Origin of the sequence: Flavobacterium sp. J372 (assembly GCF_024699965.1) — a bacterium.
Taxonomy (GTDB): Bacteria; Bacteroidota; Bacteroidia; order Flavobacteriales; family Flavobacteriaceae; genus Flavobacterium.
On sequence record NZ_JAJOMZ010000004.1, the window covers coordinates 2,817,672 to 3,048,357 of the forward strand.

186 protein-coding genes, 5 tRNA genes, 1 other RNA gene, 17 pseudogenes and 1 riboswitch (2 of these 210 only partly in view) are annotated in these 230,686 nt (G+C 42.8%); of the genes and pseudogenes, 109 read left to right on the forward strand and 100 right to left on the reverse strand.

From position 1 onward, the window contains the following. The 6 genes from LRS05_RS13995 to LRS05_RS14020 form a co-directional block, all read left to right on the forward strand. Positions 1–1,080: the 3' portion of an ABC transporter substrate-binding protein gene (locus LRS05_RS13995; RefSeq protein ID WP_374707777.1), read on the forward strand. It extends 519 nt beyond the left edge of the window; 1,080 of the gene's 1,599 nt are visible here — the last part of the coding sequence; its start codon lies beyond the left edge, outside the window; its stop codon occupies positions 1,078–1,080. A 75-nt stretch (positions 1,081–1,155) separates the two neighbouring features. Beyond that, positions 1,156–1,833: a response regulator transcription factor gene (locus LRS05_RS14000; protein ID WP_257868886.1), complete on the forward strand. Its 678-nt coding sequence runs from the start codon at positions 1,156–1,158 to the stop codon at positions 1,831–1,833. Next, positions 1,833–2,435 carry a hypothetical protein gene (locus LRS05_RS14005; RefSeq protein WP_257868887.1) on the forward strand — a complete coding sequence of 201 codons (603 nt, stop codon included), beginning with the start codon at positions 1,833–1,835 and terminating at the stop codon, positions 2,433–2,435. The genes LRS05_RS14000 and LRS05_RS14005 overlap by 1 nt, the downstream gene beginning before the upstream one ends. Beyond that, on the forward strand, positions 2,330–2,761 hold the full coding sequence (locus tag LRS05_RS14010; protein WP_257868888.1) for a HAMP domain-containing sensor histidine kinase: 432 nt from the start codon (positions 2,330–2,332) through the stop codon (positions 2,759–2,761). Before LRS05_RS14005 ends, LRS05_RS14010 begins: the two co-directional genes overlap by 106 nt. Before the next feature lie 52 nt (positions 2,762–2,813). Further along, a complete protein-coding gene (locus LRS05_RS14015; protein WP_257868889.1) occupies positions 2,814–3,116 on the forward strand; it encodes a sensor histidine kinase in 303 nt (100 codons plus the stop codon). Between the two features lie 70 nt (positions 3,117–3,186). After that, positions 3,187–3,636, forward strand: coding sequence for a PepSY-like domain-containing protein (locus tag LRS05_RS14020; protein ID WP_257868890.1), 450 nt, complete (start codon positions 3,187–3,189; stop codon positions 3,634–3,636). A 51-nt stretch (positions 3,637–3,687) separates the two neighbouring features. On the opposite strand, the gene LRS05_RS14025 is transcribed toward LRS05_RS14020, so the two are convergent. The 3 genes from LRS05_RS14025 to LRS05_RS14035 all read right to left on the reverse strand — a co-directional run bounded on the left by LRS05_RS14025 (position 3,688) and on the right by LRS05_RS14035 (position 5,982). Next, a complete protein-coding gene (locus tag LRS05_RS14025; RefSeq protein ID WP_257868891.1) occupies positions 3,688–4,314 on the reverse strand; it encodes a thermonuclease family protein in 627 nt (208 codons plus the stop codon). A gap of 32 nt (positions 4,315–4,346) precedes the next feature. Beyond that, on the reverse strand, positions 4,347–5,525 hold the full coding sequence (locus LRS05_RS14030; RefSeq protein WP_257868892.1) for a GlmU family protein: 1,179 nt from the start codon (positions 5,523–5,525) through the stop codon (positions 4,347–4,349). A gap of 205 nt (positions 5,526–5,730) precedes the next feature. Next, on the reverse strand, positions 5,731–5,982 hold the full coding sequence (locus LRS05_RS14035) for a type B 50S ribosomal protein L31 (protein ID WP_257868893.1): 252 nt from the start codon (positions 5,980–5,982) through the stop codon (positions 5,731–5,733). A 235-nt stretch (positions 5,983–6,217) separates the two neighbouring features. Between LRS05_RS14035 and LRS05_RS14040 the strand changes: the two genes are divergently transcribed. From LRS05_RS14040 to LRS05_RS14060, 5 genes are all read left to right on the forward strand, one after another. Then, the gene (locus tag LRS05_RS14040) at positions 6,218–6,763 is read left to right on the forward strand and encodes a DUF4199 domain-containing protein (RefSeq protein ID WP_257868894.1); all 546 of its coding nucleotides are present in this window, start codon (positions 6,218–6,220) and stop codon (positions 6,761–6,763) included. Continuing rightward, on the forward strand, positions 6,763–7,713 hold the full coding sequence (locus LRS05_RS14045) for a glycosyltransferase family 2 protein (protein WP_257868895.1): 951 nt from the start codon (positions 6,763–6,765) through the stop codon (positions 7,711–7,713). Before LRS05_RS14040 ends, LRS05_RS14045 begins: the two co-directional genes overlap by 1 nt. 18 nt (positions 7,714–7,731) lie before the next feature. Beyond that, entirely contained in the window at positions 7,732–9,459 is a 1,728-nt protein-coding gene (locus tag LRS05_RS14050; protein WP_257868896.1) for a phospho-sugar mutase, read from the forward strand. Beyond that, positions 9,460–11,289, forward strand: coding sequence for an ABC transporter ATP-binding protein (locus LRS05_RS14055; protein ID WP_257868897.1), 1,830 nt, complete (start codon positions 9,460–9,462; stop codon positions 11,287–11,289). Positions 11,290–11,402: 113 nt separating this feature from the next. Further along, positions 11,403–12,101 carry a hypothetical protein gene (locus LRS05_RS14060; protein WP_257868898.1) on the forward strand — a complete coding sequence of 233 codons (699 nt, stop codon included), beginning with the start codon at positions 11,403–11,405 and terminating at the stop codon, positions 12,099–12,101. A 92-nt stretch (positions 12,102–12,193) separates the two neighbouring features. Here the strand turns inward: LRS05_RS14060 and LRS05_RS14065 are convergent, their stop codons facing one another. The 3 genes and pseudogenes from LRS05_RS14065 to LRS05_RS14075 form a co-directional block, all read right to left on the reverse strand. After that, entirely contained in the window at positions 12,194–12,910 is a 717-nt protein-coding gene (locus LRS05_RS14065) for a hypothetical protein (protein ID WP_257868899.1), read from the reverse strand. Between the two features lie 47 nt (positions 12,911–12,957). Continuing rightward, positions 12,958–15,503 (reverse strand): annotated as a pseudogene (locus LRS05_RS14070) (TonB-dependent receptor). Beyond that, a complete protein-coding gene (locus LRS05_RS14075; RefSeq protein ID WP_257868900.1) occupies positions 15,427–17,145 on the reverse strand; it encodes a M23 family metallopeptidase in 1,719 nt (572 codons plus the stop codon). The pseudogene LRS05_RS14070 and the gene LRS05_RS14075 overlap by 77 nt, the downstream one beginning before the upstream one ends. A gap of 177 nt (positions 17,146–17,322) precedes the next feature. On the opposite strand from LRS05_RS14075, the gene LRS05_RS14080 reads away from it, so the two are divergent. The 4 genes from LRS05_RS14080 (at position 17,323) to rny (ending at position 19,698) form a co-directional block, all read left to right on the forward strand. Further along, positions 17,323–17,613 (forward strand): hypothetical protein, encoded by a 291-nt coding sequence (locus tag LRS05_RS14080; RefSeq protein ID WP_257868901.1) that lies wholly within the window; start codon positions 17,323–17,325, stop codon positions 17,611–17,613. A gap of 1 nt (position 17,614) precedes the next feature. Further along, on the forward strand, positions 17,615–17,908 hold the full coding sequence (locus tag LRS05_RS14085) for a cell division protein ZapA (protein ID WP_257868902.1): 294 nt from the start codon (positions 17,615–17,617) through the stop codon (positions 17,906–17,908). 62 nt (positions 17,909–17,970) lie between these two features. Next, positions 17,971–18,077: non-coding RNA, 6S RNA (ssrS, locus tag LRS05_RS14090), on the forward strand. A gap of 58 nt (positions 18,078–18,135) precedes the next feature. Next, the gene (gene rny, locus LRS05_RS14095) at positions 18,136–19,698 is read left to right on the forward strand and encodes a ribonuclease Y (protein WP_257868903.1); all 1,563 of its coding nucleotides are present in this window, start codon (positions 18,136–18,138) and stop codon (positions 19,696–19,698) included. Between the two features lie 92 nt (positions 19,699–19,790). Here rny and LRS05_RS14100 read toward each other — a convergent pair whose 3' ends face one another. The 3 genes from LRS05_RS14100 to xerA form a co-directional block, all read right to left on the reverse strand. Further along, entirely contained in the window at positions 19,791–20,192 is a 402-nt protein-coding gene (locus tag LRS05_RS14100; protein WP_257868904.1) for a response regulator, read from the reverse strand. Next, a complete protein-coding gene (locus LRS05_RS14105; RefSeq protein WP_257868905.1) occupies positions 20,182–21,702 on the reverse strand; it encodes a PAS domain-containing sensor histidine kinase in 1,521 nt (506 codons plus the stop codon). The genes LRS05_RS14100 and LRS05_RS14105 overlap by 11 nt, the downstream gene beginning before the upstream one ends. A gap of 72 nt (positions 21,703–21,774) precedes the next feature. Further along, positions 21,775–22,686: a site-specific tyrosine recombinase/integron integrase gene (gene xerA / locus LRS05_RS14110; protein WP_257868906.1), complete on the reverse strand. Its 912-nt coding sequence runs from the start codon at positions 22,684–22,686 to the stop codon at positions 21,775–21,777. 89 nt (positions 22,687–22,775) lie between these two features. Here xerA and LRS05_RS14115 point away from each other — a divergent pair, with 89 nt between their 5' ends. Next, entirely contained in the window at positions 22,776–23,426 is a 651-nt protein-coding gene (locus LRS05_RS14115) for a porin family protein (protein WP_257868907.1), read from the forward strand. Between the two features lie 71 nt (positions 23,427–23,497). On the opposite strand, the gene LRS05_RS14120 is transcribed toward LRS05_RS14115, so the two are convergent. Further along, positions 23,498–24,154 carry an outer membrane beta-barrel protein gene (locus LRS05_RS14120; RefSeq protein WP_257868908.1) on the reverse strand — a complete coding sequence of 219 codons (657 nt, stop codon included), beginning with the start codon at positions 24,152–24,154 and terminating at the stop codon, positions 23,498–23,500. 176 nt (positions 24,155–24,330) lie between these two features. Between LRS05_RS14120 and LRS05_RS14125 the strand changes: the two genes are divergently transcribed. The 5 genes from LRS05_RS14125 to LRS05_RS14145 all read left to right on the forward strand — a co-directional run bounded on the left by LRS05_RS14125 (position 24,331) and on the right by LRS05_RS14145 (position 29,020). Next, a complete protein-coding gene (locus LRS05_RS14125; protein WP_257868909.1) occupies positions 24,331–24,858 on the forward strand; it encodes a porin family protein in 528 nt (175 codons plus the stop codon). 23 nt (positions 24,859–24,881) lie between these two features. Further along, on the forward strand, positions 24,882–25,418 hold the full coding sequence (locus LRS05_RS14130; protein WP_257868910.1) for a porin family protein: 537 nt from the start codon (positions 24,882–24,884) through the stop codon (positions 25,416–25,418). A gap of 124 nt (positions 25,419–25,542) precedes the next feature. After that, entirely contained in the window at positions 25,543–25,965 is a 423-nt protein-coding gene (gene aroQ, locus LRS05_RS14135; RefSeq protein WP_257868911.1) for a type II 3-dehydroquinate dehydratase, read from the forward strand. Further along, a complete protein-coding gene (locus tag LRS05_RS14140) occupies positions 25,965–28,439 on the forward strand; it encodes a DUF5686 and carboxypeptidase regulatory-like domain-containing protein (protein WP_257868912.1) in 2,475 nt (824 codons plus the stop codon). Before aroQ ends, LRS05_RS14140 begins: the two co-directional genes overlap by 1 nt. A 110-nt stretch (positions 28,440–28,549) precedes the next feature. Further along, positions 28,550–29,020 carry a hypothetical protein gene (locus tag LRS05_RS14145; protein WP_257868913.1) on the forward strand — a complete coding sequence of 157 codons (471 nt, stop codon included), beginning with the start codon at positions 28,550–28,552 and terminating at the stop codon, positions 29,018–29,020. Between the two features lie 129 nt (positions 29,021–29,149). On the opposite strand, the gene LRS05_RS14150 is transcribed toward LRS05_RS14145, so the two are convergent. The 11 genes and pseudogenes from LRS05_RS14150 to LRS05_RS14195 form a co-directional block, all read right to left on the reverse strand. Beyond that, the gene (locus LRS05_RS14150; protein ID WP_257868914.1) at positions 29,150–31,423 is read right to left on the reverse strand and encodes an aconitate hydratase; all 2,274 of its coding nucleotides are present in this window, start codon (positions 31,421–31,423) and stop codon (positions 29,150–29,152) included. A gap of 276 nt (positions 31,424–31,699) precedes the next feature. Beyond that, the gene (locus LRS05_RS14155; protein ID WP_257868915.1) at positions 31,700–32,077 is read right to left on the reverse strand and encodes a hypothetical protein; all 378 of its coding nucleotides are present in this window, start codon (positions 32,075–32,077) and stop codon (positions 31,700–31,702) included. A 113-nt stretch (positions 32,078–32,190) separates the two neighbouring features. Beyond that, a complete protein-coding gene (locus LRS05_RS14160) occupies positions 32,191–33,144 on the reverse strand; it encodes a MoxR family ATPase (RefSeq protein WP_257868916.1) in 954 nt (317 codons plus the stop codon). 81 nt (positions 33,145–33,225) lie between these two features. Continuing rightward, positions 33,226–34,626, reverse strand: a complete 1,401-nt coding sequence (locus tag LRS05_RS14165) for a peptidylprolyl isomerase (protein ID WP_257868917.1) — start codon at positions 34,624–34,626, stop codon at positions 33,226–33,228. Beyond that, positions 34,610–35,458: a peptidylprolyl isomerase gene (locus LRS05_RS14170; protein WP_257868918.1), complete on the reverse strand. Its 849-nt coding sequence runs from the start codon at positions 35,456–35,458 to the stop codon at positions 34,610–34,612. The genes LRS05_RS14165 and LRS05_RS14170 overlap by 17 nt, the downstream gene beginning before the upstream one ends. Continuing rightward, a complete protein-coding gene (locus LRS05_RS14175; RefSeq protein ID WP_257868919.1) occupies positions 35,458–36,795 on the reverse strand; it encodes a peptidylprolyl isomerase in 1,338 nt (445 codons plus the stop codon). The genes LRS05_RS14170 and LRS05_RS14175 overlap by 1 nt, the downstream gene beginning before the upstream one ends. Beyond that, positions 36,753–37,412 (reverse strand): peptidylprolyl isomerase, encoded by a 660-nt coding sequence (locus LRS05_RS14180; RefSeq protein ID WP_257868920.1) that lies wholly within the window; start codon positions 37,410–37,412, stop codon positions 36,753–36,755. The genes LRS05_RS14175 and LRS05_RS14180 overlap by 43 nt, the downstream gene beginning before the upstream one ends. A 325-nt stretch (positions 37,413–37,737) precedes the next feature. Continuing rightward, positions 37,738–38,118: an OmpA family protein gene (locus LRS05_RS14185; protein ID WP_257868921.1), complete on the reverse strand. Its 381-nt coding sequence runs from the start codon at positions 38,116–38,118 to the stop codon at positions 37,738–37,740. A gap of 78 nt (positions 38,119–38,196) precedes the next feature. After that, positions 38,197–38,379 (reverse strand): annotated as a pseudogene (locus LRS05_RS17700) (carboxypeptidase regulatory-like domain-containing protein); the annotation flags it as partial. Further along, complete coding sequence (locus LRS05_RS14190; RefSeq protein ID WP_257868922.1) at positions 38,364–39,665, reverse strand: hypothetical protein; 1,302 nt, start codon at positions 39,663–39,665, stop codon at positions 38,364–38,366. The pseudogene LRS05_RS17700 and the gene LRS05_RS14190, both read right to left, overlap by 16 nt. Beyond that, positions 39,665–40,582 carry a type IX secretion system membrane protein PorP/SprF gene (locus tag LRS05_RS14195; RefSeq protein WP_257868923.1) on the reverse strand — a complete coding sequence of 306 codons (918 nt, stop codon included), beginning with the start codon at positions 40,580–40,582 and terminating at the stop codon, positions 39,665–39,667. The genes LRS05_RS14190 and LRS05_RS14195 overlap by 1 nt, the downstream gene beginning before the upstream one ends. A 150-nt stretch (positions 40,583–40,732) precedes the next feature. Here LRS05_RS14195 and LRS05_RS14200 point away from each other — a divergent pair, with 150 nt between their 5' ends. Next, positions 40,733–42,322 carry a peptide chain release factor 3 gene (locus LRS05_RS14200; RefSeq protein ID WP_257868924.1) on the forward strand — a complete coding sequence of 530 codons (1,590 nt, stop codon included), beginning with the start codon at positions 40,733–40,735 and terminating at the stop codon, positions 42,320–42,322. A gap of 55 nt (positions 42,323–42,377) precedes the next feature. Here LRS05_RS14200 and LRS05_RS14205 read toward each other — a convergent pair whose 3' ends face one another. The 3 genes from LRS05_RS14205 to LRS05_RS14215 form a co-directional block, all read right to left on the reverse strand. Further along, complete coding sequence (locus LRS05_RS14205) at positions 42,378–46,763, reverse strand: T9SS type A sorting domain-containing protein (protein ID WP_257868925.1); 4,386 nt, start codon at positions 46,761–46,763, stop codon at positions 42,378–42,380. A 176-nt stretch (positions 46,764–46,939) separates the two neighbouring features. Continuing rightward, positions 46,940–47,470 carry a DUF4199 domain-containing protein gene (locus LRS05_RS14210; RefSeq protein ID WP_257868926.1) on the reverse strand — a complete coding sequence of 177 codons (531 nt, stop codon included), beginning with the start codon at positions 47,468–47,470 and terminating at the stop codon, positions 46,940–46,942. A 90-nt stretch (positions 47,471–47,560) separates the two neighbouring features. After that, complete coding sequence (locus LRS05_RS14215) at positions 47,561–49,129, reverse strand: alpha-amylase family glycosyl hydrolase (protein ID WP_257868927.1); 1,569 nt, start codon at positions 49,127–49,129, stop codon at positions 47,561–47,563. Positions 49,130–49,270: 141 nt separating this feature from the next. On the opposite strand from LRS05_RS14215, the gene udk reads away from it, so the two are divergent. The 10 genes and pseudogenes from udk to LRS05_RS14265 all read left to right on the forward strand — a co-directional run bounded on the left by udk (position 49,271) and on the right by LRS05_RS14265 (position 57,510). Further along, positions 49,271–49,879 carry a uridine kinase gene (gene udk, locus LRS05_RS14220; protein ID WP_257868928.1) on the forward strand — a complete coding sequence of 203 codons (609 nt, stop codon included), beginning with the start codon at positions 49,271–49,273 and terminating at the stop codon, positions 49,877–49,879. A gap of 130 nt (positions 49,880–50,009) precedes the next feature. Beyond that, on the forward strand, positions 50,010–50,357 hold the full coding sequence (locus LRS05_RS14225; RefSeq protein ID WP_257868929.1) for a septum formation initiator family protein: 348 nt from the start codon (positions 50,010–50,012) through the stop codon (positions 50,355–50,357). A 12-nt stretch (positions 50,358–50,369) separates the two neighbouring features. Then, positions 50,370–51,739 (forward strand): annotated as a pseudogene (locus tag LRS05_RS14230) (methylmalonyl-CoA mutase subunit beta). After that, complete coding sequence (locus LRS05_RS14235; protein ID WP_257868930.1) at positions 51,736–52,827, forward strand: hypothetical protein; 1,092 nt, start codon at positions 51,736–51,738, stop codon at positions 52,825–52,827. The pseudogene LRS05_RS14230 and the gene LRS05_RS14235 overlap by 4 nt, the downstream one beginning before the upstream one ends. Next, entirely contained in the window at positions 52,790–53,380 is a 591-nt protein-coding gene (locus LRS05_RS14240; protein WP_257868931.1) for a T9SS type A sorting domain-containing protein, read from the forward strand. Before LRS05_RS14235 ends, LRS05_RS14240 begins: the two co-directional genes overlap by 38 nt. A gap of 31 nt (positions 53,381–53,411) precedes the next feature. Further along, positions 53,412–53,915: a hypothetical protein gene (locus LRS05_RS14245; protein ID WP_257868932.1), complete on the forward strand. Its 504-nt coding sequence runs from the start codon at positions 53,412–53,414 to the stop codon at positions 53,913–53,915. A 2-nt stretch (positions 53,916–53,917) separates the two neighbouring features. After that, positions 53,918–56,050: a methylmalonyl-CoA mutase gene (gene scpA, locus LRS05_RS14250; protein ID WP_257868933.1), complete on the forward strand. Its 2,133-nt coding sequence runs from the start codon at positions 53,918–53,920 to the stop codon at positions 56,048–56,050. A 36-nt stretch (positions 56,051–56,086) separates the two neighbouring features. After that, positions 56,087–56,160: transfer RNA gene (locus LRS05_RS14255), tRNA-Pro, on the forward strand. Between the two features lie 147 nt (positions 56,161–56,307). After that, positions 56,308–57,174 carry a DUF808 domain-containing protein gene (locus LRS05_RS14260; protein WP_257868934.1) on the forward strand — a complete coding sequence of 289 codons (867 nt, stop codon included), beginning with the start codon at positions 56,308–56,310 and terminating at the stop codon, positions 57,172–57,174. Positions 57,175–57,180: 6 nt separating this feature from the next. Further along, on the forward strand, positions 57,181–57,510 hold the full coding sequence (locus tag LRS05_RS14265; protein ID WP_257868935.1) for a multidrug efflux SMR transporter: 330 nt from the start codon (positions 57,181–57,183) through the stop codon (positions 57,508–57,510). Here LRS05_RS14265 and LRS05_RS14270 read toward each other — a convergent pair. Next, positions 57,488–58,375: an NmrA family NAD(P)-binding protein gene (locus LRS05_RS14270; RefSeq protein ID WP_257868936.1), complete on the reverse strand. Its 888-nt coding sequence runs from the start codon at positions 58,373–58,375 to the stop codon at positions 57,488–57,490. The two genes, LRS05_RS14265 and LRS05_RS14270, sit on opposite strands and share 23 nt — an antisense overlap. Before the next feature lie 159 nt (positions 58,376–58,534). Here LRS05_RS14270 and LRS05_RS14275 point away from each other — a divergent pair, with 159 nt between their 5' ends. From LRS05_RS14275 to LRS05_RS14310, 8 genes and pseudogenes are all read left to right on the forward strand, one after another. Beyond that, positions 58,535–59,269: a DNA-formamidopyrimidine glycosylase family protein gene (locus LRS05_RS14275; protein ID WP_257868937.1), complete on the forward strand. Its 735-nt coding sequence runs from the start codon at positions 58,535–58,537 to the stop codon at positions 59,267–59,269. Next, positions 59,262–59,993 (forward strand): DUF72 domain-containing protein, encoded by a 732-nt coding sequence (locus LRS05_RS14280; RefSeq protein ID WP_257868938.1) that lies wholly within the window; start codon positions 59,262–59,264, stop codon positions 59,991–59,993. The genes LRS05_RS14275 and LRS05_RS14280 overlap by 8 nt, the downstream gene beginning before the upstream one ends. A 59-nt stretch (positions 59,994–60,052) precedes the next feature. Further along, the gene (locus LRS05_RS14285; RefSeq protein ID WP_257868939.1) at positions 60,053–60,565 is read left to right on the forward strand and encodes a hypothetical protein; all 513 of its coding nucleotides are present in this window, start codon (positions 60,053–60,055) and stop codon (positions 60,563–60,565) included. A gap of 8 nt (positions 60,566–60,573) precedes the next feature. Then, on the forward strand, positions 60,574–61,455 hold the full coding sequence (locus tag LRS05_RS14290) for an SDR family oxidoreductase (RefSeq protein ID WP_257868940.1): 882 nt from the start codon (positions 60,574–60,576) through the stop codon (positions 61,453–61,455). Positions 61,456–61,630: 175 nt separating this feature from the next. Beyond that, positions 61,631–63,486, forward strand: a pseudogene (mutL, locus tag LRS05_RS14295) (DNA mismatch repair endonuclease MutL). Continuing rightward, entirely contained in the window at positions 63,483–64,301 is an 819-nt protein-coding gene (locus LRS05_RS14300) for a rhomboid family intramembrane serine protease (protein ID WP_308224938.1), read from the forward strand. The pseudogene mutL and the gene LRS05_RS14300 overlap by 4 nt, the downstream one beginning before the upstream one ends. Further along, positions 64,302–65,198, forward strand: a complete 897-nt coding sequence (locus LRS05_RS14305) for a rhomboid family intramembrane serine protease (protein WP_257868941.1) — start codon at positions 64,302–64,304, stop codon at positions 65,196–65,198. Positions 65,199–65,240: 42 nt separating this feature from the next. Beyond that, positions 65,241–66,284: an endonuclease/exonuclease/phosphatase family protein gene (locus tag LRS05_RS14310; protein ID WP_257868942.1), complete on the forward strand. Its 1,044-nt coding sequence runs from the start codon at positions 65,241–65,243 to the stop codon at positions 66,282–66,284. Here LRS05_RS14310 and LRS05_RS14315 read toward each other — a convergent pair whose 3' ends face one another. The 7 genes from LRS05_RS14315 to LRS05_RS14345 form a co-directional block, all read right to left on the reverse strand. Continuing rightward, entirely contained in the window at positions 66,285–66,896 is a 612-nt protein-coding gene (locus LRS05_RS14315) for a WbqC family protein (protein WP_257868943.1), read from the reverse strand. Further along, positions 66,896–68,587, reverse strand: a complete 1,692-nt coding sequence (gene lepB / locus LRS05_RS14320; RefSeq protein WP_257868944.1) for a signal peptidase I — start codon at positions 68,585–68,587, stop codon at positions 66,896–66,898. Before lepB ends, LRS05_RS14315 begins: the two co-directional genes overlap by 1 nt. A 43-nt stretch (positions 68,588–68,630) precedes the next feature. Continuing rightward, positions 68,631–69,332: a 4-hydroxy-tetrahydrodipicolinate reductase gene (dapB, locus tag LRS05_RS14325; RefSeq protein WP_257868945.1), complete on the reverse strand. Its 702-nt coding sequence runs from the start codon at positions 69,330–69,332 to the stop codon at positions 68,631–68,633. Between the two features lies 1 nt (position 69,333). Beyond that, entirely contained in the window at positions 69,334–69,918 is a 585-nt protein-coding gene (locus LRS05_RS14330) for a DUF5683 domain-containing protein (protein WP_308224940.1), read from the reverse strand. Beyond that, a complete protein-coding gene (locus LRS05_RS14335) occupies positions 69,918–70,820 on the reverse strand; it encodes a ParB/RepB/Spo0J family partition protein (RefSeq protein WP_257868946.1) in 903 nt (300 codons plus the stop codon). Before LRS05_RS14335 ends, LRS05_RS14330 begins: the two co-directional genes overlap by 1 nt. Then, entirely contained in the window at positions 70,817–71,593 is a 777-nt protein-coding gene (locus LRS05_RS14340) for a ParA family protein (RefSeq protein WP_257868947.1), read from the reverse strand. Before LRS05_RS14340 ends, LRS05_RS14335 begins: the two co-directional genes overlap by 4 nt. A 307-nt stretch (positions 71,594–71,900) precedes the next feature. Further along, positions 71,901–72,269: a helix-turn-helix domain-containing protein gene (locus LRS05_RS14345; protein ID WP_257868948.1), complete on the reverse strand. Its 369-nt coding sequence runs from the start codon at positions 72,267–72,269 to the stop codon at positions 71,901–71,903. 134 nt (positions 72,270–72,403) lie between these two features. Here LRS05_RS14345 and LRS05_RS14350 point away from each other — a divergent pair, with 134 nt between their 5' ends. The 3 genes from LRS05_RS14350 to LRS05_RS14360 all read left to right on the forward strand — a co-directional run bounded on the left by LRS05_RS14350 (position 72,404) and on the right by LRS05_RS14360 (position 76,236). Further along, entirely contained in the window at positions 72,404–73,186 is a 783-nt protein-coding gene (locus LRS05_RS14350; RefSeq protein WP_257868949.1) for an SDR family oxidoreductase, read from the forward strand. 20 nt (positions 73,187–73,206) lie between these two features. Continuing rightward, a complete protein-coding gene (locus tag LRS05_RS14355) occupies positions 73,207–73,530 on the forward strand; it encodes a nuclear transport factor 2 family protein (RefSeq protein ID WP_257868950.1) in 324 nt (107 codons plus the stop codon). Positions 73,531–73,692: 162 nt separating this feature from the next. Then, positions 73,693–76,236: a family 16 glycosylhydrolase gene (locus LRS05_RS14360; RefSeq protein ID WP_257868951.1), complete on the forward strand. Its 2,544-nt coding sequence runs from the start codon at positions 73,693–73,695 to the stop codon at positions 76,234–76,236. Between the two features lie 69 nt (positions 76,237–76,305). On the opposite strand, the gene LRS05_RS14365 is transcribed toward LRS05_RS14360, so the two are convergent. From LRS05_RS14365 to LRS05_RS14505, 29 genes and pseudogenes are all read right to left on the reverse strand, one after another. Further along, positions 76,306–76,617, reverse strand: coding sequence for a DUF3467 domain-containing protein (locus LRS05_RS14365; protein ID WP_257868952.1), 312 nt, complete (start codon positions 76,615–76,617; stop codon positions 76,306–76,308). Position 76,618: 1 nt separating this feature from the next. After that, positions 76,619–80,917, reverse strand: a complete 4,299-nt coding sequence (gene rpoC / locus LRS05_RS14370) for a DNA-directed RNA polymerase subunit beta' (RefSeq protein ID WP_257868953.1) — start codon at positions 80,915–80,917, stop codon at positions 76,619–76,621. 76 nt (positions 80,918–80,993) lie between these two features. Then, a pseudogene (gene rpoB / locus LRS05_RS14375) lies at positions 80,994–84,807 on the reverse strand (DNA-directed RNA polymerase subunit beta). 127 nt (positions 84,808–84,934) lie between these two features. Then, positions 84,935–85,313: pseudogene (gene rplL / locus LRS05_RS14380) on the reverse strand (50S ribosomal protein L7/L12). Positions 85,314–85,373: 60 nt separating this feature from the next. After that, positions 85,374–85,889 carry a 50S ribosomal protein L10 gene (rplJ, locus tag LRS05_RS14385; protein ID WP_257868954.1) on the reverse strand — a complete coding sequence of 172 codons (516 nt, stop codon included), beginning with the start codon at positions 85,887–85,889 and terminating at the stop codon, positions 85,374–85,376. Between the two features lie 22 nt (positions 85,890–85,911). Beyond that, the gene (rplA, locus tag LRS05_RS14390; protein ID WP_257868955.1) at positions 85,912–86,601 is read right to left on the reverse strand and encodes a 50S ribosomal protein L1; all 690 of its coding nucleotides are present in this window, start codon (positions 86,599–86,601) and stop codon (positions 85,912–85,914) included. A gap of 20 nt (positions 86,602–86,621) precedes the next feature. After that, complete coding sequence (gene rplK / locus LRS05_RS14395) at positions 86,622–87,059, reverse strand: 50S ribosomal protein L11 (protein WP_257868956.1); 438 nt, start codon at positions 87,057–87,059, stop codon at positions 86,622–86,624. Between the two features lie 65 nt (positions 87,060–87,124). Beyond that, the gene (gene nusG / locus LRS05_RS14400; RefSeq protein ID WP_257869280.1) at positions 87,125–87,676 is read right to left on the reverse strand and encodes a transcription termination/antitermination protein NusG; all 552 of its coding nucleotides are present in this window, start codon (positions 87,674–87,676) and stop codon (positions 87,125–87,127) included. Between the two features lie 10 nt (positions 87,677–87,686). Then, on the reverse strand, positions 87,687–87,881 hold the full coding sequence (gene secE, locus LRS05_RS14405; protein ID WP_257868957.1) for a preprotein translocase subunit SecE: 195 nt from the start codon (positions 87,879–87,881) through the stop codon (positions 87,687–87,689). A gap of 15 nt (positions 87,882–87,896) precedes the next feature. Continuing rightward, positions 87,897–87,968 (reverse strand) — tRNA-Trp (locus LRS05_RS14410). Between the two features lie 63 nt (positions 87,969–88,031). After that, positions 88,032–89,219, reverse strand: coding sequence for an elongation factor Tu (gene tuf / locus LRS05_RS14415; RefSeq protein WP_257868958.1), 1,188 nt, complete (start codon positions 89,217–89,219; stop codon positions 88,032–88,034). 52 nt (positions 89,220–89,271) lie between these two features. Then, positions 89,272–89,343, reverse strand: a tRNA-Thr gene (locus LRS05_RS14420). A gap of 10 nt (positions 89,344–89,353) precedes the next feature. Further along, positions 89,354–89,434: transfer RNA gene (locus tag LRS05_RS14425), tRNA-Tyr, on the reverse strand. Positions 89,435–89,477: 43 nt separating this feature from the next. Continuing rightward, positions 89,478–89,551, reverse strand: a tRNA-Thr gene (locus LRS05_RS14430). 92 nt (positions 89,552–89,643) lie between these two features. Continuing rightward, positions 89,644–89,946, reverse strand: coding sequence for a ribosome hibernation-promoting factor, HPF/YfiA family (gene hpf / locus LRS05_RS14435; protein WP_257868959.1), 303 nt, complete (start codon positions 89,944–89,946; stop codon positions 89,644–89,646). A gap of 28 nt (positions 89,947–89,974) precedes the next feature. Further along, a pseudogene (locus tag LRS05_RS14440) lies at positions 89,975–90,868 on the reverse strand (tyrosine-type recombinase/integrase). Positions 90,869–90,934: 66 nt separating this feature from the next. Next, entirely contained in the window at positions 90,935–91,129 is a 195-nt protein-coding gene (rpsU, locus tag LRS05_RS14445; protein ID WP_257868960.1) for a 30S ribosomal protein S21, read from the reverse strand. Positions 91,130–91,261: 132 nt separating this feature from the next. Then, entirely contained in the window at positions 91,262–92,404 is a 1,143-nt protein-coding gene (locus LRS05_RS14450; protein WP_257868961.1) for an acyl-CoA dehydrogenase family protein, read from the reverse strand. Positions 92,405–92,421: 17 nt separating this feature from the next. Further along, a complete protein-coding gene (locus LRS05_RS14455; RefSeq protein ID WP_257868962.1) occupies positions 92,422–92,703 on the reverse strand; it encodes a helix-hairpin-helix domain-containing protein in 282 nt (93 codons plus the stop codon). Beyond that, complete coding sequence (locus LRS05_RS14460; RefSeq protein WP_257868963.1) at positions 92,691–93,347, reverse strand: helix-hairpin-helix domain-containing protein; 657 nt, start codon at positions 93,345–93,347, stop codon at positions 92,691–92,693. The genes LRS05_RS14455 and LRS05_RS14460 overlap by 13 nt, the downstream gene beginning before the upstream one ends. 2 nt (positions 93,348–93,349) lie before the next feature. Then, complete coding sequence (locus LRS05_RS14465) at positions 93,350–93,577, reverse strand: PspC domain-containing protein (protein WP_257868964.1); 228 nt, start codon at positions 93,575–93,577, stop codon at positions 93,350–93,352. A gap of 32 nt (positions 93,578–93,609) precedes the next feature. Continuing rightward, positions 93,610–94,881: a DUF2851 family protein gene (locus LRS05_RS14470; RefSeq protein ID WP_257868965.1), complete on the reverse strand. Its 1,272-nt coding sequence runs from the start codon at positions 94,879–94,881 to the stop codon at positions 93,610–93,612. 57 nt (positions 94,882–94,938) lie between these two features. Then, positions 94,939–96,300 (reverse strand): pyridoxal-phosphate dependent enzyme, encoded by a 1,362-nt coding sequence (locus LRS05_RS14475; RefSeq protein WP_257868966.1) that lies wholly within the window; start codon positions 96,298–96,300, stop codon positions 94,939–94,941. Positions 96,301–96,373: 73 nt separating this feature from the next. Then, positions 96,374–98,317 carry a putative porin gene (locus LRS05_RS14480; protein ID WP_257868967.1) on the reverse strand — a complete coding sequence of 648 codons (1,944 nt, stop codon included), beginning with the start codon at positions 98,315–98,317 and terminating at the stop codon, positions 96,374–96,376. A gap of 147 nt (positions 98,318–98,464) precedes the next feature. Beyond that, positions 98,465–99,463: a S8 family peptidase gene (locus tag LRS05_RS14485; RefSeq protein ID WP_257868968.1), complete on the reverse strand. Its 999-nt coding sequence runs from the start codon at positions 99,461–99,463 to the stop codon at positions 98,465–98,467. Beyond that, on the reverse strand, positions 99,432–100,388 hold the full coding sequence (locus LRS05_RS14490) for a S8 family serine peptidase (protein WP_257868969.1): 957 nt from the start codon (positions 100,386–100,388) through the stop codon (positions 99,432–99,434). Before LRS05_RS14490 ends, LRS05_RS14485 begins: the two co-directional genes overlap by 32 nt. A gap of 140 nt (positions 100,389–100,528) precedes the next feature. Continuing rightward, complete coding sequence (locus tag LRS05_RS14495; protein ID WP_257868970.1) at positions 100,529–101,365, reverse strand: DUF4843 domain-containing protein; 837 nt, start codon at positions 101,363–101,365, stop codon at positions 100,529–100,531. Between the two features lie 15 nt (positions 101,366–101,380). After that, positions 101,381–102,874 carry a RagB/SusD family nutrient uptake outer membrane protein gene (locus LRS05_RS14500; RefSeq protein ID WP_257868971.1) on the reverse strand — a complete coding sequence of 498 codons (1,494 nt, stop codon included), beginning with the start codon at positions 102,872–102,874 and terminating at the stop codon, positions 101,381–101,383. Between the two features lie 11 nt (positions 102,875–102,885). Beyond that, a complete protein-coding gene (locus LRS05_RS14505) occupies positions 102,886–106,161 on the reverse strand; it encodes a SusC/RagA family TonB-linked outer membrane protein (RefSeq protein WP_257868972.1) in 3,276 nt (1,091 codons plus the stop codon). Positions 106,162–106,481: 320 nt separating this feature from the next. Between LRS05_RS14505 and LRS05_RS14510 the strand changes: the two genes are divergently transcribed. Next, complete coding sequence (locus tag LRS05_RS14510; RefSeq protein WP_257868973.1) at positions 106,482–107,120, forward strand: ribonuclease HII; 639 nt, start codon at positions 106,482–106,484, stop codon at positions 107,118–107,120. On the opposite strand, the pseudogene lipB reads toward LRS05_RS14510, so the two are convergent. Then, positions 107,085–107,811: pseudogene (gene lipB / locus LRS05_RS14515) on the reverse strand (lipoyl(octanoyl) transferase LipB). The gene LRS05_RS14510 and the pseudogene lipB sit on opposite strands and share 36 nt — an antisense overlap. Before the next feature lie 113 nt (positions 107,812–107,924). Here lipB and lysS point away from each other — a divergent pair. After that, entirely contained in the window at positions 107,925–109,619 is a 1,695-nt protein-coding gene (gene lysS, locus LRS05_RS14520; RefSeq protein WP_257868974.1) for a lysine--tRNA ligase, read from the forward strand. A gap of 113 nt (positions 109,620–109,732) precedes the next feature. Beyond that, the gene (locus tag LRS05_RS14525; protein WP_257868975.1) at positions 109,733–110,587 is read left to right on the forward strand and encodes a T9SS type A sorting domain-containing protein; all 855 of its coding nucleotides are present in this window, start codon (positions 109,733–109,735) and stop codon (positions 110,585–110,587) included. Positions 110,588–110,642: 55 nt separating this feature from the next. Here LRS05_RS14525 and LRS05_RS14530 read toward each other — a convergent pair whose 3' ends face one another. The 4 genes from LRS05_RS14530 to LRS05_RS14545 all read right to left on the reverse strand — a co-directional run bounded on the left by LRS05_RS14530 (position 110,643) and on the right by LRS05_RS14545 (position 113,895). Next, complete coding sequence (locus LRS05_RS14530; RefSeq protein WP_257868976.1) at positions 110,643–111,581, reverse strand: transporter; 939 nt, start codon at positions 111,579–111,581, stop codon at positions 110,643–110,645. Then, the gene (locus tag LRS05_RS14535) at positions 111,581–112,630 is read right to left on the reverse strand and encodes a cytochrome-c peroxidase (RefSeq protein ID WP_257868977.1); all 1,050 of its coding nucleotides are present in this window, start codon (positions 112,628–112,630) and stop codon (positions 111,581–111,583) included. The genes LRS05_RS14530 and LRS05_RS14535 overlap by 1 nt, the downstream gene beginning before the upstream one ends. Positions 112,631–112,632: 2 nt before the next feature. Beyond that, entirely contained in the window at positions 112,633–113,448 is an 816-nt protein-coding gene (locus tag LRS05_RS14540) for an MbnP family protein (RefSeq protein ID WP_257868978.1), read from the reverse strand. A 78-nt stretch (positions 113,449–113,526) separates the two neighbouring features. Next, the gene (locus tag LRS05_RS14545) at positions 113,527–113,895 is read right to left on the reverse strand and encodes a hypothetical protein (RefSeq protein ID WP_257868979.1); all 369 of its coding nucleotides are present in this window, start codon (positions 113,893–113,895) and stop codon (positions 113,527–113,529) included. Positions 113,896–114,003: 108 nt separating this feature from the next. Here LRS05_RS14545 and LRS05_RS14550 point away from each other — a divergent pair, with 108 nt between their 5' ends. Together LRS05_RS14550 and LRS05_RS14555 are read left to right on the forward strand one after the other, a co-directional pair. Next, a complete protein-coding gene (locus tag LRS05_RS14550; protein WP_257868980.1) occupies positions 114,004–114,429 on the forward strand; it encodes a DUF4890 domain-containing protein in 426 nt (141 codons plus the stop codon). 87 nt (positions 114,430–114,516) lie between these two features. Continuing rightward, entirely contained in the window at positions 114,517–114,879 is a 363-nt protein-coding gene (locus LRS05_RS14555; protein WP_257868981.1) for a hypothetical protein, read from the forward strand. Between the two features lie 53 nt (positions 114,880–114,932). Here the strand turns inward: LRS05_RS14555 and hemL are convergent, their stop codons facing one another. The 3 genes and pseudogenes from hemL to LRS05_RS14570 all read right to left on the reverse strand — a co-directional run bounded on the left by hemL (position 114,933) and on the right by LRS05_RS14570 (position 118,047). Next, positions 114,933–116,219 (reverse strand): glutamate-1-semialdehyde 2,1-aminomutase, encoded by a 1,287-nt coding sequence (hemL, locus tag LRS05_RS14560; protein ID WP_257868982.1) that lies wholly within the window; start codon positions 116,217–116,219, stop codon positions 114,933–114,935. Positions 116,220–116,224: 5 nt separating this feature from the next. Further along, on the reverse strand, positions 116,225–117,148 hold the full coding sequence (locus tag LRS05_RS14565; protein ID WP_257868983.1) for a glucosaminidase domain-containing protein: 924 nt from the start codon (positions 117,146–117,148) through the stop codon (positions 116,225–116,227). Next, positions 117,141–118,047: pseudogene (locus tag LRS05_RS14570) on the reverse strand (1-aminocyclopropane-1-carboxylate deaminase/D-cysteine desulfhydrase). The gene LRS05_RS14565 and the pseudogene LRS05_RS14570 overlap by 8 nt, the downstream one beginning before the upstream one ends. Positions 118,048–118,144: 97 nt before the next feature. Here LRS05_RS14570 and LRS05_RS14575 point away from each other — a divergent pair. Then, on the forward strand, positions 118,145–120,541 hold the full coding sequence (locus LRS05_RS14575) for a GAF domain-containing protein (RefSeq protein WP_257868984.1): 2,397 nt from the start codon (positions 118,145–118,147) through the stop codon (positions 120,539–120,541). Here LRS05_RS14575 and LRS05_RS14580 read toward each other — a convergent pair whose 3' ends face one another. Next, positions 120,542–121,726 carry a Pycsar system effector family protein gene (locus LRS05_RS14580; RefSeq protein WP_257868985.1) on the reverse strand — a complete coding sequence of 395 codons (1,185 nt, stop codon included), beginning with the start codon at positions 121,724–121,726 and terminating at the stop codon, positions 120,542–120,544. Positions 121,727–121,754: 28 nt separating this feature from the next. Between LRS05_RS14580 and LRS05_RS14585 the strand changes: the two genes are divergently transcribed. After that, positions 121,755–125,408, forward strand: coding sequence for a metallophosphoesterase (locus tag LRS05_RS14585; protein WP_257868986.1), 3,654 nt, complete (start codon positions 121,755–121,757; stop codon positions 125,406–125,408). A 52-nt stretch (positions 125,409–125,460) separates the two neighbouring features. Here the strand turns inward: LRS05_RS14585 and LRS05_RS14590 are convergent, their stop codons facing one another. Both LRS05_RS14590 and LRS05_RS14595 read right to left on the reverse strand, forming a co-directional pair. Beyond that, a complete protein-coding gene (locus LRS05_RS14590) occupies positions 125,461–126,336 on the reverse strand; it encodes a hypothetical protein (protein WP_257868987.1) in 876 nt (291 codons plus the stop codon). Between the two features lie 123 nt (positions 126,337–126,459). Further along, positions 126,460–126,990 (reverse strand): hypothetical protein, encoded by a 531-nt coding sequence (locus tag LRS05_RS14595; RefSeq protein WP_257868988.1) that lies wholly within the window; start codon positions 126,988–126,990, stop codon positions 126,460–126,462. 185 nt (positions 126,991–127,175) lie between these two features. Between LRS05_RS14595 and LRS05_RS14600 the strand changes: the two genes are divergently transcribed. The 6 genes from LRS05_RS14600 to LRS05_RS14625 all read left to right on the forward strand — a co-directional run bounded on the left by LRS05_RS14600 (position 127,176) and on the right by LRS05_RS14625 (position 130,467). Further along, complete coding sequence (locus LRS05_RS14600) at positions 127,176–127,457, forward strand: hypothetical protein (RefSeq protein ID WP_257868989.1); 282 nt, start codon at positions 127,176–127,178, stop codon at positions 127,455–127,457. Continuing rightward, entirely contained in the window at positions 127,457–127,987 is a 531-nt protein-coding gene (locus tag LRS05_RS14605; protein WP_257868990.1) for a DUF892 family protein, read from the forward strand. The genes LRS05_RS14600 and LRS05_RS14605 overlap by 1 nt, the downstream gene beginning before the upstream one ends. A 24-nt stretch (positions 127,988–128,011) precedes the next feature. Beyond that, positions 128,012–128,866, forward strand: a complete 855-nt coding sequence (locus LRS05_RS14610; RefSeq protein WP_257868991.1) for an SDR family oxidoreductase — start codon at positions 128,012–128,014, stop codon at positions 128,864–128,866. Positions 128,867–128,961: 95 nt separating this feature from the next. Beyond that, positions 128,962–129,270 (forward strand): hypothetical protein, encoded by a 309-nt coding sequence (locus LRS05_RS14615; protein WP_257868992.1) that lies wholly within the window; start codon positions 128,962–128,964, stop codon positions 129,268–129,270. A 14-nt stretch (positions 129,271–129,284) separates the two neighbouring features. After that, the gene (lysM, locus tag LRS05_RS14620) at positions 129,285–129,740 is read left to right on the forward strand and encodes a peptidoglycan-binding protein LysM (RefSeq protein ID WP_257868993.1); all 456 of its coding nucleotides are present in this window, start codon (positions 129,285–129,287) and stop codon (positions 129,738–129,740) included. Positions 129,741–129,822: 82 nt separating this feature from the next. Further along, positions 129,823–130,467 carry a hypothetical protein gene (locus LRS05_RS14625; protein WP_257868994.1) on the forward strand — a complete coding sequence of 215 codons (645 nt, stop codon included), beginning with the start codon at positions 129,823–129,825 and terminating at the stop codon, positions 130,465–130,467. A gap of 44 nt (positions 130,468–130,511) precedes the next feature. Here LRS05_RS14625 and obgE read toward each other — a convergent pair whose 3' ends face one another. The 5 genes from obgE to LRS05_RS14650 all read right to left on the reverse strand — a co-directional run bounded on the left by obgE (position 130,512) and on the right by LRS05_RS14650 (position 135,782). Then, positions 130,512–131,513, reverse strand: coding sequence for a GTPase ObgE (gene obgE / locus LRS05_RS14630; RefSeq protein ID WP_257868995.1), 1,002 nt, complete (start codon positions 131,511–131,513; stop codon positions 130,512–130,514). A 234-nt stretch (positions 131,514–131,747) separates the two neighbouring features. Continuing rightward, positions 131,748–133,166 carry a glycosyltransferase gene (locus LRS05_RS14635; protein WP_257868996.1) on the reverse strand — a complete coding sequence of 473 codons (1,419 nt, stop codon included), beginning with the start codon at positions 133,164–133,166 and terminating at the stop codon, positions 131,748–131,750. Between the two features lie 195 nt (positions 133,167–133,361). Beyond that, positions 133,362–134,639, reverse strand: coding sequence for a hemolysin family protein (locus LRS05_RS14640; protein ID WP_257868997.1), 1,278 nt, complete (start codon positions 134,637–134,639; stop codon positions 133,362–133,364). Positions 134,640–134,650: 11 nt separating this feature from the next. Further along, the gene (locus tag LRS05_RS14645) at positions 134,651–135,226 is read right to left on the reverse strand and encodes an adenylate kinase (protein WP_257868998.1); all 576 of its coding nucleotides are present in this window, start codon (positions 135,224–135,226) and stop codon (positions 134,651–134,653) included. A gap of 25 nt (positions 135,227–135,251) precedes the next feature. After that, positions 135,252–135,782, reverse strand: coding sequence for a phosphoribosyltransferase (locus LRS05_RS14650; protein WP_257868999.1), 531 nt, complete (start codon positions 135,780–135,782; stop codon positions 135,252–135,254). A gap of 186 nt (positions 135,783–135,968) precedes the next feature. Here LRS05_RS14650 and LRS05_RS14655 point away from each other — a divergent pair. Both LRS05_RS14655 and LRS05_RS14660 read left to right on the forward strand, forming a co-directional pair. Further along, positions 135,969–137,242, forward strand: a pseudogene (locus LRS05_RS14655) (sorbosone dehydrogenase family protein). A 184-nt stretch (positions 137,243–137,426) separates the two neighbouring features. Beyond that, entirely contained in the window at positions 137,427–139,448 is a 2,022-nt protein-coding gene (locus tag LRS05_RS14660; protein ID WP_257869000.1) for a TonB-dependent receptor, read from the forward strand. Here the strand turns inward: LRS05_RS14660 and LRS05_RS14665 are convergent. After that, entirely contained in the window at positions 139,445–140,056 is a 612-nt protein-coding gene (locus tag LRS05_RS14665) for an acyloxyacyl hydrolase (RefSeq protein WP_308224980.1), read from the reverse strand. The two genes, LRS05_RS14660 and LRS05_RS14665, sit on opposite strands and share 4 nt — an antisense overlap. 74 nt (positions 140,057–140,130) lie before the next feature. On the opposite strand from LRS05_RS14665, the gene LRS05_RS14670 reads away from it, so the two are divergent. Beyond that, complete coding sequence (locus LRS05_RS14670; RefSeq protein ID WP_257869001.1) at positions 140,131–140,676, forward strand: hypothetical protein; 546 nt, start codon at positions 140,131–140,133, stop codon at positions 140,674–140,676. A gap of 25 nt (positions 140,677–140,701) precedes the next feature. Continuing rightward, positions 140,702–141,934 (forward strand): C4-dicarboxylate transporter DctA, encoded by a 1,233-nt coding sequence (gene dctA, locus LRS05_RS14675; RefSeq protein ID WP_308224942.1) that lies wholly within the window; start codon positions 140,702–140,704, stop codon positions 141,932–141,934. 1 nt (position 141,935) lies between these two features. Here the strand turns inward: dctA and LRS05_RS14680 are convergent, their stop codons facing one another. Together LRS05_RS14680 and LRS05_RS14685 are read right to left on the reverse strand one after the other, a co-directional pair. Beyond that, the gene (locus tag LRS05_RS14680; protein WP_257869002.1) at positions 141,936–143,228 is read right to left on the reverse strand and encodes an MFS transporter; all 1,293 of its coding nucleotides are present in this window, start codon (positions 143,226–143,228) and stop codon (positions 141,936–141,938) included. Between the two features lie 11 nt (positions 143,229–143,239). Continuing rightward, positions 143,240–144,703, reverse strand: coding sequence for a glycoside hydrolase family 130 protein (locus tag LRS05_RS14685; RefSeq protein ID WP_257869003.1), 1,464 nt, complete (start codon positions 144,701–144,703; stop codon positions 143,240–143,242). A gap of 198 nt (positions 144,704–144,901) precedes the next feature. Here LRS05_RS14685 and LRS05_RS14690 point away from each other — a divergent pair, with 198 nt between their 5' ends. The 4 genes from LRS05_RS14690 to LRS05_RS14705 all read left to right on the forward strand — a co-directional run bounded on the left by LRS05_RS14690 (position 144,902) and on the right by LRS05_RS14705 (position 149,752). Then, a complete protein-coding gene (locus LRS05_RS14690) occupies positions 144,902–146,044 on the forward strand; it encodes a 5-(carboxyamino)imidazole ribonucleotide synthase (RefSeq protein WP_257869004.1) in 1,143 nt (380 codons plus the stop codon). 67 nt (positions 146,045–146,111) lie between these two features. Continuing rightward, entirely contained in the window at positions 146,112–146,600 is a 489-nt protein-coding gene (gene purE, locus LRS05_RS14695) for a 5-(carboxyamino)imidazole ribonucleotide mutase (RefSeq protein ID WP_257869005.1), read from the forward strand. 235 nt (positions 146,601–146,835) lie between these two features. Continuing rightward, the gene (locus tag LRS05_RS14700) at positions 146,836–147,720 is read left to right on the forward strand and encodes a hypothetical protein (protein WP_257869006.1); all 885 of its coding nucleotides are present in this window, start codon (positions 146,836–146,838) and stop codon (positions 147,718–147,720) included. A gap of 4 nt (positions 147,721–147,724) precedes the next feature. Then, on the forward strand, positions 147,725–149,752 hold the full coding sequence (locus LRS05_RS14705) for a M3 family metallopeptidase (protein WP_257869007.1): 2,028 nt from the start codon (positions 147,725–147,727) through the stop codon (positions 149,750–149,752). 101 nt (positions 149,753–149,853) lie between these two features. On the opposite strand, the gene LRS05_RS14710 is transcribed toward LRS05_RS14705, so the two are convergent. Beyond that, positions 149,854–153,534: an SBBP repeat-containing protein gene (locus LRS05_RS14710; protein ID WP_257869008.1), complete on the reverse strand. Its 3,681-nt coding sequence runs from the start codon at positions 153,532–153,534 to the stop codon at positions 149,854–149,856. A gap of 5 nt (positions 153,535–153,539) precedes the next feature. Then, complete coding sequence (locus tag LRS05_RS14715) at positions 153,540–154,043, reverse strand: hypothetical protein (RefSeq protein WP_257869009.1); 504 nt, start codon at positions 154,041–154,043, stop codon at positions 153,540–153,542. A 305-nt stretch (positions 154,044–154,348) separates the two neighbouring features. Here LRS05_RS14715 and LRS05_RS14720 point away from each other — a divergent pair, with 305 nt between their 5' ends. The 7 genes from LRS05_RS14720 to LRS05_RS14750 all read left to right on the forward strand — a co-directional run bounded on the left by LRS05_RS14720 (position 154,349) and on the right by LRS05_RS14750 (position 163,439). Further along, a complete protein-coding gene (locus LRS05_RS14720) occupies positions 154,349–155,284 on the forward strand; it encodes an acyloxyacyl hydrolase (protein WP_374707793.1) in 936 nt (311 codons plus the stop codon). 11 nt (positions 155,285–155,295) lie between these two features. After that, the gene (locus LRS05_RS14725) at positions 155,296–156,057 is read left to right on the forward strand and encodes a head GIN domain-containing protein (RefSeq protein WP_257869010.1); all 762 of its coding nucleotides are present in this window, start codon (positions 155,296–155,298) and stop codon (positions 156,055–156,057) included. A gap of 143 nt (positions 156,058–156,200) precedes the next feature. Continuing rightward, positions 156,201–157,157 (forward strand): M28 family peptidase, encoded by a 957-nt coding sequence (locus tag LRS05_RS14730; RefSeq protein WP_257869011.1) that lies wholly within the window; start codon positions 156,201–156,203, stop codon positions 157,155–157,157. After that, on the forward strand, positions 157,154–157,831 hold the full coding sequence (locus tag LRS05_RS14735) for an SDR family oxidoreductase (protein WP_257869012.1): 678 nt from the start codon (positions 157,154–157,156) through the stop codon (positions 157,829–157,831). Before LRS05_RS14730 ends, LRS05_RS14735 begins: the two co-directional genes overlap by 4 nt. A gap of 2 nt (positions 157,832–157,833) precedes the next feature. After that, positions 157,834–158,430, forward strand: coding sequence for a SprT-like domain-containing protein (locus LRS05_RS14740; protein WP_257869013.1), 597 nt, complete (start codon positions 157,834–157,836; stop codon positions 158,428–158,430). 80 nt (positions 158,431–158,510) lie between these two features. Beyond that, positions 158,511–159,575 (forward strand): mannose-1-phosphate guanylyltransferase, encoded by a 1,065-nt coding sequence (locus LRS05_RS14745; RefSeq protein ID WP_257869014.1) that lies wholly within the window; start codon positions 158,511–158,513, stop codon positions 159,573–159,575. Positions 159,576–159,665: 90 nt separating this feature from the next. Next, positions 159,666–163,439, forward strand: a complete 3,774-nt coding sequence (locus tag LRS05_RS14750) for a gliding motility-associated C-terminal domain-containing protein (RefSeq protein WP_257869015.1) — start codon at positions 159,666–159,668, stop codon at positions 163,437–163,439. Between the two features lie 102 nt (positions 163,440–163,541). On the opposite strand, the pseudogene LRS05_RS14755 reads toward LRS05_RS14750, so the two are convergent. The 3 genes and pseudogenes from LRS05_RS14755 to LRS05_RS14765 form a co-directional block, all read right to left on the reverse strand. After that, positions 163,542–164,314 (reverse strand): annotated as a pseudogene (locus tag LRS05_RS14755) (ABC transporter ATP-binding protein). Then, positions 164,314–165,054 carry an ABC transporter permease gene (locus LRS05_RS14760; RefSeq protein ID WP_257869016.1) on the reverse strand — a complete coding sequence of 247 codons (741 nt, stop codon included), beginning with the start codon at positions 165,052–165,054 and terminating at the stop codon, positions 164,314–164,316. Before LRS05_RS14760 ends, LRS05_RS14755 begins: the two are co-directional and overlap by 1 nt. A gap of 80 nt (positions 165,055–165,134) precedes the next feature. Then, entirely contained in the window at positions 165,135–165,983 is an 849-nt protein-coding gene (locus tag LRS05_RS14765) for a glycosyltransferase family A protein (protein WP_257869284.1), read from the reverse strand. A gap of 77 nt (positions 165,984–166,060) precedes the next feature. Here LRS05_RS14765 and LRS05_RS14770 point away from each other — a divergent pair, with 77 nt between their 5' ends. The 4 genes from LRS05_RS14770 (at position 166,061) to LRS05_RS14785 (ending at position 171,513) form a co-directional block, all read left to right on the forward strand. After that, positions 166,061–168,469 carry a hypothetical protein gene (locus LRS05_RS14770; protein WP_257869017.1) on the forward strand — a complete coding sequence of 803 codons (2,409 nt, stop codon included), beginning with the start codon at positions 166,061–166,063 and terminating at the stop codon, positions 168,467–168,469. Continuing rightward, a complete protein-coding gene (locus LRS05_RS14775) occupies positions 168,466–169,089 on the forward strand; it encodes a gliding motility-associated C-terminal domain-containing protein (RefSeq protein WP_257869018.1) in 624 nt (207 codons plus the stop codon). Before LRS05_RS14770 ends, LRS05_RS14775 begins: the two co-directional genes overlap by 4 nt. Positions 169,090–169,177: 88 nt before the next feature. Continuing rightward, on the forward strand, positions 169,178–169,891 hold the full coding sequence (locus tag LRS05_RS14780) for a glycosyltransferase family 2 protein (protein ID WP_257869019.1): 714 nt from the start codon (positions 169,178–169,180) through the stop codon (positions 169,889–169,891). 215 nt (positions 169,892–170,106) lie between these two features. Further along, entirely contained in the window at positions 170,107–171,513 is a 1,407-nt protein-coding gene (locus tag LRS05_RS14785; RefSeq protein WP_257869020.1) for a lipopolysaccharide biosynthesis protein, read from the forward strand. On the opposite strand, the gene LRS05_RS14790 is transcribed toward LRS05_RS14785, so the two are convergent. After that, the gene (locus LRS05_RS14790; RefSeq protein WP_257869021.1) at positions 171,510–172,568 is read right to left on the reverse strand and encodes a 3-oxoacyl-ACP synthase III family protein; all 1,059 of its coding nucleotides are present in this window, start codon (positions 172,566–172,568) and stop codon (positions 171,510–171,512) included. The two genes, LRS05_RS14785 and LRS05_RS14790, sit on opposite strands and share 4 nt — an antisense overlap. A gap of 109 nt (positions 172,569–172,677) precedes the next feature. Next, positions 172,678–173,016: a group III truncated hemoglobin gene (locus LRS05_RS14795; RefSeq protein WP_257869022.1), complete on the reverse strand. Its 339-nt coding sequence runs from the start codon at positions 173,014–173,016 to the stop codon at positions 172,678–172,680. 541 nt (positions 173,017–173,557) lie between these two features. Here LRS05_RS14795 and LRS05_RS14800 point away from each other — a divergent pair. The 5 genes and pseudogenes from LRS05_RS14800 (at position 173,558) to metF (ending at position 179,585) form a co-directional block, all read left to right on the forward strand. Continuing rightward, entirely contained in the window at positions 173,558–173,974 is a 417-nt protein-coding gene (locus tag LRS05_RS14800) for an OsmC family protein (RefSeq protein ID WP_257869023.1), read from the forward strand. A 109-nt stretch (positions 173,975–174,083) separates the two neighbouring features. Beyond that, on the forward strand, positions 174,084–174,554 hold the full coding sequence (locus LRS05_RS14805) for a hypothetical protein (protein ID WP_257869024.1): 471 nt from the start codon (positions 174,084–174,086) through the stop codon (positions 174,552–174,554). A 78-nt stretch (positions 174,555–174,632) separates the two neighbouring features. Continuing rightward, a riboswitch (SAM riboswitch) is annotated at positions 174,633–174,735 on the forward strand. 124 nt (positions 174,736–174,859) lie between these two features. Next, positions 174,860–175,862, forward strand: a pseudogene (locus tag LRS05_RS14810) (homocysteine S-methyltransferase family protein). After that, positions 175,862–178,592: pseudogene (gene metH, locus LRS05_RS14815) on the forward strand (methionine synthase). Before LRS05_RS14810 ends, metH begins: the two co-directional pseudogenes overlap by 1 nt. A gap of 36 nt (positions 178,593–178,628) precedes the next feature. Next, positions 178,629–179,585 carry a methylenetetrahydrofolate reductase [NAD(P)H] gene (metF, locus tag LRS05_RS14820; RefSeq protein ID WP_257869025.1) on the forward strand — a complete coding sequence of 319 codons (957 nt, stop codon included), beginning with the start codon at positions 178,629–178,631 and terminating at the stop codon, positions 179,583–179,585. Here the strand turns inward: metF and LRS05_RS14825 are convergent. After that, on the reverse strand, positions 179,582–180,403 hold the full coding sequence (locus tag LRS05_RS14825) for a hypothetical protein (protein ID WP_257869026.1): 822 nt from the start codon (positions 180,401–180,403) through the stop codon (positions 179,582–179,584). The two genes, metF and LRS05_RS14825, sit on opposite strands and share 4 nt — an antisense overlap. A gap of 133 nt (positions 180,404–180,536) precedes the next feature. Between LRS05_RS14825 and gcvP the strand changes: the two genes are divergently transcribed. Continuing rightward, on the forward strand, positions 180,537–183,386 hold the full coding sequence (gene gcvP, locus LRS05_RS14830) for an aminomethyl-transferring glycine dehydrogenase (RefSeq protein WP_257869027.1): 2,850 nt from the start codon (positions 180,537–180,539) through the stop codon (positions 183,384–183,386). A gap of 187 nt (positions 183,387–183,573) precedes the next feature. Here the strand turns inward: gcvP and LRS05_RS14835 are convergent, their stop codons facing one another. Continuing rightward, positions 183,574–184,845 (reverse strand): tail fiber domain-containing protein, encoded by a 1,272-nt coding sequence (locus LRS05_RS14835; protein ID WP_257869028.1) that lies wholly within the window; start codon positions 184,843–184,845, stop codon positions 183,574–183,576. A 364-nt stretch (positions 184,846–185,209) separates the two neighbouring features. Between LRS05_RS14835 and metK the strand changes: the two genes are divergently transcribed. Continuing rightward, positions 185,210–186,460, forward strand: coding sequence for a methionine adenosyltransferase (gene metK, locus LRS05_RS14840; protein ID WP_257869029.1), 1,251 nt, complete (start codon positions 185,210–185,212; stop codon positions 186,458–186,460). Positions 186,461–186,564: 104 nt separating this feature from the next. Here metK and LRS05_RS14845 read toward each other — a convergent pair whose 3' ends face one another. Together LRS05_RS14845 and LRS05_RS14850 are read right to left on the reverse strand one after the other, a co-directional pair. Then, positions 186,565–189,318 (reverse strand): TonB-dependent receptor, encoded by a 2,754-nt coding sequence (locus LRS05_RS14845; protein ID WP_257869030.1) that lies wholly within the window; start codon positions 189,316–189,318, stop codon positions 186,565–186,567. Between the two features lie 18 nt (positions 189,319–189,336). Next, complete coding sequence (locus tag LRS05_RS14850; protein WP_257869031.1) at positions 189,337–190,212, reverse strand: GLPGLI family protein; 876 nt, start codon at positions 190,210–190,212, stop codon at positions 189,337–189,339. A 105-nt stretch (positions 190,213–190,317) separates the two neighbouring features. Here LRS05_RS14850 and LRS05_RS14855 point away from each other — a divergent pair, with 105 nt between their 5' ends. Beyond that, positions 190,318–191,127: a hypothetical protein gene (locus LRS05_RS14855; protein WP_257869032.1), complete on the forward strand. Its 810-nt coding sequence runs from the start codon at positions 190,318–190,320 to the stop codon at positions 191,125–191,127. Continuing rightward, positions 191,127–191,741 carry a deoxynucleoside kinase gene (locus LRS05_RS14860; RefSeq protein WP_257869033.1) on the forward strand — a complete coding sequence of 205 codons (615 nt, stop codon included), beginning with the start codon at positions 191,127–191,129 and terminating at the stop codon, positions 191,739–191,741. Before LRS05_RS14855 ends, LRS05_RS14860 begins: the two co-directional genes overlap by 1 nt. Before the next feature lie 169 nt (positions 191,742–191,910). Here LRS05_RS14860 and LRS05_RS14865 read toward each other — a convergent pair whose 3' ends face one another. The 5 genes from LRS05_RS14865 to LRS05_RS14885 form a co-directional block, all read right to left on the reverse strand. Beyond that, positions 191,911–194,343, reverse strand: coding sequence for a sodium-translocating pyrophosphatase (locus LRS05_RS14865; protein WP_257869034.1), 2,433 nt, complete (start codon positions 194,341–194,343; stop codon positions 191,911–191,913). A 121-nt stretch (positions 194,344–194,464) separates the two neighbouring features. Continuing rightward, positions 194,465–194,995 (reverse strand): inorganic diphosphatase, encoded by a 531-nt coding sequence (locus LRS05_RS14870; RefSeq protein ID WP_257869035.1) that lies wholly within the window; start codon positions 194,993–194,995, stop codon positions 194,465–194,467. Between the two features lie 114 nt (positions 194,996–195,109). Beyond that, a complete protein-coding gene (locus LRS05_RS14875; RefSeq protein WP_257869036.1) occupies positions 195,110–195,712 on the reverse strand; it encodes a DNA-3-methyladenine glycosylase in 603 nt (200 codons plus the stop codon). 19 nt (positions 195,713–195,731) lie between these two features. Further along, positions 195,732–198,224 (reverse strand): DUF5686 and carboxypeptidase-like regulatory domain-containing protein, encoded by a 2,493-nt coding sequence (locus LRS05_RS14880; RefSeq protein WP_257869037.1) that lies wholly within the window; start codon positions 198,222–198,224, stop codon positions 195,732–195,734. A 64-nt stretch (positions 198,225–198,288) separates the two neighbouring features. Beyond that, a complete protein-coding gene (locus tag LRS05_RS14885) occupies positions 198,289–199,266 on the reverse strand; it encodes a pyruvate dehydrogenase complex E1 component subunit beta (RefSeq protein WP_257869038.1) in 978 nt (325 codons plus the stop codon). A 223-nt stretch (positions 199,267–199,489) separates the two neighbouring features. Here LRS05_RS14885 and LRS05_RS14890 point away from each other — a divergent pair, with 223 nt between their 5' ends. From LRS05_RS14890 to LRS05_RS14940, 11 genes are all read left to right on the forward strand, one after another. Continuing rightward, positions 199,490–200,107, forward strand: coding sequence for a hypothetical protein (locus tag LRS05_RS14890; protein WP_257869039.1), 618 nt, complete (start codon positions 199,490–199,492; stop codon positions 200,105–200,107). Further along, positions 200,101–200,982, forward strand: a complete 882-nt coding sequence (locus LRS05_RS14895) for a hypothetical protein (protein ID WP_257869040.1) — start codon at positions 200,101–200,103, stop codon at positions 200,980–200,982. The genes LRS05_RS14890 and LRS05_RS14895 overlap by 7 nt, the downstream gene beginning before the upstream one ends. Before the next feature lie 14 nt (positions 200,983–200,996). Further along, positions 200,997–201,458 (forward strand): TlpA disulfide reductase family protein, encoded by a 462-nt coding sequence (locus LRS05_RS14900; RefSeq protein WP_257869041.1) that lies wholly within the window; start codon positions 200,997–200,999, stop codon positions 201,456–201,458. Positions 201,459–201,628: 170 nt separating this feature from the next. Then, positions 201,629–202,375 (forward strand): electron transfer flavoprotein subunit beta/FixA family protein, encoded by a 747-nt coding sequence (locus LRS05_RS14905; protein WP_257869042.1) that lies wholly within the window; start codon positions 201,629–201,631, stop codon positions 202,373–202,375. Positions 202,376–202,465: 90 nt separating this feature from the next. Further along, positions 202,466–203,434 carry an electron transfer flavoprotein subunit alpha/FixB family protein gene (locus tag LRS05_RS14910; protein ID WP_257869043.1) on the forward strand — a complete coding sequence of 323 codons (969 nt, stop codon included), beginning with the start codon at positions 202,466–202,468 and terminating at the stop codon, positions 203,432–203,434. Positions 203,435–203,526: 92 nt separating this feature from the next. Next, positions 203,527–204,144: a bifunctional nuclease family protein gene (locus tag LRS05_RS14915; protein ID WP_257869044.1), complete on the forward strand. Its 618-nt coding sequence runs from the start codon at positions 203,527–203,529 to the stop codon at positions 204,142–204,144. A gap of 183 nt (positions 204,145–204,327) precedes the next feature. Further along, entirely contained in the window at positions 204,328–205,152 is an 825-nt protein-coding gene (locus LRS05_RS14920; RefSeq protein ID WP_257869045.1) for a thymidylate synthase, read from the forward strand. 9 nt (positions 205,153–205,161) lie between these two features. Beyond that, complete coding sequence (locus tag LRS05_RS14925; RefSeq protein ID WP_257869046.1) at positions 205,162–205,650, forward strand: dihydrofolate reductase; 489 nt, start codon at positions 205,162–205,164, stop codon at positions 205,648–205,650. A 4-nt stretch (positions 205,651–205,654) separates the two neighbouring features. Continuing rightward, positions 205,655–206,194: a hypothetical protein gene (locus tag LRS05_RS14930; RefSeq protein WP_257869047.1), complete on the forward strand. Its 540-nt coding sequence runs from the start codon at positions 205,655–205,657 to the stop codon at positions 206,192–206,194. A 75-nt stretch (positions 206,195–206,269) separates the two neighbouring features. Beyond that, positions 206,270–206,998 (forward strand): bifunctional demethylmenaquinone methyltransferase/2-methoxy-6-polyprenyl-1,4-benzoquinol methylase UbiE, encoded by a 729-nt coding sequence (ubiE, locus tag LRS05_RS14935; RefSeq protein WP_257869048.1) that lies wholly within the window; start codon positions 206,270–206,272, stop codon positions 206,996–206,998. Positions 206,999–207,002: 4 nt separating this feature from the next. Further along, a complete protein-coding gene (locus tag LRS05_RS14940) occupies positions 207,003–207,710 on the forward strand; it encodes a porin family protein (RefSeq protein WP_257869049.1) in 708 nt (235 codons plus the stop codon). Here LRS05_RS14940 and LRS05_RS14945 read toward each other — a convergent pair. Beyond that, positions 207,697–208,434 carry an RNA methyltransferase gene (locus LRS05_RS14945; protein ID WP_257869050.1) on the reverse strand — a complete coding sequence of 246 codons (738 nt, stop codon included), beginning with the start codon at positions 208,432–208,434 and terminating at the stop codon, positions 207,697–207,699. The genes LRS05_RS14940 and LRS05_RS14945 overlap by 14 nt on opposite strands. Before the next feature lie 182 nt (positions 208,435–208,616). Here LRS05_RS14945 and LRS05_RS17370 point away from each other — a divergent pair, with 182 nt between their 5' ends. The 7 genes from LRS05_RS17370 to LRS05_RS14975 all read left to right on the forward strand — a co-directional run bounded on the left by LRS05_RS17370 (position 208,617) and on the right by LRS05_RS14975 (position 218,038). Further along, the gene (locus LRS05_RS17370; protein ID WP_308224945.1) at positions 208,617–208,757 is read left to right on the forward strand and encodes a hypothetical protein; all 141 of its coding nucleotides are present in this window, start codon (positions 208,617–208,619) and stop codon (positions 208,755–208,757) included. Then, positions 208,705–211,047 carry a BamA/TamA family outer membrane protein gene (locus tag LRS05_RS14950; protein WP_308224947.1) on the forward strand — a complete coding sequence of 781 codons (2,343 nt, stop codon included), beginning with the start codon at positions 208,705–208,707 and terminating at the stop codon, positions 211,045–211,047. The genes LRS05_RS17370 and LRS05_RS14950 overlap by 53 nt, the downstream gene beginning before the upstream one ends. A 47-nt stretch (positions 211,048–211,094) precedes the next feature. Next, entirely contained in the window at positions 211,095–212,162 is a 1,068-nt protein-coding gene (gene fbaA / locus LRS05_RS14955; RefSeq protein ID WP_257869051.1) for a class II fructose-bisphosphate aldolase, read from the forward strand. A 77-nt stretch (positions 212,163–212,239) separates the two neighbouring features. Continuing rightward, positions 212,240–213,094 carry an acetyl-CoA carboxylase, carboxyltransferase subunit beta gene (gene accD / locus LRS05_RS14960; protein ID WP_257869052.1) on the forward strand — a complete coding sequence of 285 codons (855 nt, stop codon included), beginning with the start codon at positions 212,240–212,242 and terminating at the stop codon, positions 213,092–213,094. 150 nt (positions 213,095–213,244) lie between these two features. Then, positions 213,245–215,770, forward strand: coding sequence for a T9SS type A sorting domain-containing protein (locus LRS05_RS14965; RefSeq protein WP_257869053.1), 2,526 nt, complete (start codon positions 213,245–213,247; stop codon positions 215,768–215,770). Between the two features lie 58 nt (positions 215,771–215,828). Then, a complete protein-coding gene (locus LRS05_RS14970; RefSeq protein ID WP_257869054.1) occupies positions 215,829–216,680 on the forward strand; it encodes an AraC family transcriptional regulator in 852 nt (283 codons plus the stop codon). A gap of 71 nt (positions 216,681–216,751) precedes the next feature. Continuing rightward, complete coding sequence (locus LRS05_RS14975) at positions 216,752–218,038, forward strand: retropepsin-like aspartic protease (protein WP_257869055.1); 1,287 nt, start codon at positions 216,752–216,754, stop codon at positions 218,036–218,038. A gap of 44 nt (positions 218,039–218,082) precedes the next feature. Here the strand turns inward: LRS05_RS14975 and LRS05_RS14980 are convergent, their stop codons facing one another. Then, positions 218,083–219,336, reverse strand: coding sequence for an ABC transporter permease (locus tag LRS05_RS14980; RefSeq protein WP_257869056.1), 1,254 nt, complete (start codon positions 219,334–219,336; stop codon positions 218,083–218,085). Between the two features lie 135 nt (positions 219,337–219,471). Here LRS05_RS14980 and purH point away from each other — a divergent pair. The 6 genes and pseudogenes from purH (at position 219,472) to rodA (ending at position 226,536) form a co-directional block, all read left to right on the forward strand. Beyond that, positions 219,472–220,999: pseudogene (gene purH, locus LRS05_RS14985) on the forward strand (bifunctional phosphoribosylaminoimidazolecarboxamide formyltransferase/IMP cyclohydrolase). Between the two features lie 53 nt (positions 221,000–221,052). Continuing rightward, on the forward strand, positions 221,053–222,081 hold the full coding sequence (locus tag LRS05_RS14990; protein WP_257869057.1) for a rod shape-determining protein: 1,029 nt from the start codon (positions 221,053–221,055) through the stop codon (positions 222,079–222,081). Positions 222,082–222,094: 13 nt separating this feature from the next. Beyond that, on the forward strand, positions 222,095–222,919 hold the full coding sequence (gene mreC / locus LRS05_RS14995) for a rod shape-determining protein MreC (RefSeq protein WP_257869058.1): 825 nt from the start codon (positions 222,095–222,097) through the stop codon (positions 222,917–222,919). Continuing rightward, a complete protein-coding gene (locus tag LRS05_RS15000) occupies positions 222,912–223,418 on the forward strand; it encodes a rod shape-determining protein MreD (protein WP_257869059.1) in 507 nt (168 codons plus the stop codon). The genes mreC and LRS05_RS15000 overlap by 8 nt, the downstream gene beginning before the upstream one ends. After that, a pseudogene (gene mrdA / locus LRS05_RS15005) lies at positions 223,415–225,280 on the forward strand (penicillin-binding protein 2). Before LRS05_RS15000 ends, mrdA begins: the two are co-directional and overlap by 4 nt. Further along, positions 225,281–226,536: pseudogene (rodA, locus tag LRS05_RS15010) on the forward strand (rod shape-determining protein RodA). 110 nt (positions 226,537–226,646) lie between these two features. Here rodA and LRS05_RS15015 read toward each other — a convergent pair. Together LRS05_RS15015 and LRS05_RS15020 are read right to left on the reverse strand one after the other, a co-directional pair. Further along, a complete protein-coding gene (locus tag LRS05_RS15015) occupies positions 226,647–227,750 on the reverse strand; it encodes an ABC transporter permease (RefSeq protein ID WP_257869060.1) in 1,104 nt (367 codons plus the stop codon). Between the two features lie 6 nt (positions 227,751–227,756). Next, a pseudogene (locus LRS05_RS15020) lies at positions 227,757–229,929 on the reverse strand (carboxy terminal-processing peptidase). A gap of 266 nt (positions 229,930–230,195) precedes the next feature. Here LRS05_RS15020 and LRS05_RS15025 point away from each other — a divergent pair. Next, on the forward strand, positions 230,196–230,686 hold the 5' portion of the coding sequence (locus LRS05_RS15025) for a hypothetical protein (RefSeq protein ID WP_257869061.1). Its footprint extends 31 nt past the window's final position; only the first 491 of its 522 coding nucleotides appear in the window; it begins with the start codon at positions 230,196–230,198; its stop codon lies off the right edge, out of view.

Here is a 230,686-nt window from a genome sequence, read left to right on the forward strand (position 1 = left end):
TCTGTTGTTCCAAAGGAAGCGTTTGATAAAGCCGGTTACGATTTTCGTGCAAACCCAATTGGCACAGGGCCCTTCCAATTTAAAATATGGGAAGAAAACGTAAAACTTGTATTGCGTAAAAATCCGCTATATTTTGAGAAAGATGAAAAAGGCGTACAACTACCGTACCTTGAAGCTGTAGCAATTACCTTTTTACCCGATAAGCAAAGCGGTTTCCTGCAGTTTGTACAGGGCAAACTTGATTTCGTCTCAGGGTTAGACCCATCATACAAAGATGAAATCCTGACACCTAAAGGCCAGTTACAACCGAAATATCAGAAAGATGTAAAGATGATTACAGGCCCCTACCTGAATACGGAGTATATGGGTTTCCGCCTTGATGGCGCTGATCAACCTGTAAAAGATAAGCGCATTCGCCAGGCTATGAACTATGGCTTTGACCGTGCCAAAATGATTGCCTTTCTCCGCAACGGGATGGGCACAGCGGCAGTGAACGGAATGATTCCCGCGGGGCTTGCAGGCACGGGCGCAGAGGGTTATAACTTTAATCCGGAGCTGGCAAAAAAGCTGGTAGCTGACTACAAAAAAGCAACAGGCGACAACAACCCAAAAATACAGATGAGCACCAGCGCATCATACCTCGATATTGCAGAATACCTTCAGCGCGAATGGCAGAAAATCGGTCTGAATGTACAGGTAGATGTGAACCCGCCATCTACACTCACGCAGTCAATTTCAACAGGAAAGGTTTCATTTTTTAAAGCCAGCTGGATTGCCGACTATCCTGATGCAGAAAACTACCTCTCGCTGTTTTACAGTGGTAATTTCGCGCCAAATGGCCCAAATTACACTCACTTTAAAAATACAGCATTTGACAAACTTTATGAATCTGCCTTTAATGAAACGGATGATAAAAAGCGTCAGGAGCTATATAAAAAAATGGATGAGTTAGTGATGGAAGAAGCCCCGGTAATACCGCTGTTTTACGACAAAGCATCACGTTTTACAAGGAGTAATGTAACGGGATTAGGAATTAATCCGCTCAATCTTTTAATTTTAAAAAGGGTTAAGAAACAATAGCGTATTCCCAAATCTTTCCAGTATTTAAATTTAGCTTGCCGGCTATTAAATATATTTGATACATAATTGCCTGACATGAAAATCCTTTTAATTGAAGATGAAAAAGGCTTGCGCGAAGTAATTCAGCAAACACTTGAATCTGAAAAATATATAGTTGAAACTGCCTCAGATTTTCGCTCAGGGCTCTATAAGATAGGCTCTTACGACTATGACTGCATTTTGGTAGATATAATGCTTCCCGGCGGCAATGGCCTTGATTTGGTTCGCGAAATTAAAGCAATGGGCAAGACAGAAGCCCTGATAATAATTTCAGCAAAAGATGCCATTGATGATAAAGTGGCAGGGCTTGACCTTGGTGCCGATGATTATCTTACAAAGCCTTTCCACCTTGCTGAGCTGCATGCCCGGATAAAAGCAGCGATAAGGCGTAAAAGCTATAACGGAAGCAATAATATTGCTGTGAATAATATAGTATTATACCCTGATGACAGGTCGGTAACAATAAATAACAGCAACCTTGCACTAAACAGGAAAGAATATGACCTTCTGTATTATTTTGTAATTAATCCGGAAAGGCTGATAAATAAAACAGCACTGGCTGAATATGTCTGGGGTGACAACATCGATCAGGCTGACAATCTTGATTTTGTTTACTCGCAGATAAAAAATCTTAGGAAAAAGCTTAGAGATGCTGGCGCTGAGGCCGACATTCAGGCAATATACGGAATGGGATATAAACTGGTATTATCTTGATGCCGATAAAAAAAATATCGCTGCAAAATTATACGTTCAGATATATTGTAACGGCGCTGCTTGCAATAATCGCCGTGTGGGCTGCGCTGTTTTATTATGTAATCACAGAGGAGGTCTATGATAATATAGATGACGGGCTTAAAAATTCAAAACTACTTATTTTAAGGGAAATAAAAAATGACCCCTCCTTACTCAATACACCGGAATATGGCATCCACCAGTTCATTATCAAACCTTTGCCGGAAGACTCTGATTACGATGTAAAAGAGCATTTCATCAATACATTTGAATACATGGAGTATGATGAGGACAATGAGCCCGTACGCCTGCTGAAAACAGTTTTTCTGCATGATGGCCGCCCTTATCAACTCACAGTAAGAGCCTCAATGGTTGAAGAAGATGAGCTTATTGAGGATCTTGCTACCGCCCTTGCTGTGCTGTATGTAATGCTGGTTATCAGCATTGCCCTGATAAACCGCGTTATCATGAAACGGGCGTGGAAACCTTTTACAATATCCTTCAAAATCTTCAGTACTATAAACCCGGCAAAGGAAATTTACCTGAAACTGCTCACACAAATATTACTGAGTTTAACCATTTAGCACAGGAAATAAATGACCTGCTGTATCGGAATGAACAAGTATATATAAGCCAGAAGCAGTTTATAGAAAACGCCTCACACGAACTGCAAACCCCGCTTGCCATAAGCCTCAACAGGCTGGAGCTGTTTGCATCAAACCATAATCTTGATGAGCAGCAAATGCAGGAAATTTCCAAAATAAGTGATTCACTGTCAAGGCTTGTACGCCTCAATAAATCGCTTTTGATGCTGTCAAAAATTGAGAACAGGCAATTTGCCGATACTGAAGAAATTGACATAAATCAACTGACAAAACAGCTGATAGGAAGATTTTCGCGATTTTGCTGACTTTAAGAATATTACTTTAAGCATTTCAAGTAAAGATACCCTGAAAGCTTTTATGAACCCCGGCCTTGCATCGGCCCTGCTGTCAAATCTTATTAAAAACGCGATAATACACAATATTTCGGGAGGATTTGTAAATGTAGATATTGATTATAAAAGGATAATGGTCAGAAATTCGGCAATAGGTGAAGCACTTGATGAACAACACATTTTTGGAAGATTTAACCGATCTCTGGAGATTGAAGAATCTACAGGATTAGGCCTTGCCATCGTAAAATCCATTTGTGACTTATATAGGCTATCTATCTTCTATTCACATGAAAATGAACAACATACTTTTATAATAAAATTTCCCTGAAATTTTTATTCTTCCAAATTCTTTCCAGAATCAGGTTATAAACTTGTATCATATTTAAATAAATAATGATATGAAAACATTGACAGCAACATTCAGGACAGCAGCCATATTTTTACTAATGATGGCAGGATTTACAACAAATGCACAAGACCGAACTATTACAGTTAAAGAATTACCTGCACGCGCCCAAACGTTTATCAATCAACATTATAAAGGGGTTGCCATAGTACGGGCTACAGAAGACAAAGAGCTATTTGAAACTGATTATAAAGTGATATTGGCTAACGGCACAGAAATAGATTTTGATGCTGACGGGTTTTGGGAAGAAATCCAAAATAAGAGAAATGCTTTGCCCGGTGAAGTTGTACCGCAACAAATTGCAAATCATATAAAAAAACACTTTAATTTTCAGAAGGTTACACAGATAAATAAAAACCATGACGGGTATGAAGTAACACTCGCAAACGGCACCGAGCTAGAGTTTGACAATCAGCGCAACTTCATAAGGATAGATGACTAACTTATTTAGAAAAGTAAAATTCAAAAGGCATACGGTGATGTATGCCTTTTCTTATATAGCTTTTTTACGGTTCATCTCACGCTTGTGGCGGCGCCAGTCCCAGGGAGCAATGGGCTCATTATCAGACCACAAGCCTTTTCTTTGCAAACGTGCCGTACGCTCAAAGTCTGCAAGCTTCTCATCAGCAGAGTATTGTTTGTAATGCCATGCAAGCCCTTCTTTTACAAGCATTTGGTTGATATTAGCACCATCTTCAGTGACGATTTCGCCAACAATCCTGCCGTACCTGTCGCGTTTGCCGTCAGAAGTTACAGTAACCATTTTACCGAAGCAAAGTACTGATGCATAATGTTTTGCGTTATTTCCGAAGGGCTGAGATTTCTCGGGGCAGTCAATCCCGGCAAGGCGGACACGCTCCGGCTGGCCTTCATATAAAACTTCAAAAGTATCGCCGTCCTTAATTCCCACCACTTTACCCTGAAAGACAGTAAGATAGCGATTAACTTGCCTATCCTTTTTCTTTCGGACCTTTTTAGGCTTTGGCACATAACCCTCATTATCAAAGGTTTCCGGTTCAGGTTCGCTGCGTTCAGGGTTGCAGGAATAATACAAAAAGAAGGCCAGCAAAATGAGCAGGCCTCCAATCGAATATTTTGCTGTACGCTTCCGTCTAGCCATGTGCAGGGTTTAACACTTCTTTAAGAAACAGGTTATTGGTCTTTTCTCCACTTCGCACTTTCCTCAAAAACGTGTTCTAAAATCCGCGCATCCTGCTCGGTAAATTCCACTTTGCGACGCGACATTACAATTTTTGCTGTTTCAAATGCTTTTTTGGTGATGTACGTAGTCATGCCCGATGCGCCACCCCATGAAAAGCTTGGTACGAAATTGCGTGGGAACCCGCTGCCGAAAATATTTGCGCTCACACCCACAACCGTACCGGTGTTAAACATGGTGTTGATGCCGCATTTGCTATGGTCGCCCATCATCAATCCGCAAAACTGCAGGCCTGTTTTTACAAAGCTTTCTTTTTCATAGCTCCACAGTTTTACCTCTTCGTAATTATTTTTGAGATTAGAGTTGTTGGTGTCGGCGCCAAGGTTACACCACTCGCCTAAAACTGAATTACCCAGGAAACCGTCATGCCCTTTATTGCTATACCCGAAAAGTACTGAATTGCTCACCTCCCCGCCTATACGGCTGTGAGGGCCAACGGTAGTGGCGCCATACACTTTTGTAGCAAGTTTTACCTGGCCTTCCTCGCAAAGTGCAAAAGGCCCACGTATAACAGAGCCTTCCATGATTTCGGCGTTCTTACCAATGTAAATTGGGCCGGTTGAGGCATTCAGCGTAACAAATTCCAGTTTTGCGCCTTCTTCAATAAATATGTTTTCCGGGGAAATAGTATTAACGCTTGCAGGTATGGGCTGCGATACCCGGCCTTCGGTAAGCAGTTCAAAATCTTCGCGTATCGCCGCATCGTTCTTTTGGAAAATATCCCACGGATGCTCAATGCGCAGGCAATCTTCGGTATAGTCAATTACATCATAGGTTTCAAAGTCAACTTCTTCCTGTGTGTCTTTGGTGTAAAACGCAATCACCTCATCACCGCAAACAATGGCCTGGTTAGCCTCAAGCCCCTGTACCATCTCAACCAAAACCTCATTCGGCAGGAATGACGCATTAATCATCACATTTTCCTCCATCTCTACCATCGGGTATTTTTCCATCAGGTATTCTTCGGTAAGGGTTGTGGTGGTGTAGCCCAGGTATTTCTCCCATTTTTCACGAATGGTAAGGATCCCTACACGAATGTCTGCCACCGGGCGCGTAAAAGTGAAAGGAAGCAGCGCATTGCGCACCGTACCGTCAAAAAGTATGTAGTTCATGGTTAGTTGAAAGTTTGAATGTTGAAAGTTGTAAAGTTAGGAAAGTTTTTGGAAGAAGCTACTTAGCTTCTGAGCTTCTAAGCCGTTAAGCTATCGCTCAAGAGTAAAAAGCTAAGGAGCTCAGAAGCTTATAACCTCAGCAGCTTTTAAAAAAAAAGCCCCTCCGTTTCCGGAAAGGCTTCTGTATATCTTGAAATCCTGGAGATTACTTCTGGAATTTCGCGTATTTGTTTTTGAACTTGTCGATACGTCCTGCTGTGTCGATAAGTTTAGATTTACCAGTGTAGAAAGGGTGTGAAGTCCTAGAGATCTCCATTTTCACTACCGGGTATTCAACGCCTTCGTGCATTATTGTTTCTTTTGTATCAGCTGTTGATTTAGTGATGAAAACTTCATCATTACTCATGTCTTTAAACGCTACCAGCCTGTAATTTTCAGGGTGAACACCTTTTTTCATCTTTGTAAATTTTTATTGTTTTGGCTGCACTTTGTTTTGCGGCTCCGCTCTTTCCGGAGGTATAAACGCCACACAGCTTTTTGTTTAACGATTTTTATTCGAGTGTGCAAAAGTACAACTATTTTTTAAAAATCAAATTTTTGAACAGCTTTTTTTCGCAATAAGGCGGTGCAAATTTGCAATAAGTATAAAAGAGTATTTAGTATATTTGTACATTAAATAACCAATCAAAACAATGGAAAAAACTGTATCTCCTGCAAAATCGGCCATAACCTATGGTATAATGTTTGGCGCGATAATGATTCTTGAATTAGTTATAATGCACATAACCAAGCCCGACCCGCTTGAAATGTCTTGGGTAAGCATGGTTGTAAACCTGTTCAACTGGCTTATCCTTCCTGTGCTCTTCATTTCATTGGCATGCAATAACTTCAAGAAGAACCACAACGGCGGGTTCATATCTTTCGGCCAGTGCCTTAAAATAGGAGTTTCTGTTGCAGTGGTAGCTGCTGTACTTTATTCAATATTTTACCTTGTTTTCACGATGATATTCCCTGAATTTATTCCTGATGCTGTGGCGCAGGTAGAACGTGTAACAAGGGCCCAAAACCCTGACATGCCTGAAGACCAGCTTGAAATGTCGGTATCTATGGTAAGTAAATTCATGCAGCCTGCACTTGCAATCCCTATTTCAATAGTAATGAATGCCTTTATAGGCCTTATCATATCACTTATAGTTGGCGCGATTGTAAAACGCGATAATCCTGCTGCCGCCAATTAATGGATATATCTGTTGTTATACCGCTTCTTAACGAAGAGGAATCTTTACGCGAACTAAGCCAGTGGATTGCCAAAGTAATGGCTGAAAACAACTTCAGCTATGAAGTGATTTTTATTGATGACGGCAGTACCGACGGTTCGTGGAAGGTCATAAATGAGCTTGCTGAAACGGGCCAAAACATAAAGGCCATACGTTTCCTTCGCAATTATGGCAAGAGCCAGGCGCTTCATGCCGGTTTTGCAAAGGCCGAAGGCGATGTGGTGATTACCATGGATGCCGACCTGCAGGATAACCCCGGCGAGATACCGGAGCTGTATAACATGGTGACGGCGCAGGGGTATGACCTGGTTTCTGGCTGGAAGAAAAAGCGGTATGATTCGGTTGTATCTAAAAACCTGCCTTCAAAACTTTTTAACTGGGCAGCTCGCAAAACATCAGGCGTAAAGCTTAACGACTTCAACTGCGGCCTTAAGGCCTACAAAAATGTTGTGGTAAAAAATATAGAAGTATCGGGCGAGATGCACCGCTACATACCGGTACTCGCTAAGAATGCCGGCTTTGGCAACATAGGTGAAAAAGTGGTACTGCACCAGGCACGCAAATACGGCAGCACCAAGTTTGGCATGGAGCGCTTCATCAACGGCTTTCTCGACCTGATAACCATATGGTTCCTGTCGCGTTTCGGCAAGCGGCCCATGCACCTTTTCGGGGCGCTGGGTGCAATCATGTTTATGATAGGGATGCTTTCTGCCGTGTATATCGGGGTTATGAAGCTTGTGAAGTTATATAGCCATGAGCCTGCCATACTGGTAACAGATAACCCATGGTTTTACATAGCCCTCACCACCATGGTGCTGGGCACACAGCTTTTTCTGGCAGGTTTCCTTGGGGAAATCATCCTGCGCACCAAAAGCAACGAAGGGCGGTACAAGATTAGTGAAACGATATAAATTGCTATAATCCGAATTATGGAAATTGAAAAATCTATTTTAGACAAAGCCAATATCTGGCTTACAGATACTTTTGATGCAGACACCCACAAGGCTATTGAAGCGATGATGACATCGTCTCCCAAAGAGCTGGAGGATAGTTTTTATAAAAACCTTGAGTTCGGTACAGGCGGTATGCGCGGCGTTATGGGCCCGGGCACCAACCGCATCAATAAATATACGCTGGGAAAAGCAACGCAGGGCCTTAGTGATTATCTAAAGACGTCTTTTCCGGGTGAGGAACTGAAAGTTGCCATAGCATATGACTGCCGCCACAACAGCGATACGCTTGCAAAAGTAGTGGCTGATGTTTTCTCGGCAAACGGTATTAAGGTTTTCCTGTTTGAAGAACTGCGCCCTACGCCGGAACTATCTTTTGCAGTGAAATACCTTAACTGCCATGCCGGTATTGTACTCACTGCATCACACAATCCGCCTGAATATAATGGCTACAAGGTATACTGGCAGGATGGCGGACAGCTTGTGCCACCACAGGATGGCGAGCTGATTCAGGTTATTGAGGCCCTTGAATATGAGGCCATAAACTTTAAAGCTGATGAAAGCCTGATTGAATATATTGGTGAGGAGATTGATGATGCTTTCCTGAAATCATCATTAACTACAGCCAGTTTTAATATCGATGCTGAAGCAAGGCAAAACCTGAAAATTGTTTATACACCGCTTCATGGTACATCGGTAAAACTGATACCGGAACTGCTTGAAAAGGCAGGCTATACCAACATGGAAATCGTGGCGGAACAGGCTGTACCAAACGGCGACTTCCCAACCGTGAAATCACCAAACCCCGAAGAGCCTGAAGCACTGGCAATGGCTATTGAGCTGGCAGACCATGTAGATGCTGATATTGTAATTGGCACTGACCCTGACAGTGACCGCCTCGGCGTGGCAGTACGCAATGGCAACGGCATCATGACGCTGCTGAACGGCAACCAGACGATGGTAATCATGACGCACTTTTTGCTGGAACAATGGAAAAAGCAAAGCAAATTGGACGGCAGGCAATTCATTGGGTCAACTATCGTATCAACCCCGATGATGATGGAACTTGCCACAGCCTATGATGTTGAATGTAAAGTAGGCCTTACTGGCTTTAAATGGATAGCCAAGTTTATAAAAGATTTCCCTGAGCAGGAATTTATAGGCGGTGGCGAAGAGAGCTTCGGCTTTATGGTGGGCGATGCCGTGCGCGATAAAGATGCAGTGACCTCTACCCTGCTGCTGTGTGAAATTGCAGCACAGGCCAAGGCTAATGCAAGCTCACTTTACCAGGAGCTTATTAAATTGTATGAGCAGTTTGGCTTCTATAAAGAATACCTTATTTCACTTACCAAAAAAGGTAAAGACGGCGCTGCCGAGATAAAGGAAATGATGACCCAGATGCGCGAAAACCCGCTAAAAGAGATAAACGGCCAGCGTGTGGTAATGGTGGAAGACTACAAGGCATCATCAGCCAAAAACCTTTTCAGCGGAGAAGTGGAAGAACTGAAGATACCAAAGAGCGACGTATTGATATACTACCTTGAAGACGGTACAAAAATCTGTGCACGCCCAAGCGGTACCGAGCCAAAGATCAAGTTTTACTTCAGCGTTAACGAACCGCTTGACGATGTGAACAACTTCAAGCGCGTGGAAGAACAGCTTGATGCCAAAATAAAAAACATCATCACAGAGATGAATCTTATATAAATGAGTAACTTCAAAAAATTACTGCCTTATGCGGCGCCGTATAAACAATATGCGGCGCTCAATATTTTTTTCAATGTGCTGTACGCTTTATTCAGCACGCTGTCTTTCATAGCCCTTATGCCGATGATTTCGGTACTTTTCGGTGAAACTGAAAAAGTTACTATAGAGCCGGTATATACAGGCTTCAACAACATAAAATCATATCTGGGCGATTACCTAAACTACTACGTTACCACCACAAATGCCGAAAAAGGCATCGAGTTTACGCTGGGCGTTATGGTTGCGCTTATTATCTCTGCATTTTTACTAAAGAACTTGAGCAATTACTTCGCACTGTTCTTTGCCACGTTCCTGCGCAACGGTGTACTCTTCAGCCTTAGAAATGCCATGTATAAAAAGATTGTAGAGCTGCCTGTGTCTTTCTTTTCAGAGAAACGTAAAGGCGATACTATGGCCCGTATTGCCAATGATGTTGCCGAGGTACAGCATACCTACCTTTCGGTACTGGAAATGATAATCAAAGAGCCGCTAACCATGATATTTACAGTGGTTACCATGTTTACAATAAGTGTAAAGCTTACGCTGTTTGTTTTCGTATTCCTGCCGGTTTCGGGTATGATCATCTCTGTAGTGGGTAAAAGGCTTAAAAAGCAATCGCTTAGGGCCCAGAATGAGCAGGGCATATTCCTTTCGGTAATCGAAGAAACCCTTGGCGGCCTTAAAGTGATTAAAAGCTTTACTTCAGAAAAATACTTCCGTAAAAAGTTTGCCGACAGTACAGGGCGTTTCAATACGCTGTCAAACAGCATCATGAACAGGCAGAACCTTGCTTCGCCATTGAGCGAATTTTTAGGAATAACTGTAATAGCGATACTGCTATGGTATGGTGGCCACATGGTATTGGTAGAAAACTCACTGCAGGGTTCGGCATTTATTATTTACATGGGCCTAGCCTATAACATCCTTACTCCTGCAAAAGCAATATCTAAAGCATCTTACGACCTGAAGAAAGGTAATGCAGCGGCCGACCGTATTATGGAAATACTCGAGACGCCAAATACCATAGTAAGCAAAAAAGGTGCGGTTGAAAAAAACACTTTTGACAGTAATATCACTGTTGAAGCTATAAACTTCCGCTATGAGGAAGAAAATGTGCTAAAGAACTTTTCGCTTACCATACCAAAAGGCCAGACTGTCGCGCTTGTAGGCCAGTCAGGCAGCGGTAAGAGTACCATAGCCAACCTGCTCACCCGTTTTTATGATGTACAGGAAGGCAGCATCAAATTTGACGGTACCGATATCCGCGACTATTCCCTGGAATCACTCCGCAGCATGATTGGCCTGGTAACGCAGGACAGTATTCTCTTTAATGATACACTGCGCAACAATGTCGCTCTTGGCAAGCCTGATGCTACCCATGAAGAGATTATTGAAGCATTGAAAATTGCCAATGCCTACGAGTTTGTGATGAACCTGCCTAAAGGCCTTGAGACTAACATTGGCGACAGTGGCAATAAGCTTTCGGGCGGACAGAAACAGCGCCTTAGTATTGCCCGCGCGGTTCTTAAGAACCCGCCGATAATGGTACTTGACGAAGCAACCTCTGCTCTCGACACTGAAAGTGAAAGACTGGTACAGGATGCACTTGAAAACATGATGCAGAACCGTACATCTGTTGTGATTGCGCACAGGCTTTCAACCATACAAAAAGCCGACAAGATTGTAGTGATGCAAAAAGGCGAAATTGTTGAGGAAGGAACCCATGACGAGCTTCTTGCCAAAGGCGGCACCTATAGCAAGCTGGTGATGATGCAGTCGTTTGAATCGTAAATTAATTAGCCTCCGGTTTCGCCGGAGGTTTTTGTTTGGTTTTGAAACAATCACAATGGCTTAACGTTTTGTTTTACAAAATCATGTTATCTTAGTGGAAAATCACACTTAGCATGTATAAGCCTATAAAAAGCATACAACTACCTGACGCTGATGTAGTGGTCTGGAAATACCTTGACCTCTCCAAATTTCTTGATATGCTTTTGTGCAGGAAAATGTTTATGGCACGTTCAGATAAGTTTGAAGACCAGTATGAAGGCACCTTCAGCGAGCCTACTTTTGAAGAACTGAAGCGCATTGCCGCTGATAAGCCCGAGTTCCTCGACACATATAAAAATATGCGCAAAAATGTGGTGGTTAGCAGTTGGCATATAAACACATATGAGTCTTATGCTATGTGGCAAATTTTTACAAAGAACAATGAGGGCCTGGCTATACAGTCAACTGTGGGGAGGCTGCAGCAGGCACTTGCCCCCGAGCAGAAGTATGAGCAGCACATTGGTGCGGTAAAATACATCGATTATAAGAAAGAATATATTCCCTTTGATGATGATTTCTTCCCATTCCTGTTCAAACGGAAAAGTTTCCAGTACGAGAGGGAAGTACGCATCATTTCAAACCTTACTAAATACGACCTCAACATAAATGAAGGTGTCAAAATAGATGTGGACATTAACACGCTGATTGAGCGTATTTATATCCACCCAAAATCGGAAAACTGGTACAAAAACCTCGTGATACAACTTATGCAGCAACTTGGGTTTGATTTTATTATTGAAAAATCAGACCTGGAGAGTGATATACTGATTTAAGATTTTCGAATTAAGAATTAAGATTTAGCTCACTCAAGTATCAATTTTAGACTTTTTTCCTGACCCACCTGGCTTTGGCTTGTGACTAAAAACTACTTTACCGGCTCATACCCTTCCGCTTTCCATTCTTCAGCCATGAGGTTTACATAATGATAATGCACCATATCGTTCTTATCAAATGCTCCGTTTTTATTGATGTCTTCAATAGTCCGGAAATACAGCCTGTTCTGCGCCTCAATTATATTCCAGTCTATAAGCTCCTGCATATCTTTTGAAAGCTTCGTAAATCCCTTACCTCCCATCTCGCTTATGTATAGCGATTTGATATCGTTGGCATCCAACTTACCATCTTTATTAGTATCAGCATCTACCAGAGTATAAACAAGGAGCTGTCTTTTGGCAAGCATAGTATTGAGGCAGGTAGCGGTTTGTATCTGAATCTTTTTATCTGTCAGCGAAACCATCGAGGTTGAATCAAGATGCTGAAACTTCAGGTTTTCAAAATACCCTGTAATCTCATACCTGTTGTAGTTTGATATAGCATAGCTTGCAGAGCTGTTGGTGCGGCTGCTGCCATAGCTGCGGTTACTGTCATCATACACCCTTATATCACCTACCGGATGAATGAGGTATTTTGTACCCTCCATAAGTATAGGCAGGTCTGCCACTTTTATCTGGCTTGTATCCGGCTTTTTTACTGCCGCAGCCTTGCTTTCGTCATAAATAACTTTAGGCTTTTCTTTTTCTTTTACACAGCTTATAGTGATAGCGCTGACAAGCGCGGCAATGGCAATGATAACTCTGTTCATAGTTTTCTCAGGATGTAGTGTACCAAAAATAGCGAAAAACTTTCAAACTATATCCTAACATTCAGCTTAAGGCTGAAAACGCGGCTTGTAAGATAGTTAGGTATGCCGTACTGTGTCTGGGTATATACATCGCGCACCCATGTATTGGTTATGGCATTCTGGTTATTGAAAAGGTTAAATATCTCAAGTCCCAGCGAAAGCTCCCTGAATGCTGCCAGCCAATGGCCTTTTTCGTGCTGTTTCTTATCGTCAGCAAAAACATAGGCAAAACCGGCATCTGCACGGCGGTAATCATTCAGCCTTGACTGGTATTGGTATGGGTCGGCATATGATGGCGAGCCACCCGGCAAGCCGGTGTTATACACAAGGTTCAGGTACATTTTAAGGCTAGGTATGTTTGGCACATAATCCTGGAACAGGACACCGAATTTTAGCCTTTGGTCTGTTGGACGGGCAATGTAGCCACGGTCGTTCAGGTTCTCTTCCGTTTTCATGTAGCCAAAAGTAAGGTATGATTCCGTTCCCGGTACAAACTCACCGTTCAGGCGAAGGTCAAGCCCATATACATAAGCCACAGCATCGTTATTGGCTCGGTAGCGCAGGCGCACATTTTCAAGAGTATAGGTGTTCACATCGTCCATTTTCTTGTAATATGCCTCACTTACCAGCTTGAAAGGCCTGTCTTTAAACCTGAAACTGAAATCATTGCCGAATATCACATGTATAGAGCGCTGCGCCTTCACGTTCGGGCGAACGGTGCCCATACTGTCACGCAGCTCGCGGTAAAACGGCGGCTGGTGATACAAACCCCCGGCAAGCCTGAAAACCATATCTTTTTCCCAGGCAGGCTTCAGGGCAAGCTGCAAACGCGGACTTACAGTTACCTGACTGTTACCGCTGCCTGCTTTAGTCTCAACAACCCATTGGTGGGCGCGCACACCACCATTCATAAACAATTCGGCATTGCCAAGGCTCACGCGGCGGCTCCACTGGGCATAACCCTGCAGGCGGTCAATCGTTACAAAATTAGTGGCCCTTACATTGGCAAACGGCACAAGCGGGCCATAGTATGGCTCATAAGGCTGCTCGTTTCGCGGCAGGTCAAGTATCGGGTTATTGATAGAAAAACCGGCGCTATCTATCACCTCCCATTCCACCAGGCGGTCACGTATATCTTCGCGGGTGTATTTAAACCCCCACTCCACAAGGTTCTTGCCAATATTATGATAGCCTTTCACTTCAGCATTGGCAATAAGGGCATCAAGGTTATTACGCGCGTGTGTAAGCTGTGAACCCAGTGACTGGCAGTTTACACAATTTCCAAAGCTGTCACTGCCAATATTGGTATCTACCTCGCCAATAGCATACTGCGCAAGGATGTCAAAATACTCCTGCTCCTGTGTATGGTATAGCGACCCAATGACTTTAAACGTAAAATTATCTGAAACTTTGTAAGTAGATTTTAGCGCGCCGAAATAAGTTTCGTACTCGTCCTTTTCCTGCCCTTCATAAAATATGAGCAGCGCCCTCGGGTCATCAATCGTACCGAAGTTTGTCTGCCTGGTTAGCGGCCTGTAATGGTAATTATTTTGTGCTATGTTACCTAAAAAGCTTAATTCCCATCTGTCAGTCGGGGTGAAGTTTACCATAGCCTGTACATCGGTAAACGTCGGTTTAAACTCGGTTTCTGTATCCTGGCTGTTTACGAGAAGGCTGTTATTGCGGTATCTCCCCCAATTATCCCGCTCCATTTTTTATTCTTACTAATACCTTCAAGCGTAAGGCTGGCGCCCAAAAAACTTGCCTCAAGCGCGGCGCTGTTTCGTAACGGACGGCGATACGTGATATCAAGCACGCTCGACATCTTATCACCATATTTGCTTTGGAAGCCACCCGCAGAAAAATCGACATTCTCTACCATGGCAGTGTTAGTAAAGCTCAAACCTTCCTGCTGGCCTGAACGGATTAAGAACGGGCGGTATATCTCAAAATCTTCAACATACACAAGGTTTTCATCGTAGCTGCCCCCGCGTACTGCATATTGTGTACTAAGTTCGTTATTAGAGTTTCCACCAAGAAGTTTGATGATGTTCTCCACACCGGCATTAGCGCCCGGTATATTTTTTATTGTTTCAGGTGAAATTGTTGTAATACCCTCGACCCTTCGGCGGCCATTATCACCTGTTATTACTACACCTTTCATTTCGACAGTACCGGGAATCATTACAATGTTAAACTCGAACACTTCTCCTGCAGGCAGCTCCACATTTTCAATTGATGACTCTGCAAAACTTACGTGATTGAAATACACGTGTACCGGCCTGCCGATAGGAAGTTCAAGCTTGTAAAATCCGGTTTTGTCGCTTACAGTACGTTTTGTGCCCTCAATATCGGCATAGTATATGGTTACACCATCAACGGGCTGGCGGTTTTCATCGAGTATTACCCCAATTATTAAAGGTTTATTCTGGGCAAATGCCACAGCAGAGAACAGTACAAACAAAAGGGTAAAGAGCTTATTTTTCTTTTTCAACAGCGGTTGTATTTTGAGTCCTGAAAAAATGTGTTTCAAAGGTAGCAGAATTTCCAACATTATCTGTAACAACCACTTTCAAATCGTTTCTGCCTTCGGCAACAATGCCGTCACTAAAACTGTGGCGTATAGTCTTTGTTTTATAATCATAGTGCATAAGCGCCCATTTCCCGTTGAGCCATGCATCAAAGGTTGCAATGCCCGAAAGGTCGTCACTCATCTTCATACTGAACGAGCTCTTTTCACTGAGCCACTCTCCTTCATTAAAATCCGGCCCATAAATTTTTGGGGCTATGGTGTCCTGCGCCAGCGTTAAATCACCCAGCGTTTTTACCTTGGCTGTGAGCCTGCCTTCTTCCATATAGCTGTTATTATATGATATGCGCTTGCCGGTGTTACTTGCTATAAAAGTCTTCTTTAGCACTTCAGGTGAGAGGTGCTTCACATCAAACGAAACGGTTACAGCAGTATGTACCGGGACTGATGCATTGTGCAGGTGAAGCTCACCGTCTTTCACCTTAAAGTCCATATAAAAATCTTCATAAAAAGCATTGGCAGGAACGAATACCGAGATATTGTCTTTCGTAAAAATATGGTCGTTACCCGCTTTTACAAAGTATGGTGTAATAGTTTTGCTTTCAAGAACGCTGGCAGGCTTATCGCTATACTCTATACTCCCGTTGATGATACTCATATTACCATGAAAATCGCTTACCTCAATACGGAAATTCTTTACCTCCCCCGGAATGATGCTGAACTGCCCGTTGGTTTTGTTCACCTTGAGCAATGACAGCGGGTATGGTGTTTTTATGAATAGTTTCTGGAAACGCTGCCCGGTGATGTACCAGTTTTTATAATCTATAAAATTGTTTACATAGCGCGATTCGTCAAACGCAAAGGTGTCGAACTTATAGCTGAACGCTGAAGTGCCATTGTAGAAAAGCTCTGCTTTGTAAATGCCATTAGCGCCGGAGCTGCCTGTAGACTTATCGGTAGCCTGTATGGCAAAACCTATGTTGCCTTTGGCGTATATTTTATCGGCCAGGTAAGTGCCGTCTTTCTGTAGCTTCAGGTTGAGCAGATAAGGTTTCTGAGATTCGTTCAACACTGCATCATTCCCTAACGGATACCCCATCAGCCCTTTGATGTCAGGCGCTTTGGTATCCTTCATTTTTTTGTTAAGCCCAAAATGCAGCGGGTTTATGATCATTTCGCTTTTTGTGTCGCGGTACTCAAAATGCAGGTGCGGCCCGCCGGAACCACCTGAGTTGCCGGAAAGTGCGATAATTTCACCCTTAGTAACCTTTATTTCTCCCGGCTTAGGAAACAGCTCCAAATCAAACGATTGTTTTTCATATTGCTTTGCCCTAACCCAGTCATCTATTTTCTTTGAGTAGCTTTCAAGGTGTCCGTATAGGGTGGTGTAGCCATTAGGGTGATCTATATACAGCGCCGTGCCGTAACCATAGGCTGATACGCGTATGCGTGATACAAAGCCGTCTGCCACCGCGTAAACAGGAAAGCCTGTTTTTTGTTTGGTACGGAAGTCGAGCCCTGCATGGAAATGGTTGGTACGTAGTTCGCCAAAGGTGCCCGATGCGTGAACCGGAAGGTCCATAGGCGAACGGAAATAATCCTGCGGATAATTGTATTGTGCAGACGCTGCAAAAGCAAAAAGTAAGGCCGGCAATAAAAATCTCATCGGGCTAAAATATAAAAAACCTCATAAAAAAGCACATGCTTTAATTATAAGTTATAACTGTGTGCATCATAATTTATTACGGCATTTTCATAAATTAAATTACAATTTTTGCAAAACAGTTGGATATAAATAAAGGAATGCTAACTTTGTAAAATCATGTAATGAATAAAGGCTGCCATGAGCGGATTAACCGAATTAGTTGATACTCTTGAAACTAAGCTTGCCAGGCTCTCCACAAAACTGGAGCAGCTGCGCAGGGAAAAACAAGAGCTGGAAAATAAAATTTCAGAATCGGCATCGGTGATAAGCAGGCAGGCAGGCGAAATTTCAGACCTCAGGCAAAAGAATGAGACACTGAAGATGGCCAATTCATTGCTGGGCAGTGACGACAACAAAAGAGAGACGAAGCTCAAGATAAATTCATTGATCCGCGAAATAGATTATTGCATAGCGCAGCTGGCAGATTAATATGGATGACAAGCTTAAGATAAAGATATCAATTGCCGACAGGGTGTACCCGCTTACGGTAAACCCCGCGCAGGAAGAGGGCCTGAGGACGGCCTCTAAAAAAATTGATGCCATGATTAAGCAGTTTGAAGAAAACTATGCCGTGCGCGATAAGCAGGATGTACTGGCCATGTGTGCCCTGCAGTTTGCCGCACAAAGCGAGCAGAAGCAGATAGATAATACTGCCGATGTGGAAAATGCGATGAAAAGGCTGGAAGAAATGAACATAGCCCTTGACGGACTTCTTTCTAAATAAATATAAACCAACGTTCTTTACATACGTCAATAATACTGCCTACATTAGTACATATTTGATAAACTCAACGCCAATTTTTTAAAATGGGTGAATCGTCGCTACTATAGCATGCTGCCTTTGAGCAGATCCTTGAACAGCGGGTTAGCCCAAAACTTGTCTTTACGAGTTTATACAATACACCACTGATGTAGGCTTTTTTTATTTAAACCAACTTACACCTAACAACTATGGAAATAATTTTAGCAATCGCCGGCGTTATAGTCGGCGCCGCAATAGGCTTCATGATAGCCAAATCAATGGATAAGAAGAGCGCGACAGGCGTTCTTGAAAATGCGAAGAAAGAAGCGGCATCTATCATTAAAGATGCTACCAACCAGGGCGAAGCCCTTAAGAAAGACAAGCTTTTACAGGCCAAGGAAAAGTTCCTTGAGCTTAAGGCTGAGCACGAACAGGTGATACTGGGCAAAGACAAGAAAATTGCAGAAGCTGAAAAGCGCACCCGAGACAAAGAAAGCCAGGTTTCAAATGAACTTGCCAAGACCAAAAAACTCAGCGATGAACTTGAAACTAAAGTTGCCGATTACAACGCCCGTATTGAATACCTTGACAAAAAGCAACAGGAGATTGACAGGCTGCATACCAGCCAGGTTCAGCAGCTTGAAGTGATTTCTGGCCTTTCGGCTGAAGAGGCGAAAAGCCAGCTTGTGGAAAGCCTGAAGGCCGAAGCCAAGACCAGTGCTATGAGCCACATACAGGAAACTATTGAAGAGGCTAAGCTTACGGCACACCAGGAAGCTAAAAAAATAATCATAAGCACCATACAGCGCGTGGGTACTGAAGAAGCGGTAGAGAACTGTGTATCAGTATTCAACATTGAGAGCGATGACGTAAAAGGCCGCATTATCGGCCGTGAAGGGCGTAACATACGTGCGCTTGAGGCTGCTACCGGCGTTGAAATCATTGTTGACGACACCCCTGAAGCTATAATCCTTTCTTGCTTTGACCCTGTGCGCCGCGAGGTGGCAAGGCTTTCACTACACAAGCTGGTGACAGACGGGCGTATTCACCCGGCACGTATTGAAGAAGTTGTTGCCAAAACAGCTAAACAAATTGAAGACGAAATTATTGAAGTAGGTAAGCGTACGGTTATCGACCTTGGTATACATGGCCTCCACCCTGAGCTTATTAAGATTGTGGGCCGTATGAAGTACCGCTCATCTTATGGGCAGAACCTGCTACAACACTCGCGTGAGGTATCTAAACTTTGCGGCTTAATGGCTGCCGAACTTGGACTGAACGTGAAACTTGCCAAACGTGCCGGACTACTGCACGATATAGGTAAAGTGCCTGATACTGAAAGTGACCTTCCGCACGCATTGCTAGGTATGCAGTGGGCAGAGAAATATGGTGAAAAAGAAGAAGTATGTAACGCTATTGGAGCCCACCACGACGAGATTGAGATGAAATCACTACTGTCACCTATTGTACAGGTGTGTGACGCAATTTCGGGTGCAAGGCCGGGCGCACGCAGGCAGGTGCTGGATTCTTACATACAACGACTGAAAGACCTTGAGGACATCGCCTACGGCTTCCAGGGCGTGAAGAGCGCTTATGCCATACAAGCAGGACGCGAATTGCGCGTAATTGTTGAAAGTGAAAAAGTAAGCGATGATATGGCCGCAAACCTTTCATTTGAAATATCTCATAAAATTCAGACTGAAATGACTTACCCGGGCCAGGTAAAAATCACTGTAATCCGCGAAACAAGGGCCGTAAATATTGCAAAATAGACAATTTGGATAGTTTGGATTTTTCGACTGTTCGATATTAAATAAAAAAGCATCCGTTGGCGGATGCTTTTTTACTACGGATATATGTGGTATTAATTACCTTGTTTAGAAAAAATCATGTCCAGGTCTTCTTTACATACAGGCTTAAGCAGGTAATCTTTTACGATATTTCCAAATTCTTTCGCTTTGTTGATATCAACTTCGTTGTTTGATGAGCTTATCATATATACAGGTGACTTTTTTGGCAATGCCTGCATAAGCTGTGAGTATTCTTCAAGAAACTGCCAGCCGTTCATAATTGGCATGTTTACATCAAGCAAAATAAGATCGGGTAACTCAGCCGCATCAATATTTTTCTTTATATGTTCTATAGCTTCCTGCCCGTTATGAAAAAAAGAGACCGCTACATCTATACCATTTTGCTTCAAAAGGTTTTTGAAGAGGAAATGATAAATCTTATCATCATCAATCACGAATAATGTCTTAGGCTTCATCTTCGAAATATATTTTAAAGGTGGTACCCTTATTTACTTCACTGTTAACTTCAATCCTTCCGCCCATGGCCTCCACCTGGTTTTTAGTAATAAACAAACCTATACCCCTTGAGTTTTGGTTTTTATGAAATGTTTTATACATGCCGAAAAGAGAATTTTTATGCCTGCGCAAGTCAATACCCAAACCATTATCACTTACCGCTAATATCTTTTTACCATCAACAATTGAGAAATCATAGGTAAGCATTGGTTTCCTGTCCGGGCTTGAGTACTTAATAGCATTGGTTGTAAAATTCAGCAATATACTCTCTAAATACGCAGGATTATAATTTACGGTTGCATCAAGCGGTATATTTATATCAACATTAACGCCGTGCTTGGTAATTTCATTGTGCAATATGTTAAGGATATTCTTGAGATAATGCCTCAGATTCAGCGGCTGCTTTTCAAGTTTAATTTCACTTTGTATTTCAACCAGTTCTTTAAGATGGCCAATGGTAATATTAAGCCCGTCACTAATAGCTTCAAGGTGCTGCATCATCTCATCACGCTGCTCGGGCGGTGCAGCTTTGAATAAATCAAGCAGCATACGCAGGTTGCCTGCATGCGACCTTAAATTATGCGAAACAATATGTGCAAAATTACTTAGCTTATTATTTTGTGTACCTACAATATCAATTGTGCTGGCAAGCTCCATTTCCTTTTCCTTCAGCTGGGTAATATCTTTATGCACCCCCATAGCCCTTACAGGCTTGCCTTTAGCATCAAAATGCACTACCCTTCCTCGGCTTAGCAGCCAGCGGTAAGTTCCATCAACCGTTTTTACACGGTAAATGCTTTCATAAGATATATTGGTATTTTTCAGGCTTATTTTCTGGGCTTTCTCCTGGCCTTTAAGGTCATCAGGATGTATCCGGCTGCGCCACTCTTCAAGCAGCATTGTTACAGCTTTCTCTTCCATGCCCAGAATCTTCATAGATTGCCCCGAAAGATAAACAGTATTTGCAGCGATATCCCAATCCCAGACACCTTCACTGGCAGCCTTAAGCGCAAATTCATACCGCTCTTCACTTATCTGAAGTTTAAGTTCCTGCTCTTTTTGGTCGGTAATATCACTGGCACGGCCATAAAAGCTTATGACGCCATCAGGTTGTTTTTCAGGCTTTGCATTAATACGCATCCACCGCAACCCTTTTACCGGCAAGGTAAGCCTGAATTCGTGCTTCCAGGGCTCTAAATTATGGGCTGCGTACTCTAGGCTTTCTATAAATCCCGCCCTGTCCTGCAGCATTATACGGTTGTCAAAAAAAATGAGGGTATCTTTTTTAAATTGGGTCGTGGTGAGCTCAAACAGCTCATTCACATTCTCGCTACAGTATGTAATTGTATAAATGTTATCACCATGGTAATCGAGCTTAAAAATAAGATCGGGCACCTGGTCTAGCAGTTTTTTATAGAAATCGCTCAGATTTTCGCCTTCGTGAAAATCAGGGCTTTCAACAAACTTCATAGCAAAGTATTAAACCACAAAAATAACCTTAGTTTTAAAACCTCAAAACGTTTTTTAACAGATTTTACTTAATTATCTCCTTGGATGATAAGTATTTAATATATGATTTAAGAATTTTCTGTCAATATGCATGTAAATTTCTGTGGTAGTGATAGATTCGTGCCCCAACATCATTTGTATTGAACGTAAATCAGCACCATTTTCAAGCAGATGCGTTGCAAAAGAATGGCGGAAAGTGTGCGGGCTAATTTTCTTTTTCAGGCCTATATCATCCGCAAGCCTTTTAATTATTGTAAAAATCATGGCACGTGTAAGCCCCCTGCCCCGCCTGTTGAGGAACAATGTGTCTTCATGATTTTTAATTGCAGGGAAGCGCCCATTCTGCACATAGTCTGCAATGTCCTGCTGTGTTTTTTTTCCTATCGGTACAAAACGCTGCTTGTTGCCTTTACCAGTAATACGGATGAACCCATCATCAAAAAACAGGTCGCTTAGCTTCAGTGTGGTCAATTCGCTTACACGAAGGCCGCAGCTATAGAGAACTTCAAGCATAGTTTTGTTCCTTATACCTATCTTATCTTCTTCATCTTGGTTGCCGGTAGTTTTTACAGCAGCAATCAGTGCATCAATCTCTGCAGTGGAAAGCGTGTCCGGCAGTTTTCGCCCAATTTTTGGCACTTCAATAAGTTCCATTGGGGTTTCTTTACGGTAATCTTCAAACATCAGGTAATTAAAAAAGCTTTTAAGGCCTGATATAAGGCGCGCCTTGGAACGCGGGTTAAGTTCTCCTGCAACACTGTACACGAACTGCTGAATTTCATCTTCCGTAATCTTTAATGGAGAAACGTCAATACTGTTCTCTTCAAGAAATTTAACCAGGCGTTCCACATCAAAAATGTAGCTAACTACCGAATTGTCAGACAACCCACGCTCTATTTTAAGATATGAGCGATAGTCTTTAATGAATTTAATCCAACTTTTCATACAGGTTAAAGTTTTGTGAATTAAGAATTCCTTGACAAAGGTGCGTAAATACTTGCAATACTTTTGACTTACAAAACTAAAACTTAATAATGATGAAACTATTTAAATTTTTTACGGCAGGTGCACTTATGTTAGGTGCTGTAACAGTAGCTAACGCACAGGAGAATGTAAGCAACACTAATGACATGTCTGTAAGATTTGGTGTTAAAGGTGGTGTAAACTTCGCAAACCTTAACGGTGATGATTTTGGTGATGCTGACTCAAGGACAAGCTTCCACGTGGGTGTATTAGCAGAGTTCCCGCTTTCTGAAATGTTCTCACTACAGGCTGAAGTATTGTATTCCGGACAGGGTGCTGCACGCAGCTACACTGTAAGTAACCCATTAGATCCTGAATTTGGTGAAAGGAAGGATGCAGAATTACAACTTGACTACATCAATGTGCCTGTGTTGGCTAAAGTATACCTTTTTAAAGGATTCAGCCTTGAAGCAGGTCCGCAATTCTCTTTCCTTGTAAATGATGAATATGACACTGACCCAACCGGAAACAACGGTGATTCTCCATCTCCATTGAGAGACAGTCTAAACACATTTGAATTTGGTGCAGTAGGTGGTGCAACTTTCCAAACTGAAATGGGACTATTTGCTTATGCAAGGTACAACCAGGGTATAAGCGATATTGCTGACGATGTGAAAATAAACAACTCAGTATTCCAGATTGGTGTTGGATTTAAATTCTAATAAAATCCACAGATTACAAAACAAAAAACCTCCCAAACCGGGAGGTTTTTATAATTTTATACAGTCTCTGATTAGAACTTGTATGTCAAACCAAACGTAGCAGTTGAGAAGAAGTTATTAAACACATTGATGTTACCTTCAAATGTATTTGTTTTAGTTTCATCTCCTGTTGCAGGATCTTCAAGTGTAAATGAATTGTACGAAATTACGTCAGCAAGTCCGAAATTGATTGCAAAGCTTGGAGTAATGAAGTAGTTGATACCAAGATCAAGGCCTGCATTAACCCCATTGTTTTTAGATATTTCAGTACCGTCAACTTCAGTTTTACCACCACCGAAACCAACACCAACTTCAGCATAAGTCTTAAACCTTTGCCCTAGCTCAAGGAAATAGTAACGTCCGAATACACCTGCACCAAAAAAGTTAGTTTTTTCCTCAGAAGTTGGAGCTCCATCCGGTGTAACCTCTTCTTTGTTTGAACCAATTCCAAGCTCAACACCTACTGCAAATTTATCTGTGATAAAATAACCTGCTTTTGGGTTAAAGCTGAAAAAGTTTTCTTTAGTTTCAACTCCAGGCTCTTCTTCTTTTGTAGAATTCCAGCTTAGATTGCCTTCAACGATAATGTTACCTGCGCTAAAACCAAATGCAGGAGTTTCAGTTTCCTGAGCTTTAGCTGAAAACGCAATTGCTACAATAGCAGCAGCTGATAAAATGATTTTTTTCATAATAATCAAAATTTAATTTTGTTAGGTGAGGCAAAATTATAAAAATTTTAATAAGAAAATACATTCGTGTATTATTTTATCTTTAAGCACCTAAAATTTTCATAACACTTTATTTAACACAACTCGTCTTAATAATATTGCAGTATATTTGTTTTAAATAAAACAGCATAATTTAAATGAAAAGATTACTTCTTACAGCAGCTGTAATACTGGGCTGCTGCACACTCTCAAATGCGCAGGCATATGGCATAAAAGCAGGTGTAAACTTTGCAAGTTTTCGTGGTGATGACTCAAAAGATTTTAATGTACTTATAGGCTGGCAGGCCGGCGGTCTTGCTGAGCTTAAAGTATTTGACCATCTTTCCGTACAGGCTGAATTTTTGTATAGTCGCCAAGGCGCGGAAATCAAAGATGAAAAGTATGAACTGAATTACCTGACACTGCCTGTTGTTGCAAAAATATACCTGACGGACAGCTTTAATATACAGGGCGGTCCCCAATTTGGGCTTCTGATTGATGAAAGTGATAATGTTGACAGGCTTGAAAGCAATACTTATGATTTTGGCATTGTAGGCGGGCTTGAGTTTTTTGTGGCAGACGGGCTCTTTATACAGGCAAGGTATAATGCGGGGCTAAGCAGGCTTTCTGATAATTCTGACCTTAAGAACTCTGTAGTGTCTCTTGGGTTAGGATACATTTTCTAATAAACAACTAAAAACTATATACTATGAAAAAAATTCTTACAGTAATTGCAATTATCGCTCTTGGTACAGCTGCCCAGGCCCAAGACATTAAATTCGGACTTAAAGCCGGCGCTAACTTTGCCAGCATAAACGGGGCTGACAATACAGACAACATCACCAGTTTTCATGCAGGTGCTGCCCTTGAGCTTAACTTCGTACCTATGTTCTCTGTTCAGGCTGAAGGCCTTTTCAACTCTGTTGGAGCAAAAGTAGAAACAGGTGATGATATTAATCTTGACTATATCTCTGTACCTGTTATGGCTAAATTTTACATATTGCCGGACAGGCTTAGCCTTATGGCGGGTCCCCAATTTTCATTTCTTATAAATGAAAGCGAAAGCCTTATTGAGACCGGAGATGCTAACAGTCTTGATATAGCTGCCGCCGGAGGAGTTGAGCTTAGAATTATAAAAGGCCTTTTTGCACAGGCGCGCTATACCATAGGCCTTAATGATGTTTATGACGGCGGAGATTCTAAGAATGCTGTGTTCCAGCTTTCACTCGGCTATATGTTCTTTTAAAAAAAGCTTCTTTTATAGTGAGGCCTCCCGGAATGGAGGCCTTTTTTGTTCAACAATGTTAAATTTTGTGTTAGCAGATAATTGCTGTAAGAAATGAATGATTATTTTTACAAAAACCGCAGCAATGAAAGTCATCATCATAAACGGCCCAAACCTGAACCTGTTGGGAAAACGTGAAACACATATTTACGGGAACACAACATTTGAGGAATATTTCACTACCCTAAAAGCTAAGTATCCTCACGTTGACCTATCGTATTATCAAAGCAACATCGAGGGCGAGCTAATTACGCAGCTGCAGGTTACAGGCTTTACGCATGATGCGATTATACTTAATGCGGGAGCATACACCCATACCTCTATAGGTATTGCCGATGCTGTGCTTGCCGTAAATGCGCCGGTTATAGAGGTACATATATCCAACACATTCTCTCGCGAAACTTACAGGCATAAATCTTACATCTCCCCTGCTGCGGCCGGAGTTATAATAGGCTTTGGCATGCAGGGTTATGAACTGGCGCTTCAATATCTTACAAAAACCGTATAATGAAATCACTATACATATTACTATTGTTGTGCTGTTCAGCCGGGTTTGCACAGGTTACAGGTAAAATAACTTCTGCCGACGGCCAGCCCATACCCTATGCAAGTATTGTAGTTAGCGGAACATATAACGGCACATCATCAAATGAAGACGGCCTGTATTCGCTTACGCTGAAAGAAAAAGGAAGCCATACCCTTATCTTCCAGTCACTCGGATTTAAGACCCGGGAAGTGAAAATTTCTATTGATAAGTTTCCGTATACACTGAATGTAACCCTGCAGGATGAGGAATTTACCCTTAGTGAAGTAACCGTTTCAAATACCGATAATCCTGCGAATGCCGTAATTCGCCAGGCGATAAAGCACCGTAAAGAGAATAGCGCAAAAACCGCAAAATTTGAAGCTGATTTTTATTCACGGGGTATCTTCCGTGTAAAAGATGCTCCGCGCAAAATACTGGGCCAGGACCTGGGCGACTTCAACGGAGCGCTTGACAGTACCGGTACAGGCGTACTTTACCTTAGCGAAACCGTAAGCCGCGTAAAATACCAGAAGCCCGGTAAAATTAAGGAAACCATTGTAGCGTCAAAAGTGGCGGGAGATGATAATGGCTTTAGTTTTAACAACGCTGCCGCTGCCGAGTTTGACTTTTATGAAAACTACATCCCGTTTGAAATTAATGTAATCTCGCCTATTGCAGATAATGCTTTTAACTATTACAGGTATACGCTTGAGAGTACTTTTTATGATCAGGAAAAGCACCTTATCAACAAGATTAAAGTTACACCCAGGCAACCCGCTGACCCTGTAACAACGGGCTATATTTATATTGTTGAAGATACCTGGGAAATTTACGCTGTTGACTTATCTATTACCGGTAAGCAGGTAAAAATGGATATACTTGATACACTTAATGTGCAACAGGCATACGGATATAACTCTCGCGAAAAGATATGGACTAAAAACACACAAAGCCTTGATTTTAAGGCAGGTATATTTGGTATTAAATTCAGCGGAAGGTTCAGCTACGTGTACAGCAACTTTGTGTTTGAGCCGGCGTTTGACAAAAAGACCTTTGATAATGAGGTGCTGACAGTGGTTGAAGACGCAAACAAGAAAGAAAACAATTTTTGGGATGCCATCCGCCCTATCCCGCTGACGGATGAAGAGTCTGAAGACTATACCAAAAAAGACAGCATTAAAGAACTGCGCTCCAGCAAAGTGTATCTTGACTCAATAGACCGGGTGAATAACAAATTCCGATGGCTTAACCCTGTTACAGGCTACACCTATAATAACTCTTATGAGAATTGGTCGCTGTATTATTCAGGCATCATCCGAAGGCTGGGGTTTAATACCGTACAGGCCTACCACCTCGCCCCGGCATTTTACTTCACAAAACGTGACCCTGAAAAACGCACGTACACTACCATAGGCACCGACCTTAATTATGGCTTTGCCGAGCAACGTTTCCGCGCAACGGGTACTATATCGCGTAAGTTCAGCAACTTTACACAACGAACGCTTACCCTCTCAGGCGGAAGCAGCATAGAGCAGTACAACCCTGAAAGGCCTATCAACCGTATCGTGAACAGTATTAGCACTCTTTTCTTCCGGGAAAATTATATGAAGCTTTATAACAAAGAGTTTATACGCCTTGATTATTCGGAAGAAGTGGTGAATGGCATATATGCATTTGCAGGCGCAGAATATACCCGCAGACACCACCTGAGGAATAACACCAACTTCTCTACATTAAAAGATGCAGGCAAGCCATACACATCTAACAACCCGATGCTGCCTTTTGATTATGAAACGCCAACGTTTGAGACGCATAACATGGTAAGGGCATACCTTTCAACACGCATTACTTTCGGGCAAAAGTACTGGACACGGCCGGACGGCAAACTGAACCTGCCGAATGAGAAATACCCTCGCCTGTACCTGCGCTATGATAAAGGTTTTGCATCAAGCATAAGCGATTATAACTATGACCACCTTTCTACACGCCTTACCTATGATGTTACTTTAGGTAACAAGGGTGAATTAGGAACAAATTTCAGGGCCGGTAAATTCTTCGGGTCAGATAATATTGCCTTTACCGATTACCGCCATTTTAACGGCAACCAAACGCACATAGGCAAAAGCGAGCGTTACTTAAACGTGTTCAACTTCCTGCCCTACTACACCCACAGCACCAACGACCAATACTTTGAAGGCCACCTTGAGCATAACTTTAAAGGATACCTCACCAACGGCATTCCGCTATTCAATAAGTTGAACTACCACCTTGTTGTTGGTGCCCATATGCTAACCGTACCTGAACGCAAACCCTACATGGAGTTTACTGCCGGCCTTGATAACCTGGGCTGGGGCAAGTTCCGCTTCCTTCGTGTAGATTATATCCGCTCTTATGAAAGTGGATTTATAAGTGACGGGGTAATCTTTGGCTTAACGTTTTTAGATATATTGGAGTAGAACTCTAGAAAGATTTAAGGAACGCGGATGACGCTGATTTGGGCGGATGGACACGGATTACTTAGAGTTTATAAAATAGATTATCTCACTATATTACCATTAACACATAAATGAGGACAATTAAATTAATGATACCACTTTTTATAATCATAGCCTTTACAACACTGGGCTGTTTTAATAATCAACCAAATTCAAACAAAGAACTTAGTATTAAAAGCAATCAGGATACCCTTGTATACTTGAATAACGATTATAAAATGACGATTTATTCAAATGAAAAAGCAATCTATGGTTTTAAACTGTACAATATACATACATCTGTAAAAATAGAAGGTACACCTGAGATAATTTTGGTGGAGGGTGAGATACCTGAGGGTTCGTTAAGGGAAGATCATAATAATCCACAAGATTATAAAGGATATGAATGTAGCAGTGCGTATCAATACATAGCTAATGAGATAAAGGTTGTTTTTGCACTTGAAAAGTTAACAAAAGACAGGCTTGATTTAGGAATTTATAATTCCTTTCTTAATGACTTTTCAAATGGGGATTTCACTTTAGTTAAACAAAGCTACAATTAACAAGCTCAATAGCACGGATTTGCAATCGTGCCTCAAATAAATATTTTTTTTTCTGACTCATTCGCTTACAACAAAAAACTCCTCCCGCTTCGCGAAAGGAGCTTCTCAACTTATAACTAAAAATTAATCTTAAGCGTTGGCGTTTCCGGCAGCTGCAATTAGGTTAAGTGCAGAACCTGCCACAAACCAGCCAATCTGGCCTTCATTATAGGTATGGTTACAAAGGATAGTGTGTTTAGTACCATCTTTGTGTACCACCTCTACAGTTATTGGCTTGTTAGGTGCAAACTCCTTAAGATCGATGAAGTTGAATGTATCATCTTCCTGTATGAAATCGTAGTCACCTTCATTGGCGAACGTAAGCGCAAGCATACCCTGCTTCTTAAGGTTTGTCTCGTGAATACGTGCAAAAGATTTCACAAGTACCACTTTCACACCAAGGTGGCGCGGCTCCATAGCAGCATGTTCACGCGATGAACCTTCACCATAGTTATGGTCACCCACAACAACCGTTGGCACACCAACAGCCTTATAAGCACGTTGTACAGCAGGTACGGCATCATACTCGCCTGTAAGCTGGTTCTTCACGTTATTTGTTTTCATGTTAAAGGCATTTACCGCACCAATAAGCATGTTGTTTGATATATTGTCAAGGTGACCACGGAAACGCAGCCAAGGCCCTGCCATAGAGATATGGTCGGTAGTACACTTGCCGTAAGCCTTGATAAGCAGCCTTGCGTTCATGATGTTTTCACCGTTCCATGGCTCAAACGGGGCAAGCAGCTGAAGGCGCTCACTTTCAGGGCTGACAACCACCTGCACTTTAGAGCCGTCTTCTGCCGGAGCCTGATAGCCTGGGTCTTCAGCATCAAAGCCTTTCGGCGGAAGTTCATTACCTGTAGGTTCTTCAAGCATTACTTCTTCACCATCTTCATTGATAAGCTTATCTTTAAGTGGGTTAAAGCCAAGATCACCTGCAATGGCGATAGCCGTTACAAGCTCAGGCGAACCTACGAAAGCAAGCGTGTTCGGGTTACCGTCTGCCCTTTTAGAGAAGTTACGGTTAAACGAGTGAACAATAGTGTTACGTTCTTCTTTTTCAGCGCCTTCCCTGTCCCACATACCGATACATGGCCCGCAGGCATTGGCAAATACAGTAGCGCCGATTTTGTCGAAAGTCTTGATAAAGCCGTCACGTTCTATTGTATAGCGAACCAATTCTGAACCCGGGGTGATGGTAAACTTAGCCTTTGGCTTAAGCTTTTTCTCGACAGCCTGGTTAGCAATTGATACCGAGCGAGAGATATCTTCGTAAGATGAGTTGGTACATGACCCGATAAGGCCAACTTCAACCTGCAAAGGCCAGTCATTTTTAGTAGCCTCTTCACGCATTTGTGATATAGGAGTAGCCAGATCCGGAGTGAACGGCCCGTTAAGGTGCGGCTCAAGCTCGCTCAGGTTTATCTCGATAAGCTCATCAAAGTATTCGCCAGGATTAGCGTAAACTTCTTCGTCAGCTGTAAGGTACTTCGCCATTTTTTTAGCTTCGTCAGCTACATCGGCACGGTTGGTGGCACGCAGGTAACGGTCCATAGAATCGTCATAACCGAAAGTTGACGTAGTAGCGCCAACCTCAGCACCCATGTTACATATGGTACCTTTACCGGTACACGACATAGCCTGTGCACCTTCGCCAAAATATTCAATGATAGCGCCGGTACCGCCCTTTACGGTAAGGATACCTGCCACTTTAAGTATTACATCTTTAGGGGCTGTCCAGCCTGAAAGCTTACCTGTAAGCTTCACGCCGATAAGCTTAGGGAATTTAAGTTCCCAGGCCATGCCGCTCATTACGTCAACGGCGTCAGCGCCACCCACACCAATGGCAAGCATACCAAGGCCGCCTGCGTTTACGGTGTGAGAGTCGGTACCAATCATCATACCGCCCGGGAATGCATAGTTTTCAAGCACCACCTGGTGGATGATACCCGCACCCGGCTTCCAGAAACCGATACCGTATTTATTTGAAATTGACGAAAGGAAGTCAAATACCTCGTTGCTTTGTTCTTTCGCGCGTTTAAGGTCAATCTTAGCATCTACTTTAGCCTGGATAAGGTGGTCACAGTGTACAGTTGTAGGCACAGCTACCTTACTTTTTCCGGCATGCATAAACTGAAGCAGTGCCATTTGTGCAGTAGCATCCTGGCAGGCAACCCTGTCCGGAGCGAAATCAACATAATCTTTTCCTCTTGTAAAAGCCTGTGACGGCGTACCTTCCCACAGGTGTGAATATAGAATCTTTTCGGATAGTGTAAGCGGACGGCCCACCAGCTCTCGTGCTTTATCAACACGCTCGGCCATGTTTGCATACACCTTTTTGATCATTTCAATATCAAAAGCCATAGTAAGTAAATTAAGTTCGTTTGTAAAAAGTCCGTAAATTTAGTCAATCTTAAATTGATTAGAAAATTTTTATAGTTTCTTTATTTTGAAAGAATAATTATTTATAAACATTCTATAATCCTGAAGATTTCATAAAAACTTTACAGATTAAGGCATTTGTTTCGGAATTCTCAAAATTTTATTTTTCAATTGCCAAATCCTTAATATTCATTTGAAAATAGTATAAAAAGAAAATGCCGCACATCGCTGTGCGGCATCATATATTGATATAAATGTTTAAACTGTGGTCAATACGCTGTCTTCGTATTCAACATTTGATGTAGCGTACTTATAAATCATATACAGGCCCATAAATATGCCCACGCCAAATAAAGCAAGGCCCCATATCAACAGCCTTATGCCTTCAGCCTCAGCCGGATTGAATTCCCTGTATTCAGAAATAACGGCGAGCGACATCATACCTGAAATCATAGTAAGAATGATGCCATAAATAAGCCCTAATATCCGGTTTTTGTAGAATAGCTGCAAAAAAAGCAGCCATACAAAAAATACTGCTATATAATTCCGGTGGCCTGAAGCCATATAGTTCTCTATTGCCCAATATGTACCCAAACCCATAAAAAAGAGTTCAGGGAGCATCTTAAGTAGTCTCATATTCTATTTTTTTGGATGTAATGTAAATTTAAAACTCAAAAAGAACTGAATTATTATACACTCCAAAAAAATATCCACATGTTGTTAACAGCCTGATATTTAAAATGTTAAAATTAAAGCAGCTTTGCAATTATTGCCTCTTCAGTAATGCCTTCAGCATCTGCTTTGTAATTCTTAATAATACGGTGGCGCAATATGCCCGTTGCTACTGCTTTTACGTCTTCAATATCCGGCGAGAATTTGCCGTTTAGGGCAGCGTGTGTTTTAGCTGCAAGTATAAGGTTTTGCGATGCACGCGGCCCTGCACCCCAGTCAAGATAAGTTTTTACATAATCGTTTGAAAGGGCATTGCCCGGCCTGGTCTTGCTTACCAGCGTAACGGCATATTCCACAACATTATCCGCAACAGGTATGCGGCGAATTAAATGTTGGAAATCAAGTATCTCTTCAGCCGTAAAAAGTGGCGAAATTGAAGCCTTTGTATCTGCTGTAGTGCTTTTCACCACCTGTACTTCTTCAGCAAAAGTGGGGTAATCCAGCTTTATGGCAAACATAAAACGGTCAAGCTGGGCTTCCGGCAGCGGATATGTACCCTCCTGTTCTATCGGGTTTTGTGTAGCCAATACAAAGTAGGGCTGCGCCAGCCTGTGATGCTGGCCCGCAATGGTAACGGCCTTTTCCTGCATCGCCTCAAGCAACGCTGCCTGGGTTTTCGGCGGTGTACGGTTTATCTCATCGGCAAGGATTATGTTTGAGAAAACGGGCCCTTTTATAAACTTGAACTGCCTGTTCTCATCAAGTATTTCACTTCCTAAAATGTCGCTCGGCATAAGGTCGGGCGTAAACTGTATCCTTTTAAAATCAAGACCCAAAGCCTGAGATATGGTATTTACCATAAGTGTTTTGGCAAGCCCCGGCACACCTACCAGCAATGCATGCCCGCCGGCAAAAATGCTCAGCACAATCTGGTTTACCACCTCATCCTGGCCTACTATTATTTTGGCAATTTCATCTTTAAGCGCTTTCTGCTTTTGTACTAAATTTTGTATGGCTGCTACGTCTGACATAGGTTATTGATTGATGATTAAAATTAAAGCTAAGGAAAACCTTAGCTTCAAACTTATAAATATTTTTATTGTCAACCTAAATTATTTCACCCAGTGATTGCCAAATTGGCAATTTTTATAATCTGCGGCAATTTTTACATAGGTTTCCTTTATCTTCTCGTCTGTCCATTTTGCAATAGCTTTCTTCTGCTTTTCACGAAGGGCCAGGTCTTTAATTTTCGTATAATCCAAAGCATAATCGGCAGGGTGCTCATCATACCTGTTCATAACGGTATAAATCTTGTAACTCTGTCCGGCTCCCGGATCATCATCAAGTATTGGCCTGGTCACTTCACGGTCTTTAAGGCCCTGCACTTCGGTATAAATTTTAGGATCAATCTTAGTAAGTTCAAAACGTGTTTCAAGCGTACGCGGATTCATAAGCAAACCGCCGCTGTTGCGTGTTTCTTTTTCATCTGATTCTGACCTTGCAGCATCGGCAAAAGAAATTTCGCCCGATACAATCCGCTGGCGTATCAGGTCTATCCTGTCTTTTGCCTTTTTTAAATCGGCGTCAGATACTTTTGGAGATATCAATATATGGCGGACATCCAGGTCTTGCCCGCGTATCTTCTCCACATAAATTATGTGGTAGCCATACTGCGTTTCAAAAGGCTCACTTATCTGCCCCTCTTCAGTACTAAAGGCAACTTCCTTAAATTCCTTCACCAACGGCGACTTCCTGTTCATTTTGATGAAACCGCCTGACGATGCTGACGCCCTGTCTTCAGTATAAAGTACCGCCTTACTGTAAAAGCTTGACCCGTTCTGCACATCGGCTTTTATCTGCCGCAGCCTGTCAATCACGGCCTGCTTGGCTTCCTGTGTTACTTGCGGCTTTATTACAATCTGGGCTATTTCCATCTCGGCGCCAAATACAGGCAGGTCGCCCTTAATACTATTGTAGAACTGCCTTACTTCTTCAGGAGTTATTGTTACATCATCAAATATCTTACGCTGCATCTGCTCGGTGAGCCTCTGGCTCTTAAGCATATCAAAAAGCTCTGTGCGGAAAGCTTCAATATTCTTTTTCTTGAAGTATTTCACCATTTTATCCTGAGAGCCTATCGCCTCTACAAAATAGTTAATCCTCTCTTCCATCATGCTGTTCACCTCAGCATCGGTAACCACTATACTATCCTGTATTGCCTGGTGCGCAAAAAGCTTTTCTTCCATAAGGCGGCTTAAAAGCTCGCAGCGGGTTACATCTTTGGTAGACATATTTTGTGCCTGCATTTCGCGGTACATCATATCAATATCGCTGTCAAGCACCACATAGTCACCTACCACTGCCACAATACCGTCAACCTTTGCCCTGCCAGCTGTTGGCTTTGGCTTTACGGTATCGCGGGGCGTTTCCCTAATTATTTCCTGCGCCGTGGCGGTAAATGCACTAAGGATAATCGCCAAAAGCAGTAAAAGCCTGCTATTTATAAACTTCATATTTTTTGTTTTTAATCGCATCGTCTGTAATTTCTTTCTCAAACTTTTTTATTAACTCCAGTTTCCTGTTATTTATTATAAGCTGCCTCAATGTTGGCGCTATAAACTCATACGGGGCTATTTGTCCTTTGTCAAGTACGCTCCTTACTTTTACCATATACACTCCGGTTGAGTCCGGATATTGGTATGACATACTCCCGCTTACATACTTACCCCTGTTTTCGGGAGTAATAAATGGAAGTTTCTGGTACACCTGGTTAATATCTACCCATGTTGTATCATTAAAGGCAAAACTCTTAAACTGTATGCTCATGTCATTCAGCGCCTTCAGGTCTTTCTTATTTCCGCTTAAAAACCTGCTCCTTACAAGGCCTAATCTCGGATGGTCTTTGGCAACATATAAATACCGGAGCTTTACCAGCATACCCGTTGTACGGAAATTCTCTTTGTTGGCTTTATAATAAGCTGCAACTTCTTCATTGGTTATAACCGTATCAGCACTTTGCTTTACAATTTCTTCCAGATACCCGCGGGTATACAGGTCGGTACGGTATTGCTCTATAAGCTGGTTATATTCTTCTTGGCGCTCTTTACCAAGATTGATTTCGGCGGCGTCATAAAGCAGCCTCTGCGAAGCCCACCTGTCAATATAATTCTTTATAATCGCTATACTGTCGGCTTTTGCTGTACCCGCCGGCACAAGCCCTGTCAATTCATCGGGAAACAGGTAGCTGTCATTAACCCTGGCAACCGCATCGGTTTTAGGCCGTTCCTTATCACCGCAGGAAATGCACAGAGCCAATAAAGCAAACAGTATTCCGTTTTTCAGCATTATTTCTGGTTCAGCTGCTTCTTAACGTTCTCAAACACGTTGCGGTTTACCTGCACGTTAAACTCGCCCTTAAGGTCGGTCACCCACTTGCTTTCCAGGTATTGCTGGTAGTCGTTCACTACCCGCCCTTTTGCCTCTTCCAGCGTTTTAGGGCCTTTTCCTGCAACTTTCTTTACATTTACTACGTAGTAGTAATCACCTTTCTTCAATATATCTGTTACGCCGGTTTTCCACTTATCCTGCTTTGGCAGCACATCGCTTTCGAGCTCAAAAGTACCGCTTCTCTCCATAATGTCTACCTTGCCGTCTTTATTCAACTGCTTTTTAATATCTTCAGCAGTCTTACCCTTCTTCAACAGCTTACGGGCGCTTTTAGCTGCAGCCTCGCTTTTGGTTGAATACACATCGCCTTCTATCCTGTCTTTCCACTGGTAGCTGTCGCGGTGTGCGGTATAGTACTGCTCAAGGCCGATTGAATCTGTCTTTGCTTTTTCCCATATCTCCTTCTCCATCAGTTCAAAAAGCAGCAGGCCGTCACGGTATTCTTCCATCACCACGGCAAACTCAGGGAACTCGCCCTCAAGATTATCGTTATAATATTCGTTAAGCTGCGTGTTTATGAAATCTTCAAACAGCACATCGCCCAGGCGGCTTAGCGGCTTCACGGTAAGCTCTCCCCTCTGCCTTGCCGCCACATAGTCAAGAAACGCTTTTGCAGGCACTTTCCTGTCGTTGTTTATGGTAAGTATTGTTTGAGAGTAATCACCTTCTTTAGGCATTTCCCAAGCCTGTGTATACACTTTATCATTCAAAAGCTTAGCCGTTGCAGCATATACTTTCGCATCCTTTTTTACAGCATATTTTTTTCTAAGTTTTACATTTTGGCTTTCGGTAATGCGCCTTGAACGGTCATCGCGGCGAACACGGTTTTCAAAATCAGCCTGCACATCAGCTTTTGGCTTGATAGCATGTTTTTCTATAAGCTTTACAATATGCCATCCAAACTGCGTTTCAAACGGCGCACTAAAATCACCCGGATTATTAAGGCTGAATGCCACCTGCTCAAATTCAGGCGAACTTAGCTCACCCGAACCGAACCTGTTAAGCTTGCCGCCGTTTTCTGCCGATGATTTGTCTTCAGAGAATTGTTTTGCCAGTTCGGCAAAATCTTCTCCCTGCTTTAGCTTTTGGTATATTTCGTCAATGGTAGTTTTGGCTTTGTCTCCCTCTTTTTTACCAACCATTATATGCGCCACCGTTACTTCTCCGCGGTTGTCGCGAACATCGGTAACCTTTATAAGGTGGTAGCCAAAGCGCGAACGTACCGGTTTAGACACTTCCCCTTTTTTGTGTTGTAAGCGCCGCTCTCAAATGCGTATACCATTCGGAAGGCGCTGAAATAGCCCAGGTCACCCTGGTTTTCTTTTGCTGACGGGTCTTCGGAAACTTCTGCTGCAAGTTTGCCAAAATCGGCCCCTGCCAACAGTTTCTTGCGGGCGTCCATCGCTTTGTTATAAGCCTTCAGCGTATCAGCCGGGGCGGCATTTTCATCTACAAGGAACAATATGTGTGATGCCCTGATTTCTTTAAGTGAGCGTGCATAAGCCTCATCTATAAGCTCCTGTGTCACTTTTGTGTCAGTAACATAGTTGCGCGACAGCTGGTTGCGATATGATTTAAGCTCGTTCTTATAGTTCTGCCCTTCCTGCAGGCCCAGCTTATTTGCCTTCTGAACTTTCAGCTTATAGCCTATGAAAAGGTCAAGGTAATTGTTAAGGTCTTTTTGCGAATCGTCTTTAACCAGGTCAAGGTTTTTATTGTAAACCCTGATGAACTCGTCTGTATAATAAGGTTTACCATCAATTGTGAATAAAACTTCTTTTTTGGCCTGCTGCGCAAAACTTAGCGCCGATACAAAAAAGGATAAACCTAAAAGAACATGCTTTAATTTCATTATTTTACTGACTGCTTTTTTTAATATGGTTAGTAAACGTTAGGGAAACCATAATAGTATGGCTGCCCGTTATTTATTGCAATCAGCAAAAATAACAATTCATTAAGATATAGCAAGAAGTTTGTTTGGTTATTTGGTGAGTCGGTGAGTTGTTATTCGTGGATGCGTTGATTTGTTGATTTGGTTCAGGATGTTAGGTATTGGGTGTTGAGTTACGGGTTACGGGTTACGCGTTGCAGGGACACCGGTTTGATATTTGAAATTTGTGATTTGGAATTTCAACCTTTAAACTTGTGGCTAATGGCTTGTGGCTAATGCCTTGTCGCTATTTACTAACAATTATAAATTCACTCCTCCTGTTCTTTAAGTGTTCTTCCTCGCTGCACTCTACATCGTTGCTGCAATTATTTACGTGGCGGGTCTCGCCATAGCCAACAACACTTTCAATACGGTTGGCTGTGACACCTTTTGACAAAATATAGTTATAGGTAGCTTTTGCCCTGTTTTCCGAAAGCTTCAGGTTGTAATCATCATCCCCCCTGGCATCGGTATGCGATTCTATTTTTATGATGACATTGGTGAAGTTTTGCAGCACATATACCACCTTATCAAGTTCTACAGCCGCCTGTGGCGTAATATCATACTTATCGAAATCAAAGAATATCGGATTGATGGTAATTTTCTCAATGCTGTCCTGCTTTGTCACCAGGCTGCTGTAGTCGGTAAGTTCAATATTAAATGGCGTTGTGCCCGCAACCCGTGGAAGGCTAACCAGTTGTGTTGCCGTAACATGGTCCGGTTTTTCTGCTGTTACGGTAATTTGGGTATTGCACGGCAGCTGTTTGAGAGTGTATTTACCGTCGACAGATGTTAGGGTTCTGGCAATTTCAATTGTATCTTTTAATGCCTTAACGGTAACACCCGCTATAGGTTTGGAGGTAGACTTACCGGTTATGACTCCCGCAATGGCCTGCCCACATTCTTTTTGAAGTAATAAATGTCATCATCGCCTTTGCCACCTGCCCTGTTGCTTGAGAAGTAGCCCGAGAGTTTATTTTCTGCTACAATATAAGCAAAATCATCACGGTTACTGTTTACAGGTTTACCGAGGTTCTCCGGTTCTCCATAATTGCCTTTATCATCTATTTTGCTTTCAAACACATCGAGTCCGCCAAGGCCATAATGCCAATCCGATGAGAAGTACAGCACGTTTTCATGAATGAACGGAAACATCTCCTTCCCTTCAGTGTTGATAGTTGGCCCAAGGTTCTTTGGCTTGTCAGTCATGCCGTTTTCGAGGATTGCCGCTACATAAATATCTGCCTCACCCTCACCGCCGGGCATGTCACTCGTGAAGTACATCCATTTCCCGTCGGCAGAAATTGCCGGGTGCGCACAGGAGTAATTCACGTTATTGAATAGCATCGGCTCAATGTCGCGCATCCTGCCCTCTTTCAATTTTGCCTTGAAAATGCCGATGTTGTTTGTCCCTGCATCATTTTTATTCAACCTGCCGCCACCTTTTAAAATATTTGCGCTGAAATACACAATACTGTCGTTACCCGGTAAAAATGCCACGTTGGAATTATGGTAGCTTATCTGGTCGCGCTTAGCAAATTTTTTCTCGTTGGTAAACCGACCGTTTGAGTCGACATCTGCGATGTATAATTCCAGATAAGGCTGATTGTTATACTTGTAAGTTTTCCCACCAAATTTTGTAGTGTCCTTTGCGGACGAGTAGATAATTTTACTCCCGAAAAAGGTTGTCCCGAACTCTGTTAAAGGACTGTTAATTTCTTCTACGTTCCTGATCTCGAATTTTGATGTGATTCGGGTAATGCTGTCAAGCTGATTTTTTTGCTTTTTGAAACGTTCAAGATCTTTTTTAATTTTTTTGGAAGCGAGCTTTTGCCCAACCAAAGCATCTGCCTCATCATATCTTTTTAAAGCTCTTAACGACAAAACATATCGCCGGTAGTGAACCTCATCTGTGCTTGCACCCGGCATTTTCAGCACTTTTTCATACCAGTCGGCTGCTTTAGCAAAATTGTTTGTATAAAAATAAGTGTCGGCAATGCGTTTGGTCGTAGTGATACCGGGCTTTTTCGCGTCCTTTAGGTACGCTTCATACGCTTTTGCTGCATCTGCATAGGCCATTTCCTCAAACAGCGCATCGGCTTTCTTCAGTTTCTGCTCCTGGGCGTAAGTAATTGTTCCGCAGAATAATATCGCTATAAATAATAGTCTTTTCATCAGAAAAAGCGAGGTGATTTTATACGTGATGTCTTCGGGAAAATGGTGAACCGCAAAATGAACTCGTGCGAGCCGTCATTATACTTATTTAGCGCTGTCACAGAGTAATCGTATGAATATCCGGCGAAGATATTTCTGGTAATCTGGAAGCCTGCCAGCGCACTCACCGAGTCGTCCCATCGATATGATGCTCCCACCGTCACGAGTTCCTGAAACAGAAAATTAGCAGAGAAATCAACTGTTACCGGCGCGCCGCTCACTATTTTACCCAGCACTGCAGGCTTGAACTTGAGGTTGTCCGTAATATCAAACACATACCCGCCGATGATATAATAATGCATCCTGCTGGCAATAACATCTTCCTGAATATCATCATAATAGTCATGCCTTATGAAGTTTGGCACCGATATTCCCGCATACCATTTATCATCATAAACATATATCCCTGAACCGATTGTCGGGTTTATCCTGTTGTTTAAATTGATCTGCAGCAGCGGGTCGCCCTCATCATACGCCCTGCCCCTCGCCCAGTCAATACTAAGCATCCGCGCACCGGCCTTCAGCCCAAATGCAAGTTTAGTGCTCCTGCCCACAAATACTGAATATGAAAAATTTGCATCAGCATACACCTCATCAGCAGGGCCAAGCCTGTCATTCATCACGCTTAGGCCAAGCCCCAATTTTTCATAGTAAAATGGCGAATGTACTGTAAATGCCTGTGTTTGCGGCGCACCATCAATCCCAACCCACTGCGTGCGGTGCTGCAGCAACCCTTCAAGGTTTCCGGTGCTACCCGTATAGCCGGGATTTACCGTGAGCGTATTGTACATGTACTGCGTGTACTGCGGCTCCTGTTGCGCCCAAAGCCAGGCCGGAAACAGGAGAAAAAGCAATAGTTTACAGGCGATTTTTGACATAGTCGCGGTACATAACAATTTTATGTTGGTAAAAATAACATTTTAAGTAAATAATCGGGTGTTAAACATTAAGCCATTTGAAATTACTGCAATCCATTCGCGATAAAAACGCTATTTTTGCACGATTTTTAAAAACAACAAGTTACAGCAATGAGTTTTAAAGACGAAATACTACGCAGACGCACCTTTGGCATCATCTCTCACCCCGATGCCGGTAAAACAACACTTACAGAGAAGCTGCTGCTTTTCGGGGGTGCCATACAGGAAGCGGGCGCGGTAAAAAGCAACAAGATAAAAAAGGGTGCAACATCTGACTTTATGGAGATTGAGCGCCAAAGGGGGATTTCGGTGGCAACATCGGTGCTTGCCTTTATTTACAAAGACAAAAAGATAAACATCCTCGATACGCCCGGCCACAAGGATTTTGCAGAAGATACTTTCCGTACGCTTACGGCGGTTGACAGCGTAATTGTTGTTATTGACGTAGCGAAAGGTGTTGAGGAACAAACTGAAAAGCTGGTGCAGGTATGCCGCATGCGCAACATACCCATGCTGGTTTTCATCAATAAGCTTGACCGTGAGGGTAAAGATGCTTTTGACCTTATGGACGAGGTGGAGCAAAAGCTGGGCCTCACCGTAACGCCGCTTAGTTTTCCTATCGGGATGGGGTATGATTTCCAGGGGATTTACAACATCTGGGAGAAAAACATCAACCTTTTTAGCGGTGACAGCCGTAAAAACATTGAAGATACTATTGCCTTCAGCTATATTAACAGCCCTGAACTGGAAAAGATTATCGGCGCCAAGCCTGCGGAAAAGCTTCGCGAAGAACTTGAGCTTATTGATGAAGTGTATCCGCCGTTTGACCGTCAAGCCTATCTTGATGGTAAGCTGCAGCCCGTGTTCTTCGGCTCTGCATTAAACAATTTCGGGGTGCGTGAACTGTTAGACTGTTTCATTGAAATTGCCCCGTCTCCGCGCCCTAAAGACAGCGATACGCGCGAGGTAAAGCCTGACGAAAATAAGTTTTCGGGCTTCGTGTTCAAGATACATGCCAATATGGACCCGAAGCACCGTGACCGCATTGCTTTCGTGAAAATCGTATCAGGGCTGTTTGAAAGGAACAAGCCGTACATGCACGTTCGCCTCAATAAAAACCTGAAATTTTCAAGCCCGAATGCTTTCTTCGCTGAGAAGAAAGAAATTGTGGATGTATCATACCCCGGCGATATTGTTGGTCTTCATGATACCGGGAACTTCAAGATTGGCGATACGCTTACCGAGGGCGAAAATATGAACTTTAAGGGCATACCAAGCTTCTCACCGGAGCATTTCCGATATATCAACAACGCCGACCCGCTGAAATCAAAACAGTTGGAAAAGGGCATTGACCAGCTGATGGATGAAGGTGTGGCACAGTTGTTTACGCTTGAGATGAACGGACGTAAAGTGATTGGTACCGTGGGTGCGCTTCAATATGAAGTAATCCAGTACAGGCTTGAGCACGAATATGGAGCAAAATGTTCATACGAAAACTTCCCTGCGTATAAAGCATGCTGGGTAAAACCGGAAGACCCTAAAAATGAAGAATTTGCCGAGTTTAAGCGCATCAAACAAAAATTCCTGGCGAAAGATAAATACGGACAGCTGGTATTCCTTGCCGACAGTGATTTCTCTATACAAATGACACAGTCAAAATACCCGACCGTAAAATTATACTTCACATCAGAATTTGATTAAAAACAGAAAAGCCTCCCGATACATCAGGAGGCTTTTCAACAAAATTAACTTTAACCTATTGTTTAATCAGCTTTATAATCTGGGTAGCATTGCCCGCCTGTAGCTTTATCATATAAGTACCGGCCTGCAGTGATGCCATATCAAGCTGTAAAGTAGCTGAATTTGGCGCTTTGTTTATCATCAATTGCCCAAGCATATTATACACCTCAACACCCGTGATAGCGTCAGCGTATGATATGTTCAGTACATCCTTTACAGGGTTAGGGTAATACTTAAGCGTTGCTATATCAAAGTCCTGGTTGCCAAGAATGTCATCTACCTGTACCGCAAGCGCCTCACCAGTACAAGAACCTTCATTAGGCACAGCGTAATATACAGTCCACTCTGTCAATACTGTAGTTTCAGGAAGCATTTGCGTAAGCTCCTCGTCAGCATACCATACAATGCCCGGGCCTGTAACATCAAGGTCAGCCAGTGTTTCACCTGTAGTATATTGCTGTACTGCGTCTCCAACAGCAACAGGGTTGGTAACCGTTACAATAACCTCTTTGCGGACACTCTCGCAGTTATTTAATGTCTGTGTCACATAATATGACCCTGACGCAAGCGCAGCAGTGTTTTCAAGTGCATCAGCTGCAGTTTCGTCAGCATACCACCTGATACTTGTACCCGAGGCATTTAAGTCTGCCACAGTAGCGTTGTTACAGAAAGTATAATTGCCGGTTGTCGTCGGTTGCGGCGTTACGTTTACCATTACGGCAACAGCAGTCCTTGCAGTACTTTCACAACCGTTTATTATTTGCGATGCATAGTATACAGAAAGTCCGTTAGCCAGTGCTGCATCAGCTGCAAGGGCAGTACCTGTTGAAGGTGCTGTGTACCATTTTATTGAGGTATCTGCCGGAAGCAGGTCTGCCACAGTTGCGCCTCCGCATAAGGTTTGTGCAGGCTGTGCTATTGAAGGTGCAGCTGGTATAGGGTTTACAGTTACAGCAACCATGGCCCTTGGGCTTTCACATCCGCCCACTGTTTGTGATACATAGTAATCTCCTGATGTAATGGCTTCCGAACCCGTAAGTAAAGTGCCTCCTGTTTCAGTTGTATACCATTTTAATCCTGTACCTGTAGTTGCCGTTAGCTCACTTGCCACCGCGCTTCCGCAGAAGTTAAGCGGTGCGGTTTCAGGCGCATCCGGAACAGTATTTACCGTTACAGCAACAGATGCCCTCGGGCTCTCGCAGGTGCCAACAGTCTGGCTTACGTAATACGTGTTTGTGGTTAAGACTTCACTATCTGCAAGCGCTGTATCGGTTGTTTCATCAGCATACCATTTAAGCGCAGTACCTGTTGCGGTAAGGTCGGCTACCGTTGCGTCTCCGCAGAAGTCAAGCGATGTGGCAACAGGCGCATCAGGAATGGCACTTATTGTTACATCTACTTCTGCCCTTTGGCTTTCGCAGCCATTTATTGTTTGTGAAACATAGTAATTACCAGCAACAAGAGCATCAGTAACAGGCAGTGCTGTACCACCTGTTTGGGCTGCATACCATTTAAGGCCGGTACCTGTTGCAGTAAGCTCTGCTACGGTTGGCGTGCCACAAAATGAAAGCGCAGTTGCTACAGGGGCGTCAGGCATATCATTTATTGTCACGGCTATTTCCGTTCTGAGCCCTTCGCAGCCGTTTACAACTTGGGCAACATAGTAATCACCGGTGATTAGCACATCTGTTGCTGCCAGGGCATTGCCGCCTGTTGCATCAGCATACCATTTTATTTCCGGAGTACCGTCATTAAAGATAAACTGCACCTCATCTACATATGCCAGTATGTTTGTTGTTTCGCCAACGAACTTTATCTTCACGTTATCATTCGTCTCATTTACCTGAATGGTATACTGCTGTAAAGTAGTGGTAAGCGGAATTATCTGCAACGATGTTTCTGTTGTGCCTACAATCTTCCTTATTTCAAGTGTTTTAGGACTTTCAGAACGTGCATAGAATTTTACCGTCTTGATCTTATTGAATGCAGGCGATGTGTACATATGGAAATTTGCGAACCTGATGCTGTTGCCGGTATATGAATTTGCAGGGATGCTGTTTGTGGTACCGTTTTGCATACTCCATACGCCGGTAGAAAAAGTATAGTTCCCTGTAATCGAACCACTTATAGTACTTTCAAAACTTTCTGTAATTGGGGCAATACCTGTTACAGGTGCAGGTATAAGCTGGCTTACAGTTACCGGGCCGCAAAACACCTGGCTTTCAGCTATTGGCGCTACAGGAATTGGCAGTACGGTTACTGTTACAAGAGCACGCGGGCTTTCGCAGGTGTTTACAGTCTGGGTTACATAATAATCACCCGCTGTAACAACCGTGGCAGGGTCTATTGGTGTTGTTGCAGTAGCATCAGCATACCACTTAAGGTCAGTTCCGTTGGCAGTCAAGGCAGCTACTGTGCTGCCTTCACATACTGATAAAGGCGCTACAATCGGGGCAAGAGCATTAGTCACGGTCACCTGCACTGCAACTCTTATACTCTCACAATTTCCTGTTTTAAGCGATGCATAGTATGTACCGGTTGCAAGCGCTGTTCCCGGTGCCAGTTCTGTACCACCTGTTTGCACACTGTACCAGTGTACATTATCTTCAGCCAGGTCAAGATCTGCCACTGTAGCGCTTCCGCAGAATTGCTGTGCCGATGCCGTTGGCGGAGCAACCGTAACACATGTAGTTGCAGTGGTAATCACATTTGAATTAATTGATGTATCAGTTGCAGTATACGCCCTAACCCTGTAATAATAAGTAGTAGCAGGATCAAGGCCTGTAACATTATATGATGTAACATTGCCAACGTCAAGGTTTTGGTAACCGCTCACAAACAGCGGTGCCGAAAGAATTCGTGTACCAAAAGTCACGTTATCAATACCTGCCCTCGCACCACCTGCATTTTCTGTTACTTCAATCTTAATTTTGTAAGGTCCTGTTATTGTTGCCGGCAGTGTTGCTGCAAAAGTATTTTTGTCTGTTGTGTTTGAAGGAGTCAGCTGTGTGCCTATTACAGTTTGTGTTTCAAAATTGGTACCTGAAAGTGCACTTGCCGTTAGCGTTGCAGTTGTACCGGTGCTCAATACCTTCCACACATCAAACTTAAGGTAATTAAAATCTCCTGCTATAGAGCCCGAAACCAGTTCTGCCTGTAATGTAGCCGTTTCATAAATAGCTATAAGCCTGTCGGTAGCGTCACCTGGTAATGTCCTGTCGGTCCTGGCCTGTGTGGCAAACCATTCAATACCTCCGTCACCTGTCCAGGTTCTGTTAGCATGCGCGCTTGCAGCTACAGGCATCAATGTAAATGTTTCAACAGTTAAATTTTCAACTGCCGTACCAAAATCAGGTGATGTACTTACATCAAGGTAGTATCCTGTAGCGCCACCCACAGCGTTCCAGTTGGCTGTAAAGCCCTCTGAGCCTGCAGCAGTGGCTGCAGTAGCAAGAGGGGACTGTAAAATAAAGGGCGACACCACAACAGTAATAATATTTGAATCAACCGATGTTTCGGCATCTCTCTCAGCCCGTACCCTGTAATAATAGGTTTGGTTGGGAAGTATACCTATATTCACAAGTTTTGATGTACCGCTTACGGCAATATCATCATAATCTTCAAGCTTATTGGTAAACGCATTATCTGTTGCAACGTCAAGCCTGTAACCAGTGGCGCCTGTTACGGCATTCCAGTTGGCTATGAAGCTTGTGCCGGTATTGTTTGCAGTTGCAGCAGTAGCCACAGGTGCATTGGGTACCAGCGGTGGCGAATCATATGAAATTACCACATCATCAAGCGCGATACCGTCACGTGAGCCCGAACCTCCTAATTCTGTATAGGTCCAGCGCAGCCATACCGTGCCTGATATGTTATCAAGCGCAGATATATCAAGGTTGGTATAGGGCTTAACATTGCCTTCTGCCAAGGTGCCGGAATCATATGCACCACCTGTTACAGCAGTAAACCCCGCCGTGGCAGATGTTGTACTTATTTCAAGGTTAAAAGATTGATTCCTGCCCTGCTCTCTTATCTTCCTTACATTGTATGAAATTTTAAGGTTTGTCTTCCCTGTTGTGTTTGCAATAGCAAGCACATTATATAGTGGCGCAACATAACTGCCTGAAGCAAGGAGCCCAATACAGCTGCCATAGTTATGATTACCGCCGGTTGTTGTACTTGCTGTACTTACCAACATAGTATCATCGGCAGTTGTACCCTGGTAGGCAATCCAGCCGGTTGGGTATGTTGTACCTGTAGCGCCCGGCGTAGTATTAAAGTTTTGTGAGTAAGGTGATGTAGCAGGTAAAGCCACAGGCGTTTGTGCCAACGCACCGGCAGACATAATTACCGCTAAGACACAAAACAGCCTTAAAGGCAATTCATGTAAAGATTTTGTCATAATTTTCTATTTTAATTGATAAGAACCAAATGCCACCAAAAATAGAATTGCAATGTATCTTAACTGTTTACTGCCAATAAATAAAACATTATGATTATGTTAATCAATATGTTACATGTAAATTTATAATTAAATAACCCCCTGAAAAGGGGGCTTATCTTTAATAAAATTCTTTACTAAGCTGCCGATACTTTGGGCTTTCTCTTTAAGATAACAGCGCTTAGCAAGGCCACAGGTATTGCCACTACAAGTATCTCCATGTAAGTTACCCATATTATGCCAAAAGGTGACTGGTACTGCTCCCTGTAAAAATCAAGCTCAGCTTTTGCAGCGGCAAGTTCAGCGGCCGTAGCGCCGGATTTTTCTGCATTGCGCATTACAAAACCGGCATATACATCCATCCAGTCGGGCATTGCGGTATAAAACAGCACCATCCAGGCAGCTACATATATGGTACAGGCAACAAACGCAATACCTATAGCAACTTTAAAAGCGTCCCAAAACGAAATATAACCCCCACGGTACTTGTTACGGTAATTGCGTACGCCCACATATACAAAAGACAGTGATGCTATCATCATGGCAAAGCCAAGCACCATGTTGCCCTCAAACTCTTCCTGCCCATATGCTATATAAACCGAAGTAAGCATTAGGGCGCTGACAATGAGACCGGATATTACCCCGAAAACCAATACATTCTTTTTCATTTTATAAAAATTTAGGTTAGTGGTGCAAAGGTTTGTAAACTCACATAGCCAGGGGTCATACTTAAGTATGAATTTGCTTTATACGGGTGTTTATCTTGGGCCTCCAGGCAAAAACCTGTATACCTGTACAGCATAGGGAGGCAGAGCAAGGCCGCGCCCGCCCCGCGGAAATACAACCCGTGCATCACCTGATAAAAGCTTTGCCCGTTGAACCGGAAGTGAAATGTCAGCCAGCATGGCAAACTGCTCTTCTGATGATAAGTTTATAACTACCAATGAAATATTCCTGCCTGATTTTCGCAAAAATGTAAATACATTATCATTGTAGTTCTCGGTTACAGCATAATCACCATTTGCAAACTCAGGATATTTATTTTTTATAGCTATGAGCTCCCTGTAATAATTATAAAGTGAGTTTGGGTCTGACTTCTGCTCTTCAAGCGAAATTCCGTCATTAGGCTTCATGTTTCGCTTATCCCACCACTCGCCGGTATTTTTATACCATGTTGCCATGCCTTGTCCTTCTTCAGCCTTATACCATTCAAAAGCCTCGCGAACCGGGATGTCATTACCATCTGTCATTCCCTTTAACTGCTCTCCTTTCATGCCAAGTTCCTGGCCGTAATATAAAGAAGGTATGCCGCCTATTAAAATATTAAGCGCGGCAGCTACGCGTAGCTTGCCTGGATTCATCCCTTCTTCAGAAGCAAACCTTTTAGTATCGTGGTTTTCAATAAAAACAACCTGTTGCTTATCTTTAGGAAGATAATTAAAAGTGCTGTCGGCTGCTTTCTCAATCTTGTTTTTGTCGAAAGTGGCTATGGCCTGCTTCAGCCTGAAAGCAAAAACCCTGTCAACCTTTCCTTTTGAAAAATAGTCATAACCGTAAGAGTTCCAGTTGGCCTGTTCGGCAACAATCTGCAGTTTGGGGTTTACTTTTTTCAATTGGGTAAGCAGCGGCGACCAAAAGCCGGCAAAGAGGTTTTTAAGTCTCCCCTGGTTATCAAGGTTATCCATCATATGGTCAAGCCGGAAACCATCTACACCGTCATCAAACTTACCATCCCCGTTTGGGTCGGCCCAATACTTTAAAACCTTGAGAGTATAGTCTTTCACCTTTTGGTTGTTCATGTTTACAACCACAATCTGTTCCTTTCGGTTATTATAAGTTGTAAATTCAGTTATATCAAGGAAATAATAGGGTTTTTCGTTAAGCTGGTCATGAAAAAAAAGATACCCGGCGTACTTAGAGCCCGGTTTTTTATATGACTCTTTAAACCACGGGTGGTTGCCGGCCACATACTGCATCTCAACATCCTGGTATACCTTCATATCGCGCATGTGGGCAGCCTTAACCATTGCCGCATAATCATCAAATGTGCCGTATGCAGGGTCTATCTTTTCAAAATCTGTGGCAAAATAGTTATGGTAAAAGTCACTTTGGTACAGCGGTGTGAGCAGTATTGTAGTAATGCCAAGCTCCTGAAGGTAGTCCAGCTTTTGGTTAATGCCCTTAAGATCGCCATGCCCATCGCCATTGCTGTCAAAAAAACTGCGCTGGAAAACATGGTACATCACTTCACCATTGGCTTGTGCATTAACATGGAGGTTTGCAAGCAGGCCCAATACCGCCAGCATACCGAGTTGTAATCTTTTCATAGTAATTTGTAATGCTTAAAGTTTCAAATATAAGCAAATGTTTGGCAACCGCTGCCTGCAACACTTAACCTAAAAATGATGCACGCCACTTGATAAGCCTGTGATTATTGTTACTTTTGCACAAAATTAAACAACAACACAATGATGCTTATAGGGATTGCCGGCGGTACAGGCAGCGGAAAAACAACAGTAGTGCACCAGATTATGAACGAACTGCCGGAAACGGAAGTAGGCATCATAAGCCAGGACCATTACTACAAGGAAACGACCAACCTAAGCTTTGAAGACCGCGCTAAAATAAATTTTGACCATCCTCGGGCCATTGACTTTGACTTGCTTGTGGCACAGCTGAAAGACCTTAAGGCGGGCAAGACCATTGAGCAGCCGGTGTACTCTTTTGTTACCCACAACCGTACTGACGATACCATTATTACTCACCCGCGCAAGGTGATGATAGTGGAGGGTATCCTTATACTGGCCAACCCTGAATTGCGTGACTTATTCGACATTAAAATATATGTACATGCGGATAGTGATGAGCGCCTTATACGCCGGCTGAAGCGTGATATTGCCGAGCGTGGCCGCGACATGGAGGAAGTGCTGAACCGCTACCAGAATACGCTGAAACCAATGCACGAACAATTCATTGAGCCAACGAAAGCCCATGCAGACATCATTATACCAAATGATAAATACAATACAGTTGCAATTGATGTGGTGAGGGCGGTGATCAATCAGAGGATACTTTAAAGCCCCCCTATCCCCAAAGGGGGAATTGCCGGTATGGAATGCATATCTCCCCAGAAACCGCTTCTATGAATATACAGTAAAGCTCTTTGTTATTTGGGATTTGTAATTTGGAATTTATTATTTTAGCCATATGGGTTTTTTCTCTAAAATAGGTAAACGCTATCCTTTCCTTAGGTTTTTAGGGAACAGGTATATACTTGTTATCCTGTTTTTTACCGTGTGGATATTGTTTCTTGACAACTATTCATATTTAGAACACCGCGTTCTTGATAAGGAAATTGATGAGCTTGAAGAGAACCGTGATTACTATATTCAGGAGATAAAAAAAGACAGCACCGCAATACGCCAGCTGAACGATCCTGACCAGACTGAAAAATATGCCCGTGAAAAATACTACATGAAACGGGAAAATGAAGATATTTACATTATAGAATTTGAAGACTCCGTAAAGAAAGACGAAGACTCCAAATCACTTTAAAACCACCGCAATATGAGCGATAACCTGTTTAAAGGCTTTGAGGGTGTATCCTCTAAACAATGGAAACAGCAGATACAATATGAGCTTAAAGGCGCCGACTATAACGAAACGCTTATCTGGGAAAGCCCTGAAGGCATTAAGGTAAAGCCTTTTTATCATATAGATGAATTTAAAGGCTCATCCGATACAGGCGTAACAGGCGGTTTCAGCATTTGCCAGAATATTTTTGTGCATGATGTTGAAAAATCAAACGGCCGTGCGAAATCTACCCTTAAGCGCGGTGCGGAAAGCATAAGGTTTACCATCACTAAAGAAGATATTGATGTAAAAGCATTGCTATCAGGGCTTGCTGCTGAAGTTACACTGTACTTCAATTTGCATTTCCTTTCAATCGATTTCGTAAAGCAGCTTGATGCCATTGCGAAAGAACGTAACGGAAAAGTTTATGTACAGCTTGACCCGATAGGTCACCTTAGCAAAGACGGTAACTGGCACAATAACCTTGAACAGGATTTTGAAGCGCTGAATACCATTGCCATAGCCTGCACAAATATTTCTTTTTAAGTATTGATGGTAGTTTATACCAGAATGCGGGGGCAAATATTGTTCAGCAGATTGCGTATACGCTTGCACATACCAATGAGTATTTTAACCGCATAGCCACCATTCACCAGCCTGTAGTTTTGCAGGTTGCGGTGGGTTCAAATTACTTTTTTGAGATTGCGAAGATTAGAGCTCTTAGACAGCTGTTTGAAATTATTGCAGAAGAATACGGGCACAACACCAGATGCCATATTATTGCTACCCCTACGCGCCGCAATAAAACTATTTATGACTATAACGTAAATATGCTGCGTACAACAACAGAATGTATGAGCGCGATACTGGGTGGCGCCGATGCTGTTACTAACCTGGCGTATGATGCGCTGTACCATAAAGACAATGAGTTTGGCGACAGGATAGCCCGTAACCAGCTTTTGGTATTGAAGCACGAAAGTTACTTTGACAAAGTACACAATGCCGCTGATGGCGCTTACTATATTGAAGAACTTACACATCAGCTTGCAGAAAAGGCGTTGGCATTGTTTAAAGATATTGAGGCCAATGGCGGTTTTCTTCACCAGCTGAAAGAAGGTACGATACAGCGTAAGATTCAGGAAAGCGCCGCCAAAGAGCAGGAACTTTTTGATTCGGGTAAAGAGGTGCTTCTCGGTACAAACAAATACCCGAATAAGAATGACAAGATGGCTCACGACCTTGAGCTGTATCCGTTTGTGAAAGTTAATCCGAGAAAAACGTTGATAAGCCCGATCATAGAAAAAAGATTGGCTGAGAAGATGGAGCAGGAAAGGCTTGAACAGGAAAAACAAACTAACTTATGAAGAAAATTTACTTATTAATTATTTTTCTTATTACTAATGCAATGACGGCCCAAACATGGGACTGGCTTTTTGCACCCGTTGTGACGTTAGATGACGAATTCGGATCATATGCAGGTATTTCGGCAATCCAGAATGATAATGACGGAAATGTTTATATGAATTGCGTGTCGTCTCATACTGCCATAACATTCGGAAATCAGACATTTAACGGCGCCTCATTTTTTGGCCGCAATTTCCTTGTAAAATTTAATTCGGCAGGCAGTATCCAATGGGTGAAATCGCACAGTGCCAATACATCTGTAAATACTCTTGCAATGGCTGCAGACCCAGACGGAAATATTTATTCTGCGGGTGAGTTTACCGGAAATTTTAATTACGAGGGTTACCTGTTTGATATTGAAGATGCTTTTTATAATTCCTTCATATCTAAAACTGCAGGTGATGGCACAACCCAATGGATAAAACAACTAAAAATTGAGGGAGACCCTGCAAATCAGGATCAATATTTAAACAGGTTTATCCGTATTCATGACCTTGCGCGAGATTCAGCCGGAAATTTGTTTGTGTGTGGCCAGATGCGCGGAACCGCCGGGGTATTCGGTAATATTACAGTACCTGTACAGGGAGAGGCTGATACATTTATCGCCAAATATGACAGCAACGGTGAAATCGTATGGGCAAAATCTGTTACTGAACATGGCTATCAGGGAGCAAGGCATATAGCCTGTGATGATATGGGCAATGCTTACTTAGCCGGTGGCCATGCGGGAAGCGGGACTATAACATTTGGTACAACTGTAATAGGTGGAGGCACAAGCCACATCTTTTTGGTAAAGTACAGCCCAACGGGAGAAATTTTGTGGACACAATCACACGGCGGGAGCACCACAGCTGATATTTATGCCTGGGGCGTCACGGTTGACACCAATAACAATGTATATGTGGGCGGTGACCTGAATTATCCCAGTATAAACTTTAGCGGCTATACCATAACAACAGCAAATACTCCCCAAGTCCAGGGATTTGTTGTAAAATACGATTCAGGCGGTATTGTACAGTGGACCCAAGGCTACCGGAGGAGCAGGTGAAATAAGAGATGTAAAAGCCGGCAATAACGGAAATGTGTATGCTTTAGGCAGGTTTAGTTCGCCATTAGTCACACTAGGGCAAACAGTACTAACCAATGAAGGTACCAGTAATGGGTATGTAGCTAATATCGATACAAACGGAAACTACCAATGGGTTGAAAAACTCGGCGGGAGCGGACATGCGGAATATCATCTATGCGCAGACAATTTAAATAACGCCCTGTACACGGCAGGCTATTACAATAATATAAGGCTTGGTACACAAACATTTGATGCAACGCCACTCGACAACGTGTTTATGGCAAGATTTTCAATGGATGCACTGTCAGCGCCTAAATTTCAAACGTCAGGACTTAAAGTATACCCAAACCCTGCACGTGAGCTTTTAAATATCAGCATAGTTGACAACTCCGGCTATCAGATAAATGATAGTATGGGGAGGATTGTAGCAAAGGGGAATATCGAACTCGGTACAATAAATATTTCCCAACTTCAGCCCGGCTTCTATTATTTAAACATCAACGGCGCTTCAACAAAATTCATAAAGGAATAATTCTGAATCATAACCGGAAAACCAAGATACTATGAAAATTTTTATACTAAGCTGCTTCCTGGTTTTTCAGTTTGCCCATTCGCAAAAAAACATTTATTCAAAACAGCTTAATGCTGATGAGCAATACGCGTTAAAATCATATTTTGAGGAAAATTATGGTGTTGCCGCAAACGCACCATATATCGTAGTCCATTATATTCAACCCGAAAAATATTGTCATTATAATAAGTATGAGGATGATCCCTTAAAATCAGCAGCGTGGTTTGAAAAATTCTATCAGGATAATAAAATAGTTTTTCCGGTATCTACTAAAAAACTGTATTCTTTTTACGAAAGCCGATATACCGAAAAAAGAAAAGCCACCCCATATGTTCAGGATAAAAACCATGTTCTTCATAAGCTCATAATGTCTATAAAGAAAATTGAAACCTGCGAAGCTTTACTGATGTTTGGCCCAAATGGGAAACTCATTGTTAAGTATGGCGAAACAAGCCCGGATGACTTCAAGTACATTATAAAAAAGATTCAGGAATAACCATGACCAGAAAGAACCTCAACCATATAACACTTAACCCAAAACCTGCAACTGAAAACCCGCAACGCGAAACATTCCTTACCGCTGAAGGGATTGAAGTGAAGCAAACCTATACTGAAGAAGATATAGCTGCCCTGCAACACGTGGAATTTGGAGCCGGATTTGCACCCAACCTTCGCGGGCCATATGCAACAATGTATGTGCGCCGGCCGTGGACAATCCGCCAATATGCAGGCTTTTCTACAGCTGAAGAAAGTAATGCCTTTTACCGCCGTAACCTTGCAGCGGGGCAAAAAGGTTTATCTGTGGCGTTTGACCTTGCCACACATCGTGGTTATGACAGTGACCATGAGCGCGTGGTGGGTGACGTTGGTAAAGCGGGCGTGGCCATTGACAGCGTGGAAGACATGAAGGTGCTTTTTGACCAGATTCCGCTTAATGAGATGTCGGTTTCTATGACAATGAACGGGGCGGTTTTGCCTATTATGGCGTTTTATATTGTGGCGGCAGAAGAGCAAGGCGTGGCTCCGGAACTGCTTTCGGGAACCATCCAGAATGATATTTTGAAGGAGTTTATGGTACGTAATACCTACATCTACCCTCCTGCCCCATCAATGAAAATCATTGCCGATATATTTGAATACACCAGCCGCAAGATGCCGAAGTTCAACTCAATCAGTATCTCAGGCTATCATATGCAGGAAGCCGGCGCTACTGCCGATATCGAGCTGGCTTACACGCTGGCTGACGGACTGGAATACATCCGTACCGGACTTGCCGCAGGGATGAAGATAGATGAGTTTGCCCCGCGCCTATCCTTCTTCTGGGCAATTGGTATGAATCATTTTATGGAAATCGCCAAAATGCGCGCAGGCCGTATGCTTTGGGCAAAGCTGCTGAAACAGTTTGAACCAAAAGACGAGAAATCACTTGCACTACGCACCCACTGCCAGACGAGCGGATGGAGCCTTACCGAGCAGGACCCATTCAACAACGTTGCGCGTACCTGCATAGAGGCAGCCGCGGCAGCTTTCGGCGGAACACAGTCGCTGCATACCAACGCGCTTGATGAAGCCATTGCATTGCCGACAGATTTCTCAGCACGTATAGCACGTAACACACAGATATACCTACAGGAAGAAACTAAAATCACGAAGACCGTTGACCCGTGGGCAGGCAGTTATTACGTAGAGAGTCTAACAGACGAAATAGCCCGTAAAGCGTGGGCGCTTATTGAAGAAGTAGAAGAACTTGGCGGCATGACAAAAGCCATTGAAGCCGGTATACCTAAACTACGCATTGAAGAGGCCGCAGCACGCAAGCAGGCGCGTATAGACAGCGGACAGGATATAATAGTCGGCGTAAACAAATACCGCCTTGAAAAAGAAGATCCGCTGCATATACTTGAAGTGGATAACCAGACCGTTCGTCGCCAGCAGATTGAAAGGCTCGAGAGCATTAAGGCAACGCGCGACAGTGAAAAAGTAAAGCAATGCCTTGAAGCGCTTACGGAGGCTGCGAAATCAAGTAAAGGTAATCTGCTGGAACTTGCGGTTAATGCCGCACGCAACAGGGCAACCCTGGGCGAGATAAGCGATGCGCTGGAAACGGTTTATGGCAGGTATAAGGCACAAATTAAATCTTTTAGCGGAGTGTACAGCAAAGAAATTAAGAATGACGAGAGCTTCGAGAAAGCAAAACAGCTGGCAGATGAATTTGCTAAGCTGGAAGGCCGCCGCCCACGCATTATGATTGCAAAAATGGGACAGGACGGGCACGACCGGGGCGCCAAAGTGGTGGCAACAGGCTATGCAGACGTGGGCTTTGATGTTGACATTGGCCCACTGTTCCAGACGCCGGCAGAAGCGGCAAAGCAGGCCGTGGAGAATGATGTGCATATACTGGGCGTTTCATCACTCGCGGCAGGGCATAAAACGCTGGTGCCGCAGGTTATTGAAGAGCTGAAGAAATACGGCCGTGAAGATATCATGGTTATTGTGGGTGGGGTGATACCGGCTCAGGATTACCAGTACCTGTTTGACGCAGGAGCTGTAGCAGTCTTTGGCCCGGGTACTAAGATAAGTGAAGCGGCTATTAAGATTTTGGAGGTGTTGATAAAGGGGTTTGAAGAGTAAGTTTCTATCTAGTAAAAACTGATATATTTGCAGCTTCGGGATGTAGCGCAGCCTGGTAGCGTACTGGCATGGGGTGCCAGGGGTCGCTGGTTCGAATCCAGTCATCCCGACATTATAAAAGCTGAACTTGGTTCAGCTTTATCGTTTTTAAAAACTAGTCTTATCTGTATGAGGAACTCCGTTAAAACTTTCTTTTAACTCTTGCCGCCCTGCAATAACATCTGTAAATTTGGGCTCTTTCCAAATTCAAATAAATTATGGCTTCAGGCTTTTTTGCAGTTTTAGATGATATAGCGGCACTGATGGATGATGTTGCCGTAACCAGTAAAATTGCAACCCGAAAAACAGCAGGCATACTGGGCGATGACCTTGCCGTAAATGCAGAAAAGGCAACAGGTTTCCTGGCATCGCGTGAGCTGCCTGTGCTTTGGGCCATCACCAAAGGCTCATTCCTCAATAAACTTATAATACTGCCTATAGCGTTCCTGCTCCAGTTCTTCTTCCCTATTGCCATCAAATATATTCTTGTTGCGGGAGGGCTGTACCTCGCATATGAAGGCGCTGAGAAGATTGTGGAGTTTTTCTTCCATAAAAAACATGAGGGAGTTACTGCCGAAGAAGTTATAGAAAAGTCGGATACCGATGCTGAGAAAGCCAAGATTAAATCGGCAATAACAACAGATTTTATACTTTCCGTAGAAATCGTAATTATCGCGTTGGGCTCTGTGCTTAACCAAACGCTTACTATACAAATTGCTACCGTATCTATCGTAGCAATTCTTGCCACCATAGGGGTTTACGGACTTGTAGCGCTTATAGTACGTATGGATGATGCCGGTTATGGGCTTATGAAGCGCAGCAATAACAAAGGATTCTTTTCGGCTTTGGGAGAATTACTGGTAAAGCTTCTTCCGCTTATTATCAAAGCGCTTGGGGTAATAGGCACTATAGCGCTCTTATTGGTTGCAGGCGGAATCTTCGTGCATAACATTGATTACCTGCACCACCTTTTCCCGGCCATACCGGATATGCTTAAGGAGTTTATCGTGGGGCTTGCTGCCGGAATAGTGGCTGTTGTTGCAGTTACTCTTGTAAAAAAAGTGATTGCAATATTTAAAAAATAATCGCTTATGAACTGGCTATTATTAGTATTAGGCGGACTTTTTGAGGTAGGGTTCACCTTTTGCCTGGGCAAGGGTAAAGAAGCAACCGGCACCGAAAGCTATATATGGTATGGCGCTTTTGCAGTTTGCCTGTTCATGAGCATGGCGCTTTTAATCAAAGCCACACAAACACTGCCTCTGGGTACTGCTTATGGGGTGTGGACAGGTATTGGCGCGGTAGGTACGGTGCTTGTTGGCATTTTTGTTTTTAAAGAGCCTGCAACCTTTTGGAGGGTATTTTTCATCAGTACCCTAATTGCTTCTATAATCGGCCTTAAAGTGGTTTCAACGCATTAAACTGCTTTTCCCTCTTTACAAGCTGCTCAACATATTCATGAATGGTTGTAAGCCCGCGCTGAATGTTTTTTGGCTGCTTGTAATTTTTCTCAAGCGTAATCTTAGTCATCGCTGCCATTGACTGTGCCGCTTCGCTGCAAAATCCCGCGCTCATGAGGAAATCTATCCAGCTGTTTTCAGGTATTTCTTCAGTAGCTACAGGCTTACCTAAGGCTTTGCTGAAAGCTTCAGCAACATCATTCGCACTGTAATGGTCGGGGCCAAAAAAATCATAAGGCTCATTGTTATGATTATCGCTGGAAATAAGCCCTGCAGCAAACCTGCCAATATCCTGTGGTGCAGCCATAGGCAATTTAAAATCAGCCGGATACATAGTATAAATTTTACCTTTGGCCTTTGCAGTTTCAAGAAAACCATCCCAATTGCTGTAGTAGTAACCTGCACGTATAATATTCACTTTCAGCGGAAGCTTTTTAAGCTCCTGTTCCATTTCATACAGCACGCCAAGGTCGCCAATCTTATCGCCCGGCTGGGCCCCTCCTGTAGATTCTGCCACCACCTTTTCAATACCTGAACCCTCTAACGCTTTGAGTATAGACTTGAGGGTTTTACGTTCAGCAGCTGCTGTATCGGTCTTTGGGTCGGCAGGCGGGTTCAGCAGGAATAGCCGCTTCCCGAGACTGAAAGCCTGGCGTAATTGTTCGCTATCCATAACGTCAGCAATTACGGCAAAGGCTCCGTTTTTCTCTATCTGCTCTACCTTCTTTGGGTCGTGCGTAATAACAGTAACTTTTTTATTCTGAGCAATAAGCTCATCTGTAACTGCCTTGCCCACATGGCCCGTACCTCCCAAAATGACATACATATTGCTGAAGTTTAGTTGTTTACAGCACTAATTTACAAAACAGGCTGTAAGCGCTGAAGATATTTATGGCTTTCTTAACCATAACTGACACATGTTAAAGCAGATATAAAACAGATTGGTACGCTTAGTTTCTGTAGTAATTTTAAAAGAAAAACTATTATGCCCGAAGGCCCAAGTATAGTCATCCTGAAAGAAGAGGCACAGGAATTTGAAGGACAAAAAGTTATTGCGGCCAAAGGCAATAGCAAAGTTGATGTTACCCGTGCCGAAGGCAAAAAAATTCTTGCCCTTAAAACCTGGGGCAAACACTTCCTGATTTGCTTTGACGGCTTTACAATCCGCATACACCTCATGCTTTTCGGCAGCTACCGCATCAATGAACGTAAGGCCGCCCCGCCCCGCCTCAGCCTGCAATTTAAGAACGGCGAACTCAACTTGTACGCTTGCTCGGTGAAGCTGCTTGAAGGCGATATTAATACGCATTACGACTTTACAGCTGATGTGATGAATGATAAATGGGACACAAAAGCGGCAAAAGCAAAACTCAAGGAAAAGCCGGAAATGCTGGTTTGTGATGCACTGCTGGAACAGGATATATTTTCGGGCGTGGGCAACATAATTAAAAATGAAGTTCTGTACCGCGTAAAGGTGCAGCCGGAAGCAAAAGTGGGGAATATTCCGGCACGTAAAATCTCCGAAATAATCAAAGAATCAAGAATTTACAGCTTTCAGTTCCTGGAATGGAAAAAGAAATACGAGCTGAAGAAACACTGGCTTGCCCACACTAAAAAAATATGCACGCGCTGTGACCTGCCGCTGATTAAAAAGATAACCGGAGTCAAGAAACGCCGTAGTTTCTTTTGTACTAATTGCCAGAAACTTTACGATGAATAGTGATATTGACATTGGCTGCTCAGGTTTTTATAACCGACTGTGGAAAGGCATCTTCTACCCTGAAGGTGTACCCGGCAGGCTTTGGTTTGAGTATTATTGCCAGCATTTTTCAACCTTTGAAATGAACGGGACATTTTACAAAGCGCCAACGGCACGAGGGTTAAAAGGCTGGCATGACCGCGCGCCAGACGATTTCAGCTTTTCAGTGAAAGCGCCGAGATGGGTTACCCACACACGCCGTTTTCGCGAATGTGCCGATGATATTGCGAAATTTTACGAGATTGTGCGAGAGGGTTTGGCAGGCAAATTGGGGCATGTGCTCTTCCAGATGCCGCCGTCATTCCATTTTAGCGAAGAACGGTTGGAGCAGGCTGTTTCATCAATAGATAGAAGCTTTAGCAACGTGATTGAATTTCGGCACATAAGCTGGTGGCGGCCCGATGTCTACCAAGCATTAGCTGACAATAACATCGCTTTTTGCTCGGTTAATTATCCCAATCTCCCAACAAATATTATAAACACCAACGGACTGGTGTATGTACGCTTTCATGGCACTCCTAAGCTATTCTACTCGCAATATACAGAAGATGAGCTGGCATTTACCCGTGATGAAATACTGGCTTCAGGCTGTAATAAAGCTGTAGTTTATTTCAATAACACCGCAAGCGAGGCGGGAATATTAAATGCTATGGAGATGAAGAGGCTGATATTAATAGATTATTGACATTCTTATGGTAAGGCCAAAATCATTATAAATTCATATTTTAGTAAAAAATTTAAATCATGAAAAAAATACTTTGGGGTACTTTATTTTTTTGTGCGTTAATGCTTCCAGGATGTGGTGACGATGATAACAGCACAGCTGTAACAGTTCCAGTAACATCCAACCTTACCATTGACAACCAACCATTTAATGTTAATGGTGCAACAGCATACACTTATGTATTGAATGGCGCTAATGAAGGGCAGTACAACCGAAGGTTCTTCGAAATATCAAAGGGCAACCCACCCGAAAAAATATATGTTTATATAGACACACCTGTAAGTAAATCAACGATAAACGGTACATATATATTTCATATAGATACAATATTCAATAATATGTTTGGCGGTGGAACTTATACAATAGGTGAGCAGGCTTTTAATGGTGCCGGTAATTTTTTACATGTTACCGATAAGGGTAACGGTGTTTACAAACTTGAATTTGAAGATATTGAGTTTGTAAAAGTCTTCACATCTGAGATTAAAACAATCCGCGGTAGTTATGAAGGATATTTTACATTAAAAACCTTTTAAAATCAGCCATGCAATACACAGATAAAATGCTGCGTGACGGAGCACTTCAGGATAAAGTTATAGTAGTTACCGGCGGTGGCAGCGGCCTTGGCAAATCTATGACCAAATATTTCATGGAGCTTGGCGCAAAAGTTGCCATAACATCGCGCGATTTCGAAAAACTACAAAACACTGCTAAAGAGCTTGAGGCCGAAACGGGCGGGCAATGCCTTGCGGTGCAGTGTGATGTGCGCCATTATGATGAGGTGGAAGCTATGCTGAAAGCTGTGCTTGACGGTTATGGAAAAGTTGATGTACTACTGAACAATGCCGCGGGTAACTTCATCTCTCCTACCGAAAGGCTTTCGGCAAATGCGTTTGACACAATCATTGACATTGTGCTGAAAGGCAGCAAGAACTGTACACTGGCATTTGGCAAACACTGGATTGATACCAAACAAAAAAGTAGCACAATCCTGAATATTGTCACTACTTATGCCTGGACGGGCTCTGCCTATGTTGTACCCAGCGCTACAGCAAAGGCCGGAGTTTTAGCTATGACCCGCAGCCTTGCGGTTGAATGGGCTAAATACGGAATCCGCAGTAATGCCATAGCTCCGGGGCCCTTCCCTACCAAAGGTGCATGGGACAGGCTCCTGCCCGGCGACCTGAAGGAAAAATTTGACCTTGCCAAAAAAGTGCCGCTCAAGCGGGTGGGCGACCATCAGGAGCTGGCAAATATTGCAGCATACCTGGTTTCTGACTTTTCATCTTATGTCAACGGCGAAGTTATTACTATAGATGGCGGCGAATGGCTGAAAGGCGCAGGTCAGTTTAATTTACTCGAAGCCATACCGGATGAAATGTGGGACATGCTCGAGGCAATGATAAAGGCTAAGAAGAGTAATTAGAATTTAGCGAGAAGGCACAAGCCAAAAATTGAAATAAACTTTCCGAATTATCGGTTAGGCTGTAATGTGTTAATGAAGTGTTAAACGCTGCACTCCCTATTGTGGAAAAGTTCACTATAATTTCACGGCAGTTTTGCGTAACTTTGACGTTCCAATAAAATTTCTCAAAAACACAATGCCGAGTATCATACAGCTCCTTCCGGATCATGTTGCCAACCAGATTGCCGCCGGTGAAGTAGTACAGCGGCCGGCTTCGGTTGTGAAGGAACTCCTTGAAAACGCGGTAGATGCGAAAGCTACAGAGATAAAACTCATTGTAAAAGATGCCGGCAAGACCCTTATTCAGGTTATTGATAACGGCATCGGCATGAACGTTACCGATGCCCGCATGTGCTTTGAGCGCCATGCCACTTCAAAAATCCGAATTGCCGAAGACCTTTTCTCCTTGCATACCAAGGGTTTCCGTGGCGAAGCACTAGCGAGTATTGCGGCCATTGCCCATGTTGAAATGAAGACACGGCAGGCCGATGAAGAGCTTGGCACCCATATTATTATCGAAGGCAGTAAATTCGTTTCTCAGGATGTGGCAGTACTGCCAAAAGGAACATCTTTTGCTGTTAAGTCGCTGTTTTTCAATATACCTGCACGTCGTAATTTCTTAAAAAGCGATACGGTGGAGTTCCGCCATGTGATTGATGAATTTGAGCGTGTGGCACTCGCGCACCCTAACATCGCTTTTATACTGTACCACAATGGCAGTGAGATGTTTAACCTGCCTTCGGGTAACAGCCGCCAGCGCATTGTAGGCATCTTTGGCGGGCGCACCAACGAAAAGCTTGTTCCTGTAAATGAAACAACTGAAATCGTTGGTATCACGGGGTTTGTCTGCAAGCCGGAGTTTGCCAAAAAAACCGTGGCGAGCAGTTCTTTTTCGTGAATAACCGTTTTATAAAAAGCGGCTATCTGCATCATGCGGTGATGGCTGCTTATGAAGGTTTACTGAAAGATGGCTGCCAGCCGGGGTATTTCCTGTTTCTTGATGTCCCGCCCAATACCATCGATATTAATATACACCCTACCAAAACCGAGATAAAATTTGATGATGAGCACGCGCTTTACGCGATACTCCGTTCAGCGATAAAACATAGCCTTGGGCAGTTTAATGTAGCGCCGGTGCTTGATTTTGATCGTGACGCAAACCTTGACACCCCCTACAGCTATGAACAGCGCGAGGCTGTTATTCCGGGAGTGGTGGTTGACAGGTCTTTTAACCCGTTTGCTGAAGATAAACCGGCTAAGGCAGGGTCAGGGTCATTTGCTGCGCCATCGTTCCGCAGAAGTGAAAAAATGCCGTCTTGGGAAAGTCTCTACACAGGCCTTCCTGCTTCGGAAGAGGTCGCCGTCATGAACTTTGAGTCGGATGAAGTCACAGGTTCTCTTTTCAACGATAATGATGTGGAGCAGGTTGTTCACAAAACCTACCAAATCCATAAAAAATACATTGTAAGCCCAATAAAATCGGGCATGGTCATCATTGACCAGAAGCGTGCCCACCAACGGATTTTGTATGAGCAGTTCCTTACCAACATTACCATTAAGCATGCCGCCAGCCAGCAATTGCTGTTCCCGCTGATGCTGTACTATAACCAGAGCGAACTCGACCTGCTGCGTGAAATGCGTGAGGCCCTTGAAAATACAGGCTTTGTATTTGCCGAGTTCAACCATGACCATGTGGTGGTATCAGGCCTTCCGGTAAATGTTGCCGAGAGCGAAGTATCAATTTTACTTGAAGAGCTTATAAATGACCTACAGCAGGAGGTGCCGGACAGCAGCTTTAGCCAAAGTGACAGTATAGCCAAGAGCATGGCACGCAGCCTGGCGGTAAAAACCGGCACACAAATGACTGAAAAAGAGCAGGAAGCAATGGTGAATGCCTTGTTTGCCTGCAAAGAACCCGATGTTTCACCATTCCACAAGCCTACGTTTATTACAGTAAGCGTGGAAGATTTAGATAAACGTTTTGCTATATGAACATGAGAATAAGTGATGCTGTTAAGCATCTGATTATCATAAATATTATATTTTTTATAGGCAGTCAGGTTTTAGGCAGGCCTGCCACTGATTACCTTGCGCTGCATATGCCGCAAAGTGAGCATTTCCAGATTTGGCAGCTGTTTACGCATATGTTCATGCACGGAAATATCATGCACATTTTCTTTAATATGTTCGCGTTATTCTCATTCGGGGTAATGCTGGAGCAGTTTTGGGGTAGCAAGAAGTTCATTTTTTTTTACCTTTCATGCGGTATTGGCGCGGCAGCATTGCATTTAGGGGTTTCTTATTTTGAGCTTCAGAATGTTCTTGAAGGAGCTGCTAGCCTTAACCTCTCATCGTCAGAGCTGCATCAGATATTAAATGCTACGGTAGCGGATGATACACATTACAGGCCCGATTTATTCCTGAATGAAATAAAGCCTATTCTCGAGAATGCTAAAGTGAAGGAAGTTACGCAGGAGCATTTTGACTCGCTGTTCTCTGCTGCGAGGATAACGCAAATCCCCATGGTTGGTGCATCAGGAGCAATATATGGTATACTGGTTGCGTTTGCCTTCTTAGTGCCTAATGCCGAATTGATGCTGATGTTTATACCGGTGCCTATTAAAGCCAAATACTTTGTACCGGGACTTTTACTGATAGATTTATTCCTGGGGTTAAAAGGCCAGTCTATATTTGGCAGCGGAAGCACAGGTGTGGCTCACTTTGCACATCTTGGCGGGGCGCTCATCGGCTTTATCATGATGTGGTACTGGAAGAAAAGCCAGTTTAATAACAATCGCTGGAATTAAATGGGAATCTTAGACGAACTGAAATCGGAATATAAATTTGGTGGTATCGTCCAGAGGCTGATTTTCTGGAACGTTGGGTTGTTTGTAATCCCGATGATCATATTCAGCATACTCAAACTCAGCGGAATTTACCTGCCCGAATTTGACTGGACATTAGGCTCTACGCAAAACTGGTTTGCACTTTCCAGCGAGTTTACAGACCTGTGGAAAATGTGGACGCTCATTACGTATGCATTCCTGCACCACGACTTCTTTCATTTACTCTTCAATATGCTGATGCTGTTCTTTGCGGGGCGCGTATTCCTTACTTTCTTTACACAAAAGCAGCTATTTGGCGTTTACATTCAATCAGCTATAATTGCCGGCCTTATGTTTATAATAGGCTATTCAACCATCCCTGCGCTTACAAATGTTTCAGCAGCAATGGTTGGCGCTTCAGCTTCAATCATGGCTATTCTTGTTGCCGCAGCTACCTGTGCACCGCAATACTCTGTAAGGCTGATGCTTATCGGGACGGTAAAGCTATGGCATATTGCATTGGGCCTGGTGGTGATAGACCTCATCTATATCTCTGCAGAAAACACAGGCGGCCACATTGCACATCTTGCCGGGGCGTTGTATGGATTTATCTATATAAAGCTTTTGCAAAACGGCACTGATATGACCAAAAGCATTGTTGGATTCCAGACATTTGTTGAAAACCTTTTCAAACCAAAGAAAAAGACACCATTTAAGGCCGTTCACCGTAACCCTGCTACTACAGCCCGCACCACGGTAAAAAAGGAAAAAGACATCACCCAGAAGCAGATTGATGACATTCTCGATAAGATAAGCAAATCGGGGTATGACAGCCTTACAAAAGCCGAAAAAGATTTTCTTTTCAGGGCAGGGAAGTAATAAATTTATCTTTAGATTTGAGATGGCAATGCCAATCACCGTATGAAAAAGCTGTCGTGGTTTAATAAGTTAATGTTTGTGCTCAATATGGTGCTTACTGTATTGACATTTGTTGCTTATATACTGCCCTTCCTGGCGCCGAAGCTCTTCCCTTTCCTCTCGGTACTTACACTGGTTTTACCGCTTATGCTGGTGCTTAACTTCGCCTTTTTTCTGTATTGGCTGCTGCAGTTAAAAAGGCAGATGCTGCTGTCAGGGATTGTACTGCTGCTCGGAATCACGTTCATCAACAAATTCTATAAATTCGGAGGGACAAACCTGCCTGAAGAAAACCGTGATTTCACGCTGATGAGCTATAATGTGCGGCTGTTCAACCTGTATGAGTGGCTTCCGCGCAAAGATGTGCCTGACAGTATCGTGGCATTTGTAAAAGAGCAGCACCCTGATATACTGTGCCTTCAGGAATACACCCCAATTAAAAGGGTACAATTTAAGCAGTACAAGCACCGTTTTATTTTTACTAATGATTATAAAAGCGGTAAATTCGGGCAGGCTATTTACTCGAAATTCCCTATCATAAACAGCGGGCATATACCTTTCCCGAAGACTGATAACCATGCTATCTTTGCCGACATTAAGAAAGGGAAAGATACAATCCGGGTATACAGCATGCACCTCCAATCAATACGCATTACGCCCGACATACATGAAAGACTTGATGAAGAGCGGTCGCGCGTGATATTTAACCGCATGAGCAAAGCTTTTAAAGAGCAGCAGCTTCAGGCAGAAATTGTAGAGAAACATAAAGCCGAGTGTACCTACCCCATGATTATTTGCGGTGACCTCAACAACAGCGCATTCTCTTACGTTTATCGCAGTGTTAAAGGCAAAATGAATGATGCTTTTGAGGAAGCAGGCAGCGGTTTTGGCAAATCATATAACTTCAAATACTATCCGGCACGTATTGACTATATCTTTACCGCTAAAGAGATTGAAGTGAAGCAATACACCACGTTTAAAAATTTCGTCAATTCTGACCATTTCCCGGTGATGACCCGCCTGGCTTTTGAAGAAAAAGAAGAATAGTTACTGCGTTTGCCTCTTAAGGTAATCAAGTGCGTAACGACCTTCATTGAACAGCAGGTCGAGTATGCTAAGGTTATTGATGAACCCGTGCTTATCACCAAAAACCTGAGTGTAAGGTTCAAATTCTGATGTGTCTTTCTTTCCGTTGGCGAGGTGGCGAAGGTCTTCCACTCCGCTTACTTCATGGAAGTACTCTTCCGTCTTATCATAGTTTAGTGGCATACCCAAACATTCAGATACAATATCCAGTATCTTGAAGTTTAAGTCCATCATGAAGGTATGCTTTTGCTCAAATACAGGGCGTATATCGTCTTCAAAATACTCAAAGAAGGGTGAAGTACGGTAAGCAGCTTCCAGTGACTTAAAGTGCTGTTTCTGCCAGTCAAACGCATCCTCAATTTTGGTGTCTTTAAACTTATGGTGTGCCGTTTTGGTATGCTTTACCGGGATGTTTAGCAGCTGTATACCGTTCGGGCTATAAATGTACATCCTGTTGCGGTTGGTCTGCTTCTGGAAATTATCTTCAACTTCGAAAGTGACGGAATCAGCTTTCGAAAGAGCCACAAAGTGGCTCACCGATGGAAAATACGTCGGATGTATCAGAATACCCATTACGCTTTAGGTTCCTTTCTCTTTTTGTATTGCGAATACCCGAAGTACACAGCCAGCGCCCCCACAAAATACCAAAAATATGAAGTTGGTTCATCATCTCCGCCTACCGTTGTAAACAGCCTGTCCCAACGTACTTTTTTGGTGATATTAAACCAAGACTCATTTTGGTCAAGGCTCATCCATACAAAGGTTGGTTTTCCAACAATATGGTCTTGGGGTACAAATCCCCAGAAACGGCTATCTTCAGAGCGGTGGCGGTTGTCACCCATCATAAAGAAATAATCTTGTTTAAAAGTATATGAGTCAGTTGCTTTACCGTTAATAATAATCTGACCGTTCTCAACTTTCAGGGTGTTATGCTCATATTCTTCAATAGCTTTTTTGTAAAGCGGAAGATTTTGCAGTGTCAGCTTAACCGATTTATCACGGCCGGGGATTAGGAATGGGCCCATATTATCCTGATTCCATGTGGCAACCTGCCCAAACACCGGCTGCGGCCTTTTCTCGATATAGCGTACAACCGAATCAATACCAGTCGTTGCTCTGATTTTTTCAGCGCCATCAAGCGTCAGGTTTACTGTTACAACAGGCTCTGCAACTTCCTGCACAGGAATCTGGTACTGTTGAAGCATAGCCGTTGGCAGCCCACGCTCTGATGTACGAATAGTGATACTGCCATCTGCATTTTGCTGGCTTGACGATACGTAAGGTGTAAGGGCTTGTGCCTGCTCTTGAGTGAGGTTACTCACTACAAACGAACGGAAAAACTCTGTAGAGCCTGCCTGCTGGATAAGTGCAGGAGACACGCCGGTTTTTGAGTAAATAGTATGCATGTACTGCGGCCTTGCCCTGCCACTAAGCTTCAGTTCTTTACCATTGATGAACACAATGCCATCACGAAGTTCAAATGTATCGCCTGGTGTACCTACGCAGCGCTTTACGTAATTTGATTTTTTGTCTATAGGCTTACGAAGACCTACTGCAGAAGCATCAAAAAATTTGGTTACGGTATCAGCAGGCCAGTTAAATACTACAATGTCATTCTTCTCCACGCTTTCAAAACCCGGAAACCTGAAATAAGGCAACTGCGGCCACTTGCTGTATGAACGCTTATTGATTACAGGTATGGTGTCATGCACCATTGGCGCGGCGACTGTAGTCATAGGTGTACGCGGACCGTAATGCAGTTTGCTCACAAACAGGAAATCTCCAACGAGTAAAGTCTTTTCTAATGATGAAGATGGTATATTGAACGGCTGCATTATATAAGTATGCACGATAGTTGCCACAACAATAGCGAATAGCAGTGAGCTAAGTGTGTCTCCGCCTTTTGTAGATGCTTTCAGTTCGCGTTCCGGCCTGTACTGTACATCTTCAAAATAATTGATGTAGTAAATGTAAAAACCCAGTGTAACAACACCCAGAATGGTATCGGTAGTTGATGTTTTCCCGAAGCTGCGAAGGGTTTCAACCCAAACAACGGGGAACATGATAAGGTTAACAATAGGGATGAAAAGCAAAACTGTCCACCAAGTTGAGCGGTTGATGATGCGCATAAGTACCACGGCATTGTATACCGGTACTGCAGCTTCCCAGGGTTTACGCCCGGCTTTGTGATACAGTTTCCAGGTGCCTAAAAAATGAATAACCTGTACTGCCAGGAAAAATATAAACCATTGTGTAAGTGTCATTGCTGTATAATTTTCAGTATATGTAGCTTTTAATCAGGATTTGTTACGAGAGGCCCAAAACGTCTTTCATGCTGTAAACGCCTTTTTTACCTATAAGCCACTCGGCGGCTATTACCGCGCCAAGGGCAAAACCTTCACGGCTGTGGGCGGTATGCTTAATTTCGATTGAGTCAACATCAGAGTCATACGTTACAGTATGTGTACCCGGTACGCCTTCAACGCGTTTGGCATCTATAAATATCTCATCTTCTTTAGGGTTGCCAATAGCCCAGCTGGAGTAGTCGCTGTGTGCTATAATGTCTTTAGCAAGGGTTATAGCTGTACCGCTCGGGGCATCAAGCTTTTGCGTGTGGTGTACCTCTTCCATTGAAACCTTGTATTGTTTCAGGTGGCCCATCATTTTTGCCAGGTGCGTATTTAATTCAAAAAATATATTCACGCCAAGGCTGAAGTTTGAGCCGTAGATAAAAGCCCCGTTGCGTTGCTCGCAAAGCTCGGCCATATCGTGGTACTTTTCAAGCCAACCTGTTGTTCCGGATATTATTGGGATGTTGCGCTCAAGGCATGCAGTAATGTTTCCAACAGCAGCATCAGGTATACTGAAATCGATGGCGGCATCAGCATCTTCAAGGCCTTCAAACGTATCGGCACTTGCTTTTCTCATCACGATTTCATGGCCGCGTTCCTGTGCAATACGTTCTATCACTTTACCCATTTTTCCGTAACCCAGCAGCGCTATCTTCATATTATTTAAATTGGTAAGTTAACGAGAACCCCATATTATGCTTGTAGTCAATCTGGTTTTGCTGCAGTTGTGGCCTAAAGCTAAGATTCTCATTTACATTAAATTGCGAGAGGTGCGCACTAACATTGGCATCAACAATATTCAGGATATAGAATCCGACCGTTATAAGCATTGAAAGGTCACGGTTGCGCTGATGGAAACGCTGCCCGCGGATAAGCCTGTCACGGTCATTTTGCAAGGCTGCAAGTTCACCTGTTATCGGCCTGCCTGCCAGTGAGTTTTTATAAGCATCACGGTATTCGTGGTACTTATCATTGTTCCAGAAATAGTAATAAAGGCTAAGGCCCATACCACCATATACAATCGGTACTTTCCAGTAATCCTTATTATAAATTTGGCCAAGCCCGGGCACAACTGCCGAATAAAACGCCGCCTTTGACGGTGCGAGCGCATCAAGTTTATAAGGCCTTAGCAGTGTTGAATCCTGCTCAACAACAAGCCCTTCCTCTTTCCCCTCTTCCTGTGCAAAACATGGCGAAGACAGTAAAGCAAATGCAAAACCGAATATGGCAAACAGCTGTTTCACTATCCGTTGATGAGTTTAAGTATCCTGTTGAAATCTTCTTCAGAATGAAATGGTATGGTGATTTTTCCCTTGCCTTTATCATCAACTTTTACATCAACTTTTGCCCCGAAGAAATCCTTAAAGCTCTTCGTGTTAGCCTCTGTAACATTAAATGTAGACGCCCTTTCTTTAGCTTTTGCTGGCTGCGGTTTCAGGCTTTCCTGGTAATTTTTTACGAGGGTTTCTGTTTCGCGAACGGAAAGGTTTCCGCTTACGATTTTCTGGTAGATATCTGCCTGTGCATCATGGTCTTCAATGTTGATGATAGCACGCCCATGGCCCATAGTGATAAACCCATCGCGTATGCCGGTCTGGATTATCGGGTCAAGCTTCAGCAGGCGAAGGTAATTAGCTATGGTTGAGCGCTTTTTGCCCACACGATCGCTCATTTGCTCCTGCGTAAGCTGAACTTCTTCCATAAGCCTTTGATAAGACAGCGCCACCTCAATCGGGTCAAGGTCATGACGTTGAATGTTTTCAACCAGTGCCATTACCAGCGATTCGTTATCGTTGGCTATACGAATGTAAGCCGGAATAGTCTCTAGGCCCGCGAGTTTACTGGCACGAAGCCTGCGCTCACCTGATATAAGCTGGTATTTGTTGTAATCAAGCTTACGTACTGTAATAGGCTGTATTACACCAAGTTCTTTGATAGATGTACTAAGTTCCTGCAGCGCCTCTTCATTAAAATGCGTACGCGGCTGGAATGGGTTTATTTCGATAGCATCAAGTTCAAGCTCTATGATATTGCCTACAACTTTGTCAGCGCCCTTGTCATCAACCGATTTGATGTCATTTTCAGGGTTTTTCAATAAAGCCGACAATCCTCTGCCAAGAGCCTGTTTTTTAATCGCTTTTGTCATGAAACTACTTTACTGTTTTTCTTGATTATTTCTTCGGCAAGGTGCAGGTAATTGGTTGCGCCTTTGCTGGTTGCGTCATAATTTATGATACTCTCGCCATAGCTCGGAGCCTCGCTCAGCTTCACATTTCTTTGTATCACCGTGTTGAAAACCATGTCGTTGAAATGTTTCTGTACCTCTTCAACTACCTGATTGCTAAGGCGTAAGCGTGAATCATACATGGTAAGCAAAAGGCCTTCAATATCTAACGCAGGATTGTGTATTTTCTGTACGCTTTTTATAGTATTTAACAGCTTTCCAAGGCCTTCAAGTGCAAAATATTCACATTGTATCGGGATCACTACAGAGTCGGCTGCAGTAAGCGCATTCAGGGTAAGAAGCCCAAGCGACGGCGCACAGTCAATCAGTATGTAATCGTACTTATCTTTCACGCTTTCAAGAGCTTGCTTCAGCATGTACTCCCTGTTTTCTTTATCAACAAGCTCTATTTCAATGGCTACAAGGTCTATATGTGCAGGGATAACCCACACGTTTGGCGCAGTACATTCAATCGTGGCCTCATCCGGTGTGGCGCTGTGTTCCAAAATCTGGTAAGTACCGGTTTCAACCGACTCCACATCAATACCAAGCCCTGAGCTCGCATTTGCCTGAGGGTCAGCATCTATAAGCAGTACTTTTTTCTCGAGAACACCCAGCGAAGCCGCCAGGTTTACCGATGTTGTTGTTTTTCCCACGCCGCCTTTTTGGTTGGCGATGGCAATGATTTTACCCATTAATCTTTTCGTTTTTCGAATCGTAAAAATACAATTTATTATGGGAACTGAAAGGGGAATTTGTTAACATTCGATATGTCAGGCAACACTTGCAAATCTTTTCTTAAAAGCGGTAAATATGACTCAAATTTAGCTGAATTAAGCTTTACTTTATACAACTGCGAGTGCAGCGTTTAACACTTCTTTAACAACTCCATCTATCGTCAATTAATCGATGAACTGCATCTTTTTGAACGGGTTTTGTAATTATGATTTGGAGAGGTGGCCGTATCTTTGCAAAATAATTTCATCTCAACATTTCTATAATTTAAGAAGCGGTGTTTTCTAACCGTTTTAAAATTAGCGACCGTAAGCGTTCTTCGTGCGCGTCGCCCCAATTCCCGATTGCTGAAATAACCGGTATCAGTGTCTTCCCGAAATCCGTAAGGCTGTACTCGACTTTGAGTGGCACTACAGGATAAATAATCTTTGAAACAAGCTCGTGTTCCTCTAATTCTTTCAGCTGGATATTTAAAACCCTGCGCGAAGCATCGGGTATTTTGCGCTGCAACTCGCTCGGGCGTTTGTGCCCCTGGTCAATAAACCAAAGCAGGCGAATTTTCCATTTTCCGTACAGCACTTCGCCTATAAGGTCAAGGCCGCAATTAAGGTTTGGCAATGTTTTTCTTTCATACATATTACAAAATTAAGCTATATACCAATATGCGCAATAGGGGAAAAATTTATCCCTATCTGAATCATAACTCCGTACTTGTGAGGATGTAACGTACTGCCGAGATTTGTACAAAGAAATTTAAAACATATCACAACATGGATTATCAAAACGAATTATCAGGAAAGATTGCATTAGTAACAGGCGGTACAAAAGGCGCCGGTAGGGCTATGGCCGAAAGGCTGCTGCAAGCCGGTGCAACAGTTATCATCACAGCCAGGAATGCACCCGAAAAAGAGAATGACAAACTGCATTTTATTGCTGCCGATTTAAGTACGGCGGAAGGGTCGCAAAAAGTGGTTAGCGAGGTATTATCAACTTACGGAAGGCTGGACATATTGGTGAACAACCTCGGGTCATCTTCTACACCGGCGGGCGGATTTAGCGTGCTAAGCGATGAAGACTGGATTTCTACCCTGCATGCTAATTTACTGGCGCCTGTTCGTCTCGACAGGGGATTTTTACCGCAAATGATTGAGCGCAAAGAGGGCGTTATCATCCACATTGCCTCTATCCAGGGGAAACTGCCATTGTATGAGTCGACACTGCCATACGCTGCTGCCAAAGCAGGATTGCGAAACTACAGCAAAAGCTTATCCAACGAAGTTACGCCAAAAGGTTTGCGTGTACTCACGGTTTCGCCGGGATGGATCAACACATCAGCATCGGATGCTTGGCTGGGTGAGCTTGCCCGGAATTCCAACAGCACAGTGGAAGAAGCGCAGCAAGGCGTAATGGATGCACTGGGTGGGATACCTTACGGCAGGCCTGCAAAGCCCGAAGAAGTGGCAGAGTTGGTAGGCTTCCTGGTTTCGCCAAGGGCTAACTACTTAACCGGAACCGAATTTGTAATTGACGGCGGAACCGTAAGAACTGTTTAATAACTTAAAAAATAAATAACATGAACTTACCAAAAGTAATAGCAGATCTGGTGGCGGCACAAAATAACTTTGACAGTGCCGACTATGTAAAGTGTTTTTCCGATAATGCAATGGTTCAGGACGAAGGCAAAACCTATAACGGCAAAAAGGAAATCGAAGCTTGGATTGCCGACTCTAACAAGCGATACCGCGCTACAATTAAGCCTCTAAGCTATGAAGAACACGAAAAGGAAAGTATCCTTAAAACGGAAACATCAGGGAATTTCCCCGGCAGCCCGATTGTACTGAATTATCACTTGGTGATAACGGGCGGACTGATACAATCATTAAATTTTACAGTGTAAACAGGAAATGGCTATTTTAGCCATTTTCTTGTTTATTGGGCATAGATGTCAAACTGGCGGCGTGATACTATCAAATGATATTATAAATCATCCTATCAATCAATATTACTTTTTCAAGTTTTACGAATACATATATTTGTTAAAACCTTAAACTATATTATTATGAAAAAAATTTTTCTATTGTTAGTGCTTACAGGATCGTATTGCTACGGGCAATTAACATCGTCCACCCCATATACGATACCTTCAGATTGGGGACCTCCAGTGTTTTATGACAACTTCAACAATCCGACACTGGACACCCAGAAATGGAAAGCTCAAAACGGCGAGAACCGCTGGCTACAGGAGCAAGTTTTTCAACCTGATGAGGTAACTATTAAAGATAATGCCTTGGTACTTAGCATTGACAAAAATCCGGACGGGTTCCTCAATGGCAGTACAAAATTTAAAAATGGTAATGGAAATGTAGCAAAGTATTCTGCGGGGGAAGTGCTTTCAAAGCAGAATTTTATGTATGGCTATTTTGAAGCCAAAATCAAACTACCGTCCGGCAAAGGCACATTCGCTGCATTTTGGCTTTTTCCTAATTATCGCGAGCGGGAAATACATCCAAACAGCGTGGGATTTGGTGGCTTTTATCCCGAAGAAATAGATATCATTGAGCAGGTTTCCATTGAACAAGAAGATCCTTTCGATTATAACCATACTTATTCATCCCATATTTATGATGTTAATATGTTTTGGGATAATCAAGCGTCAAATAAGCCTTATTTTTTTACATCTCTCGGTAGTTGTGGCGACATTGGTGGAAGTTGGCATCGCTACGCCGTTAAATGGGACATCTTTAAACAGGAATTTTTTATTGATGGGGAGTTAGTATATACAATTGATTTATGGAATAGGAATTCACATTCTGAATCAATTAATCTCGTACTCACAAATGCAATAAAAACTAATACATCTGACCCCACTCAAAATCCTGAAGACAATCTTGACGAAAACGATAACATAGAAACTGACAATACAATTATAAACGGTAAAACCGTACTGTTTCCAGATCCCGATACAAATGATATTGAAGATGAAAAGGTACAAGTCGACTGGGTAAAAGTATATCAGCAGAAAAAGTACCAAAATCCGGTTGTTTGGGCGTCGGGCAAGTCTGATAAATTGGGAATATTTAACCTGGAAAAGACCTGGAACAAATTTGACACATTTATTACAGGTAATTTTATCCCTGAAACTAACAACGATGATGATGAGATACTTAGTTTTTCATCTGATGGTTTGAATTCGGCTTTACAAAGATTAACCAACAGGTTAACGATAACCACCAAAGATATAAGGACAAATGATCAAGTTATAAACACCTACAATGATGTGTGGAGCGTTGAAAAACTTGAAGATGAAATTCCTGCTGATGAAATAATTTCGGGATACACACTTAATAATTGGTTTACCCCGGATGCACTTGCCCATACTAATTATGCTGTGGGGAATTTTGACGGTGCCGCAGGAGATGAGTTGTTCCTTTCTAATAAATCAACACTATATGCGGTAATAATTAAATTTGATCCTGACCAGGCACCCGGAAATACGTATAACTACAATGAGCTGTATGTAAATTCAGGCAACAATCAAATTGATGCAATTTCGGGAACAGGTTCTGTTACTTTACCGTTACATACAGACGATAAATTTATTGCAGGAAATTTTAATGGTGGCGCAAATGATAATTTACTATGGATAAACCATAGTAACAATACTATATGGCTCTTAACATATAATACAACTAACAGCCAATGGACACGCATAAACTCAAACAACAAACTAACAACTACAACAAGTACGCAATGGAATCTGAACTCTAATGATGAGTATCTTGCAGAAGATTTTGACGGTGATGGTAAAGACGAACTTTTATGCATCAATAAATTAACAAAGAAGGTCCGCCTGTATGCCTATAGCGCTAACGCGTGGTCTCTTATATGGGATAATAGCACGACAGCTTACCCCAATAAAATTAATGAGTGGGTAATTGGCCTTGGCGATGATTACCTTGCGGGTAAATTTCTTGGTAACGGAAATCAGTTGCTTTGCACTAACAGAGATGGCGGATATGCACATTTGTATGAATTTAACGTTGTTAATGGCATAGTACAATGTAAAACGAAGCAATTAAACGAACAGCCATATAAAATCCCCCAACAATTCAGAATTCTTAAATACAATTTTGCTGACAAGGGAGCTACACCAGCTACTGTAAATTTAAAAACTACCCTGCTGTCTGTTGAAAGGTTCATGTATCCCACATGGACAAAGTACGACACAGTTATTCCTGCCGACAAAGTGCCATGTAAATATCATATTACACTTACATCATTCAATGATCTATTGAGCAATACTGTCTTTTCAAGGCCAGCCAATATAGAGGAAACAGTACAAAACGGTACAGTTTTAAATGAAGCTGATGTTCTAATTTATCCTAACCCCGCAGATAATCTTCTAAATATCCATCTCGGAGAATATACATCAGGATCTTACAAGATTTTTGATATTCTAGGCAAAGAAATTGAAAAGGCTAAATTTGCATCTACAGATAATTTGTTGATATCATTATCACCCAAAATGCAGGAAGGTACATACTCCATCAAATTAAATTATGGGAGCCGTGTAATAACAAAGAAATTTATCATTAAAAGATAGGTTTGGATAATCTATAATCTGATTATTATTAAAAAACCCCACTCTTTCAAGTGGGGTTTCTTATTTATATTAAGCCTGTCCCGCAGGACCGAAACTCAAAGGGATGGCGGGTTGCTCCGTATCGCTGATTTGCCCGTGGGCACTCTCAAAGCGGTGGATGTTTTCCCCCAGTGCCTTCAGCAGGCGCTTGGCATGCTGCGGCGTTAATACGATGCGGCTTTTCACTTTCGCTTTCGGGGTGCCCGGCATGATGCTTACAAAGTCCACTACGAACTCGCTGGCCGAGTGGTTAATGATAGCAAGGTTGCTGTACACGCCCTCGGCAGTTTTCTCATCAATCTCGATGTTTATCTGCCCCGGCTGTTGGTTTTGGTCGCTCATATTAATAATTATATTCCTCTTTCGGAGTTAAAAGCTCATTGTACTCTTCTTTAGACCCTACGATAATGTTGTCATAGTCCCTCATACCTGTACCTGCAGGTATCCTGTGGCCCACGATAACGTTCTCTTTAAGTCCTTCAAGTCCGTCAACCTTACCGGCCACCGCAGCTTCGTTCAGTACCTTAGTGGTTTCCTGGAACGATGCAGCCGAGATGAACGACTTAGTTTGTAGTGACGCCCTTGTGATACCCTGTAGTACCGGTGTAGCCGTAGCAGGGATAACATCGCGTGCTATCACCTGGTTCTGGTCGTTACGCTTAAGGAGCGAGTTCTCGTCCCTAAGTTCGCGCGGCGACACAATCTGGCCCGGTTTCAGGTTTACAGAGTCACCTGCATCCTCTACCACCTTCATGCCATACAGCTTGTCATTTTCAACAATGAAGTCGCTTGTATGTATCATCTGGTCTTCAAGGAACAGCGTATCTCCCGGATCCTGAACCTGTACTTTACGCATCATCTGGCGGATAACAACTTCAAAGTGCTTGTCGTTGATTTTCACACCCTGAAGGCGGTACACTTCCTGGATCTCGTTTACAAGGTACTGCTGTACAGCGCTTGGCCCCTGTATGCGAAGGATATCTTCCGGAGTGATGGCCCCGTCACTTAGCGGCATACCCGCCTTAACATAGTCATTCTCCTGTACAAGTATCTGGTTAGAAAGCTTCACAAGGTATTTCTTGATCTCGCCGAATTTCGACTCGATAACAATCTCGCGGTTACCCCTCTTGATCTTACCGAATGAAACCACACCGTCAATTTCAGAAACAACTGCCGGGTTACTTGGGTTACGTGCTTCAAGAAGCTCTGTAATCCTTGGTAAACCACCGGTAATATCACCTGCCTTGCTTGAACGCCTTGGTATCTTCACAAGTACCTTACCTGCCTTAATCTTCTCGCCGTTGTCAACCATAAGGTGGGCACCCACCGGAAGGTTATATGAACGGATAAGCTCATTGTCTTTTCCGTAAATCAATAGCGTAGGGATAAGCTTTTTGTTCCTTGCTTCAGAGATTACCTTCTCCTGGAAGCCGGTCTGCTCGTCAATCTCAACCACAAACGTTTGTCCCTGCTCGATATCTTCATAAGCTACCTTACCAGTAAATTCAGAGATGATAACACCGTTATACGGATCCCACTTACACACCACAGTGCCTTCGCTTACAACATCACCGTCTTTAACGTAGATGCTTGAACCGTAAGGAATGTTGTGCGTGTTAAGCAGAATGCCTGTTTTCTCGTCAACAAGCTTAAGCTCAGTAGAACGCGATACCACAATATCAGTAGCGTTACCTTCGCTGTCTTCACCTTTAACTGTTTTAAGGTCTTCTATTTCAAGACGGCCTTTAAACTTGGTTACAATGCTTGATTCTTCAGAGATGTTACCTGCAGTACCACCCACGTGGAAGGTACGTAGCGTAAGCTGTGTACCCGGCTCACCGATAGACTGTGCCGCGATTACACCAACAGCTTCACCCTTCTGGGTCATCCTGCCTGTGGCAAGGTTACGGCCGTAGCACTTAGCACAGATACCTTTGGTAGCCTCACATGTAAGCGGCGAGCGTACTTCTACCCTTTCGATAGGTGCAGCGTTTATAGCCCTTACTTCAGCTTCTTTTATCTCATTACCTGCTGCTACAAGCACTTCGCTTGTAAGCGGGTTTATTACATCTTGCAGTGCCACACGGCCAAGAATCCTCTCGCCAAGGGTCTCCACAATTTCTTCGTTTTTCTTAAGCGCAGATACCTCGATACCCCTTAGCGTACCACAGTCAACCGAGTTAACGATTACGTCCTGAGATACGTCATGCAGCCTACGTGTAAGGTAACCCGCGTCAGCCGTTTTAAGGGCCGTATCCGCTAGACCTTTACGCGCACCGTGCGTAGAGATGAAGTATTCAAGAATCGAAAGGCCTTCCTTAAAGTTTGAAAGGATTGGGTTTTCGATAATCTCGCCACCGCCTGCAGTTGATTTTTTAGGCTTAGCCATCAAACCACGCATACCTGTAAGCTGGCGTATCTGCTCTTTACTACCCCTCGCACCCGAGTCAAGCATCATATACACCGAGTTGAAGCCCTGCTGGTCTTCACGGATGTTCTTCATGGCAAGCTCTGTAAGCAATGCGTTAGTAGATGTCCACACGTCAATAACCTGGTTGTAACGCTCGTTATTGGTGATAAGACCCATATTATAGTTCATAGAGATAGCCTCAACCTGCTCGTTTGCATCAGCAATAAGCTCTTCTTTCCTTGCCGGGATGATAATATCACCCAGGCTGAATGAAAGGCCGCCTTTAAATGCGAACTTATAACCCATGTCCTTCATGTTGTCAAGGAACGCGGCAGTTGTAGGCACATCAGTAACACTCAAAATCTTACCGATGATATCCCTTAATGATTTCTTCGTAAGAACCTCATTGATATATCCGGCTGCTTCAGGAACTACTTCATTAAATAGTACCCTGCCCGCAGTTGTCTGGATGATTTTCCAAACAAGCTCGCCGTTTTCATTGAAGTCTTTAGCGCGTATCTTCACACGTGCATTCAGTTCCAGCCTGCCTTCATTAAGTGCAATGTTCACTTCTTCAGCAGAATAGAATGTAAGGTCCTGGCCTAATATCTTGTTAGTGTCTGTAGACAGACGCTCCTTCGTCATATAATAAAGGCCAAGTACCATGTCTTGTGAAGGTACTGTGATAGGCGCACCGTTTGCCGGGTTTAGGATGTTGTGCGACGCAAGCATCAACAGCTGTGCCTCAAGGATAGCCTCAGGGCCTAGCGGAAGGTGCACCGCCATCTGGTCACCGTCAAAGTCGGCGTTGAAAGCCGTACATACCAATGGATGCAGCTGGATAGCCTTACCTTCGATAAGTTTCGGCTGGAATGCCTGTATACCAAGCCTGTGAAGGGTTGGGGCCCTGTTCAATAGTACCGGGTGGCCCTTGATTACGTTTTCAAGGATGTCCCACACTACAGGCTCTTTTTTGTCGATTATCTTTTTGGCCGACTTCACCGTCTTAACGATTCCGCGCTCTATAAGCTTACGGATAACAAACGGCTTGTAAAGCTCGGCAGCCATGTCTTTAGGAAGTCCGCACTCATACAGCTTCATTTCAGGGCCAACGACGATTACCGAACGTGCCGAGTAGTCAACACGCTTACCAAGAAGGTTTTGGCGGAAACGTCCCTGCTTACCTTTAAGTGAATCTGAAAGTGATTTAAGCGGACGGTTAGATTCTGTCTTAACAGCCGATGCTTTCCTTGTGTTATCGAATAGCGAGTCAACAGATTCCTGAAGCATACGCTTTTCGTTACGAAGGATCACCTCAGGGGCTTTTATCTCCATCAAACGCTTAAGACGGTTGTTACGGATGATTACCCTGCGGTAAAGGTCGTTAAGGTCAGACGTTGCGAAACGGCCACCATCAAGCGGCACAAGCGGGCGAAGCTCCGGCGGGATAACAGGGATAACTTTAAGTATCATCCACTCAGGGCGGTTTTCCCTGTTCATGTTGCTCTCACGGAACGATTCTACAACCTGCAGCCTTTTAAGGGCCTCGGTTTTACGCTGCTTAGATGTTTCGTTGTTTGCGCTGTGGCGAAGTTCATATGACAATGCATCAAGGTCAATCCTTGCAAGAAGGTCCATGATACACTCAGCACCCATTTTAGCGATAAACTTATTAGGGTCGTTATCGTCAAGGTACTGGTTTTCCATAGGAAGCGTATCCAGTATGTTCAGGTACTCTTCCTCCGTTAAAAAGTCAAGTGTGTTCAGTGCTTCACCATCCGGGCCTTTAGCAATACCCGGCTGTATCACCACATACCTTTCATAGTATATGATCATATCAAGCTTCTTAGACGGAAGCCCAAGGATATAGCCTATTTTGTTAGGTAGCGAACGGAAATACCAGATGTGAGCGATAGGCACTACAAGGTTGATGTGGCCTACCCTGTCACGGCGTACTTTCTTTTCGGTAACTTCAACACCGCATCGGTCACAAACGATACCTTTGTAACGTATCCTTTTGTACTTGCCACATGCACATTCAAAGTCTTTTACCGGGCCGAATATACGCTCACAGAAAAGTCCGTCACGCTCCGGTTTATGTGTACGATAGTTGATGGTTTCGGGCTTTAATACCTCACCCCTTGATTCTGCCAGGATAGCTTCCGGCGATGCAAGCCCTATCGAAATTTGGTTAAAACGCTTAACCGTGTTTTTATCTTTTAATCTTGTCATGATAATGATCTAACAATTGATATTAAAAAGCTATTGAAAGAGGGAATGGCACCAAAGCACCACTCCCGTTTTATATTTATTCCTCAAGCCTTATGTCAAGGCCAAGGCCTTTAAGCTCGTGCATCAATACATTGAAAGATTCAGGCAGGCCAGGTTCCGGCATTGTCTCCCCTTTCACGATAGCCTCATATGTTTTGGCCCTTCCTATAACGTCGTCAGACTTAACGGTAAGGATCTCCCTAAGCGTGCTTGACGCACCATATGCTTCAAGAGCCCAAACCTCCATCTCACCAAAACGCTGGCCACCAAACTGTGCCTTACCTCCAAGAGGCTGCTGCGTGATAAGCGAGTACGGACCCGATAGAGCGGGCGTGCATCTTATCATCAACCATGTGGCCCAGTTTCAGCATGTAGATAACACCTACGGTTGCCGGCTGGTGGAAACGCTCGCCTGTACCACCGTCATATAGGTAAGTATGGCCAAAGCGCGGAATACCTGCCTCGTCTGTAAGAGCATTGATCTGGTCAAGCGATGCACCGTCAAATATCGGCGTTGCAAATTTCTTGCCCAAATTCATACCTGCCCAGCCAAGTACGGTTTCGTATATCTGCCCGATGTTCATACGCGATGGTACACCCAGCGGGTTAAGAACGATATCTACAGGAGTACCATCCTCAAGGAACGGCATATCTTCCTGGCGAACGATCTTGGCAACAATACCTTTGTTACCGTGGCGTCCTGCCATCTTATCACCTACTTTCAGCTTACGTTTCTTAGCGATGTAAACTTTAGCAAGCTTAAGGATACCTGACGGAAGCTCGTCACCTACAGTAATTGTGAATTTCTCCCTTCTCAATGCGCCCTGTAGGTCATTCAGCTTGATTTTGTAGTTATGGATAAGGTCATTAACCATAGCATTCGTATCATCATCTGTAGTCCACTGGCCTTTAGTCAGGTGGGCAAAATCTTCAACAGCGTAAAGCATTTTCTGCGTGAACTTCTTGCCTTTTGGCAGTACTTCTTCACCCAGGTCATTCATTACACCCTGAGATGTCTTACCATTGATGATGTTGAACAACTTATCGATAAGCCTGTCTTTAAGTTCGTTGAACTTCACTTCAAAGTCCATCTCAAGCTTGCCCAAATCATCTTTATCCTTAGTACGCTTGCGCTTGTCTTTCACGGCACGCGCAAACAGTTTTTTGTCAAGTACAACGCCGTGTAGTGAAGGAGAAGCTTTAAGCGATGCATCTTTAACATCACCTGCCTTGTCACCGAAGATAGCCCTTAATAGTTTTTCTTCAGGAGTCGGATCGCTCTCACCTTTAGGAGTGATCTTACCGATAAGGATATCGCCCGGTTTTACCTCGGCACCAATCCTGATCATACCGTTCTCGTCAAGGTCTTTTGTTGCCTCTTCAGATACGTTAGGTATATCATTGGTAAGCTCTTCATTACCCAGTTTTGTATCCCTTACCTCAAGTGAATAATCATCCACGTGGATTGAAGTAAAGATATCATCACGGACAACTTTTTCAGAGATCACGATAGCATCCTCAAAGTTGTAGCCCTTCCATGGCATGAACGCCACTTTAAGGTTACGCCCAAGGGCAAGTTCACCGTTTTGCGTAGCATAGCCTTCGCAAAGCACCTGGCCCGGCACTACCCTGTCACCTTTCCTTACGATAGGCTTAAGGTTGATGCTCGTGCTCTGGTTGGTTTTCCTGAACTTGATAAGCTGGTATGTTTTCTCATCCGTATCGAAGCTTACGCTGCGCTCACGGTCTGTCCTGTCATATTTAATTGTAATCTGGTTAGCATCTACATACTCAACGGTACCATGCCCTTCAGCATTGATAAGTACACGAGAGTCTGATGCTACCTGGCGCTCAAGGCCGGTACCCACGATTGGTGCTTCAGGACGTAACAATGGTACGGCCTGGCGCATCATGTTTGATCCCATCAGCGCACGGTTCGCGTCATCATGCTCAAGGAACGGGATAAGCGATGCCGAAATTGAAGCGATCTGGTTCGGGGCAACGTCAGTATAATGTACTGCGGTAGGCTCAACTACCGGGAAGTCACCCTCCTCACGTACAATCACCCTTTCAGCTGTAATCTTACCGTTATCATCCATCTCCGTGTTCGCCTGGCCAATCATCTTGCCTTCTTCCTCTTCAGCGCTCAGGTAAACCGGAGTCGACTCAAGGTCTACAACACCGTTGGTAACCTTGCGGTATGGTGTCTCGATAAAGCCCATTCCGTTTACTTTGGCATACACACCAAGAGACGAGATAAGACCGATGTTCGGCCCTTCAGGCGTTTCAATAGGGCAAAGGCGCCCGTAGTGTGTATAGTGAACGTCACGAACCTCGAAACCTGCCCTTTCACGGCTAAGACCTCCAGGCCCAAGTGCCGATAGCCTACGCTTGTGCGTAATCTCTGCAAGCGGGTTGGTCTGGTCCATGAACTGCGAAAGCTGGTTGGTACCAAAGAACGAGTTGATAACCGAAGACAACGTTTTGGCGTTGATAAGGTCAATCGGGGTAAACACCTCATTATCCCTTACGTTCATACGCTCGCGGATAGTCCTTGCCATACGTGCAAGGCCCACACCGAACTGTGCTGACAATTGCTCGCCAACCGTCCTTACACGGCGGTTTGAAAGGTGGTCGATATCATCAATCTCCGCTTTAGAGTTGATAAGCTCGATAAGGTACTTAACTATCGTGATGATATCCTCTTTGGTAAGCACCTGCTTATCCATCGGGATGTCAAGATTCAGTTTTTTGTTCATCCTGTAGCGGCCTACTTCACCAAGGTTGTAGCGCTGGTCAGAGAAGAACAGTTTATCTATAATACCGCGTGCAGTTTCTTCATCAGGCGGTTCTGCGTTACGCAGCTGACGGTAAATGTGCTCTACGGCTTCTTTTTCAGAGTTTGTAGGGTCCTTCTGTAAAGTGTTGTGGATAATGGCATAATCTGCCTGGTTGTTATCCTCTTTATGAAGCAGTATCGATTTTACGTTAGACTCGATAATTTCCTCAACATTGTCTTTGTCAATTATAGTGTCCCTGTCTAAGATAATCTCGTTACGCTCAATAGAAACCACTTCACCTGTATCTTCATCAACGAAGTCTTCATGCCATGTGTTTAGCACACGTGCAGCAAGCCTGCGGCCGATGTATTTTTTAAGGCCTGTTTTAGATACCTTGATTTCTTCAGCAAGGTCAAATATTTCAAGGATGTCCTTATCACGCTCAAAGCCGATAGCACGGAAAAGCGTAGTAACCGGAAGCTTTTTCTTACGGTCGATGTACGCATACATCACGCTGTTGATATCGGTAGCGAACTCAATCCATGAGCCCTTGAACGGGATTACCCTTGCAGAATATAATTTTGTTCCGTTTGCGTGGAAAGACTGGCCGAAGAAAACTCCCGGAGACCTGTGCAGCTGTGATACCACAACACGCTCTGCCCCGTTGATTACAAAAGTACCGCTAGGCGTCATGTACGGGATGGTACCCAGGTAAACGTCTTGTACAATCGTCTCAAAATCTTCATGTTCAGGGTCTGTACAATACAGCTTCAGCCTTGCTTTAAGCGGCACGCTGTATGTTAGGCCCCTGTCAATACACTCTTCAATTGTATATCTCGGCGGATCAACAAAGTAGTCAAGGAACTCCAGTACGAACTGATTGCGTGTATCAGTGATCGGAAAGTTTTCCATGAAGGTGTTATAAAGACCTTCGTTGCCCCTCTCATCAGATTTGGTTTCCAGCTGGAAGAAATCTTTAAACGATTTAACCTGAATATCAAGGAAATCCGGGTAGTCAGGGATGTTTTTGGTAGAGGCAAAATTTAATCTTTCAGTCTGATTTGTTATCATCAATGGACAAAATTTTGATTAAAATAATTATAAAAAAAGCGTATAAAATGTTATTATACGAAAAATGGTTTAGGCCTTTGAGAGTACTTCTCAAGGCCTAAACCTGGGTTTTGTAACCGTTGTAAGCTTATTTAAGCTCTACAGCAGCTCCAGCTTCTTCAAGGGCTTTCTTAAGGCCTTCAGCCTCATCTTTAGAAACGCCTTCTTTCACGTTTTGAGGAGCACCGTCAACTAGGTCTTTAGCTTCTTTAAGACCAAGGCCTGTAAGCTCTTTTACAGCTTTAACAACTGCAAGCTTAGAAGCACCTGCATCTTTAAGTACTACTGTGAACTCAGTTTGCTCAGCAGCAGCAGGAGCATCACCACCTGCAGCAGGACCCGGCAACAGCTACTGCAGCAGCAGCAGGCTCAATTCCGTACTCATCTTTTAGTATTGTAGCTAGTTCGTTAACTTCTTTTACAGTAAGGTTAACAAGTTGTTCTGCGAATTGTTTCAAATCTGCCATTTTTTCTATCGTTTTAAATAGTTTGTAAAATATAATTTATTAAGTGCGTTCCGCGGGGTGTTACCTTTCAGATAACGTTTTAACAAGTCCTGCAATAGTGCTTCCGCCTGATTTAAGAGCAGAAACAACATTTTTGGCAGGAGATTGAAGAAGGCCGATGATTTCTCCGATAACCTCGTCTTTAGATTTAAGCGCTACAAGGGCGTCAAGCTGGTTGTCGCCGATGAATACAGCCTCATGGATGTAAGCGCCTTTTAGTACAGGCCTGTCAGATCTTTTACGGAATTCTTTAATGATTTTTGCAGGAGCGTTACCGTTCTCAGCAATCATTATTGAAGTGCTTCCTTTCAATATTGATGGCAGTTCGCCATAGTTATTGTCGAGAGACTCCATAGCTTTCTCAAGCAATGTGTTCTTAACCACCTCAAGCTTAATGCCGGCTTTAAAACAAGCCCTCCTAAGGTCTGAAGTATTCTGCGCATCAAGGCCGGAAATATCTGCCACATAGACAACGTTTGTACCGGCTAACTGTGCAGTTAAATCTTCAATAACTCTTGATTTTTCCTCTTTAGTCATAATAAAACTTTTTAACTACCAATTATACCGCCTTAGGGTCTAAAGCAATAGCAGGGCTCATAGTAGAAGAGATGTGGATACTCTTAATATATGTACCTTTAGCTGCAGTTGGTTTTAATTTAATTAATGTTTGAATGATTTCGTGGGCATTTTCAGTGATCTTGTCAGCCTCGAAAGAAACCTTGCCTATACCTGCATGAACGATACCTGTCTTATCAACTTTAAAGTCGATCTTACCGGCTTTCACTTCACCTACAGCCTTACCTACTTCCATAGTAACAGTACCTGTCTTAGGGTTTGGCATAAGGCCGCGAGGGCCAAGGATACGGCCAAGAGGACCTAGTTTACCCATTACAGCAGGCATAGTGATGATAACATCAACATCTGTCCAGCCGTCTTTTATTTTCTGAAGATAATCATCTAAACCTACGTGATCTGCACCTGCAGCTTTAGCTTCAGCTTCTTTATCAGGTGTTACAAGGGCAAGAACCCTTACATCTTTACCTGTACCGTGAGGAAGCGTTACAACGCCCCTTACCATCTGATTCGCTTTTCTTGGGTCAACACCAAGACGTACAGCGATATCAACCGACTCATCAAATTTTGCAGAAGCAACTGTCTTGATCAATGCAGAAGCATCTTTCAGAGAATACAGCTTGTTCTTCTCAATTTTTGAAGCAGCCTCTTTCTGTTTTTTTGTCAATTTTGCCATGTCTTCTTTTTCTTTTTAGATTAAAAAGGAGCAGCTCCTGATACTGTTATACCCATAGACCTTGCTGTACCGGCAATCATCTTCATAGCACTCTCAATTGTGAATGCATTAAGGTCAGCCATTTTGTCTTCAGCAATAGTCCTGATCTGGTCCCAGCTTACGCTTGCAACCTTTTTACGGTTTGGTTCTCCCGAACCTCCTTTGAGCTTCGCAGCTTCCATCAACTGGATAGCAGCAGGTGGCGTTTTAACAACAAAATCGAAAGATTTGTCTTTGTACACTGTAATCTGTACAGGTAAAACTTTGCCGGGCTTATCCTGGGTCCTTGCATTAAATTGCTTACAGAACTCCATAATGTTAACCCCAGCAGCTCCCAAAGCAGGTCCAACCGGTGGCGACGGATTCGCAGCACCTCCCTTAACTTGTAGTTTAACTACTTTACTAATTTCTTTAGCCATTTCTTTTAAAGATTTAGCACATCTTCAGTTGGAAGCGAGGATGTGATTTATAATAATGTAACAAATTATACTTTTTCAACCTGCATAAAGCTCAGTTCAAGCGGGGTCTTCCTTCCGAAGATCTTCACCATCACTTCAAGCTTACGCTTTTCTTCATTGACTTTTTCAACCGTGCCGTTAAAGCCGTTGAAAGGCCCGTCAATAACCTTTATTGTCTCACCAGCTGTAAATGGTATAGCAACACTGTCAGCTTTTACTGAAAGCTCATCTACTTTACCAAGCATCCTGTTTACCTCGCTCATACGCAAAGGCACAGCATCGCCGCCTTTTGTCTCACCAAGGAAACCTATTACGCCTGTAATAGACTTGATGATATGCGGTATTTCGCCGGTAAGGTTAGCTTCTATCATTACATAGCCGGGAAAGTAAACCCTGTCTTTGCTGATTTTCTTTCCGTCACGCACCTGCACAACTTTTTCAGTCGGTACAAGCACCTGAGAAATATAATCAGCCATACCCAGCCTGTTTATTTCTGTCTCTATGTAGTTCTTTACTTTGTTTTCCTGACCGCTCACAGCCCTAACCACATACCACTTTTTGACATTGTTATCAGTCATCATCAGGAAATTAGTTTTTTAAAGCACTGTAAATATTTGCAACCAAAACTTCAAAACCACGGTCTATACCGAAAGTAAGAAGGGCAAACACTATTGAAAACACAGCCACAATAACAGCAAGGCGCTGCACCTCTGCCCACTCAGGCCAGGTAACATTTGTTTTCAGTTCAGAAAACGCCTCAGATATATAGTTGGTTACTTTCATTGTTTCTTTTATTTGCACGGGCGGAGGGATTCGAACCCCCCATCAACGGTTTTGGAGACCGCTATTCTACCCTTGAACTACGCCCGTTTGTTTAAAAGCCAGCTGATGCTTAAGCACCAGGCTGGCTTTTTATTTATTTAATCCTGATAATTAGTCAAGGATTTCAGTTACCTGGCCTGCACCTACTGTACGACCACCCTCACGGATAGCGAAACGTAGACCTACGCTAAGAGCGATTGGGCTAAGTAGTTGTACTTCGATTGTAAGGTTGTCACCCGGCATTACCATTTCAACACCTGCAGGAAGAGAGATAGTTCCTGTTACGTCAGTTGTACGAACGTAGAACTGAGGACGGTAGTTGTTGTGGAATGGAGTGTGACGTCCACCTTCTTCTTTCTTAAGGATATAAACCTCAGCTTTGAATTTAGCGTGTGGCTTAACAGATCCTGGCTTGATGATAACCATACCACGACGGATGTCAGCTTTATCGATACCACGTAGAAGAAGACCTACGTTGTCACCAGCTTCACCCCTGTCAAGGATTTTACGGAACATCTCAACACCTGTGATTGTAGAAGTAAGTTTTTCAGCACCCATACCGATGATTTCAACTGCGTCACCTGTGTTAGCAACACCAGTTTCGATACGGCCTGTTGCAACAGTACCACGGCCTGTGATAGTGAATACGTCTTCAACCGGCATAAGGAATGGCTTATCAACGTCACGAGCAGGAAGCTCAATCCAAGTGTCAACAGCATCCATAAGCTGCATTACAGTGTCAACCCACTTTGGCTCACCGTTAAGTGCACCAAGAGCAGAACCCTGGATTACAGGACCATTGTCACCATCATATTGGTAGAAAGAAAGTAGATCACGGATTTCCATTTCAACTAGCTCAAGAAGCTCAGCATCATCAACCATGTCAACTTTGTTCATGAATACAACCATACGAGGCACACCTACCTGGCGGCCAAGAAGGATGTGCTCACGAGTTTGCGGCATAGGACCATCTGTAGCAGCAACCACAAGGATAGCACCGTCCATCTGAGCAGCACCAGTAACCATGTTCTTAACGTAGTCAGCGTGACCAGGACAGTCAACGTGAGCGTAGTGACGGTTAGCAGTAGCGTACTCTACGTGAGAAGTATTGATAGTAATACCCCTTTCTTTTTCTTCAGGAGCGTTGTCAATCTGGTCGAATGACTTAGCTTCAGAAAGACCTGCATCAGCCAAAACTTTAGTGATAGCTGCAGTCAAAGTTGTTTTTCCGTGGTCAACGTGCCCGATTGTACCTATGTTAAGGTGCGGCTTCGACCTATCAAAAGTTTCCTTTGCCATGATTTAATAATTTAATCTTAGTTATATAATTAGTGTTCAAATTCTTGTTTTGAGCCAATGACGGGATTTGAACCCGTGACCTCTTCCTTACCAAGGAAGCACTCTACCCCTGAGCTACACCGGCAAAAGTTTTGTGGGGAGAGCAGGATTCGAACCTGCGAAGGTTTCCCAACGGATTTACAGTCCGTCCTCGTTGGCCGCTTGAGTATCTCCCCTAACCTTTTACTTTTCAGTTGCTTATCAAAAAACGCATTGTTGAGCCGATGGAGGGACTCGAACCCACGACCTGCTGATTACAAATCAGCTGCTCTAGCCAGCTGAGCTACACCGGCAACTTTAAATAAAAAAGTCCGCTATTTCTAACGGACTGCAAATGTATAGATTTTATTTTTTAATCAAAACATTTTCATAATTTTTTTTATATTCAGGACACAGCCCTTACCTTTTGCTTTCTCTTCATGAGTAAACGTTCCATTGAGTCGGCACACAATTCAACTGCCTCTTCAAATGTTTTGCATTGCTTTTTGACTATAAATTCATCACCCGGGACGTTTATTTTTATTTCGGCAATCTTATTCTCCTTCGCATTGTTATTGTCAAGCTTAAAGAATACGTCCGAATAAACAACCTTGTCATAATACTTCTCCAGTTTATTCAGCCTTTCCTGAACATAGCCAACAAGTTTCCTGTCAACAGTAAAGTTGACCGCATGAACATTTACCTTCATAACGTTTATAGATTTAAGTTAAACTTTGCTACCGGTTGCGCGGGTGTGCGCCTTCATGAACTTTTTTAAGCTCGGCCAGGCTACTATGCGTATATACCTGTGTTGACGACAAACTTGCGTGCCCCAGTAGCTCTTTTACTGAATTGAGGTCAGCGCCGTTGTTAAGCAGATGGGTTGCAAAAAGTATGCCGCAAAACGTGTGGGCTTTTCTTAACCTTGGCAGAGACAACACTAAAGTAACAATTTATTAACCTATAAACAAAAGATTCGCTAATTTTATTTCCTTTAACATTTAGAATTAACACAGTGTGGTCTGAAACATTTTCCAAAGTGTTACGAATGGACATATATTGCTGAAGTAAATCTACCGTGCAAGGTAACAGCGGCAGTATTCTTTCTTTATTTCTCTTGCCCAGAACCTTCAGCGTATTTGAGCCCTGGTCAAAGCTGTTAACCTTAAGGCCTATAAGTTCGGCCCGGCGCATACCGGTAGTGTATAACAGTTCAATGATAAGCCTGTCGCGAACTGCTTCAAAATCATCACCTGCAATAACCAGCTCTTCGGCAACATCGTTAAGTTCTTTTTCCGTGAATGGAACCTGCACCTTTTAGCAGTCTTCAGCGATTTGTGCTTTGCCATCGGATTGATTTCAATCTGTTTGGCGCGCAGGAGAAATTTATAGAAAGATTTTAGAGAAGACATCTTACGGTTTACCGAGCTGTTGGAAATTCCGTCTTCAACCAGGCTTACCACCCAGCTGCGGATATGGCTATAGCTTACTTCCTCAAGTGTTGCGCCGTCATCATCCTGCTTTATGAATACCTCAAAAGCAGCAACATCATCAGTGTACGCCCGCACGGTAAGCAGGGAATAATTCTTTTCCTTTAAAAGATAATCTGCGTATGCCTGTTTTGAATCCATAAAAAAACCGTTAACAGCAAAGTTATACTTTTCTGCTAACGGTAGTTATTTTAAGCCGGGAAAATACTAGCTCTCTAGTGAATCGCGTAATCCCTGGATGTAAGCTGCTTTCTGGATTTCAGCCCTTCTGCTAACAGATGGCTTAATAAACGCCTGACGCGCCCTAAGCTGACGCACAACTCCGGTTTTATCGAATTTCCTCTTGTAGCGCTTTAATGCCCTATCAATGTTTTCGCCGTCTTTAATTGGTATAATCAACATAGTATAACACCTCCTTTCGTTAAGGCTGCAAACTTAATTCATTATTTTGAATTATGAATTATAAATTTTGAATTTATTTTCGTTGACAAAAAAAGCGGCACAGAGGCCGCTTTTTCGTATAGTATTAAAATTTTATTCTTTTACAAGGTTACGCGATATCACAAGCTTTTGTATTTCAGTTGTTCCTTCGCCTATAGTACATAGCTTAGAGTCGCGGTAAAATTTCTCAACAGGGTAGTCTTTTGTGTAGCCATATCCGCCATGTATCTGTACAGCTTCGTTTGAAACACGCACACATACTTCAGACGAATACATTTTACTCATTGCGCCCGCCACTGTCATCTTCCTGCCATTGTTCTTTAAATAAGCAGCTTTGTGAAGCAACAATTCAGACGCCTCGATTTCAGTAGCCATATCTGCTAACTTGAAAGCAATGCCCTGGAAGTTGCTTATTGGCTGCCCAAACTGGTAGCGTTCTTTAGAATACTTCAAGGCTGCCTCATAAGCGCCTTTGGCGATACCCAATGACAATGCACCGATAGATATCCTTCCGCCGTCAAGAATTTTCATCGCCTGTATAAAGCCCTCTCCTACTTCGCCCAAACGATTGGCATCCGGCACACGGCAGTTATCAAATATAAGTTCAGCAGTTTCACTGGCACGCATGCCCAGCTTATCTTCCTTTTTACCGCTTGTAAAGCCCGGCATACCTTTTTCAAACACAAAAGCTGTCATACCTTTAGAGTCGCCTTTTTCACCGGTACGTACAATCACTACGGCGATATCACCTGATTTAGCGTGAGTGATAAAGTTCTTTGCGCCATTTACAATCCAGTGGTCACCATCACGTACAGCAGTGGTATTCATACCGCCCGCGTCAGACCCTGTATTATGTTCCGTAAGGCCCCATGCACCAATATGCTCGGCAGTTGCCAGCTTTGGTATCCATCGTTTCTTTTGCTCTTCGTTACCGAATGTCAAAATATGATTTGTACACAGTGAATTATGCGCCGCTACTGAAAGGCCGATTGAAGGGTCAACTTTAGATATCTCTTCAACTATAGTGATATATTCATGATAACCAAGGCCCGAACCGCCAAGCTCTTCCGGGACAAGTACACCCATAAAGCCCATTTCGCCAAGCTTTTTGAAAAGGTCTACAGGAAAAATCTGCTTCTCATCCCACTCCATAATATTCGGGCGTATATGCTGTTCTGCAAAATCCCTTATAGACTGGGCAATCATAGTTTGTGTTTCGTTATAATCGAAATTCATGCTTAAGTATAGTTTGTTTAGAATTCCAAATATAAAGCAATTATTTTCACTTTATCAAAAGGAAAATCATTTATATCTAACAATTCTTCAATATTTGATATTTTTCCTTTCATGCTACGCCTGGTAATTATCCCTTTTGCAATATTGCGGTTAAAATACGGAAAGTATGCCAGTTGGTTTAGTGAAGCGGTATTTACATTTATTTTGGTAACATCAGGATTAGCGCCAATCATAAACCTTTGTTTTAAACCTGATAGTGCTTCAGGAGAAAACTCAGTGAATTCATCTATCTGCTCCATGCTAACGAAAGCGCCAAGTTGTGCCCTTTTACGAAGTATCTTTTTGCAAATGCAGGGCCTATACCGAATACTTTGTCAAGGTCTTCTTCCAGCGCGGTATTGATGTCTGCCTTGACTATGCTTTTCTTATTTGATTTACCAGAAATTCCTGCATTTTTGTCAAATTTATCATGCCTGTCAAAATCTTTATATTGAGTTTTAGATTCTGATTTCTGTTTATTCACCCAATCCGGGAACTTAAAATAAGGAGAGATTTTAGCCAGCTGTACATCATTAACTTTAGTAACATTTTGGAAATCCTGAGCAGAATTTACGTACTTACCTGTCTTACGGAAATCATGAAGGCGCTTAATCTCCGTTAAGGAAAGCCCTAAAGTGTAACCTTTGTAGTCTGAAATGAAGTTGGGATTGAAGGGATAGATTGTATCGCGTTTTTCCCCAGCCAGCGCTTTAAGAGAATCTATCTTCGGCTGTAGCGCAAGCCATTCTTTTTCCTGCTGGCTCTTTTGCTCATTGGTTGCTATATCATTCGATGAAAAGAAATAGTAGGCAGCCTGAATAAGAATTATCAGCAGTATCAAGGCAAGCACACCTGTACGCTGCCCGCGAGTGAAAGGGTAAAAAAATTTTGTCTGCTGCTTCATGGCTACAAATCGAAAACCGAACTGCGTTTTGTATAAATCATGTCTTTTAGCTTAAGCCAAAAGGCAAGTGTAAGGTAAACGCCAAACCACAAGCCTACTGTTACAAAAGTGATGTATATGAAAAACAGCCGCACGTTGGTAGCGCGCATACCCAGCCTGTCGGCCAACCGCGATGATACGTGAAAACCGTTGCGTTCAAAAAAATGGCGAATATTTGTTACTAATGACATTGCGTAGTATTCTGCGCTCAAAAATACGCATTTTATCCTTTCATCAACTCTGTGCCTACTGCACATTGCAGGCAGCGTTTGTGTTCGCAGTATTCGTTTTTAAGCTGGAGCAAAGCCTGTGTATCATATGCTGACAAAGCTGCAATTTTATGCTTTCCAAATTTTTCGATGATGGAATTGCTTTCCGGTGCAATCTTCTCCAGAAGTTCAATCAGTGCTTCGCCTGATTCTTTGCCTGTAGCCTTAGCATATGCAAAACGGAACGGTACTATTGTGTTGATGATAATAAGGTCAATAAATTGTCTTGCGAGGGCTTTTTGCTTTTTTGGGCTCTCACGGTCAAACTGGTAATGCGTTTGCCAATACTCTGAAACTGCCACTGCGAAGATATTGTATAGCTCAACAACAGAAATCCGTTTATCAATCAGCTGTGAAAACAGGTTCTGATTTTTGTGGTACAGCTGCGCCAGTTGTGCAAGCCGTATGGTCGGAAAATTATCAGGGCGATGTTTAAAAAACTGCACAGGGTCAATATGTACATCCGTAAGACGGTGCTTGTGCTTAAGATATTCCCATCTGTCTTTTAAATCTTTAAAATAGATATCTTCCTTATTGTCATCCAGCAAACCTGCCCTGCCGAATAACAAAGCTTCAAGATTATAAACATCGAAACTTTCTTTTCTGATGACAGAAAATGGCAGCGATTGGGCTATTGCTAAAAAGATGCTGCCGTTTGTATTAAGCCCGAAATTTTTTGCTAAAAAGCAAAACAGCACAGCTTCCCAGTCATTGTTTGTTGCAGATGCCAGTTGTGCTATTGGAAACGATTTTCTCTCGAGGCGTTCAAAAAAGAGTCGCTCTTTCCAGCTACTGAAGATAAAACTGTCGATATCCTCAAGGCGGTTTTCACAATTGATCCATGTTTTGGATGAAGACAATAATTGATATGCTCCCAAAGTTTCGGCACTTACGTAATCTTTAAGTTCTAAAACCGGTATAGCCGAATTGCCCCGATGGTATACATCAACATCATGTTCCCAAACTACATGTAGTATCACACTATCATAATTACTGTCAGATTCGTGATGATGCAGGTACCAGTCAGATGACTTGATATGAATCTCCACATTTCCGGCCCATCGTTGACCATCAATTACAATCTGGGCATTGAAGAAATCAGGCCCTGCCTGCTGCAGGTACTGCCCGCTGCTGATGATAGTAACTTCTTCACCCTGCACCGTCTTTAACCCAACAGGGTTGAATTTCTTGTATTGCCAAACATGGTGCAGAAAGTCTTCTTTCATAGTATAAAATAGGAAAGAGCCTATTAGGCCCTTTCAAATATAATGTATTTCGCGATATTATTTTATAGCGCTGATGATATCATGCTTAGTGATAATATGGTGGCGCCCATTACCTAAGTCTACAAGTACAGCCTGGTTATCTTTATTGATATGCTTTGAAATTTCATCAACAGGAGTGTTAGCCTGCACAACAGGATACGGTTTACCCATCACCTCACGGATTGGCTTTTCTGCGATATCTTTATCTTCAACATAAGCGCGGAAAAGATCTGTTTCGTCAAGAGAGCCTGCAAAACCATTTGTATCAATAACCGGAATTTGTGAAATCTTGTATTTACGAAGGCGCTCAATAGCGTGAGACACCAGTTCTTCGGTGCGTGCAATAACAAGTGGCTTATCTTCGTGTTCCTTTATCAGGTCACGTGCTGTGGTGATTTCCTCATCAAGGAAACCGCGTTCACGCATCCAGTCATCATTAAACATCTTGCCTACATAACGGCTGCCACTGTCATGGAAAAGCACTACAACAACATCATCCGGCTTAAATTCATCTTTAAGCTGAAGAAGCCCTTTGATGGCTGCACCGGCAGAGTTACCCACAAAAATACCTTCTTCAAGCGCCAGCTTACGGGTATAAACTGCAGCATCTTTATCGGTAACTTTAGTAAACCCATCAATAAGTGAGAAGTCAACATTTTTTGGGAGGATATCTTCACCAATACCTTCAGTAATATAAGAGTAGATTTCGTTTTCATCAAAAATACCCGTTTCATGGTATTTCTTGAAAACAGAACCATAGGTATCTATACCCCAACATTTAATATTGGGATTCCTTTCTTTAAGATATTTTGCCACACCTGATATTGTACCGCCTGTACCAACACCTACAACAAAGTGCGTGATTTTGCCCTCTGTCTGTTCCCATATTTCAGGGCCGGTCTGTTCATAATGTGCAATGGCGTTACTTGGGTTATCATACTGGTTTACATACCATGCATTAGGCGTTTCTTCTGCAAGCTTTTTAGATACAGAATAATATGAACGTGGGTCGGTAGGCTCTACATCAGTCGGGCAAACTACAACTTTAGCACCCACTGCACGAAGTATGTCCATCTTTTCTTTCGACTGCTTGTCTGATATTACACATATAAGCTTGTAGCCTTTTACAATTGCAGCCAGGGCAAGACCCATACCTGTATTGCCAGATGTGCCTTCAATAATTGTCCCGCCCGGCTTCAGCCTGCCGTCAGCTTCTGCATCCTCAATCATTTTTACGGCCATACGGTCTTTTACAGAGTTTCCGGGATTAAAGGTTTCAACCTTGGCCAGAACCAGTGCATCTATGCCCTGAGTAACTTTATTAAGTTTCACCAAAGGTGTATTGCCGATGGTTTCTAATATATTTTTAGCGTATTTCATTTAAAATTATAAATTGATAATTTTCTGCAAATGTAGAGGTTAGATTTTAAATAATCTACACCATAATAATTCTTTAAGAGAAGAAATTCCAGATTATACCAAACCTGAATGTAAAATCGCGGTAGGGATAATCAGGCGCTGAATAAAAGTTATAGCCCGTCCATGCCGAATTGAAATGCTCAGCTTTCAGAAACAGCCTGAAGGTCCTGATTTTTGCATTTATAAAGAAGTCAAATAGTGGATAGTCGCCTATCTTCTTCCGTTCCTGAACGTAAAATTCTCCGAGCAGCGGCTGGTAGTTATTACCGTAATAGCTTGTAAAGTACTGGAAAGTCACGCCTGTTTGCAAGTAAAGCGCTTTTTTAAAGAAATGGTCGCTAAAGTATAGCGTGTTTCGTGTTACAAACTCAGGAACGTTGAGAATGTTGTCTTGTTGTGTTACATTCTGATACAGGAAAGTATTATCAAGAGCCAGTTTCCACCATTTAAATTCGCGCCCGGCTTTTATTGAAAGGTAATTGATGGTATTGTTATATTGTGCAGGTGCAACCTTAAGAGTATCCAACAGCGTTGTACCATATGCAGAATATGTATCCCTGAAATAAAGATGATCATTCAAAACAGTATATTGTACCGATGCATCAAGCCATTTAGTCTTAGCCTCAAACTCAAAGCTGTTTATCTTTTCGTTTTTGAAGTTGTTTGACCAGTTATAGAACACATAGCTGCTTTGGTATAGCTGAAAGTTAAGGTTAGGCAGCTTGTTCATATTCTTGTACTCACCTGTAAGAAGTATATCATCATTCAGCTGATATCTTGCTGCCACACTAATGTTTGTGAGTGACTGATCACTCAATGAGTTAGAAAATGAAACGGTGCCTTTAAGCTTGTCTTTATGGTAGGTATAACTTGCGCCATAAGTATTAATACGGTCATTAATCTGGTTTGGCACTGCTATTTCGCCTGACGGTGCCAATATTATCCTGCGATAAAAATAATTGTATCTGTAGTCTTCAAGATAAAATTCAAATGTTCCCAGGGCTTCATTTGTATATGCTGCACCAATAAGGTTGTACATCCGGTTATACCTTGTTTTGTTATTTATCGATGAATTATAAGACGCCCCAAAACGTGGGCTTGGTGTAGCCTGTGTATATTCGAAAAACTTGTTTTCGTAATTAAACCTATGGTGTAGCAGGATACTATTAGGATTGTCTTTACTTAGCCTGAAGGTATGGTCTATAAAATAACGATTGCCTAATAGCAGGGACGTGGCATCACGAAAATACACATCAAGCCTTTCCCGTTCAGTATAGGGGTCTTCGCCACTCTCAAATAGTTCAGGCTCTGTAATCCCACCATTTTCCTGATTTGATATATCCTGTGCTGTAATATGGGCTTTAAGGACGTAGCGTTTATTGGTTGTATGATAACTGGTCATAAACCTGAAGTGCCCGTTACTTGAAAGTTCGTTAATATACCTTCCAAGTGAGCGAAGCCCTTTATATGCTATAGCAAAATTGAGATTTTCTGAGGTGTTGAGTGTTGCGAAAGCATCAAGCATCTGGCCTTGCTGTAGCACAGAGCGATAAAATAAATCTGTAAAGGGCGTAGGCACAGAGTAATATTTAATATCATTCACTTCAAGGTACGCTATATGTTTCGCTCGAAAACCAAATTGCGGGAAAGGGTCAAATTGTTCCCGCCCAAAATCCAGTGTATTGTACGTTTGCCCTTCATTAGAAAATGGTAATAAGCCAAAGTTATCTTTACGCAGATAGTTTGATATATAATGCCTTTTGAGGGTAAGAGAAGTATCAACAATAGTAGTATCCCTGTCTATAGTTATTATTTTATACAAAGCAATTGGTGCGACTGAATCAGGCTTGGCTTCGACATTCGAAGTTTCTTTCTCTCCGGTATCAGCAGCCCGCTTACCGCCGGAAAGAGGACTTAATTTCCTTTGGGCAGACATCGCCATCGGGATCAATAAAATCAGTATTAAAATTATACGCATTCTGTCCACACTATTATTCCTCATTTAATCTGCAATGTATATAACCGAAATCTGGACGTTTTGTTATTTAGAAAGTGCAATATTAAAGTAAAAACAAAAAAGGACAGCTATCATACTGTCCTTTTTTATATAATTATGTTGTATAAATTACTGTATAATAACTTTCTCAACGTGGGTTTTAGAACCACTGCTTACTTTAAGCAAATAAACTCCTGACGCAAAAGTACCTGTTGAAATAGAGTTAATATTTCCGTTTTGTACATTTTGCTGATAAACCTGCCTTCCTGTATAGTCAAACAGGCTGATTGTACCATTTTGAATATCTTCCGGAAGTTGTACATTGATGATTTCCTTAGCAGGGTTAGGCCATATATAAAGACCGCTGATACTATTTTTATTCGTACCCAAAGTCATATTATTTGCATTAACTACTAATGAATAATCCTGAGTAGCAGTTGAAAGCGTGCCTTTGTGCGTTACAGTAATGGTATATGTTCCTGCCGGGGCATCTATAACATCAACACGCTCTACAGTATCAACCAGATTATCCCCTTTAATTGCACCGGAAGACAAGTCAGCAAGATTAAGTTTCCATGGGAAATAGGTATCAGTACCTTTAGTTATACGTAAATCAAGGTCATTAACTAATGCCGGTAACGGGCTGTTAGCCACATTTTGCCTTGAAGTACCGGCAGGGTCTGTCCAGCATAATGTTGCCTTAATTGTAGCGGGAGCTGTAAGAGTTACAGTATAAGTATTTGTTGCACCGTTTGCTAAATTTGTCTCCAACAGCATGTTCTGATTATTCTTTGCTTTTGTTATGACATTAGCAGAAGCTTCGGCATCAAGTAAACCCCACCCAAACCTGTAATCAGGACCTGGCATACCATTATCGTCAAGCGCCGTGTTGCAAACTAAAGCCTTAACAGTAGCAGATTTCATAAATGTTCCAGGATTCAGGTTTCTATAATGCTCTTGAAGTAAAATGATAGCGCCTGTAACACCCGGAGATGCCATTGATGTACCACTAAGTTGAGCAGTAGCAGTATCATTTTCACTTGATGTTGATATAACCTGTGTTCCATCTGCAGTAATGTCAGGTTTAATCCTACCGTCATCTGTTGGTCCCCTGGCTGCTAGAAGCATTTATTGACCACGCCCCTAAAATATATTGAGGAGGGTTAGCATTAGTACTTGCATTGGCTACAACCAAATTATTTTTGCAGTTAGCTTCAGCAGTAAGCTTGTCAAGGCCGGCACCTAAGCCTCCACTATAATTGGTAATACCCTCATTGCCGGCAGATTTAACATGGAGGTAATAAGGATATGTATATAAAATAGCATCCCAGTCTCTCGCATCATTATTATAGCAGCCAGGATACCAGCTTGGCAATGTCACCTGGTTCTGGTCATTTGAAATTGGAATACCATAAGAATGATTTGAGACTAAAAGGCCTGCTTGTGCTCGTTGAGACACCTCAACCATATCATTATCCCAGTTATAAGACAAGATACTAACTTTTGGGGCCATACCTTTTAAACTGCTGTTACCTGAACCTAAACCTGAAGCACCAACTGTACCGCCCACGTGTGTACCATGCTGGCTAAATGTACCGCCAACACCATCCTGAATTGTAACACGGCTCACACCGTTAAGCTGGAATTGGTTATGTGTGGGCCTTATCCAGCCTCCATCCCATACACCAGCCTCAAGACCGAGACCTTCAAGACTTAAGCCGAGAGAACCCCCAGGATATAACCTATTAACTTTAATAGCGCCTCCTTCGGTTGCATTATCAGTGGCGATATATATTGGCTCTCCATCAATAACATCCACCATATGATACTGCCTTCCGTCTGCAAAATAATCAACTTTAACAGTAGGATTTTTTGATACGTATTCAGCAATTCTTACCCTTTTTTCACTAGCAGAAATCTCTAAAGATGCATTCAGGATATTTATCTGATTTTCATCATAACTGCTTTGTATCTTCAGCTTTTCTTCACGGCTTTGTCCTGCCACATTAGCTACTGCCAAAAACGCTAATACCTGAAGTAAATTCAATTTCATCTTTTTCAGTTTAATTTATATTAAAACACAAATATAATAGATATTACTCATTAACCCATTCTGCAGCAGAGTAATATATTGAAATTTAACAAAAATAAAAAACCGCTCATAAAGAGCGGTCTTTATTTTTGTGGAATATCTTAAGGAAGGCTAAATGCTACCTCATCAAAATTACCGAAATTACCTGAACCGGTTGCAACCTGAACCTGAGATCCGTCAGCTGCACGTTTTGATATTGTGTATGAACCACCAGCACCAAAACCATCACCATATGAATCTAAAATATAGAACAGATAATCACCGTCAGGAAGGCAAAGTACCCTTGTTTCACCGGCCCCTCCATCAATATAAGGTACGCTGTTAGCAATAAAATCACCGTTAGTATTATACAATTCCCAAGAAGTTTCAGAACCGTAATCATCAGTAACTATACTTATAGTAACAGAGTTTTCGTCACATGCCCTTTTGGCAGTGATGATTACAGGCTTGCTATACGTTTTCAAATTACCTGCAGCAACAGTACCTGTGTATGATAATGGTACTTCAAGACCAGGCTCTTGCTTTATACGTATTGAAAGCACTTTACCGGTAAACCCTAAATCTGTATTAGTAATTGTAATCGGGAAAGAAACCTCTCCAGCACCGGCAGGTATTGTTACACTTGTAGGAACAGTAAAATCAGAAGGATCAATTGAAGTATTACGTGGATCCTGGCTACCGTCGGCAAGAGCAGGATAATCCGTAACTATCTCTAACATAACAGTCCTGTCACTTCCAGATGGCTGGGCATAAACTTTACCTTGTAAATTAACAGTCTCACCTAATGATATTTCCAAAGGTGCGGGCATGTCCATCAGGCTTACATAGTTAGCGCGCACCTGATTTTCAGTACTAACTTCGTCTTCACAACCTACTAATGTCGATAAAGCAAAAACTCCAAAGGCAAAAGCTGATAATAAAATTTTATTAATTTTCATAATTTAAACTTTTAATTAATTCTGCTCAGTTATTGCAGGGTTATTGTTTAATTCAATCTGAGGAATCTGGAATGATAATTCATCAGAATTATACTGGAATGACTGACCGGCACGGAAAACATGGTTTGTACCCCTTGTTACTGTAGCCTGGTTACGCTTCATTGCAAGATAGCTTTTCCCTTCACCCCACAGTTCAATACGGGTTTGAAGATAAATGGCATTTTGTAAAGCTTGTCCAGTAAGACCAGTAACATAAGCAGTAGCAGCACCAGCACCACCTGCCAAACGTTGTGTTAGAAGTTCAGCAAGCCTTGTTCTTGCGGCAGCCTCATCTCCAGTCCTTGCAGCAGCTTCAGCACTTAGAAGATAAAATTCATCAACACGCATAAATAAGTAGTCCGTAGTAATAAAATACTGGCCTTGCCATGTACGAGCAGGAGCAAAGAACTTATTTAATGGCATAAGCAAAGTAGCTGGTGAAGTAGAAAACTGTGTTTTCCTTACATCTCCTGGAGGAATAGCAGCATATAAAGCATCATCAATAGCCTTTTGGTCACCCGCAGAAGCATAACTATAGGTAAAATAGTCCATTTGACCCCACCAGTTAATTAACTGTTCGCCCATTACATCGGTAATGTCATATCCCCAAATCCATGAAGGTGTATTTACATTGTTAAATCCAGATCCAGTTCCAGGAAAAGCTGTTTGTCCTAGAGTAGTTAATGGGCTTCCGGAAGTTGCAATGACTTGATCTGCAAACACACGTGCTTGCTGATAATTACCCATAGCTGCATAAGTATATGCTAGTAATCCTTGTGCAACAGATTTATTAACCTTATACTTGGTATCACGACTGTAATCATCTAGTAATTCAATAGAAGTATTAAGGTCACTTATTATTAAATCATAGATTTGTGAAGCAGGTACTTTCCCATAATTACTTATTTCACCATTATAAAAAGGCAAAATAGGCTGTGTAGGATTATACTCCCTTTGAAATAACTGCGCCAAATAGAAATAAGCATACGCACGCAATGCTTTAGCCTGACCCATGATGTGTCGTCCTTCAGCAGTATCTGGTGTTACACCATTACCTCCAATATAATTAATTACATTGTTTGAAAGGTTAATAACTTTATAGTAATACTGCCATATAGTTCTGTTTTCGGCACGAGTAAAATCTACAGTAGAAAGCAGATTCGCTGGATTGTCATACCATCCATAAGCACTTGCAGACAAAGCCATGTCACCACAAACTATATCCATCCAAATGTCTACTCCTTTTTGTCCAAAGTCATAATGCCCAGTGGTTACTGCCCTATTCTGAACCATATAGCTATACACACCTTCAAGAGCACCGTTAATAATTGCCGGATTGGTCTCAGCAATTTCCGCTACATCTTCATTAGTAAGTATAGATGTATCCCTTTTAGGCTCTAAAAATTCCTGGCTACATCCTGCACCGAGCAGTGATGCGGCAATTAAAGTACATAAATACGATCTTTTCATAATTTTTTTTTTTAGAATTCAACTTTAACACCAAGACTAAATGTTGTCATTGGCATATAAATACCTGAGTTTGTTGTTGCAATCATTGTTTGTGGATTCAAACCTTTTCTTGCACTAATCATCATCAAGTTATCTCCTGAAACAGAGAAATTAAGCATGCTGATTCCAGAATTTTCCATAAATCGTTGAGGAACAGTATATCCAAGCCTCACGTTGTTAAGAGCCAAATAATCAGCTTTAGTAAGCCAACGAGAAGAAGCACTACCAAAGTTAGCATCTTGCCCGTAGTTAGCAGTAAGCCTAGGAACATTTGTAACGTCGCCCGGTTGTTGCCATCTGTCTCTTATATCTGTATGGAAATTATTTGAACCAATTAAACTACCGCTGTTCATTAACGTTTGGTAACCAGAATCGTAAACGTGGCCTCCAATGCTATATCCAAACAATGCAGTAAAATCGAAATTCTGATAACCTGCATTAAGACGGAAAGCACCTCTAATTTTAGGTATAGCGGACTTTCCGATATATTTCTGTGTTGCCTGTGCATAATTATTGGTAGTTGTTTGGCCAATCTTTGCATTAGGATTCGCATCAGTATATACGTTCATGTTAGTTATTGCAGCATCACCTGAATCAAAAACTCCGTTTCCGTTTATATCATCATAGTTCAGTGTCCATAAACCTTCACCTGTTGCAGGATCTACCCCTGCCCATTCACGCAAATACCAGTCATAGATAGAGCGGCCTTCAGACAATCCAAAGTTTCCATTTTGTTGGAATGTTTTTGTTTGCCCAGTAACAAAGTTGATAGGCATATTTGAAAGCTTATTTTCAAATATTTCGCCATTAACGCCTACTGAAAAACTGAAGTCCTCAGGATTAACAGCACGGATTATATCAGCTTTAACATCAAACTCTAAACCACTATTTCGCATTTTTCCACTATTGTATTGAATAGTTGTATAACCTGCAGAAACTGGTAGTTGCTGAGAAAAGAAAAGATTGGTAGTATTTTTCACATAATAATCTACATCAACACTCAGTCTATTATTAAACCATACACTTTCAAGACCAACCTGTGCAACATGTGAAGTTTCCCAAGTAAGGTCACGGTTAGTAAGTGTATTAATTACACCAAATGATGCGTTACCATCTGGAGTTTGATTAATCTGGTTAATTTGCAAACCATACAATAATGAACTATCTCCACTTCCGGTTTCATCAACAATACCACGGTCTCCAATTACACCATAACTTCCCTTAAGTTTAAGAAAATTAATAAATTCAACACCTGAAAGAAAGTTTTCTTTCGACAATATCCATCCTAAACCAACAGAGCCAAATGTGCCCCATTTATCATTAGGGAAAGTAGAAGAACCGTCACGTCTTACAGAACCAGTTAAATAATACTTTTGAGCATAGTCATAATTTAATTGTGCAAAATAACTATCTAAAGCCCAAGCTCTGCTAAATGAATTACCTCTACCAACAGGCCTTGCATATTGACCTAAATCAAGAGTATTAGGGTTGATTGCATTTTCTGCAGCAGCACTAAAACTTTTATATCTGAACTCTGTAGATTCGTGAGCTATAAATGCCTCTATACCATGACTTCCAAAGGTTTTGTTGTAACGAAGCAACTGAAGGAAATTTTGGTTTGTAGTATTTGTAATACTTTTTGCAAGAAAACCGTTTGATGAAAAACCTGAACCATAGTACGGATTTGTCCTACTAGCAGCATCAAAAGTTTGATATTGTCCGCTATAACGCATTTCAAAGGTAAGCCCATCCATAAGAGTAATTCCTACATTATAATTTCCAAGGAAAGTCGTACCATCAGTTTGAGACAAATCATAGTTAGCATCACCGATTCCGTTAGTAGCATTCCAAGCTCTCCTGGCATATGGCTCGCTACCATAGTCATATTGAAAACCTCCAAAATAAGGATCAGCAACTAAATTTCCGTTAGTATCACGAAGATAAACATCATATATTGCCGGAGTAGTATTTGTAAGTGCAAATATATTTCCTGAACTACCCGCTGAGTTTTCATCACTTGATGAATTACGATATCTCGCACCTGTGTAAGCGATGTTACCACCCGGCTTAAGCCACTCTTTTGGTTTATGCTCAAGATTTAGCCTTGTTGTGTAACGCCTAAAATTTGAATTTACCACATATCCCTGATCATCAAGATATCCAAATGATGTAGAGTATCGTGTTTTATCATTACCTCCGCTAAACTGAACATTTGCCTCCTGCCTGAAACCAGTATTAAATGCAGCATCTGACCACTTGGTTGGCGTAAACCTACGCGACACACCTGGCCTAAATTTTCCTGTTGCAGGATCTATAAGCTGATCTCCCGGAACATTCCAAATATTATATCCCGGATTAATACCTTCAGTTCCAGCATATAAATTTGCACTAGCAAAACCAGCAGGGTTTGCCTGTCCACTTAATCTTCCTTTTTGATAAAGCTCACTCCATTCAATTTCAATATACTCTTCCGGAGACTCTATTGTATTGTATGTAGGAAGTAATTGCATATTTATACTTGACCTTGTATCAACAGATATACGGGTCATACCAGCTCTACCTTGTTTAGTAGTAATAAGCACTACACCATTGGCACCACGCGTACCATATATAGAAGTCGCAGCAGCATCTTTAAGAATAGTTATATTTTCAATATCAGCCGGATTAATAGCACTTAAATCACTACTAAAAGGAGCACCGTCAACAACATATAGAGGATTTGAGTTAGCATTAATTGACCCAAAACCTCGAATACGAATTGCAGCATCACTACCTGGAGCACCAGTAGTCGTAATGACATTCACACCCGCAACTTCACCTCTTAAAGCTTGAGAAATATTTGAAACAGTTTTAGCCTCAACATTTCTTGTGTTAACTGTAGCAGCAGTACCAGTATACCTTTCACGAGTAGTCACGCTATAACCCACTACCACAACTTCATCAAGAAGTGCAGTATCTTCTTTAAGCGTAATAGATACTGTGCTTGAAGCACCTACTGTTACTGTTTGTGCCGCCATACCTACCATAGAGAATGTTATCCTCTGGCCGGTAGCAGCCTGAATGGAATACCTTCCGTCAAAATCGGTTTGCACACCTCCCGCAACTCCTTCTACTGTTACGTTCACTCCCGGAATTGGTAATCCCTGAGCATCACTCACAACACCGGAAATAGTTTTTTCCTGCGCAAAGGCAAACTGAATAAAGAACGCCAGTAAAAGCGTAAAAATCCAAGTAAACTTTGATTTCATATTTAATTAATTTGAGTTAGTTAAGTTGCAAATCTATAAATTAATTTTAATATAACAAACTTTTAACCTTTCATTTGCACCTCCTTTCCCCGCGTATTTTGCGGGATTTAACTGATTGATATTCTTTATGCATAAACTTGATTTATTATTTGAAAGATGCAATTAATACAATTTGGTTGCGTCAGCTTTAAAATAAAATATAAATTTTAACACTTTTACTGTTTTAGTGATTACAATAATTTTCTGATGTTAATAGTTGTCTGTCGCTTTTTTAATATCTATAGCCAATGTATATTTGGCCCATTACTTATATCTGAATTTTGCTGTCACTTAAGTTTTCTGATAAGTTATATGAAACCGGCACTGATGAAGCCGGAAGAGGCTGCCTTGCCGGCCCTGTAACAGCTGCTGCAGTAATATTACCCGAACGATTTAAGCTTAAGAAGCTGAACGACTCTAAACAGCTTACCGAGAAAGTGCGTGAAGAGTTGAAGGAGATAATAAAGGCAAAAGCATTATGCTATCATGTAGTCAACATAGGGCCGGAGATTATCGACGAGATTAATATACTTAATGCATCTATCCACGCTATGCAGGAATGCATTAAAAACCTTAATCCTGTACCGGAATTTATTATTGTTGATGGTAATCGCTTCAAACCGGTAGAAGGTATTCCTCACGAATGTATAATTCAGGGCGATGGAAAGTATATGAGTATCGCCGCGGCATCAATACTTGCAAAAACTTATCGTGATGAGTATATGAATAAGATTCACGAGGAATACCCTATGTATAACTGGAAAAGCAATAAAGGCTACCCCACAGCCGAACACCGTGAGGCTATAAAGAAATACGGAATTACGCCTTATCACCGAAAATCATTCAGGCTGCTGCCCGAACAACTGGAAATTGAATTTGACATTTTAGAAGACGTTCACGTTACTATCTATAACCCGTAGCTCTGCTTCAAAAAGGTTGGCAAAGTGCTTCATTAGCTTTTCGGTTACTTCAGTTTCGTCAACTGTATCTTTCCTTAACTCAACATTTAATGATGTTACTGCTTTGCCGCGTATTCCACATGGTATAATATTATCAAAATAGCCAAGGTCTGCATTTACATTGAGGGCAAAGCCATGCATGGTTACCCAACGTGATGCACGAACGCCCATGGCACATATTTTTTCGGGCAAACGGAGTGCCTACATCTAGCCAAACTCCGGTCTCGCCTTCACTACGGGTAGCTGTAAGGCCATATTCTGCAAGAGTTAGTATCACCATCTCTTCAAGAAGGCGAAGGTATTTATGTATATCTGAAAAGAAATTTTCAAGGTCAAGTATAGGGTAGCCCACAATCTGGCCGGGGCCGTGGTAGGTAATATCCCCGCCCCTGTTTATTTTGTAGAATTTAGCGCCCTTCGCTTCAAGCTGCACTTCATTTAAAAGCAGGTTAGACATATCGCCGCTTTTGCCAAGTGTGTACACGTGCGGATGACGTACAAACAGCAGGTAATTAGGCGTAGGCTCCTCTTTCTCTTCCCGCCTGTTGCTTATTTTAATATTCAGGATATCCGCAAAAAGCGCCTCCTGGTAATCCCATGCCTCTTTATAATCCATCTGCCCCAAATCGCGCACCTCAACCAGCTTATTCATATCACCTATAATTTGACGTAAAGTTACAAAAAACCACGTTGTTGTGATAAGCCCGCATGCATTTCAGTTTTTCATCAGAATCACTATCTTTGCGCCCTTAAAAACATATCATTATGCAGCTTTCAGAACAAGAAATCATCCGCCGCGAAAAACTGGATAAACTGAGGGAACTCGGTATCAATCCGTATCCTGCAAACCTCTTTCCTGTAGACCATACAAGTAAACAGGTGAGGGAATCTTTTGCAGAGGGCAAAAAGGTGGTTATTGCAGGCCGTATAATGAGTACCCGCATACAGGGCAAGGCATCATTTGCAGAGATACAGGACAGCGAGGGACGCATACAGGTTTATTTTAACCGCGATGAGATTTGCCCCGGCGAAGACAAGACAAAATACAACGAGCTTTTCAAGAAACTGATTGATCTTGGCGACTTTGTAGGCATCCACGGTGAACTTTTCAAAACACAGGTTGGAGAGATGACCGTTAAGGTTGAGGATTTCCAGTTACTAAGCAAAACGCTTCGCCCACTTCCGTTGCCAAAGACAGATGCCGATGGCAATGTATATGATAGCTTTAGCGATCCCGAACTGCGCTACCGCCAGCGTTACGTTGATCTTGTGGTAAACCCTCATGTAAAAGAAGTTTTTGTGAAGCGGACAAAACTGTTCAACGCCATGCGTAGCTTCTTTAATGACAAAGGCTATTTTGAAGTTGAAACACCCGTACTGCAGCCTATTCCGGGCGGTGCAGCCGCAAGGCCGTTTATCACACATCACAACTCGCTTGATATTCCGCTATATATGCGTATTGCCAACGAGCTTTACTTGAAAAGGCTTATTGTAGGCGGGTTTGACGGTGTGTATGAATTCTCTAAAAACTTCCGTAACGAAGGGATGGACCGTACACATAACCCTGAATTTACCGCTATGGAAATATACGTAGCATACAAAGACTACAACTGGATGATGGAGTTTACCGAAAGCCTGCTGGAGCATTGTGCAATTGCGGTGAACGGCACTGCTGATGTGACTTTTGGCGAACACAAGGTTAGCTTTAAAGCGCCATATGCCCGTGTTACGATGACCGATGCTATAAAACAATACACCGGTTTTGACATTACAGGCAAGACAGAACAGGAAATCTATGAAGCTGCACTGGGCATGGGCATAGCTGTTGACCAGACTATGGGCAAAGGCAAACTTATAGATGAAATTTTTGGCGAGAAGTGTGAAGGCAATTTCATTCAGCCTACATTTATTACTGATTACCCGAAAGAGATGAGCCCGCTTTGTAAAGAGCACCGCGACAACCCTGAGCTTACTGAGCGTTTTGAGCTTATGGTATGCGGTAAGGAAATTGCCAATGCCTACAGCGAGCTTAATGACCCTATAGACCAGCGCCAGCGTTTTGAGGCACAGCTTGAGCTTAGCGAGCGTGGCGACGTTGAGGCAGCCCAGTTTATTGATAATGATTTCCTGCGTGCATTAGAATATGGTATGCCGCCAACATCGGGGCTTGGTATTGGAATGGACAGGCTTATCATGTACCTTACTAACAACCCCTCTATACAGGAAGTGTTATTCTTCCCGCAAATGAGGCCGGAGAAAAAAGGGCCGGAACTTACGGAAGATGAAAAAGCAATAGCTGAACTGCTAAAAGCAAGCGGACAGCTTGCCCTTGATGCCCTGAAAACACAAGCAGGCCTGAGCGGAAAGAAATGGGATGCTGCTATGAAAGGGCTTTCAAAACACGGCTTGGTAAAAGTGACCGTGAATGGCGACAGCAAAACTGTAGAATTTACGAAATAGATTACAAGATAATTAAACCTCACTAAAAGAGCCATTATTTGGCTCTTTTTTTTATTACAAAAGTTAAAAGGATAAAAATATTTTAATATTTTAGCACCAAATCAAAATTGGGCATGAAAAAAATTACCTTATTTGCATTAATGGCATTTTCTTTTAACGCTTTCAGTCAGGAGATACTAATTGACCCTGCCGGCGCGGGCGGATTTGAACTCGGACCAACCTGGGCAGATAATGGGTGGACAGTGGTAAACCCTAATAATCCCGATGCCAACAGAAAATGGCATCTTGGCGCAGCACAGCCCGGGTTTAGCGGAGCAAGGGCTGCTTTCATCGGCAATGACGACAACACACTGAGCACACAAAACGCTGCACGAAAAGTACATTTTTACAGGCAGGTTACAATTCCTGCAGGCGCTACAAATATTGTATTAAGCTTTAAAGTGAAGCAGGAAGTTCTTGATGCCGGTTTTGATTACATCCAGGTAAATACAGCAAATGCTATCCCCACTGCCGGTAATGAGCCTGCAGGACAAGTGCGTTTCGGCCCATTTCCTGAAGACGCACCGGTACCTACATTTGAGACGCAAACGGTAAACCTGCCAAATGGAATGGCAGGACAGACCAGATACCTCATATTTACATTTATTTCGGATAATGCCAATCCGCGTGGTTATCCTGCAATTGATGACATCTCACTTACCTACCAGGCGCCGGCTTCAACAGCAGACTTTAATAAAAAGCAGCTTAGCTACTACCCCAACCCGGTAAACGATATGCTGAACCTGCAATACCCTGAAGCATTAACCGCGATACAGATTTACAATGTTCTGGGCCAGGAGGTAATCTCTAAAAAGCTAAATTCTACAGAAGCACATATAGATATGTCTTCGCTCAAAGGCGGCATATATGTGGTAAAAGCAACTTCTGTATCAGGTGCTTCTAAGACAATAAAGATTACCAAAAAGTAATTTTTTGGTATCTAAATTAATACAGGAGCATTTAAAATATGCTCCCGTATTTCTGTTACAAACTATAATTCAGGTTTACGCTCCAGCGGTAATTGGCCTCTACCCTGCCTCCTGTTAGGTTTTGCGATATGGGCAGCATACCGTTGATGCCAATAGAAAATTTATCAACCCCCATTTCAACGCCTGCGCGTCCAAATAAAGCATAACCTTCAGTATCAGGGAGCCTTTCCTTATATTGCTTATTGGCATCATACACCTCGCCTGCAATACCAGCCTGCGGTACAATTGTCAACTTGGTAGTTTCGGCAACATAAAATAGGGTTCCTCCGTAGTTAAACTGGTTCCCGAATTGGTAATTCTTGTCGTTTTCCGTCTTGATATTATAGTTCGCCATACCATTGAAGCCCCAGTCTTTATATCGGATAACATACTCCGCAGCCAACAGATAATCCCAACTGCCCGTACCTACCTGAAAGCTTGGATTCACGCTGCCGTTGTTGGCGCTGTCATACTTGCCTGTAGGCGCCTTAACTCCTGCGCCGGCCTGTAGTGTATGGGTAAAGGTAAGCATGTCGGTTTTAGTCTGGTATAGCGTATATAGGCCGATAACTGTTATATCTCCTAATCCGCTTATCTCCTGCCTGCCTGTTGAAAGTTCCCGGTTATGGAAATGGTAAGGAACCAGCGCCGTCACCTGGAAATTTTTGAAGACAGGTATTCTCGCCCATGCCTGCACCGTATTGAAATTTTCATCAACCCAAGGCGAATTGTTGAAGATACCATCGCGGCTGCTGTAGCTTTGATGGAAGTACCGTATGCCGACAAAGTTCTGGTTTATCATTGAGCTGAAGCCCATGCCCCCGCCGCTGGCAGAGCATCCGCAGGCATCGCAAAAGTCATCAAAAACCAAGTATTTTTTAAAACCCGGTGGCGGTGTTGAAGCAGAAAGCGTTATGGCAATGCTTAAAGTAAAAAACAATATATATTTCTTCATTATGTCTGGAAATAAAACAGAGGATTATTGATATACTCCTCATCGGTTAGTGTTTTAAGGAAAGCTATCAAAGCTTCCTTTTCCTGCTGAGTAAGCGGTATGCCCAAGACGCCGTTATGATTTAACAGAGGGTCTAGCGTTGCTGATGGCTGCACGCCACTGCTGTAAAAGTTAAGCACACTTTGCAATGACCCAAACCGTCCGTCATGCATATACGGAGCAGTGAGCGCTACATTGCGCAGGCTGGGCACTTTAAACTTATACCTGTCTGCTGCAAAGCCGGTTACTATCTCCCGGCCTTTGTCATCAAGATTGGGGTTTGGTGGCAGCCCATTGTTGCGGAAACTACTATCCGTAAACAAATCGGTGGCATGGCAGGCGGCACAATTTTGGGCAAAGAGGCTACGCCCCTGCAACTCCTGCTGGCTCATTGCAGCTCCCGGTTCATTCCGTACATATTTGTCATACCGCGAGTTGGCAGATACCATCATGGTCATGAACTGCCCAAGCGCTTTCAGGATATTACCTGATGTAACTTCACTATCAAACGCCTGCCTGAAGAGTTTCACATAAGTGGGGTCGTTCTTCAGCTTTGAGGCTATACCTTCCAGCGTTTCATCCATTTCAACGGGATTATGTATCGGCACTATTGAGAGCATTTCCAGACTGTTAGAAGCACCGTCATAAAAATACTCGCTCTGGAAAAGCATATTCTGTATAGCAGGCGTATTGCGGAAGCCTATCTGGTTACCAATGCCGTGACTGAAATCATGGCCGTGATGCGTAAAAGCCGTTGGCTGTTCATGGCAGAAAGCGCACGCGATAGTGCCATCGGCAGAAAGACGCCCGTCATAAAACAGCATGCGACCCAGCTCAAAACCTTTTTGCGTAGGGTAATTCAGCTCTATATCATGTGCGGGCGGCGGGAAGTTAGCCGGAACTTTAAAAGCGAGCTTGTTATTTGCCTCAATGAGAATGTAATCATCCTCACTGCTATTGCAGGATTGGGCCACCAGCGCGGCAGCCGCAATCAGTAAAAACCTTTTCATGATTAGTGTGGCGAACCACTGCCGTTATGAACATGGTCAATCGTGAACATTGAAAGTGAATTGCCTCCAATTTTAATCAGGTTTTCACCTCCCATTATACCCGCTGAAGTTCCCGCAGGGTTAAGGTTGGCAAACAATGATATTTTATTGGCGCCATCAAGCAATACGTTCACATCGCTCTTTATGTGTATAGACGGCATAGCATCAGGCCGTACACGCGCCGTAGTTGGCAGGGTCAGCGTCACTTCACGGTAATTATCGGTAGCGGTGTTACTGCCCTGGTGTACCATAAACCCTTTCTCGCCGGGTGATTGCGGAGTTGTGAATGTGCCTTCAAATAATATGAATTTATACCCGGTGCTCCACGTCCAGGTAAGGTCGTGCTGTGCCGCAAGATTCCAGAAGCTTTGCTGCGCCGTCTCGCCCTGCAGGTAGCGCTGCTGGTCTACCCCAATCCCGAATTTTAACTGCTTGTAATTACCCGCCGGCACATTTTCAAGATGCACTGTAAGCTTATCAGCTTCTTCACTTATCACGAAATAACTTTCTTCTTTCGGATATGTAAATTCGCTGCCGTTTTCGTCAACAAGCACAATGTTGCTCACTATGTAGTTAAGGCGTTCAATGGTAAGCTTTTCACCCATAGAGTTTTCATAGGTTGTACCTAGCGTGAGGGCATCGCCTGCAACGCCGTTATCAAAATAAATCTCGGCATCGCCGTATGTATTGGGTTGGGCAGCATTGTTATCATCATCGCTGCATGATATAAATAGTATAGCCATGGCAATAGCAGCCATGTATTTTATGGTAATTTTCATTGTTATTATTTATTAAGTTTAAATGAGATTTTAAGGCATAGAAGCCTTTGGGGAAACTGTTCCCGATAAATTTAGCACTTAAGAAATAACAAGCGGCGGATGAAAATGGGAATAACCTTCCTGGTAGGAATACAGGTTGGTGTAGATAAAGATATTTGATGTGATGATTGAAACCTTGGTTTGCGGATTGAAAGAAACAGTATCCTGAAAGAATAACACCTCTGTTTCTGATGCCTGGCTTTTTTTCTGCGATAGCGGCTTTTCAGAATCTGAAGCCTTGGCCAATTCCTTTTTCAGGTGGCACTTACCATTACAGTGCATTTCCGGCTTTGCCTTGTTTTCGCAAAGTTCAGCAGCTATGTAATCATAATTGATTATGTAGTCCAGCACCGGCAGCACCGGCCTTGCCAAAAAAAATACAGCTATGATTATTAAAGCAGATTTCACACCCCAAAGGTATGCCGCAGTGTTAAATTTAAAAAATGTTGGTACAACTTTTTAAACCTTTTTGTAACCCGTTGTCTTATAGCTATAAACTTTAAAAAACTTTTGATTATGAAAACTTGGATTTTAGCAATTATGATGGTGGCCGGCATGACAATGAGCGCACAACAAAGAGGAGAAAAACGCGAGCAGCTAAAACCGGAACAGAGAGCGGAGCTAAGGGCTAAAGAAATGGCGCTTGCCCTTGACCTGAACGATAAGCAGCAAAGAGATTTAAAAGCTTTATATCTTGACCGCGCTAAAAAAACTGATGCAACCCGGGCTCAATATAAAGCTGCGAGAGAAGCCGGTAAAAAACCAACTGCTGATGAGAAATTTGCAATGAGAAGCAAAATGCTGGATGAGCAGATTGCCATGAAAGCCGAAATGAAAAAAATACTTACGGCAGAGCAATATGCAAAATGGGTAGAGAAAAAGGAGCACATGAAAAAGAGGATTGACAGAAGGCGTGCTCACTCACAAAACAAGCGCAGATAATATTTTTTGTGTGTTAAAGTTTTGCAATCTTTAAGAAAAAGATTAGATTTGACATCACTAATCTGAAAAAAAACAAAATTATTAATTATGAAAAAGATAATTGCCCTTTTCGTTGTGATGCTTGCTTTTGGCCTTAATGCTAATGCACAGCAAAAAAAAGCCCCAAAAGCTGCGGCTAAGGAAACTACAAAAGAACTGACTGTTGCAGAGGCTGCCCAAAGTGACCTGGATGCCCTTACAGCAATCATCACTAACCTGGACAAAACAAAAAAACAGGATTTATACAACCTGTTTGAATATAAGCACAGAACAATGAGGGAAGGCCTGAGCGCAGAACGCAAAGCAGCTGTATCTCAGTCTATTGAAGCAAAATTAAAAGCTTCTTTTGAGCCGGCAGACATCCAGAAGCTGGAGAACAATCCTGCTGTAATGAGGAAACTTATTCAATAAGCACTTATCTTTTCAGGATAAAAAAAGCTCCCCGCCACGGCGGGGAGCTTTTTTTATAATGTTTTGGCTACTATACCAACAGCCTCTATTGTATAGTCAAGGTCTTCGTAGGTGAGTGCATCACAGATAAACCATGTTTCGTACGCTGAAGGCGCTATGTACACTCCTTCTTGCAGCAAACCGTGGAAAAACTTTTTAAAAGTCTCATTATCGCCGTTTTTAGCGGTTGTAAAATCAATTACGGGATTAGCATCAAAGTGTACCGAGATCATTGAACCACGCCTGTTTATGGTGTATTCAAGTTGTGTATCATCAAGCTTCTGCCTTATGCCATTTTCAAGGTAAACGGTTTTGGCATCAAGCCGTGTAAAAATATCACGGTCAGCATCTATAGCCTTAAGCATCTCAAGCCCTGCAGCCATTGCTAATGGATTGCCCGAAAGGGTTCCCGCCTGGTATACCGGCCCCAAAGGCGCCAGCTTATCCATAATCTCAGCACGCGCTGCAAATGCACCCACCGGCAGCCCGCCGCCTATCACTTTACCAAAAGCTACAATATCGGCATTAATACCTAAAAGCTCCTGTGCACCGCCACGCGCAAGGCGGAAGCCTGTCATCACTTCGTCAAAAATCAAAAGTGCGCCGTGTTCATCACACAGCTGCCTCAATCCTTCATGAAAACCTTCAAGCGGCGGCACACAACCCATATTACCCGCAACAGGCTCAATGATTATTGCTGCTATTTCGCCTTTATTGGCTTCAAACAGCTGTTTTACATTGTCGAGGTTATTGTAAGCAGCCAGTAAAGTATCTTTCGCCGTTCCCTGTGTTACACCCGGGCTGTTTGGCGTGCCAAATGTTACCGCGCCGCTGCCCGCCTGTATAAGGAAAGCATCGCTGTGGCCGTGGTAGCAGCCGGCAAATTTTATAATTTTCTCGCGCCCTGTAAACCCGCGTGCCAGCCTTATGGCACTCATGCATGCTTCGGTGCCTGAGTTTACAAAACGTATCTTGTCAATATTCGGCACCATGCTCACGGCAAGCTTCGCAATCTCTGTTTCAAGAGCCGTTGGTGCACCAAAAGATGTCCCTTTCCGGGCACGTTCAATCACGGCATTTACAACAGGTTCATAAGCATGGCCCAGTATCATTGGCCCCCATGAGTTGATATAATCTATATAGCGGTTGCCGTCTTCATCAAACATATAGGCGCCCGTGGCCTCTTTAATGAAAAGAGGCGTGCCGCCCACTGCCTTAAAAGCACGTACAGGCGAGTTGACCCCGCCGGGTATCACTTGTTCAGCCTCAGCAAATAGCCGGCTGCTGCGTTGGTATAACATGGAATTTACTTTATTTTAAGCACCTGCCCGATAGCTATGGCATTGCCCTGCAGGCTGTTTAGCGCCATGAGCTGCTCTACGGTGAGGTTATGTTTTTTTGAGATAGAATACAATGTATCGCCCTGCTGTACACGGTAAGAATCGGCTGCCAAAATTATTTCCTGCTGTGGTGCAGGCGCCGGCTTTACAACCTCTTTTTTAGGAGCGGGAACAAATTGCCTGCCCAGCACTTCAGCATCATACTTAGCCAGGTCGTAACGCTCTATAAGCCCTATCAGCTTTGCAGGATATTGAGGGTCGGTAGCATAGCCTGCAGCCTTCAGGCCATGTGCCCAGGCGCTGTAATCATCTTTATCTAATTTGAAGAGCGAAGCATAGCGCCCGCGGGTAGTAAGGAAGAGCGAGTGGTCATTATAGCTTTCTGAGCCGTGGGTGTATTTACGGAAACACTCCTGCGCGCTGTCATCATCATGATGTATGGTTTCGCCCGTCCAACCGGTGTGGCATTTAATACCGAAGTGGTTATTGGCGTTAACGCATAGCGTTCCGCGACCTGCGCCGGATTCAAGTATGCCCTGAGCGAGCGTGATGCTTGCAGGTATGCCGTGACGGCGCATGTTATCTTTAGCTATTGGTGAATAATTGTCGACATATTGTTTCACGAGCTCAGCATAAACTACTGTTCGTGAGGTAGACTCAAGCACCTCTGTTTGCCCGCCTGAATTTGTTTTAGTCGTCCTTATGGGTGATGATGCCGTAGCCCTGCGGGGTTCAGATTTTGGTTTGGCAGCCCTGGCTTTACGGGCCGGTGATGTTGGGCGGCTTTTTGAAGCTGAAGCCGTACTCTTTGATGTCCTGATGTTTGATCTTGAGGTTCCGCAGCTTACCAGCAACACCAGTAAGCACGCCGCGAGAATCTTTTTAACCATTTGTATTTATTTTAATTAGTGGCATTTTCTTCCGGGCCAGCAGCTCGTTCATCCCGGCCACTCCCTGCAAACCGCCGGTATGTATCATCAAAATTGATGCCCCGGGTTCAAAATATCCCTTACCTGCAAGATCTGTAACGCCAAAAACCATCTTTGCAGTATAAACCGGGTCGAGCAGGATACCGGTTCTCTCATAAAAATCATTCATGAAATGTACCAGTTCTGTTGTAACCTTGCCATAGCCACCAAAATGGTAGTCATTTACAAGCTGCCAGTTGCCCTCACGGGCAAATGTAAGAATTTCGTCTGACAAATCAGCCTTCAGCGCCGGAAAACCTATGACTTTCTGGTGTGGCAGCGCACTGTTAATTAATCCCGAGATGGTTCCGCCTGTACCTACCGCGCAGATGATATGGGTAAATTTTGCATCATCTTCTGTCAAAATCTCTTCACAGCCTTTTACGGCGAGTTGGTTGGTCCCCTCCTTCAGGCACCAAGTAAAAATCACCAAATTTTGAATGAAGCTGTTCAATAAAATCAGGTTTATTTTTCTTCCGGTAATCTTCCCGTGGCACAAAATGTAATTGCATGCCGCAGCTCTTTGCAAAATCGAGTGTAGGGTTTGATGTGCCTGCGAGTTCATCGCCCCGGATTACACCAATAGTTTTTATGCCATACTCCTGCCCTGCCGCTGCTGTTGCCGCGATATGGTTAGAGTATGCCCCGCCAAATGTAAGCAGGGTTTCAAAACCATTTTCCTTTGCGAAAATGATGTTGTATTTCAGCTTGCGGAACTTATTTCCTGAAATGTTAGGATGCAGCAGATCTTCTCGCTTCATAGTAAGCGAAATACCATTGGGCAAGGAAATATTTACGGGTTGATTCAGGCTTGAAAGCATATTGCAAAGTTCGGCAAAAACAAATTCTTAAAGAAACGTTAACAAAAAACCTTTTCGTGCACGCCGCCGTAAGTATGTGCAAAGGAATTTTGTACCTTTGAAATACCAAAAGCAATTGATGATGAATGACGAGGAGAAAAACATGCCGGCGCCGCTTATCGCAAAGATTTCATTCCACAAAGTACTTGACGCTCTGGAAGATATAGCACAAAGTGATGTAGATTACCGCGCCAATTATGCACAGGCGCTGCTTGACCATGCTGCCCCTTACCCGGAACTGCGTGACGGAATTACCGATCTGGCCGTTGTTGAGAAACATGAGAAGCTGATACGCAACCTTTTAGCCGACCTTTTCCCGACTGCACTTACAAAAAATGAAATTAAGGCTGCGGCGATACCTTTCTTCAACATAACCTTTAATTACACCGAGCGTTTTAAAAGCATTGTGCGCGACGCCGGTGAAGATTTCGGCATAAAAATCAGGAATTTTGATGAGCATCAATTTTATGTTTTTTGCTGCTGCATGATCCTGAACAATTACTACGGCTATCACTTTGATTTCAGCAAACCGCTGTTTTATGACATACCCGACGGCAATGGTATTATGCGCCATTACAGGATTCTGTACAATGCTGACTTTATGGAGGTTATACCTACTGACAAAGCTGTAACCATTACTGAAAGTGATGTGAACCTGCTGATGGACAATTACGATAACCTGGAGCTTTGGAAAGAAAAATTTCCTGAAAACAGCTGGATATCAAAAGGTTTCGGTATAGTTACATTGTTTGATGCCACTAACGAAAGCGCCATCTCTAATCTTAAGAGCAATCTGCTTCAGACTGAAGACTTTAACGAGATTACGAAGAGTAACCTTGAATCGATTTTCCGCTCATTCTATAAGATTCCTGACCTGAAAATTGGGTTTACGGAGATAAACAGCGAAGACAGCCAGTTCAGGGTTGCGCCATTTGAGGATATAACCAGCCATATACTGCCTGAAGATAAAGAAGTTAGCTGCTCACAAATGTTTTGTGACAATTCCCTGAAGGCGTTATTCAATGAGAAAAAGTACTTTATCATCAGCGATGTTGAGTCTTACATACTCAAAAACCCTGAGAATGATGCACTCGCACGCCATTTACTGGCACAGGACATTAAGAGCTGCATACTTGCGCCAATTGTAAAAAACAACAAGCTAATGGGCCTTATAGAGTTGGTATCGTCACGCCCTAAAGAACTTAACAGCATTAATGCCAATAAGTTATCGTATATACTACCCTTCCTTACAGATACCATTGAGCGCTATTACAGTGAGTTGCAGAACGAAATTGATGCCATCATCCAGAATGAATATACCGCCATACACCAAAGCGTTTACTGGAAATTTCGCGAAGAGGCGCTTCTGCACATCAACAGCAAGAGCCACAGGGACATGGCATATAAAGAAATAGTATTCCGTGAGGTATATCCGCTTTACGGGCAGATAGACATAAAAGGCTCAAGCACAGCACGAAATGAATCTATCGAGAAGGATTTTATCCTGCAGATAGAAAAGCTGTTGTCATTATTCCGCTATATTTTCAAGAAGGAAAAGCTGCCATTAATTGAGCAGCACATTTATGAGCTTGAAAAGCTGGAACTGAAAATTCATGAAGATTTACAGGCTGATACCGAGAGCATTATACAGAACTACATACGTAAGGAAGTGCACCCGGTGCTGAAGCATTTTGACTCGGCAGACACCGCTATCCACGATAAAATCTCTGAATACTTTGCCTCACTTGACCAAAAAGTGAAGATGGTGTACAAAAGCCGTAAAGACTTTGACAACGCGCTGAGCATCATCAACAAACGGATGGCTGCCATACTTGATAAAAAACAGGAAGAAGCACAGTCGTTCTTTCCGCACTATTATGAACGTTTCAAAACCGATGGCGTTGAGCACAACCTGTACATTGGGCCATCAATAGCGCCGCGGCAAAGCTATAACCCTATCTACCTTAATAACCTGAGGCTATGGCAATTGCAGGCCATGTGCGAGATGGAAAATGAGTATTACAAAATACGCCCATCACTACCTTATGACCTTGATGTAACCTCGCTGATACTGGTATTTGCCACGCCGATTTCAATACGTTTCCGTATGGATGAAAAGCGTTTTGATGTTGACGGCACTTACAATGCAAGATACGAGGTAGTTAAGAAACGTATTGATAAATCGCATATAAAAGGCACCAGCGAGCGTATAACCGCAGCCGGCAAGATCACCATTGTATATTCGCAAAAAGCAGAAGAAGACGAATACAGGCGTTACATACAGTTCCTTCAGCATAAAAATATGCTGGGCAATATTGTTGAGGCCTTTGATGTGGAAGACTTACAGGGTGTTACCGGGCTCAAAGCCCTGCGTGTAAGCGTTGTTTATGGCGAAGAGCAAAATAAGAGCACTTACAGCTATGACGACCTGTTGAAAGAACTCGCTCACAAATAATTACACCATTTTAAAAGCATAGATAAATGCGCCAACCGAAACTATGATGCCAATCATAAACACGGTGTAGGTAATACGCAGCAGCTTGTATTTGCGGTTGAGTACCAGGCCAAGAAAATACAGGTCCTTTATCATGGAATCGTAGAGGTAGCCTTTGTCTTTCATCATTTGGTTTACTGCCCATTCATATTCATCAAGCGGCATCTTATAGAAATTACCAAAGAAAAGCAGGTTAACCTTTTTTGCCTCGATATCTTCTCGCGTAAATGTCCCTGTGGTAACTTTCGGGCTGGTTGAAAGTATTGCAAACACTATGCTTACCATACAAAAAACAATAAGCGTAAGCGTTGGCGTTACAAGATGGGCATTAGCCGGACTATCCAGTTTTGGGATGAGCGTTGTCAGGGCAATAGATATAATGATAGAACATACCGAAAGCAGTATATTCGCTTTACTATCAGCAATTTCACTTAGCCGGGTATGATTATTCAATGTTACGCGAAACATAGTGTCAATACCCCTGTCGGGCCCTTCCAGTTTCTCGAGCTTCTTTTTATTGAGCTTGTCTTTTGATATCTTTTTGTTCCCCTCTTCGCATTTTTTGATGTTAACCTGAAGCGCCGCGATGTTCTGCTCCTTTTGCTCCTGCAGGGTGGTTTTGCCATAGTTTGTATAAAACCTGTGTTCCTGCATCAGCATTTTTCGGTTGCCGAGAGCCCATTCCAGATCTGTGACTTGCTTACCCTGCGTAAGCCGCCACTCCTCACGCAAAAGTTCAGACAAAGCCTCAAAATTCTTATCAGCAAAATGCGCACAGTCAGCATCTCGGATAATTTGTTCAAGATGGGTCTCCGGTTCAGCTTCAAGTTTTGTAACCTTGATTAAATCTGAAACGATTTTGGTCCGTTCAGCATCAAAACCGGCGTCCTTCAAAAAGCTTTCAGCCATTGCAGCGCTGCGTTCTTCATGGTTTTCTGGACCGGCAATATACCCGGCATCATGAAACCACGCTGCAAGAATAAGAAGCTCTGTATCAGCATCATCAGTCCCTTCTTCTGTAGCAATTAAACGTACATTGTTTACTACTCTTAAAGTATGGTTAAAGTTGTGGTATATATAATCGGGAGATAGCTTATCTTTGAGTAGCGCGAAGATGTAATTTTCAGCTTTCTGAACAAAATCCATGAGTGTATGATATTAACTCTACCAAATTATGAATTTCTTACCGGCCAGTAAAAATTTTAAGGTAAATATTAAGATTTTAATGTTTGCCGCAACAGGCTTGCTCATGGCATCATGCGCTACAAAAAAACCACAATACGGTAAAGATATAGACCTGAAAGCAGCAATTGACAGTGCTGTTCAGCAAAAACCGGAACATCGGTTTATCCTTGTGGGTGATGCAGGGTATACCACAGCGCCACATACTAAAAAACTCTTGTCACTGGTTGAGCGAAAACTTGCCCGAAGCGACAAAAACACCACGATGCTTTTCCTTGGCGATAATATTTACCCGGAAGGAATGCCGCTGAAGAAAGATTCGAAAGAACGAATAGATAGCGAGCAGACGCTTAAAGACCAGATAGACGTTGCCAAAAAAGGCAAGGGTAGAACCTATTTCATACCCGGTAACCACGACTGGTACCATGGTTTTGAAGGGCTTCTGGAACAGGAAAAATTTATTGAAAGCCATATTGAGAAAGCATTCCTACCCGGGAAAGGCTGCGCTATTAAAGATAAGGAAGTTAATGACAAAGTTACACTTATAGCCGTTGATAGCCAGTGGTATATTGAAGACTGGGACAAATACCCTACTATAAATGATGACTGCAACATAAAAACCCGTGAAGCGTTTTTTACAGAGCTTGAAGACCAACTAAACAAAAACCAGGACAAAACCGTAATACTTGCCATACACCACCCGGTTTTTACCAACGGTACGCATGGCGGGCATTTTTCATTTGAAAAGCAGTTCTTCCCGCTGAGGCAAAAGATCCCGATGCCTGTTTTAGGCACCATGATAAACCTGGCGCGTAAAGCTTCAGGCTACAGCACACAAGATATACAAAGCCGTGTATATGGTGAGCTAAGCCGGCGTGTAAGGGCGCTTATTCAAAACAGGGACAATGTAATTGTAGTGTCGGGCCACGACCATAACCTGCAATATATTTACAAAGATAATATCCACCAGATCATAAGCGGTGCAGGGACGAAGTCGGAAGCCGTAAAGCAGGTAAACCCACTTGATTTTACCTATGGTACCACGGGATATGCTATGCTTGATATTTATAACGATGGCACAGCACGCGTTTGGTACTACGGCCTTGACGACGGTCCGGCAGGCGAAAAGCTCCTTTTTACTAAAAAGATAACAAATCTGCAGCCTGATACGCCTTTAAAAGATTATCCTGACACCTTCCCGAAAACGGTTACTTCATCAATATACACGCCTGAAATGACCAAAAAAGGCGGGTTTTACCGTTTCCTTTTCGGCGAGCATTACCGCTATTATTACAGCCTGCCGGTTGAAGCTAAAACAGCAACGCTTGGCAGCCTGTACGGAGGGCTGAAACCTGAACGTGCCGGTGGCGGGCACCAGTCGCTGTCGCTAAGGCTTGCAGATAAAAAGGGTAAAGAATATAAAATGCGCAGCATGCACAAAAGCGCCACACGCTTTCTGCAGGCGGCAGTGTTTGAAGACCGCTACATGGGCGACACTTTTGAAGGCACCTTTGCCGAACGTTTCCTGCTTGACTTTTATACTACAGTACATCCATATATGCCTTTTGTGGCTGGCGAACTGGCCGAAAGCGTTGGTATCTACCATACTAACCCAGAACTGTATTACATCCCTAAACATAATGCGCTGGAGAGGCACAACGAAGTGTACGGAGATGAAATGTATATGGTTGAAGAACACCCGGCTGATGAGCATAAAGAAGCGGCATTTTTCGGCAAGCCCGATGCTATTGAAGGCACAGATGATGTTTTGAAAAACCTGAGGAAAAGCCCGAAATACAGCATCGATGAAGAGAGCTATATCAAAGCACGTATGTTTGATATGCTTATTGGCGACTGGGACCGCCACCAGGACCAGTGGCGCTGGGCAAGATATGACAAAGATGGGAAAGTGGTGTACAGGCCTATACCGCGCGACCGCGACCAGATATTCCCGAAATATGACGGTGCGCTTATCTCGATCATCATGAATATACCGGCGTTGCGCCACATGAAAACCTATAAGAAAGACCTGCGCAATGTAAAATGGTTTAACCGTGAGGTATACCAGCTTGATCTGGCACTTGTAACAAAAGCATCTGAAAAAGACTGGCTTGTGCAGGCAGATGCTATTGCAAATGGCCTAACAGACAGTGAAATTGATGCTGCTTTCAATAAACTGCCTAAAGAAGTACAGGACAGCACCGCAACTGAAATAAAGAACATACTGAAAGTAAGGCGCGGCCATCTTCGTGAGTTCGCATCAGAATATTACAAGGTACTTGCAAAAACCGTATTGCTTGCAGGTACTGATAAAGTTGAGAGATTTGAAATAACACGAAGTGGTAACGGACTTACAGATGTGGCCATATACAGCCTGAAAGATGGCAAGGAAGAGCTGATTCACCAAAAGCAGTACAACATTGCCGAGACTAAAGAAATATGGCTGTACGGGCTTGATGATGATGATATTTTTGAAGTGAAAGGCAAGGCTCAAAAACCAATTACAATAAGGCTGATAGGAGGGCTTAACAAAGACACATACATTGTTGAAGATGGCAAAAAAGTGCGCATTTATGACTTTAAAAGCAAAAACAATGTATATGACCAGGCACAGGATGCAAGGCTGTTACTTACGGATGATTACGAGACCAACACGTATAACTATGAAAAACCCGCTTACAATGTACTGGCAGGATACCCGTCAGCCGGCTATAACCCAGATGATGGTGTGAAACTGGGCGGTGTCATGAACTATACGGTGAACAACTTCAACCGGCGGCCTTATTCACAAAAGCATTCATTAAAAGCTCATTACATCTTTGCAACAAGCGGGTTTGAATTTGCCTATCGCGGAACCTTCATGAATGTAGTGAGCCGCTGGAATTTTGCTGTAGATGCACTGTATACCAGCCCAAATTTTGCAATAAATTATTTCGGGTTAGGCAATGAAACGGTTAATAATGATGATAAGCTGGGCATGAACTATAACCGTGTAAAGCTCCAGACATTCCGGGTGGCGCCATCAATTTTCAGGGAAAGCAGAAACGGCAGTTTCATACAGCTGCAGGCAGCTTTAGAAACTATTGAAATTGATGGTACTTCAGGCCGGTTTACAGACCAGCCGGATGCCGTACCGCAATACCTGTTTGAGCACAGGCAGTTTGCAGGGGTAAATGCTAAATACAGCTTTGCCAATTACGACAATAAATCACTGCCGGCGCTGGGTATGTCATTTTATTTAAACGCTGGATGGAAAACCAGCCTAGACGAAATTGAACGGAATTTTCCGCATATTGATGGTGGTATTGGTTTCATCCATAGGCTTGTGACTAATGACAGGCTTGTATTTTTAACCTATGCAAAAGGTACAGCCGTCTTCAATAATAATTTTGAGTTCTACCAAGGCGCTGTTCTGGGCGGAGAGAATGACCTGCGCAGCTATCGCCGTGAGCGATTTACAGGCCGTTACGCCGCATATCATACCAGCGACATACGTTTTACCATAGGCAACTGGAAAAACAGTTTTGTGCCGGTTAAATACGGTATTTTAGGCGGGTTTGATTATGGCCGCGTATGGCTTGATGATGATACATCAAAAAAATGGCACAACTCTGTTGGCGGGGGGTGCCTGGATAAATGGTGTTGATGCCGTAACAGCTAAGCTGCAATGGTTTTACGGAGACGATGGCGGCAGGGTATCATTTGGCTTTGGCTTCGCCTTTTAATGCCGATATTGATACGCTGTAAAGCTTCCCACCTGTGTTGTCATCCTTTTCATCAGCAATAAGTAAAGTATCTTCATTCTTAAAGCAGATACCCTCTTTTTGTGAATAGTGGCCAAGTTCAAACATTTCCATCTTTGTAGTGCTGAAGTCATTTTCGGTAAAGCCTGTAAGCAGCCATAGCCTGTCAGACGCGATAAGCACAACGGTTTTACCATCAGCGCTTATGTCGGCACCTGTAACAGCACATTTCTTATACTGGCTGCACGTTTTTAGTGAGCCAATTTTTTGCGCAGTGAAATCACCTGCTTTGTTTGGCACTTTGTAAACATTGAGGCTGCCGTCAAACCTTGAACTGCGGTTTTTTGTAAAGAGATAAAAATTGCCGTTATATTCATAAAACGCTTCAACATCAAAAATGCGGCCTGATTTTTTTGGCGGGAACTCTTTCTGCTCCGGATAATGAAAACGTGTTACACGACTAACGCTTACTGACGAAGAATCAAGTAATGCTTTGTCAATCTTATAAATGACGAGGTCTTTCCGGTCATTATCATTATTACCAAAATCGCCGATATACAGGTTTCCTGAATTATCAGAGGCAATATCTTCCCAGTCATTATTCTTAATACCGGAAAGCTCAATTTCCTGTACAGTTTTTCCGCTTTCATCAAATGCATACACTTTATTAGCGTTGCCATGGTCTTCAATAGCCCATACGTACGGCGATCCGTGTATCATTTCTATACCTGAAACCTCTTTTGCGTTCAATTCACAAACTTCTTGTAATATATCAGCTGAGTTTACGCAACAAGCAAGCATAAATGAGCTTAAAACCAATATATACCTCATACGTTCTGTTTTTTGTAAAAATACAAAGTATTCAGGCCATCTTCTTTAATGTTTATAAAACTTTACCAAATAAAAAAGCCACCGCAATGCGATGGCTTTGTCTATACAGAAGAAAACTAAATTTTAGTACAAAGGCGCATCATACCACTGCGTGTATGAAATGCACTGGAACCTGCTGGCTACCTTTCTTTCAATAACAAACCTCCAACGATAGCAATCCGCAGGCAAATCATAAGGCTTAAGAGTAATCACAGGTGGATTTTGATCAAGGTTAGTAAGGTTGCCAACAGAAAAAAGATTTACATCACCTGTACCCAAATCAAGGTCTTCACAATCAACAAGCGTTTCAACCTCCATCCTAACATTGTAATAAGAGCTTCCTGCACCTGATACAATTGCTTTAAAAGTAATATCAGGCAATCCGCCAAGGCCATTAGGAAAGTTTAATGATACCTGGCCTTCAGGATTAGTTGTAAAACAGCCACCCTGGGTAACAGGAAATTCATTTCCGGGAATTATGCCCGGAAGAGTTGTACCCTTCGCAGATTCTGAATTCGATATCAATTGTGCCTCCTGTACATCAGAAGAAATATCATCTGTTGAGCATGATGCAAAAAGTAGCGCAAGAACCGGGAGTAGTATTAATCTTTTCATTTTTTGTTTTGTAATTATGGTGCAAACATATACTCTCATTATAAATAAATATTATTACACTATAGTAAAAACGTTAAAATGCATAATAGTTCCGATAAAGTGCATTATCATCCTGTTAATCATTGGTTAATTGTATATGCGCTCAGTAAGTGCAATTGTAACTTTATAAATAAAATCAGAAACCAATGAAATCGACTTATTTATTTAAAACTATAATGTTAAGCGCCATACTTGCGTCATTTTCAATTGCCTGTACTAATAAGAAAGAGAAAGCCGAAGAGCAGCAGGAAGCGCAGGCCGGCGATGTTTATGATGATACGCAGCAAGGTGTTGAACACGAAAACCGTGACAACCAGTTCCCTGAAAGCCGCAACGACAATAAAGAAGGTAATGGCCTGGAAACAGGAGCGCCAACTGATACAATTGACGGCGATGGTGATATGGGCACAAAACCGGCAAAACAATAATGCTTATTAATGTTGTGAAAAGCCAAAGCGGCGAGGCAAGGGAACTGAGGGCGCTTTTTGAAAAGCAGCTTAAAGAACTGTATTGGGCTGAACAGGCTATGATACACTCGATTGCCAATGTTGCTGAGGAGACATCATCTAAAGACATTGTTGAAGTACTTAATGCTCACCGGCAGGAAACGATATGGCATGTTGCAAGGCTTGAAAAGATATTCGGCATTGCCGGCATTCCGGTAGAAGAGCTAAGATATAAGGCCGTTGAATGCCTTTTGACAGAATGCAACGAACTGATTGACAACACCAAACGCGGCGTAGTGCGCGATGCGGGCATTATTGCTGTATTGCAGAAGATAAAACATTATGAGATAGCCTGTTACGGAACAATGCGGGCTTATGCAATTGCATTGAGGGAGGAAGAAGCCGTGACATTGCTTGAAGAAACTCTTGAAGAAGAAAAAGATGTTGACCTCGAACTTTCAAACATTGCGGAAGCACACATCAACATAGAAGCGGCTGATAAAGAAATTTAAGAAATATTTAATAAGCAAAACCTTATGGAAAAGCCAAGCCAGTTTCCGCCACAGGAACAAAGCCAGCCGGGTGACGAACATAAAATGAATCCGGAGCCGGAAGTAATCCGTGAAAATTATAAAGGCAGTGATAAGCTGAAAGGCAAAAGAGCGCTCATATCAGGTGGTGATAGCGGCATTGGCCGAAGCGCTGCGGTTCATTTTGCACGTGAAGGCGCTGATGTGGCGATAATTTACTATGATGAAGATAAAGATGCGAATGAAACTAAAGCCATGATTGAAGCCGAAGGTACAAAATGCGTATTAATAAAAGGCGACCTGAAAAATGAGGACTTCTGTAAAAAAGCTGTGCAGCAGGCCGTTGATGAGCTTGGCGGGCTAAACATTTTGGTAAACAATGCGGCGGTGCAATTCCCTAAAACTGAGTTTAAGGATATTACCGGCAGCCAGGTACGCGAAACGTTTGAAACAAATATCATATCCTTCTTTTATGTAACACGTGAGGCAATGAAGCACTTGGAAAAAGGCGACTGCATTATCAATACAACTTCTGTAACGGCGTACCGTGGCAGCGAACACCTTATTGACTACAGCAGCACTAAAGGGGCTATAGTGTCATTTACAAGGTCAACATCGGCAATGCTGGCAGAGAAAGGCATACGGGTAAACGGCGTTGCGGCGGGGCCTATATGGACGCCGCTTATCCCGGCAACCTTTACTGCTGATGAAGTTGCAAAGTTCGGACAGGATGTGCCGCTGAAACGCGCCGGGCAGCCATCAGAACTGGGGCCGACCTATGTTTTCCTTGCCAGTGAAGATGCGTCATACATCACAGGACAGATAATCCATGTCAACGGCGGTGAAGTGGTAGGAGGATAGATTAATTACGAATTTTAAATTATGAATTACGAATAGAAATTTAAACAGCAAATTCCCAGCATAAATCTGAAATCATAAATTTTAAATCAATAGCCATGAATACAAACGAAAGAAACGAGTTTGCAGGCGAAGACAGCCGCAGCAACGATATGAACCCGAATAATAACACAAGCCTTAACCAGGATAAGAAACACCACCCTGACGGGCCGCTGCCGGAAGATGACCCGGCAGTGATTAACCCTGACGAGCTGGCTACCTTCCCCAAACCGGTAGAGCGCGATGAAAATGTTGACCTTGATGCTGAAAGGGAAAACCATATAGTAAACAAGCAGGAAAGCCCGGTGCGTGAAGGCCGCAACATAACCCGTACTGATAACCAGCCTGACGAAAGGGGATACATTTAAAATCTAAATAAAATATGAGTACACTGACATTTAATAAAGATGCTGGGGCATCATTATGGGGCAGCATTAGCCAGGCTGCGCCCGATGCAGAAAATTTAAAAGCGAGCGAACTGCTTAATTTTGTAAAGAAGCTCGGGCTGAAGTATAAGAACATCAGGCTGAGCACAAAAGGCCAAAACGTAGTTCTTGAAGGTGAGGTTGATGACCAGGCTGATGCCGAAAAAATTGCACTCGCCGTAGGGAATGTAGGCGGAGTAGCGTCTGTTGAGAATAAAATGCGTGTAACGGTTTCAGCGCCGCCGTCACAATACCATACAGTTGTGAGTGGAGATTCGCTATCTAAAATTGCCGGTAAATATTATGGCGATGTACAGAAATACAACATCATCTTTGAAGCCAACAAGCCGATGCTCTCTGACCCTGACAAGATTTATCCCGGGCAGGTGCTGCGCATACCGGCGCAAGCATAAGAGTTGAAACGCCTCAATTTGAGGCGTTTTTTATGAACTCCCCTGCCATCTTTTAGTAACTTTGTGTTTCTAAGGAAAATACATGAAAATTAAAGGTTATATTATCACGCTTATCATTTTATCTATAACTTTTGGATGCAGCCATAAAAATATTATCTCAAAGGAAAGGCAAACGCCAACAGCTAAAGCGCAGGAGGCTTTCAGGCAGGACAGCCTGGCATTTGAACTTTGTAAAATTTACGGGTTTGACCAGGGAATACGCGATACGGGCCTAAATTTCAATAAAAGGGAATTAATGCCGAAAATTGATTCGCTTACTTTTGATAAAGTTGTGGCATTTGTAAGGGCAAATGGCTACCCTACCGAAGTTTTACTCGGTGAAAGAAATATGAACCATGAATGTGTTGAGGCAGCGGTTCCGGCGGTTTTACTTCATAATCCGCACAGGCTGGTTAAAGACAGGAAAAATTATGACCTGTTTTTCAACGAAGTAAAGAAAGGAAATATTGATAAGGATTTTTTTGCCGCTGTGCTGGATAAATATTACTGGATAAACAGCCCGAACAAAAAGCAACGCAGGGTTTTTTACGGTTCCCAATTTGGCAAGCCATGCATACAGACCAAAGACGCAACTAACAAAGCCCGCATTGAAATTGGGCTAGAGCCTTTGGCTGATGAAGGTTTTATTGATTGCGGTGATGAAGTGCTGAATATGCCTGTAAAATAAAAATGCTCCGATAAGGAGCATTTATTTCATATAGATATTGCAGGCTACACATTCAGCATCTGCCACAGCTTATCCTTAAGCTCTGTAAGGCCTTGTTGGGCTACAGATGATATAAACATATACGGCACACCTTTTAGCTCCTTATCGAGCAGTTTTTTCATTTCTGCTTTCAGTTCATCGTCCAGCATGTCGCTTTTAGAGATAACAAGCAGCCTGTCTTTATCAAGCATTTCAGGGTTGTAGCGGCGAAGCTCATCTAAAAGTATTTCATACTCTTTCCTGATATCTTCGGCATCTGCCGGAACAAGGAATAATAGTGTAGAGTTACGCTCTATATGGCGCAGGAAGTAATGCCCAAGCCCCTTCCCTTCTGCGGCGCCTTCAATGATTCCCGGTATATCTGCAATCACAAATGATTGAAAATCCCTGTACGCCACAATGCCAAGATTTGGTTTTAGTGTAGTAAACGGATAGTCTGCAATTTTTGGTTTGGCAGACGTCAGTACGCTAAGCAGTGTGCTTTTACCCGCATTCGGGAAGCCTACAAGGCCAACATCGGCCAGTACTTTCAGTTCAAGGATTATGTCCTTCTCTTCCGGCGGCATGCCCGGCTGAGAGTACCTCGGCGTCTGGTTGGTAGAGCTGCGGAAATGCCAGTTGCCCAGTCCGCCCTTACCGCCTTTGGCGATAATCTGCTTCTCGCCGTCTTCGGTTATTTCAAATAGTATCTCATTCGTTTCTTTATCGCGCACTACAGTTCCTAACGGAACCTCAATGTACTTATCTTCACCATCTGCTCCGGTGCTTCGCGCTGAGCCTCCGTCACCGCCGTGCCCTGCCTTTATATGGCGCGCAAACTTCAGGTGGAAAAGTGTCCACAGCCCTTTGTTACCCACAAGGTATACGTGCCCGCCACGGCCGCCGTCACCACCATCCGGACCACCCTTTTCAATAAATTTTTCCCTGTGCAGGTGGGTAGATCCCTTACCTCCCTTACCGGAAGACACATATATCTTTACATAATCTACAAAATTACCTTCTGTCATCGCTTTTAGTTTAAGGTTTCAAGTTTAAAGTTTCAGGTTGCTTACTCAAACTCATAACTTTTGGCTGATGCCTGATGGCTTGTGCCTTTTTTGAACCCGCAAAAGTACGTTATTTTTCTGAAAGGAAAGTGTAGCATCATAAAAGCAAAAAGCTGCCGCATTTCTGCAACAGCTTTTATTTAAGTTCACATTTAAGCTTCTAACTGAGACTAGGACTGATTACTGACCACTGCGTTATCCGCGTGTCAGCCATCCGCCCCGGCTTACCGTTGCTATAGCGTAGGGCATTATCCAGAATAAAGCAAACGTGTAAAGCAAACTGTAGGCATAGGCCCAACCGGATCCTTTTAATGTGTGCCTTTTGGCATAAAAGAAAACACTGAAGCTTGAGGATATCAGGATACCGAACAGCGTTGTAGTCAGGAAAATTATAGGGTTTAAGCATACCAGCACAAACATTAGCAGCATAAACGGATAGGTTAGCAGCATATTGAGCGCCTGGTCAAAAAACACTAATCTTGTCCCGAACCTTGAGCTGCCTTCCCTGAATTTTTTGAAGACAAACTTGCCCATCATAAGATTTTCGCGCACATTGCTCCTGCCCCAGCGTATAAACATTTTATACAGGCCTGTAAAGCTTTCAGGCACGTTGGTAAGCACATAAGAATTACGCTGGAACAATACATGGAAACCCTGCTTCATAATCATATTTGTCATGGCGCGGTCTTCACCAATATCGCTGGCCTGGCCGTTAAAGGTTTGGTTAATCCAGTCTTCAAGGCAATTGAAAACAACATCCCTGCGATAAGCAGAAAGCGCTCCCGGCGTACACAGCACTGAACCAAGCGCACTTTGTGCAGAGCGCATAAACTCAAAGCTAAGCACAAAACTTACATTAAGCATTTTGGGTATAATGGCATTACTATTATTCAGCACCCTCACGTTGCCAGCTACTGCGCCGCACTTAGGGTTCACTGCAAACGGGCTAACGAGGTTGCGCAGTGTATCTTCCTTAACTACAGAGTCACTATCAACCGTTACAAAAACATCTCCTGTACCCATTTTAAAGCCACGGTACAGCGCATGCCTTTTGCCCATATTTTTTGGCTGTTTAAAGATGGAAATACTATCACCTAAATCTGCCTTTGCTTTTTGCATCCACTCCCATGTATCATCTTTACTGCCATCATCTATGGCTAGCAGCTGCAATTTTTGTGAAGGGTATTTGCTGGCTACCAGGCTTACAAGCGTATCATATACCAGGCGCCCTTCATTATAAGCCGGCACTATGACCGTTACCGAAGGCAGCAATTCATCTGTTACAGATTTTACAGACTTATACTTGAAATACAGTACAACATTAAACAGAAAATACAACAGTTTATATACCAATAGCGCCGTAGTGATTACTATAAAATAGAAACCCCAGGTGGTACTCAGCCTTTCAAAATGCAGTTTTTCTATTTCAGGCTGTAATTCATAAACCATATAGGCTGCACCAAGCAATAATGCTATTGTAGCGGCAAGAATGACGGCACGTGATGTATCGATACCCTTAAATTTATTGAAGCTGCGTGAAATTAAGTTTCCTGAACTTAGATTATCAGATGTTTCTAAAAGTTGGTGTTGGCTTGTAATAATTTCTGTATCCATATGTGTAAGGTTTAAAATTTCCTTACCACATATTTACAACCACTATGCCTTAAGTGTATTTTGCAATAAATCAATATGTTACAAATACAGTACTCGATTAATAGTTGTAGAATTCCACATTATTCAATAAAAAATCCACATTATTAAAACAAAAAGCCGGGGATATTCCCGGCTTCATATGTATATGTGTTTTGCTTATTCTTTTATTGATCGTACAAGAACTTTGTCAATTTTCACACCATCCATTTTCAGTACTTCCAGTTCATATAAGTTCCATGCCAGTTTCTCACCTTCTTTCGGAATATATGATAGCTCAGTCATTACAAGCCCGCTTACTGTTGTTACCTCATAATCATTGGTAAGGTCGTCAAGGTCAAAGTAAGTAAGAAAATCATGCAGGGGGTAATGCCCGTCTACAATCCAGGTACCATTTTCCTGCGCCACCAGCTGGAACTCATCATCATAAAAATCTGATGCATCACCTACAAGCGCCTCCAATATGTCATTCAGCGTGATGATGCCCTGGAAAACACCGTACTCATCTGTTACAAGTGCATAATGCACCTTTGTTTTTTTGAATATCTCAAGGGCCTTATAGGCTGATGTGTGCTCAATAAGATACACAGGTTCTTTTACAATATCCTGCAATTTAAAATCAGGCCTTTCAAAGTTGGCGAAGATATCTTTCAGCAGTACCACCCCAATAACATCATCAAGGTTCTTACCTTCGCAAACGGGGTACACGCTGTGCAATTCTTCAAGCATAATACCGCGGATATTCTCTTTATTATCTTCGGTTGAGAGATAGATAACCGATTTGCGGTGTGTCATCAGCGAATTTACCTTCCTGTCGCCGATATGGAAAACGCGCTCCATGATGTCGTGCTCAATTTCCTGCACTTCACCACCTTCGGTACCTTCCTTAATGATCGCCTTGATTTCTTCCTCCGTAACCTTCCCGTCAGCCGTGGGGCGTATGCGGAAAATCTTCAGCAAAAACTCTGTAGATGTGGTAAGCAGCCATATGAATGGCGCCGTGATGATAGAAATGTACTTCATTGGGAGCGCCACCGTTTTGGCGATCGTCTCCGGATAATTTAATCCTATGCGCTTTGGCAGCAATTCGCCCAATACAAGCGAAAAGAAGGTAAGTATTACAACTACTACACCTACAGCTATATTGTGTGCATAAGGTGCAAGCGGCTCAATTGTGAGTATCCATGCCTCAACATCTCCGGTTACCTTATCGCCGGAGTAGATACCGGTTAAGATACCGATAAGCGTGATGCCTATTTGTACTGTAGACAAGAATTTGTTGGGTGAATTGGCAAGGTCAAGCGCTGTCTGTGCGCTGGCATTGCCTTTTTTGGCGGCTGTTTCCAGCCTGTTCTTCCGTGCCGAAATCAGCGCAATCTCGCTCATAGAGAATACGCCGTTAAGGATTATCAGGAAAACAATTATGGCTATTTCCAAGTAGGATGATATTAGTTAAACGTGTCGATAACAGCTGTAAGCCGCTTCGTAATTTCAGAGATGTCGCCTATGCCGTCAACCGCATGAAACTTGCCCTGAGCCTTATAGTAATCAATAAGTGGGGCAGTCTTTTCATTATACTCCTCATAGCGGTTGCGTATCTTTTCTTCATCCTGGTCATCAGGCCTGCCACTAGTTTTGCCGCGCTCCAGGAGCCTTTGCACAAGTATATTGTCATCAGCCTCAAGCGCTACCGTGCCTGCAACTTCCCAGCCTTTGCTTTTCAGGAAAGCATCAAGCGCATCGGCCTGGGCGGTAGTCCTCGGGAAACCGTCAAATAAAAACCCTTTTGTGTCAGGATGCTTTTCTACCTCATCCTGAAGCATTTTTATGGTAAGTTCATCCGGCACAAGGTCACCCCTGTCCATATAACCTTTGGCTTCCTGCCCAAGCGGCGTATTATTCTTAAGGTTGTAACGGAAAACATCTCCGGTAGATATGTGTGTAAGGTTGTATTTCTCTTTCAAAAATTCAGCCTGTGTGCCTTTGCCTGCACCCGGCTTTCCGAAAAGTACGATATTGATCATCTTTAAGTTTATAGTGTTTGTGTTGTTAGTCGTGTAGTTGGTAAATTTCAGGGATGTTGCGGCCCAGCCCATCATAGTCAAGTCCGTAGCCTACAATAAATTTATTCGGGATTTCAAAGCCAATGTAGTCCAGCTTAATGTCTTTAGTGTAGGCTTCCGGCTTAAAGAAAAGCGTTGCTATCTTCAGTTGCTTTACGCCCTGCCCTTCAAACATCTTTTTAAGCTCAACGATGGTATTGCCGGTATCAACAATATCTTCAATAATAACTACTGAGCGCCCTGTAAGATTCTGCCCCAGCCCTATCAGCTGCTTTACATCATGGGTCGATTCTGTGCCCTCATAAGAAGCCAGCTTAACAAAGCTCACTTCACATGGCCCGCTATAGCGTTTCATAAAGTCTGAAACTACCATAAAAGCGCCGTTGAGCACTCCTATAAAAACCGGAACTTCGCCTACATGGTCATCTTCGGCCTGGCGTACCATACGTGTTATTGCGGTTTCAATTTCTTCTGCCGGGATAAAAGGCACAAATTGTTTATCGTGAAGCTGTATCACTTTAATTTTTTGGTTTGGTATAATTTGCAAATATACTAATTACAGTACAGCAGTATAATTTGCACTTCTTATTTTCTGACAATTTTAAGAATGTTAAAGTATGTTTAAGATTCAGGGGGTTAGTTCGGTAAAAATTTAGCAAATAAGTAAATTCGTTCAAAATAGCATCCACTAAAAAGATTTATAATGAAGACACTTGCATTGATGGCGACAGTACTGGCCTTTGCGTCGCTTACATCCTGCAACGGGCAGGCCACACCAAAAGAAAAGAAAGAAGGGCGCGCCCAGGGCAGCGATATAGTAAAAACCGCTATTGGCGACATTACATTGCCGGCACCATACTCAACTGAGTCTGTAACGAAGCAAAACAGTATGAAAGACTGGCCTGAAGGACAGGGCCCTAAAGCTCCTGCAGGTTTTACGGTAACCAAATTTGCAACAGACCTGAAGAACCCGCGCAATACATACATTGGCCCTAACGGCGATATTTTTGTAGCAGAATCCGGCACACGCAACAGTGGTAACCAGGTGAGGCTGCTGCGCGATAATGACAAAGACGGCACCTACGAAACCAAAATTATTTTTGCTGAAGACCTTAATAAGCCCTACGGATTACTAATACTGAAAAACTATTTCTACATTGCCAACACTGACGGATTATACCGCTACCCTTATAAAGAGGGCGATACCAAACTTCAGGGCAAGGGAGAAAAAATTGTAGAACTCCCCGCGGGAGGCTATAACAACCACTGGACGCGTAACCTTATTGCCAGCGCTGACGGTTCTAAGATTTATATTTCGGTTGGCTCGGCAAGTAATGTAGGCGAATATGGCCTTGAGAAAGAAGTGCGCCGTGCGGCAATACTTGAAGTGAATCCTGACGGCACCGGTGAAAAACTGTATGCAAGCGGCCTGCGCAACCCGGTGGGGATGGATTGGAACCCCGCAAACGGTGAGCTGTGGACGGCAGTAAATGAGCGTGACGGGCTGGGTGACGGGCTGGTGCCTGACTATATTACCAGCGTAAAACCGGGCGGCTTTTACGGGTGGCCTTACTCTTACTTCGGGCAGATTGAAGACCCGCGCCTGAAGGGAAAAGCAAAAGACCTGGTAGCCAAAGCCATTGTACCTGATGTGCCTGTAGGGAACCATACAGCATCGCTTGGGATAGCTTTCTACACCAAAGATAAATTCCCGGCGCAATATAAAAATGGCGCGTTTGTAGGCCAGCACGGTTCTTGGAACAGCTCTGTGCTTACGGGTTATAAAGTATTATTTGTGCCGTTTAAAAACGGTAAGCCTTCGGGCCCGCCGCAGGACTTTTTAACCGGCTTCATTCAGGATGAAAAAAAGCTACAGTATATGGGCGCCCTGTTGACGTTACTATGATGACTGACGGCTCGCTGCTGGTAAATGACGACAATGGGAACACGATATGGAGGGTTTCATATTCTAAATAATCCTGAATTTTAAATTTTGAATTTTGAATTATATTCCATTTCGACGAAGGAGAAATCTCATTTAATCCTCTTTACGCAGCACCTGCAAGGTTTCAAAAACATTGTAGGTGTTATATTATTCATCACATCGCTTCTATTTCCCTGTATAGGTATTTTTGCGCAGGATACTATCCGAACTGCGAGTATGATTCCTGCAATAGATTTCAGGAATACGCAACAACTTCAGCCTGTAACCATAAGCAGCTACCACATAAACGACAGCCTGTTGAATGCACCTGCATCAATCAGCATACTTACCCCGGCCGATTTACAGCGAAATAACCTTAGCGATATCAGCCCGGTGCTGAACACGCTCCCCGGAGTTTTTATGCAGTCGGGTGGTATCAACACCAACCGTATCTCTATCCGGGGCATTGGGGCGAGGACACCTTACGGAACCAATAAAATACGCGCTTTCTATGGCAGCATCCCACTTACATCAGGCGATAGCGAAACCACTATTGAAGACATTGACCTTGAGGTGATAGGCCAGATTGAGGTGATAAAAGGTCCGCTATCGAGCTTGTATGGTGCAGGACTTGGAGGTGCTATTTTGCTTACGCCAAAGTTCTCAAACATACTTGGACACAGGGCAGCCATAAGCACTACACACGGTTCCTACGGGCTGATGAAGAACACCATCAATTACGGGTTTGCAACTGCAACAGGCAGCCTCAACATCAATTACCATAAGCTGGAAACTGATGGCTGGCGTGAAAACAGCGCCTATAACCGCGAAGGCGTAACGCTGGCAGGTGAACTTTTCCGAAGGGAGAAAAGCGGGTTGACGTATTTTGGAAACTACACTTACATGAAGGCATTCATCCCGAGCTCAATCGACAAGAATACTTTCCAAAATAACCCAAGGGCAGCGGCTTTCACCTGGAAATCGGCCAAAGGTTATGAAGAATATGATTCATGGCTTGCAGGACTGGCGTATGACTGGCAGCCTGCAACCTGGCTGAAGAATTCAACCTCAGTTTTCATTAATTTGAAGGAGAATTACGAGCCGAGGCCGTTTGACATCCTGAAACAGAATACTACTGCTTATGGTACACGCACGCAGTTTTTTACCGATACAAATATCTTTGGGATGAAATCACAGTTCATTGCCGGAATCGAATATTTTAAGGATGGGTTTAAAGGGGGTACACTTGCCAACTTGTACGAAGACAATAACGGCAACGGCAGCCTTGAAGGTGAACAGCTTACAAAAACAGAGCAGGACAGGAACTTCATAAATGCCTTTGCACAGATGAGGCTGCAACTCGCCCCGAAGTTTGAAATGCAGGCGGGGCTCAACTACAATAAGACGCATTTTTCGCTGGACAATACTTTCCCTGCCCCAACATCTTCGGAAAGCTATAGCTATGACGGTATCTGGGCGCCACAGGTTTCGGTGCTGTATAAACCTTCATCATTACATACAATCTACGCATCTGCAAGCCGGGGGTTTTCTCTGCCTTCCATCGAAGAAACACTTACGGAAAACGGTACTATCAACCCTAATATAAAGCCGGAGAATGGCTATAATTTTGAGATTGGAGGTAAGTTCTATTTCCTTGACAGAAACCTGTATGCAGAAGTGTCACTTTACCACATGCAGATAAAAGACCTTCTCGTGGCGCAACGCGTGGGTGACGATCAGTACGTGGGCATCAACGCCGGCGAAACCATCCATCAGGGAATTGAAGCTGCAGTGACCTACAACTGGCAGATTTCCAACAGGATATCGTTGCAGCCTTACGCGAATGCGAGCATAGGAAAATATGAATTTAAGGAGTTCAACAATAACGGTGTAGATTATTCAGGCAATGACCTTACCGGAGTGCCTGCCAATAAGGTTACTGCCGGAGTGACATTTACGGCCTATGGCCTATATCTTTCAGGTGACTACTATTTTGTGGATGATATTCCGCTTAACGATGCCAATTCGGTTTACAGCGAGTCGTATAACCTGTTGAATATCAAGGCCGGTTACCGTTTTGAACTTTTCCGGAATTTTGTCTCACATATTTCAGCAGGCGTAAACAATGCAGGCAATGCACATTACGCTTCAATGGTGTTAGTAAATGCTACAGGATTCGGCGGTGCGGCGCCACGCTATTATTATCCCGGCCTTCCTGCCAACTATTACGGCAATATTTCTTTCAGTTACATCTTCTAAAGCGGCACTATTGCGCAAAAAGTAAAATTGTAGGAGTTGAAACCTGCATTGCTGTCCTGCAGCCCACCGTTGGAAACATGGCGCACGTTCGGCCGGATATCAAGCAGCACTCCGCCAATAGCATAACTTGCGCCAATAGCAAAAACATCGCAAAAGGCAAACCCTTTCGAGAGGCGTTCGGTTTCAGTATCGGTTATCATAGGGCCAATATTTGCCATAGCGTACATGCTGAAGTTCCTGGTGATATTCCGCCGCACGAAAAACGCCACATTGAGGATATATTCACGGATGTCTTTCTGCCTGGTATAAATTTCGCGCTTATACTCATAATCAGGCTCATCAGGTTTTACAAAATACAGGTTTTGGAGTTTGTGCGATGCAAAATTAATTTCAGGCATAAGGGCTACCTGGTACTGCCATTTTTTGCCGGGGTTGAGCGTGTAATATACCTGCGCCTGCACATAGCTGTTGTCATACGTGTAATTGCGCTGCTTAAATTCACGGCCGAAACCATAGGCTGCACCCACACTCCACCGTGAAATGGTGTCAGATTGCTGCGCGTGAGACGATATGCAGCAAAATGCCAGGAAAAGAAATAGCGTTCTGATAGTGTTTTGCTTTGGTTAGCTAAAAATAATCAATCTGCATTACGCTGCAAATTTATATTTTAGCGAAACCGATTATGGAAACTGCATTTCAAAAGAAAATAGCCAACAGCACAGCTCACCGCCCTATACGTGATGAAATTTCGGGCATGGTAATAAACGACTTGTCGCTGCTGCCCGAAATGATGGCCATGGCACTAAATCCGGATGATAAAAATCATTATAAAGCCTGCTGGTCGCTTGAGTTGGTGATGGAAAAAGACATAATGTGGCTGCGGCCTTATCTGAACGACCTGTGTGAGAGACTGTCTCTTTATAAACACGAAGGAGCGCTGCGTTCTGTCTCTAAAATAACTATGTTTGCTGCAATTGAAGAGGACAAAATGGATAATTTCCTGACGAGTGCTATGCTGCAAAAAATGACAGAGGCCTGTTTTGACTGGCTCATTGGCAATGCAAAGGTTGCAACAAAGGCATATGCCATGAGGGCTTTGTATCTCTTCGGAAAGAAAGAAGAATGGATTTATCCGGAATTGAAAATGATCCTGCAGCAGGATTTCCCTCATCATTCTGCAGGATATAAGGCCGCTGCAAAGGACATCCTTAAAAAAATAAAGGCGTAACTTTGAGTAACCTAAAATGCCAAAAATGAGTCCTGAAACTACCATCGAAAAAAAGCAGGGGCTTATGTTCCGCATTCTTACCAACCTCACTTTCTGGGTACTTATAGCCATTATTGCAGGTATCCTGCTGGGGCATTATGATCCTGAAACAGGTGTGCAGATGAAGCTGATAGGCGACTGGTTCATCAGCATTATCAAAGTATTCATAGCGCCGATCATCTTTCTGACAATAGTGCTCGGCATCAGCGGCATGGGCGACCTCAGGAAAGTGGGGCGCATTGGCATTAAGGCATTGATCTACTTTGAAATTGTAACAACTTTTGCATTGGCAATAGGTGTTGCGGTAGCTTACCTCATCCAGCCGGGAAAAATTGACAAGAGCGGGCTGCAGATGCAGGACCCTTCAAAATACACGGCGAACCCTGCAACCGAATTTAGCTGGATTGACTTCTTCCTTTCAAATATCACATTACAAGTGTTGCTCGTCGCGATCATTACCGGAATCGCGCTTAATTACTACTGCAAACGCGAACAGGCAGTTCACCTGCTTTACAAAGCCTCCAACTTTGTTTTTAAACTGCTAAAATTTGTGATGTACCTGGCGCCGCTGGGAGCATTTGGCGGCATGGCCTACACCGTTGGCAAATTTGGTTTACACACCCTTATTCCGCTTGGTAAGCTGATGATTACCTTCTATGTTACGATGCTATTGTTCATTTTCCTGGTATTGGGCAGCATCATGCGGTATTACAAGCTGAGTATCTGGAGCTTTATCAAATACATTAAGGCAGAACTTCTCATTGTTCTGGGCACATCATCATCTGAAGCGGCGTTGCCCAACCTTATGAACAAGCTGGAGAAAATGGGCTGCAGCAAATCAGTCGTAGGGCTTGTGGTACCAACAGGCTATTCCTTCAACCTCGACGGTACATCTATTTATCTTTCGATGGCTGTTATATTCCTGGCGCAGCTGTATGATGTGCACCTTACCTGGGGTGAGATAGCCACGATTATAGGCCTGCTTATGGTTACAAGCAAGGGCGCTGCTGGGGTTACCGGCAGCGGTTTTATTGTGTTAGCATCAACGCTTACCGCCATACATAAAATACCGTTAGAGGGGCTTGCGTTTCTTTTGGGGGTAGATAAATTTATGAGCGAGGCACGGGCCATTACCAACTTTATAGGCAATGGTGTGGCGACTATCGTAATCTCAAAAACGGAGAAAGAGTTTATCGATGTAGAAACTGCGGAAGACTAAATTACTGTTTCTCATCTTCCCTTTTCGCCTGATCTTCAAAACTGAATTTTCGCAGTTGTGGCGCACTGAAGAAGGTCACCGCTACCACACCCAGCGTGATGAATCCGCCTGTTACAACAGCCCTTACAGTACCAAGCCAGTGTGCCATAACGCCGCTTTCAAAATCGCCAAGTTCGTTAGATGAGCTTACAAACATGGTGTTCACCGCCGCTACCCTGCCGCGCATAGCGTCGGGTGTTACGAGCTGAAGGATAGTACTGCGGATAACCACACTCACGGAATCAAACATACCTGAGAGCAGCAGCATGGCAAATGAGAGGATAAAGTTGGTAGAAAGCCCGAATATGATAATGCATACCGCAAACCCGCCAACGGCAAAGAACAGCTTGCGCCCCGGATTGTTGCGCAGTGGTAAAAACGCCAGGATACCAAGTGTAATGAGCGCCCCTATTCCCGGCGCTGAGCGCAATATTCCGAAGCCGACTTCATCTACATGCAAAATTTCTTTCTGGTAGACCGGAAGCAGCGCGACTGCCCCGCCAAATAACACCGAAAACATATCGAGCAATTGAGCCCCAAGCAAAGCAGGGGTCTTAACCACAAACCGTACGCCCTGCGTAAGGCTTTGCAATATGGGTTCTTTTTCCTTTTTGAGAATGGGTTTTCTTTTGATGTAAAATATGGGGATAAGTAGCAAGACAAGAATAACCAGTACCGTGAACATCCCAGTGATGACTCCGTTAATGGCAATCATAAGCCCTGCGGCAAGCGGGCCGAGTACTCCGCCTGTTTGCATGGCAAGGCTGCTCCAGCTGGTGCCATTCGCATAATGCTCTCTGGGCAATATCAGGCCAAACAATGAGAACACCGATGGCCCCATGAACGAGCGTATGGTGCCACCCACAAAAACTAGTCCGTAAATGAAGTATAATGTCTGTTGTGTGCCGAGGCTGTTATGTGAAAATGGAGTAGTTAATAAAAATAGCGAAAATGCCAGGACAATATACCCTGCAATGCATAACAGCACCATCTTCCGCTTTTCGTTGAGGTCGACAAAGTGGCCGGATAAGAGCGAAAAACTAAGTGCCGGTATCACTTCAGCAAGGCCAACTAAACCCAGGGAAAGCTTATCATTAGTAATATGGTATACCCAGTAAAAAATAATGGTAGACTGCATGTTGAGCGAAAACATGAGCCCGAACCGCACAGCAAGAAACGCGAGAAACTCCCGAATCTTTAAAACCGGGTTCTTCCCGAAAAAACCACCGGCAACACCGGTATCAGCCTGTTCCATCAATTCATTAATTATCCGCCATGCCTTAGCCTGTCAAGCAGCGTCTTAAGGTTTACCGTTGCAAAGCCAGAGCTGTGGTCACTAAGGCCATAAGGCAGTATAAGCTCGCCATTATGTATTACAGACCCGCAGGAGTACACTACATTCGGCACATAGCCTTCACGCTCATCAGGATTGGGCACAATGAGCGGGTCACGCAGGCGGCCAATTTCCTTTTCCGGGTTATCAAGGTCGAGCAAAGACGCACCGATACTGTACTTGCGCATATAGCCAACGGCATGCGTTATTACGAGCCATCCGTATTCGGTTTCAATTGGCGAACCGCAGTTGCCGATCTGTACAAATTCCCAAGGGTATTCAGGGCACTGAATCTTGATAGGATTTTCCCATTCGTTAATGTTATCGCTGTACATAAGGTAGTTATTCCAGCCGTCAATGCGGGAGAGCATAGCGTATTTGCCGTTTATTTTCCTCGGGAACAGCGCCAGGTTCTTGTTTTTTGCACCGGCACCGTGAAGCGGACTGGTCTTGAACTCGTAAAAATCGGTTGTCTTCAGCAGTTTCGGCATGATATGAATGCCGTCATATGCAGTATAGGTTGCATAGTAGATGGTTTTGCCGTTATCATCGGTAAACTTCACAAAACGGGCATCTTCAATACCTTTCGATTCAAAATCGCTTATCGGGAAAATTACCCTGTCACTAATATCTGTATCTTTTGAGAAGGTAATTCGCCTGTAGCTGTCACTCAACGCCAGCATCAGGTTAAATTGCTTTATCATAGCCTGGTCTGTAGCATCTTTTTTAGCTTCAAGCACCAAACCTTTCAGCTGATCATAGTCAAAACGGTCTTCCAGCCTGTCAGTAACTGATTTCAGGAATTCCGGATTGATGTCTGCTTCCTCAGCCTTACGCAAGAACAAACGCTTCTGGTAAATTACGTTATGGATGTTCTCCGCCTCATCAATATAATTCCCGGCAGGTATTACTGTGATATTATTATGCCTGTCAATAAGCGCACGACGGAACACTACAGATGACACGTGCCCCTCTCCCACTGCCCTGAAACTTATTATAACACGCAGCTGCCCTTCTTCAAGATTGGTCTGGTCAGGATCCGGTACTATCGAAGGATTAAAAAACGCTGCCGACTCAATTGAATATTCATGCGTAAAATAAGCGCCGATAAGCAGCTTTGTAAAATCGTCAAGCTTGTTATAATCTCCACCCGCTGTCGCAATGTCCTGTTTTACCCTTTCGCAATGCCTGAAAAGTTTTCGCGTGATGTTTCGGTGCCTTTTTGAGAAATCCTGGAGCATTGGTGAAACAAGCCCAAAGACCTCATCTTTATCCAGTTTCAATATTTTTTTAATAAGTTCTACGGCGCGTTCTTCGCCATTAAAGAAAAATCGTGCTATTACCCTTTTGGTATCCGGCAATACCTTGGCAGGTTTACGTTCTACGGTTAATCTCATATATGTAAAGTCTGTTTCCTGTATAAGAAAAAGTGAACCTCTAAAATACAAATATAAATCTGGATAATGCCGAAGCACAAATGCTAAAATTATGTAAAAACTTACAACCAACTTTCCTCACTAAAATAGAAATAGCGAAGCATTTAAAATTATTTTAGATAGCATTAGTATCTTTGGCGTACAAACAACAACACAACAATGAATTATTTTTCTTCAGATTTTGTACTGGGCATTTTAGGCGGAGGCCAGCTGGGCAAAATGCTGCTTACAGAAACACGGCGGATGGACATACAAACATACGTGCTTGACCCGAGCGATGAAGCCCCATGCCGCGTTGGCTGCGATAAGTTCTTCACCGGCAGCCTCATGGATTTTGACACAGTGTATAACTTTGGCAAACAGGTAAACGTGCTGACCTTTGAGATTGAGCATGTGAATGTACAAGCGCTTGAAAAGCTTGAAAGTGAAGGTGTTAAAGTTTACCCCTCGCCTGCCACACTCAAACAAATACAAAACAAAGGCACACAGAAAGATTTTTATAGAGACAATAATATCCCTACCGCACCGTACAGAAGATTTGAAAGCCTTTCGGAATTGAAGGCCGCAAACATCACTATGCCTTTTGTTTGGAAAAGCACGCAATTCGGCTACGACGGCAACGGCGTAAAAGTCATCCGCAGCATGGAGAGTTTTGAAGGCCTGCCTGATGTACAGTGCATTGCTGAAGATATGGTACCGTTTAAGAATGAGCTGGCGGTGATTGTGGCGCGGAATCCATCAGGACAGGTAGCTACGTACCCAGTTGTTGAAATGGAGTTTCACCCTGAAGCCAACCAGGTTGAGTATGTAATTTGCCCGGCGCGGATTGATGATGCAGTAGCTCAAAAAGCCCGAAACATTGCTTTACAGGTTGGTGAAAGGTTTAAGCATGTAGGTTTACTCGCAGTTGAAATGTTCCAGACAGAAGATGATGAAATACTGGTGAATGAAGTGGCCCCAAGGCCGCATAACAGCGGGCATTACAGCATTGAGGCAAGCTATACGTCGCAATTTGAACAGCATCTTAGGGCGATACTTGATCTGCCTCTTGGCAATACTAAAAGCAAAGTTGCGGGCATTATGGTAAACCTTGTAGGCGCTGAAGGTCACAGCGGTAAAGTGGTGTATGAGAACATCGAAAAAATACTGAGCCTCGGCGGTGTGGCTCCGCATATATACGGTAAAAAAGAAACACGCCCTTTCCGCAAAATGGGCCATGTAACCATAGTGAACAAAGATGTTGACAAGGCACGTAAAATTGCCGAAGAAGTAAAGAATACGATACGGGTAATAAGCCAATAAGTTTACAGTCGCAGTCACAGGAGGCAATTTTGAAAAACTACAAACCACAAACAATAAACTTACAAGCATGAAAGTAGCAATAATAATGGGCAGCATCAGCGATATGCCGGTTATGCAGGATGCCATAGATATATTAAAAGAATTTGGGATTGATACTGAAGTAGACATAATTTCGGCTCATCGTACGCCCGAAAAACTATTCGAATTCAGCAAAGATGCGCATACCCGTGGAATATCGGTGATTATAGCAGGTGCCGGTGGTGCAGCGCACCTTTCCGGTATGGTGGCATCAATGTCTCCCCTGCCGGTAATTGGCGTACCGGTAAAATCAAGTAACTCTATTGACGGGTGGGACAGCGTGCTTTCTATCCTCCAGATGCCGGGCGGCGTGCCTGTTGCTACAGTTGCGCTTAACGGTGCCAAAAACGCAGGCATACTGGCAGCACAGATAATCGGGAGCCATGACAAAGGCGTCCTAATGAAAATAATAGCTTACAAGCACAGCCTTCGCGAAGCGGTAAATAAGGCATCGGATGATTTGAAGAGCAGAAGCTGATGAGATATACTGCGCTGATTTTAGTTTTACTGCTCACCTTAAGCTGCCGGCCCCAATCAGCCGATGTCTTACCAATAAAACTATCTGTCGCTCTCGGTATTGATCGTGAAGATGCAGTAAATAAAAGGATTATTACAGTATTACAGGCGTTCATCGAAACCAAGAATCAGTCTGCCACATCAAACAAATACTGGCTGGCATCAGATTTTAAGAAGTTCGTTAACCCCATTCCGCATTGAACAACATTGAGCACAGCAGGTACGGAAACAGTTTCTACCAGCCTTCCCTAATGCACATCGTCAGCACAAAAGACCCGGACAAAAGAATTGTAAAGCTTGCATATGTTGGCCATAATCCCGAAACGAAAGAAAATACCATCAGGACCATTTATAACCTCATAGCCAATACAAGTGGTAATAATGTTATCTTTAGCAGCTATATAGATCATGCTACGTCTGCTTGGAAGAAAATTGTGTATGGGAGCGTTTACTATTATATTTCGCCTCAAAAAACTTTCAACGAAGCTGAAGCCAGGCGACAGGAAGCAGACATTAAAAAACTATGTTCATTTTTTGGGTGCAAGCAAATTAACATTACTTACTATTCGTGTACAGACCCTGTAGAATTATTCCGTACACAGGGCTTTGATTATAACCCAATGATGTACATATCTGATACCGGCGGCCTTGCTGAACCGGGAAACATCATTTATTCAGGTAATAATTCTGAGTACTATACACATGAAATTGTGCATGCCTATATTGCCCATCTATACCCCAATGCCCCGACATTCTTTAACGAAGGGATTGCCACATATTTCGGAGGAAGTGGTATACATGACTATAACTTTCATAAGAAAAAGCTTTTGAAATACCTTAAAAACAATAATCCAGATTTGACCGTTTTGGTTAATAATCCTTTTGAAAGAGAATATATAGATAATGAAACACCGGCAGCTTATATTGTGGGTGGTGTGATTTGTGAAAAAATTATAAAAGAATACGGAAAGGAAAAATTATTTTCGCTGCTGCAGAACAAATCTAAAGCTGAAATTTGGGAGTTGCTGATGCAGGTTGGCATCACTAAGCAAAACCTTAAAGCTGAACTATTAAAAAACTAAACTGATGAATCCGCTTACACATAAATTTTCTACAAAATACGATACGGCACCTTTTAGCCAGATTAAAAACGAACACTTTTTGCCGGCTTTTACAAAAGCCATCGCCGATGCAAAAAAAGAGGTTGATGCCATTACAAATAACCCGGAAGAGCCGACTTTTGAAAACACGATTGAAGCAATGTCATTCAGCGGTGAAATGCTGGAGCGTGTAAGCAGCATTTTCTTTAACCTCCATTCTGCTGAGACAAATGATGAGATACAACAAATTGCCCAGGAAGTATCGCCGATGCTAAGCGAGTTTGGTAATGATGTACGACTGAACAAAGCTTTGTTTGAACGTGTGAAAGCAGTATATGATAAAAGGGAAAACCTAAACCTTACAACCGAGCAATCTACATTACTGGAAAAACAATATAAAGGCTTCTCCCGGAATGGCGCTAACCTGCCGGAAGCTGACAAGGAGAAGCTCCGCAGCATTGATAAAGAACTTTCAAAACTAAGCCTGCAATTTGGTGAGAACGTATTGGCCGAAACCAATGCCTACCAATTGCATATTACTGATGAAAAAGACCTTTCAGGACTGCCTGAAGGCGCTATTGAAGCTGCCCGCGAGCTTGCCAAAAGCCAGGATAAAGAGGGGTGGATCTTCACGCTGGACCACCCGAGCTACCTGCCGTTTATGACGTATGCTGATAATAGGGAATTACGTAAAAAACTGGCTCTTGCTTTTGGCGCTAAAGGCTATAATAGCAATGAATATGATAACCGTGATATTGTAATCAAAATTGCAAAACTGCGACATGAGCGCGCAAAATTGCTTGGTTATGCATCGCACGCCGATTTTGTATTGGAAGAACGTATGGCCGGAAGCCCGCAGAAGGTAAAAGATTTTTTAAGTGACCTGCTTGATAAAGCCAAGCCCGCTGCGGAAAAAGAATTTAAACAACTTGAAAATTTTGCAAAAGAACTTGACGGTATTGACAGCCTCCAAAAATGGGATGGCGCCTACTATTCTGAAAAGCTTAAACAAAAGCTTTTCAATCTTGATGATGAAAAGCTGAAGCCTTACTTCCAGCTGGAAAAAGTGCTTGAAGGTGCGTTTACGATTGCAGGTAAACTATTCGGTATCAGGTTTACAGAAGTATTTGACATTGATAAATACCACAAAGACGTAAGAACTTTTGAAGTGCATGACGATAACGGACTTGTGGCTGTTTTCTATGCTGATTTCTTTCCCAGAAAAGGTAAACGAAACGGTGCGTGGATGACATCGTTCAAACCGCAATACATAAAAAATGGCGTAAATGAAAGGCCTCATGTATCTATAGTTTGCAACTTCACAAAGCCTACCGAAACAAAGCCCTCATTGCTTACATTTAACGAGGTCACTACGCTTTTCCATGAGTTTGGGCACGCGCTTCATGGTATGCTGGCCAACACTACATACCCAACCCTTAGCGGTACAAGCGTTTACTGGGATTTTGTGGAACTGCCGAGCCAGGTGATGGAAAACTGGTGTTATGAGCCGGAAGCCCTTGCGCTGTTTGCCCACCATTACCAAACGGGAGAAGTTATCCCGATAGAATATGTTGACAAGATAAAGGAAAGTGCCAGTTTTCTTGAAGGTATGGCAACACTGCGCCAATTGAGCTTCGGTATGCTTGACATGGGCTGGCATGCTACCGACCCTGCAAATGTAACCGACGTGAAAACGTTTGAAATGGAACAATTCGCTTCAACACAGTTGTATCCTGATGTACCTGAAAATGTGATGAGCACAGCTTTCTCGCATATTTTCCAGGGAGGATATTCAGCAGGGTACTACAGCTACAAATGGGCTGAGGTGCTTGATGCCGATGCCTTTGAATATTTCCTTGAAACGGGAATTTTCAATCCTGAAACCGCTGCAAAATTTAAAGAATTTGTCCTTACAAAAGGCGGCACAGAACACCCGATGGAATTGTACAAACGTTTCCGCGGGCAGGAACCCAAGCCAGAAGCATTGCTCAAGAGGGCGGGACTTTTAAACTAGATTTTTTCGATTTTTCGATTTTTCGATTTTTCGATTTTTCGATTGAAAAAAATAAAAAACCCGCAGCTCTCACTGCGGGTTTTAGCTTTAAACTATAAGAATCACTTCTTAACAACTTTAAAGGTTTTTATGTAATCGCCCTGTGTTACAATCACATTATACACACCTGCCGCATACCTGCTGCCAAGCTTTTGCGAGGCAAGCTCTTCAGGTGAAACAGTGATATCTTCCACCAGCCTGCCATTCATGTCAAACACGCGGACAACAACTTTTTCCTGGCTTGGTGTGTCCATTTCAATTGTAAAGATATCGGTATATGGGTTGGGGTATGATGTAACCCTGACAGCTGCCTTTAAATCGGTAATTTCTGCTTCAACAGCAAAATCAGCACTTCCGGGACGGCCTGTTGATGAATTTGGTGTACTAACGGTGCAAGGTTCGCCATAAGGGCCCCATTGACCCGCAACTTCTACTGCCACCCTAACAGTATATGTGCGGCCGTAAGTATTACCCGGAATACTATATAATCCGAAATAACGTGCTGTATTTTCAAGTATGTAAGTATTGCCGGCATAATCTATACTAAAGCGGTAACGCGTAGCCTGAGATATGTGGTTGGCATAAACCACAGATTTGACTTTTGGCATTGTACCACCGCAATAGCCACTGGCAAGCTGGCTTGTTTGCACCGGCATAGTAGTTATAGTACATGACGGGCCAAAACTGCCATATTCGCCGTTAACCTGGACTGCAACGCTTATTGAATACGTTCTTGAATATGTATAATCCGGAATCTCATTTATTGCAAGATACCTTGCGGGTTTGCTTACAACCATAGTTATACTGCCTGTTGTGATACGAAAAAGATATTGTGTGGCCAGTGGTACTGAAGTTGCATACACAAGAGATGCGAATGATGACACAGTAGTGCCGCAGTATACTGACTCAAGCTGTGTGCCGGGAACTGCCATTGTACTAATGCTGCAGGCGCTGCCATATTGTCCCCAAACGCCATTTATCTGGGCCGCAACGTCTATCACATAAGTTTTATTATATGTATAGCCTGGTATCTCGTTTATTATAAAATAACGTGCAGGCTTTGTTACTATTGATGTTATGATGCCGTCACTTATCCTGAACCTGTAGGCTGATGCCATAGCTACACCATCGGCATAAACAAGTGAATTAAATGATGATACAGTAGTGCCGCAATATTGTGTGCTGACTTTTGTAACGGGGAATGCAGGAGTTGTAATTGTACAGCTTTCTCCGTAAGGCTGCCACTCTCCGTTAGCAAATACTGCAACCTCAACAGTATATTGAGTCGCAAAAGATGCACCTGCAAACTCATTTAATCTGAACCAGCGTGTAGTTTTTTCCAAAACCATGGCATCATCAGCGTTTGTGGAAATACGGAACCTGTAACCTGAAACACCCATCGCAGCATTAGCATATACCATCGTGCTCATTGCTGATACGATTGCACCACAATAGTCTGCACTTATTTTTGTATAAACTACACCTGGGCAAAGCTGTACTGCTGCATCAGCATCGTCACAGTCACCAGGCTTTTCTGCATAACCCATAGGCTTTGTACAAGCAGTAAGTGTACTATCAGTGTTACCATAACCATCGGCATCGGCATCTTCATAATACGTTTTAGAAGGATTTACTGTTATGGCAACCGCTGTACGCGCACTTTCACATCCGTCAATAGCCTGAGAAACATAATAGGTACCCATAGCGACAGTTTGCGATGATGCAAGTGCAGTGCCTCCGGATGCCTGTGAATACCACTGTAATCCTGAACCAACAGCCTCTAAGTCTGCAATGGTTTGCCCTCCACATAATTCCTGTGGGGCTGCTGTTGGCGCCGGTAAAGCGCAAAACGAAAGGCTTGCCCACTCACTGAATCTGCCCGGTGCGCAAATGGCCCTTACATATAGGTAATATTGACCTGCCGATAAGCCTGTCTGATTAATTGTTGTAGTAGTGGTTTCTATACCGCTTTCCGGAGCTTCGTCAGTTTGGGTAACGGCATACTCATACCCTACAGGCGTGCCGGTGCCAGGTGCAGCCCATGATATAACAGCTGCGGCAGATGAAGTTACAACTACGGCGAGTGATTTAGGTTGAGAGCAATTGTAACTGCCCGAACCATCTATTTTGATAAGGAAAGCATCTGAATCACCACCCAATGTGTTCTGGAAACCGCCTGTAGCCAGGCCTGAAGTGCTTTTTGTAGCTCCGCAGAGGTATACATGGCCCGAAGTACTTACAGCCATACCATACCCAGATGAGCTGTTGTTACCCTGATAATTTGCATCCCAGATATATTTACCTGAATTGCTATATTTTATAACAAATGCTTTTGAAGGCAGAAGAGGCTCCTCTGTAGGTGTCTGGCTTACACCTGAAAGGTAAATGTTACCCTGCAGGTCGGCGCGACACGCCATTGCCCAGTCGTCATATTCATTTGTTCCGTAATAGGTGGCCCATTCACGGCTTCCGTCAGGCTTAAATTTTACAAGATAGCCATCTCCGCCACTAAATACATTGCCAATATTACCCAGCCCCCCGTTATTTTTATGACCGTTAAAAGCAATATCCGTCCAGCTTTCGGTGCGCCCCGCTATGTAAACATTGCCCCCCAGATCTGTTGTACAGGTATAAATACTTTCAGAATTATCACCTCCGTAGTAAGTGCCCCAAAGGCGTTGGCCTGCGCTGTTAAATTTAACAAGAAATCCATCTGGAAGTGAATTTGTAATAGTATTTTTAAACCCATTGTAAGCTATTCCATTAGTACTTGAAGTATCTCCTGCAATGTATATATTTCCGGCTGCGTCTACAGTACAGCTCTCGGCTCTGTCCCAGCTGCTGCCACCAACATAGGTAGCCCACAGCCTGTTGCCGGTATTGCTAAATTTAACCAGGTACGCATCCCAGGCATTGAATTCACTCGGAGTAAGGTTAGACTTAAATGCACCGGCTGTAGCAATGTTATTGGTACTGTTGCTATATCCGGTAAGGTAAATATTGCCATTAGCATCAACCGATACCGATTTACCATAATCATCACCATTACCGCCATAATAGGTTTTCCAGCCAAGCGACCCGTTTGAATTTATTTTTATAAGGTAAGCATCAAGGCTGCCACCACCATAAGACGTTTGATGAACTGTCGCGTTAAAATCCCAATACTCTGCGGTTTCTCCTGTTACATAAACATTGCCAGCAATATCAACGGCTATTTGTGTAAACAGTGCGCTTGTACCATCTGTATAAGTTGCCCAAATACGCTGCCCGGCACTATTAAATTTTACAACAAAGCCTGCTAAACCATTTTGGGTTACACTTGTTTGGTAACCTCCTGCGGCAATGCCGGATGTACTTGTTGTACCGCCTCTTAAATAAACATTCCCATTGAGGTCTACAGCACAGGCCTCTGCAATATCATATCCTGCACTGCCATAATAAGTTGCCCAAACCACTTCAGGGTCTATACGCAGCATTTTGCCTTTAGGAGCATTTGCTACACTAAAGCCGAGAGAGCCGTCATTATTTTGTCGGAAAGATGTTGCAAGGCTTTTACCGGCTTCATCAAAGCTTACAGGGGCTTTTTCTGTAACCTCACCAAGGCGGGTTTTTATATTCAGGCTCCCGTTTTCTGTAATTTTTACTCTATCGGCATCTGTAACATTCAATTTTATGTCCGAAATATCGGCTCCGGGGTGAACTATAAAATCATACTCAAGGAAACCGTTTTTGTTGTACAGCACCCAGTCTATACCTTTATAAACATTTTTAGCGTTACCTGCTCATATGATTTAGCTCCTGAAATATTGCTTCCGGCAAATAGGTAACTTTCTGTATAATCCGACTGCTTTTCAGTTACTACCTGCGGTTTTGGGTTACTACCCTGCAGGCTTACCGTAAACCTGTGCGTTTCGGTTTTAGATGCAGCATGCCTCAGATTATCAGCGTTTAGGTTCTGTTTCTTGTTTTCGGCCTTAGTAAACTGGTAATGTATACCCGTAGCCGTTATATACAATTGTGCACCGGCATTTCTTGCGATAAATAATATATCATTCGCTTTTACACCGTGATGATTTTTCACCTGCCCTAGGTTTTCAATAAAAAGAAGGGGCTGTTGCTGCAGCATTTTTTGCTGTTTTGGTGTGGGGGTTTCTGCAACAGGGGTAGATTGCGCACCAGCGCCAAAACCCGTTAATGTCGCGGCAAGGGCAATAAAAAGTCTTCTTCCGCAAGATAGGTAGTTTAATTTCATAGTAAGATTGATTGGTTTGAAGTATCCAAATGTAGGAAATTTTAACAAAAAATTACATTTATTAATTAACTAATTTATTGTCTTTCAAATCGATGGCATTTCAACCATTATAAAATGAATATATTATCTTAGTCGGCTCACAAAAGTCATGAAGCAGCTTTGCATTTTATTTCTCTTTTTTACACACAGCGCTCCTCGCGCAGCAAAAGCCTGTATATAACTTTGAGGCATCATATTTTTATGGGAATATAATTCCGCACCGTGAAACCATCCAGCACCTTATCACTAACCACCCAACCGGATTTATCTTAAGCCTGAACCGTAAAACATTTGGTGAAAAAGAATGGCAACGTGCCTTTAATTTTCCTGATTACGGCCTTTCATTCCACTACCAGGATATGCACAATGAAACCCTAGGCGAGCTTTATGGGCTGTATGCACATTATAATTTCTACTTCTTTAACCGTAACCTGCAATTGCGCCTCGGGCAGGGTATTGCCTACAATACCAACCCTTATGACAGGGAAACTAACTTCCGCAACTATGCGTATAGCACGCATTTTATGCCTTCAACTTATTTTATGCTGAACTTTAACAGGCAAAATATATGGCAGGGGCTCGGTGTGCAGGCGGGCCTGGCTTTTATACATCACAGCAATGCGAGTATGAGGCTGCCTAATACCAGCACCAATACTTTTGCCGTAAATGCAGGGCTTAATTATACTTTTGGCAAAGAACAACAACAAGTCTACACTATAATAACTGACAGCACCGATTATGCCGAACCTGTAAAATTCAATGTTGTTTTCAGGGGTGGTTATAATGAGTCGGGCGTTATAGGGATTGGCGGCAAGCCATATTATGCAGCATCAGTATATGCCGATAAGCGGATAAGCCGCAAGAGTGCTTTCCAGCTTGGGGCTGATGTGTTCTGGAGCCAGTCTCTAAAGCAATATATCGAATACAAAGCTGTTGCTTATCCTGAAGAAAACATCGATGCTAATACTGATTATAGAAAAGTCGGCGTGTTTGGAGGTTATGAACTATTCATCAATAACCTTTCGGCTGAAGTACAGGCCGGTGCATATGTATATGCCCCATTTAAAGACCAGGGTACGTTTTACCAGCGCATTGGGTTGAAGTATTACATCTGCAAAGAATTATTTACAGGAATTTCACTTAAAACGCATGCAGCAAAGGCCGAGGTAATGGAAGTGAACGTGGGAATACGGTTTTATTAGAATTACGAATTATGAATTACGAATTACGAACTTTCCTTATATTGAAATTGTTATGCCTGGTGGTGTTGACCTTTTCAGGATGTACAGATGATACTATGCCGGAATGTTTCCGTACTGCAGGTAATGTTGTAGAATATGATGTGCCCGTTGATGCTTTCACTTCAATAAAAATTTCTGAAGGGATTGAGCTTGTGATAACTCAGGGTGATGAACAGCGCGTAACTATAAAAACGCCGGAAAACTTTAAACCTGAAATAAAAGCACAAACTGTTGGAAGCGAACTTCAGCTGACCAACAGCACATCGTGCAACTGGGTGCGTGATTACAACCTGACAACAGTATATGTAACTACCCCAAATCTTGAAGGCATTTATTCAGCATCTCAATTTGATGTAAAGAACAATGGTGTGCTTAACTTCGCATCGCTAAAGCTTAGTTCAGGACTATATGGAAAAAGCCCTTCAGGCATCTGGAAGCTTAATATAAACTGCCAAAATCTTACTATTGAAGATAACCAGTCGTCTTTTTACGATATTTCCGGAAATGCCGATAACCTGATGGTAAATTTTTACGCAGGCGATTCAAGGTTTGACGGAAGCGGCCTTACTTCACAAAATTTGCAGATCTTTCACCGGAGCAGTAATGACATCATTGCTCGGCCCGCACTTGAAGCCAGAGGCACCCTCTACTCTACCGGAAATCTTATCCTTAAAACGCATCCGCCAATAGTTGATGTGATACAACTTTTTCACGGGGAGGTACGCTATGAATAAATTATGGAACGCGGATGACGCGGATTTAACAGATTAGCACGGATTTTTTATCAGTTTAACCCGTTAAATCTGTGTTACTCCTTAATTTGTGTAATTCGTGGCGAATCTATACATTAGCTTTATCATTAATCAAACAAACCAAAATGAAGAAACTTACCCTGTCTTTTATTGTAGCTGCATCATTCTTTACAGCTGCACAGGCTCAGAAAAAGGTTGCCATACCAACATATTCTGTAAGCGAGCAATCGGTAGTCACTACCCTTAAATTCCTTACAAGCGATGAGTTAAAAGGCCGTGACACCGGCAGTGAAGGCGCTGAAATGGCTGCTAAATACCTTGAGGAAATTTTCAGGAAAAACCAGATAAAGCCCTACTTTGCAACGTACCGGGATACGCTGAGCAATACCGATAAGCCTGCCTACAATATCATCGGGGTGCTTGAAGGAACCGATCCAAAGCTTAAGAATGAGTTTGTTATCATCAGCGCGCACTATGACCATGTAGGCATCTCCCCAAAACCTGTGGATGGTGATGATATCTTTAACGGAGCCAATGATAATGCCACAGGCACCACCACAGTGGCCGAATTTGTAAACTATTACGCGAAAGCTAAAAACAATAAGCGAAGCATACTGTTCTGTTTTTTCTCTGCTGAAGAAAAAGGGCTTTTAGGCAGCTACCACCTTGCTAAAAAGCTTAAAGCGCAGAACTTTAACCTGTATACTGTACTTAATTATGAAATGACCGGTGTACCGCTGGGTGGCGAAAACCAGGCATTCCTTACAGGGTATGGCCGCAGTAACATGGCAGACAAGATAAATGAATATGCCGGCAAGAAAATCATAGGCTCAAATGAGTTTGAGATGAAATACCAGCTTTTCAAATATTCAGACAACTACCCGTTTTTCCTTGAGTTCAATATTCCGTCACATACCATTTCAACTACCGAAATGACAACTTTTAAGTATTACCATCATGTGGATGATGAGTTTGACAAGATGGATACCAGGCACATGCGCGACTTTATACAGCTTATGATTCCGGTTTCAGACAAGATCATTAATGCACCTACAAAAGAAATTGCCCTGAAAAAATCATGAAAAACATTGTAATTACGGGCACCAGCCGCGGCATAGGCTACCAGCTGGCGCAGCGCTTTGCCAATGAAGGGCACAATGTGCTTGCCATATCGCGCAACGTGCCACAGGAGTTTGCCGCCAGCGATAAGATAACCTGCATACGAGCCGATATTGCCGAAACAGGAGGCCTTGATATTGTAGCTGAATTTTTAAATTCGACATGGCGCCATGTTGATATAGTAATCCACAACGCCGGCGCACTTATTTTAAAGCCTTTTGAAGAGATATCTGCTGAAGAGTTTGAATATATATACCGCGTGAATGTTTTTGGCGTAGCGGCGCTTAATCGCGTTGTGCTGCCCTATATGAAAAGCGGCGGGCATGTGGTAACCATAAGCAGCATGGGCGGTGTGCAGGGAACTATAAAATTTGCCGGGCTTTCGGCTTACAGCTCAAGCAAAGGTGCGGCCACTACCCTGTCAGAACTCCTCGCTGAAGAGTATAAAGACAAAGGTATAGCTTTTAACGTGCTGGCTTTGGGCGCCGTAAATACCGAAATGCTGAGCGAGGCATTCCCCGGTTATGAAGCACCGCTTTCCGCCGGAGAGATGGCATCTTTCATTCACGGCTTTGCATTGACAGGTAATAAATTCTTCAACGGCAAGGTACTGCAGGTATCTTCTTCCACCCCGTAACATTGAAAGAGGTTTTAGGAAAATATGTGCCGGAACATGCGCTCGACCCGGTTTTTGAGCTGATAAAGCTGTATGGCGTGCACCTGAAAATTGTGAATGACCGCGTAACCCGCCACGGCGATTACATGCGCGATGCATCTGGCTACCACCGTATTACCGTAAATGCCAGCCTCAATAAATACCGCTTTTTAATGACATTGGTGCATGAAATTGCACACCTGGCAGCATTTGAAAAGTTCGGGCGCAACATAAAACCGCACGGCGATGAATGGAAGCTTACCTTCCAACGGCTGATGGTACCGTTCATACGCCCTGAGATATTTCCGCCGCAGCTGCTTCCACTTCTTGCCAGGCACTTCCGTAACCCGAAGGCCAGCAGCGATACAGATGCAACATTATCACTTGCATTGAAGCAGTTTGATGAAAAATCCGACAAAAACTATATATTTGAACTTCCGTACGGCAGCCACTTCAGGATAAAAGGAGGCAAAATATTTATAAAAGGCGCACAGCGGGTAAAGCGTTTTGAGTGTGTGGAAGTAGCTACAGGCAAGATTTACCTGTTCAACCCCAATGCTGAGGTAGAACTGCTTCCGTAATTGTTAAACAAAGGCTAATCCGTTTCGCAGTACGGGAAATATTTAGAATCTTTATCCTGCATTAAACAGGCATATTTATAATGAACAAAAATTACTACGCCATACTCATGGCAGGCGGTGTCGGGTCGCGTTTCTGGCCTGTAAGCACTACACAATTCCCCAAGCAGTTTCATGACATGCTTGGCACAGGAGACACGCTGATACAAAAAACATTCAGCAGGCTTTCACAGCTTGTGCCGGCAGAAAATATACTTATCCTCACCAACGAAATTTACAACGATATTGTGCTGGAACAGCTCCCCCAGGTAAGCCAGCAACAGATACTGCTGGAGCCTGCCATGCGCAATACGGCCCCGTGTATACTTTATGCATCATTAAAAATACAGAAAATGAACCCTGATGCGGTTATGGTTGTAGCCCCAAGCGATCACTGGATTGAAGACGAGGCTGCTTTTATAGATAACCTGCAGCAGGCTTTTGACTTTGCCCAAAACAGTGATGTTCTTGTAACCCTCGGCATACAGCCTACCTTTCCTAATACGGGCTACGGTTATATTGAATATGATAAAACTGACAGAAATAATCTTAAAAAAGTGATGCAATTCCGTGAAAAGCCTGATTATGAAACGGCTAAGCAGTTTTTGGCAAGTGGCAATTTTGTGTGGAATGCAGGCATCTTTATCTGGAATGTTCAGGCAGTTACCAGCGCTTTTAAAAATTTCCAGCCGGCAATAGCTGAACTTTTTGAAAATGGCTACGATAGCTATAACACCACTGCTGAAAAAGAATTTATCAATGAAAATTATGCGAAGGCCGATAACATTTCTATCGACTATGCCATAATGGAAAATGCGCAGAACGTTTATGTACTCCCGGCAACTTTTGACTGGAATGACCTTGGCACCTGGGGTTCGCTTCATGATAAGCTTCCAAAGGATGAAAAAAACAACACAGTTGTTAACGCAAAGCTATTCATTGAGAACTCATCTAATAACATAATCAGGACAGATAAGGATAAGATTGTTATTATAGACGGGCTTGATGATTATATTGTTGTTGATAAAGAAAAAATATTGCTGATTTTTCCGAAGGAAAAAGAGCAGGAAATAAAAAAAATTACTGCGCTGGTAACAGCTAACAGTTGATATCCGGTAGGGTTAATTTTGTGTAAGATGTTATGTCATAATGTATTGTTAAATACTTTATCTTAGCACGTTTTACATAAAACCTACCGAATGACGAAATTATACGCCACAAAATTCAGTTTTTCGATTCTGGCATTTCTTTTCAGCCTTACTGCATTTGCAACTCTACTGCCAGATTTTACTATAAATGCCACTACCACACCGCAAACCTGCCTGGGTACGGGCTCAATTGCCTTCACAACCAGCGGCACAACAGCAGGCTCAACGCTTGATTATAAAATATATAAGCTGCCTAACCTTACCACACCTGTAGCAACTGTAACAGCGAGCCCCGTTATAAATCTGACAGCAGGTGATTACAAAATTATAGCGACGCAAACTCTTGGCGCCGAGCAAAATACAGCAGAGACTACTGTTACAATTGCTAATTTAGGTGCAGAACTCAATTTTACCCTTACTCCTCAAGGTGTTCGCTGTGGCTATGACGGCATGATTACGGTTAATGTAACATCCGGTACTGCCACTCAATATGAAATTATTGCCGGCCCGGTTACAAAGCCGCTTCAGGCATCAAATATGTTTACTGGCCTGCCTGCAGGGCAATATCAGGTAAGGGTATATGATGCTTGCGGAGATGCATCGGTTGTAACAATTACACTTGGAACTGCGCTGCCACATATTGCCATTGATGGGGTTACTATTGAATCTGGCTTACTTCCATCATGCAGCACAATTAGCGTGAAAAATTTTTTCGGTACAATTACAGGTTATGAAATTTTTTATCCGTTAACTTTTGTGTATACTATAATGCCTCCCGGAGGTGCATCGCCTATTACCCAGACAGTTGTGGTAAACAGCGGTTCAAATTCTGGCGGCAACCTTGAAACTATTATACCATTTTACCATAATCAGTCATATTTTTATAACCTGAAAGTTACAGATGCCTGCGGTAATGTCTACAGCCGAAACAACAATGCCGTAAACCAAAAACTATCTGTAAACGCTAACCCTGAAATTGAAGGGTGTAATGATAATAAGTTCGGGATAGGCCTGGCTAACTTCCGCCCGCCCTACACTGTTGTCTTCACACAGGCACCTGCGGCATTTTTGGCAAACCCGGCGTTGTATAGCCCCACCCACCCAAATTTTACTGACACTGCTGTTTACGGCATACCCGGCAGTTGGGTGCCCGAAGGAAACTATACTGTACTTGTAACAGATGCCTGCGGCCACACTGCCACAAAGAGTTTTGAAATTACCGACCCTGACCTGGAACCGGGTGTAAGCGCTGAGGTTGAAGGCTGCAGTACAACGGGCGAAATAAAAGTAACCGGAAGCTCAAACCTGCTGGTGGTAAAAGTGCTGGTGGCGCCGTCTGCGTTTTCTGCCGGGCCATACCCGATAGACATTTCCTCTCAAATTGATGAGGACGAACTGGTGATACCCAATGCACCTCTCGGCTATTACAAATTTGAAATTACTGATGAATGTGGCGGGCCATACGAAAAAGATGTTACTGTACAGGTAAATAACGTTGACCTGAATATGACTGTAATACAGCGCCCGGGCTGTGCACTTGGCATGGGCTCTGTAAGGCTGTCAATAAACCAGAATAACATATTAACCAGCGTTAAGATTACACAGTCGCCACCGGAATTTGCAACTAGCTACCCTGTAGATGTATCAGCAAACATACACGGCTACAACTTCTCAATGAATTCACTTCCGGCAGGTGTTTATATGTTTGAAACTATAGATAACTGCGGCACGCAGCGTAACAGGCAGATAACTATTGAGGGCTACCAGGTTACGGTAAATGATATTGAAGTCACACCTCTTTGCCTGTCTTTCCAGCTAAAGCCGCTGCACACCAGTAACGGTACCTATACAGCATCATACTGGCTGCAGAAATATGACCCTGCTACTATGACATGGGGACACCCGGCAGGTACAGGCACCCCATATCTTGAAGGAACGCTGCCGGGCTCAGGAAATTCATTACCAATAAACAACAATGTAAACAATATCAACCTGCAGTATCTTGGCGACTTCCGTATTGTAAAGGTTTTTTATACCTTTAGTAATGGCGCCACAGCCAACCAGCGCTGTGTTGAAGTAATAAACACTTTTACTTATGATGGTAAGCCGAGCATTGTAAATACAAATACATTTCCGTGTGCCGGTGGCCTAATGGAAGTTGCTGTTGAGGCAGTGGGTGTTCAGCCATTGGTATACAGGATAACTCATAAAAATGGAAATCCTTTCCTAATAAATAACGGCACTTCAAGCCTTTTCAGCGGGCTTGAGCCAGCAACATACACTTTCCAGCTCACAGATAATTGCGGTAACCTCAGGAACACTGTAATTACCATCAATGCAGTTAATCCTATTACAATAACCCAAACCGGGCAATGTGCTGCAAGTCCTGTCTCGCTTTCGGTACCTGCTTTTTCATTCCTCAATTTCCAATGGTATAAGCAGGGTGTTCCGGGAACCATACTTTCAACAACTGCGTCGCTTGATTTCCCTTCATTTAACCCTGCTACACAAGGCGGCACATACATTTTGCAGATAACATCTGCTGCAAGTACATGCCTTAACCAGACTATACCCCACACTATAAATATACTGCCGCAACCGAATGCCGGTCAGGATGCAGCAACATCGTTTTGTAACAACGGCAGCACAATAGATATATCATCATACCTTACGTCACCTCATGATGCAGGCGGCACATGGACAGACATGAGCGGGACAGGGCAGTTTAGCGGTACAAATTTTAACACTGCCAACATACCGCCGGGTACTTACCAGTTTAAATATTCGGTGGCGGGCAGCTGCAGCCTTACGGATGATGCTATTGTAAGCATTACACTAAAGGCGAAGCCGGCAGCTCCTGTAGTCACTCCGTTACCTGCACTTTGTGAAGGTGCAGGCGGACAGTTGGTAACTGCAGCCATACCGGGAGCGACTTATCAGTGGACGGGCCCAAACAATTTTACATCGTCTGACCAAAGTCCGGCCTTTGTTTCATTCACTCCTGCAATGGCGGGTAACTATACTGTAAGGGCCACTGTAGACGGGTGTACATCAGATCCGTCTACTGTAACTGTAACAGTAAATGCTATTCCACAGTTTAGTATTGACGGCGTTTTATTGCTTTGTGCAGACCAGGATGCTACACTAACGGTTACTCCTTCCAACTTTAATGTGGGCGATCACAATATCACTTATACATGGTATGAAGGTTCAAATATACTTACAGGAGTAGATGCTTCGGCAATCGAAGTGTCTTCACCCGGAACGTATAGTGTAGTAATAGATAACAATGGATGTACTTCACAGCCTGTTATACATACAATTGCAGAAAACGCGATAACAACACCAATTGCTATTGAACATGGCTGTGAAAATGATGCTTATATTGTGCGTGTTGCCAATGCTGATGCGTTTCCAGGAACATTTTTTGAATGGACAGGGCCTGAAGGATATAATGGTGCTGGCCCACAAATTGATATTACCGGACTTGCTGCAGGTACTTATAACCTTATAATAACTAATAATGAAGGTTGTACTGCGGGTAACAGTGCAGATGTTATAAACACATACTGCAAGATACCTAAAGGCATTTCGCCAAACGGTGATGGTGATAATGATGTTTTTGACCTGACGAATTTTGATGTGGAAGAAATAAAGATATTCAACCGCTATGGCCTTCAGGTGTATGAGAAGAAAGGTTACATAAAAGACTGGCACGGGCAAAGCGACAAAGGCAGCCTGCCTGCCGGAACGTATTATTATGTGCTGCGCATGGCAGGGGGCAGGGAAAAAACAGGATGGGTTTACCTACAGCTGAATGAATAAATAAAGCCCGCTATACGCGGGCTTTATTTATTTGAACGTGTAAGTACCTGAATCGTAATCGCCAGCGAGATTTTCTCACTGAGATGAAATTGGTATTATTTGCTATCCCTCATCTCCTTCTGCAAGAAGGCTTTCACGCACTTTCTTGAAAAGGTCTGATGAGTAAACGAATTCTACGATTGATTTATTACGGGTTTCAAGAATCTGGTCTTTATCACCCTCCCACTCCTTTATGCCATTCTTCAGGAAAACGATTTTCTCGCCAATCTGGAGTACCGAGTTCATATCGTGCGTATTGATAACAGTGGTGATGTCATACTCTTTTGTAATTTCGCCTATAAGCTCATCAATTACTATTGATGTTTCGGGGTCGAGGCCGGAGTTAGGCTCATCACAAAACAGGTACTTTGGGTTGTTTACAATTGCACGCGCAATGGCCACCCTTTTTGCATACCTCCGGAAATTTCGTTGGGAAATTTCTTATTGGCATCTTTAAGATTTACGCGCTCAAGCACTTCGTTTACGCGGTCTCGAACTTCTTTAGAACGTTTTTTTGTAAACATTTTTAGAGGAAAGCCTACGTTATCTTCAACAGTCATAGAGTCGAATAGCGCACTTCCCTGAAAAACCATACCTATTTCAGTACGCAACGCGCGCTTTTCATCAGGCGATAGTTCGCTGTAAATACGTCCGTCAAAAGATATGGTGCCACTGTCAGGCTGGTGTATCCCGAGCAGGGTTTTAAGCATTACAGTTTTACCCGAGCCGCTTCGGCCTATTATCAGGTTGGTTTTACCGGTCTCAAAAGTTGTAGAGATACCTTTTAAGACTTCAGCTTCACCAAATGATTTCCTTATGTCTTTTACTTCTATCATTAGCTTAAAAGGAGTTGGGTTACAATATAATTTATCAGGATAATCACTACAGATGTCCACACGAATGCCGTTGTACTGGCTTTACCAACCTCAAGCGCCCCACCCTTCATGTAAAAACCATGAAATGATGGTATTGTCGCCAAAACAAACCCGAACAGGAATGTTTTGAAAAATGCGTAGAAAATATGGAATGGGATAAAGTCTGTCTGCATACCGGTAATAAATTCATCACTACCTACAAACCCGCCGTACACACCGGCTACATAACCGCCAAAAATACCCAGGAACATTGATATTGATATAACAAACGGGTATAAAAGGAAAGCGATAATCTTAGGGAATACAAGATAGTTAAGTGAATTTACACCCATCACCTCAAGAGCATCAATCTGCTCGGTAACACGCATTGTACCTATACTTGAGGTTATATATGAACCGGCACGCCCTGCCATGATGATGGAGATAAACGTTGGGGCAAACTCTAATATCACCGACTGCCTTGTGGCAAATGCAATGAGTGATTTCGGGATCAGCGGGTTGTTAAGGTTAAGGGCTGTTTGTATTGCCACAACCGCCCCTATGAAGAACGATATGAAGCACACAATACCCATAGAACCTACTATCAGGTCATCTATCTCTTTAAAAATCAACGGCTTCATTACTTTCCATTTGGTTGGTTTATTGAAAACCTCTTTAATCATCAGGAAGTAAATACCGATATAATGTAACGCTTTGATCATTGAACAAAAAATATTAGGCTAAAGTACCGATTTGGCAGGAGTAATTAAATGCCGTTAATGTTTTTTTAATACAATTCGCGTTAAAAAATCTTTTCCTTCATCTTCTTCCAGCGATAGCTGCGGATGAAAGAAGCCTGTTCAGGAGTCACAAGCATCATTTTTCCTGAAGTTTTTGCTTTAAAGAACCCTGACATATAATCAGTGAACAACATCGGCTTTTTCTTGCGTAGCGCCAGTTTTAGCGAAGCAATTGCGGTTATAATTAAGCCGTAGCCCAGCGTGTAAAATGCCTCACCCTGCTTGTAGCGCGCAGATTTATCATAGCTGGCCCCGGTAGGCTTTAAGTGTTTTACTTTAAGATCTGGCAATGTTATAACTTCCCATCCGTAGAATTTCGCCAGTAATTCATCCGCGGTGTCCCACCCCATAGCCGGGCGCAATCCTTCCATTTGCTGAAAAAGCTCTTTACGGTATGCTTTAAAAGCTCCGCGAATATGGTCTTTATCAGTCAGGCTTTCCAGTATCCATTCGCCGTTTTTTTCTATGTAGGCAAAGCCGCCCGCCATGCCTGCTTGAGGATTTTGTGCAAAGACTTTTAGCACCTCTTCAAAATAGTCTGGCGGAAGTATCAGGTCAGCATCCAGCTTTACGATTATATCATAGCTGTCGTCCAGAGCATCTAAACCTTTTTGAAATGCCCTGATCACCTTACTTCCAGGTAAGTGAACGGCATCGCTTTTATTGGATATAACTGAAATCCAGGGATTGTTTAAAGCAAAATTTCTTGCAATTTCAGCGGTTGCATCTGTAGAATTGTCATCAACCACTATTGCTCTCGCAGGCAACACGGTTTGTGCAGCAAGCGATTGCAGCATTTGGCCTATGAAAGCAGCCTCGTTATAAGCAGGGATAACAATGTAGTACTTCATTCTATGAACAAATATCATACTTTTCTATTTATCACATAAATAAAAGTATATTTACACCTTAAATTTTGTTTAAAGTCATGAAAAAATATTTACTTATTCTGTTTTCTACAGTTGGAATGGCGCAGGCACCTTATCCGCATACAGCCGCCACAAATTTTTCAGCAGAACGGGTAGCAAGTTTTGGTGTGATGGGCACCCCAAACGATTTACTTGAAATTACCAATTCTACACAATTTGATAACAGTTTTATACCTTCAATTTGGGGACATCAACAATCAGATACGAGATATGTTTTAAGACTTTTTGCTACAACAACCTCAACTTATGACATTGGAGACTCGCCAATCATGGTTTTCAGGTCTGAACTTAGAAATTCTATAAACCTATCCGCACCACAAAATAGCACATTCCCATGGGGCATAAGTGCTGCAGATGTTGTAACAAGGCCGGTATTTGCATGGGAAAACGGTAATACACAACTTATGACTATGCGGGCAAATGGATTTTTAGGGTTGGGCACAACTACTCCAACGGCTCTATTTCACACAACCGGCACTATAAGATTTCAAAACCTTCCCAATAATACAAATCCAAGCTACATGCTTGGCACTGATGCCAGTGGAAATGTATTTGAGTATCCGGTTTCTACAAGTGGCGGTACTGCCGATGCGGACTGGCTAAAGCCTGACGGAACCGTGCCGATGGCAATTGGCGATACAAAATATACTAACGGATTGATAGGCTTTAATACATCGAACCCTACAGCAAATATACATGCAAATGGGACTGTCCGCTTCCAGAATCTGGCCAATGCCACAACAGCAAGTTTTATGCTCGGGACCGATGCCAGCGGTAATGTATTTGAATATCCTGTGCCTACCGGCGGGACAACAGATGCCGACTGGCTAAAGCCTGATGGAACCGTGCCAATGGCAATTGGCGATACAAAATATACTAACGGATTGATAGGCTTTAATACATCTAACCCAACAGCAAATATCCATGCAAATGGGACTGTCCGCTTCCAGAATCTTGCCAATGCAACTACCGCCTCGTTTATGTTGGGTACAGATGCCAATGGGAATGTATTTGAATATCCGGTTCCTACCGGCGGGACAACAGATGCTGACTGGCTAAAGCCCGACGGTACCGTGCCTATGCTTATTGGAGATACAAAATATACTAATGGCTTAATAGGTTTCAATACATCTAACCCAACAGCAAATATACATGCAAAGGGAACAGTACGTTTCGAAGACATGGCCAATGCAACAACTCCTTCATTTATGTTAGGCACAGATGCAAATGGCAACGTGTTTGAATATCCTGTGCCCACCGGCGGGACAACAGATGCCGACTGGCTAAAGCCCGACGGTACCGTGCCTATGCTTATTGGAGATACAAAATATACTAATGGCTTAATAGGTTTCAACACATCTAACCCAACAGCAAATATACATGCAAATGGTACGGTGCGGTTTCAAAATCTTGCCAATGCTACAACAGCAAGTTTTATGCTCGGGACCGATGCCAGCGGTAATGTATTTGAATATCCTGTGCCTACCGGCGGGACAACAGATGCCGACTGGCTTAAACCTGATGGTACTGTACCTATGCTTATTGGCGATACAAAATATACTAACGGATTGATAGGCTTTAATACATCGAACCCTACAGCAAATATCCATGCCAAGGGAACAGTACGTTTCGAAGACATGGCCAATGCAACAACTCCTTCATTTATGTTAGGCACAGATGCAAATGGCAACGTGTTTGAATATCCTGTGCCAACAGGAGGCACAGGGACTCCCGATGCCGACTGGCTTAAACCTGATGGTACTGTACCTATGCTCATCAGCGATACAAAATATACTAATGGTTTTATAGGTTTTAATACATCTAACCCAACAGCAAATATTCATGCAAAGGGAACAGTACGTTTCGAAGACATGGCCAATGCAACAACTCCTTCATTTATGTTAGGCACAGATGCAAATGGCAACGTGTTTGAATACCCGGTTCCTGAAGAAGGTATAACAGATGCTGACTGGCTGAAGCCAGACGGAACAATTCCAATGTCAATCAATGACGTAATTTATACAAATGGAAAAGTAGGGATAAACACCAACATATTCCCTTCGGTGGTGGGAACAGAAGATATAAGTTCTTATAATTTATTCGTTGCCGGTGGAATATTAACCGAAGAAGTAAGAATTGCATTGCAGGATGAGTGGGCCGACTATGTTTTTGCCGAAGGTTATAAGCTGCCTACGCTAAAGCAGGTAGAAGAGCATATTGCTGAAAACGGCCACCTGATAAATATACCAAGTGCAAAACAGGTAAAAGAAAACGGTGTAGAACTTGGCGAAATGAACAAACTACTGCTGGAAAAAGTTGAAGAGCTTACGCTATATATGATTGAGCTGAACAAAAAACTGGAGGCACAGCAAAAAGAGATAGAAATCCTGAAACAAGGCAAAAAATGAAAAAAATTTTAAGTCTTATTTTTGTTTTTTCTGCAACGTATATGTTTGCAGCTTCATTTCGGGAGAATCGAATGTCATCTGCACATGACAGTTCAAAACTTTTTGTAGAAGTATTTAAAAGCCAGATAAAAACTACCTGTGACCAATTTATCTCTCTAACATTACCCGAAAGCAACAATTTTATTATATACCGTGCTGCCAATAGTGTTAGAGTGGGCTCTGGATATAGGATTGAAGCTAACTCAAACTTAAACATAACCATGAAGGCCGGCAGAGTAATTGTGCTAGAGCCAAAAACAGCTCTTTTAAAAGGCAATAAATATCTTGGAAGAATTGAGCCATGTGAACCTACATGTCCGTTGGCTTCCGATTGTAAGGTCCCAAAAGGTTTGTCACCAAACGGCGACAACAAAAATGACACGTTTGACCTTTCTGAAATTTGTGTAAGAAAGCTTAAGATTTTTAACCGATATGGTCTAACCGTTTACGAAGCTGATAATTATATGAATGAGTGGCATGGCCAGTCATCTTACGGTGATTTGCCCACAGCAACGTATTTTTATGTTATTACGCTGACCAGTGGTGAAAAAATTACCGGCTGGGTGTACCTGCAGAAATAACGAAGCCTTTAATTTAAGAAAATTAACCTTGTTCAGCCCTATTACATTAAATTTGCATCAATGGCTGTAAAATTTAAACCGGATAAAGTTGCAAAAAAAGGTTTTCGTAATAATTGTAACCTATAATGGTGCAAAATGGATAGAGAAATGCATATCCTCTCTGCTAGTATCATCTTACCCTTTACATATCATTGTGGTTGACAACAACAGCAATGATGATACAATTAACTTGCTCAGACAATTTCGCGATATCGAAATAATTGGCTCAGGGACTAATCTTGGCTTTGGCCGCGCCAACAATATCGGCATGAAGAAAGCGCTGGAAATGGGCGCCGATTACCTTTTCCTTCTTAACCAGGACACATGGATTTTTGGTGATACGATTGCAAGCCTAGTAGCTAAAATGGAAGAACATCAAATAGTCGGGATATTGAGCCCAATGCATTACGGCCCTGACGAGATGACGCTTGATCCTGGGTTTGCAACCTATTATTCAAGGAAAATTAATAGTCTAAATAATGTACGCATCGTTCCGTTTGTAAACGCAGCAGCATGGATGCTTTCACAGGATTGCGTTGAAAAGACCGGTTATTTTGAACCGGAATTCAGCCATTATGGCGAAGACCGTAACTATTGTGACAGGGTGCGCTATCATGGCTTTGATATCGCCATAGACGATAATTCCGGTATCGTACACGACAGGATAATTACCCGAAATTTCAAAAAGATATTGTACAGTCGCGTTATAAAATACTGGCTACGCTTCTCAATATCAATCTTGGTTTGGGAGCTGCATATATAATAGCCCTCCGCGAAGTTTGCGGCCTTCCGAAATATTTCATAAAGCATTACGGCTTTATAGCAGTGAGATTGTTTTTTAATCTAGCTGGATATTATTTAAAAATGCTGCTATCTGCAGGAAAAATTAAAACCATCCGCAACAGTCATAAATGATTAAGGGTAAAAAAAGCTAACATACGCCAGGTTTTGCTGTTTTCTGTCATAAATTATGCAGGGATGGCCATTGGCATAGTATCGGTGCTTTTTATTTATCCGCTTAACAATACCTTTGCGGGTACTGTACGCCTTATCGACAATATATCTCAAATACTCTTCCCTTTAATGGTATTAGGTGCTTCACATGCGCTGATAAAGTTTTACCCCGGCCTAAGCCCCGAGCGAAGGCTGCAGCTGTTTAACTATAGCATGGTTTCAATTTTCTATATAAGTCTGGCAATTTTTTTTGGATTGGTACTCTTCAGTAATTGTGGAAATTATGAAAATGCAAAACTGTTATATTATGCTTTCCCTATCGCTGTCTGTCTTGCCTACATTGAATTGTTTAAAAAACAGTCACAAGACCTACAGCGTATTGCTATACCAACACTATATGAAAAGATAATTCCTAAAATAGTATTACCTGTTTTATTCCTTTTAATGGCTTACGGAACATTACAGCCCAATGCATCTTTATTTATCTACACCGCATGTTATATCTTAATTTTAGGCCTTACATCACTCTATCTTTTCAGGTATTTTAAGCCCGGAATTAATTACAGGTTTAAAACCCTTTTTGGAGAGTTATCCAGAAAGGATTATTATCGCTACAGCATTTATTCTTTTGCAGGCAGTCTTGGTTCTATGCTGGCTTTCCGGATAGACGGGCTTATAATCCCAGAGTTTTTCTCGCTGGCGGATAATGGCGTGTTCGGCTATGCTGTTACACTTTCATCAACACTGCAAATACCTGCAGTAGGAATGTTTGCCCTGTATGCACCGCTTATTTCAGGCTACATTAAATCTGGCGATATTGATGAACTCAATTACAAATATAAAGATGTAGCACGTTTGCTGTTGTTTATAGGGGCATTGCTTTACAGCTGCATTTTATTGGGTGTAGAAGACCTCTTCCTTTTGCTGCCCACTTACGAAAAACTAAAGGGAGCCATCCCTGTAATTTACGTTTTAGGATTAAGTGTTGTATTAAACATGGCTACCGGCTTCAACGGAGAGATTATTACTTATTCCAAATACTACCGCTTCAACCTTATAACTGTTGCATTGCTTATTGTTTTCAATATATCCTTCAGCCTTTATGCTATTTATTATACTGATATGGGTTTAACCGGGGTGGCCTGGGCATCGTTTTTATCAATGTCGCTATTTAATATTGCCAAGTTAGCATTCATATACAAAAAATTCAGGCTGCTGCCGTTTGATGGCAGGTTCGCCAAGCTTGCTGTGATATTCACGCTTTCTACTATTGGTATTTACCTTTTGCCTGATAGCAGTTCGCACTTCATAAACCTTATCTATAAATGCGGTCTGTCATTATTATTGAATGTCCTGGTGGTATACCGCATGTGCCTTGTGCACCAGGTAAATGATTGGATGGATAAGCTGCTGGCTAAAGTTATCCGCTAAATCTTGTACACAAAAGCATTGATGTTCATACCCGCCCCTACTGATGCAAATATCAGTACATCGCCTTTACTGAGTTGCTGGTTTTCAATCTGCCCTTTTATCAGTAAGTCATAGAGTGTTGGCACGGTCGCCACACTACTGTTACCCAGTTTATGGATGCTCATTGGCATTACACGCTCAGGTGGAGTCTTGCCATACAGCTTAAAAAATCTGTGTATTATTGCCTCATCCATCTTTTCATTGGCCTGGTGTATAAGAACCTTCTTCACATCATCTATTGCCACACCGCTTTTATCAAGACAGTCTTTCATGGCTTGCGGCACATGGTTAAGCGCGAATTCATATATCTTACGCCCATACATTTTGATGTACCGCACATTGGGGTCATGTTCTTTGTTGAATGAATTTCCGAAAAATAGAAAATACGCTTCATCATACGTATAAGACGCCGATGCATGAGCCAGGATTCCGCCCTCATAATCGGTGGCTTCAATCACACTTGCGCCTGCACCGTCACTATATATCATACTGTCCCGGTCATGCGGGTCAACTACGCGCGACAGGGTTTCAGCGCCAATTACCAGGCAGCGTTTTGCCATGCCCGACATGATAAACGCGCGTGCCTGTATAACGCCTTCTACCCAGCCCGGGCAGCCAAAAAGTATATCATAAGCCACGCATTTCGGGTTTTTTATACGCAGGCTGTGCTTTACCCTTGAGGCAATGCTTGGCACAACATCAGTCTGGATGGCGCCCTGCTTTACATTACCAAAGTTATGTGCGAGAATGATATAGTCAAGTGTTTCAGGGTCAATACCTGCATCTTCTATTGCTTTTTGGGCGGCAAAGAATGCAATATCACTTGTGAGCAAGTCGTCATCGGCATAGCGGCGTTCTTCAATACCGGTAATACTTTTAAACTTTTCAGCAACAACTTCATTGCTGTAAGGCAGTGGCCTACCGTCATCATCAAGAAACTGATGTTTTGCAAAATCAATATTGGCCACAGCCTTGTTTGGTATATAGCTGCCCGACCCCGTAATCCTGATATTCATAAACCCGTTGTTTTTATATAAAGGTACGTAAATAAGCACGATGATATCTGAACTGATGTAATAATTGACTAATAACCAAAAAAGAGCCTGAAAATTCCGAAATAGGTTTTTATTTAACGGATGGCTGTAATTTTACCTGCATTACTGTTGCTATTGACAATGCACGGGTCTTGATCTTTTCGGCGTTGGAACCTTCAAAATGGCAGTCAACCGAACCATAAAACACTTCAAGCCATGTTTCAAACCTTTCTTTGCTAAGCGGCGCCTTAGCATTTAGGTTAAGATGTAACTGCATTACATTGTTGCGATAATCTCCTGTATTAAATACCACCCCTTCCCAGAAAGACACAATGTGCGGCAAGTGGGCCTCAAGGTCTATCTGCGCGACATCATTAAAGATATACGCCATTGCATCGTCCTGCAGCAACGTGTTGTAGAAAGCGCGCATTAATACTTCAATGTCAGCCCTGTGTTGGATATCTTTTTTTCTGCCACGAAATTCACTAATTATACAAATTTAGAAGAAATTGAACGTAATAAGTATCTAATCCCGTATACTAATTACGAAAACGTTATATGTTAAAGTTCAAAATTATGCTTGCATATATAATTGAATGTTGCGTAAGTTTGTGAAACAAGAAATAGCAAAATGGTACTTACAATTTGTCAATATCGCTCAACAATGATGTGGAAACATTCCGCAGGGGCCGGTATTGTATAGATTTATCATATAGCATAAAATCACAATCAGGCCCCTGCAACTAAACTGCAGGGGCTTTTTTATTATATTAAGAGCAAAATGAAAACAGCAATAAAACATATTAACCACTGTACCTGTACCTGCACTATGCAGATGTACTGGCATATGCTTTGCTGCCACAGCGGATGACGTAATCTTTAGTTTGTATAATCAGGTAAAGGTCCTCCCAGGCAGCATAGCACAGGAGGGCCTTTTTTAGTTTCAATCATCATCATTAAATAAAAAAGTTATGGATACAAGATCAATTAACGTCTTGGGCTACACCGGGCCCGATAGCCGGTTTACAGTACGCACTTACAACACACAATTACAGCTGAGCGAGAAAATAGATACCAATGACCGCACCAACCCTTATGAATACCTTTTGGCAGGCTTTGCAGGCTACATAAACGGCGTTGGCAGGCATGTTGCTGCCTGCCAGGGAATAATACTGCAATCGCTGCAGGTAGAGATAAAAGCCGACCCTTTGAAGAATGAAAAGCCGGGTTTTGAAAAAATCAGGATTGTAGTTATGCCAACCACAAAAGCAACACTGGCTTCACTGCAAAAATGGCTGAAAGATGTACAGTCGGCAACAACGGTTTACAATAGTATATCGGCTACACAACCCGAATTTGTACTGTACAAAGAATATTCACATACATGAATTTCCCCATGAGGAATCACGATAGTTTGTTTGTTTAAAGTTTGTTTGTTTGGTTTGAAACTGCCCCCGCACGTTTCGGGGGCGGTTTTAAATTTTATCCCGTAAAATCATGACACAAAAAATCAATATAGTGCTGTTTGGCATAGGCAAAGCCGGCAGTGCCCTAATTAATAAATTCCAGAAAAACAGGAAAGACCTGCTCCTTGACAGTAAACTTGATTTCCGGTTTCCTGTAATAACAAATTCCACAGTGGCTTTCTATGAAAAAGAAGGTGGTACTTTTGCCTGGGAAGCCAACTTTATACAGTTTGGCGTGCCTTTTAAAATGGAAGATGTGTATGAATATATCTACCAGAACAGCCTGGAAAACCTTATAGCTGTTGATGCTACGGCAAGTGATGCCCTTATTGAAGAATACTCAAGGCTGCTGCACAACGGCTTTACTATAGTATCAGCCAACCCTTCTGCAGATATAAATGTTTTTCAAGAATTCTCGGCAGTAAACAAAACCGCTGATGAGGTAGCGGATGCGTTATACAGAGGTGTGGTTGAAGTAGCAGGGAAAAGAGATGCAGCTTAGAAGTACAATAATTTCATTCAGCATATTGCATCCTAAACTTTTATTGCATTACTTTGCAGTGTTCTTTTACAAACTGATACGTTATCACGAAAGGCAGAGGGAATAGACCCGATGAAGCCTTAGCAACCCTTTATACTTAAAGAAGGTGCTAAATTCTACCGCATGTGCGGATAGATAACACACGTAATATTCTTCACGCAGAATATTCTCTCCCCTTTTTGATGACATATTTTTTTGAATGGACGTAAAAGCGGCCTGCTTGGCAACTTTAAAACTATTTGAACTTTCAACATTTAAACTGAAATATGTCTAAAATACATGAAGCGTTACGCAACCGCATACTTGTGCTCGACGGAGCCATGGGTACCATGCTGCAGCGCTACAATTTTTCGGAAGAAGATTTCCGCGGGGAACGTTTTAAGGATTTCCCCCACCCGCTCAAAGGCAATAATGATTTGCTCTCGCTTACACAACCGCAAGCAATTGCAGATGTTCATCGCCAGTATTTTGAGGCCGGTGCTGACATTGTCGAGACCAATACTTTTAGCGGGACAACCATCGGTATGGCAGACTACCACCTTGAGGATCTGGTCTATGAGCTGAATTATGAGTCGGCCAGAATTGCCCGCCAGGTGGCAGATGAGTTCACTGCCCAAAATCCTGATAAGCCCCGCTTCGTTGCAGGTTCTATCGGGTCCTACTAATCGTACGGCAAGCATGAGCCCCGATGTAAACGACCCGGGATTCCGCGCTGTGACGTTCGATGATCTCCGAATCGCTTACAAAGAGCAGGTAAAAGCGCTAATTGACGGCGGTTGTGATATTCTTCTGGTTGAAACCATATTTGATACGCTTAACGCCAAAGCCGCACTTTTCGCGATTGAGGAAGTAAAAGATGAACTGGAAATCGAAATCCCTATAATGGTAAGCGGTACGATAACCGATGCATCGGGCCGTACGCTTTCCGGCCAGACGGTTGAAGCTTTTCTTATTTCGATAAGCCATATTCCATTACTGAGTATTGGCTTTAACTGCGCGCTGGGTGCCGACCAGCTAAAACCGTACCTGAAACGCCTTGCGCACAATACTACGCTAAACATTTCAGCACACCCCAACGCAGGATTACCCAATGCTTTCGGGCAGTATGACCAGACACCGGAACAAATGCAGCAGCTTATAAAAGAATACCTTGATGATAACCTTGTAAATATCATTGGCGGATGTTGTGGTACAACTCCTGAACATATCAGATTAATTGCCGATATCGCGCAACAATATCAACCCCATAAAATTGAGGCAGAAATATAATGGGAGATACCAATAAATATTTGACATTAAGCGGTCTCGAGCCACTAGCTGTAACTCCGGAGAGCAATTTCATCAATGTAGGTGAGCGAACAAACGTAACCGGTTCACGTAAATTCCTACGCCTCATTAAAGAAGAAAAGTATGATGAAGCGCTTGAAATTGCGCGCGGACAGGTAGAGGGCGGGGCGCAGATCATCGACATCAATATGGATGAAGGGATGCTTGACGGTGTACAGGCCATGACTACTTTTCTGAACCTGATTGCCGCCGAGCCCGATATTGCCCGTGTGCCTGTGATGATAGACAGCAGCAAGTGGGAAATAATAGAAGCCGGACTCAAGGTTACTCAAGGCAAAAGCGTGGTAAACTCCATCAGCCTGAAGGAGGGCGAAGAAGCTTTTATTCATCACGCTAAACTCATAAAGCGGTATGGTGCAGCAGTCATCGTCATGGCATTTGATGAGGTTGGCCAGGCCGATACTTACGAAAGACGTATTGAAATATGCAAACGCTCATATGATATATTACTAGATAAAGTCGGTTTCCCCGCGCAGGACATCATCTTCGACCCAAATATTTTTCCTGTGGCAACCGGTATGGAAGAACACCGCAGGAACGCCCTTGACTTCTTCCTCGCTACAAAATGGATACGCGAAAAACTGCCGTATGCCAACGTAAGCGGCGGGGTGAGCAATGTGTCGTTCTCTTTTCGCGGGAATGATAAAGTGCGTGAGGCGATGCACTCGGCTTTCCTGTACCACGCCATACAACATGGTATGACTATGGGTATCGTGAACCCTGAGATGCTTGAAGTGTACAGCGATATTGAGCCGGAACTTTTAGAACACGTTGAAGATGTATTGCTTGACAGGCGTGATGATGCTACAGAACGCCTGCTCGCCTTCGCTGAAAATATTAAAGGCGGTCCGAAGGTAAGTGAAAAACAAGCACAGGAATGGCGCTCGCTGCCGATACAGGAACGCCTTACACACTCGCTCGTGAAAGGCCTTGATGAGTTTATAGAGCAGGATGTTGAAGAAGCAAGGCTACAGGTAGCAAAGCCTATTGAAGTGATTGAAGTTTATCTGATGAACGGTATGAATATGGTAGGCGACCTCTTTGGGAGTGGCAAAATGTTCCTGCCGCAGGTTGTTAAGTCGGCCAGGGTGATGAAAAAAGCGGTGGCCTACCTCCTCCCCTTCATCGAAGAAGGTAAAGGCAAGGGGAGCTCGGCCGGCCGCGTATTAATGGCAACTGTAAAAGGCGATGTACATGATATTGGTAAAAACATAGTTTCGGTAGTGCTGGGCTGCAACAATTTTGAGATAATCGATCTTGGTGTGATGGTGCCGCCGGAGAAAATAATTGAGACAGCCGTAAAAGAAAATGTGGATATAATTGGCCTGAGCGGATTAATAACCCCGTCGCTCGATGAGATGGTTTATCTCGCCAAAGAAATGGATAAGCTCAACATAAAAATCCCGATAATGATAGGTGGGGCAACCACATCGCGCGCTCATACCGCAGTCAAAATCGCTCCCCAATATAACGCGACGGTAGCACATGTTAATGATGCCTCGCGCGCTGTAACCGTTGCGGGCAACCTGCTTAACAGCGCAACCAAAGATGAATATTCTAAAGCGTTAAAGGCAGAGTATGACGAACTTCGGGAGGGTTACCTGAACCGTTCGCGTGATAAGGACTACCTTACAATTGAAGAAGCGCGAAAAAATAAGCTGCAACTTGACTGGGACGGGTTTACGCCTTACAAACCGAACTTTTTAGGTGTTAACACCATTTATCCAAAGATGGCAGACTTGACAGATTACATCGATTGGACGCCTTTCTTCCAGACATGGGACCTGCATGGTAAATATCCTGCAATTTTGAATGATGAGGTTGTAGGCGAACAGGCACAGTCGCTTTTTGCCGATGCGCAAAAGATGCTTCAGCAGATTATTGATGAAAACTGGTTTGAAGCTAAGGGAGTGTACGGAATTTTTCCGGCCAACCAGGTCAATGATGATGATATTGAACTAAGCCCCCTAACCCCCGAAGGGGGAATTCACCTTCACTCTGACCCGATTACGTTCTCGTCACAAGTTCCCCCTTCGGGGGCGGGGGGCTTTTCTCACATTACGCCAGCAATCCAAAAAAACAAAAGGAGCACCAAATATCGCGCTTGCCGACTTCATTGCACCGAAGGGAACTGGCAAACAGGATTACATTGGAGCTTTTTGCGTATCGACAGGCTTTGGGGTAGATGAGAAAGCGGCTGAGTTTGAAAAGAGCCATGATGATTATAACTCTATAATGATCAAAGCACTGGGCGACCGTCTGGCTGAAGCTTTCGCGGAATACCTGCACGAGAAAATCCGTAAAGAGATATGGGGTTATGCATCAGATGAAAATCTTGAAAACGCACAGCTCATTAAAGAAGAATATAAGGGTATTCGTCCTGCACCGGGCTATCCTGCCTGCCCCGACCATTTGGAGAAAAACACAATCTGGCAGCTTCTTGATGTCGAAAATAAAATAAGTGTAAAACTTACCGAAAGCCTCGCTATGTGGCCTGCCGCTTCGGTGTCGGGGTATTACTTTGCCCATCCGCAGAGTAAATATTTTGGCTTAGGAAAGATAAAAGAAGACCAGGTGGCAGACTATGCCAAACGACGGGGAATAGCCGTTGAAACAGCCACAAAATGGCTTGGTCCAAACATCGCTGATTAAGCAACTTTGAACCTTAAACTTTAAACTAAGACTTACGTGAAAGTAACTGAACATATACACAATGCTAACGGGAAACCATTGTTTTCCTTTGAAATACTACCTCCGCTCAAAGGGCAGAACATACAATCTATCTTTGACAGCATAGATCCGCTTATGGAATTCAGGCCGCCGTTTATAGATGTGACGTACCATCGTGAGGAATACGAATATAAAGAGCTGCCCAACGGCCTACTTGAAAAGCGTATAGTAAAGAAACGACCGGGCACAGTTGGCATCTGCTCAGCCATCCAGAATAAATACCAGGTTGACGCTATCCCGCATATACTTTGCGGAGGCTTTACCAAAGAGGATACGGAAAATTTCCTTATCGATCTTGATTTCCTTGGGATACAGAATGTTGTAGCGCTGCGTGGTGATGCCGTAAAAAGTGAAATTTATTTTAAGCCCGAACGTGAGGGCAATCAATACGCAAGCGAACTGGTGACACAGATAGATAACCTGAATAAAGGGATTTACCTTGATGAACATTTGCTAAACAGTTCCTGTACAAATTTCTGCATAGGTGTGGCGGGCTATCCTGAAAAGCACATGGAAGCGCCGAGCCTTGATAGTGATATCTATTTCCTGAAACAAAAGATAAAGAATGGGGCGAGCTATATAGTGACCCAAATGTTTTTTGATAATAAAAAATTCTTTGATTTTGTGGCAAAGTGCAGGAAAGAAGGTATCAATGTGCCGATTATCCCGGGACTAAAGCCAATTTCCACAAAAAAACAGCTGAACCAGATTCCACATCGCTTTAAGGTTGACCTGCCCGATGACCTTATCATGGCAGTAGTAAAAGCCACAGACAATGACGCTGTACGGCAGGTAGGCATAGAGTGGTGCATCACCCAAAGTAAAGAGCTTATTTCTGCGGGAATCCCGGTCCTGCATTATTATTCTATGGGTAAAAGCGATAACATAAAAGCGGTTGCCAAAGAGGTTTTTTAAAAAATATAGCCTCCCGCCATCACCATACCCAACCAGAAAATCGGGATGCTCTCTACCCAGAAAAGCGTGTAATATTTATTACGCTGCGGATGTGCAAAGACCGTGAAAATTGCAACGATAATAACTAATAAAATATTAATAAGCAATTGTTTATCATCAATTGTGCTTTTAAGAAACTCCAAAAAATAAAATGGTAAAAGCAAAACCAGATTTAGAATTTTGGTATTACGCACCCCAATTTGCTGCGGGATAGTTTTCAAAAAAGGGTCGTCTTCCTTCAGGTCGATGATTTCAAAAATCAGTATAAGGATGATGATGAGTAGAAATCGCTGTGCAAACTTCAGGTAAACATCTGAATATAACTCAACTCCGGAATTTATCAATGGCAATAGCGTAGTTACACCTGCCCAACACAAGGCCACAATATAAATTTTAATGCCACTCCAGTTGCGCAGGTTTTTAGTGTTAGGAAAAAACGGAACGGTATAAAGCGCTGTAAAAAGAAGAAATGCAAGGGCGGTTACTTGTGTAGCTGCTTTCAGGTATAAAAAACAAAGTCCGGCAAACGCTAACGCAATCGTACTTAGAATGACTATAACCTGGGTAAATTTCCCTTCCGGCCATTTTCGTTTGTAAAAAGCCTCGTATTTCATGAAATTATAGCTGAACATAGTTCCTCCAAACGCAAACCCGAACAAAGGCCAGTCTGCCGGAAGCCCAAACATATGCAGCGTCATTGCAGTAAGCGCCACAACCGACAGTGCCACATGAATGCTGCCGTAAATATAGAGGCGGAAAAGCTGCTGAAATACCTGCATATCCAACAAAAATAACGAATATGCAAATGGGAAAAACCATCCGTTGAAAAATTCACAAAAACCGCTATAAAAAAGCATTTTTAATTTGAATTTAATAATTAATTTTGTGCTTCTTAAAACACAACGCTATTACATGAGAACAGATGCTTTTGCTTTGAGGCACATCGGGCCCCGCGAAAATGACCTTCAACATATGCTGAAAACCATTGGGGTTGACAGCGTTGACCAACTAATATACGAAACATTACCAGACCATATCCGCCTTAAAGAGCCGCTTAACCTTGACCCGGCCATGACGGAATATGAATACCTGAACCATATTACCAAACTCGGTGCAAAAAACAAAGTGTTCCGCTCATACATAGGGCTGGGCTATCACGCAACGGTTGTACCTGCAGCCATTCAGCGCAACATATTTGAAAACCCGGGCTGGTACACTGCATACACTCCTTACCAGGCTGAAATTGCACAGGGCCGCCTTGAGGCTTTGCTGAACTACCAGACCACAATAATTGAGCTGACAGGCATGGAAATCGCTAATGCATCACTGCTTGATGAAGGTACTGCTGCTGCCGAAGCGATGGCTCTTTTGTTTGATGTGCGTACCCGCGACCAAAAGAAAAACAACGCTAACAAATTCTTTGTTAGTGAAGAAATACTGCCGCAAACGCTGTCGGTGCTGCAAACGCGTTCAACGCCGATTGGGGTTGAGCTTGTAATTGGCAACCATGAGGAATTTGATTTTTCGTCAGATTTCTTCGGGGCGATGCTGCAATACCCGGGCAAACATGGCCAGGTGCATGACTATGCAGGGTTTATCACCAAAGCAAAACAAAACGAGATAAAAACAGCTGTAGCTGCAGATATACTGAGCCTTGTGATGCTCACGCCTCCGGGCGAAATGGGCGCTGACGTTGTGGTGGGTACTACCCAGCGCTTCGGGATACCGATGGGTTACGGAGGTCCGCACGCAGCATATTTCGCTACAAAAGAAGAATACAAGCGCAGTATGCCGGGCCGCATAATAGGTGTTACTGTTGATGTAAATGGCAATCGTGCCCTGCGTATGGCCCTTCAAACGCGCGAGCAGCATATCAAACGCGAAAAGGCTACATCAAATATTTGTACAGCACAAGTGCTCCTTGCCGTAATGGCAGGCATGTATGCCGTATATCACGGCCCAAAAGGCCTTGGCTATATCGCTGATAAAGTACACCGATGCGCCGTAACTGCTGCCGATGCGCTTAACAAGCTTGGCGTTTACCAGACTAACACTGCTTTCTTCGATACGATTTTGGTGAAGGCTGATGCTGCCAAAGTAAAGGCTGCTGCCGAAGCTATGGAAATCAACTTCTACTATCCGGATGCAGAAACGGTTGCAATCTCTTTCAACGAAACGACTTCTATAGCCGACCTTAACGACATTATCAGCGTTTTTGCTGAAGTGACCGGTAAATCTGCGGAAGTGATAAAAGAACTAACCACTGAAGTAACAATACCATCAAATGTTTCAAGAAGCAGCGATTTCTTAAAGCATGATGTGTTTAATAAATATCATAGCGAGACGGCGCTTATGCGTTACATCAAAAAGCTGGAGCGCTTAGACCTAGCGCTGAACCACTCTATGATTTCGCTGGGCTCATGCACCATGAAGCTGAATGCTGCATCGGAAATGCTTCCGCTAAGTAACCCGCAGTGGAACAGCATCCACCCGTTTGCCCCGCTTGACCAGGCACAGGGATACCAGGAAATGCTGAATAAACTTGAAGAGCAGCTTAACGTGATTACCGGTTTTGCAGGTACAACCCTTCAGCCGAACAGTGGCGCTCAGGGAGAATATGCGGGTCTTATGGTGATACGCGCCTACCATCAGAGCAGGGGCGACCATCACCGTAACATTGCGCTAATCCCGGCATCTGCACACGGCACAAACCCTGCCACGGCTACTATGGCCGGTATGCAGGTTGTTGTGACCAAAACATCTGAAAACGGGAATATCGATGTGGAAGACCTTCGCGCTAAGGCTATCCAGTACAAAGATAACCTGGCGTGCATTATGGTAACATATCCGTCTACCCACGGTGTGTATGAAGCGTCGATCATGGAAATAACTAAGATCATCCACGAGAATGGCGGACAGGTGTATATGGATGGCGCCAACATGAATGCACAGGTAGGGCTTACTAACCCTGCAACCATTGGCGCAGACGTTTGCCACCTTAACCTGCACAAAACATTCGCCATACCTCACGGCGGTGGCGGACCGGGCGTTGGCCCGATTTGTGTGGCTGAGCATTTGGTACCATTCCTGCCTACCAATCCGGTTGTGGCTACAGGCGGCAACAATGCTATTACAGCCATATCGGCAGCGCCTTGGGGCTCTGCATTGGTTTGCCTTATTTCATATGGCTACATCACTATGCTTGGCGCTGAAGGCCTGTTGGCTGCTACTGAGAATGCTATCATTAATGCTAACTACATCAAAGAAAGGCTTGCGGGCCACTACGATACGCTGTACACCGGCGAAATGAACCGCGCGGCACACGAAATGATACTGGAATGCCGACCGTTTAAAGCTAATGGCATTGAGGTGACTGACATTGCCAAGAGGCTTATGGACTATGGTTTCCACGCCCCTACCGTATCTTTCCCGGTTGCAGGCACGCTGATGGTAGAGCCTACCGAAAGTGAAAACCTGGAAGAGCTTGACCGTTTTTGTGATGCGATGATCGCTATTCGCAAAGAGATTGAAGAAGCATCAGCCGACGACAAAAACAACGTGCTCAAAAATGCACCGCACACGCTTGCCATGCTGACTGCTGATACCTGGGAGATGCCGTATTCACGTGAAAAAGCAGCATTCCCGCTGGATTACCTTCATGACAATAAGTTCTGGCCGGGTGTTCGCCGCGTAGACGATGCCTATGGCGACAGGAATCTGATATGTTCGTGTGCCCCGATTGAGGCCTACATGGAAGAATAATTTTGAGAGCTGCCTTCGGGCAGCTTTTTTTTCAAATTGAGTCTTGCCGCGAATTACACCCAATTAAGCACAAAGGATTCCATTTTGGTCAAAACATAACCCATGAAAAATCCTGAAACTACTAAAAAGCCCCTGCAGCTCTGTTGCAGGGGCTTTGATGTAAACATATAAAAGATATTGTAACGAATTATTTCACCAGCATCTTTTTAGTAATGATTTCGCTATTATCATTTATCAGGCTATATAAGTACAATCCCGGTCTGAATTGAGTCGCATCAAGCGTTACAGAACCTTTTTCTTCAGTCAGCCTGAATTCTTTAAGTGTTTCACCGTTAAGATTGAATACCATCAGCATAACATTCTTTGAGCCTTTAGGGAATGTGTAGCTGATTTCAGTGCTGTTACTGAAAGGATTTGGTGTATTCTGGCCCAGGTAAAACCCGTTTTCAGAGATTTTTTCAATTTCGCTTTTAGAGAAATTATCTTTTGTAACAACATAAGTCCTTGCTTCAGCAAGTTGTTTTTTAAGGTCTTCCACTTCAAGTGACAGCTCCTGTATACCCTTGGTAAGAATCGAAATTACGCCTGTATAATTTACGCTTTTGTAAGTACCAACACCTTCTTCATTGTGATTTTTAACTAATTCTGGAAAAACTTTTTCAACATCCTGGGCTATAAAACCATGCTGGATTGCATCAGGGAATGTAAATCCGAATTTATTTTCACTTACAAAATTATAACTCACAGGCTTAAGTGACCTGATACGTTCAATTACTGATTCTTCTTCTTTTATATCCTGCTTAAATTGCTTGTCTGATGTAAAAGTAGCGGCTGTGGCAACTATAGGCCCACCGAAATCACCTGCTAAAAAATTGGCGGCCAGGATATTATTATTTCCTTTGCGCACCCGTAAGCCAACTTCAAACCTTGAAAATATTTCTACCTGTGCTCTTGGGGGGCGGGTGCCTACATTTCCGGGATCAAACGGTCCTCCGGGATTAACAATCACAAATGCCGGATCTGAAAAGCCGAAAAATGTATTTCCGGTCGGGGCAAATATTGCAGCAGTATTTGATACGGTAGACGTAAAGCTGTCTGCATACCTGATATCAAGCCCTCTTGGCCCAATGTACTGGATGAAAGCGTTGGTTTCTTCAGAACTGTAACCCATTACGAGAGCTTTGCCTTCATCCTGAATTCTCAGCCCGTGTAAACGCTGGCCTGAAGGTGGTGTTACAAGTTCGCCCAACGAAAGCCACCTGTCATTTGCGCCAAACCCGAATGTTGTAGTGCCCGACTGTAATTGTGTAAAAACTCCGGGTTTAAACCTGAATATTTCCTGTGTGCCTAAGCCTGAAGCAGGAATAGTTGTAAGAACCGAACCTTGTGAAAGGTTGTTTTGAGACATACCTGCTACACTACTAAGTAATAGCATGATAAGGGTGGTAATTTTTTTCATAATGAAAATATTTAAAATTAATTATGTTAAATTTAAGAAGCTGTTAATCAGCCTGTTTAAGCTTTAACAGGGAATTAACTTCTGTTTTGAAATGTAATTATCTAATTATTAGATAATTACAATAAACAAAAGCGTTTCGAAATGAAAATTTTTTATAATGCCATTAAACAAAACTTTACTATTACTTTTCAATCTATAAAAATGTTTGCTTATAATTTAGTTTCAATATATCTTTGCTCCCACAAACCCCGGAGGAAAGATTTGTAACTGATTGCAACCTCGTAAAAAAATGCTAAAGCAGGACCCATCTCCCCTTTAGCGCGCGCAATCCATTTCTTTTCTTCGCATAAATTAGTATTGTACTATGGCTTATTTATTTACGTCAGAATCAGTGAGCGAAGGGCATCCTGATAAGATTGCAGACCAGATATCAGACGCGCTGATTGACAATTTCCTGGCTTTTGACCCGGAATCTAAAGTTGCATGCGAAACCCTTGTTACAACCGGGCAGGTAATACTCGCCGGCGAGGTTAAGTCTAAGATTTACCTTGATGTGCAGCAGATTGCCCGTGATGTCATCAAAAAAATCGGATATACAAAAAGCGAATATATGTTTGAGGCTAACTCTTGCGGTGTGCTTAGCGCCATCCATGAGCAAAGCCAGGATATAAACCAGGGTGTAGACCGCCAGAATAAAGAAGACCAGGGCGCGGGTGACCAGGGTATGATGTTTGGTTATGCTACAAACGAAACCGAAGACTATATGCCGCTGGCACTGAACCTTAGCCACAATATACTTCGTGAGCTTGCTGCACTTCGCAGGGAGAATAAAGAGATAACTTACCTCCGCCCAGATGCCAAAAGCCAGGTGACGCTTGAGTATGATGACAATAACCGCCCTGTGCGTATTGATGCAATTGTGGTTTCTACACAGCATGATGATTTTGCTGATGAGCCTGCGATGCTGGCGCAAATAAAAAAGGATATTATTGAGATACTAATTCCTCGCGTGAAGGCAAACCACCCGCAGTATGCTCATTTATTCAATGATGATATCCAATACCACATAAACCCAACCGGTAAGTTTGTTATCGGCGGGCCGCATGGTGATACAGGCCTTACAGGCAGGAAAATCATTGTAGATACTTACGGCGGCAAGGGCGCTCACGGTGGTGGCGCTTTCTCCGGTAAAGACCCGAGCAAAGTTGACCGCAGCGCGGCTTATGCTACACGCCACATTGCGAAGAACCTTGTGGCTGCAGGCCTGGCTGATGAGATACTGGTACAGGTGTCTTACGCTATTGGTGTGGCCAAGCCAACAAACATCTATGTAAACACATACGGTACTGCTAAAGTTGAGCTGACAGATGGTGAAATTGCAACTAAGGTAGAGGAGCTGTTTGACATGCGCCCTTACTTTATTGAGCAGCGCCTGAAACTGCGTAACCCGATATACAGTGAGACTGCTGCTTACGGACACATGGGCCGCAGGCCGGAAACGGTTACAAAGACTTTCCGCTCGCCAAATGGTGAAACTAAGGAAGTAACTGTTGAACTGTTTACGTGGGAAAAACTTGATTATGTTGATAAAGTGAAAGCAGCTTTCGGGTTGTAATTACTAAAAAATATATTTAAAAGGCTGCCAACAGGCAGCCTTTTTCCTTTTCAGGGTTTAAGTGTCACAATCGCGCTTTAGCATATGAACCTGAACTTTTGCACTTACAAACTATACCTCACACTCAGCAGCACATACCTTGGCTGTACCCTGTAGCGCGATGTACTGGTAGAAAACTGGTTAAAGCTGTCATCATTAAGTGAGGTGGTATTGAAGAGGTTTGTGCCTCCTACTTTAAACTCCCATTTGCTGCCGGGCGTTTTGTACATAATGTTGGCGCTTAAAAAGTCAAACTCATTATTGCTTGTTTTGGCATCGTTGTAATAGTGGTTGTACTCATACTCTGCCGTTACCGTAAATCGTTCCAGGAAAAAATAATCCATCCTGGCAAACGGCCTGTGGTTGTAAAATACGTTATCAGCATAATCATTAATGCTAAGGTTATAACCCAGCTCAATGTTTGGCCATTGTTTGTAATTGGTAGAGAAAGCTACGTTGTATGATTGCGTAAACTGCTCATTTTCCTGGCGTACTGAATTTTCAAGGGTAAGCGGTGCGCCTATGGCTGCAGGATCAAAACGGAAGTTGTTGAACTTGTTCCATGACAATACAACGCCTACCGATGCCTTGTAATAACGCTCAAAGCTACGGTCATACCCTGCCCCTCCTGATATGGTTTCATCGGCAAAATTAGAGTTTACCACTGTGCTTATCTGGTTGATGCCGTTAAAACCGGCAAGGCTCTTCACTGCATCCATCCTGCGGGTGTATGTGATTCGCCCGTAAATGTTGGTGAAGTTGAACATATTATACTTTGAATAATCAAGCGTATGGTTTTGGTATAATGCATTCTCAAGATTGCGGTTACCGCGGAAAAGAGATCGGTAACTGGTAAAGATTACATTGTTAGTAAAGTTTGCTACATCCGTAAACTCGGTCGTCATGCTGTAGTTGTAGCGCAGGCGCTCTGATTTTTTTATCTGGTACAGGGCATAAGCATCGGGCAATACACGCCAGAAATTTTGCTCTACTTCAGTCCCTAATTGTTCGTTGGCCGAATTGTATTTGTGCAGGCTCACACCCGGGTTGAACGTAAATTTACCTGTAATAAACTTATAATGCAGCCCAACAAAAATATCGTTGAATGTAAAATCAACATCATTCTTGCTGTTAGCATCAAGGTTATCAATGCTTCCGTCATCAAGCCTCTGGAATATATTTGAGTTGAAATCCTGCCTCGAAAACGTATTACCGAACGTGAGGTTGACAATGCTTCTTGGCGAAAGCGAATAGTAATAGTCTACCTTGGCATCTATCTTATTTGTCTTCACAAACCTGTCCTGCGAGATATCATAACGGTCTGCGGGCGCAAGGCCGAGATTCAGCAGCGGGTCGGCAAACGGCGCATCGGGGAATGGGTTATCTTCAAGATTGGCATTATACAGCGGGTCTTCATCCTGGTACAGGTGCTGCGCTTCCACTGCAAAAACATTTTTATCGTTAAGAGTATAATAGAAATTGATGTTCTGGTTAAATGATAGCGGATTCTGGTCTTTCCCTACATAAATATCCTGGCTTTGCGAAGTTTCCGGCGTTACCGTCTGGAATAAGCTTTGGTCTTCACTTTGCTTCGAAACTTTCAGGAAAGCGTCATAATCAAAATGCACATTGGCATTCGGCTTATAGCTGGAGCTTAGCTTAAACATGCCGAAATCATTCTGCTGTCTTGAATATTCCTCAACGTCCTGCGTGGTTTGCGGCTCGCCTGTAACAGGGTCAAGCACCTGTGTGCGTCGAAAGGTTTCCATATCGGTTTTGTTACTGTTGAAGATGGCAAAACCGCTCAATGTCCATGCCTGGCTTGGGTTATAACTGAAATTGGCGGCGCCAAACTTAGCTTCAATTTCCTTTGCACGGTTATTGCGCAGCCCGGTAATGCCCAGGTCATTGCTGCTGATGTTGAAACTGGTTCCTCCCTTACGCATCAGGTTACGGAAACCGCCTGAGAATTTAATATAATCCTGTATGGTTAGCGGTAATTCGCCATTGTTATTAAAGTTGGCAATGAGGTTCAGGCTGTACTGCGGACTATAGTAAAATATCTTGGGGTTCACGATGTACCTATCGCCATCGCCAATACTGGCACCGGCAAGCATTTCCCCAAACCAGAAGTTCTTCTTGCCGTCTTTCAGCTTAATATTCATTGCCACATTCTCTTCATTATTCTCAAGGCCTTTCAGCTGGCTTACCTCGTTATAATTACGGAGCACTTCAATTTTCTTCAGCGCATCGGCAGGAATATTCTTTACGCCGAGCTTGGTATCGCCGTCAAAGAAATCTTTCCCTTCTACCATCAGCTTGGTTACCCTTTTTCCTTCTACCTGCACCTCGCCATCGGCATTTACTTCAACGCCGGGCAGCTTCTTTAAAACATCTTCCAGTTTGCGCTCAGTTCCGTTTGTGAAAGAGTCGCTGTTGTACACAATGGTATCACCTTTAATTGTCACAGGCATTTCGTGCACAATTTCAACAGCATCAAGCTCTACACCCTGCTTTAATGTAATGTTTTTAACAACGGGCTCAAATTTAAGCTGAAGCTCTTCTTCAAAAGCGGTAAAGCCAATGTAACTCGCCTTAAGTATATACGTGGTATTTGCCTTAAGCAACAGCTGGAAACGCCCCCTGTCATCCGTAATGGCATAACTGTCCATGGCATTGGTGGCCTTGTTTACCGCCATGATATTAGCCATCTCAAGCGCTACTCCTGTTGAATCTTTTATAGTGCCTTCAACTTTTACATTTTGTGCAAAGCAAAGGGCTGATATGAAAAATAACAGCCCTGAAAATATTTTGGTCATGTGTTTGTTTTTGCCTTATTAATTACCCATGCGTATTTGCATACCACCGCCACGAGACTGGTACATATCCCTCATTTCTTCGGCTTTCTTTGCCACAATTTCATCAAATTTTGCCTGGGTTACTTTTTCACCTTTTGTAGGCGCTTTTATAGTTGTCTTCTCTTTAGGGTTCAGCACCACTTTACTGCACAGGATGGTTGTGCGGCCGTCAGTAACCTCAAGGATTAAGCCTGGTAGCCCCCAATAGTTTTCAGGCCCCTGGTTCACAGGTATTTCAGGAGTGTACCATGCTGTAATGGTCTTGTCTTTCGGCATTTCTACCTGGTCCATTATGTTATTGGCCTTTGGCGAATCATCTTTTTTGGTGTCATCTTTCTTGGCTTCAGTTTTCATCCTGTAATTACGGAAATCCGATTTATTTGCGGGCACAGTAGCTGTGGCTTTATAGCATGTATAATTGCCAATTTTGCGCGACTCATTTTCCATCTTCCAGTTGATTTTTGGCAGCGTGTCCTGTATCAGGAATTCTTTACCGAAAATCTCTTTTTCAACCGCAAATGTTTTGTTCTTCACGTTTTTGTAGTGGATGCCGCCACCGCCCATGAACGATGCCATCATGCGCATACCGTTCTCCTGCCCCGGTGCATCAAGGCGCTCTTCTTCTTTGTAAAGCGATGCTGATTTATCGAAATTCAGGATAAAGGTTTTCTCAAAAGCCTTCTTCATACGCTCCTGAATCATCTTTTGCATTTCAGGTGTTATCTGCGGGCTGTCCATCTTGAAGTCGCCGGTGCTGGTTTTAGATTCATAAACCGCCATCCCCTGGAAATCCTGGGCGTGAAGCGTTACTACAGACGATGCTGCCACCACAAAATATAGAAATAATTTTTTCATTTCAATTTAAGTTTAAATTGTAAGACGATTCAGTAATGTGTTTGTTACAAGGTTATTCAAATATAAAATACTTTAAAACGTTATTTTTGTACTTTGCGACACATTATGTATAAACTCGCTGCCTTCTTACTGCTTTTTACAGCTGCCGTTTTTGCGCAGGAGCTTACTGTTCCCGCAAAATTCCTGTCAAAGTTTGATGCAGGGCCGCAGCAGTTTTTGGGCACAGACGCTTTCGGGGCACGCTACAGCATTGCCGATAATGAATACAGGAAGTTAACGGAAAATTCCTTACAAAAGTATAAGAACCTGCAGTTGGGCGCCATAACCCGCGTTGACCTTCAGAACCCGTTACAAGTAGTACTGTTTTACAAGCGGTTCAATACTGTGGTCTTGCTTGATAACCAGGCAAACGAGACACGCCGCATCAATTTTAATGACCTTGGCAAGCCCAATGAAACCATGAATCCTATTGTTGCCGATGCCGTAGGCCTTGCCAGCCAGAACAGGCTTTGGGTGTACGACATCAATACGCTGCAGCTTGGATTGTTTGATTTTGTACAGAATACCTTCAGGGCAATAACGCCACCGTTCCGCGACACTATTAAACATTACCAAAGCGATTACAATTATTTCTGGTGGATAGATGTTACGGGCAAATGCTTCAGGGCAAACCTTTTCGGGAAGATTGATTTTTTGGGGAATGTTCCTGAAAATGATGCGGTAACCATAGTTTCAAACAGGTACGCCATGCTACGAAAAGGCGACACTTTAAGCCTTTACGACATGGAGACCCAAAAGCACACGCCGATTGCCATTGCTGAAAAAACTTTTGAGAGTTTCCAATATTCCGGCGAGATTTTATCTATTTTTACAGGCACTCAAATCACGAACTATAAAATAACTTTACCCAGATAATGCATATAGCTGTAGCCGGAAACATTGGCGCCGGAAAGACCACTCTCACAGGGCTTTTGGCCAAACATTTTAAATGGGAACCTCACTATGAAGACGTGGTGGACAACCCGTATCTCGATGATTTTTACCACCAGATGGAGCGTTGGTCTTTCAACCTGCAGATATACTTTTTGAACAGCCGTTTCAGCCAGATTTTGCAGATTCGCGAAAGCGGTAAAAACATAATCCAGGACCGGACGATTTATGAAGATTCGCACATATTTGCGCCTAACCTCCATGCCATGGGCCTGATGACCAACCGCGACTATAATAATTACAAATCGCTTTTTGAGCTGATGGAAAAGCTGGTAGCACCTCCTGATTTGCTTATTTATCTCCGCAGTTCTATCCCAAATCTTGTAAAACAGATTCACAAACGCGGCCGAGATTATGAAAATTCTATTTCAATTGATTACCTGAGCCGACTGAACGAGCGCTACGAAGCGTGGATTCACAGTTATGACAAAGGCAAGCTGCTGATCATTGATGTAGATAATATCAACTTCGTGGATAACCCGGAAGATCTGGGCGACATCATCAACAGAATTAATGCGCAGGTGAACGGACTCTTTTAGTTTGAAAGTTGACTTACTCACCTGTAAACTTAACTAAGAAAAAATTTTGAAATACGGCTATGTTAATGGTTTCTTAAATACTGCACTCACATTTCCTCAGCATACAACAAAATAAAATGCCTTTCACTTACATGAAAGGCATTTTTATTCTTACTAAAATAAATGTTAACTACTTCTCTTTCCTGAACGCATCTATTTGCGAGTTCACTTCAGCTTCGGTGCCTTCAAAAACTTTTTCATCATGAGTCACCTCGTCATCGTTAGATACAGATACGATATGCACTGTAGCCCTCACCTTTCCGTCAGCCATCGTTTGCTTGTCAATTGTAACCTCACGGCTTGATTCCTGAGCTGTTACTACAGGTTTACCCTCTTCATCAACTACAACCGTCTGAACTGAACTAACGCCTGTTGCCGTTGTTTCAGCACTGTGTCCGCCCAATATTGGTGCGATTACAAGCCCGATAAGGCATGTTAGCTTAATCAGGATGTTCATTGACGGGCCTGAGGTGTCTTTGAACGGGTCACCCACCGTATCGCCTGTTACAGCGGCTTTATGCGCGTCTGAGCCCTTGTATGTCATCTCGCCATTAATCATTACACCTGCCTCGAACGATTTTTTAGCGTTGTCCCATGCACCACCGGCGTTATTCTGGAACACAGCCCAAAGCACACCCGATACCGTTACACCTGCCATATAGCCCCCAAGCATCTCTGCAACAAGCTGATAGTCTTCAGGATAAATAAGCATTCCTATCAATACGATTGCGATTGGGAAGCCGATTGTAAGTATTCCAGGCAGCATCATTTCACGAAGTGCGGCTTTGGTTGAAATTTCAACACATTTGCCATACTGCGGCTTGCCTGTACCTTCCATAATTCCCGGAATTTCTCGGAACTGGCGGCGCACTTCATACACCATATCCATCGCCGCTTTACCTACCGAATTCATTGCCAATGCCGAAAATACTACCGGCACCATACCGCCTATAAATAGCATTGCCAGTACCGGAGCCTTGAAGATGTTTATACCGTCAATGCCCGTAAACGTTACGTATGCCGCGAAAAGTGCCAGCGATGTAAGTGCAGCCGAAGCAATGGCAAAGCCTTTACCTGTAGCCGCTGTGGTGTTACCCACCGAGTCTAAAATGTCGGTACGGGTACGCACTTCTTTAGGTAGTTCGCTCATTTCTGCGATACCACCCGCGTTATCTGAAATTGGTCCGAAAGCATCGATGGCCAGCTGCATTGCCGTAGTTGCCATCATGGCCGAAGCTGCAAGCGCAACACCGTAAAATCCTGCAAATGCGTAAGATGCCCATATTGCACCTGCAAAAAGCAATATCGTAGGGAACGTTGAAACCATGCCCGTTGCAAGCCCTGCAATAATGTTGGTACCGGCGCCTGTGCTTGATTTTTGTACGATAGCGAGGATCGGCTTTTTACCCAAGCCAGTGTAATATTCTGTTACTGAAGAGATAACGCCGCCAACAACAAGGCCAACAAGCGTTGCGTAGAATACCCTCATTGATGAAATTTCCATAGTGCCTTCGCCATAGAATGTCATTTGCATTACGTCAGGCAGCATGTAGTCAACCAGGAAAAAACATGAAACGGCTACCAGTATGATAGACACCCAGTTACCTATGTTTAGCGCGCCCTGTACCTGGGCTTCTTTGGCGTTATTATCTTTAATGCGAACCAGCATTGTACCGATTATCGAGAACAAAATACCGAAACCTGCAATAGCCATAGGCAATAATATAGGGCCGATACCGCCGAATGCATCATTAATGCTTCCGCCCATGTCTTTAATTACGTAGTTACCAAGCACCATCGCCGCAAGCACCGTTGCTACATATGAGCCGAAAAGGTCGGCTCCCATACCTGCTACATCACCTACGTTATCGCCTACGTTATCAGCAATTGTAGCCGGGTTACGCGGGTCATCTTCAGGGATTCCTGCTTCTACTTTACCTACAAGGTCAGCGCCAACGTCAGCTGCCTTTGTATAGATACCGCCACCTACACGGGCAAAAAGCGCAATAGACTCAGCGCCAAGCGAAAAGCCCGCAAGGGTTTCAAGAACTATGGTCATATCCATGGTGTTCGTCCAGACACCACCCATGAAATAATGGAAGAAAAATATAAAGAATGCTGTAAGCCCAAGTACTGCAAGGCCTGCAACACCAAGACCCATTACGGTACCTCCGCCAAAAGATACCTTAAGTGCCTGCGGAAGGCTGCTGCGCGCTGCCTGAGTTGTCCTTACGTTTGTTTTGGTGGCTATTTTCATGCCCATATTACCTGCCAGCGCAGAGAATATCGCCCCGAAAATGAATGCCACAATAATAAGCATATCAGTTGTCGGCACAATGTAAGCAATGGCTGCCAGGGCAATACTCGCCACTACTACAAAGATAGCAAGGAGCCTGTATTCTGCCTTCAGGAAAGCCAGCGCCCCTTCATAGATGTAATCTGAGATTTCTTTCATCTTGCCATCCCCTGCATCCTGCTTTAACACCCATGAGCGCTTTGCGGCCATAAACAGCAGCCCCAGCAGCGCCATGGCAGCAGGTACATAAATCATAATTGAATCCATAGAATAAATAGTTTTTTGGTTTGGTTGTTAAAATATTTGTATATAACGACACCAAGATAAACAAAAAAAGCAATACTCTCTACAGAATATTGCTTTTTACTTATTTTATTATGAAGTATTCTTAGCTTATGCTAAAAAGCCCAGCAGGCTTGTTTTCCATTGAAGCGAAACGTGCAATACATTCGTCAATAATGGCATGGGCTTCATTCACGTCTCCCCATCCTTCAACATCAACTTTCTTTTGCTCAAGGTCTTTGTATACCTGGAAAAAGTGCTCAATTTCCTTCAAAAGGTGCGGGTTCATATCGCTTAGGTCCTGAAGCTTGTTCCAAACAGGGTCGCTTACCGGCACACATACAATTTTCTCATCCGGGCCTTTTTCATCTGCCATGTGGAAAACGCCTATTGGCTTAACCTCCATTACACAACCCGGGAAAGTAGGCTCAGTTACAAGCACAAGAACATCAAGCGGGTCACCGTCAAGCGCCAGTGTTTCAGGTATAAAACCGTAATCTGCAGGGTACATCATGCTTGAGAAAAGCATCCTGTCATAACGGATTTTCTTCAGCCTGAAATCATATTCATATTTGTTCCTGCTTCCCTTCGGTATTTCGATAAGAACATCGAAAGATTGTAATTTTGCTTTCGTCATTGTATTTTTTTACTTTATTTCAATAAAATTGCGGGTGCAAAAGTAAGCCAAAATAATTCTCCTGCAAGTTAAAACCCGTTAAAACACAAGCGAAAACGATAGATTTACAATTATTTAATGCGGGAATTTTCGCCCACGCTTTTCAAGGTAGTAATGCCATAGTAAAAATGCAGCGGCTGTTCGGTAGGGAGACCATGTTTTGGTAAGCTCAAGAATATCGGCCATCGTTGTTAATCCCCATAAATCTTTAATGGATGCCAGTATACCGATATCTCCCAAAGGCAATATATCCGGAGAGCGAAGGCTAAACATCAGGTACACATCTATCGTCCAGTTGCCAATGCCTTTGACCTTAATCAGTTCCTGGCGAACATCATCAGGATGCATGGTTTTATATCTTTCAAAACCGACATCACCATGAACAATTGCCTGAGCAAGAGCCTTTATATAAATAGTCTTTTGCCTCGTGATTCCGCAGGCGCGTATTACTTCGTCAGAAAGCTGTAGTATGTTTTCGGCAGTTAGCTCCAACGCCGCTTCTTTCAGCTTGTAATATACGGCGCGGGCTGAATTAAGTGAAACCTGCTGCTCCAGTATTGTACGCACCATACTCTCAAAACCTTCAGGCCGGGACGGAAAAGAGGGCATACCGTATTCAGCTACAATTTGTGCAAATCGCTCGTCTGCCTCAACAAGTATTTGCACATGCTCTTCCATTACTTAAGCAAAGATTATTTTAGAAGTGGAAGCCGAAAACCCCTTTCACCGCAAACCTGTTGGCTCCCGGCAGGTCAAGATAGCTGCCACGCCATGCAAAATCTATGCGGAATACCTTGAATATATTACCGATACCGGCATGGTATTCCCAATACACATCTTCAGGTGCGCGGTACACAATATTTGAAGCATTAAGCCTTATATTACCTTCACTTACAGTTCCGTATACGCCTTTTATACCTACAATCTCACGGAGGTTAAGGTCGCGAAGTCCCGGAATCCTTGAGAATAGCCTGCCGTTGAAGTTGTGCTCAAAATGCAGAGAAACATATTCATCTGCCACAAATTCATAGTAGTCCATGAGGTTGTAGGTATTTTCAATGATGAAATACGACTGGTTGCCCGGCACAATACCCATAAGCCCAAGCGGCACATCGCCAAAAATCTTACCGGCTTCTAGTGTAGTGAATAGTCGGCCGAAGCCACCCACCAACACCGGCTGCTTGTAGTAAAACTGCAGTTTCTGATATTCAAAATCACTCTCAAGAATACCTTTAATCCCCTGGGTGAAATTAAGGAATATGCGGGCATAATTGTAATCTACATCGCTTCGTTCAACACCATAGCCAATTGTCCTCCGGAAAGGCGTATAATCAATCAGGAATCCATATTCATACTGCCTTGTAAAGCCATTTGTACCTTTTGAATGGTCATTGGGATCTAGATAATAATCAAGGCTGAAGGTATTTGGCGATGCTGACTTCAATGTCCTGTATGAAAAGCTTGTACGGAATACAAGATGTTTCACCGGCTCAATCTCAGCTGAAAATGTCGTAAAATTAATATCTGTAAGCTTGCTGTTGTCTCCGCTGGCAAATATGGCAGAAGATGCAAAGCTTCGCCCTAAGACATCATTAGTTGCTGTGAGGCTCACCCCTATCTGCTCTACATCGCGCCTGTTACCCACAGCCAGGATAATGCGGTTTTTCTCATTCACCATCCATTTACCGCTGATACCGTATTTAAAGCGATTGTCTTTAAATCCGTAAGCAGTGTAGCCCTCAATTCGCCAAGGGTCGTTCTGGCTGAAATATGTCCGCCCGCCGGTACGCAGCCTGAGGCCTTCTACATCATTGTACCCGACCGTTGAGAATATTGGCCCATAGTCAAAATCGCCAATCTGGTAGTAGCCGCTGCCTAACGTAGCCACAATATCATAATATCGCCTGAAGCGCGGAACGGTCTTAAGCGTGTCGAGCATCTTATAAATACCGGCCTCATCTTTGTTTAGCTTTTCAAACCGGTTTTGTGCCCAATACTCATCGCCTTTTTGATAAATAGCTTCGTCATTGCGGTTTACATCCTGCCGATAAAAATCCTGGGGTTTTTGTATGTTGAACTGGTGATTACGTGCCAGGGTAGTACGCTTGCCATATACTCCTTTTGATTTTTCCCGTTTGTTCAGGGCAAAATCAGTCATCATGTGATCACGTGTCAGAAGAAAGACCGAATCGTTCAGCACCTCAAATTCCTGCTCTATGTAGATATCTTTCACCCAGTTGATGTTGGCGTTTCTGCTAACCGACATATCGATTTTCTTGATTGCATAAGTAGTATCATTCACCCAGAAGCTACCTTTGAAAGTAAGTTCATTCTTCCGCCTGGGGTAGAAAACTATGTTGTAGCACCATTTATTATCGATATAGCTGCTATCGGCCAGTACATAATTATATACATTAATACCTGTGCGTGACAGCGGACTCACAAAATCTTTATCAAAAAGCTTTAAGTAATTGTCGTAGATATCGTAATCAGCGTAAAGGTCTTTTATAAATGCAATTATCTGCTGGTTGTTGCTAAAGCCTGAATTTTTATTGGCTTTGGTTATCTCCTTTTTGCTGTTAGTAGTATTATCGCCGTACACTTCTCCAAGACTTTCATTGATGAAGATTGGCAGGTAAGTTTTACCCGTAACGTTTGATGTATCAACGTATTTGAAAATAAACTCCATACCCTTAAACAGCTTGCTCTGCATCATGGTACTGTCAATGCTGTTCATATCAAATTCTACTTTCTCGTATTTTTCATACTGGTACTGGTCAAACATGTACAAGCCATTTTTGCGGCGGCGTTCCCATATCTTTCGCAGAATATCTATTGCAGGATTATTTTTCTTGGACGTTTTACCGCCATAAACCTGTACTTCTTTAAGCATTTGGCCGGCTCCAAGAGATATTTTCAGGTCATAGTTTACAGACTTTTCCAACGGTACTTCCTTTACCGGATAACCTACAAAATTTACCACTAGTGTACTGCGGCTTTCTTTTGACTCAAGGTAAAACTTTCCGTTCTCGTCAGTAATAACCCCTTCAGTTGTCCCTTTAAAATAAACGTTGGCATAAGGTACCGGGGTGGCAGTATCATCAAGCACAATACCGCTCACTTTGGTCTGCGCAAAAGCAGCGCTTACAGTAAGCAGCAAAAGGCAGGCAACAATAAAAATCTTTTTCATGCAGAAATAAAAAACTTCACCGGGCGGGATGCCTGATGAAGTTTCAAATATAGATTATATTTTATTACTTGTACATAACTTTTTTGACAGCCTTAACAACATCACCAGCGTTAGGAAGCCATTCCTTCAAAAGGTTAGGCGAATATGGGGCTGGCGTATCAGCTGTTGTTATCCTCTGGATAGATGCATCAAGGTAATCAAACGCACGCTCCTGAACAATGTATGTTATCTCTGAAGCAACGCTGGCAAACGGCCAAGCCTCTTCAAGAACTACCAGCCTGTTGGTTTTTTTAACCGATTCAAGAATGGTGTTATGATCCATAGGGCGAACGGTACGCAGGTCGATGATTTCGCAGCTGATTCCGTCTTTTTCAAGCTCGTCAGCAGCAATGAAAGCTTCTTTGATGATTTTACCGAAAGATACGATTGTCACATCTTTACCTTCACGCTTCACATCAGCCACGCCAAGCGGAATAGTGTATTCTCCATCAGGCACTTCGCCTTTGTCGCCATACATCTGCTCCGATTCCATGAAGATTACCGGGTCATTATCACGGATTGCCGACTTCAATAATCCTTTTGCATCGTAAGGGTTTGATGGTACAACTACCTTAAGCCCCGGCGTGTTGGCATACCAGTTTTCAAAAGCCTGAGAGTGCGTTGCAGCAAGCTGCCCTGCTGAAGCTGTAGGCCCGCGGAATACCATCGGCATACTGAACTGCCCTGCCGACATCTGGCGCATTTTAGCAGCGTTGTTGATTATCTGGTCAATACCTACAAGAGAGAAGTTGAAGGTCATAAATTCCACAATTGGCCTGTTGCCATTCATGGCGCTGCCTACCGCGATACCTGCAAAACCAAGCTCGGCAATAGGTGTATCTATAACCCGCTTCGGACCAAATTCATCAAGCATTCCTTTAGAGGCTTTATAAGCTCCGTTATATTCGGCAACCTCCTCGCCCATTAAGTATATCGTTTCGTCACGGCGCATCTCTTCGCTCATCGCTTCGCAAATCGCTTCCCTGAATTGTATGGTCCTCATAGTGTGTTTCCTGATTTAATTGAATGGCAAAAATAATTATTTAAGTTATTATAAGTGTTATCTTAGAAAAATATTTCATTTCGATATCTATGTCTATTAATGTACGTAAATGCTTAAAAAATTAACATTTAATTAACATTAATGCGTAATTACAAATACTGCTTTATAATAATTTTACAAAATCAGCTGATAAAAATATTTTACTAACTTCAATTTTTAAAAAATGAAAAAAGTTCCTTACCTGCTTTTAATCGCACTATTATTCAGTGCAAGTTTTTTAACCAGTTGTTCAGAAGACAGCGAATCTATTAATTTCTCAGAGACTCAGAATAACGATGATGCTTTCTTAAAAACATTTTATTCTGGTGATTTTAGACTAGGAAAATCTGTGGATATTAATTTGTCTTCACACAATAGAACCGCCGAAGGAAGGTTTTATACCGTAACAGAAGTTTTTGTTGGCAATGAGACTGTTGCTCGGGGATACAATTTCGTAGATAAAACTACTAGAAAACTAGTTTACTTTGCAGATGTTGATCGCGTTAATAATGTGCTAACAATCGTAGATCTTTCAACAAACGAAAGAATTATTACTGATAGAATTAACGAACTTCCCGAATATGAGGTTACTGATAGATTTAACTTTATAAAAGTTATCGAAGATCCAAGTTTTGACCCACCGGCAAATCAAATTATGGGTTATAGAGATTGCTATCGAACTGGAAATCACCAATATCTTTATTCTGGTGGTGAAGCTGTATCAGAAAGTTGTGAATGGAACTGCGCAAGGACATTTCTTGGTATAAAATTACGTAGATTTACTATGTGGGCTGGATGTTAGCCAGTACAAAAGGATGTAATATACAAATGCATGGAGTAATATTTACTCTATGCATTTTATCATTATTATCATTTGATTGTTTTTCACAAACATCAGAAAGAATCTTTCAAATTGCCGATAAAGATTCAGTTCCTGTACCGGATGCTATCATAAAAGTCTATTTCAAAAATTCTGAGATACAACTCATCTCCGATAGCGTTGGGAAATTCGTTTTAAAAGAAACTGAGATAAAGGATATTAAAAAGTTAGAAATAAGGCATCTTAATTTTGAAGACAAAATAATTAAGTTCCCTACACATAATCAAATAATTCTAAATGAAAAGGCTTATTTATTAGATGTTACTACTGTTTCGGGAAAGATTAAAATTGTGAGAGAACCTACTTTGGAAAATTTCGGATTTAATTACATTGTAGTTAATTTTATTCCTGGCACCAAAACTGAAAATAAAATAATAAAAAAATTAAAGTATAATACTGTTAACTTCGGAGGAGTAAAGGGTTTGAAATATTTACCTTTTAAAGCTAATTTATATTTAGTGGATTCACTGACAGGTTTTCCGGGAAAACAACTTATACCGGACGGCATTTTACTGAAGCGGACAGACAATAAAAGATATGTTGAAGCAGACATTTCTGATTACAACATTTCGATGCCTAAAAATGGCATTTTTATCGCATTTGAATTACTCCCTGAAGAATCATATAAAATAAAATATATTCAATCGAGATATGGTGCTATAAGCGCTGTACCTGCATTAAAAATAATACGTATTGAATCAGTGAAATCTTATATTTTGTTTCCTTATCAAAGATTTGATGAACGCAATATTTGGGTAAGGCAAGAAAGCAATTATGATATGATTATAGAATTCTAAACAACTTAATAAGCATGATGAAATATCTCGCAGTACTCCTTTTCGCAGTGTTACTACAACTGCCTCAACAACAATACGCAACCAAAACATCTATTGACGAGATTATAGCCCAAAACAAGGGTAAAGTTATAGTAATAGATTATTGGGCCAGCTGGTGCAAACCCTGCCGTAAAGAAATGCCGGCAATGAAATCTCTAATGAAAAAATACAAAAATTCAGATATTGCATTTGTGTTCATATCAATGGATATTGATCAGGAAAAATGGAAAGAAGCCGCTGAAAAAGAAGGCATTGCCGAAGAACCTTACAGCTATATGTCTTTTCAGATTAAAAAAACGGAGCTCGCAAAAACCATAAAAGGATCATCTATACCCAATTATGTAATTTTTGATAAAAACGGTATCCTTGTAAACAATAATGCTCCACGTCCCGGTAAAAAATTACAGGCAGAGATAGATAAATACCTGAATCAATAATCAGCACATAAAATAAGCCGCGACGCAGCATTTGCTGTAATTTCTTTCGAAAACGAAATAGTAGGATGCTTAGCATCAAAATATTATGCATGCATAATTGTTTATTTCGATAATATTAAGTAATTTCGTTGCCCAAAATATAGCATTTATAATTTAATAAATTCAATAAAATGAAAATATTAGTCTGCATCAGCCACGTGCCTGATACTACTGCAAAAATCAACTTCACCAACGGCGACGCTGAGTTTGACACCAACGGCGTACAGTTTGTAATAAACCCGAATGACGAGTTTGGCCTTACAAGGGCAATCATATTTAAAGAGCAACAGGGCGCGAGTGTTACAGTGGTAAACGTTGGCGGTACTGATGCTGAAGCAACGTTAAGGAAAGCCCTTGCCATAGGCGCTGACGAGGCTATACGTGTGAACGCAAACCCTACCGATGGTTTCTTTGTGGCTAAACAGCTTGCTGAAGTGGTAAAGAATGGAGGTTATGACCTTGTAATTGCCGGTAAAGAATCTCTTGACTATAACGGCGGAATGGTTCCTGGAATGCTTGCAGCAATGCTTAACTTTGATTTTGTAAATTCTTGCCTTAAGCTTGAAGTAAACGGTACCGAGGCGAAAGCCGTTCGCGAAATTGACGGTGGTAAGGAAACATTAAGCGCTAAATTGCCACTAGTTGTAGGCGGACAAAAAGGCCTTGTGGAAGAAAAAGACCTGAGGATACCAAACATGCGTGGTATTATGATGGCACGCCAAAAAGCCCTTACTGTACTTGAGCCAACCGGAGCCGACAGCAAGACAAAAGCAGTTAAATTTGAAAAACCTGCACCAAAGTCAGCTGTGAAGATGATAAGCCCAGACAACCTTGATGAACTTGTAAACCTGCTGCACAACGAAGCGAAAGTAATTTAATGAAACGATGAATTAATTTTTCAATGTAGCAATTCCGCGCAAGAAGCCAATTGATACATTGATACATTTTCAAATTAAAAAATTAAAAACATGTCAATCTTAATATACGCTGAACAAGCTGAAGGAAAATTTAAAAAGACGGCGTTTGAGCTTGCTTCTTACGCTAAAAAAATAGCCGGCGAAACCGGTACTACTGTTACCGCAGTAACAATTAACGCCAATGATGTTTCGGCACTTGGCCAATATGGCGTTGATAAAGTGCTTAACGTGAAAAATGATAAGCTTGCTACATTTAATGCAAAGGCTTATGCTGATGCTATAAAGCAGGCTGCGCAAAAAGAAGGGGCTAAAATTGTTGTACTTTCATCAACTACTGATAGCCTATACCTTGCTCCGCTTGTAGCTGTAGGCCTTGAGGCTGGTTATGCTTCAAACGTGGTGGCTGCGCCAATAAGCCTTTCGCCTTTCCAGGTTAAGAGAAATGCATTTTCAAATAAAGCTTTCAACATCACTGAAATAAATACTGATGTAAAGGTTATCGCAATCGGTAAAAACTCATTCGGACTTGTAGAATCTAACGGCGCTGCTACTGTAGAAGAGTTTAATCCAACATTAAATGATGCCGACTTCTCAGTAAAAGTTGAGTCGTCTGAAAAAGTTACGGGTAAAGTTACTATCGCTGATGCTGACGTTGTAGTATCGGGTGGCCGCGGACTGAAAGGCCCTGAAAACTGGCACCTTATTGAAGACCTTGCTGCTGCTTTTGGTGCTGCAACAGCCTGCTCTAAGCCGGTGAGCGACCTTGGCTGGAGGCCTCACAGCGAGCACGTTGGCCAGACAGGTAAGCCTGTAGCATCAAACTTGTATGTAGCTGTGGGTATTTCAGGGGCGATACAGCACATCGCGGGTATCAATTCATCTAAAGTTAAAGTGGTAATCAACGCTGATGCTGATGCACCTTTCTTTAAAGTTGCTGACTACGGTATTGTAGGTGATGCTTTTGAAATACTGCCGAAACTGACAGAAAAAATTAAAGCCTTCAAGGCACAAAACTCATAATTTTATTATAAATTGTGCCCACTTTCGGGCTATCCGGATGACGATAGTTTTATCTTTGTTTGGATAGCCCTTATTTTTTGCACTAACATTTTATGAGCTTAGTAAAACTTACTATAAAAGGCATCTCATACAGCCAGACCCAAAACGGAGCCTATGCCCTGATACTTAACGAGGTTGATGGCGAACGCAAACTACCAATAGTTATTGGCGCTTTTGAAGCCCAGTCTATTGCCATTGCCCTTGAAAAAGAGATAAAGCCGCCAAGGCCCCTTACTCATGACCTTTTCAAGAATTTTGCCGACAGGTTTGATATCGTAGTAAAGCAGGTGATTATTCACAAACTGGTTGACGGGGTTTTCTTCTCGAGCATAATTTGCGAACGTGACCGTATTGAAGAAATAATTGATGCCAGGACAAGCGATGCTATTGCACTTGCACTTCGTTTCAATGCGCCGATTTTCACCTACAAAAACATACTTGACAAAGCAGGTATCTACCTCAAAATAAGCCCGGAAACAGAAGGAGAGCATCATCCTGACGAAGTGCTTACAGAGCCTGAAACATTCGGCAGCAGCAGTACAGTTTCGGGTGAAGGTTATACACAATACAGCCTCCAGGAACTGCATGAAATGCTTGAAGGTGCGGTGCAGAATGAGGATTACGAGAAAGCCGCCAAGATTCGCGATGAAATTTCTAAAAGGGAGAGTTGATTTAGGTAAGCTGGTGATTTGGTTATTTGGTCAGTTGATGAGCTATTTAACCGTTAATAAAAATTTAAAAAATTCCCGTGAGCTTCCGTCACGGGAATTTTCATTTTACGTATTTTGCATTCAGGTTATGATTTGGCCTTTCTCCAAATTAACGAATATCGAATAAACAAAATCAACAACGAAATGAAGCAATACCATGACCTTGTAAAGCACGTAATGGAAAACGGTGTGCAAAAAGGCGACCGTACTGGTACCGGCACAAAAAGCGTTTTTGGTTACCAGATGCATTTTGACCTGAACGAAGGTTTCCCGATGGTAACCACAAAAAAGCTGCATCTTAAATCAATTATTTACGAATTGCTTTGGTTTTTAAACGGAGACACCAATATAAAATACCTCAACGAAAACGGCGTTCGCATTTGGGATGAGTGGGCTGATGAAAACGGAGACCTGGGCCCTGTGTATGGCCGCCAATGGCGTAATTGGGACAATAAAGAAATCGACCAGATTGCCGAACTTATCGAGATACTGAAGACCAACCCCAACAGCCGACGCATGCTTATCTCGGCATGGAACCCGAGTGTGCTGCCTGACACTTCAAAATCTTTCGCTGAGAACGTAGCTGAAGGCAAAGTGGCCCTCCCGCCCTGCCATGCGTTTTTTCAATTCTACGTCGCTGAAGGTAAGTTGTCATGTCAGTTGTATCAGCGGAGTGCAGATATATTTTTAGGTGTGCCTTTCAATATGGCCTCGTATGCGTTGCTGACAATGATGATTGCGCAGGTTTGCGGTTACCAGCCGGGCGATTTCATCCACACTTTTGGCGATGCACACATCTATAACAATCACATGGAACAGCTTGAACTACAGCTAAGCCGCGAACCAAGGCCATTACCTAAAATGATACTAAACCCAGATGTGAAAGATATTTTCAGTTTTAAATTTGAAGATTTCACACTTGTAGATTACGACCCGCACCCGCATATTAAGGGAGTGGTTGCTGTTTAATTCCTGCTTATGACCCTTACTCTTATAGCTGCAGTTGCGGAAAACAGTGCCCTGGGCAAAGACAATAAGATGCTTTGGCACCTGCCTGACGATTTTAAGCGTTTTAAGAAGCTTACATCAGGCCACTATATAATTATGGGCCGCAAGACGTTTGAGAGCCTGCCGGGGATGCTGCCGAACCGTACGCATGTAATCATTACACGTCAGGAAAATTATAAGGCTGAAGGCTGCATCATTGTAAACAGCCTTGACGAAGCCATTGTCGCCTGCCCACAAGCCGAAGAAGTTTTTATAATTGGCGGTGGTGAGATATACAAGCAGGCGATTGACAGGGCTGACAAAATTGAACTCACACGCGTACACGGCATAACCCCTGACGCTGATGCTTTTTTTCCTGAAATTGATTTAAGCAAATGGAAATTGACTGAAAGGGTTCACCATCCTAAAGATGAAAAGCATAAGCTTGAGTTTACTTTTGAAACTTGGATAAACAAATAATAGTATGGGTTTTGGTTTCAGCCTCGGAATGATATTCATAATTTTCCCTACAATTGTTGTATTACTAATATTACTCGCAGTAACACGAAAACCAATTTTTGGCAAAGCAATACTGGCCATAGTCATTGGTATATTCACTTTGGTAATAGCTGCATCTGTAGTAGGGTTTATCTTTTCGAAAAAGAAACTTGACGGTAGTGATTTTTACGGCACCTATGTTATCGACAGGGCTTTTTATCCCGGTAAACAAGCCGACTGGCAATACAACAGCTTCAGGTTTGAGATTAAGAAAAATGATTCTGTATACTTTTATCATACTGACGGCAATAAGATTCTCAAAGTACACAAAGGCATAGCTGAAATCAGGGATTATGGTTACGGTTCTGCGAGGATTGCCATTAAAATGAGCCGGCCCACGCATCATATAGTGGCCGATTACCCTACAATTTACAGGCGAACATGGGATCTTTATATGGTCTTACATTCAGAAAAATTTAATAATGTATTTTTTAAGAAAGGCGACTGGGAACCTATTACAGATTGATTTAGGTTTTTGTTATAATCAACTAAATCCCTTTTTAATAAAACTTCTACTATCTTTACGCCGTAAATAGCAACAATGCCTCAACAAGTTACTCCATATAAAGACAGCGGCCTGGGCAAGAAAGAGCAGGTAGCGCAAATGTTTGACACCATTTCCGGCAATTACGACGGGCTCAACCGCGTGATTTCCTTCGGTATTGATGTAAAATGGCGCAAAAAGGTGCTGGCTATGGTTTCGGCTAAAAACCCGCAAAGTGTACTTGACATTGCTACCGGAACGGGCGACCTTGCCATATTGATGTCGCAAACAGGGGCAACCGAAATAATAGGGCTCGACCTTAGCGCAGGCATGCTTGAAGTTGGCCGCAATAAAATCGCTGAAAGAAACCTTTCAAATAAAATACAAATGGTTCAGGGCGACAGCGAGAACCTGCCATTTGAAGACAACCGCTTTGATGCCATAACCGTTGCTTTCGGCGTCCGCAACTTTGAAACGCTTGAAAAAGGCCTTGCAGAAATACTGCGTGTATTAAAACCCGGCGGCATCTTTGTAATACTGGAAACGTCTGTACCTACAAAATTTCCATTCAAACAAGGGTACGCATTTTACACAAAATTCATACTCCCGGCTATTGGCCGACTGTTTTCTAAAGACAGGTCGGCTTACGCATACCTAAGCGAATCGGCATCTGTTTTCCCATATGGTGAAAAGTTAAACAATATTTTGCGCCAAGTTGGGTTTATAGATGTTAAGCACGCGCCGCAAACTATGGGTGTGGCAACAATTTATTCGGCTTCAAAATAATACTATGAAGAAATTCCTTGCAGTAATAGCTCTACTTACAAGCCTGTGCAGCCATGCACAGTTCGGCACTAATGTATTTGGCAGGGACCCGATCATCAACCTTGAAAATTTTGACAAGCAGCGGGTACACTGGGGCTATTTTTTGGGCTTCAACAGCTATGGCTTTAAGTTTGACTATATTAATCCGCAGGAGGTTGATATTATAGAAAAAGGCACAACAGGTTTTAACGTTGGGCTTGTAGGCAATCTCCGTATTTTCGAATATGTTGACTTAAGGTTTGAGCCCGGGCTTTACTACACGCAGCGTAATCTTACTTTCCCCGGATTTGACAATGCCTTTGATGCCGAGCGCCAGGTAAAATCAACCTATATACATTTCCCGTTGCTGCTTAAGTTCTCGAGCAAGCGTACAGGTAATGTGCGGCCATACCTTGTAGGCGGCCTATCCCGTACCATAAACCTTTCAAGTAACTATAACATCCTGGATGATAACATGCAGGGGCGTTTCCGTATGAAACGATGGACGAACAACTACGAGCTTGGTTTTGGTATAGACCTGTATTTTGAATACTTTAAATTTTCACCATCTATTCGTGGAGTATTTGGGCTTGATGATGAATTGATTCGTGATAACGACCCGAACAGCCCATATACCGGTAATATTCAGGGCATGACTACCAGGGCGGTACTCATCAACTTCACTTTCCACTAAAATTTCGTCTGAATTCGCTCAGTATTATTGCTGTCGCGGTCGCAACATTAAGACTTTCGGTCGCCTGTAATTCGCCAAAGCGCGGTATGGCTATCCGTTGTGAACAAAGTTTTTCAATTTCAGCAGAAATTCCATTGGCTTCATTGCCCATTACTATGATTCCATTTTCCGGCAGCCTTTCATTGTAGATATTATCGCCATCCATGAACGTTCCGAAAACAGGCAGCTTGGTATTGGCCAGGAATTCTTCAAGATTAGTATAAGCCACGTTCACCCGCGCCAGTGAGCCCATTGTAGCCATTACCACCTTTGGGTTATAAACGTCGGCACAGGCTTCACTACATATCAATTGGTTTATGCCAAACCAGTCACACAGCCTGATAATTGTCCCCAGATTACCGGGGTCGCGAACATCATCAAGCGCTATTACAAGGCCTTCGGCTTTTACCTGTCTTAATTCAGGTATCTTAAAAACTGCAAGGCATGTGTTTGGAGTAGTCAGCGCCGAAATTTTTTCAAGTTCAGGCGGGGATATAATGGTCACCCTATTTTTTTCAACATCGCTGAAAATGTTTTCAGTAGTATATAAATGGTAAAGTTCAAATTCAGAATTTAATAATTCCTGAACGGTTTTTATACCTTCAGCAAGGAATAAATTATGCTCTTTACGGTATTTTTTTTGCTGTAATCCCGTTATTAATTTTATTTGGTTTTTACTAAGCATAAAAAATGTATTTTTGAATTACTATTTGGCAATACCGTCTTGAAAAATTTCACAGCAAAAATAGCACTTATTTTATCGGCCTGCATTTTATATTCGTGTTCCCTTACTAAACGGGTTCCGGATAACCGCCATTTGCTAATGGAGAATGACGTAATGGTAAACGGTGAGAAAAAAATGAAGATGTGCTTAACGACCAGCTGTACCAACTGCCCAACAGCAATATACTTGGCTACAGGCTGAGGCTGCACCTTTATAACCTTGCCAAACCTAATGCTGACTCATCTTACAGGGCATGGCTTGACCGTAAACCGGGGGAGGCATGAGCGAATGCGAAAAATATTTAGTGAGAAACAGGTACAGCGCCTTGGCAACTCATTTGTAGTATCAGGACTGAGCAACTTCCTCAAGAAAACAGGAGAACCACCTGTGGTAATTGACATGAACCGCGTGAAAAAATCACGCAGCAGGCTCTCTGCCTACCACCATAAACGCGGTTATTTCAGGAATAAAGTAAACTTTAAAGTTGATACGCTTGATGTAAAGAAGGCTAAGGTGACCTATACAGTTGAAACCGGTAAACCGTATATTATTGACAGTATAGCCACCATAATTGAAACTCCTGCTCTAGACAGCCTCTACAATATTACAAAAGCAGAATCAATGATTCGCAAGGGTGACCAATTCGACGAGACAAACTTTACCGGCGAGCGCGAGCGTATAACCTCATACTCCAGGAATCGTGGCGCTTACACTTTCCAGCAGAATAATATTCACTATGTACTTGATACGGTAAGTGAGAAGTATGAAGCTGATGTAAAACTATATATAGATAACGAATCTATCCGTCAGGGTGATTCATCATTTACGCGGCCATTTAAGCTTTATAAAATAAGCAAGGTTAACATCTACACCAAAAACCCTACTGAAGAAAACCAGGCAATAGACAGCGTAAGCTATAATGGTTTTAACCTTTATAGTACAGGAAAGCTTAATTACCGGCCAAAGGCAATAACTGACGCTGTTTTTATTACACCCGGCAGCACATTCTCTGATTTCAGGCGGGTGCTTACATCAAGGTATCTCAGCAACCTGAGGGTTTTCAACTACCCTCAGATACAGTATGTACAGGATACCACAGATGCAAGCGGCTCCAGCCTCATTACCAATATTTACCTTAACCCGCGTAAGAAATACCGCTTCAACATTACGGCTGATTTTACACACTCCAACATTCAGGATTTCGGTATACAGGGCAGCTTGGGGCTATCAATACGTAATATATTTAAGGGTGCGGAAATACTGGAACTTTCCACTCGTGGAAACATTGGCTCCTCACGTGACCTTGCCATACAGGACAAATCATTTTTCAACGTATCAGAATATGGTGCCGATGTAAAGCTGAGCTTCCCTAGGATATTTTTCCCTATAAATACAGAGCGTGTAATCTCAAAAGAGATGATACCTTCTACACTTATGAGCCTTGGTATAAGCCGCCAGCGTAATATAGGCCTTGATAAAGAAAGTTTTACGGGCGTTCTTGGCTATAGCTGGTCGCCCCGACGCAATAACAGGGTAAATGCCAAACTTGACCTCTTCAATATACAATATGTACGAAATGTAAATTCTGACAACTATTTTAATGTTTACGAATCGTCTTATGACAGGTTAAATGATATTGCGAACGCATATGCCTCCCAGGTTAACCCTGAAGACTTCCTTCCGCAGCAGCCGGGCAACCCAAGGCGTGAGCTGGCAATACCTGAGGGCGCTACAGGGTTTATTGAAGACGTTGAACTTGGCATCATTTCAATCTCTGGAACCGACAGGGACAACCTTAACAGTATTGAAGAAAGACGTAAAAGGCTAACGCAGGACAACCTTATTTTTGCATCAAATTTTACTTATACCACTACCACCCGCACCAACCTTACCGATAATACTTTTTTTATTTTCAAATCGAAAATTGAAAGTGCCGGTAATTTTCTGGGTCTAATCTCATCACTAAGTAATGACCCGGCCAGAAGCAGCAACGGTAACAAAATGATTTTTGATGTAGAATATTCGCAATATATTAAAGGAGAGCTTGACTTTATAAAACACTTTGACCTGCGTCGCAGTAAGGTATTGGCAATGCGTGCATTCTTCGGGCTTGCAGTGCCTTACGGCAACTCAAACAATATTCCCTTTACACGCAGCTACTTCGCAGGCGGTAGCAATGATAATAGGGCATGGCAGGCATACCGCCTTGGCCCGGGGCGCAGCGGCGGGCAAAATGACTTTAACGAAGCTAACTTAAAAATGGCCTACAGTGCCGAGCTGCGCTTTAACCTGTTTGGCAAACTCAATGGCGCAATATTTGGCGACGTGGGCAACATCTGGAATGTGTTTGATAATGTAACTGACGACGACTTTACCTTCAACGGCTTTGAATCTTTCAGAGACCTGGCATTAGGAACAGGCTTTGGCTTCAGGTACGATTTCAGCTTCTTTGTGGTACGCTTTGACGTGGGCTTTAAAACCTATAACCCAGGCTTGCCTGAAAATAGCCGTTGGTTTAAGGAATACAATTTTGCCAACTCAGTTTTAAATGTGGGTATTAATTATCCTTTCTAATTTTAAAAATATTATTTTTGTAGTTCAATTTTAAAAAAATCACCAAAATGGCGCACAATATTAAGCCGGGGGTTGCAACCGGAGACCAGGTACAGGAGATATTTAAATATGCCAAAGAGAAGGGTTTTGCCCTGCCTGCGGTAAACGTTACAGGCTCAAGCACCATAAACGGTGTGCTTGAAACAGCGGCAAAACTTAAAGCTCCGGTAATCATCCAGTTCAGTAACGGCGGTGCGGCATTTAACGCGGGTAAAGGCCTTAGCAATGATGGCCAGAAAGCTGCAATACTTGGGGCTGTTGCAGGTGCAAAACACATACACACGCTTGCTGAAGCATATGGAGCGACAGTGATACTGCATACAGACCATTGCGCAAAAAACCTTTTGCCTTGGGTAGACGGGCTTATTGAAGCAAGTGAAAAACAGTTTGCCGAAACAGGCAAGCCGCTTTTCTCATCGCATATGCTTGACCTGAGCGAGGAGCCGCTTGAAGAAAATATTGAAATTTGTACCGAATACCTGAAAAGGATGAGCAAGCTGGGCATGACGCTGGAAATTGAGCTTGGTATAACAGGTGGTGAGGAAGACGGTGTTGATAACAGCGATGTTGACAGCTCAAAACTTTACACCCAACCGGAAGAAGTAGGCCAGGTGTACGAAGCGCTTAGCAAAATATCTGATAAGTTTACCGTAGCTGCGGCATTTGGTAATGTTCACGGTGTGTACAAGCCGGGCAACGTAAAGCTTACGCCGGTAATCCTGAAAAATTCCCAGGAATATGTACAGCAAAAATTCAATACAGGCCACAACCCTATTGATTTTGTTTTCCACGGTGGTTCAGGCTCAACACTTGAAGAAATAAGGGAAGCGATAAGCTACGGCGTTATCAAGATGAATATTGATACCGACCTTCAATTTGCATTTACCGAAGGTATCCGCGATTATATGACAGGAAAAATTGACTACCTCAAAACACAGATAGGCAGCCCGGACGGACCTGATTCTCCAAACAAAAAGCACTACGACCCGAGGAAATGGATACGCGAGGGTGAAGTTACTTTCAACAAAAGGCTGGAGCAGGCATTTGCCGACTTAAACAACGTTAATACTCTATAAAGTTACAATTTTGCGGTTGAAGATCATCAGGCTAAGGCAGGTATCTTCAACCGTTATTCATTTAAATAAGGAAAACTATGGCTTGGTTTAAAAGGACGGAAAAAGGGATACAGACACCAACCGAAGACAAGAAAGATGTACCTAAAGGATTATGGTATAAATCACCAACAGGAAAAATTGTAGATGCTGACGAGCTTGCAAAAAATTTCTATGTAAGCCCTGAAGACGGTTACCATGTGAGGATAGGCAGCAAAGAATATTTCGACATATTGTTTGACAATAACGAGTTTACCGAGCTGGATAAAAACATGACCAGTAAAGACCCGTTAAATTTTGTTGACACAAAAAAATACAGTGACAGGCTTAAAGATGCGATAGATAAAACAAAGCTGAAAGATGCCGTAAGGACCGCCGTAGGTAAAAGTAAGGGTAAAGACCTTGTGATAGCCTGTATGGACTTTGCTTTTATAGGCGGATCTATGGGCGCTGTGGTGGGTGAAAAGATTGCACGCGCTATAGATTATTCTATCAAAAATAAGATACCTTTCCTTATGATATCAAAGTCAGGCGGGGCAAGGATGATGGAAGCTGCTTACTCGCTTATGCAGCTGGCTAAAACATCAGCAAAACTAGCACAGCTTGCCGATGCTAAAATACCTTATATATCACTTTGTACAGACCCAACTACGGGCGGCACAACGGCATCATACGCAATGCTTGGTGATGTAAACATATCTGAGCCCGGAGCACTAATTGGGTTTGCAGGTCCGCGTGTAGTAAAAGATACTACTGGTAAAGAATTGCCGGAAGGTTTCCAGACAGCAGAGTTTGTACTTGAGCATGGGTTTCTTGATTTTATAACCCCAAGAAAAGAACTCAAAGACAAAATAAATTTATTTTTAGACCTGATACAGAATCAGCCTTTACGATAAAATATAACCCGCCATTGAGCGGGTTTTTTTTGATAATTGCACTATTCTGCTAATTATGAAAGCGTTAAAATTAATTACAGGTAGGGTTAAAGAATTATTACTTGTTATATTTACAACAAACCGATAGTTAATAACCAAAAAAAATTTACTATGACAAAAAAATTACGAACTTGTTTATTACAAATTGCTTCGGCAAAATTAGGCTTGGCAGCTGCATTTGTACTTGCAGGTTGCCTGGAGCTGCAGGCGCAGGCTAATCTATACACCTTTAGCCAGTCAACCGGTACATATACACCGCTTACATCTCCTACTGTTCTGGGAACAGGAACCGCAACTGCAGATGATAATACTTATCAGGTTGCCCTGCCATTTAACTTTACATTTAATAATGTAACTTATAACTCAGGCACCAACATAAGTGTAAACAGTAATGGTTTTGTTGCATTTGGCACTACCGCTCCTTTAGGCGCCACATATACACCGTTATCAGGAACAACTGCTTACGCAGGTGCAGCAGCAGCGTTTGGCGCTGATATTTCAGGAAGCAGTGTTGCAGCAAATACAGGTGAACTTGGCTATGAGACTATAGGTACAGCGCCCAACCGAATTCTAGTTATACAGTATAAGAATTTTGTTCGCTATGCAAACTTCGCTTATGTAACCGCAGATTTACTTCAATTCCAGATACACCTGAAAGAGACAAGTAATGTTATAGAGTTTGTTTACGGTAACTCTACTGTAGCAACATCAGCATCAACTACTGCACAGGTTGGCCTAAGGGGTGCAACCAACGCAGTATTCGCTAATCGTACCACAACTACAAACTGGTCGGCAAGCACTGCAGGTGTAACCAATGCTGCTACCATGGCTGCTACAAATACTGTAAAACCTTCAAACGGACTAACATTTACCTACACACCTCCGGTGCCATGTACTTCACCTCCGGCAGCAGGAACAACAGCAGCAACTGTTACAGCAGGATGTACTACAATTGCATCAACAATATTATCATTAAATGATTCTCAAACCGGTACCGGCGTTACATATCAGTGGCAACAATCTTCAAGCATTGACGGCTCATATTCAAATGTATCAGGAACAGGAACAAATGCAACCTATACTGTTACAAACCTTAATACAACTACTTATTACAGGGCAGCGGTTACATGTTCCGGATCAACAGTTTACAGCACTCCTGTAGCTGTAAATGTTTACCCGGCAACACCTGATTATGCATCATTGCCTTATACACAAGGGTTTGAAAGCTGGGTGAGCCGCTGCGGTAATACAGAAGTTCCCGGCCTGAACTGGAAGGCAACACCACTAACAGGAAATAACTCATGGAGGAGAAATGACCAGGGCTTTATCACATCTGGATGGAGCTATCCTGCCGATGAACCTGCGCCTTATCCTGTTGCAGCAAGCCAGGGTTCATATTCAGCACGTTTCCATAGCTATGGCACAAGCAACAACACACAAGGCAGCCTTGACCTTTATGTAAACCTAAGTGCCGCAGGTACAAAAACCCTTACATTTGATTATACAAACCCAACCGGAAATGACAAGCTTGACATATTGCTGAGTAATGACGGAGGTACAACATGGCAACCAACACCAATACTCACTCTTACAACCAATACGGGTTTCGGCGGCCAATCTGTTACCTTTACGGCTACATCTGCTACCAGCGTAATACGTTTCCGTGCAACATCAGACTTTGGTGCTGATGATATTGGCATAGACAATATACGCCTGGAAGTTACACCGTCATGCCCGGGTGTGGCATTCCAGCCTACAACGGCAATCACGTCAACATCTGCAACGGTAAACTTTACCGGAGTTGCAAGTGGAACAAGCTATACTGTTACATATTCTCCCGGCGGGACACCACAAAACTTAAATACAGTTGCACCAATAAACCTTACAGATCTTAGCCCGTATACAGTTTATACAGTAACAATCACTACAAATTGCTCAGGAGGTGAAACAGCTACGGCTACTACAACTTTCCGCACTGCAATTGGTAATGATGATTGTGCAGGCGCTGTTGTACTTACACCTTCGCCAATGTCAATGCCGGTAACATACACTACTACGGGAGCAACAGACTCTGGCGTTACAAGTGCATGTACGGAGGCTGAAACAGGTGATGTATGGTTCACATTTGTAGCTACAGAAGCAACCGCATTGATAACAGTTTTACCTACGTTTGACTTTGATGCTGTAATTGAACTTCGCGAAGGCAATTGTAACGGTACTGCACTTGCATGCCGTGACGATATAGATGAAGGTGGCGGTGCAGGAACCGAAACACTTAATGCTACCGGACTAACAGTTGGAAACACGTATTACCTGCGTGTATACAGTGCACTGGCAAACCCTACAAGCGGTAACTTTGACATATCAATAGTAGGCCAGGCACCTGCGGGCACAGCTGATATTACAAAGGAAACTTTTAAATACTACCCTAACCCGGTTGTAAATGAGCTTACTATTAAAGCATCATCTGCAATAAAGCAGGTAACGGTTTATAATCTTTTAGGGCAGAAAGTCCTGGATAAGAAAGGCAGCCAGACGGAAGAACTTATAAATGTATCTTCGCTTACAGCAGGTACATATATGGTTAGCGTACAATCTGAATTGGGCGTTAAGCAATTTAAGATTGTGAAAAATTAGTAAACTATTTTAATATGAAAATCCCGCTTATAAGCGGGATTTTTATTAATATAGAACCATGGGCAATAACTATTTCAAATCTACCATAATTGAATCTGCTAATATCCATCAAGAATTACAGAAATATATCCGGCATATTTCTATTGATGAATCTATACAATGCAGTAATGATATTATTGCCGTTCCATCGATACCTTACGGGATGACAGAGTTAGTAATAAATTTAGGTAATCCTTATTACAGATCAAGTAAAAATGATAATTCTCAATTTGTCCGCATAACCGATAGCCATATTGTAGGGTTCAAAACAAGAAGCAGCCTTATAGTGCCAACCACAAAAGCAAAGGCGATATCAATTTTATTTAAACCCGGGTGCTTAAGTGTATTTGTTAAAGAACCTTTAGATGCATTTACAAACAAAATCATTGACGCAAAAAATGTATTTGGCCCTGAGTTTACTTTTTTGGAAGAGCAACTGTCAGAAACTGCATCAATGCCTGAGCAAGTAGATATTGTACAAAGCTTCTTACTTTCAAAACTTCAAAGCAATGATAAAATTACTGATTTCCTAAATTTCATCGCAAATATGTACAATGAGAAATCAAATTTCAGTTTTAAGAGTATTATAGCAAGAAAAAGCGAATATAAAACTTTAGAGCGAAATTTTTACCGCTATATTGGTACTACGCCAAAAACTTTCCATCAGATTATTTCATTTAATTATGCTTCAAAACTAATAAGCAAAAGAAACCACAGGTTAACAGAGATTGCTTATGATTGTAATTATTACGACCAATCGCATTTTATAAAAAAATTTAAAGAATTTTCAGGATATACGCCTAAAGAATATCTAAACATAGATCATGAGATGGTAAAGTTCAATCAGGATATTATTAACAGTTTATTCTGAATGTCGAATTTTTACTATCACAAAAGCTGTATACAAACCAATTTAGCGCCAAATAATATAACACTGAAATCATGAGTTATTTAAGAGTATTTGGCATTTGTGTGATTGCACTAACACTTATTAAATGTGCAGCAAATAAGATAGATGATACTGTTGATAGAGAATTAAATATTTTGCTTGAACAAAAGCAATATTTTGAGCTTGACAGAAAATTGACTAAAAATGCAAATAAACTTTCTGACCACAGAAGAATTTTTTATAATGCGTTTATTGAAAAGGCATTCGGCAGAAACAGTTCGTCTATTAATTATATAGACATCATATTAAACCGGCATAAAGGCAGTTTTAATGACTCTTTGGTTGTTGAATTACTTAACTTAAAAGCTGCAAATTACATACACGAATATAATTATAGTAAAGCATCTGAAACTTATAGAAAAATTTTAAAGGAATACCCTACTCTGCTCGACAGCACAGAAATTAATGAATACACAAATGTAGAACGCCTTTTTGGTGCATTTGCAGACGTAGAACCCATGATTAAGCAACCTCATCTAACAGTTAAAATAAATGCTTACAGAAACAACTTTAATCATTTGATGACACCTGTTCAGTCCAATAACATATCAGAACATTTCGTATTTGATACAGGCGCAAATTTGTCAACCATATCTGAAAGTATGGCAAAAAAAATGAACCTAACAATAATTGAAAAAAATATAAACGTAGGTTCTTCTACAAATTTATATGTAAACTCAAAACTGGCAGTTGCTGAAAATTTTTATGTTGGTGATATTTTATTTAATAATGTACTCTTTTTAGTAATGCCGGACACACAACTAACGTTTCCTGATATCAATTATGAAATTAAGGGTATAATTGGTTTTCCTGTGATAGAAGCGCTGGGAGAAATGCACCTGCATAAAAACGGAAACATTACAGTACCGGATAAACCAAACAAATCGAAGCTAAAAAATATGGTTTTGGAAGGCCTGAATCCTGTTGTTGAATTATTTTCCGGAAATGAAAGCCTGTTGTTTACTTTAGATACCGGAGCCAAAAATTCAGAATTATCATTTAAGTATTACAGAAACCATAAAGATGTTATAGAAACTACAGGGCGCCTTATAAAAAATAAGCGCGGAGGAGCCGGAGGCATGACAAATGTAGAAGAGTATTTATTTCCAAATTTTCAACTAATTATCGGCACAAAAAAGGCATTATTAGAAGAGGTACATGTTACACTTGAAGAATATGAATTTACTAAGTACTTTGACGGAAACCTAGGGCAGGATGTATTTGTTAAATTCGATACACTGATACTCAATTTTAAAGATATGTATATAGATTTAAACTAGCATAAAATCCTGTTATACATATTAATTAGCATTAGATACGTTTTCTACATTCCGCTTCGTATAGCTTCAACCGGGTCTAGCCTGGCTGCAGATATAGCAGGCAGTATCCCTGAGACAAGCCCGATAAATGCCGCCAGTGATGTACCGAGCATTATATTGCTAAAGCCAAGTACAAAAGGAAAATCGAGCGCAGTGGTTAAAAGTGCCGCAATACCCCACACCAGCAACAGCCCTACGCCACCGCCAATAACTGAAAGTATTATTGCTTCAAATAAAAACTGGAATAGTATAAATTTACGTTTTGCTCCCAAGGCTTTCTGAATGCCAATAAGTGTGGTACGTTCTTTTACCGATACAAACATAATATTGGCAATACCAAAGCCGCCTACAAGCAAAGAGAACCCGCTTATAAGCCAGCCAACAAGGTTTAAGACACCGAGGAACTGGTCTATCATCTGTGTAAAACCGGCCAGAATATCAATCATAAAGTTATCATCTTCACCTGCGCGAAGGCCGCGATAGTTACGGAGCTTCTGGGTAACTTCAGCTTTTACGTCTTCTGCATTCTCGCCTTCGTACGGCTTAATGCTTATTACGGGTGTCATAAAATCATTATTATCACCATACATCCTGCGGATAAAATTTACAGGAAAAATAACCGACATATCATTGCTTGGCATTCCCATAGATGAAGATCCCTGTTTTTCAAGCACACCTATCACCGTGAAACGCTGGCCGTAAAGCCGAATGTTTTTATCGATAGCAGGCAAGTCGCCAAACAATGACTTGGCAACCTCGTGGCCAATTACAACAACTGCCGTCCCGGAATTTGATTCACTTTCATTATAAAATCGGCCGTGCTCTATCTTCAGGCGCTGTATATCAGCAAACTCATAAGAAATGGGTACAGCATTAAGGTTTGTAACGGTTTTGTCTTCATATTTAGCCGTCTCGTTTTTAGTAAAAAACTGGAAAGCCATGAACTCAGCAGAACTAACAGCACCTTTCAGATATTGGTATTCTTCATATGTAACTTTCGGGAATTGCTCCCTTTTCCATCGCGGCACAGTAGATGGCCCGAAAGAAAAATGTTTCAGGTACATGGTATTGATATCAATATCACTCATGTCGGCTTTAATCTTCCTGTCAAGTGAATCAACTGCCGCAAGCACGGCGATAATAGAGAAGATACCGATAGTAACCCCAAGAAGCGAAAGTATAGTCCTTAACTTATTATTTGTAAGGGCATTCAGCGCAAAAGCAAGACTCTCTTTTAAAAGGCGTAAGTAAAAAACCATAATTGATGATTGTAGCGTAAAATTCGTGAATTTTTTCGGGTTGGCAATTTCATTTGGTAAGTTTAAAATTACTGCAGCCTGAAATTGAATGTTAACTGTACATTAACTACTTTTGCGGCTCAACAACACAACATAATGAACACTACTAAAAAAATCACTTCAGCCCTCATTTCTGTATTTGATAAAGAGGGGCTTGAACCCATCGTTAAAAAACTTCACGAAAACAACGTAACCATCTATTCTACAGGGGGTACAGAATCTTTTATTAAAGATTTGGGCATACCTGTAGTGCCGGTTGAAGACGTTACATCGTACCCATCAATCCTTGGCGGACGTGTAAAAACACTTCACCCAAAAATCTTCGGGGGCATACTAAACCGCCAGGATAATGACAGCGACGTACAGCAAATGCAGGAGTACGACATTCCGCAGATTGATTTAGTGATAGTTGACCTGTACCCATTTGAGAAAACTGTAGCATCAGGAGCCGGAGAAGCAGATATCATCGAAAAAATTGACATAGGCGGTATATCTCTTATTCGTGCAGCGGCAAAAAATTTTAAAGATACCGTGATTGTGGCATCTGTAAATGAGTATGCGCTTTTCCTGGAAACCATTATCAAAAATGAGGGAAGCACTACTTTGGAAGAGCGAAGGCTATTTGCATCAAAAAGCCTTCCATGTGTCTTCGCACTACGATAGCGCTATTTTCAATTATTTCAATGCTGACGATACTGTTTACAAGCATAGCGAAGCAAATGGCCAGGCGTTGCGCTACGGAGAGAACCCGCACCAAAAAGGCTGGTTCTTCGGTGACTTTGACAAGATGTTTACCAAGCTTCACGGCAAAGAGTTATCATATAACAACCTGCTTGATGTAGATGCAGCTGTAAACCTGATGCAGGAATTCAAAAATGACGACCCAACTTTTGCAATCCTGAAGCATAATAATGCCTGCGGACTGGCTACGCGCTCAACAATTAAAGAAGCATACCTTGATGCGCTTGCAGGCGACCCAACCTCTGCCTTTGGTGGTGTACTTATAGCTAATGCTAAAATAGACCGTGCCGCCGCGGAAGAAATAAACAAGCTTTTCTGTGAAGTTGTAATTGCCCCAGGTTATGATGATGACGCTATAACAATTCTTCAGGAAAAGAAAAACAGGATCATTCTTGTTCAGCACGATGTTGAACTACCTCAACGACAAGTAAGAACGTGCCTTAACGGAATACTGGTTCAAGATAAAGATAATATTACTGACAATAAAGAAATACTACAGACCGTTACGGTAAAAGAGCCTACGGCTCAGGACGTTGAAGATTTATTGTTTGCATCAAAAATATGCAAGCATACCAAGAGCAACACCATTGTATTTGCTAAGAACGGACAGCTGATAGCATCAGGCACTGGGCAAACATCGCGTGTTGATGCTTTGAAGCAGGCAGTTGAGAAAGCAACCTCTTTCAATTTCGACCTGAATGGCGCTGTAATGGCAAGCGATGCTTTCTTCCCGTTCCCTGATTGTGTGGAGCTCGCAAAAGAAGCAGGAATCACTGCTGTTATACAGCCGGGCGGATCGATTAAAGATGAGCTGAGCATCAATTACTGCAATGAAAATAATGTTGCAATGGTATTTACAGGAACACGTCATTTCAAACATTAATTTTACTATTTTTGTAGGCTTAAACTTTTATAACATATAACACCCTTTCCAGTATGGGATTTTTTGATTTCATGACCGAGGATATCGCTATAGACCTTGGTACAGCAAATACCCTAATCATACACAATGACAAAGTAGTTATAGACAGCCCGTCTATAGTGGCGCGAGACCGTGTTTCCGGCAAAATAATAGCCGTGGGCAAGGAAGCCAACATGATGCAGGGTAAAACGCATGAGAACATAAAAACCATACGCCCGCTGAAAGACGGTGTTATTGCCGACTTTGACGCATCTGAAAAGATGATCAACATGTTCATTAAAAGTATACCGGCACTAAAGAAAAAACTGTTTACCCCTGCCCTTCGCATGGTTATATGTATTCCTTCAGGCATTACTGAGGTGGAGATGCGTGCGGTAAAAGAATCTGCTGAAAGGGTAAATGGTAAAGAAGTATATCTTATACATGAACCGATGGCAGCCGCTATTGGTATCGGGGTTGATATTATGCAGCCAAAAGGTAACATGATTGTTGACATAGGCGGCGGTACTACCGAGATTGCCGTAATTGCGCTTGGCGGTATTGTATGTGACAAATCGGTTAAGATTGCGGGTGACGTTTTCACAAACGATATTGTTTACTACATGCGTACCCAACACAACCTATTTGTGGGAGAGAGTACAGCAGAAAAGATAAAAATTACCATTGGCGCCGCTATTGAAGACCTTGAGACTCCGCCGGATGATATGTCGGTACAGGGGCGTGACCTCCTTACCGGTAAGCCGAAGCAGGTAGATGTTTCTTACCGGGAGATAGCTAAAGCGCTTGACAAGTCTATCCAGCGTATTGAAGATGCTGTTATGGAAACATTATCTCAAACACCACCTGAACTTGCAGCCGATATTTACAACACGGGTATTTACCTTGCAGGAGGCGGCTCGATGTTAAGGGGGCTTGACAAACGGATTTCCCAAAAAACAGACCTTCCGGTTTATATTGCAGAAGACCCGCTAAGGGCAGTTGTGAGAGGAACGGGAATGGCGCTTAAAAACATACAAAAATTCAGGAGCATACTTATCAAATAAAGGCACTTAACCAATGCAGCAAATATTCAGCTTTCTATATAAAAACAGTATCTTATTACTGTTTTTGCTGCTTTTGGGCATATCGTTAACGCTTTCTATCCAGTCACATTCCTACCACCGCAGCAGGGCTATTTCATCTGCCAATGCCGTTTCGGGCTATGTGTATGAGCAAATCAATAAAGTTGAGGAATACCTGGCGCTGAAAGAGCAGAACGAGGCGCTTGCCGCAGAAAACGCCCAGCTGAAGATGATGCTGTACAACACACAGGATACCGCCGCACTCCCGCCTATACAGCTGCCATCAGCCATGGCAAACTTTAAGGTGATACAGTCTAAAGTAATTTACAACTCCTACAGCGAGCACGAGAACTACCTTACCCTTAACAGTGGCCGTAAAGACGGTGTTAAGAAGGATATGGGCGTAGTGAGCAGCAAAGGTGTAGTCGGCATAATTGAAAATACGTCTAATGGCTATGCAACGGTTATCAGTTTATTGAACAGAAAAATAAGGCTTGATGCTAAAATTAAAAAGGCCAACCACTTTGGATCGGTAGTTTGGAATGGTGAAAATGCAGGTTTTGTACAGCTGATTGAAGTACCGAGGCTGGCTTCAGTTAAAAAAGGCGATACAATTGTAACGGGTGGCCGCTCTGATATTTTCCCTGAAAACGTCCCTATAGGAAAAATTGAAAAAATTTATGTTGACAAGAAAACAAATTACTATACAATTGATGTAAGGCTGTTTAATGACATGACGGCATTGGGCCATGTTTACATTATTGAGAACAAAGATCGTGACGAAATAAAACAACTGCAAGCACTAAGCGAAGATGAATAGTACTGTAATTATAAACATACTACGTTTTATTGCGCTTTTGGCGGCACAGGTTATTATATTTAACCGTGTTGATTTATTCGGTATTGCAGAAGCTTACCCCTATATCCTGTTCATACTCCTGTTTCCGGTTAACGGTAACAGGGCGGTATTGCTGCTTTCGGCATTTACAATGGGAATTTTGCTTGATATGTTCCTAAACTCAGGAGGTTCGCACGCTGTAGCGTGTACGGTACTGGCATATATAAGGCCTTCCATCTTCAGGTTTTCATTCGGTGTGAGCTACGAGTACCAGACCGTGAAAATAAATGACAGGCTTTCGCCGGAAAGATTTTCATTTCTTCTTATTTCTGTTGTAACGCATCATTTAATTTTATATCTTTTGGAGGCATTCAGGTTTGGCCTGATACTCGAGGTTTTACTGCGTACGGTGCTTACATCGCTATTTACGCTGTTGCTTTGCATAACTATAATTTACCTGATTAAGCCGGGCAAACAATGAGAAAGATCTTACTGCCAACAATTATCATCGCCGCAGCCATACTGATTACGGCACGGCTTTTTATTTACAGATTCTTGATGACACTTACATCAAGAAATCTGAGAATAATGCTATCAAAATTAAATACGAATATCCTGAACGCGGCTATATTTATGACCGTAACGGCAAACTTATGGTAGCCAACCAGCCTTCTTATGACATTATGGTGACCCCTAATGATATGCCGAGGGAAGGTGTTGACACACTTGAAATATGCCGCTTGCTTAACATTGACAAAGAATATTTTAAAGAGCGTATTGCCAAGGCCAAAGTTTACAGCCCGCTGCTGCCATCTGTATTTCTGCCTCAGCTTAATAAAAAAGAATTCGCGGCTTTCCAGGAAAAGATACGCCGATATAAAGGCTTTGATATTGTAAAACGTTCGCTGCGCGATTACCAGACCAATGTCGGTGCAAACATCTTCGGTTATATTGCTCAGGTAAACGATAACATCATAAAAAAAAATCCATACTACAAAAGCGGGGACCTCATAGGCCGGCAGGGTGTGGAAGAAATGTATGAAGAGATACTGCGCGGCGTAAAAGGCGTAAAATACGTTCAGCGCGACCGTGACAACCGTGAGATAGGCTCATTTAAAGATGGGATATACGATACAATTGCACAACAGGGGCAGGATATTACTCTTACCATTGACATGGAACTGCAAAAGTATGGTGAGGCGCTCATGTTTGAAAAGCGTGGTGGCATTGTGGCAATTGAGCCTAGCAGTGGCGAAATACTGGCATTGGTATCTGCCCCAACTTATGACCCGGCAATACTTGTTGGCCGTGAGCGTTCAAAGAACTTTACAGCCATGATGCGTGACACCATCACCATGCCGTTGTTTGACAGGCCCTTGCTTGCTGAATACCCACCGGGATCACCATTTAAGATACTTACAGGATTGATTGGCCTTCAGGAAGAAGTGATTGATGAGCATTCAACATTTTTATGCCGCCATGGCTTTTCTTACGGGCGTGGTGCATTTATGAAGTGTCACTGTCCGGGCGGCGCCATACAACTGCATAACGGTATCTATAAATCATGCAACGCCTATTTTGGGGGGTACTTACAAACTTATTATTGACAAATATCCCAATCCGTCAAGTGGCGTAAATGCATGGGCCAATCACCTGAAGAGTTTTGGACTAGGCCAGTTTATGGGTTATGACTTACCGCAGGGGCGAAAAGGCCGTATACCTGATGCTAAATATTATAAATTCTGGTATCCTAACGGCGGGTGGCGAAGCTCAACCATTATCTCCAATTCAATTGGGCAGGGTGAGGTTTCTATGACGCCTATACAGCTGGCAAACATGATGGCGACTGTAGCCAACCAGGGATGGTACTACACACCGCACATTATCAAAAAAATCGAAGGCCGCAAGATTGACAAGAAATTTACAACGAAGCATTATACATCAATCGAAAAGCAATATTTCAAACCGGTGATTGATGGCCTGTTTGATGTATACAACCTTGGTACTGCCCGTGGCGTACGTGTTGAAGGGATAGAGATATGCGGCAAAACCGGTACTGCAGAGAATTTTACAAAAATTAACGGTAAGAAAACACAGCTTGATGACCACTCTATATTCGTTGCATTTGCACCAAGAGAAAACCCAAAGATTGCTATTGCTGTGTTTGTAGAAAACGGTTACTGGGGCGCTCGCTGGGCGGGCCCTATTGCCAGCCTTATGATTGAAAAGTACCTGCGTGGTATCATTACCCGTACCGACCTTGAAAAGCGCATGCTTGAAAATGGGCTTAAGGCTACCTATGAAAAATATTTAAGCGGAGAACCTTTCAGCATCAATAAATAGATGAAGAACCAGAGTGTTTCAGGAAATATCGACTGGATAAGCATATTGCTGTATGCCGTGCTTGTTATTATGGGCTGGATGACTATATACAGTGCATCGCTTCCTGAAACAGAAACTTCTTTTTTGACATGAGCCAGTCTTACGGCAAGCAGATATTTTTTATCATGCTGAGCGTCATACTCATTTTTATGGTGCTTGCCGTTGATGCCAAGATATATGAAAAATATGCACTGATTTTTTATGGCTTATCCATACTTCTGCTGGTCGGGCTATTTGCGTTTGGTTCTGTTATTAAAGGGCAGCGTAACTGGTATTCTTTTGGCGGATTTGGCTTGCAGCCTTCAGAGTTTGCCAAGATCGCAGCATCACTGGTACTGTCAAAGTTCCTTAGTGATGTACAGATAAACCTCAAGAACACTAACCATCAGCTTATAGCTTTCGGTATTATACTCCTACCCGTAGGGCTTATTCTTATGCAGCCAGATGCCGGTAGTGCCATGATATTCTTCTCACTGGTGCTTGTACTGCACCGCGAAGGTTTGCCTGCATGGTACCTTGTTACAGGTGTGACAGCCATTGTGCTCTTTCTCCTTGCTTTGTTCGTAAAACCTGTAATATTAATAGGGCTTGCGCTTATAATTATCATAGCACAATATTTTGTGTCGAGGCGGGCATACCGAAACCCGATACTTTCCACTATGATTTTCATAGCGATTTCAGGGTTTGTATTTTCTGTGGATTATGTATATGAAAATGTACTGGAAGGCCACCAGAAAGACCGTATCAACGTTCTTTTTGATAAAAATGTAAACCTGAAGAAAGAGGGGTATAACCTCAACCAGAGCCTTATAGCTATTGGTTCAGGCGGATGGTTTGGTAAGGGCTATCTTGAAGGCACGCAGACCAAAGGCGGCTTTGTACCCGAGCAGCATACCGACTATATATTCACAACCGTAGGTGAAGAATGGGGATTTGTAGGTGCGGTTGTTGTAATTGCTGTTTTCGTCACACTCCTCTTGCGGATCGTCTATATGGCAGAACGGCAAAAATCCAAGTTTAGCCGGACGTATGGGTACTGCGTTGCTTCCATACTCTTCATGCACTTCTTCGTGAATATTACCATGCTTATCAAGCTGTTCCCAACTATTGGGGTGCCCCTGCCCTTCTTCAGCTATGGCGGGTCGAGCTTATTTGCCTTTACCATATTGCTATTCATTTTTATTAAAATGGATGCCAATAAAGTAAATGAATGGTAATTTTTGGATTGTTAGAATTTTAGATTATTCGATTGCAAGACACTTTGACTGAAGTTTGCGCTTCGACAAGTTTCAGCGGGACTGTAAACTGCGACCGCGACTGTAAACTTTTACTCACTCTTTACATCAAGCGCATCCCGTAATGCATTGCCCACCATCATAAAAGCCAACACTAAAAGCAACATGGCGATACCCGGCGCTAAGGCAAGATAAGGCTTGCCAAGAATGATATAATTATAATGGTCTTTTATCATGCCACCCCAGCTGGGTACGGGCGGTTGTGCGCCAAGCCCGAGGAAACTAAGCCCGCTTTCTACAAGTATGGCCGAAGCAAAGTTAGCCGCAGAGATTACTATTACCGGCGCCATACTGTTGGGCAGTATGTGGTTAAAGATAATCCTGCCGTTGCGGTATCCCAGTGCTCTGGCTGCTGTAACAAACTGCATCTGTTTTATGCTCATCACCTGCCCGCGTACTACACGTGCCACCTCAACCCACATAGTAAGGCCTACCGCTACAAACACCTGCCAGAAGCCTTTACCCAATGCCAGTGTGATTGCAATGACCAAAAGCAGCGTAGGGATAGACCATATTACATTTACCAGCCACATCACAAAGGCGTCTACCTTACCGCCGTAATAGCCGGCTATTGCACCGAAAAAGATTCCTACAACAAGTGATATAAGCACTGCTACAAATCCTATGGATATGGAAACCCGCGAACCCACCAAAAGCCTGCTTAGCATATCCCTCCCCTGGCTGTCGGTGCCTAGGATGAATTTTTCTACAGCGATGTTTTCTTTCTGTATTGCTTCAGCAGATTTATTGCCGAAGGCCGTAAGCGGAACTGACTTCTTTTGTGCCAGTGACGGGTCGGTGTTGTACTCGGTATAGCGCAGGCTATCTTTGGTGAAACTATAATCAAGCACAGGAAATTTCTGTGGCGGGTTTGGGTTGCCTGAGAAATAATGCCCCACACTCATCTCTGAACCTTCACCAGGCAGCGTGATCATAGTAACTGTAAAGCCCGGCGGCTTGGAATGGATAGCCAGGTCGCCCCAGTTGGCATTTTGGCTTTTATCGGGTGCAAGCACATAGGCAAATACCGCTATAAGCAGCATCAGTACAATAAACACTAAACTGAAAACGCCCCAAAAGTTCTTTTTAAACTTTTGGAGCGCTATCCCTGTAAGCGACTTATTCGCGTTATCCATGCAAAATTATCGTGATTTAACCGCTTTGTCTTTATTTGTCATTGTTAGCGAAGCAGATGGCTTACCGCCCTTCATATCCTGCAGGATATTTACCGCTTCTTCAACATAGATATCCTTTGAAAGGCTTTCATACCAGCGGTTTTTCTTTTCGGCCAGCGCCGGGTCTTTCTTCGCAGCTTCCTGGTCTGCAGGCAGGCCTGTAAACTTCAGCTTACTGTTATACTCTGTAAGAGCTTTAAACTTTTTAGTGAAGGCTTCGCTCTTGTCAAGCTCTGCCTTAAACTTATCATAGTTAAGCGCATAGGTACTTTCGTCTTTCTTCTCATTCACCCATTTGGCATTTTCGTCCATTAGCTTAAACTGCTCGCTGGCTGCCATACGTTTTTTGCTTGCTGCTTTTACAGCTTCAAAGTTATTTTTGAATGGCTTGTAGCCTGCACCGTCTATTTTGTCATACGGCAATGCAAACTCGCTGTCACGCTCACCCATTTCAATATAAGCATACCTGTCAGGCATTATGATATCGCTATAGACACCTTCGCGCTGTACAGAGCCACCATTTATGCGGTAGTACTTCTGAGTAGTGATTTTTATAGCGCCGAGGTCGCCCATTGAATTTTCACGCACAAACTGGTTCATGTCTATGATGTTTTGTACAGTACCTTTACCATAAGTATGGCGGCTTCCTAAAATCAATCCCCTGTTATAATCCTGTATTGCGGCTGCAAAAATTTCTGATGCTGATGCCGAGAAATTATTTACCAGCACTACAAGCGGCCCATCCCACTGTACGCGAGAGTCGGTATCACTCAGCACCTCTTTTTTCTTACCGGTAGATTTCACCTGCACCACAGGACCCTGCGGTATGAACAGGCCTACCATGTCAACAACTGTTTTAAGTGCGCCACCGCCATTGTCGCGAAGGTCAAGCGCAATGCCTTCTACTCCTGCTGCTTTAAGCCTTTCCACTTCGGCTGCAACATCTTTAGCTGCATCGCGGCTGTCTTTATTTTCAAAGTCGATGTAGAATTTCGGGAGATTGATAACGCCATACAGCTTGCCGTCTTTATTCACAATGCTTGACTTGGCATAGGTTTCTTCAATCTCTACAACTTCCCTTGTAATCTCAATAACTTTTATAGCGCCGTCAACTTTCTTAACGGTAAGCTTTACCTTAGTACCTTTCGGCCCTTTTATTTTCTTAACCACATCGTCAAGACGCATACCGGCTACATCAATAGCCTCACCGCCTGCCTGGGCAACTTTCATGATTAGGTCGCCCTGCTCAAGCTCTTTGCCCCTCCAGGCAGGGCCGCCCGGTATAAGCTCAGAGATCTCAACATAGTCATTCTTCTTCATCAACCTTGCGCCAATACCTTCAAGAGAGCCTCTCATACTGGTATCAAACTTCTCTTTATCGTCAGGAGCAAAATAGAATGTATGGGGGGTCAAAACGCTCTGCAATAGCATTTATATAAACACTGAACCACTCATCACGCTTCAGCTCATCAATAAAATCGAAATATTGGTTAAGCGATTGTAACGACGCTTCGCGCGATTCTTTCTCCAGTTCGGCAAAAGACTTCATTTTATAAGATGCATCTTTTTTCTGCTTATCCTGCTCTACCTTTTGCTTATCAGTGATAGACGACAATACAGAAAGTTTCATTTGCTTCTCCCAACGTTTTTTCAGGTCAGCTTCAGATTTAGCAAACGGCTGCTTTTCATAATCAACGTTAAGTTCTTCGTTTGCAGTAAAATCAAACGGCTTTGCCATAATTTCTTTGTAGAAACCTTCAGCAGCCTTAATCCTTTTCAGCAGCCTGTCATATGTCAGGTTAAAGAATGTCAGGTCGCGATTGTTTATCTGGTCATCCAGCTGTGTTTCATACTTTGCAAACTCATCGATATCACTCTGTATGAAGAAACGCTTTGAAGGGTCTATTGACTCCATGTACTGCTTATACACACCCTTGCTGAAGTTATCATCAATAGCAGCAGGGTCATAATGGCCGCGCTCAACCACAAAGGTAAGCAGTTCAAGCAGCAACTTATCCCTGTCAGGGTCTGCGCTTACTGCCTTTTTTGTAGGTACAAAACTCAACAGCGCTACTGCAAGCACAGCAACGAAAGCGATTATCTTATAATTCCTTTTCATAAATGCCATAAAATTATTCATTACAATACATCATTAAAAAGCGTGCCAAAAATATCAGAGACACGCGCTGCACCATCTTTTACAAAAACATAATCAGCAAACGTAAAATTACAATTCTTATTTGATATAATATCTAAAAAGATGTTTAAGAATTGGTGTGAAACCATACAATTTTGTTACAGTTAAAAATAGTCATTTACGTTAATTAACCTTTAATGCCATGTTAAAATAATACTTATTTAAATCAATTTTTTAATATTTGCCCCAAACTATTTAAACTAAATGAGATGAAAAAAGTGTTTTTTGCTGCAGCGCTAATCGGACTTACGTTCGCGGCCTGCTCTGATGATGACGACCAGCAAACTAATGTGTCGGTTGAAGGCAACTGGAAACTTACCGGCTTCACCCTTGATGAACCTGTGGATTTTAACCAGGACGGCACAGCGACTGCAAACCTAATCGGCGAAACAGGATGCTATACTAATTCCGGAATTGTTTTTTTAGGTACCGGGCAGGCAATTGTAAGCCTTGAAGGGCTTGATGCAGAGCTTATTGTTGAAGGCGGCACCGAGACTGTAAATATTGATTGCCTTCCTGCCGATGTGTTTACAGGGCCTTATACAGTAACAGAAAATACTGTAGTACTTTCAGGAGATTTAGGTGACGGCGAAGAGGATGTTGTGATGACACGGAGCGGAAATACGCTATCAGTATATTTTCCTGAAGTACAGGATGTACCTGTAGAAGGCACAAACGGTGAAGTTACTTATGATTTGGT

Excerpts from the sequence above, each read along its gene's own strand:
- LRS05_RS14000 (WP_257868886.1), top strand. The coding sequence starts at position 1,156 with ATGAAAATCCTTTTAATTGAAGATGAAAAAGGCTTGCGCGAAGTAATT.
- LRS05_RS14005 (WP_257868887.1), top strand. The coding sequence starts at position 1,833 with ATGCCGATAAAAAAAATATCGCTGCAAAATTATACGTTCAGATATATT.
- LRS05_RS14015 (WP_257868889.1), top strand. The coding sequence starts at position 2,814 with ATGAACCCCGGCCTTGCATCGGCCCTGCTGTCAAATCTTATTAAAAAC.
- LRS05_RS14020 (WP_257868890.1), top strand. The coding sequence starts at position 3,187 with ATGAAAACATTGACAGCAACATTCAGGACAGCAGCCATATTTTTACTA.
- LRS05_RS14025 (WP_257868891.1), bottom strand. The coding sequence starts at position 4,314 with ATGGCTAGACGGAAGCGTACAGCAAAATATTCGATTGGAGGCCTGCTC.
- LRS05_RS14030 (WP_257868892.1), bottom strand. The coding sequence starts at position 5,525 with ATGAACTACATACTTTTTGACGGTACGGTGCGCAATGCGCTGCTTCCT.
- LRS05_RS14035 (WP_257868893.1), bottom strand. The coding sequence starts at position 5,982 with ATGAAAAAAGGTGTTCACCCTGAAAATTACAGGCTGGTAGCGTTTAAA.
- LRS05_RS14040 (WP_257868894.1), top strand. The coding sequence starts at position 6,218 with ATGGAAAAAACTGTATCTCCTGCAAAATCGGCCATAACCTATGGTATA.
- LRS05_RS14045 (WP_257868895.1), top strand. The coding sequence starts at position 6,763 with ATGGATATATCTGTTGTTATACCGCTTCTTAACGAAGAGGAATCTTTA.
- LRS05_RS14050 (WP_257868896.1), top strand. The coding sequence starts at position 7,732 with ATGGAAATTGAAAAATCTATTTTAGACAAAGCCAATATCTGGCTTACA.
- LRS05_RS14055 (WP_257868897.1), top strand. The coding sequence starts at position 9,460 with ATGAGTAACTTCAAAAAATTACTGCCTTATGCGGCGCCGTATAAACAA.
- LRS05_RS14060 (WP_257868898.1), top strand. The coding sequence starts at position 11,403 with ATGTATAAGCCTATAAAAAGCATACAACTACCTGACGCTGATGTAGTG.
- LRS05_RS14065 (WP_257868899.1), bottom strand. The coding sequence starts at position 12,910 with ATGAACAGAGTTATCATTGCCATTGCCGCGCTTGTCAGCGCTATCACT.
- LRS05_RS14075 (WP_257868900.1), bottom strand. The coding sequence starts at position 17,145 with ATGAGATTTTTATTGCCGGCCTTACTTTTTGCTTTTGCAGCGTCTGCA.
- LRS05_RS14080 (WP_257868901.1), top strand. The coding sequence starts at position 17,323 with ATGAGCGGATTAACCGAATTAGTTGATACTCTTGAAACTAAGCTTGCC.
- LRS05_RS14085 (WP_257868902.1), top strand. The coding sequence starts at position 17,615 with ATGGATGACAAGCTTAAGATAAAGATATCAATTGCCGACAGGGTGTAC.
- rny (WP_257868903.1), top strand. The coding sequence starts at position 18,136 with ATGGAAATAATTTTAGCAATCGCCGGCGTTATAGTCGGCGCCGCAATA.
- LRS05_RS14100 (WP_257868904.1), bottom strand. The coding sequence starts at position 20,192 with ATGAAGCCTAAGACATTATTCGTGATTGATGATGATAAGATTTATCAT.
- LRS05_RS14105 (WP_257868905.1), bottom strand. The coding sequence starts at position 21,702 with ATGAAGTTTGTTGAAAGCCCTGATTTTCACGAAGGCGAAAATCTGAGC.
- xerA (WP_257868906.1), bottom strand. The coding sequence starts at position 22,686 with ATGAAAAGTTGGATTAAATTCATTAAAGACTATCGCTCATATCTTAAA.
- LRS05_RS14115 (WP_257868907.1), top strand. The coding sequence starts at position 22,776 with ATGATGAAACTATTTAAATTTTTTACGGCAGGTGCACTTATGTTAGGT.
- LRS05_RS14120 (WP_257868908.1), bottom strand. The coding sequence starts at position 24,154 with ATGAAAAAAATCATTTTATCAGCTGCTGCTATTGTAGCAATTGCGTTT.
- LRS05_RS14125 (WP_257868909.1), top strand. The coding sequence starts at position 24,331 with ATGAAAAGATTACTTCTTACAGCAGCTGTAATACTGGGCTGCTGCACA.
- LRS05_RS14130 (WP_257868910.1), top strand. The coding sequence starts at position 24,882 with ATGAAAAAAATTCTTACAGTAATTGCAATTATCGCTCTTGGTACAGCT.
- aroQ (WP_257868911.1), top strand. The coding sequence starts at position 25,543 with ATGAAAGTCATCATCATAAACGGCCCAAACCTGAACCTGTTGGGAAAA.
- LRS05_RS14140 (WP_257868912.1), top strand. The coding sequence starts at position 25,965 with ATGAAATCACTATACATATTACTATTGTTGTGCTGTTCAGCCGGGTTT.
- LRS05_RS14145 (WP_257868913.1), top strand. The coding sequence starts at position 28,550 with ATGAGGACAATTAAATTAATGATACCACTTTTTATAATCATAGCCTTT.
- LRS05_RS14150 (WP_257868914.1), bottom strand. The coding sequence starts at position 31,423 with ATGGCTTTTGATATTGAAATGATCAAAAAGGTGTATGCAAACATGGCC.
- LRS05_RS14155 (WP_257868915.1), bottom strand. The coding sequence starts at position 32,077 with ATGAGACTACTTAAGATGCTCCCTGAACTCTTTTTTATGGGTTTGGGT.
- LRS05_RS14160 (WP_257868916.1), bottom strand. The coding sequence starts at position 33,144 with ATGTCAGACGTAGCAGCCATACAAAATTTAGTACAAAAGCAGAAAGCG.
- LRS05_RS14165 (WP_257868917.1), bottom strand. The coding sequence starts at position 34,626 with ATGAAGTTTATAAATAGCAGGCTTTTACTGCTTTTGGCGATTATCCTT.
- LRS05_RS14170 (WP_257868918.1), bottom strand. The coding sequence starts at position 35,458 with ATGCTGAAAAACGGAATACTGTTTGCTTTATTGGCTCTGTGCATTTCC.
- LRS05_RS14180 (WP_257868920.1), bottom strand. The coding sequence starts at position 37,412 with ATGAAATTAAAGCATGTTCTTTTAGGTTTATCCTTTTTTGTATCGGCG.
- LRS05_RS14190 (WP_257868922.1), bottom strand. The coding sequence starts at position 39,665 with ATGAAAAGACTATTATTTATAGCGATATTATTCTGCGGAACAATTACT.
- LRS05_RS14195 (WP_257868923.1), bottom strand. The coding sequence starts at position 40,582 with ATGTCAAAAATCGCCTGTAAACTATTGCTTTTTCTCCTGTTTCCGGCC.
- LRS05_RS14200 (WP_257868924.1), top strand. The coding sequence starts at position 40,733 with ATGAGTTTTAAAGACGAAATACTACGCAGACGCACCTTTGGCATCATC.
- LRS05_RS14205 (WP_257868925.1), bottom strand. The coding sequence starts at position 46,763 with ATGACAAAATCTTTACATGAATTGCCTTTAAGGCTGTTTTGTGTCTTA.
- LRS05_RS14210 (WP_257868926.1), bottom strand. The coding sequence starts at position 47,470 with ATGAAAAAGAATGTATTGGTTTTCGGGGTAATATCCGGTCTCATTGTC.
- LRS05_RS14215 (WP_257868927.1), bottom strand. The coding sequence starts at position 49,129 with ATGAAAAGATTACAACTCGGTATGCTGGCGGTATTGGGCCTGCTTGCA.
- udk (WP_257868928.1), top strand. The coding sequence starts at position 49,271 with ATGATGCTTATAGGGATTGCCGGCGGTACAGGCAGCGGAAAAACAACA.
- LRS05_RS14225 (WP_257868929.1), top strand. The coding sequence starts at position 50,010 with ATGGGTTTTTTCTCTAAAATAGGTAAACGCTATCCTTTCCTTAGGTTT.
- LRS05_RS14235 (WP_257868930.1), top strand. The coding sequence starts at position 51,736 with ATGAAGAAAATTTACTTATTAATTATTTTTCTTATTACTAATGCAATG.
- LRS05_RS14245 (WP_257868932.1), top strand. The coding sequence starts at position 53,412 with ATGAAAATTTTTATACTAAGCTGCTTCCTGGTTTTTCAGTTTGCCCAT.
- scpA (WP_257868933.1), top strand. The coding sequence starts at position 53,918 with ATGACCAGAAAGAACCTCAACCATATAACACTTAACCCAAAACCTGCA.
- LRS05_RS14260 (WP_257868934.1), top strand. The coding sequence starts at position 56,308 with ATGGCTTCAGGCTTTTTTGCAGTTTTAGATGATATAGCGGCACTGATG.
- LRS05_RS14265 (WP_257868935.1), top strand. The coding sequence starts at position 57,181 with ATGAACTGGCTATTATTAGTATTAGGCGGACTTTTTGAGGTAGGGTTC.
- LRS05_RS14270 (WP_257868936.1), bottom strand. The coding sequence starts at position 58,375 with ATGTATGTCATTTTGGGAGGTACGGGCCATGTGGGCAAGGCAGTTACA.
- LRS05_RS14275 (WP_257868937.1), top strand. The coding sequence starts at position 58,535 with ATGCCCGAAGGCCCAAGTATAGTCATCCTGAAAGAAGAGGCACAGGAA.
- LRS05_RS14280 (WP_257868938.1), top strand. The coding sequence starts at position 59,262 with ATGAATAGTGATATTGACATTGGCTGCTCAGGTTTTTATAACCGACTG.
- LRS05_RS14285 (WP_257868939.1), top strand. The coding sequence starts at position 60,053 with ATGAAAAAAATACTTTGGGGTACTTTATTTTTTTGTGCGTTAATGCTT.
- LRS05_RS14290 (WP_257868940.1), top strand. The coding sequence starts at position 60,574 with ATGCAATACACAGATAAAATGCTGCGTGACGGAGCACTTCAGGATAAA.
- LRS05_RS14300 (WP_308224938.1), top strand. The coding sequence starts at position 63,483 with ATGAACATGAGAATAAGTGATGCTGTTAAGCATCTGATTATCATAAAT.
- LRS05_RS14305 (WP_257868941.1), top strand. The coding sequence starts at position 64,302 with ATGGGAATCTTAGACGAACTGAAATCGGAATATAAATTTGGTGGTATC.
- LRS05_RS14310 (WP_257868942.1), top strand. The coding sequence starts at position 65,241 with ATGAAAAAGCTGTCGTGGTTTAATAAGTTAATGTTTGTGCTCAATATG.
- LRS05_RS14315 (WP_257868943.1), bottom strand. The coding sequence starts at position 66,896 with ATGGGTATTCTGATACATCCGACGTATTTTCCATCGGTGAGCCACTTT.
- lepB (WP_257868944.1), bottom strand. The coding sequence starts at position 68,587 with ATGACACTTACACAATGGTTTATATTTTTCCTGGCAGTACAGGTTATT.
- dapB (WP_257868945.1), bottom strand. The coding sequence starts at position 69,332 with ATGAAGATAGCGCTGCTGGGTTACGGAAAAATGGGTAAAGTGATAGAA.
- LRS05_RS14335 (WP_257868946.1), bottom strand. The coding sequence starts at position 70,820 with ATGACAAAAGCGATTAAAAAACAGGCTCTTGGCAGAGGATTGTCGGCT.
- LRS05_RS14340 (WP_257868947.1), bottom strand. The coding sequence starts at position 71,593 with ATGGGTAAAATCATTGCCATCGCCAACCAAAAAGGCGGCGTGGGAAAA.
- LRS05_RS14345 (WP_257868948.1), bottom strand. The coding sequence starts at position 72,269 with ATGTATGAAAGAAAAACATTGCCAAACCTTAATTGCGGCCTTGACCTT.
- LRS05_RS14350 (WP_257868949.1), top strand. The coding sequence starts at position 72,404 with ATGGATTATCAAAACGAATTATCAGGAAAGATTGCATTAGTAACAGGC.
- LRS05_RS14355 (WP_257868950.1), top strand. The coding sequence starts at position 73,207 with ATGAACTTACCAAAAGTAATAGCAGATCTGGTGGCGGCACAAAATAAC.
- LRS05_RS14360 (WP_257868951.1), top strand. The coding sequence starts at position 73,693 with ATGAAAAAAATTTTTCTATTGTTAGTGCTTACAGGATCGTATTGCTAC.
- LRS05_RS14365 (WP_257868952.1), bottom strand. The coding sequence starts at position 76,617 with ATGAGCGACCAAAACCAACAGCCGGGGCAGATAAACATCGAGATTGAT.
- rpoC (WP_257868953.1), bottom strand. The coding sequence starts at position 80,917 with ATGACAAGATTAAAAGATAAAAACACGGTTAAGCGTTTTAACCAAATT.
- rplJ (WP_257868954.1), bottom strand. The coding sequence starts at position 85,889 with ATGACTAAAGAGGAAAAATCAAGAGTTATTGAAGATTTAACTGCACAG.
- rplA (WP_257868955.1), bottom strand. The coding sequence starts at position 86,601 with ATGGCAAAATTGACAAAAAAACAGAAAGAGGCTGCTTCAAAAATTGAG.
- rplK (WP_257868956.1), bottom strand. The coding sequence starts at position 87,059 with ATGGCTAAAGAAATTAGTAAAGTAGTTAAACTACAAGTTAAGGGAGGT.
- nusG (WP_257869280.1), bottom strand. The coding sequence starts at position 87,676 with ATGACTGATAACAATGTCAAAAAGTGGTATGTGGTTAGGGCTGTGAGC.
- secE (WP_257868957.1), bottom strand. The coding sequence starts at position 87,881 with ATGAAAGTAACCAACTATATATCTGAGGCGTTTTCTGAACTGAAAACA.
- tuf (WP_257868958.1), bottom strand. The coding sequence starts at position 89,219 with ATGGCAAAGGAAACTTTTGATAGGTCGAAGCCGCACCTTAACATAGGT.
- hpf (WP_257868959.1), bottom strand. The coding sequence starts at position 89,946 with ATGAAGGTAAATGTTCATGCGGTCAACTTTACTGTTGACAGGAAACTT.
- rpsU (WP_257868960.1), bottom strand. The coding sequence starts at position 91,129 with ATGTTGATTATACCAATTAAAGACGGCGAAAACATTGATAGGGCATTA.
- LRS05_RS14450 (WP_257868961.1), bottom strand. The coding sequence starts at position 92,404 with ATGAATTTCGATTATAACGAAACACAAACTATGATTGCCCAGTCTATA.
- LRS05_RS14455 (WP_257868962.1), bottom strand. The coding sequence starts at position 92,703 with ATGGAGCAGATAGATGAATTCACTGAGTTTTCTCCTGAAGCACTATCA.
- LRS05_RS14460 (WP_257868963.1), bottom strand. The coding sequence starts at position 93,347 with ATGAAGCAGCAGACAAAATTTTTTTACCCTTTCACTCGCGGGCAGCGT.
- LRS05_RS14465 (WP_257868964.1), bottom strand. The coding sequence starts at position 93,577 with ATGTCATTAGTAACAAATATTCGCCATTTTTTTGAACGCAACGGTTTT.
- LRS05_RS14470 (WP_257868965.1), bottom strand. The coding sequence starts at position 94,881 with ATGAAAGAAGACTTTCTGCACCATGTTTGGCAATACAAGAAATTCAAC.
- LRS05_RS14475 (WP_257868966.1), bottom strand. The coding sequence starts at position 96,300 with ATGAAATACGCTAAAAATATATTAGAAACCATCGGCAATACACCTTTG.
- LRS05_RS14480 (WP_257868967.1), bottom strand. The coding sequence starts at position 98,317 with ATGCGTATAATTTTAATACTGATTTTATTGATCCCGATGGCGATGTCT.
- LRS05_RS14485 (WP_257868968.1), bottom strand. The coding sequence starts at position 99,463 with ATGCTTCTAGCAGCCAGGGGACCAACAGATGACGGTAGGATTAAACCT.
- LRS05_RS14490 (WP_257868969.1), bottom strand. The coding sequence starts at position 100,388 with ATGAAATTGAATTTACTTCAGGTATTAGCGTTTTTGGCAGTAGCTAAT.
- LRS05_RS14495 (WP_257868970.1), bottom strand. The coding sequence starts at position 101,365 with ATGAAAATTAATAAAATTTTATTATCAGCTTTTGCCTTTGGAGTTTTT.
- LRS05_RS14500 (WP_257868971.1), bottom strand. The coding sequence starts at position 102,874 with ATGAAAAGATCGTATTTATGTACTTTAATTGCCGCATCACTGCTCGGT.
- LRS05_RS14505 (WP_257868972.1), bottom strand. The coding sequence starts at position 106,161 with ATGAAATCAAAGTTTACTTGGATTTTTACGCTTTTACTGGCGTTCTTT.
- lysS (WP_257868974.1), top strand. The coding sequence starts at position 107,925 with ATGCAGCTTTCAGAACAAGAAATCATCCGCCGCGAAAAACTGGATAAA.
- LRS05_RS14525 (WP_257868975.1), top strand. The coding sequence starts at position 109,733 with ATGAAAAAAATTACCTTATTTGCATTAATGGCATTTTCTTTTAACGCT.
- LRS05_RS14530 (WP_257868976.1), bottom strand. The coding sequence starts at position 111,581 with ATGAAGAAATATATATTGTTTTTTACTTTAAGCATTGCCATAACGCTT.
- LRS05_RS14535 (WP_257868977.1), bottom strand. The coding sequence starts at position 112,630 with ATGAAAAGGTTTTTACTGATTGCGGCTGCCGCGCTGGTGGCCCAATCC.
- LRS05_RS14540 (WP_257868978.1), bottom strand. The coding sequence starts at position 113,448 with ATGAAAATTACCATAAAATACATGGCTGCTATTGCCATGGCTATACTA.
- LRS05_RS14550 (WP_257868980.1), top strand. The coding sequence starts at position 114,004 with ATGAAAACTTGGATTTTAGCAATTATGATGGTGGCCGGCATGACAATG.
- LRS05_RS14555 (WP_257868981.1), top strand. The coding sequence starts at position 114,517 with ATGAAAAAGATAATTGCCCTTTTCGTTGTGATGCTTGCTTTTGGCCTT.
- hemL (WP_257868982.1), bottom strand. The coding sequence starts at position 116,219 with ATGTTATACCAACGCAGCAGCCGGCTATTTGCTGAGGCTGAACAAGTG.
- LRS05_RS14565 (WP_257868983.1), bottom strand. The coding sequence starts at position 117,148 with ATGGTTAAAAAGATTCTCGCGGCGTGCTTACTGGTGTTGCTGGTAAGC.
- LRS05_RS14580 (WP_257868985.1), bottom strand. The coding sequence starts at position 121,726 with ATGGATTTTGTTCAGAAAGCTGAAAATTACATCTTCGCGCTACTCAAA.
- LRS05_RS14585 (WP_257868986.1), top strand. The coding sequence starts at position 121,755 with ATGAATTTCTTACCGGCCAGTAAAAATTTTAAGGTAAATATTAAGATT.
- LRS05_RS14590 (WP_257868987.1), bottom strand. The coding sequence starts at position 126,336 with ATGAGGTATATATTGGTTTTAAGCTCATTTATGCTTGCTTGTTGCGTA.
- LRS05_RS14595 (WP_257868988.1), bottom strand. The coding sequence starts at position 126,990 with ATGAAAAGATTAATACTACTCCCGGTTCTTGCGCTACTTTTTGCATCA.
- LRS05_RS14600 (WP_257868989.1), top strand. The coding sequence starts at position 127,176 with ATGAAATCGACTTATTTATTTAAAACTATAATGTTAAGCGCCATACTT.
- LRS05_RS14605 (WP_257868990.1), top strand. The coding sequence starts at position 127,457 with ATGCTTATTAATGTTGTGAAAAGCCAAAGCGGCGAGGCAAGGGAACTG.
- LRS05_RS14610 (WP_257868991.1), top strand. The coding sequence starts at position 128,012 with ATGGAAAAGCCAAGCCAGTTTCCGCCACAGGAACAAAGCCAGCCGGGT.
- LRS05_RS14615 (WP_257868992.1), top strand. The coding sequence starts at position 128,962 with ATGAATACAAACGAAAGAAACGAGTTTGCAGGCGAAGACAGCCGCAGC.
- lysM (WP_257868993.1), top strand. The coding sequence starts at position 129,285 with ATGAGTACACTGACATTTAATAAAGATGCTGGGGCATCATTATGGGGC.
- LRS05_RS14625 (WP_257868994.1), top strand. The coding sequence starts at position 129,823 with ATGAAAATTAAAGGTTATATTATCACGCTTATCATTTTATCTATAACT.
- obgE (WP_257868995.1), bottom strand. The coding sequence starts at position 131,513 with ATGACAGAAGGTAATTTTGTAGATTATGTAAAGATATATGTGTCTTCC.
- LRS05_RS14635 (WP_257868996.1), bottom strand. The coding sequence starts at position 133,166 with ATGGATACAGAAATTATTACAAGCCAACACCAACTTTTAGAAACATCT.
- LRS05_RS14645 (WP_257868998.1), bottom strand. The coding sequence starts at position 135,226 with ATGATCAATATCGTACTTTTCGGAAAGCCGGGTGCAGGCAAAGGCACA.
- LRS05_RS14660 (WP_257869000.1), top strand. The coding sequence starts at position 137,427 with ATGATTCCTGCAATAGATTTCAGGAATACGCAACAACTTCAGCCTGTA.
- LRS05_RS14670 (WP_257869001.1), top strand. The coding sequence starts at position 140,131 with ATGGAAACTGCATTTCAAAAGAAAATAGCCAACAGCACAGCTCACCGC.
- dctA (WP_308224942.1), top strand. The coding sequence starts at position 140,702 with ATGAGTCCTGAAACTACCATCGAAAAAAAGCAGGGGCTTATGTTCCGC.
- LRS05_RS14680 (WP_257869002.1), bottom strand. The coding sequence starts at position 143,228 with ATGGAACAGGCTGATACCGGTGTTGCCGGTGGTTTTTTCGGGAAGAAC.
- LRS05_RS14685 (WP_257869003.1), bottom strand. The coding sequence starts at position 144,703 with ATGAGATTAACCGTAGAACGTAAACCTGCCAAGGTATTGCCGGATACC.
- LRS05_RS14690 (WP_257869004.1), top strand. The coding sequence starts at position 144,902 with ATGAATTATTTTTCTTCAGATTTTGTACTGGGCATTTTAGGCGGAGGC.
- purE (WP_257869005.1), top strand. The coding sequence starts at position 146,112 with ATGAAAGTAGCAATAATAATGGGCAGCATCAGCGATATGCCGGTTATG.
- LRS05_RS14705 (WP_257869007.1), top strand. The coding sequence starts at position 147,725 with ATGAATCCGCTTACACATAAATTTTCTACAAAATACGATACGGCACCT.
- LRS05_RS14715 (WP_257869009.1), bottom strand. The coding sequence starts at position 154,043 with ATGAAATTAAACTACCTATCTTGCGGAAGAAGACTTTTTATTGCCCTT.
- LRS05_RS14725 (WP_257869010.1), top strand. The coding sequence starts at position 155,296 with ATGAATTACGAATTACGAACTTTCCTTATATTGAAATTGTTATGCCTG.
- LRS05_RS14730 (WP_257869011.1), top strand. The coding sequence starts at position 156,201 with ATGAAGAAACTTACCCTGTCTTTTATTGTAGCTGCATCATTCTTTACA.
- LRS05_RS14735 (WP_257869012.1), top strand. The coding sequence starts at position 157,154 with ATGAAAAACATTGTAATTACGGGCACCAGCCGCGGCATAGGCTACCAG.
- LRS05_RS14745 (WP_257869014.1), top strand. The coding sequence starts at position 158,511 with ATGAACAAAAATTACTACGCCATACTCATGGCAGGCGGTGTCGGGTCG.
- LRS05_RS14750 (WP_257869015.1), top strand. The coding sequence starts at position 159,666 with ATGACGAAATTATACGCCACAAAATTCAGTTTTTCGATTCTGGCATTT.
- LRS05_RS14760 (WP_257869016.1), bottom strand. The coding sequence starts at position 165,054 with ATGATCAAAGCGTTACATTATATCGGTATTTACTTCCTGATGATTAAA.
- LRS05_RS14765 (WP_257869284.1), bottom strand. The coding sequence starts at position 165,983 with ATGAAGTACTACATTGTTATCCCTGCTTATAACGAGGCTGCTTTCATA.
- LRS05_RS14770 (WP_257869017.1), top strand. The coding sequence starts at position 166,061 with ATGAAAAAATATTTACTTATTCTGTTTTCTACAGTTGGAATGGCGCAG.
- LRS05_RS14775 (WP_257869018.1), top strand. The coding sequence starts at position 168,466 with ATGAAAAAAATTTTAAGTCTTATTTTTGTTTTTTCTGCAACGTATATG.
- LRS05_RS14785 (WP_257869020.1), top strand. The coding sequence starts at position 170,107 with ATGGCCATTGGCATAGTATCGGTGCTTTTTATTTATCCGCTTAACAAT.
- LRS05_RS14790 (WP_257869021.1), bottom strand. The coding sequence starts at position 172,568 with ATGAATATCAGGATTACGGGGTCGGGCAGCTATATACCAAACAAGGCT.
- LRS05_RS14795 (WP_257869022.1), bottom strand. The coding sequence starts at position 173,016 with ATGCGCGCTTTCTACAACACGTTGCTGCAGGACGATGCAATGGCGTAT.
- LRS05_RS14800 (WP_257869023.1), top strand. The coding sequence starts at position 173,558 with ATGGATACAAGATCAATTAACGTCTTGGGCTACACCGGGCCCGATAGC.
- LRS05_RS14805 (WP_257869024.1), top strand. The coding sequence starts at position 174,084 with ATGACACAAAAAATCAATATAGTGCTGTTTGGCATAGGCAAAGCCGGC.
- LRS05_RS14825 (WP_257869026.1), bottom strand. The coding sequence starts at position 180,403 with ATGCAGGTATTTCAGCAGCTTTTCCGCCTCTATATTTACGGCAGCATT.
- gcvP (WP_257869027.1), top strand. The coding sequence starts at position 180,537 with ATGAGAACAGATGCTTTTGCTTTGAGGCACATCGGGCCCCGCGAAAAT.
- LRS05_RS14835 (WP_257869028.1), bottom strand. The coding sequence starts at position 184,845 with ATGAAAAAAATTACCACCCTTATCATGCTATTACTTAGTAGTGTAGCA.
- metK (WP_257869029.1), top strand. The coding sequence starts at position 185,210 with ATGGCTTATTTATTTACGTCAGAATCAGTGAGCGAAGGGCATCCTGAT.
- LRS05_RS14845 (WP_257869030.1), bottom strand. The coding sequence starts at position 189,318 with ATGACCAAAATATTTTCAGGGCTGTTATTTTTCATATCAGCCCTTTGC.
- LRS05_RS14850 (WP_257869031.1), bottom strand. The coding sequence starts at position 190,212 with ATGAAAAAATTATTTCTATATTTTGTGGTGGCAGCATCGTCTGTAGTA.
- LRS05_RS14855 (WP_257869032.1), top strand. The coding sequence starts at position 190,318 with ATGTATAAACTCGCTGCCTTCTTACTGCTTTTTACAGCTGCCGTTTTT.
- LRS05_RS14860 (WP_257869033.1), top strand. The coding sequence starts at position 191,127 with ATGCATATAGCTGTAGCCGGAAACATTGGCGCCGGAAAGACCACTCTC.
- LRS05_RS14865 (WP_257869034.1), bottom strand. The coding sequence starts at position 194,343 with ATGGATTCAATTATGATTTATGTACCTGCTGCCATGGCGCTGCTGGGG.
- LRS05_RS14870 (WP_257869035.1), bottom strand. The coding sequence starts at position 194,995 with ATGACGAAAGCAAAATTACAATCTTTCGATGTTCTTATCGAAATACCG.
- LRS05_RS14875 (WP_257869036.1), bottom strand. The coding sequence starts at position 195,712 with ATGGAAGAGCATGTGCAAATACTTGTTGAGGCAGACGAGCGATTTGCA.
- LRS05_RS14880 (WP_257869037.1), bottom strand. The coding sequence starts at position 198,224 with ATGAAAAAGATTTTTATTGTTGCCTGCCTTTTGCTGCTTACTGTAAGC.
- LRS05_RS14885 (WP_257869038.1), bottom strand. The coding sequence starts at position 199,266 with ATGAGGACCATACAATTCAGGGAAGCGATTTGCGAAGCGATGAGCGAA.
- LRS05_RS14890 (WP_257869039.1), top strand. The coding sequence starts at position 199,490 with ATGAAAAAAGTTCCTTACCTGCTTTTAATCGCACTATTATTCAGTGCA.
- LRS05_RS14895 (WP_257869040.1), top strand. The coding sequence starts at position 200,101 with ATGTTAGCCAGTACAAAAGGATGTAATATACAAATGCATGGAGTAATA.
- LRS05_RS14900 (WP_257869041.1), top strand. The coding sequence starts at position 200,997 with ATGATGAAATATCTCGCAGTACTCCTTTTCGCAGTGTTACTACAACTG.
- LRS05_RS14905 (WP_257869042.1), top strand. The coding sequence starts at position 201,629 with ATGAAAATATTAGTCTGCATCAGCCACGTGCCTGATACTACTGCAAAA.
- LRS05_RS14910 (WP_257869043.1), top strand. The coding sequence starts at position 202,466 with ATGTCAATCTTAATATACGCTGAACAAGCTGAAGGAAAATTTAAAAAG.
- LRS05_RS14915 (WP_257869044.1), top strand. The coding sequence starts at position 203,527 with ATGAGCTTAGTAAAACTTACTATAAAAGGCATCTCATACAGCCAGACC.
- LRS05_RS14920 (WP_257869045.1), top strand. The coding sequence starts at position 204,328 with ATGAAGCAATACCATGACCTTGTAAAGCACGTAATGGAAAACGGTGTG.
- LRS05_RS14925 (WP_257869046.1), top strand. The coding sequence starts at position 205,162 with ATGACCCTTACTCTTATAGCTGCAGTTGCGGAAAACAGTGCCCTGGGC.
- LRS05_RS14930 (WP_257869047.1), top strand. The coding sequence starts at position 205,655 with ATGGGTTTTGGTTTCAGCCTCGGAATGATATTCATAATTTTCCCTACA.
- ubiE (WP_257869048.1), top strand. The coding sequence starts at position 206,270 with ATGCCTCAACAAGTTACTCCATATAAAGACAGCGGCCTGGGCAAGAAA.
- LRS05_RS14940 (WP_257869049.1), top strand. The coding sequence starts at position 207,003 with ATGAAGAAATTCCTTGCAGTAATAGCTCTACTTACAAGCCTGTGCAGC.
- LRS05_RS14945 (WP_257869050.1), bottom strand. The coding sequence starts at position 208,434 with ATGCTTAGTAAAAACCAAATAAAATTAATAACGGGATTACAGCAAAAA.
- LRS05_RS14950 (WP_308224947.1), top strand. The coding sequence starts at position 208,705 with ATGCTGACTCATCTTACAGGGCATGGCTTGACCGTAAACCGGGGGAGG.
- fbaA (WP_257869051.1), top strand. The coding sequence starts at position 211,095 with ATGGCGCACAATATTAAGCCGGGGGTTGCAACCGGAGACCAGGTACAG.
- accD (WP_257869052.1), top strand. The coding sequence starts at position 212,240 with ATGGCTTGGTTTAAAAGGACGGAAAAAGGGATACAGACACCAACCGAA.
- LRS05_RS14965 (WP_257869053.1), top strand. The coding sequence starts at position 213,245 with ATGACAAAAAAATTACGAACTTGTTTATTACAAATTGCTTCGGCAAAA.
- LRS05_RS14970 (WP_257869054.1), top strand. The coding sequence starts at position 215,829 with ATGGGCAATAACTATTTCAAATCTACCATAATTGAATCTGCTAATATC.
- LRS05_RS14975 (WP_257869055.1), top strand. The coding sequence starts at position 216,752 with ATGAGTTATTTAAGAGTATTTGGCATTTGTGTGATTGCACTAACACTT.
- LRS05_RS14980 (WP_257869056.1), bottom strand. The coding sequence starts at position 219,336 with ATGGTTTTTTACTTACGCCTTTTAAAAGAGAGTCTTGCTTTTGCGCTG.
- LRS05_RS14990 (WP_257869057.1), top strand. The coding sequence starts at position 221,053 with ATGGGATTTTTTGATTTCATGACCGAGGATATCGCTATAGACCTTGGT.
- mreC (WP_257869058.1), top strand. The coding sequence starts at position 222,095 with ATGCAGCAAATATTCAGCTTTCTATATAAAAACAGTATCTTATTACTG.
- LRS05_RS15000 (WP_257869059.1), top strand. The coding sequence starts at position 222,912 with ATGAATAGTACTGTAATTATAAACATACTACGTTTTATTGCGCTTTTG.
- LRS05_RS15015 (WP_257869060.1), bottom strand. The coding sequence starts at position 227,750 with ATGGATAACGCGAATAAGTCGCTTACAGGGATAGCGCTCCAAAAGTTT.